A 184618-nucleotide genomic window follows, 5' to 3' on the forward strand; every position below is an offset into this window, starting at 1 on the left:
CCCCCCCGCCGATCCCGGCCTGCGCGACGCCGACCTGGCGCGCGAGGTGGGCGCACCGCCGTTCAAGATCCGCTCGCTGCGCCAGAGCGCTCGCGGCTGGAGCGAGGCCTCGCTGCGGCAGGCGCTCGACGCCGTCGCCCACGCCGACCTGCAGGTCAAGGGCGGCTCGGCCGAGCCCGGCCACGCCGTCGAGCGGATGATCATCGACATCGCCGTGGCTCGCGCCCGCACGTCGTAGACAAACGCGAAAACGCCCCGCACCATCAGGTGCGGGGCGTTGTCGTGAAGATCAGAGCGAGGCGGCCTTCTTGGCGATCGCGGACTTGCGGTTCGCGGCCTGGTTCTTGTGGATGACACCCTTCGAAGCAGCCTTGTCGAGCTTCTTCGCGGTGTCGGCGGCGAGGCTCTTGGCCTCGTCGGTGTTGCCGGCCTCGACGGCCTCCTGGAAGCGGCGAACGGCCGTCTTCAGCGCGGAGCGCACGGACTTGTTGCGCTCGCGCGCGGCCTCGTTCTGCCGGTTGCGCTTGATCTGCGACTTGATGTTCGCCACGGCAAACCTGTTCTTTCGTCGTTCCGGTGATGAGAAGTCTTGGTCGCGTCCGAGCCCGTCGTACGGTGGGCTGGACACGCAATCGTCAATGCTACCAGCGGGAGCACCCGGTCCTCAAATCCGCTCGGTCTCGTACGCTCGGGTCGTGCAGCTCTTCTACGACATCCTCGTCTGGGTCCACATCGCGTGCTGGGTCGCGGCCCTCGTCCTGTGGGCCATGTCGCTCCGCGCCCCGCGGGTCCCCAAGGGCATGGCGCACGCCGTCGCCACGGCCCTGGTGATCGGCATCGTGCTCACCGGGATCGGCTCGGCCAGCGAGGCCGTGCACGACCCGAACAACGCCAAGGTCGGCGTCAAGCTCGTCATCGCGGCGGTCGCCACGGCGCTCGCGTTCATGAAGCAGAAGCTGCCCGCCCCGAACCCCTGGGGCCACGTCGTCGCAGCCCTGGTCGTGGTCAACGTCGTCATCGCATACGCCTGGCGATGATCGCTGGTCACGACCTGTGCCCGGGTCGTGGACAATGGACCTCACCATGACGCGCTCCACTCCTGCCCCCACCGTGGGGTCGACTCCGCCCGAACTGCTGCGGAACTTCTGCATCATCGCGCACATCGACCACGGCAAGTCGACCCTCGCCGACCGGATGCTCCAGCTCACCGGCGTCGTCGATGCGCGCGCCGCGCGCGCGCAGTACCTCGACCGGATGGACATCGAGCGCGAGCGCGGCATCACGATCAAGAGCCAGGCCGTGCGGATGCCGTTCACCAAGTCCGACGGTGACGACGACGGCACGACCTACATCCTCAACATGATCGACACCCCCGGGCACGTGGACTTCACCTACGAGGTGAGCCGGTCCCTGGAGGCGTGCGAGGGCGCGATCCTGCTGGTCGACGCCGCTCAGGGCATCGAGGCCCAGACGCTGGCGAACCTCTACCTGGCGATGGACGCGGACCTGCACATCATCCCCGTGCTGAACAAGATCGACCTGCCCGGCGCGCAGCCGGAGAAGTACGCCGCCGAGATCGCCGGGATCATCGGTGGCGAGCCCGACGACGTGCTGCGGGTCTCGGCGAAGACGGGCCAGGGCGTCGAGGCGCTGCTGAACCTCATCGTCGACGAGGTGCCGCCGCCCCAGGGCGACCCCGACGGTCCGCCGCGCGCGCTGATCTTCGACTCCGTCTACGACACGTACCGCGGCGTCGTCACCTACGTCCGCGTGATCGACGGCAAGCTCAGCCACCGCGACCGGATCAAGATGATGTCCACCGGCGCGGTGCACGAGATGCTCGAGGTCGGCGTCATCAGCCCCGAGCCCGTGAAGGCCGACCACCTCGGCGTCGGCGAGGTCGGCTACCTCATCACCGGGGTGAAGGAGGTCCGCCAGAGCCGCGTGGGCGACACGGTGACCTCGGCCACCAAGCCCGCCGCCGAGCCGCTGGGCGGCTACCAGCACCCGAACCCGATGGTGTTCTCCGGCCTGTACCCGATCGACGGCGACGACTTCGCCACCCTGCGCGACGCGCTGGAGAAGCTCCAGCTCAACGACGCCGCGCTCGTCTACGAGCCCGAGTCCTCCGGCGCGCTCGGCTTCGGCTTCCGCATCGGATTCCTAGGCCTGCTCCACCTCGAGATCGTGCGCGAGCGGCTCGAGCGCGAGTTCAACCTCGACCTCATCTCGACCGCGCCGAACGTCGTCTACCGGGTGAAGCTCGAGGACGGCAGCGAGCACACCGTCACGAACCCGAGCGAGTACCCGAACGCCGGCAAGATCTCCGAGGTCTACGAGCCCATCGTGTCCGCCACGATCCTCGCGCCGTCGGACTACATCGGCACGATCATGGAGCTGTGCCAGGCGCGGCGCGGCCAGCTCGGCGGCATGGACTACCTCTCCGACGACCGCGTCGAGATCCGCTACACGCTGCCCATGGGCGAGATCATGTTCGACTTCTTCGACGCGCTGAAGTCGCGCACGAAGGGCTACGCCTCGCTCAACTACGAGCTGTCCGGCGAGCAGGCCGCCGACCTCGTGAAGGTCGACATCCTGCTCCAGGGCGAGCCCGTGGACGCCTTCAGCGCGATCGTGCACCGCGACAGCGCGTACTCGTACGGCGTCGCCCTGGCCGGCAAGCTCAAGGAGCTCATCCCGCGCCAGCAGTTCGAGGTGCCGATCCAGGCCGCCATCGGCGCCCGGATCATCGCCCGCGAGAACATCCGCGCGATCCGCAAGGACGTGCTCGCCAAGTGCTACGGCGGCGACATCAGCCGCAAGCGCAAGCTGCTGGAGAAGCAGAAGGAGGGCAAGAAGCGCATGAAGATGGTCGGCCGCGTCGAGGTCCCCCAGGAGGCCTTCATCGCCGCGCTCTCCACCGGCGACACCAAGCAGAGCTGAGCCGCTCGCCCGCCGCTCCGCTGCCCGCACAGGGTGGGCGGTGCCGCGCCCGGGGTGATTTCGTGACTGAGCGGTAACGGGGCCCTCCGCACGTATAGGGTGACCTGCATCACACGCTTGCCATCCGTCCCTGGGAGAACTCCAATGGCTGTTTCCGAAGCCGACCAGCTCTTGATCGTCCAGAACCGCGCTCGCAACGTCGGCGAGCTGTTCTTCGGCCGCGTCGAGGCCTCCGGGCCTCGCGAGGCGTTCCGCTACCCCGATGCCGACGAGAGCTGGCACTCGCTGACCTGGAACCAGGCCGGCGAGCAGGTCTCGAAGCTCGCGGCGGGCCTCGTCGCGCTGGGCATCGAGCCCGAGGAGCGGGTCGCGATCGCGTCCGGCACCCGCATCGAGTGGATCCTGGCCGACCTGGCGATCAACTCCGCCGGCGCGGCGACCACCACGGTCTACCCGAGCACCGTCACTCCTGACGTCGTCTACATCCTGTCCGACTCCGACAGTCGCGTCGTGTTCGCCGAGGACGACGCCCAGGTCGCGAAGCTGCGCGACGGCCGATCCGAGCTGCCGCAGGTCATGAAGGTCGTCGCCTTCGAGGGCGAGACCGACGGCGACTGGGTGATCTCGCTCGACGACCTCCTCGCCCAGGGCGAGAAGTACCTCGCCGACCACCCGGGCGTCGTGCAGGAGCGCATCGCCGCGACCGGACCCGAGTCGCTGGCCACCCTGATCTACACGTCAGGCACCACCGGACGACCCAAGGGCGTCCGCCTCGTCCACGACTGCTGGACCTACGAGGGTGCCGCCGTCGCCGCGCCGGGCCTGCTCACGATCGACGACCTCGAGTACCGCTGGCTGCCCATGGCGCACTCGTTCGGCAAGGTGCTGCTCACGACGCAGCTCGCCGTCGGGTTCCCGTGCGCGGTCGACGGCCGCGTGCCGAAGATCGTGGAGAACCTCGCCGTCGTGAGGCCCACCTTCATGGGCGCCGCGCCGCGCATCTTCGAGAAGGCCTACGGCCGCATCGTCGGCATGATGGAGGAGGAGGGCGGCGCCAAGCTCAAGCTCTTCCACTGGGCCGAGCGCGTCGGCCTGCAGAAGTCGCGCCTCGAGCGGGCCGGCAAGCCCGTGCCGCTGCCGCTCAAGGCGCAGCACGCCCTCGCCGACAAGCTGGTCTTCTCCAAGGTCCGCGACCGCTTCGGCGGCCGGGTCCGCTTCTTCATCTCCGGGGCCGCGGCGCTGTCCACCGACATCGCCGAGTGGTTCCACGCCGCGGGCATCCTCGTGCTCGAGGGCTACGGCCTCACCGAGACCTCGGCCGGTGCCGTCGTCGGCCACCCCGACGACTACCGCATCGGCACCGTCGGTCGACCCTTCCCGGGTACCGAGGTCAAGATCGCGACCGACGGCGAGATCCTCATCAAGGGCCCCGGCGTCATGCGTGGCTACCACAACCTGGACTCCGAGTCCGCGTCCGCGCTGGTCGACGACGGCTGGCTCGCGACGGGCGACATCGGCGAGTTCGACGCCGACGGCTACCTGCGGATCACCGACCGCAAGAAGGACCTGTTCAAGACGTCGGGCGGCAAGTACGTCGCGCCGTCGCACATCGAGGGCGCGTTCAAGGCGGTCTGCCCGCTGGCCAGCCAAATGGTGGTCCACGGCAACGACCGCAAGTTCTGCTCGGCGCTCATCACGCTCGACCCCGACGCGGTCGACGCCTGGGCCGCGAACCACGGCATGGAGGGCAAGTCCTACCAGGAGATCGTCTCCTCGCCGGGGATCCAGCAGCAGATCGCGCAGGACATCGAGGAGCTCAACGCCAAGCTCAACCCGTGGGAGACGATCAAGAAGTGGGCCGTGCTGGACCATGACCTGTCGATCGAGTCCGGCGAGATCACGCCGAGCATGAAAGTGAAGCGGCGCGTCGTGGAGGACCGCTACTCCGACGTCCTCGACGGGTTCTACGCCGGGGCCTGACCGCGGGGCCGCCCCGTACGCTGGGGACGTGGCGTTCGGCATCTACCTGCACGTGCCGTTCTGCTCCGTGCGGTGCGGCTACTGCGACTTCAACACGTACACCGCCGACGAGCTCGGCGGGCCGGACGTCGTCGGCGCCTCCCGGTCGACCTACATCGAGGCGGCGCTGAGCGAGCTGGCCCTCGTGCCCGAGCGCACCGTGGACACGGTGTTCGTGGGCGGCGGCACGCCGTCGCAGGTGGCCGCGGGCGACCTCGTGCGCTTCCTGCGCTCCGTCGACGACCGCCTCGGGCTCGCACCGGGCGCCGAGGTCACCACCGAGGCCAACCCCGACAGCGTCTCTCCGCAGTCGTTGGCCGAGCTGCGCGAGGGCGGGTTCACCCGGATCTCCTTCGGCATGCAGTCGGCCGTGCGGCACGTGCTCTCGGTGCTCGACCGCACCCACGATCCCGAGCGCGTCCCGCAGGCCGTGGCGTGGGCCCGCGAGGCCGGCTTCGAGCAGGTCAGCCTCGACCTGATCTACGGCACGCCGTCGGAGTCGATGGACGACTGGCGCCACACCGTCGAGTCGGCCCTGGAGATGGAGCCCGACCACATCAGCGCCTACGCCCTGATCGTCGAGGCCGGCACCGCGTTCGCGCGCAAGGTGCGCCGCGGCGAGGTGGTCATGCCCGACGACGACGAGACCGCCGACAAGTACCTGCTCGCCGACGACCTGCTCGAGGCGGCCGGCCTGAGCTGGTACGAGCTGTCGAACTGGGCTCGCGACGAGGCGGCGCAGTGCCGTCACAACGTGGGCTACTGGAACGGCGGCGAGTGGTGGGGCGTCGGCCCGGGCGCCCACTCCTTCGTCGACGGCGAGCGCTGGTGGAACGTCAAGCACCCCGCCGCCTACGCCCAGCGCCTCGCCGCGGGGAACTCGCCGCGCGCCGACGGCGAGCGGCCCGATGCACAGGCCCGACACCTCGAGGACGTGATGCTGCGCATCCGGCTGGCCGAAGGGATCGAGCCGGCCCTGCTGGGCGACGTCGACCGCTTCATCGAGGCGGGCTGGCTCGAGCCGCTCGGGGACCGCGTCGTGCTCACACGTTCAGGTCGGCTGATGGCCGACCGCGTGGTCCTGGAGGCCGTCGGCGGCGCGTGAGACCTGTTCGGCGGACGTCGCACTGCGCTACGTTCAGCGCATGGGGGACACGGAGGTCACCACCGCCCAGGGCGGGTCGACCGGCAAGGTCAGCCGCCCGGTCCTCACGGCCATGGTCATCGGGTCCATGGTGGGCGCCGGCGTCTTTGGGCTCCCGGCCCGCTTCGGCACGGCCACCGGCGTCGCCGGTGCGCTGATCGCGTGGACCGTCGCCGGCACCGGGATGCTCATGCTCGCGTTCTGCTTCCAGACCCTCGCGATCCGCAAGCCCGAGCTGGACTCCGGCGTGTTCATCTACGCCAAGGCGGGCTTCGGGGACTACGCCGGCTTCAACTCCGCCGTGGGCTTCTGGGCCAGCACGATGGCGGGCAACGCGTTCTACTGGATCTTCATCACGGCGACGATCGGCTTCTTCTTCCCCGAGTTCGGGGAGGGCGACACGCTGCTGGCCGTGGCGGTGTCGACCATGGGCGTGTGGGTGTTCCACTACCTCATCGCCCGGGGCGTGCGTGACGCGGCGGTCATCAACCGGATCGTCACGATCTGCAAGGTCATCCCGATCCTGACGTTCATCGTCGTGCTGGGCTTCCAGTTCGACGCAGGCGTCTTCAGCGACAACTTCTTCGCCTACGACGATCTGGGCACCCTCACCGAGCAGGTCAAGAACACGATGATCATCACGACCTTCGTGTTCATCGGGATCGAGGGCGCCAGCGTCTACTCCCGCTACGCGCAGCGACGCGAGGACGTCGGCCGCGCGACGGTGCTGGGGTTCCTCAGCGTCCTCGCGATCTTCTCGCTCGTGACCATGGTCTCCTACGGCGCCTTCAGCCAGGCAGAGATCGTGGGGACCCCTCAGCCGTCGATGATCGGGCTGTTCGAGCAGGCCGTCGGCCCGTGGGGCAAGTGGTTCATCAGCATCGGCGTCATCGTGTCGGTTCTCGGTGCCTACCTGGCGTGGACGCTGATGGCGGCGGAGGTCGTGTTCATCCCGGCCCGCAGCGACGACATGCCCAGGTTCCTCGGTCGGGAGAACGCTGCGGGCACCCCCATCGCCGCGCTGGTCGCGACGTCGATCGGCGTTCAGGTGCTGCTGGCCCTGACGCTGTTCATCGAGGACTCGTTGGACTTCATGCTGGACCTCACCACGAGTCTCGCGCTCGTGCCCTACCTGCTGGCGGCGGCGTACGCGCTGAAGCTCGCACTGAGCGGCGAGACGTACGAGGCGGAGGACTCCGCCGAGCGGCGCAAGCACCTGGTGTTCGCCGCCGTCGCCTCCGCGTACGCGATCTTCCTGTTCATCGCGGCGGGGCTGGAGTTCCTGCTGCTCTCGTGCCTGGTCTACGCGCCCGCCGCGGTGCTGTTCGTCGTCGCGCGCCGCGAGCGCCGCCTGCGGGTGTTCACCCCGGCCGAGCTGGCGTTGTTCGTGGTCATCGCCATCGGTGCGGTGGTCGCCCTCTACCAACTGCTCACCGGCGGGATCACCGTGTGATCCCACGTCCCGAAGGAGTCTCATGACGCAGCCCTCCGACGCCTACGGCGTCCACTCCGAAGTCGGCCGCCTCCGCAAGGTGCTCGTCTGCGCGCCCGGACTGGCGCACGAGCGGCTGACGCCCTCGAACTGCGACGACCTGCTGTTCGACGACGTCCTGTGGGTGCAGAACGCCCAGCGCGACCACCTGGACTTCGTCGACAAGATGCGCGAGCGCGAGATCGACGTGGTCGAGCTGCACGACGTGCTCTCCGCGACGATGGCCGACCGCACCGCGCGAGCCTGGCTGCTCGACCGCAAGATCGTGGCGAACGAGGTCGGCATCGGCCTCGTGGAGGAGACCCGCGGCTACCTCGACGAGCTGCCGGCCGACGAGCTGACGAAGTTCCTCATCGGCGGCCTGTCCACCCGTGACCTCCCGCGCGAGCTGGCGCCGGGCTACCGCGCCCTCGTCCGCGAGGCGCACGGCGGCCACGAGTACCTCATGCCTCCGCTGCCGAACACGCTGTACACGCGCGACACCACGTGCTGGGTACACGGCGGCCTGACGCTGAACCCGCTGTACTGGGCGGCCCGCAAGGACGAGACGCTCCTGATGAAGGCCATCTACGAGTTCCACCCCGAGTTCGCCGGGTCGAAGGTCTGGTGGGGCGACCCCGAGGAGAACTGGGGGACCGCCACGGTCGAGGGCGGTGACGTGCTCGTCCCGGGCAACGGCGTCGTGCTGGTCGGGATGAGCGAGCGCTCGTCGCGCCAGGGCATCACCCAGCTGGCGAAGGCCCTGTTCGACCAGGGTGCGGCCGAGAAGGTCATCGTCGCCGGCATGCCGAAGCTGCGCGCCGCCATGCACCTCGACACCGTCTTCACGTTCGCCGACCGCGACGTCGTCACGATCTACCCCGAGATCGTCAACACAATCCACGCGTTCACGATCCTGCCCGGCGAGGGACTGCCCGGCATCGAGGTCATCGACCACGAGGACGCGCTGTTCGTGGACGTCGTCGCCGAGGCGCTCGGGGTCGAGAAGTTCCAGATCGTCGAGACCGGCGGCAGCGAGTACGACACCGAGCGCCAGCAGTGGGACAGCGGCAACAACCTCGTCGCGCTCGAGCCGGGCGTCGTCATCGCCTACGACCGCAACACCCACACGAACTCGCTGCTGCGCAAGGCCGGCATCGAGGTGATCGAGATCGTCGGAGCCGAGCTCGGCCGCGGCCGCGGGGGCGGGCACTGCATGACGTGCCCGATCATCCGCGACCCGCTCGATGCCTGAGGAGTCAGGAGCGCGCCGACGCTGGGTGCGGCTCGGCCTGGTCGCGGTCCTGCTGACGGTCATCGTCGTGGTGATCCGCGGGCTGCTGGGCGACATCGACTGGGAGCAGGTCCGCACCGCGATCGCCCAGCTCGCGCCGTGGCAGTTCGCCGTCCTCGTGATCGGGCTGCTGGTGCGCCAGTTCCTCAATGCCCTGCCGCTCGCCCTGTTCATCCCGGGGTGTCCGCCGATCAGGGCCATGCAGAACGACCAGGCGGCCATCCTGATGACCACGGTCGCCCCTCCGCCCTCCGACGTCGTGCTGCGGCTGGCGATGTTCGGGTCCTGGGGGATCCCGGCGCCGGCGGGCCTGGCCGGCACCGTCATGAACACCGTGACGTTCTACGTGGTGCGATTCGGCGCGCCGCTGCTGGGGATCGCGCTGATGCTCGGCCTCGGCACGTTCTACCTCGGCGAGTTCGTCCCCGCCGTCCTGAGCGGTTCGGTGAGTGCCGCACTCCTGGCCGTCGTGTGGCTGGCGTTCCGCGGCGAGGCGTTCACGGTGGGTTTCGCCCGCCGGCTGGCACGGTTCGTCGGACGGATGCGCCACGGGGTCGACCCCGAGGCGTGGGCTGCCTGGGCGGCGGACTTCCGCGGGCGCGTCGTCGACCGCGTCCCGTGGGCACTGCCGCGCTCGGTACTCGCCCTCGTGGCGATGGTCGTCGTCGATGCGACGCTGATCGTCGCGTCGCTGCGGTTCGTCGGGGTCACCACGTCGGAGGTTCCCGCCATCGAGGTGCTCGTGGCCTTCCTCGTCGCCTACCCGCTGACGCTGTTCCCCTTCTCGGGGCTCGGCATCCTCGACGCGGTCGTCGTCGCGACCCTGCTGGCGATCGAGGCCGGCGCGGACGAGGCCGAGCTCGTGGCGGGCTTCGTGATCTGGCGCACGATCACGATCGCGGGGCCGCTCGTGCTGGGGCTGCTCTCCGTGGGGCTGTGGAAGCTGCAGCTGCTCAGGGCGAGGTGACGAAGTCGATGAGCTCCTCGACCCGGCCCAGGAACGCGGGCTCGAGGTCGGTCCAGGAGTCGACCCGGCCGAGGATCGCCTTCCAGGCCCGCGCGATGTCGGCCTGGTCGTCGTGCGGCCAGCCCAGGTGGGCGCAGATGCCGCGCTTCCACTCGATGCTCCGCGGGATCGTCGGCCAGGCGTCCATGCCGAGCCGCTGCGGCTTGATCGACTGCCAGACGTCGACGTAGGGGTGCCCGACCACGAGCAGGTGCGGCACGTGCGCGACCTCGTCGGCGAGACGCTGCTCCTTCGAGCCGGGCACCAGGTGGTCGACGAGCACGCCGAGCCGGCGCTTCGGACCGGGGGAGAAGTCGCGGACGATCGCCGCCAGGTCGTCGATGCCGTTGAGGTACTCCACAGCCACGCCCTCGGCGCGCAGGTCGTCGCCCCAGACCTTCTCGACGAGCTCGGCGTCGTGGCGGCCCTCGACGTAGATCCGGCTGGGCAGCGCGACCTTCGCCCGGGTGTCGGCGGCGATCCGCGAGCCCGAGGCGGTGCGGGTGGGCGCGGCCTTCCCCTTCGGCGTGGGGGCGACCAGCACGACCGGCTTGCCCTCCAGGAGGAAGCCGGGGCCGAGCGGGAAGACCTTGCGTCGCAGGCGCCGGTCCTCGAGCTGGACCGTGCCGAGGTCGCGCTCGACGCGCATGATCTCGCCGACGAAGCCCGTGGAGGCCTCCTCCACGACGAGGCCGGTGTCGGCGGCCACCTCGGTGGAGCGGCCGCGGGCGGGCCGGCGCCAGTCGCCGGAGAGGACGTCGGAGCCGTAGCGGTCAGCCATGGCCGAACCACACTCCCAGGAGTCGCTGGTGGAAGTCCTCGACGTCGTCCTTGGTGCCGCTGTCGAGGGTGTCGTGCACGATCAGCCCGATCGCCAGGTCGACCGCCGCGGGCCAGCTCTCGGGCACGGTGGCGGGGATCTCGTCGGTGACGAGTGCGCCCAGCGCGACGTCGGGGGAGTGGCCGGGCCGGGTGACCACCATGACCAGCTCGCCGCCCTCCGGGCCGTGGCCGAGGTGGCTGACCTCGACGAAGGCCTCGCCCACGGCGCTCGCCCAGACCGCGGCCATCGTCCCGCCGCGCGACTCGTGCGCGACGGTGGTCCCGTCGGGGGCCGTCACGGCGTAGGGGGTGTACACGAGCACCTGGCCGCCGTCGGCGACCTCGATCGCGCCGTCGGGGCGTACGGAGACCTCACTCACCCCGACAGGTTGCCATGCCGCCCGGCGGCCTCCGCGCAGGCGCACCGCCCTCGACGACCTCGGTAGACTGGCACTGGTCAGGTTCGAGTGCCAGCAGCGTGGGAGGTGACAGCGTGATCGAGGACCGTCGGCTCAACGTCCTGCGAGCCATCGTCGAGGACTACGTCGCCACCCAGGAGCCCGTCGGCTCCAAGGCGCTCGTCGAGCGTCACCGCCTCGGCGTCTCGTCGGCCACGATCCGCAACGACATGGCGGCCCTCGAGGACGAGGGCTACCTCACGGCGCCGCACACCAGCGCCGGCCGGATCCCCACCGACAAGGGCTACCGGATGTTCGTCGACCGGCTGGCCGAGGTCAAGGCGCTCTCGGTCGCCGAGCGCCGCGCCATCGAGACGTTCCTCTCGGGCGCCATCGACGTCGACGACATCGTCATGCGCAGCGTGAAGATCCTCGCGCAGCTGACGAACCAGGTCGCGATCGTCCAGTACCCGTCGCTCACGCGCTCCACCGTCCGTCACGTGGAGCTCGTCGCGCTCGAGGGCTCGCGCGTGCTGATCGTCGTGATCACCAGCAGCGGCCGCGTCGAGCAGCGCATCGTCGAGCTCGCGCAGACCCCCGGCGAGGGCCTGCTGAGCGACCTCAAGTCGCGCATCGTCCGCGCCACGCTGGGCGAGCGGCTGCCCGAGGCCTCGCTGCGGCTGGCCGAGCTGATCGACACGTTCGCCACCGACGACCGCCCGGTCGTCACCTCGATCGTCACGACCCTGGCGAACACGTTCTCCAACGAGCGCTCCGACGAGCGCGTGGCGGTCGGCGGCACGGCGAACCTCGCGCGCTTCGGCGCTGACTTCGACACCGCGATCCGTCCCGTGCTGGAGGCGATGGAGGAGCAGGTCGTGCTGCTGCACCTGCTCGGTGAGGCCACGGTCGGACCGCACGTGCGGATCGGGCGCGAGACGGGCCGCGACGACCTGTCGGGCACGGCCGTCGTGTCCAGCAACTACGGACCCGACGGCGAGAGCTTCGCCCAACTGGGCACCATGGGACCGACGCGCATGGACTACCCCGCCACGATGGCCGCCGTCGGCGCCGTCGCCCGCTACGTCGGGCGGATCCTCGCCGACGGCTGAGCGATCCACCCCAGGAATTGCGAGAGAGAAAGAGACCTTGGACTACTACGAACTGCTGGGCGTGTCCCGCGAGGCGACCCCGGAGGAGCTGAAGAAGGCGTACCGCCGGCTGGCCCGCCAGTTGCACCCGGACGTCAACGACGCCCCCGACGCGTCCGAGCGCTTCAAGGAGGTCACCACCGCCTACGAGGTGCTGTCCGACCCGCAGAAGCGCGCCGTCTACGACCGCGGCGGCGACCCGCTGTCCGGCGGTGGCGGCATGGGCGGCGGCTTCGGCCAGGGCTTCAGCTTCGACGACATCATGGACGCGTTCTTCGGTCAGACGTCCTCGCGCGGTCCGCGCCCGCGCGTGCAGCGCGGCCAGGATGCGCTGCTGCGCCTGTCGATCTCCCTCGCGGAGGCCGCGTTCGGCGTCAGCCGCGAGATCAAGGTCGACACCGCGGTGACCTGTGAGGTCTGCGACGGCACCGGCGCGAACGAGGGTTCCGAGCCGGTCACGTGCGGCACCTGCCACGGCCACGGCAACGTCCACCACGTCCAGCGCTCGCTGCTCGGCGACATCCGCACCTCGCGTCCGTGCCCCACGTGCCACGGCTACGGCACGGTCATTCCCGACCCCTGCCGCGAGTGCAACGGCGAGGGCCGCGTCCGCTCGCGCCGCAGCCTGCAGGTCAACGTGCCCGCCGGCGTCGACGACGGCAACCGGATCCAGCTCGCCGGCGAGGGTGAGGTCGGCGCGGGCGGTGGCCCGGCCGGCGACCTCTACATCGAGGTCAAGGTGGCCCGCCACCCCGTCTTCACGCGCCAGGGCGACGCCCTCGCGTGCCAGATCACGGTCCCGATGACCGCGGCGGCGCTGGGCACCCGGATCGACCTTCCCACCCTCGACGCGGAGCGCGACGAGGTCGACGACGCCGAGCGCTCCGTCCCGATCGAGGTGCCGCCGGGCACCCAGTCGGGAGAGACCGTGGTGGCCCGTGGCTTCGGCGTCCCGCGCCTGCGCGGGTCGGGCCGCGGCGACCTCACCGTGCACGTCGTGGTGGAGACCCCGCGCGACCTCGACGCCGAGCAGCGCGAGCTGCTCGAGAGGCTCGCCGCGTCGCGCGGCGAGGAGCACGTCGACCCGGTCGTGGGCCACAACTCGCGCTCCGGCGTCTTCGGCCGCATCCGCGACGCCTTCAAGTGAGCCGGTCGCTAGAGTCGGCGCATGGCTGCTGACTGCATCTTCTGCAAGATCGTCGCGGGCGAGATCCCGGCCGACGTCGTCGCCGAGTCCGAGCACACGATCGCGTTCCGGGACATCAACCCGAAGGCGCCGGTGCACGTGCTCGTCGTGCCCAAGGTGCACGAGCGCGACGCGGCCTCCCTCGCGTCGGCGGAGCCGGCCGTCGCGGCCGAGCTGCTGGCCCAGACGCGTGTGGTGGCCTCGCAGGAGGGGTACGAGGACTACAACCTGGTGTTCAACACTGGGGCGAATGCGGGACAGACCGTCTTCCACGCACACGTGCACGTGCTGGCCGGCGTCGACGTCTCGAAGCTGTTCCTGGCCTGACGCTACGCTGGAGGGGTATGACTGACGACACTGCACAGCCACGACACACGGTGACGATTCCCGCGTCCGTGCCCCTGGTCTCCCTGTTCGGGCCCGCCGACGAGTTCCTGCGCCTCATGGAGTCCGCCTTCGAGGCGAAGATCCATGCGCGCGGGAACGAGGTCACGATCACGGGCGAGCCCTCCGAGGCCGCCCTGGTCGAGCGACTCCTCGACGAGCTCGTGACGATCCTGCGCACGGGTCAGGCGCTCAGCGGCGAGACCGTGGAGCGCAGCATCGGCATGCTCCGCACCGAGACGCAGGAGCGCCCGGCCGACGTGCTGAGCCTCAACATCCTGTCCAGCCGCGGGCGCACGATCCGGCCCAAGACGCTCAACCAGAAGAAGTACGTCGACGCGATCGACGAGCACACGATCGTGTTCGGCATCGGTCCCGCCGGCACCGGCAAGACCTACCTCGCGATGGCCAAGGCCGTCCAGGCCCTCCAGGCCAAGGAGGTCACGCGGATCATCCTGACCCGCCCCGCCGTCGAGGCCGGCGAGCGGCTCGGCTACCTGCCGGGCACCCTCAGCGAGAAGATCGACCCGTACCTGCGCCCGCTGTACGACGCGCTGCACGACATGCTCGACCCCGAGTCGATCCCGAAGCTGCTGACGTCGGGCGTCATCGAGGTGGCGCCGCTGGCGTACATGCGCGGCCGCACGCTCAACGACGCGTTCATCATCCTCGACGAGGCGCAGAACACCACCGCCGAGCAGATGAAGATGTTCCTCACCCGTCTCGGCTTCGGCTCGAAGATGGTGGTCACGGGCGACGTCACCCAGGTCGACCTGCCCGGCGGCGCCACCAGCGGCCTGCGGGTCGTGCAGCAGATCCTCGACGAGGTCCGCGACGTGCACTTCAGCCGCCTGACCAGCCACGACGTCGTCCGCCACAAGCTGGTGGGCCGCATCGTGGCTGCGTACGACGACTACGAGGCGAACGGGCGCGCTCGCTCCGAGGTCGCCGGGGGAGCGCATGACCGTCGACGTCCTCAATGAGTCCGGGGTCGACGTCGACGTCGCCTCGCTCACCTCGCTGTGCCGCTTCGTGATGCGGCGGATGCGGCTGCACCCCCAGACCGAGATGACGCTGCGGCTCGTCGACGTCGACACCATCTCCGTCCTGAACCGCGAGTGGATGGGCAAGCAGGGACCCACCGACGTGCTGTCGTTCCCGATGGACGAGCTGACTCCGGGCCGCGAGGACGAGGAGCTCGACGCGGGCTACCTCGGCGACATCGCCCTGTGCCCGCAGGTCGCCGAGCAGCAGGCTCCCGCCGCCGGCCACGAGCGCGACGACGAGATGGCGCTGCTCACCGTCCACGGCATCCTGCACCTGCTGGGCTACGACCACGCCGAGCCCGAGGAGCACGCCGAGATGTTCGGCATCCAGGGCCGGCTGCTGCTCGAGTGGGCCGACCCGGCCCTGCGGGAGCAGTGATTCCCGCATGAGTGGCCCAGCCATACTCCTGGCGGTCTTCCTGGTCGTGCTGGCGGGTGTGCTCGTCGCCGTGGAAGCCGCCATCTCCACCTTCTCCAAGGCGCGCGCCGACGAGCTGACCGAGGCCGGCGTCGGCGGCGCCAAGCGGCTCGTGAGGATCCTCGAGGACCCCGCGCCGTACTTGAACTCCGTCCTGCTGCTGCGCATCGTCGCCGAGACCACCGGCATCGTGCTGGTCGCGGCGATCGTGGCCGACGAGGTCGCCGGCTACTGGCAGAACGTGCTCATCGCGGCCGGTGTCATGTCGGTCGTGTCGTTCGTCGTGATCGGCGTCGGTCCGCGCACCCTCGGCCGTCAGCACTCCGAGAGCATCGCCGTCGCGTCCGCCGCGCCCGTCATCTGGCTGACCGTGCTGCTCGGCCCCGTGCCGCGCCTCCTGATCTTCCTGGGCAACGCCCTGACCCCCGGCCGCGGCTTCGCCGAGGGACCGTTCGCGTCCGAGGTCGAGGTGCGCGAGCTGGTCGACCTCGCCGCCGCCAGCTCGGTCATCGAGTCCGACGAGTCGAAGATGATCCAGTCGGTGTTCGAGCTCGGCGACACGATCGTGCGCGAGGTGATGGTGCCGCGCCCCGACCTGGTCTACATCGAGCGGCACAAGACGCTGCGCCAGGCGATGTCGCTGGGCCTGCGCAGCGGCTACTCCCGCATCCCGGTCATCGGCGAGAACCTGGACGACGTCATCGGCATGGCGTACCTGAAGGACATCACCAAGCGTGTCTTCGACAACCACGCGGCCGAGACCACCGAGAAGGTCGAGTCGATCTGCCGCCCCTGCGTCTACGTGCCCGACACGAAGCACGCCGACGACCTGCTGCGCGAGATGCAGGCGCAGCGCACGCACGTGGCGATCGTCATCGACGAGTTCGGCGGCACCGCCGGCATGGTGACGATCGAGGACATCCTCGAGGAGATCGTCGGCGAGATCACCGACGAGTACGACGACGAGCCCGACGAGCGCGAGCAGCTCTCCGACGGCGCCTGGCGAGTCAGCGCACGCTTCGACGTCGACGACCTCGAGGAGCTCTTCGGCATCCCCGTGGAGGACGAGGACGTCGACTCCGTGGGCGGCCTCATGGCCAAGCACCTCGGCACCGTCCCGATCCCGGGCTCCGTCGTCGAGGTCGACGGCCTGCGCCTCGAGGCACAGGCCCCGCAAGGCCGCCGCAACCGCATCGGCCGCGTCGTCGTCTCGCGGGTCGAGCCGCTGGACGTCACGGCCGACGCCTGAGCCCGGCCGGTACATTCGTCGCATGGACCTGACCCCCGAGGACGCCAAGCTCGTGACGCTCGCCCGGACCTCTCGTGCCCGTCTCGGCGTGGCGCAGGGCGCTGCCGTGCGAGACCTCGACGGGCGCACGTACACGTCGGCCACGGTCCACCTCGACACGCTGCGCGTCTCGGCCCTCGACCTGGCCGTCGCGATGGCGGTCTCGTCCGGGGCCAAGGGCCTCGAGGCGGCCGCGCTGGTGACCGAGGGCGACGTCCCGGTCGGCCTCGACTCGGTGATCGAGTTCGGCGGCGCGGGCGTCACCGTGGTGGTCGCCGACCCGGCCGGTGCCGTCGACACGGTGCTGTCCACATGAGCGCCCCCGAGGGATTCCGCTCGGGCTTCGCCTGCTTCGTCGGCCGTCCCAACGCCGGCAAGTCCACGCTGACCAACGCGCTCGTGGGCGGCAAGGTGGCGATCACCTCCTCGCGCCCCCAGACCACCCGCCACGTCATTCGCGGCCTCGTCCACCGCGACGACGCCCAACTCGTCCTCGTCGACACACCGGGCCTGCACAAGCCGCGCACGCTGCTGGGTCAGCGCCTCAACGACCTGGTCCGCACCACGTGGGCCGAGGTCGACACGGTGGGCATGTGCCTGCCGGCGAACGAGAAGATCGGCCCGGGCGACCGGTACCTCATCAAGGAGATCGCGGCCCTGCGCCGCAAGCCGGTGTTCGCGATCGCGACCAAGACCGACCTCGTGACCCCGGCCCGCCTGGCCGAGCACCTCATGGACATCGCCGCCGCCGGCGAGGAGGCCGGGCTGACATGGCGCGAGGTCGTGCCCGTCTCGGCCGTGGCGGGTGAGCAGGTCGACCTGCTGGCCTCGCTGCTGATCGACACCCTGCCGGCCGGACCGCCGCTGTACCCCGAGGGTCAGCTCACCGACGAGCCCGAGGAGACGCTGATCGCGGAGATCATCCGCGAGGCCGCGCTCGAGGGCGTGCACGACGAGCTGCCGCACTCGCTGGCCGTGGTGGTCGAGGAGGTCGTGCCCCGCGAGGACCGGCCCGCCGAGAAGCCGCTGCTCGACGTGCGCGCCAACGTCTACGTGGAGCGCGACAGTCAGAAGGGCATCATCATCGGCAAGAAGGGCTCGCGGCTCAAGCAGATCGGCATCGACTCGCGCGGCCAGATCGAGCGCCTGCTGGGCACGCCGGTGCACCTGGACCTTCACGTGAAGGTCGCCAAGGACTGGCAGCGCGACCCGCGCCAGCTGCGCAAGCTCGGCTTCTAGGCCACGCGGTAGCGCTCGACGTGCTCCATCGCCCGGTCGAGGTGCCGGTCGTCGAGGTGTCCGTGGGACTTCATGTTGTGGTGCCGTCGGCACAGGCAGCGCAGGTTGTCCGCCGACGTGGTGCCGCCGCGGTCGTACGCGAGCTCGTGATCGAGGTCGGTGCTGCGCGCCGGGGTCCGGCAGCCGGCCACCCGGCAGCTGCCGTCGCGCCACCGCAACGCCTCCCTCAGTGACTGCGGTGGCCGGTACGCCAGGACCGTCGTGTCCATCACCCGTCCGACCGGATCGAGGACGAGACGCCGGAACTCCGTGTGCTCGGACTGGGCGAGCTCGCGGACCCACTCGCTGCTCACCGGCTCGCCGTCCAGCGTGAGGCCAGGTCCGTCGGTGAGCCCGATGAGGTCGGTGGCGGCGATGCTGATCGCGATCTCGGCGTGGATCTCGGTCTCGGTGCCGGTGCAGGAGGTGAGCCAGTGCGCGAGCAGGTCGGCCTGCTTCTGGTCGCGCGTGCGACGGTCGCGCTCGCCCGTCTCACCGTCGATGGCCGGGAGAGCCCGCGCGGCGCGCGTCAGACGGTCGGCGACCGCCACGGCGACTCCGGTGGGCAGGAGCGCGTTCAGCCATGACGTGCCGTCGTCGAGATGGACGACGTTGACGCGGCGCTCCTCGGTGGCGCGAGCGGCCTCGGTCTCCACCTGCTCGGGCTCGAGCCGGGCACGGAGGCGCCGGAGCCACGACCGCAGCTCGCCGACCGTGTGAAACTCTGCGTACTCGACGGCCGCGTGGTCGACCGCCGCGACGGCCTCGGGCGTGCGGAGCTTCTCGACGAGGGCGGCGATCGTGCCGGCCTTCGCAGCATCGATGCGTCCGACGCGGAACGTGGCCCAGACGCGCGGCGTGCGATCGCGGAGGGTGCGCGCCTCGTGGAGGATGCCCCACGTGCGCTGCTCCGAGATGGCAAGCTGCTGCGCCATGTCGAGCACCACTGCGCTGCGGCCGTGATGCTTGGAGACCGGTGCCTGATCGGCGGCGTCCACCAGCTTCGTCGCCCGCTCGAAGTGGTTCAGGACGAGATTCCACGTGGCGTACTCGGCTCGTGCCTGCTCGCGACGAACGTCAGCGAACGCCTCGTCGTCGGTCCGGGCCCTGAACATGACGAAAGCGTAGTACGTGCGTTCGAACTACGGCTGAATCAGACTGATATTCCCGCATGGCGAGACGCGGTCCTCCAGAGGCGTCACGCCACGCGGAAGGTCGCGCGGTAGGCGGTCGGGGAGACCCCGACGGCGCGCTGGAAGTGGCGCCGAAGCGTGGCGGCCGAGCCCGACGCCACGGACTTTCTCGCTGCACTGGCCGCGGGAGCCGCCGACTTCGCCGTCACCGAGGAGCGTGTGTCTGCAGTGTCCCGCTGAGCCGGTCGAGCAGCGGGGAGTCCAGCTTCCAGCGCTGCCAGTAGAGCGCCACCCGGGTCACCGAGCGGCCGAGCCGGACGAGCCGGGCGTCGTCGAGGGCGGCTCGGGCCTGCGTCTCGGGCAGCAGGCCCCAGCCGAGCCCGGCCTCGACGGCTGCGCGGAAGTCGTCGGACGAGGGGACCTCGTGGACGACCGCCGGATCGGTGTCGGTGTGCCGGCGCAGCTGCTCGTGCTGGAGGCGGTCCTTGGCGTTGAACACCACCATCGGCATGGCCGACCAGTCGGGACGTCCGCCGGGCCCGAGCAGGCGCGGATGAGCGACCGGGAGGTAGCGCATCGCGCCGAGCGGGGTGACCGAGCAGCCCTGGACCGGGGACGGGTCGCTGGTCACCGCGGCCACCACCTCGCCGCGACGCAGCAGGTCGTGACTGTGGCCCTCGTCCTCCACGCGCAGGCGCAGCGCGACGCCCTCCCACGTGGCCACCTCCGAAAGCACGGGCCGGAACCACGTGGCCAGCGAGTCGGCGTTCACGGCCAGGGCGAGGTCGGTGGGGCCCTCGTCCCACGCCTCGGCGAAGACCAGCTCGAGCTGGCGGCCGAGGCGGACGAGGTCCGCTCCGGCGTCGGTGGGCACGCAGGGCGTGCCGCGGCCCACCAGCACTCGTCCGACCGAGCTCTCGAGGGCACGGATCCGCTGGCTGATCGCGCTCGGCGTCACGTGGAGCCGCGCGGCGGCGGCCTCGAACGAGCCGGTGTCGGCGATCGCGACCAGAGCGGCGAGCTGGGCGGGGGAGAGGTCCACCGTGCCAGTTAAGCATTCCTTCACGCTGTGCAGAAACATTCGTTGGACTTCATCGAACGCCGAACCTACGGTCGAAGGGTGGTGAACCCCTTCCTGACCGGCATGGTGACCGGCCTGTCCCTCATCGTCGTGATCGGCGCGCAGAACGCCTTCGTCCTCCGGCAGGGGATCCGGCGTGCCCACGTGGCGGTCGTGGTCGCCATCTGCGCGGTCTCCGATCTCGTGCTGATCCTGGCGGGAGTCGCCGGCATCGGCGCGATCGTCGACCGTGCCGGCTGGGTGATCGACGTCGTCACGTGGCTCGGCGTCGCCTTCCTGGTCTGGTACGGCATCGGCTCGATCCGCCGCGCGTTCCGGCCCGAGCAGCTCGAGGCCACCGGACGGGCGGCCGGCACGGTCCGCACGATCGCGCTGCAGGCGCTGGCGCTCACCTGGCTCAACCCGCACGTCTACCTCGACACCGTGGTGCTGCTCGGCTCGATCGCGCAGACGCACGGTCCGGTGGGTCGCTGGTGGTTCGGGGCGGGTGCCTCGGTGGGCAGCGTCGCGTGGTTCTCCGCGCTGGGCTTCGGGGCAACTCGATTGGCGCCGTTGCTGGCCCGGCCGCGCGCGTGGCAGGTGCTCGACCTGCTGATCGGCCTGGTCATGTTCGTCATCGCCGCCTCCCTGGTCTGGTGACCCGAGCCCATCTCTTGCACGATGGGGGAGTGGACCCCGTCGAGGCGCTGCGCGAGACCGCGTTCTGGTTGGAGCGCGAGCGCGCGTCCAGCTACCGGGTCGAGGCGTTCAGGAAGGCCGCCGCCGCGCTGGCCGACCTGACCGCCGAGGACGTCGCGGAGCGAGCCGGTGCCGGCGCACTCGCCCGGATGAAGGGCCTCGGCCCGCGCACCATCACGGTCGTGGAGCAGTCGCTCGCGGGCGAGGTCCCCGCGTACCTGGCCGACCTCCGCGAGCGCAACACCGAGCCGCTTGCCGAGGGCGGTGCCGAGCTGCGGGCGCTGCTGCGCGGCGACCTGCACAGCCACACCGACTGGTCCGACGGTGGCAGCCCGATCGACGAGATGGCCCGCGCCGCCGCTTGGCGTGGACGGGAGTACCAGGCGATCACCGACCACTCACCGCGGCTCACGGTCGCGAACGGGCTGAGCCGCGAGCGGCTGGAGGTGCAGCTCGAGGTCATCGCCGACGTGAACGTGAGCGACCCCGGCGTGACCCTGCTGACCGGCATCGAGGTCGACATCCTGGACGACGGCGGGCTCGACCAGGACGACGACCTCCTCGGACGGCTCGACGTGGTGGTCGCGAGCGTGCACTCGAAGCTGCGGATGGACTCCGCCGCGATGACGCGTCGGATGGTGGCCGCCGTATCGAACCCGCACACCGACGTCCTGGGGCACTGCACCGGCCGTCTCGTCGAGGGCTCCCGCGGCACGCGCAAGCAGTCGCAGTTCGACGCCGAGCAGGTCTTCCGCGCGTGCGCCGACCACGGCGTCGCCGTCGAGATCAACTCGCGCACCGAGCGGCAGGACCCGCCCGACGAGCTCATCGACCTGGCGAACGAACTCGGCTGCCTGTTCTCGATCGACACCGACGCTCACGCGCCGGGTCAGCTGGACTTCCTCGACCACGGCGCCGAGCGCGCGGCGGCGCGCGGACTCGACCCCGACCGCATCGTCACGACCTGGCCGCTGGAGCGGCTGCGCGGCTGGCTGAGCCGCTGAGACCGGTGGTTTCGACATGCGGCTCGTTCCTCGCCTGCTACTCAACCACCGGTCACATGAGCAGCGCCGCGAGCGTGCCGCCGAGCTCGGTGGCCTCTTCCAGGTGCGGCTCGACGTCGCCGGTGAAGACCAGGGGCGGCGCGGCGAGCGACCACTGCAGGCCCGTGGTGATCGACTCCATGGCGCGCTCGGCGCCGATCGTGTCGTAGCCGCCGCGGATCCAGTACGAGAAGGGCCGCTTCGCAGTGGGCTCGCGCACGTCGTTGTAGACGGTGTCGAAGAAGTGCTTGAGCGCGCCCGAGATGTAGCCCAGGTTGGCCGAGGTGCCGAGGACGTAGCCGTCCGCGGAGAGCACGTCCTCGACCGTCGCCTCCAGGGCCGCCCGCACGACGACCTCGACTCCCTCGATCGCGTCATCGCGCGCGCCGGCGAGCACGGCGTCGCCGAGCTCGGCCAGTCGAGGGGTGGGGCAGTGCTGGACGACGAGCAGGCGGGGCATGGCGTCACGGTATCGCCGGGTCGTTCCGTTCGCGTGTCCGATATTGCTCGGTATGCCTAGGATCAGGCCATGGACTTCGCCGCGGCTGCTCAGTCCGTGCTCGACAACGTCGCCAAGGTGATCGACGGCAAGGAGCACGCGATCGAGACCGCCCTCGTGGTGATGCTCGCGGAGGGCCACCTGCTGATCGAGGACGTCCCCGGCGTCGGCAAGACGGCGCTCGCCCGCGCACTGGCGAGGTCGGTCGACGGGTCGGTGCGCCGCATCCAGTTCACGCCCGACCTGCTGCCGTCCGACGTCACCGGCGTCTCGGTGTTCAACCAGGCCAGGTCGGAGTTCGAGTTCAAGCCCGGAGCGGTGTTCGCGAACATCGTGCTCGGCGACGAGATCAACCGCGCCTCGCCGAAGACCCAGTCCGCGCTGCTCGAGGCGATGGAGGAGCGGCAGGTCTCGGTCGACGGCACCACGTACCCGCTGCCCGCACCGTTCATGGTCGTGGCCACTCAGAACCCCTTCGAGATGGAGGGGACGTACATCCTCCCGGAGGCGCAGCGCGACCGGTTCATGGCGCGCATCTCGCTGGGCTACCCCGACGTCGAGGCCGAGCTGGCGATGCTGCGCGACCGTGACGTCAGGGACCCCGCCGCGCTGCTCGAGCCGGTGATCCTCGTCGACGACCTCCAGCAGATGGTCACCCACGCACGAAGCATCCACGTGGCCGAGTCCGTCGAGCGCTACGTCGTCGCCCTCGCCCGCGCCACGCGCGAGTCCGGCGACCTGCGGCTCGGTGCGAGCCCGCGCGCCACGCTCCAGCTCGTCCGTGCGGCCAAGGCCCTCGCGGCGGTCCGCGACCGCGAGTTCGTCCTGCCCGACGACGTCGTCGAGCTCGCCCCGGTGGTGCTCAGCCACCGCCTCGTCCCCCTCCGCGGCGGTGGGAGCTCGGACGAGATCGTGGCCGACGTCCTGCGCCGGGTCCCGGTCTGACCATGTGGCTCACCGGACGCTCCGTCGCGTTGATCGCGGCCGCGGTGGTGAGCCTCCTGCTGGCCGCCATCGCCGGCATCCCCGCCCTCCTGTACGTCACGGGTCTGTGTGCCGGACTCGTGGCCGTGGCGGTCGTCCTGGCGCTCCTGGCCCGTCCCCGTCTCGACCTCACGCGCACCGTGGTGCCGGCGATCGTCGAGCCCGACGAGGTCGTGGAGGTCGAGATCCGGGTCGGCGTGCGCTCCGGGGTCCCGGTCGTGGCGGGTCACTGGCGCGACCGTCTCCCGAGCACCGTGCTGGGCGAGGCCACGGGCACGGTCCCGGTCACCGACGGCCCGTACGCCACGGTCGGGTACGAGGTGCGGGGCCGCCGTCGGGGCAGCCACGAGCTCGGTCCCTTCTCGGTCATCGTGGGCGACGCGTTCGGCCTCGTGCAGCGCTCGCTGAGCACCAGCGACCGCGACCGCTTCATCGTCCTGCCCCGCCGCAGCCCGCTCGACGTCCGCGTGGGCCCGGCAGGAGCCACCGACGGCGCCACCCGGCTGCACCCCACCTCCGGACTGGGCCAGGACGACGTGATCGCGCGCCCCTACCTGCCCGGCGACGCGCTGAAGCGCTGGCACTGGAAGGCGACCGCGCACCACGGCGAGCCGATGGTCCGGCAGGAGGAGTCCGAGCTGCGCCCCAGCGTGCTCGTCGTGCTCGACGCCGACCCGCGGGTCCACGACCAGGCGGGCTTCGAGTGGAGCATCTCGGCGGCCGCCTCGGTCGTCGCGCACTACGGCACGCGCGGCTTCGACGTCGACCTCGCGACCGGCGCACAGTCCGTGTCGCTGGAATCGGGGCACGGCCTGCAGGACGCCCTCGTGGTGCTGGCGCTGGCCGAGACCGACTCGACGCCGCTGGTCATCCCCGCGCGCGAGCGGACCACGTTCGTGATGACCGGATCGCTCGACACCACGTCCGCCGCCCGGCTCCTCGACGCCGTCCCGTCGCGCGACACGATCGCCTTCGTCGCCCGCGGGACCACCGAGGGTGGACGCGACGTCCTCGCGGCCGCTGGGTGGCACGTCGTCGCCCGCGACGCAGGCGACGGGCTCGAGCAGGCCTGGCTGGCCGCGACCGGGGTGGGGTCGTCATGAGGCGCGAGCGCACGGAGGAGCTGACCGACACGCTCGTCGTGCTGGCCGCCACGGTGATCCTGCTCGGTGGCTTCGCGCCGCTCTTCGAGGGTGTCCGGTGGGTCATCGTGGTGCTGTCGCTGCTCGTGCCCGTCGCGGCCGTGACGGCGACGGTCCGGATGTGGGCGCCGACCTGGGCGACCCCCGCCGGCGCACTGGCGGCGGTGGTCGGACTCGTCTGGACGTTCGCGCCCGGCACCACGATCCTCGGCCTGCCGACCCCGTCGTCGATCGCCGAGCTCTTCGACCTCCTGGGCGAGGCCCGCACCGTGATCGTGGAGGAGGTCGCGCCCATCGTGCCGCCCGATCCGGTGGTCCTGCTCGTGGCGGTGTCCTACCTGGTGATCTTCGTGCTGGCCGACGCGGTGGCGCGGCAGGTGTGGCGGGTCCCGCTGCTCGGTCTGCTCTGGGCGACGATGCTCGTGGTGCCCAGCGTCATCGCGATGGAGATGCCGCCCTGGTGGATCTTCGCGGGCACCGCGATCGCGTGGTTGTGGCTGTGGTGGTCGGAGTCCCCGCACGTGGGCGCCATCCCGAGTGGCGCCGCCGCGCTCACGGGCGCCGGGGCGCTGGCCGTGGCGCTCGCGGTCCCGGTGATGGGTCCGGACATCGAGCCCACGTCGAGCGACTTCGGGGTGGCCGAGAGCCAGGTGTTCGGCACCGGCATCAACCCGATGATCGAGCTGGGCCGCAACCTGCGCCAGCAGCAGCCGCGGCGGGTGCTGTCGTACTCGACCGAGGGCACGACGGGGGAGTACCTGAAGGTCGCCACGCTGCGGCAGTTCAACGGCCGCACCTGGAGCCCGAGCCCCGTGCAGAGCGACCTCGACGTCGAGGGCGTCGACGACCTCGACGAGGAGATCGAGACGCAGGAGAAGACGACGAGCATCCGCATCGAGAGCCTGCAGTCGAGCTTTCTGCCCGTGCCGTACCCGGCCACCCGGATCCGCGGGCTCGAGGGGGACTGGCAGTGGCTCCGCGACGGCAGCACCGTGCGCGGCCAGAACCGCACGACCACCGAGGACCAGACCTACACCGTCACCAGCCTGGAACGACTCCCCACCGCCAACCAGATCCGTGACGCGGGCTACGCGGGCCGCTCCCTCGACTCCTACCGCTCGTTGCCGCAGGAGGTGCCCGAGATCGTCACACGGCTCGCGCGCGAGAAGGCGGGCGGCGCCGACAACGACTACGACCGCATGGTCGAGCTGCAGGACTGGCTCCGCACCGAGTTCTCGTACTCCGTGCGGGCGCCTGTGGAGGACGGCTACGACGGCAACGGCCTCGACGTCATGGGGGAGTTCCTGCGGAAGCAGACGGGCTACTGTGTGCACTTCGCCTCGACCCTCGCGGTGATGGGGCGCGTCCTCGACGTGCCCACGCGCGTCGCGGTCGGCTACGCCCCTGGCGACAGCCTGCTCGGCCGCACCGTGGACGGCGCCACGTTCGGGGTCGACTCCGACGACCTGCACGCCTGGACCGAGGCCTACTTCCGCGGCATCGGCTGGATCGCCTTCGACGCCACCCCCGGCATCGGCGAGCCCACCGAGTTCGCCGAGGAGATCGACTCGTCGGGTGGCGCGGGCGAGGACTCCGAGGTCCCCGAGCAGCAGTCGCGTGAGGACCGCGAGCTGAACGCCGAGGACGACGAGACCGCGGCGCAGGCGCAGACGACCGGCGGCACCCCGTGGCGGCCCGCCCTGCTCGCCATCGCCACGGTCGCGGTGCTCGGCGCGGTGCCCGGCGTGGTGCGCCAGCTTCGCCGCCGGCGTCGCTGGAGTGCCGGTCAGGCGTCGAGCGAGCCGCTGTGGAGCGAGGTCTCCGACACCGCGCGCGACCTCGGCATCGGGCTTGATCCCTCCGAGACACCGCGCGGGTTCGCCGGGCGGCTCGAGACCTACGGCGTCGGCGGCACCGACCTCGTCGACCTGGTGGACCAGGTGGAGCGCGACCGCTACGCCGCGAGCGCGCCCGGGGCCTCGCGTGTGGACGAGGCGCAGCGGGTGGTCGACTCGCTCCGGGCGGCCAGCAGCCGGCGCGCCCGGTGGTGGGCCCGGCTCGCCCCGCGCTCGCTGCTCAGGTGAGGCTCAGCCCCAGACGGAGGTGTCCGGCCCCTTCGGCACGATCTGCGTGGGGTTGATGTCCGTCTGCACCACGTAGTAGTGCTGCTTGATCTGCTCGAAGTCGGTGTTGCCGCCGAACGCGGGGTGCGCGTAGAGGTCGCGCGCGTACCGCCACAGGTTCGGCATCTCCGTGAGCTGGTTCCGGTTGCACTTGAAGTGACCGTGGTAGACCGCGTCGAACCGCGCCAGCGTCGTGAACAGGCGCACGTCGGCCTCGGTGATCGACTCGCCCATGAGGTAGCGGCGGTCCTTCAGGCGGTCCTCCAGCCAGTCCATCGTGGCCCACAGCCGGTCGTAGGCCGCCTCGTACGCCTCCTGCGAGCCGGCGAAGCCGCAGCGGTAGACGCCGTTGTTCACCTCGGTGAACACCCGCTGCATGACCTCCTCCATCTCGTCGCGGACGTCGGCGGGCCACAGGTCGGGCGCGTCGGGGGAGTGGTCGTCGCGCCACTCGAAGAACAGGTCGTGTGTGATCCACGGGAAGTCGTTCGTGACGACCTGGCCCGAGGCGATCTCGACGATCGCGGGCACCGTGATGCCGCGCGGGTAGTCGGGGTAGCGGGCGAAGTACGCCTGCTGGAGGCGCTCGATGCCCAGCACCGGGTCGACGCCGCCGGGGTCCAGGTCGAAGGTCCAGCTGCGGGCGTCGTGGGTGGGGCCGGGCAGCCCGGCGCTGATGACGTCCTGCAGGCCGAGCAGGTCGCGCACGATCAGCGCGCGCGTCGCCCACGGGCACGCCTTGGCCGCGACCAGGCGGTAGCGGCCCGGCTCGACGGGCCACGTCGGCGCGTCCTCCACCGGCGGCTTCCCGGTGCCGGCGCGGTCGTCCAGCGGCGATCCGCCGGTGCGCGTGATGCGGTCGGGGATGTAGTTCATGTCGCGGTCGAAGGCAGCTCCGGCCTTGACGTACGAACCGGTCGTGGCGTGCGCGTCGTCGGGCATGCTCCGACCCTAGCCACCGATCGCGAGGATCGCCCCCGCCAGCCGGTGATACGCTGGTCCCATCATGCGGATCGCGAACCTCCTCCTTCGCCGCCGCGTCGAGGTCCTCTGAAGGTCGGACCCCTCGGCGCGGAGTCAGTCATGACCGGCCGCTGAACCGCTCTCCGAGCCATCCGAGGAAGACCTCCACATGAACAACAACTCCGTCTCGCCCCAGCAGCCGTCGCCGATGCCGTTCGGCCGCTACCAGCCCTTCGCCCCGATCGACCTGCCCGACCGCAGGTGGCCGAGCCAGCAGGTCACGCAGGCCCCGCGGTGGCTCTCCACCGACCTGCGCGACGGCAACCAGGCGCTGATCGACCCGATGACCCCCGCCCGCAAGCGCCGCATGTTCGACCTGCTCGTGCGCATGGGCTACAAGGAGATCGAGGTCGGCTTCCCGTCGGCCAGCCAGACCGACTTCGACTTCGTCCGCTCCCTGATCGAGGGCGACGCGGTGCCCGAGGACGTCACGATCTCGGTGCTGACGCAGGCCCGCGAGGACCTGATCGAGCGCACCGTCGAGTCGCTGGTCGGCGCTCCCCGCGCGAACGTGCACCTGTACAACGCCGTGGCGCCGCTGTTCCGCCGCGTCGTCTTCAACGTCGACCGCGACGAGTGCCGCGCGATCGCCACTCGCGGCACCGAGATGGTGATGAAGTACGCCGAGCAGCTGCTGGGCGACACCGCGTTCGGCTACCAGTACAGCCCCGAGATCTTCACCGGCGCCGAGCTGGAGTTCAGTCTCGAGGTCTCCGAGGCGGTGATGGACGTGTGGCAGCCCGAGGGCGACCGCGAGATCATCCTGAACCTGCCCGCCACGGTCGAGATGGCCACCCCGAACACGTACGCCGACCAGATCGAGTGGTTCAGCCGCCACATCAGCCGCCGCGACGCCGTGGCGATCTCGCTGCACCCGCACAACGACCGCGGCACGGCCGTCGCCGCCACCGAGCTGGCGATGATGGCCGGCGCCGACCGCGTCGAGGGCTGCCTGTTCGGTCACGGCGAGCGCACGGGCAACGTCGACCTGGTGACGCTCGGCATGAACCTGTTCAGCCAGGGCATCGACCCGCAGATCGACTTCTCCGACATCGACGAGGTGCGTCGCACCGTCGAGTACTGCACCAACCTGCCGGTCCACCCGCGCCATCCGTACGCGGGCGACCTGGTCTACACGGCCTTCAGTGGCTCCCACCAGGACGCCATCAAGAAGGGCCTGGAGGACCTCGACCGCATCGCGGCCGAGCGGGGCGTGCCGGTGTCCGAGCTGCCGTGGGAGGCGCCCTACCTGCCGATCGACCCGCACGACGTCGGCCGCACGTACGAGGCCGTCATCCGCGTCAACAGCCAGTCCGGCAAGGGCGGCGTCGCGTACATCATGAAGACCGAGCACCAGCTCGACCTGCCGCGTCGCCTGCAGATCGAGTTCAGCCGGGCCATCCAGTCGATGAGCGAGGGCGAGGCCGGCGAGATCCAGCCCGACCAGATCTGGGGCGCGTTCACGCGCGAGTACCTGGAGCGCGACGAGCCGTACGCGCTGAACAAGTTCAGCTCGGTCACCACCGAGGACGGCCGCGACGAGCAGGTCGTCGACCTCGTGGTCCGCGGTGAGGAGCGCTCGTTCAAGGGCGAGGGCAACGGTCCGGTCGCGGCGTTCGTCGACGGCATGCGCCAGGCCGGCGCCGACATCCGCGTCCTCGACTACAGCGAGCACGCGCTCAGCTCCGGTGGCGACGCCAAGGCTGCGGCCTACGTCGAGTGCGAGATCGCCGGTGAGGTCGTGTGGGGCGTCGGCATCCACGAGAACATCGTCACCGCGTCGCTGCGGGCCGTGGTCTGCGCCGCCAACCGCGCCGAGGCCACCACCATCCCCTCGCACTGAGGCTCGACCGCCGGACGACGGGGGCCGTTGGTATACCGTTTTGGTATGCCAACGGCCCCCGCTCCGTACCGCCCTTTGCGTGACGACGTCCGCGACCGGATTCGCGACCTCATCGTCGACGGGGCCTACGGCCCGGGCAGTCGCCTCGTCGAGCGCACGATCGCGGCGGACCTCGGGGTGTCGCGGATCCCCGTGCGCGAGGCGCTGCAGGCGCTCGTCCTCGAGGGCTTCGCGGTCGACCGTGACACCCGCGGCATCGCTGTGCGCACCTACGACGCCCGCGAGATCGCCGAGCTGGCCGGGGTGGGGGCCGCGCTGGAGCGGGTCCTGGTCGGGCACGTCGTCGACGGCGTCACCACCGAGGGCCTGGCGCCGCTGAGGGCCGTCCTCGACGAGGCGAAGGTCGCAATCGAGCGCGGCGACGTCGAGGCCGCCGTGGCGGCGAACAGCCGCTTCCACGACGTCCTGGCCTCGCTCGGCGAGGGAACGATGGCCCACGAGGTGCTCGCGATCGTGTCGCAGCGGCGACGCTGGCTGCTGGCGCAGCACTCCGACCCGGCGCCCATCCACGCCGAGCACGTCGAGCTGTACGAGGCGATCGCCGGAGGTGATCGCGCCCGCGCGCAGCAGATCACCGAGGACCACGTGCGGACCACGATCGAGAACGCCCTGCGCGCGGAAGGCTCCACGCCGTGAGGGCGCGACGGGTACCGCTGGTGGTGGTCGCCGCGTCCATGGCGCTTCTGATGGTCGGCTGCGAGTCGACCGATCGGACGCAGGCCGCCCGTTCCGCCGCCGCCAGCACCGCGCCGAGCACCGCGGCGCCGAGCGCCACCCCACCCAGCTCCACGCCCACCCCGACGGAGGAGAACCCCTTCATGGACCTCGACCAGGCCGAGCTCGACGCCCGGCTCATCGCCGCGGCGTGGGACAACGACGTGGCGACCGCCCGACGCCTCGTCGCCGCCGGAGCCGACGTCAACGCTAAGGACGACACCGTCCAGAGCGCGTACCTCATCGCGACGAGCGAGGGCCACCGCGCGCTGCTGGACCTCACGCTGCGTCACGGTGCCGATGTGAAGAGCCTCGACTCGTTCGACGGCACCGGACTGATCCGCGCGAGCGAGCGGGGGCACGCGGGCATCGTCGGGCGCCTGATCCGTGAGGGCGTCGACCCCGATCACGTCAACAACCTCGGCTGGGTGGGCCTCCACGAGGCGCTCGTCTTCGCCAAGCCCGAGCGCGCCGGAGCGTACGCGGACACCGTGCGGGTCCTCGTCGCGGGCGGCGCCGACGTGCGGATCCCCGCGCGGAGGGACGGCCTGGCGCCGGTCCAGCTCGCCGAGCGGGGCGGCCTGGAGTCGCAGGCGCGGCTCCTGCGGGCGGCGGCGCGGGCCCAGGAGGTCGGCCGCGACGTCGCCGACCGCCGTCTCCTCGCGGCGGCTCGGGAGGGTGACGCGAACGCGGCCGCGCTCGCCCTGCGCGCCGGCGCCGACCTCGAGGTGCGCAACGAGCTGAGGCAGACGCCGCTGCTGCTGGCGGCCACTCACGACCACGTGGACGTCGCCCGGCTGCTGGTGGCGCTGGACGCCGACCCCGACGCCCTCGACCACCAGCACGACACGCCCTGGCTGGTGACGGGCGTGACCGGCAGCGTCGCGATGCTCGAGGCGCTGCTGCCGGCCCGGCCCGACCTGACGATCAAGAACCGGTACGGAGGCCTGTCGCCGATTCCCGCGGGCGAGCGCGGCCATGCCGACTACATCCGCCGTGTCGTGAAGACCGACGTCGACCTGGATCACGTGAACGACCTCGGCTGGACCGCGCTCCTCGAGGCCGTGATCCTCGGCGACGGCTCGCGGCCCTACGTCGACATCGTCACGACCCTCGTCGCGGCAGGGGTCGACGTCGGCATCGAGGACAAGAACGGGCGCACCGCGCTGGACCACGCGAGGGCTCAGGGGTACACCGGCATCGTCCGCGCGCTGGAGAAGGCCTGACCCGTCACCCGACTTTTGTGACACCTTTCGGCTCGGGCCGTCGCCCCGGGCCGAACGGCGTCACAAAAGTGGCGGGAGGCGTCACGAAAGTCGGCTGAGGTAGCGGGTCAGGCCGACTGCAGGGCCTCGGTGACGGCCTTGAGCAGCGGTCGGTTGCGCTCGCCCGAGCGCACGGCGGCGCGGATCTCGCGCCCCAGCCGTACCCCGGCCGGGATCGCGGTGTGCAGGCCCGGCCGGTCGACGTCGATCGCCAGCTGGGGCAGCAGCGTGACCCCCTGCCCGGCCGCGACGGCGCGCGAGAGCAGCTGCAGGTCGTCGGTCTCCCAGCGCACCTGCGGCTCGAAACCGGCCTGGCGGCAGGCGTAGCGCACCGACTGACCGCACGCAGCCTCCGGTGGCGGCATCACCCACGGTGCGTCAGCGAGGTCCGAGAGGGTGGTGCCCTCCGGGAACGGCTCACGCCCGATCAGCACGAGCGGCTCGCGGTGCACGGTGGTCGCCGAGACCCGGGGCGGGATGGGCATCGGCGCGTGCTCGTAGACGTCGACCAGGGCGAGGTCGATGCGTCCCTCGTGCAGGGCGGCGAGGCTCGAGTGCGGCTCGGCCACCGTGACGATCGCGTCGATGTCGGGGTGCAGGCGCCGCAGGTGCGTGAGCGCCGGCAGCACGAGGGCCTGGGCCGCCGAGGCGATGGTCCCGATCCGGACCCGCCCGACGAGGTGGTCGTCGAACCCGTCGATGTCGCCACGGGTCGCCTCGAGCAGCCGGACGAGGCCGCGCCCGCGCTCGGCCAGGACCTCGCCCGCGGCGGTCAGCGCGACACCGCGGGGGAGCCGCTCCAGCAGCGGGACGCCGCACTCGCGCTCCAGCGTGGTGATCTGCTGCGAGACCGCGGAGGCGGTGATGCCGTTGGCGCGCGCGGCACCGGCGATCGACCCGTGGTGGGCCACGTCCACGAGCAGGCGCAGCCGGTTCGGATCGGGCAGGTCGCGCATGGTCGACTCCTGGGAATGCTTTAGGAGAACTTACGCTGGACAGTCTGCCGCATCAGGCAGACGATGGGGTGGTGAGGATCGAGAGCGTCGCCGTGTTCGGACTCGGCAAGGTTGGAGAGCTCGTCGCGCACCTGCTGGGTCGCGCCGAGTTCAAGGTGGTGGGATTCGACTCGCGCGAGCGCGAGGTGCCGAACCTGCAGACCCGCGTGATGGACGTCGCGGACGCGAGTGCGCTGCGCGAGGCCCTGCGCGAGGTGGACGCCGTCGTGTCGTGCCTGCCGTACCACCTCAACATCGCCGTGGCCGAGGCCGCGCACGACACCGGGGTGCACTACTTCGACCTCACCGAGGACGTGCCCACCACCAACCGCGTCATCGAGCTGTCCAAGGACCGCCCCGACAGCGCCTTCGTGCCGCAGTGCGGCCTGGCGCCGGGCCTGATCGGCATCGTCGGCGCCAGCCTGGCTGCCTCGTTCGACTCGATCCGCAGCATCGAGCTGAAGGTCGGCGCGCTGCCGCAGAACCCCACGGGCCTGCTCGGCTACGCGTTCAACTGGTCGGCCGAGGGCGTCGTCAACGAGTACCTCAACGATTGCGAGGTGCTGCGCTCGGGCGAGCGCCGCTTCGTGCCCGCGATGACCGAGAAGGAGCGCGTGGTGATCGGCGGCATCGAGCTCGAGGCCGCGCTGACCTCCGGCGGTCTCGGCACGATGTGCCAGAGCTACGAGGGACGCGTGCAGCGCCTCGACTACAAGACGATGCGGTACCCGGGGCACTTCCGCCAGATGCACTTCCTCTTCGAGGAGCTGAACCTGCGCGACGAGCGCGAGCTGGTCGGCCGGATCCTCGTCGACGCGAAGCCGCCGGTGAACGACGACGTCGTCTACCTGCACGCCGCGGTCGAGGGAATCCACACCGGGCAGCCGTTCCGCCGCAACCACGTGCGCGCCTACCGGCCGCTCGACATCGACGGCCAGACGTGGCGCGCCATCAGCTGGACGACCGCCGCCAGTGCGGTCGCCGTCGTCGAGCTCGTCGCCGCCGGGAAGCTCCCGTCCAAGGGCTTCGTCCGCCAGGAGGACATCTCCCTGGACGACCTGCTCGCCACCCGATCCGGCAGCCTCTTCGACACCCACGGAAAGATCGACGCATGACCATCGCAGCACACGTCACGAGCATCTTCGAGCGGATCGGGGCGCCCGTCGGCTTCGACGCCGAGGGCGACATCGTCTGCCGCACGCCGATCGACGGCTCCGAGCTGGGCCGCCTCCAGGCCGACACCGCCGCCTCGGTCGGCGAGAAGGTGGGCCTGGCCCACGCCGCGTTCGAGCAGTGGCGCACCGTGCCGGCTCCCGCCCGCGGCGCCTTCGTGCGCGAGCTGGGCAACCTGCTGCGCGAGCACAAGGACGACCTCGGCGCGCTCGTCACCATCGAGGCCGGGAAGATCCTGTCCGAGGGCCAGGGCGAGGTCCAGGAGATGATCGACATCTGCGACCTGGCCGTGGGCCTGTCGCGCCAGCTGCACGGCCTGACGATCGCCAGCGAGCGACCGGGCCACCGGATGATGGAGCAGTGGCACCCGCTGGGCGTCGTCGGCGTCATCAGCGCCTTCAACTTCCCGGTCGCGGTCTGGTCGTGGAACGCGGCGCTCGCCTTCGTGTGCGGCGACAGCGTCGTGTGGAAGCCGTCGGAGAAGACCGTGCTGACGGCCCTGGCCTGCCGCGCGATCGCGGACGAGGCCGCCCGTCGCGCCGGCGCCCCGGAGGGCCTGCTCCAGGTCGTCGTGGGTGCCCGCGAGGTGGGTGAGGCCCTCGTCGACGACCCGCGCGTGCCGCTCGTCTCGGCCACCGGCTCCACCCGGATGGGCAAGCAGGTCGCGCCCCGCGTGGCCGCCCGCCTCGGTCGCACCCTGCTCGAGCTCGGCGGCAACAACGCCGCGATCATCGCGCCCACCGCCGACCTCGACCTCGCGGTGCGCGGCATCGTGTTCTCCGCCGTCGGCACCGCCGGCCAGCGCTGCACCTCGCTGCGTCGCGTGATCGTGCACGAGTCGGTCAAGGACGAGCTGCTCCAGCGGCTCGTCGCGGCCTACGAGACCCTGCCGATCGGCTCGCCGCTGGACTCCGGCACGCTCGTCGGCCCGCTGGTCGACGGCTCCGCCGCGGCCGGGTTCGAGAAGGCGCTCGACCAGGTCCGCTCCGACGGCGGCACCGTGCTCACCGGCGGCACGCGGGCCGAGGGCGTCGAGGGCGGCCACTACGTGCACCCCGCGATCGTCGACATGCCCGAGCAGACCGAGATCGTCCGCACCGAGACGTTCGCGCCGCTGCTCTACGTGCTGACCTACCGCGACCTCGACGAGGCCATCGCGCTGCACAACGCCGTCGACCAGGGCCTCTCGAGCGCGATCTTCACGATGGACGTCCGCGAGGCCGAGCTGTTCGTCTCGGCGACGGGATCGGACTGCGGCATCGCCAACGTCAACATCGGCACCTCGGGCGCCGAGATCGGCGGTGCGTTCGGCGGCGAGAAGGACACCGGCGGCGGCCGCGAGTCCGGCTCGGACGCGTGGCGGAACTACATGCGCCGCACGACGAACACGATCAACTACTCCACCGAGCTGCCGCTGGCGCAGGGCGTCGACTTCGGCTGAGTCCTCAGACCAGGTCGTTGCGGTAGGCGAACAGGGACGGCCCGCCGCCGGTGTGCATGAACACCGTGCGGCGGCGCAGCTCCGGGTCGCTGGGGAGCGCCGCGTAGGCCTTGGCCGTGTAGACGGGGTCCAGGGCAATCCCGGTGGTCGTGGCGAGGCGGCGGATCTGTCGCAGTCCGGCCTCCGACGGAATGCCGTAGCCGTCGCCGAACTGCGAGTCGTCGAGCACCCAGCGGTCGTCGTCGGGCACGGGCACGCCGAGCTCGTCGCACGTCTGCGCCAGCAGGTCGCGCAGCGTGGCCTCGGTCTGCTCGCGCGAGTGGGAGACGCACACGCCGCGCACCACGGTGTCCACCTCGGCCGCGGCCAGGCCGATCACCAGGCCCGCCATCGTGCCGCACGTGGAGGCGGCGACCACGACCTCGTGCGGGTCGAACTCCAGCTGGCCGTAGAGCTCGAGCGCGGAGTCCACGTGGCCGAGCGTGCCGATGCGGTCGGATCCGCCCGGCAGCACCACGGCGAGGTCGTCACCGTGCTCGGCCATCAGCTCGAGTGCCAGGGCGCTCGCGGCCTCGTCGTCGGGCACCACGTGGCGGGTGGCTCCGTACAGCTCGGTGAGGAAGGCGTTGCCCGACGCCGTGTAGTCGTCGTCGGCGCGCGGCACCGCCTGCACGGCGACGGCCTCGAGCCGCAGACCCAGCCGGGCGCACGCCGCGGCGGTGGCGCGCACGTGGTTCGACTGCAGGGCGCCGAACGTGACCACACGGCTCTGGCCGCGCGCGATCGCCGCACCGAGCAGGAACTCCAGCTTGCGCACCTTGTTGCCACCGAACCCGAAGCCGCTGAGGTCCTCCCGCTTCATCCACAGCCCGTCGATGTCGTGCAGGGGAGTGGGCCACACGCCGAGGTGGGCGCGCGGGCGATCGCTCAGGTCCATGGATCCGAGCGTGCCACACCGGCGACCGACCGCGACTGGGGCAGAATGGAGCGGTGGGCACCTATCGCGATTCCGGTGTCGTCCTGCGCACCCAGAAGCTGGGCGAGGCCGACCGCATCGTCACGATGCTCACCCGCGGTCGCGGTGTCGTGAGGGCCGTGGGTCGCGGGGTGCGCAAGACCTCCAGCCGCTTCGGCGGCCGCCTCGAGCCCTTCATGCACGTCGACGTGCAGTTCGCCGAGGGTCGCTCGCTCGACGTCATCGCCCAGGTCGTCACGATCGACCCGTTCGCCTCGCGCCTCGGTGCCGACTACGCCGCCTACACCGCGGGCACGGCGATGCTGGAGACCGCCGAGCGCCTCGTCGCCGACACCGCCGAGCCCTCCGTGCCGCAGTACCACCTGCTCGTCGGGGCACTTCGCGCGTTGACCGAGCACCGCCAGCCGCCCGACGTCCTGCTCGACTCGTTCCAGCTGCGGTCGCTCGCGATCGCGGGCTACGCGCCGTCGTTCGACGGCTGCGCGCGCTGCGGCCTCGAGGGTCCGCACCGGCACTTCCACGCCGGCTCCGGCGGGATGCTGTGCGACGCGTGCCGCGTGCCCGGCTCGTCGGTGCCGTCGGCCACCACGGTCGCGCTGCTGGCCGCCCTGCTGGTGGGCGACTGGACGGCGGTCGGGCTGGCCGACGACCGCTCGCGCCGCGAGGCCGGCGGCATGGTCGCCAACTACCTGTCCTGGCACCTCGAGCGCGGACTGCGCTCCCTGGCTCACGTGGACCGCTGATGCCCCGAAACCCCACCCCGCACCCCTCGGGTGCCACCGCCCCGCGCCTCGCCCCCGGCCAGGTGCCGCAGCACGTCGCCATCGTGATGGACGGCAACGGCCGCTGGGCGCAGGAGCGCGGGCTGCCGCGCACCGAGGGTCACAAGGCCGGCGAGGCCGCCCTGTTCGACGTGGTCGAGGGAGCCATCGAGGTCGGCGTGAAGGCCGTCAGCGCCTACGCGTTCAGCACCGAGAACTGGAAGCGGTCGCCCGAGGAGGTCAAGTTCCTCATGGGCTTCAACCGCGACGTGATCCGCCGCCGCCGCGACGAGATGCACGAGCTGGGCGTCCGCGTGCGCTGGGCCGGGCGTCGCCCGCGCCTGTGGCGCAGCGTCATCCGCGAGCTCGAGGAGGCCGAGGAGCTGACGAAGCACAACACCGTCTGCACCCTCACGATGTGCGTCAACTACGGCGGTCGCGCCGAGATCGCCGACGCCGCCGCCGCGCTCGCCCGCGACGTGAAGGCGGGGCGCCTCAACCCGGAGAAGATCACCGAGGCCACCTTCGCGCGCTACCTCGACGAGCCGTGGATGCCCGACGTCGACCTGTTCTGGCGCACCTCCGGCGAGCAGCGCACCAGCAACTTCCTGCCGTGGCAGGCGGCCTACGCCGAGCTCGTCTTCAGCGACATCGCCTGGCCCGACGTCGACCGCCGCGCCCTGTGGGCCGCGGTCGAGGAGTACGCCACGCGCCAGCGCCGCTACGGCTCCGCCTGACCCTCCCTGCCGCCGCATCTCGCGCCGCCAGAGAGGTGTCGTTGCTCCGGTCCCTGGGTACCTCTGGGTGCGACACGGGGAGGGAGACGGATGTACGACGCGCTGGTGATCGGCGGCGGACCTGCTGGACTGCAGGCGGCCCTCACGCTCGGGCGCATGCACCGCAGCGTGGTGCTCGTCGACTCGGGCCGGTACCGCAACGGCAGTGCCGCGCACGCGCACAACTTCCTCACCCATGACGGCCGCGACCCGGGCGAGCTCCGGCGGATCGCGCGGGACGAGCTGGCCCGGTACGCCACCGTGGAGACGCGGGATGCCACGGGCCAGCGCGTGCGTGAGGCCGAGGAGGGCTTCGTCGGCGACCTCGACGAGGGCACGATCGAGGCGCGCACCGTCGTCCTCGCCACGGGGATGATCGACGAGCTGCCCGACGTGCCCGGCCTCCACGAGGCCTGGGGCGACGAGGTCGTGAACTGCCCCTTCTGTCACGGGCACGAGTTCGAGGGCCGACCGGTCGGCGTGCTCGGGAACGGGCCGCAGGTCGGCGAGCTCGCGGGGATGCTCGCGCCGGTCGCCTCCGAGGTCGTCACCTTCCGCCGCGAGGATCTCGCGAAGGTCGAGCGCGACGAGGAGGGGCTGCTCGCGCACCGCGTCGAGGGTGAGCCGGTGCGCGTCGCGGGGCTGTTCCTGCATCCGCACACCGCCCAGGCCGCCCCGTTCGCGGAGCAGCTCGGGCTCGACCTGCTCCCGTCGGGCTGCGTGCGGATCGACGCGCTCGGGCGCACGAGCCGGCCCGGGGTGTTCGCCGCGGGCGACCTCGCCCACGTCGAGGAGCTGCCCGTCCCCATGCCGTCCCTCCTCGGAGCGGCCGCGGCGGGCCTGGCAGCCGGCGCGAGCGCGGTGCGCCACCTCGCCAATCCCGACGCCGAGCTGCGCGCGCATCCCTTCGTCGACCGCTGAGCCGGCTCAGGCGGTGGCGGGGCCGTCGAGCGACCACGGGGTCGTGCCGGCCAGAACGTCGGAGATGAATCCTTGGAACCGCGGGCACTGCGTGATGTCGTGCGAGCGGCAACGCAGGGCGTGCTCGGTCATCTCGCGCGAGCGCTCCATCTCGCGCATCCGCCGGTCGAGGTCGGCGATGTGCGACTCGAGCACCTCGTGCCGTGACGGGGCCTCCTCGTCGAGCAGCACCGCGATCTGCTCGAGCGACATCCCGGCCGCCTTGCTGCGCAGGATGACGGCGATGCGTACGAGGTCGTCGTCGCCGTAGCGACGGCGGTCGGCGCTGTCGCGGGCCGGCCGCAGCAGGCCCACGTCCTCCCAGTGCCGCAGCACGTGGGTCTCCATCCCGAACCGCGCGGCGACATCCCCGATCGACTGACTTGACTTCATGTTGACCTGAAGTCGCACGCTCGTCTCGTTATTCCATTTCGAGAGAGGCACACCATGTACGACGCACTCGTGATCGGCGGCGGCCCGGCGGGCCTGCAGGCCGCACTGACCCTCGGCCGCATGCACCGCACGGTCGCCCTGGTCGACTCGGGCCGCTACCGCAACGGCACGGTCGAGCACGCCCACAACTTCCTGACCCACGACGGGCGCGCGCCTGAGGAGATCCGTCGCCTCGCCCGCGAGGACCTCGCCGAGTACGACACGGTCGAGCTGCGCGAGACGACCGTCCAGAGCGTGCGCGAGGAGGGCGACGGCTTCGTCGCCGAGACCGACGGCGGCCCGATCGAGGCACGCACGGTCGTCCTCGCGACCGGCCTGAGGGACGACCTGGCCGACATCCCCGGCCTGGAGGAGACGTGGGGCAAGGAGGTCGCGGCCTGCCCCTTCTGCCATGGTCACGAGCTCGCCGGGCGGGTCATCGGCCTCGTCGGGGACGGCCCTCACGTCCCGATGATGACCCAGATGCTCAGCCCGATCGGCTCGGAGGTGGTGCACTTCGGTGACGGAGAGGTCACCAAGGTCGAGCGGACCGGCGACGGCGTCCTCGTCCACCGTGCCGCCGCGGACCCGGTCGCCGTGGCCGGCCTGTTCCTGCACCCGAGCTTCGCCCAGTCGGCGCCGTTCGCGGAGCAGCTCGGCCTCGAGATGCTGCCGTCGGGCTGCGTGCGGATCGACGTGCTCGGCCAGACCAGCCGTCCGCGCGTGTTCGCGGCGGGGGACCTGGCGCACGTCGAGCAGCTGCCCATGCCGATGGCCTCGGTGCTGCTCGCCGCGGCCGCCGGGCTGGTGGCCGGGTCGAGCGTCGTGCGGTTCCTCGCGGCCGAGGCGGTCGACTCCGCCGGACCGAGCGAGGCACCGTAGTCTGGAGCCCATGCGCGTGGCCCGATTCGCCGGCGACGACGACCCCCGTTACGGGGTCGTCGGTGCCGATGGCGACACCCCCATCATCGCTCCCCTCAAGGGAGACCCCCTCTACGCTCCGCTGGAGCTGACCGGCGAGAAGCTGGCGCTCGAGGACGTCCGCCTGCTGGCGCCGGTCATCCCGCGCAGCAAGGTGGTGTGCGTCGGCAAGAACTACGTCGCGCACGCCGCCGAGATGGGCGGTGACGTGCCCGAGGAGCCGCTGATCTTCCTCAAGCCGAACACCTCGGTGATCGGCCCCGGCGAGCCGATCTTCTACCCGAAGCAGTCGCAGAACGTGCACTTCGAGGGTGAGCTCGCGATCGTCATCGGGCGGATCTGCCGCAACCTGACGGCGGAGGACGCCCCGAAGGTGATCTACGGCTACACCGTCGCGAACGACGTCACGGCGCGCGACCTGCAGGCCAAGGACGGCCAGTGGGCCCGCGCGAAGGGCTTCGACACGTTCTGCCCGCTCGGGCCGTGGATCGAGACCGACTTCGACCCGTCCGACGTCCGCGTGCGCACCACGCTCAACGGCGAGACCAAGCAGGACGGCCGCACGTCGGACATGGTCTTCGACGTGACGACGATCCTGCAGTACGTGACCAGCTTCATGACCCTCCTGCCCGGCGACGTCGTCCTGACCGGCACGCCCGACGGCGTCGGCCCCATGCAGGCCGGCGACCACGTGGCCGTGACGATCGACGGCCTGGGCACCTTGACGAACCCGGTGGTGGCAGATGACTGAGACCCGTTGGACGACCGCGACCGGCAGCGACGTGGTCGCCCGGTTCTGCCCGTCCCCGACCGGCAACCCGCACGTGGGGATGGCGCGCACCGCGCTGTTCAGCTGGGCCTTCGCCCGCCACCACGGCGGTCGCTTCGTGTTCCGCATCGAGGACACCGACGCCAGCCGCGACTCGCAGGAGTCCTACGACCTGCTGCTCGACGTCATGCGGTGGCTGGGCCTGGACTGGGACGAGGGCGTCGAGGTCGGCGGCCCGAACGGCCCCTACCGCCAGAGCCAGCGCATGGACGTCTACGCCGACGTCGCGCAGCGCCTGATGGACGCGGGCTTCGCCTACAAGGCCTACGACACCGCCGAGGAGCTGGAGGAGCGCCGCAACGCCGCGCGCGCCGCCGGCCGCCCCAGCGGCTACGACGGCCTGCACCGCGACCTCACGCCCGAGCAGCAGGCCGCCTACGAGGCCGAGGGCCGCCAGGCGGTCATCCGCTTCAAGATGCCCGAGCGCGACTGGACCTTCGACGACCTCGTCCGCGGGGAGATCACCTTCGGTGCCGAGAACGTGCAGGACTTCGTCATCGTCCGCGCGAACGGCCAGCCGCTGTACACGCTGACCAACCCCGTCGACGACGCGCTCATGGGGATCACCCACGTGCTGCGCGGCGAGGACATCCTGTCGTCCACGCCCCGCCAGATGGCGCTGTACGAGGCGTTCGCCGAGATCGGCGTGGGCTCGGGCTTCACCCCGCGCTTCGGCCACCTGCCGTACGTCATGGGCTCGGGCAACAAGAAGCTCTCGAAGCGCGATCCCGAGTCGAACCTGCTCGGCTACCGCGACCAGGGCTTCCTGCCCGAGGGACTGCTGAACTACCTCGCGCTGCTGGGCTGGTCGATCGCCGAGGACCGCGACATCTTCTCCCTCGAGGAGATGGTGGCCGCGTTCGAGGTGGAGCGGGTCAACCCGAACCCCGCGCGCTTCGACCTGAAGAAGTGCGAGGCGATCAACGGTGACCACGTGCGCCTGCTGTCGCCCGAGGAGTTCGTGCGGCGGCTGCTGCCGTACCTGCCCGAAGGTGTCGACGCCGAGCTCGTCGCGCAGGCCGCGCCGCTCGTGCAGGAGCGCAGCAACCTGCTGACCGAGGCCGCCGAGATGCTGGCGTTCCTGTTCGCGGGCGAGGAGTTCGCCGTCGACCCCGACGACGCCGCCAAGCAGCTCAACGAGGACGGGCTCGAGGTCGCCAAGGCGGCCCGCGAGGCGCTCGCCGGGCTGGGGGAGTGGACCACCGAGTCGATCGAGGCGGCCTTGCGCCAGGCCCTGGTCGAGGAGCGCGGCCTCAAGCCGCGTCTCGCGTTCGGCCCGGTGCGCGTCGCCGTGACCGGACGGCGCATCTCCCCGCCGCTGTTCGAGTCCATGGAACTGCTGGGCCGCGAGACTTCTCTGGCCCGTCTGGACGCGGTGCTCTGAGGACTCGGCCTCCCCGGTTTGGGCAGTCGGGGAGGTGTCCGGTAAAGTCATCTCTTGGTTCGGAGCGCTGCCGCGAGGCAGGGATCCGATACCCCCATGGGGTATGGTGTAATTGGCAACACAGCGGTTTCTGGTACCGCCATTCTAGGTTCGAGTCCTAGTACCCCAGCGAGGACGCACTGGAGTCGATCTGGTAGCGTTTCTCATCGCTGGCCCCGTTGTGTAGCGGCCTAGCACGTCGCCCTCTCAAGGCGGTAGCGCGGGTTCGAATCCCGTCGGGGCTACCAGCAAGAACGGCCCGTGATTCCAGGGTTTACCTGGAAGCACGGGCCGTTTCTCATTCCCGCGCCGAAGTGCTGGGGCCACACTGGGGCCACATCGTTCGATACGTTTCCCATGCTGGCCCGCGTTCTCTGGGCCCGACAGACAACTGAGGGGCGTGCTGTGGGTTTTCTCCGAAGGCTGGGGGGCCGGATCCGAATGACCTGCGGAGCGTTCATCTACGGGGTCGTAGTGAGTGCCATGATCCGCGATCTCTTGCAGGCTCTTGGATTCTGCCTCGCCGCTGTCAGCTGGGCCATCTACGTGCCCCTTGGGTCGTGCATGCGACTTCTCGGCCGGAGCGGTCACGTCTACTCAGTTGCCGCGTTCGTCTCGTTCTCGAACATGTTCATAGAGGCATTGCTGTCGCATACACTCTTACGTTCTTGGCTCAAGGGAAACGTTGAACCTTGGCCATGGCAACCCAGCGCGCGTCGGTGACGGCTTCGGGTACGCGGTCTGAGATCGGTTCGCGGTACTCGAAGAGTCACCTTGGGAGTTGTTCAACCCATCGGGCCAAAGACCAGGGCACCGAAGATGACGAACGGGGCGACGATGAGAGTCAGACCTGTGAGTCCGAGCGTCACCCGCTGCGTGACAAGTGCGATCACGCGCGTCGCCTCCGGCTCCCTCGGGCAGGTTCGCTCTTGGCGCCTTCGGCCGACCCAGCTAGACAGCACGAGGGCGACAGGCGTTCCGGTTGCCAACAAAACGAAACCCCAGTCGACGTTCGTCGCAGTGGCGTCCGTGACACCTGTGCTCCACAGCCAAGCCAGCGCCGCGAGAAGAGCCAACTGGGAAATAGCAACGACCACGGTCACGATGGGACTTGCGGTCGTCAAACTCAATCGGTTGTTTCGAAAACCGCTCATGGGCTGAAAGTCTGCCGTGCAGGATGAAGCCGTCTAAGCACTTGACGGCAGATGTTCCCGTGTCGCGGGTGCTCAGCGGCGATCTTCGCTGCCAGGGGAGTTTGGTTCAGAGACACCGAGCTGAGCGGCGCTGGCGAGGCGATACCTGTTCGCCTCCCGTGCGGCGTCCATGGCGTCGCTGATCTCGTCGAGGCGGTCCTCGAAGAGGTGGCCGTAGGTGTCCATGGTCATGGTGGCGGAGGCGTGACCGAGCATCTGCTGGACGACCTTGACGTCGGCGCCGGCGGCGATGGCCAGGGACGCCGCGGTGTGGCGGAGCTCGTGGGGGTGAAGACCGGGCACGCCAATCGCTTGTGCGGCGGTCGCGAGCGCAGCGCTGAAGGTCGAGACGCGGAGGACTTCGCCTCCTCGGACGCCGGTGAAAACGAGTTGGTCTGAGGTCTTGCCGTGGACGTGTGCTTCGAGGTCGGCGAGCAGGAACCTCGGGATGGGCACTTCTCGGCGTTGGTGGGTTTTCGGGGTGCCCCAGACGAGCCCTTGGCCGGCGACAGGAGTGACGGACTCGATGATCACGGCACGGCGCCGTGCGAACTGGAGGCGTCCGACGCGCAGTGCAGCCATCTCTCCCCACCGCAGCCCGGTGTAGGCGAGGAACAGCACGATGAGCCGGTAGGTGTCCCTCTGGCGGTCGGCCAGCGGGACATGCTTGGACACGTCGGTGGGGTGAGCGATCGCATCGGCCAGCGCGTCGACCTGGGCGTGGGTGAGATAGCGGTGCTCGTGCTTGATCGGACGAGGCAGGTTGACGCCCTTGGCGACATTGCGGACCAAGCGCCCGTCTTTGACGGCCATGTCGAGCACGAGCGACAGGACGCGATGCATCTTGCGGACCGACGACGGGGAGTGTGACTTGGACACCGCGGTGATCCACGCCTGGACGTCGGCGTGGGTGACCTTGCCGAGTGGGACGTGTCCCCAGACCGGGTCGAGGTGCTTGCGTACGATGCCCTCGTAGCGGGCGTAGGTGGTGGGCTTGACGTGTGCTTGACCGTCGAGCCACTGGTGCGCCCACTCGCGGACGGTCGCCTTCGACAGCGCCGGGTCAATGAACGCGCCGGTGAGCTTGGCGGCCTCGACGGTCGTCAGGAAACGCTCGGCGTCGATCTTGCGGGTGAAGACCTTGCTGCGCTGCACACCGGCGGGAGTGCGGTAGCGGGCGCGGTAGCTGGTCTCGCCGTTGCGGATCCGCTTCTCGATGGTGGCCATGTGATCCTCCTGCCCTGACGGTGAGGTGACGTCGGCGAGGGATTCAAGGCAAGCGCGGGTGGTTGTGGATATCTCGGGCGCCGGCCTGAGCCTGTTGATGAAGCCAGGACATGACTTCGCTCTTCCAGTAGCGGACGCACCGGCCCACGCGGAACCCAGTGGGGCCTTGGCCGAGGTGGCGCCAGTAGCGTAGCGTCGCGACGGGTACCCGCACGACGGCGGCGACCTCGTCGATGCTCCACAGTTCGTCCCCGTCGTGCAGGTCGATCTCGTTGATGGTCATGGTTCTTCTCCTTCGGTTCGGACCGTGCTCTCGTATGGCCAACACGGGCTGGAGAGAGCCATCGGTGCTCTGCTGCGGCCAATCTCTCCCACCCGCATTCCGTCATCCATGAGTCAGCCGTACACCCGAAATCGCGGACAACCCCTGCGAACACCCCCGAACACCCGGTCCGGGAGAGGGGCGTCCGCACGGCGTTCGCGCAGGTCAGAGGCCGTCCGCAAAAAAGTTGAAGAAATCTGTCGAGCTCGCCACGCGAACACCCCCGAACACCCCCTGTTCGGGAATATCTTCGCCAGGCCCTTGTTTCGGCGTTCGTGTCGCCGTTCTGATCTGGCGATACCGCGATCTACGGAATGGCCAGAAGTTGGGCTACTATCGAGTCATGCGAACCGTACCGCTCAGTGAGGCCAAGGACCGACTTTCCGCCTTGGTTGACGAGGCCGACAGCACCCACGAGATCATCCGGATCACCAAGCATGGGCGCGAGGCGGCGGTGCTGATGTCAGCAGACGACTTGGAGTCTCTGCACGAGACGATCCATGCGCTGTCGACGCCCGGGCTCGTCGAGGATCTGAAGCAGGCTCAGCGCGACTACGAGGCCGGCGAGACCGTCGCCGGTGAGGACGTGCGCGCCCGGTTCGCTCGATGACCGATGAGCCGTGGCGGGTCGAGTTCTCGGCTGCCGCGGTGCGGACTCTGGATCGACTTCCGCACAAGATCGCCGTCGCCGTGGTGGAGTTCTGCACCGGAACCCTGCCCCAGGACCCGTACCGGATGACGAAGCCGCTGCGCTACGAGCTCGAAGGCTGGTCGGTCGCCCGACGCGGTGACTACCGCGTGACCTTGAGGATTCTGGACGACGACCACTGCCTGCTGATCGGCCGCATCGAGCACCGGTCGACCATCTACCGAGGCCCCTGACCGCCTGGGGCCTTGAGCCTCGGCGCTAGTCAGAGCCCAAGGTCGGGACCGGGCGGCCCTCCCGTCCCTGCGTACCGCCGCTGCTCGAGTGTTCGCCGGACTTCACGATCGCGTGTCTGGCGGTCGTGGGGGCGCGGGTGGTCGTACTTCGCGGCCTCGGCCGCCGCCTGCTTCGCCGCGTGGGCGGGACCGAGGTCGGCCTGCTCGCGTCCGAACATCTCGACCCACCGCTGCCGAGCCTGCGCGGGGTCGTCGGCGATGAGGTGGGAGACGTTGGCGTGCCGGCCGCGGGTCATCGCCACATAGGCGGCCATCGCGTTCGTGGAGTCCCCGACCGAGAAGTGTGCTGACGGAACGGTCATCCCTTGCGCGCCGTGGACGGTCGCCGCGTGGGCGAGCTCGACGAACTCGCTCACGTAGGACGCGGGCAGAGTGCGAGCGCCAGCGTCGCCGACGACCCGCAGACTCCCGTCACCACCAAGTGCGGTAACGGTCCACGCTTCGCGATTGGCCACCTTGAGGTCGCGGTCGTTGCGGCGGGTCGCGATCCGGCTGCCGACGAAAACCATCTCGCCTTGGACGCCGACGGCGAGACAACGGTTGTCGCCGCCGATCCGGTGGTTCGACACCAGGGCCCGGGTGATCTGCCAGTTCAAGGCGCTCACGCTCTGGCGGTCGTCGGCCATCACCAACGCCCCGCCTGCGGCCGCGTCAACCAACGCCTTGGTCCGGGCCTCCTCGTCGCTGTGCAGGCGGATCTGTCCCCGCGCAAGGAGTCGGTCGAAGACCGCTTCCGGGTCGGCGCCTGTCCGCATTGCCAAGGACAACTCGGCATAGGCCGGATCGGAGAACCGGTGAATGGTGTCCAACGTCAGCCGTGCGGTCGGATGGGCGTGCTCGATAGCCAGGTCGAGAACACCGCCGCGCCCCACGGCGGGCAACTGGTGTCGGTCACCCACGAACGCGATCCTTGCGCCTGCCTCGTCGGCCACCGCGAGCAGCGCGCGTGCGGTGTCCTGGTCGAGCATGCCGGCCTCGTCGACCAGCAACAGGTCACCTCGCAATAGGACCGCGTCCGCTCGCGGGGTGGCCGCGGTACGGGTCCACTGGCCGTCCTCGTCCCATCGGTGGCCGTGCTGATGGGCCAGCCAGGCGGCCGAGAACGCAGCCGCGCCGGTCTCCCTCGAGGCGACCCGGGCAGCCTTCAATGTCGGCGTCACCACCACCATTCGGTGCCCGCTCGACTCGGCGAGCTGCTTCGTCGCGGCCAGCGTCTTGGTCTTGCCCGACCCGGCCGCACCCTCGACCACCACCACCCGGTGGCTGCCGGCCAGACCCCGGACGATGCGGGCCTGTGCCGGGTCGAGCCACTCACCACCGCTGAAGTCCGTCGGTAGACCGACCGTCGTCGCGCGAGCGGCGAGGCTTGAGGTGATGGCGGCCTCGACGCGAAGCACTTCAGGCGAGGTGAGCGAGCGGACGTGGTCTGGGGTGCCGGTGTCGTCGATCAGTGGGACGCACGCCGCGACCACTCGGGCGGTCAGGTCCTCGGCCAACTCGCGCCGCACCGGGCCCGGGGTGACGATGTGCTCGCGGGCGAGGAGCTGCTCGACTTCGCCGCGCACATCGGCGGCGTTCCAGCCGGACCGCTTCGCACCCAGCCGCGACAGCACCGTCTCGATGACGCCATCCCGGTCGAGCTCGCCCGGACGCCTCAGGGCGAGTGGCGCCTCGGTCCGAGGCCGATAGCCAAGCCGGCACAATTCGCTGGCCCACTCATCGACCAGCACCGCCCCGTCGGTTGCGGTCGACTTGTCCGGCCGGGCCTGGGCCCACGCACGTGCGTCCCATGACCTGATCAATCGCCGTCCCGGCTCTTCGCCGGGGTGGGCGGCACGCCAGTCGGACTCGTAGCGGGCGATGTTCTGCCCGATCTGCCGTGCCCGTGCGGAGAAGGCCCCAGCGAACGGACGCAGTTCGACCACCTCACCAGCGTCGTCCAAGGTGAAGCCGTGCTGAGCAAGTGCAGTCCGGAAACCGGGATCGCACATGACCGTCGCGTGGCCGATTCCGTTGATCGCGTCGATCGAGTCGCGCACCCCGACCGTGTGCAGGCCACGCCACTTTTCCTCGGCGAACACTCGCGCGTTGATCTGCAAGTGGAGGTGACGGTGCGGGTCGCCCGCTCGAGAGGTGTAGTGCCGGACCATCGCCGCTTCGATCCGCTCGACCGGCACCTGCACCTGACGTCCCCGCGGGCCGACGCGGGTCGTGGCGTGCTCGGCCAGCCAGCCGATGATCTCGCCCGCCGCCCGACCCAACGCTGCGTCATACGCCTCTGCGACCTCGGGCGACAGTGCCGCCGCCAACGACCATGTCTTCGGACCATTTACAGCCACCTCGACGAACCGCACGGCGTTGGCGTCGTTGCGCAACCTGCCGCGCGGTTCGCCCGTGTCCGGGTTTTGGCCGGCCACCCACGCTTCGTAGGCGTCACCATTGAGGTCACCAGCCCGAATGATGCCGCCCGGCGTGGCCACGTAGCGCTCGGCCAGCCCAGTTCCCTCCGCGAGGTAATAGTCGTCCGCGCGCGAGTGGTCCGCCTCGACGTATCGGCGCGCTGCGGCTGCCGCGCCCCGATACATCTTCACGCCACCACGCACAGTCCATCACCGCCAACCATTCGCCCTTGGAACGCACTCCGGGCCGCCCCAAAAGGGGCGACCCGTGTACGTCCTTCGTAGCATGCGTGCCGCACGAAATGGAACGCTTGAAAGTGACCAGTTTCGTCTGGAAACGGCGGGAAAACCGCGTGCGTCAAACAGTCGACGACGGTCAACGGCAGCCAGCATGAAGCGCAGGGTCGCTACTCCGTGTACGTCGGTGTGTCGAACGAGCGCCGTCGACGACCGAAGTGTGCCCGGTGCGAGCGCAGTTCGCGTGGGTCGTCCCTGGGCAAACTCGTCCCGTTGGACGTCAACGAGACCATCCCGAGGTGCTGCCGGCTCCCGACATCCGCCGCGCCAAGCGCGGCACGCTCTAAGTCCCGGACCCGACGACAATAGACCGAAGCCAGGGCTTTGCGTTCTTGGTTCTATGTCGCTCGGTCCGGTGACCGGCGATCGATGCAAATCTGGACCGCTCTTTTTCGATCTCGCACTCACAGCGGTGTCACGGGTGGCAAACTGCGGTGACCCCGACGTCGAGTCGGGGATTGATTCGAGGGAGCTGCTCGTGCTGGTTCGTCGTCTTGTGGTCTGGTTGACCACGATCGGAGTTTTCGCTGGGCTTGCCGCCGCGGTGTCGACGTCGGCTCAAGCCGAGGAGACGACAGGTGCATTGGCCGGCGGCACGTTCGTCCCGGTGACGCCTACGCGGTTGTATGAGTGGGGCGGAATTGCGGCAAAGAAAGCAACGCCCGCGGCTCCGAAGACTGTCCAGGTAACCGGCGTCGCCGGGATCCCGACAACAGGGGTTTCTGCGGTGGTGTTGGACATCTCCGCGGTGTCGACGACGGGGATCACGAACGTGTACCTGCGTCGAACTGCTAACGAGTCGACTGGTTCGGTGTTGGCGGTTGGTGATGACGCGGGTGTTGGGACGAACACGGCGATCGTGCAGCCTTCGGCGGCTGGGACGGTCACGGTCGCGACGCGCGATCAGCCGGTCGGGTTCAATTTGGATGTGCAGGGCTACTTCACGACGGAGAACGCTGAGGGACAGGCGGGTGGCTTCGTACCGATCACTCCGACGCGGCTGGTGGGGACGCACACTGGCACCGGTCTGCCGCAGGCGAAGCTGAATTCGGGGGTCACGTACACGGCTCAGATTGCCGGGCTGGCTGATATTCCGGCTGATGCGACGGCGGTGTTCGCGAACGTGCGGGTGGTCAACACCAGTGTTGATGGTGCGGCGTGGATCCAGGCGGCGGGGTCGACGATGTCGGGCGGGGTGACCACGGTGAGCTACGAGGCGGGGGAATCCAACGACACCGGCATGACCATCAAGCTCGGCACTGGCGAGACGAACGCAGGCAAGATTGGGATCAAGCTCCGTGACGGGGTTGGGGACGTGATCATCGATGTGCAGGGCTACTTCACCGGTGCTGGTGAGTCCGGGGGCGGGTTCACTCCGGTCGTGCAGACTCACATCTACGACTCGCGGCCGTCCTATGGCGGGGATGGGATCATCGAGCCCGGCGAGGAACGGGAGGTCCAGATCGCGGGCCTCGGGGGAGTCCCCGAAGACGGTACCGCCGGCTCGGTCGCCTTGACCGTGACCGCGTTGGATTGGACCGCTCAGGGATCACTGTCGGTCTACAACGCCGACCTCGAGAACTCCAACGGCACGTCGAACGTTTCTTGGTACGGCACCTTTACCGGAGAGCCGGAGTACTCCACCAGCATCGTCGAACTCTCTATCGATGGCACCGTGATGCTGAGAAACAACACCACCGGCAACGTCCACGTCATCCTCACTGCCTAAGGCTGGTTCTTGGCTCCAGACCTCTACGAGCCGACCGACTCAGATGACGAGATCGAGCCGTCGGCAGCTGTCCCTCTCGTTGTTCCGCCCTCGGACTCGCAAGAAGACTACGTGATAACGACGACGGACGAGCTTGGCAACGAGGTCACCTTCGAGCCCCAGTTGGAGGATGACTTCACAGGCTTTGCTACGCCACAGTCTGTGGGAGGTGGATTCTGGGATGCGGTTTGCGGATCTGACTCGAGCACAGCGAATAAGTACAAGATTGTCCGAAAATACAAGCGATCCAACGCTCACTCGCGTATGCAAGGGAAGTACGCGAAGATGTACTGCGGTAAACGGACCTCGACTCCGGATGAAAGCAAATTTGGGATCCGGCACATTCGAGATAAGCACAAGTACGAGTTCGACCAATGGGCGGAGATGGAGCTCGATGGCCGCAATTGGGGTAACTGGATGCACTGGGCCATTGGATGGACGCTAAAGGCTCCGGACGTCCGGACAGTGCAAAGTAGTAAGCGGTACTGCTATCAGCATCGATTCTCCTTCAAGGCTCCGAACGGTACCGTCACTAAGCAGGATATCGTCGTCATTCTTGGACAGACCGGGGTCAGGATCATGACATCTTTCCCGCCAAAGGATCGTGACTATTGTGTCGGGCGCGGTGAGGAGTTCTGAGTAAGGGAGCATCGATGGACCGCAGGCCTACTATCCGATTCTTTTGGGATTTCAGCGTTCGTGTACCGCTGTGGATGGACGACGGCCTGGTCGGTCAAGAACCTGCGTGGCTACGCAACCATCTGGGACTGAGTGACGAGCTCATAGCCGATCTCTCTGATTGGGGTTCAGTCATGTGCGACGCCGATGAAAACGAGGATAATGACCTCCCGCCTGACATGGAGGCTCGAGCAGATCGGCTCGTGTCTCGGCTGCGGTCAGAGATCGGTGACCGATATCTGATTGTCCGCCTCGAGGATTAGCGAACCGTCCGCCACCGGCGATGTTGATCCCGTCCGGTTCGGCATTGTCGACTGACGCATTCGTTGCACCTGGGAGGCGTGTGTCACGCGTGTGCGCGCGAGTTTCCGGACGTGGACTGAGTCTTGGTGACGAGAATGCTGGCGCTAGGAGCTCGATCCGGGGCGTCTAGTTCGGAGTCCTCGCTCCTTCAGCAATGCGCGCACAGCCCAATCAGAGATGCCGAAATCGGCGGCCACGGTCTTCATGCCCATGCCGGACAGGTAGGGATGGACGATGAGGTCGAGCGTGACGGGATCGAATCGGTGGACGAGGCGCTGCGATCGGCGTCTCGGTCGCAGCGCCTCGACTCGGGTCTGCTTGCTGGCTTCGACGGCGCTGAGCCCACGTCGCGGTGAGGTGAGCCTGTTTCGAGTAAGTTCTCAGTACGCGCACCAGAACGAGAAAGCCCCTGACCTGCAGAAGTCCGCAGAGCAGGGGCTTTGTCGTGTCCGGGCGCGCTGTCAGTCCGGCCGTCCACCGCCTCCAATCTGTGCCGTTCGGGACTGCCCAGAGTCTGGTTGATATCTGACTTGTGAGGATTTCGATCCTTGCTGGAAGGATGTTCACGTGCCGAAAGCGTTTCCCATCGAGTTCCGCAATGACGTGGTCGCGGTCGCCCCCAAGGGTGAGGCGTCAATCGCTCAAGTCGCGAAGGACTTCGGTGTCTCCGAGTCGTGTCTTCAACGCTGGCTGAAGCTGGCCGATATCGAGGACGGCAAACGTCCTGGTGTCACTGCCTCTGAGGGCGTCGAGCTGCGCGAGGCCCGCAAACGGATCCGTCTGCTCGAGCAGGAGAACGAGGTCCTGCGCCGTGCGGCTGCATATCTGTCTCAGGCCAATCCGCCGGGAAAATAGTCTTCCCACTCGTTCGCGAGATGGCCGCGAACGGTGCCCCGATCAGGGTGCCGGTCGCGGTGGCGTGTGGGGTCCTCAAACTGTCTCGGCAGGGCTATTACCAGTGGCTCGCTGAGCCGTTCTGTCAGCGGGACTGGGACGACGCGCACCTGATCAACGCCGCGTTCGACGCCCATGCCGAGGATCCGGGGTTCGGGTATCGCTTCATCGCCGACGAGCTCGCCGACCAGGGCTTCATCGCGTGTGAGAACCGTGTGTGGCGGTTGTGCTCGATCCAGGGGATTTTCTCGAACCATTCCAAGAAGCGTGGCCCGAACCGCAAAGCAGGACCGCCGGTTCATGACGATCTGCTCGCAACGATCGACCATCACGGCCGGCCGAGGCGGGACTTCTCCGCGAGCAGGCCGAACGAGAAGTGGCTGACCGACATCACCGAGCACCACACGGGCGAGTGCAAGCTCTACTTGTGTGGGATCAAGGGCTGCTACTCCGGTCGGATCGTCGGCTACTCGATCGACTCTCGGATGAAGGCGTCGGTGGCGGTCTCAGCGCTGCGCAACGCGATCACTCTGCGAGACCCGTCCGGCACGATCGTTCACTCCGACAGAGGCAGCCAGTTCAGGTCGAAGAAGTTCGTCCGCGTCCTGAGGTCCCACGATCTGGTCGGGTCGATGGGCCGAGTCGGGGCCTGCGGCGACAACGCCGCGATGGAGAGGTTCTTTTCGCTGCTGCAGAAGAACGTGCTGAACACTCAGCGGTGGCAGACCCGCGAAGAGCTGCGCCTCGCGATGGTGACCTGGATCGAGACCAAATACCACCGCAAGCGACGTCAACGCCGGCTGGGCAAGCTCACACCGATCGAGTTTGAGACCATCTACCTGGCCGCTGACGCGGCCTGAAAACTGTCAACCATTGGTGTCAACCGAAGGCCGGACAGTCCCGATCTCAGTCCGTCTCTCGCTGATGCGCCGGTGGTGGTCGGTATGGTTCTCCGTTGGAGAGGCACACCAGTGATATCGACTTTCTTAGAGTTCTTGGGCGAATGGGTGCTCGGGAAACTCACGCGGCACCCCGACGCAAAGGCGGCCCGATCGGCGTACAAGCGCGCCTTGGGCCAGCCTCAGGAGTTTCGAATTGCTTCGTTCCGCGCCGCGCTGGCGGCTGAGGGCGTCACGCTGGACCGCGACATCGAAGGCCAGTTGCACCACTCGCTTTCCGCGAGTGTTCCGACCCGTCGTGCCTGCGCGTTGTTCGAGTAAGGGGTACTCATGACATCTGGGTTCGTCTTGATTGGGGTGGGGTTGGTCATTTTGGCCGTGGGAAGGCTTCGAGATGCGAGACCCGGGTTTAGAAACGTCGGTATCGCCGCACTCGCTGCGGGCGCCGTCGTGCTCGTTCTCGAGTTGGCTGCCGGCTAGATCCCTGCTGACCATTTCGTGACGAGGCGCGTGTCCGCGGATCGCTAAGCGGCGATGTTGCACTTCTGATCGCGACGGGCGCGGCTTTGACCCTAAGGAGGACCAGATGCCGCCGGTGAATCGCGATGAGGCCGTCATCGCCAAGGCGCTTGATGACGGTTGGATCTGTGTGTTCACGGACTTTGAGCCCGCGCAGGGCTACCTGGAGGCGACCGATGTGGTCGACGGGTTGTGGGGCACGTTCTATCGGTTGGACGGGGAGATGATTCGCCCTGAGGTGAATGAGTACGGATGGATCGTGCGCCTCATGCCGACGGGTAGCTACGACTTGGCTGGCTTGAAGGCGGAGCTTGGCCACCTACGCTGCCGACCAGGGCTTCGATTCAGATGGCTCTGATCCTTCGGCGTTCGTCAATGAGTACTGGCAAGGCGAGTGGGCAGCGCGCTGGCCCCGATGGCCGAAGTGGCTCGACAGATGAATGCACGGGACCGGGCCGTCACGCTTGTGAGTGGCACAGACCTCGGGTCCGGCGGAAGGGGGGGGCAGACCGAGTTGTACCCGCGCCGGTGAGGCATCCCAAGCGGGTGTGACGACGATCTAGGAGGGTCATGATGTTTGGGTTCGGTCGAAGCCGCCAACCACGAGAGTTCGTTGTGCCACCCGACCTTGCAGTGTTCGATGGTGGGCTCGCCGTCCTTTCGCGCGACGGCGAGTTCGCCGGCCACGTTGCGAGCGAGGTCTGGTCCTTCGTCACGCCATTCGCGCCCAGGACCAAGCAACCATGGGTGTGGTTCGTGATCGTGTGGCAATCTGGCGAGAAGGAGACAAAAATCGAGGAGTATCCGCCGTGGACGTATGTGGCGGAGATGCTGGATGGCTTCATCGAGCTCGATGGCGATCGGTATGGCATCGACTGGGTAGCCGCGGAGCTCGTCCCCTCTGAGAGGGAGCGGATTGGCATTCGCCCGGAGGACTTCTGAGCATGCGATCCGAAGCAGCACAGTGCAACGCGCTGGGGCCACACTGGGGCCACACGGGGCCACGAAATCACTCGATTCCGTCAATGACCTCCGATCTTCGAAAGTGCCTCTGACCTGCGCAAACGTCACTTTTCAACGTCGTTCCTACACTCCTTGAACGAACTCTCAAGGCGGTAGCGCGGGTTCGAATCCCGTCGGGGCTACCAGCGAAAAGGCCCCCGATCCTCGGATCGGGGGCCTTTTTCATGTCCGGCCAGGAGCCCGGTGCCACACACTCAAGCCCGGATACGGATGCTCACGTCTCGATATCCGCATCCTGCTGCGCTGAGCATGCGGGTGCTGCAAGGTTTGCGCTACCGGATCTCAGCTGTGAGGGAGGCCCTGCGATGAACCATGCGATTCGCTTGCGTCGGAGTCCGTTGTCGGTTGTTGGCACGTTCATCGCCACGCTTGGCATGACATTCCTCCTGTCCGCGTGCTCAGCGGAGACCAACGGCGTGGTGGCTGTCTCTCGGATCGGTTCGGGCATGGAGCTGCTGATCGTGCCCTGTGAAGGTGGGCGAGCCGAGCGAGTCACCTTGCACGACGTGTCAGAGATCGACAGCGGGAAGGTCGACACCCTCGGGCGACTGGTTCGGACTCACGCGCCTGACGGAGTGGTCGAGCTCAGCCCGTCGAACCCCGGCGCGGAGTGGTCCGGGTCCTGGGTCGACAAGATCTCGGAGCTCCAGCCAGGCGTTCCCTACGACGTCGGGGCCTATGGCGACCAGCTCAACACCGAGGACACCACCTTCACCCGTGCCGATCTCGAAGGACTGGCCGAGGGGACGTGGCTGTACCCCGATCCCGAAACGCTGGGCCTGCTAACCGCATCCACCGCGCAGGAAGTGGCCGACGAAGCGTGCGAGTACTACGAGAGCCTCTGAACATGGGCGGAGGCTCCCACCTCGTCACGCTGGTCAGGCAGTCCCGTCTCAGGCCTTCTCGCTCTCCGAGTCGGACTCGGCCTCCTTCGCCGCGGCCTTGATGTCGCGGGCCGCCACGTCGTCGACCGCGGACTCGACGATGGCGTCGGCCAGCGCGAGCGCCTTGCGGATCTCGACGGCGCCGGGGTCCGAGACGAGGGCCACGATGCCTGAATGTCCCGGCTCGATGGCGGCCTCCAGCTCGTCGGACAGCTCGCTGCGGTTGCGGAGCTGACGGGCCTTGCCCACCGCCGCGCCCATGGCGCCCACGGCGGCAGCACTGCCGAGGATCGACGGCGGGAAGACCAGGCCCAGGGCCACGCCGCCGACGAGTCCCCACGTGAGGCCGCGGCGCGTGCTGTGGTCGGTGGCCTTCTGGATCTCGAGCTTTCCGTCGGCCTCCCGCTTCACGACGATGACTCCCTCGAGCTCCACGGAACGACCGTCCTCGGCGGCCTTGAGCGACTCGTAGGCCTGCCAGGCGGTGCTGGTGTCGGCGAAGTCCGCGATGAAGAGCGTGTACGCGCCATCGGTGACGGCCGCGGCGACGACCTCGGTCTCGCTCGTGGTCTCGGCGTCGGCGTTCTGGTTCTCTGACATGGGTTCTCCTCGGGTGGATGGAGCGCGGAGTCACGACGCTAGTCCACGACCCGGGTCGGATTCCTCACCCACAAAAGCCGTTGTCGACGGTCGAGGAGCCCGCTACGTTGACCGCGGAAGCCAGGAGGCCCGCCATGCCACGAGTCGCGAGACGACGAGACGCCCACTTGTTCCGAGCGCCCGCGGCACTCGCGGCGGCTGCGCTGATGCTCGCCCTGGCGGGCTGTGGCGAGGGGGAGGCCGACGATCCGGTGAAGGCCGCAGAGGCTCACGTCCAGGCCAAGGAGAAGGCCCTCGACGACGCCAAGGCCGACTTCGAGGAGAAGTCGGAGGAGTTCTGCGGGGCGAGCGAGGACTACGTCACCTCACTCGACCGCTACGGCGACGTGCTCACCGAGACCACCACCACCGTCGGCGACGTCCGGGACGCCGGCGTGGAGCTCGAGAAGCCGCGCGACGAGGCGATGGAGGCGGCGGAGACGGCCGTCGAGGCCCAGCTGGCCGTCGCGGATGCGAGGCAGGAGCTGGCCGAGGCCGAGGTGGCCCTGGCGCTCGCGAAGGATCCGTCCGCCGAGACGCCGGCCCCGGCCCCGGCGCCGAGCAGCCCCGAGCCGTTGGCGCCCGCGGCGACGGTTGACCGCGTCGAGCAGGCCGAGAAGCAGTTCGCCACCGCGCAGGAGGGCATCACCGACGCGACCCCGCTGTCGCAGGCCTCGCAGCAGTTCAACGCCGCCGCCGTGGCTCTCGAGATGTCGTGGCTGCGGCTCTTCGCCGATGCCGGCTGCCTCAGCGACGAGCAGGCGGTGCAGGCCGAGTCCGCGGTCCGCGAGTACACCGTGGCGTTGCAGCAGTCGTTGTCCGACGCGGGCTACTTCGACGGCGAGGTCGACGGCGTCTACGGTCCGTCGACGGTCGACGCCGTCAAGGCCCTGCAGCAGGCCAGCGAGCTACCGGTCACCGGAGTCGTCGACAAGGCGACGGCCGCTGCGCTCCAGGCCGACCTCGCCGCGCAGGGCGGGGCGAGCGCCCAGGAGGACACCGCGTCCACGGCCGTGCTCCAGCAGACCCTCAGGCTCGCCGGCTTCTGGGACGGGCCGGTCGACGGTGAGTGGACACCGGAGCTGACCGACGCCCTCGAGGACTTCCAGGACGAGCTGGGCGTCGAGTCGACCGGCACCGTCGACGCGGCCACGGTCGCGGCGCTGGAGAAGGCGATCGCCGAGGCGCAGGAGGAAGACGAGGAGTCGCCGAGCCGCACTTCCGTCACCGCGAGTCCGTCGGCCAGTCCTCCGTCCGACTAGCGCTCGGGCGACCGGGCCTTCAGGGAGTGAGGGCGGCGCCGAGCGACGCGAGGGTCTCGTCGACGACCCGGTAGAAGGCCCAGCGGCCACGCTGCTCGCGCGTCACGAGGCCGGCGTCGACGAGCTGCTTCATGTGGTGCGACACCGTGGGCTGGGAGAGACCGACCGGCTCCGTCAGGTCGCAGATGCACGCCTCGCGGTCCGCTCCGGCCGCGATGATCGACAGCAGCCGGACGCGGGTGGGGTCGCCGAGGGCCTTGAACATCCTCGCCAGCCGCTGAGCCTCCTCGACGTCGAGGACACCGCCCGTGACGGGCGAGCAGCAGGCGGTCTCGTCGGCCAGGGGAAGCGTCGTTCGGGTGGTCATGGACTCATTCTGCCAGACGTATTGACAAACGTCGATACATCGATGAACCTCGATACATCGACATCCGCCTATACGATCGTGGATGCACTGAGGCAGAGGAGCGGTCATGACCACCACGCAGAAGTCCCCGCAGGACGTCCAGGAGGAGGTGCGTGCCCGGTACGCCGAGGCCGCACTGAAGGTCGAGGGAGACGGCTGTGGTGGCTCGTCGTGCTGCGGCGGAGCCGTGGACGTCGACGAGTCCTTCGGCGCGGTGCTCTACGACAGCGACCAGCAGCAGGAGCTGCCGGCGGAGGCGGTCGCGGCCAGCCTCGGCTGCGGCAACCCCACGGCCGTCGCCGCCCTCGCGGAGGGGGAGCGCGTGCTCGACCTGGGCTCCGGTGGCGGCATCGACGTGCTGCTCTCGGCCCGCCGCGTGGGGGAGTCCGGATTCGCCTACGGCGTGGACATGACCGACGAGATGCTCGACCTGGCCCGCGAGAACGCCACCAAGGCCGGCGCGACCAACGTGGAGTTCCTCAAGGGCACCATCGAGGACGTGCCGCTGCCCGACGCGTCGGTCGACTTGGTGATCTCGAACTGTGTCATCAACCTGTCGGTCGACAAGCCGAAGGTGATCGCCGAGATGTACCGCGTGCTGGTGCCCGGCGGCCGGATCGGGATCTCCGACGTCGTCGCCGAGGACCACCTCGACGCCGCCGCGCGGGCCGATCGCGGCTCGTACGTCGGCTGCATCGCGGGCGCGCTGTCGCGCTCGGAGTACCTCGAGGGGCTCGCCGCGGCCGGATTCGTCGACGCCGAGGTGGAGTTCACCCACGAGGCCGTGCCCGGCATGCACGGCGCCATCGTCCGCGCCACGAAGCCGACCGCATGACGGTGGACGCACCCGTCGGGCAGCGGCTCTCGACGCTCGATCGCTTCCTGCCGGTGTGGATCGGCCTGGCGATGCTCGCCGGCCTGGTCCTCGGTCGGGCCGTCCCCGGCGTGGCGACGGCGCTCGACGCGGTGACGGTCGGCTCGGTCTCGCTGCCGATCGCCGTGGGCCTGCTGGTGATGATGTACCCCGTGCTGGCCAAGGTCCGGTACGACGAGGTCGGCGCGGTCGCTCGCGACACCCGCACGATGGTGCTGTCGCTGGTCCTCAACTGGCTGATCGGACCGGCGCTGATGTTCGCGCTCGCGTGGCTCCTGCTGCCCGACCTGCCCGAGTACCGCACCGGACTGATCATCGTGGGGCTTGCCCGCTGCATCGCGATGGTGATCATCTGGAACGACCTCGCGTGCGGCGACCGGGAGGCGGCGGCGGTCCTGGTGGCGGTCAACTCGGTGTTCCAGGTGTTCGCCTTCGCGCTGCTGGGCTGGTTCTACCTCGACCTGCTGCCGGGCTGGCTGGGCCTGTCGTCCTCGGGCCTGGACGTCTCGCCGTGGCAGATCGCCGGGAGCGTGCTGGTGTTCCTGGGCATCCCTTTGGCGGCCGGGTACCTCACCCGCGTCGTGGGCGAGCGCCGCCGCGGGCGCGAGTGGTACGAGGAGCGCTTCCTGCCGAGGCTGGGGCCGTGGGCGCTGTACGGCCTGCTGTTCACGATCGTCCTGCTGTTCGCGCTCCAGGGCGACCAGATCACCCGGCAGCCGCTCGACGTCGCCCGGATCGCGGTCCCGCTCGTGCTGTACTTCGCGATCATGTGGGCGGGCTCGCTGTGGCTCGCGCGCCTCGCGGGGCTGGGCTACGCCCGCTCGACCACGATTGCGTTCACGGCCGCCGGCAACAACTTCGAGCTCGCCATCGCCGTGGCCATCGCGGTCTACGGCGCCACGAGCGGCCAGGCGCTGGCCGGCGTGGTCGGTCCGCTGATCGAGGTTCCCGTCCTCGTCGGACTCGTCTACGTCAGCCTCTGGGCGCGCCGCTTCTTCCCCGACACCCGAGCAGGAGTCACCCCATGAACGCATCCCATCAGCCCCAGGTCGTCTTCGCCTGCGTCCGCAACGGCGGCCGCTCGGTGGCGGCGCGCCTGCTGACCGAGCACTACGCCCAAGGGCGCGTCATCGCCCTGTCGGCGGGCACGCAGCCGGGCGAGCACGTGCACCCCGAGGTCGCCGCCGCGCTTGAGCAGCTCGGCCTCGACACCTCGCGCGAGCACCCGAAGCACCTGACGCGGGACATGATCGCCGCGAGCGATCTGGCGATCACGCTCGGTTGCGGCGAGGAGTGCCCGTACGTCCCCGGGGTCACGTACCGCGACTGGCCGGTCGAGGACCCGGGCGGCCAGGACGAGGCGACCGTGCTCCGGATCATCGCCGACCTCGACACGCGGGTCCGCGACCTCCTCGGCGAGATCGCGCCGGATCTCGAGTTGGCTCCGTCGGTCACAAGCGCGCGCTGACGCGTCCGCCTAGACGCTGAGGGTGTCGGGGTCGCGCGCCGGACGCATGAACACCGTCGTGCTCGCTGCCACGAGGCTCGAGACGGTGACGGCGAGCCACGCCCCGCTGAAGTCGTCGACCAGCACGCTCGCGCCCGTGATCGCAACCAGGATCGAGACGCCCAGGGCAGAGCCGACCTGACGTGCGGTGTTGATGATCCCCGTCCCCGCGGCGAACTCCGAGGACTCCAGGCGGCTCGTCCCGGCCGCGAGGAAGCCGACCTGTCCGGAGCCTGCGCCAAGCCCGGAGACGACCATGCCCGCGAAGAACACCGGGAGGGAGGTCGTCTGCGAGTCCAGGAGGAAGAGCCAAAGCAGGCCGGACAGCGCGAGCAGCAGGCCGCCCACGGCGGCCAACAGCCGCGGGGACATGTCCGTGCGGCCCATCGCCACGGCGGTGACCCCCGCCGTGAGTGGCCCGAGCGAGAAGATCAGGCCTGCGGTCAGGGGATCGAGGGCCCAGACGCGGGTCAGCATGAGGCTGCCTCCGAGCAGCAGGATCGCGAAGCCGACGAAGTACGTCGCGATGCCGAACGTCGCCCAGGCGAACGTCGCATCCTTGAACACGCTGAGGTCCAGGGCGGGCACGGGCTGCGTCAGGCACCGGCGCGTGAACCAGGCCAGCGCGATGGCGGAGACCGCGAACAACGCCAGGAGACCGGGGTCGGTCAGGCCGCGGTCCCTGACGTACGACAGGCCCGCGACCAGTGTTCCGACGCTGAGCGCGAGGAGCGCCGAGCCCGCCAGGTCGGGCACCCGCGTCTCCTTCTTCGGGGTCTCCGTCAGGGTGACGGACGTGGCCAGCGCGACGAGGATGACCGGGAGGCTGATGAGGAAGATCCACCGCCAGTCCACCTGCGTCAGCGCGCCGCCCAGGATGGGGCCACCCGCGGCGGCCACCGACCCCACGGCGGTCCACACCGCCAGCATCGACGTGTGACGCGACACGGGGGACGAGGCCAGCAGCAGGGCCAGCCCGGTCGGGACGAAGAGGGCTGCCCCCATGCCCTGCAGCCCGCGTGCCGCGATGAGCACGAACACGTCGCCCGAGAGCGCGGCGCCGAGGGCGCCCACGGCGAAGACGGTGAGCCCCAGCCGGAAGAGCTTCCGCCGCCCGAACTTGTCGGCCAGGCGGCCGGCCGGCACGAGGAGTGCCGCGAAGACCACCGCGTACGCGTTGATCACCCACGACATCGTCTGGGGAGCGGCCTCCGGGAAGTCCGAGCTGATGGCCTCGAAGGCGAGGTTGATGACGAACAGGTCCATCGCGAGCAGCACGGCGGCGCAACTGACGGCGACGGCGGGCAGGAAGGTTCCGCCGGAGCGGGGGCTGGCGCGCAGGGAGTCGGTCACGGTCGCAGCCTAGAAGGGTGACTTGCTTGAAGCAAGTGAGTAGCATCGTCGGCGAAGGAAGGTGAGGGCTCGTGGCGCTGCGCTCGGACTGGTCAGGCAAGGCGTGCCCGATGGCACGGGGGATCCACGTCCTCGGCGACCCCTGGGTCCTGCTGGTCCTGCGCGAGCTGTTCGCCGGGGCCACCCGCTTCGACGAGCTGCGCGACCGCACCGGGGCCGCCGACAACGTGCTCACCAAGCGCCTCGCCGACATGGTCGAGGCCGGTCTCATCGTGCGCGAGGCCTACCGCGAGGGTCCGAGGCCGAGGTACGACTACCGACTCACCGAGGCCGGCGCGGACGCACTTCCGGTGCTCCACGCCTATGCCCTTTGGGCCGAGAAGCACGATCCGCCTGCCGAGGCGTCGGGCCGCCTGCGCGTGATCTGCCGCAGCTGCGGGCAGCAGAGCACGCAGGGCGAGTCGTGCAGCTCCTGCGGCGCAGCGCTGACCACCGACAACGCGGCCTGGGTCAGGCCGGGCTCCACCAGTGCGACGCCGCGGCCACTCTCCGGACCCGTCGGGTCATGACCGTTTCCCGGTGCCTGCCGGGACTCACCCCTGCCGGACGAGTCCGCGGGCTCGTCGTGGTGCGAGAGTTCCACGGACGACAGATGGAGGAGTGCAGATGAGCGACTACCGAGCCCCCAAGCCCACCGAGCGGGAGGCCGCGATCTCGTCCGGCGTGATCGGCTTCGCGGGCGCGATGCTGGCGACGGTCGGCGTGTTCCAGGTCCTGGCCGCGATCTCGGCCCTGGCGAAGGACGACCTGTTCGTGGCCGGGCAGGAGTACGTCTACCAGCTGAGCGTCACGGGGTGGGGCTGGATCCACCTCGTCATCGGCGGCCTCGCGATCGCCGTCGGCGTGTGTCTCCTGCTGGGCAAGCCGTGGGCCGTCCTGACCGGCGCGGGGCTCGCGGCGATCGGCGCGATCGTGTCCTTCGCGTGGATGCCCTACTACCCGTGGTGGTCGGTCGTCATCATCGTCTTCAACGTCGTCGTCCTGTGGGCCACGGTGACGCAGATGAACGCGCGCGACCGCCGCTGAGGTTCGCGGGTCAGGCGACCCCCGACGCACGGATCTTGTACCGGTTCAGCCCGGATATGGGCTGAACCGGTACAAGATCGGTGCCGCGTGGACCTCAGGCGCGCGCGCTGACCCGGCGGGAGCCGTGGTGCACGAGGAGGTCGAACAGGTCCTGGGCCGCCTTCGTCGGCCGCACGCCCCGTCGCCTCAGGATCGCCATCCGGATCACGGTGCCCTCGTCGTCGATGGGCCGGAACTCGATGGCGCCCCGGGTCTCGAGCGGGTCGTCCAGCAGGGTGAAGTCGGGCATGAGGGAGACGCCGATCCCCGACGAGACCATCTGCTTGCAGACATCGGCGCTGTCGGCGGTGTGCCACTTCAGGGGCGGTGAGTCGCCGAAGACGCGGTGTGCGACGCGGTGCATGAGGTACCCGGCCCGCGCACCCACGAAGACCTCCTGTCGCAGGTCGTCGACCGTGACCGTGGACCTCTGCGCCAGCGGGTGGTCGCCCGGCAGCACCGCCATCGGCCGGCCGTGGAAGAGCTCGGTGGCGACGAGGTCGGGGTGCACGTCGTCGCCGGGGAGCAGCGTGACGAGCCCGATGTCGAGCGACCCGTCCCGCAGGCCGTCGCGGACCTCGCCGTGGCGCAGCTGGCGCAGGTCGACGGAGGTGTGCTCGTCCTCGAGCTCGCGGCTGCGCATCGCGGGCAGCACGATCGACGTGACGCCGAAGTAGACGCTGCCGACCCGGGTCGGGCGGTGGAACTGCGACTCGCCCCGCGCGGCAGCGCGCAGGCGGTCGGCGGCGTCGAGGACCTCGAGGATGCGGGGGAGGAGCTCCTGGCCGGTGCCGTTGATCCGCGTCCCCGAGCGGTGCCGGTCGACCAGCGTGACGCCCAGCTCGCGCTCGAGCTTCGTGACCGCCTCGCTGAGCGCCGGGAGCGAGACGTGCAGGTGCTCCCCGGCGCGCCGCAACGAGCCCTGCTCGCTGACCGCCCTGACGTATTCGAGCTGCTCCAGTCGCATGCTCACCTCCCCGTTGACCGGTGAGGCTACGTGAACGGCAGCGCCTGTCGGGTGATCTCCCGCGTCGTGAGACGAGGCGGTCGGCGATGCCCGGATTCGTAGCGTCGTCGTCACGCAACAGCGCCCCTCACGAGAAGAAGGCACCCGCATGAATCACGTCCGAACCCCACGCTTCACCCGCACCCTGGTCGTCACCGTGGCCGCTTCACTCGCCGCGATGGGCCTCGGCGCCTGTGGCAGCGCCGGCGCGGACTCGGGGCAGGAGGAGACCACGATCCGGTACCAGAGCTACGCCGGAGCCGTGGACGCCTTCCTGCTCGCGGACGCCCTCGGCGAGTTCGAGGGACTCACGCTCAAAAGGGTCGGTGACATCACCGGCGGCCCGCAGGCCCTCCAGGCACTCGTGTCCGACCAGACCGACGTGGGCGGCTCCGCCTTCTACGGCGCGATCGCCCAGCTCGTCGCCACGGGGGCGCCCATCAAGGCCGTCATCCCGTTCTACGGATCGAACGAGGCGACGAACTCGGCCGTCTCCGTCCTGGAGGAGTCGGACATTCGGACCGCCCGTGACCTCGTCGGCAGGAAGATCGCCGTCAACACGCTCGGCGCGAACCAGGAGGCGGTGCTCGACACCTGGTTCGAGCAGGAGGGCCTCAGCCAGGCCGAGCAGGACAAGATCACGCTCGTCCCGCTGCCGCCGCTCAACACGCCCGAGGCGCTCGGCAGCGGCAAGGTCGACGCGGCCGTCCTGAGCTTCACCGCCAAGAAGCAGACCGAAGCGCAGTACCCCCTCCGCACGCTCGTGCGCGACATCGACGTCGTCGGCGAGCCGTACGCCGGCGGCGGCATCACCCTGCGCGAGGAGTTCATCGAGAAGAACCCGAAGACCTCGCGCCAGATCGTCGAGGGCGTCGCCGCGGCGATCGAGTTCCTCGAGACCCACGACAAGCAGGAGGTCTTCGACGTCTACTTCCCGTACCTGGAGGAGGAGGGCTACGGCGACTACATCGAGCCGATCAGGGCCAACTTCCCCGGCACGCTCGGCATCGACGCCAAGCCCGTCATCACGGACGAGGACATCCAGCGCTGGGTCGACTGGCTCGACAGCCGTGGCGACATCGACGCCGAGGACATCGACGTCAAGGACGTCTACACCAACGAGCTCAACCCGAACGCCTGAGGAGGCAGCCATGAGTTCACGCATCGAACTGAGGAACGTCGGCCAGACCTTCTGGGTCCGTGGCGACGAGGACAAGAAGCTGCGCGAGTTCGTCGCGCTCGACGGGCTCGACCTGGACATCCGGGCGGGGGAGTTCCTGACCCTCGTCGGGCCGTCGGGCTGCGGCAAGTCCACCGTGCTCGACCTGATCTCGGGGCTCTCCGCGCCGACCTCGGGCTCCATCACGGTCGACGGGACCCCCATCACGGGCCCCGGCCTGGACCGCAGCGTCGTCTTCCAGCAGTACACCCTGCTGCCGTGGCGCAGTGCCCAGGCGAACATCGAGTTCGCGCTCGAGGCCAAGGGCGGACTGTCGAAGGCGCAGCGTGCCGCGACCGCTCGCGAGTACCTCGACCTGGTCGGACTGAGCGAGTTCGCGGGCCGCTACCCGCACGAGCTGTCCGGCGGGATGAAGCAGCGGGTGGCCATCGCGCGCAGCCTGTCCTACCAGCCGCAGGTGCTGCTGATGGACGAGCCGTTCGGCGCCCTCGACGCACAGACTCGCGAGCGGCTCCAGGAGGAGCTGGTCCGGATCTGGCAGCACACGGGCACCACGGTCGTGTTCATCACGCACGACATCGAGGAGGCGGTCTTCCTCGGCCAGCGGGTCGCCGTCATGAGCGGGCGACCGGGGCGAATCAAGGAGATCGTCACGGTCGATCTCGACCGGTCGCTCGCCCAGGACGAGGACGTCCGGGCGACGCCCGAGTTCGCCGCGCACCGGCACCACATCTGGTCGCTCCTGCGTGAGCGGTCCACCGCGAAGGAGCTCACCCATGTCTGACCTGCTCACCGAGAAGACGCAGGCCCGGCCGAACCCGCGTCAGGAGGAGGCCGCCCGCGCGAAGGGCGCCTCACTGCGCCGCACCCGCACGGTCGCCGTCACGCGCGGCGCCGCCGGACTCGTGGCGCTCGCCCTGGTCTGGGAGTTCGCTCCGCGATGGGGCCTGGTGGATCCGTACTCCATCCCGCCGCTCCACGTCGTGCTGCAGGAGTGGTGGTCGATGGTCCTCGACGGCGAGCTGTGGAGACACGTCTCGGCCAGCCTGAAGCGGTCCGTCGTCGGGTTCTCGCTGGCGATCGTCCTGGCCATCCCGCTGGGTGCGGCCATCGCCTGGTACCGGCCGGTCCGCGAGTTCTTCACCCCGTCCCTGGAGCTGTTCCGCAACACCGCGGCGCTGGCGATCCTGCCCGTGTTCATCCTCCTGCTGGGCCTGGGGGAGACGTCGAAGATCGCGATCGTGCTCTACGCGTGCTTCTTCCCGATCCTGCTGTCAACGATCGCGGGGGTGGCCAGCGTGGACGCCCAACTGCTGCGCTCGGCACGCGTGCTCGGCCTCTCGCCGGTCGCGACGTTCCGCAAGGTGGCGTTCCCCGCCGCCGTGCCCACGATCTTCACCGGCATCCGGATCTCGGGTGCCGCGGCGATCCTGGTCCTCATCGCCGCCGAGATGATCGGCGCGAACGCGGGCCTGGGCTTCCTCATCAACTACGCGCAGTACAACTTCCTGATCCCGAAGATGTACGCCGCCATCCTCACCACCTCCCTCCTCGGCGTGGCCGTCAACTACGGACTCGTCGCCCTCGAGCGCCGCTTCTCCCAGTGGCGCGCCGCCTGACCTTCGAAAGAGAGACACCATGACCCGCCAGCTCAGCCTCAACGCCTTCCTCCACGACACCGGCCACCACGAGGCCTCGTGGCGCCACCCCGACTCGGCCATCGACCGGATCCACGACATCGACTTCGACACGGAGAACGCCCGGATCGCGGAGGAGGCGAAGCTCGACGCGATCTTCTTCGCCGACGCCCCCGGACTGTGGGGCGCCACGCCCTTCCGCCCGGCAGGGCACCTCGAGCCGATCACGCGGCTCGCGGCCATCGCCGCGCGGACCGAGCGGATCGGCCTGATCGCCACCGCGTCGACCACGTTCTACGACCCCTACAACCTGGCCCGGCTGTTCTCCTCGCTCGACACGATCTCGAAGGGCCGTGCCGGCTGGAACATCGTCACCACCCAGTCCGAGGCGGTGGCGCGGAACTTCAGCCTCTCGGAGCTGCCCAGCGCGTCCGAGCGCTACGTCCGCGCCCAGGAGTTCATCGACGTCGTCACCAAGCTCTGGGACAGCTGGGAGGACGACGCGATCCTCGCCGACCGCGAGTCGGGCCGGTTCTTCGACCAGGAGAAGGTCCACGCGATCCACCACGTGGGCAACCACTTCCAGATCGAGGGACCCCTGTCGCAGCCCCGCTCGCCGCAGGGCCGCCCGGTCTACGTCCAGGCCGGCTCGTCGAACGACGGACGCGCCTTCGCGGGCCGCAACGCCGAGGCCATCTTCACGGCCCACCAGACGATCGAGGACGCGCAGGCCTTCTACGCCGACATCAAGTCGCGCGCCGTCGCGTTCGGCCGCTCGGCCGAGGACGTCAAGATCCTGCCCGGCATCAGCCCGTTCGTCGCCGACACGCGCGCCGAGGCCGAGGAGCTGCAGCGGTACGTCAACTCGCTGACCGTCCCGGCCTACGGCATCGCGCAGCTCGAGGGGCTGGCCGGCGTCTCGCTGGCCCACCTCGAGCTCGACGAGCCCGTTCCGGTGGAGGTCTTCGGGCAGGCCGGGGACGTGCTCGACAACAACCGCAGTCGCCTTCAGGTGATCGCCAACATCGTCGAGCGCGACCGTCCGACGCTGCGCGGGCTGCTGCACCGGCTCGCGGGGGCCCGGGGTCACAACGTCGTCGCCGGCACCCCGACCGAGGTCGCGGACATCATCACCGAGTGGTTCCAGAACGGTGCTGCGGACGGCTTCAACGTGATGCCCCCGCTGTACCCGCAGCTGCTCCAGGAATTCACGCAGAAGGTCGTCCCGATCCTGCAGGACCGCGGCCTCTTCCGCACCGAGTACACCGGCTCCACCCTGCGCGACCACTTCGGTCTCGCGCGCCCGGAGTCGCTGTACGGCGCGGACGCGAACGAGGAGGCCCACGTTGTCTGAACTCGAAGGACTTTCGTCCGTCAGCACCGCGGTCGTGGTCGGCAACCCGAAGTCGGCGTCTCGCACGCTGACCGCCGCGACCCACGTGGCGCGCGAACTGTCCGGGGCCGAGCCTGACCTCGTGGTCGACCTCGCCACGCTGGGCCCGGCCGTCCTCGACTGGGGGTCGACCGAGGTCGCCGAGCTGGTCGGCCAGGTCGGTCGGGCCGACCTCGTCGTCGTGGCGTCGCCGACCTACAAGGGCACCTACACCGGCCTGCTCAAGGTGTTCCTCGACCGGTTCGCCGGTGGCACCGGACTGCGTGGGCTGGCCGTGCCGTTGCTGCTCGGCGCCGGGCCGGCCCACGCGCTGGCCCCCGAGCTCACGCTGCGGCCGGTCCTGACCGAGCTGGGGGCCACGGTCCCCGGGCGGGGCCTGTTCGTGCTCGACTCCCAGTACGGCGACGCGGCCGCCTACGACCCGTGGCTGGACGCGACGCGGCCTTGGGTGCGCTCGGTGCTGCAGGCGGCGACATGACCGCGTTCTTCCCCACGAACCAGGACCTCGATCCGGGACGGCTGCGCTCGGCCTTCGGGAACTTCCCGACGGGCGTGGTGGTGGTGGCGGCCGAGGTCGACGGTGCCCCCGTCGGCCTGGCCGCCAGCAGCTTCACCAGCGTCAGCCTCGATCCGCCGCTCGTGTCGATCAACCTGGCCGCGACGTCGAAGACGTGGCCCGACCTGAGCCGGGCGGACCGGCTGGGCGTGACGGTGCTGGCGAGCCACCACGGACCGCTGTGCCGCCAGCTGGCGGGGCCGGTGGAGCACCGCTTCGAGGGGATCGACTACAGCGTCAGCCCCGGTGGAGCGATCTTCATCGACGACGGGATGGCCACGTTCGACACCACGATCCATCGCGAGGTGCCGGCGGGCGACCACATCCTGGTGCTGCTGGAGCTGCACGCCGTGGATCACCGCGTCGACGGCGGGCCGCTGCTGTTTCACCGCAGCGTGTTCGGCCAGCTGGCCGTGGCCGAGTAACGGTCAGACCGCTACGGGTTGCTCGTCCTCGGGGCGCAGCGCGACCACGGCGCACAGGATGAGCGCGGCTCCGACCAGGCCTGCGGCGCCCAGTCGCTCGTCGAGCAGCACCGCGGCCAGTGCGGCGGCGGAGATCGGCTCCACGAGAGTGGCCACGGTCGCCGCCGAGCCCGACGTCGTACGGAGCCCGGCGTAGAGGAGTCCGTACGACAGGGCCATCGTGGCGATGCCCAGGTAGAGCAGCAGCGCCAGCGACGTGGGGGAGGTGCCCGCGACGGGCTCGCCCGAGGCGGCCGCGACCACGAGGAACGGTGCCAGCAGGACGGCTCCCGCCCCCGTCGCGCACGTGGTGAGCGCGACCGGCTCGAGCCGTGGGGCGAGCACGTGGCCCAGGACGGTGGTCGCGGCGTACGTGGCGCCCGCCGCCACCGCCAGGACCAGGCCCAGCACCGGGCGGTCGACGGGCGCGGAGGTGCCGTGTCCGGCGGTGGCGCTGATCAGGACGAGCCCGGTGAGCGCCGCTGCCAGGACCGCGACGTCGCGGAGGGTGGGCCGGGTCCCGGCTCGCAGGTGCTCCCACGTGGCGGCCAGCACCGGGGCGAGGCCGAGCGAGACCACGGTGGCGACACTCACTCCGACCATCAGGACCGAGACGAAGTACAGGCCCTGGTAGATCGCCGTGCCGCAGCCGATGACGATCGCGGTGACGGGGTGGGACCGCATCGTGTCGCGGACCGCGCGGGCGCGGCCCGTCAGCAGGACGAACGCGACGAGAGCCACCGCGGCGATGAGCATCCGCCAGGCGCTGACGGTCATGGCGCCGACGCCGTCGCGCTCGTGCAGCACCGTCACGACCAGGCCGCCCGTGCCCCACAGCACGCCCGCCGCGCACACCTGCAGCAGCCCGACGCGCGCGTTCACCCGCTCAGGTTAGGGGCAGCGGCGTGATGGTCTCGATACACCCTCTCGTTCCTCGAGGGCACTCGACCACCGGGCTGGCACACCCGGTGATCGAGTGGCGGGCGCCCCCGGTGATCGAGTAGCACGCGAGCGCAGCGAGCGGCGTATCGAGATCACCCCGCACGCCCCCGGTGATCGAGTAACACCCAGCGCGGATCCGGTGATCGAGTAGCACGCGAGCGCAGCGAGCGGCGTATCGAGATCAGGCAGCGCGAGACGCCTAGGCCCGGTCGCGCTCCGCACCGATCGTGGTGTCGGGACCGTGGCCCGTGTGCACCACCGTCTCCGGCGGCAGCGTGAACAGCCGCTCGGCGATCGAGGAGCGGATCACGTCGGCGTCGCTGTAGGAGCGGCCGGTCGCGCCGGGTCCGCCGTTGAACAGGGTGTCGCCGGTGAAGACGCAGCCCAGCTCCTGGGAGACCAGGCACGTCGCGCCCGGCGCGTGCCCGGGCGTGTGGATCGCCGTGAGCGTGGTGCCGCCCACGGTGAGCTCGGTGCCGTCGACGAGGTCGCGGTCCCACGACTCACCGGGGTGCGTCAGCTCCCACAGCGGTCGGTCCTCGGGGTTCAGCCAGATCGGCGCGCCGGTGCGCTCGCGCAGCTCCGGCGCGATGCGGCAGTGGTCGTCGTGCGCGTGCGTCAGCACGATCGCGAGGACCTTCCGCCGCCCGATGAGGTGCAGGATCGCCTCGACGTCGTGCGGGGCGTCGATCACGAGGCACTCGGTGTCGTCGCCGACGATCCACACGTTGTTGTCGACGTCGTGGGTCTCGCCGTCGAGGCTGAACGTGCCGGAGACGACGCCGTAGTCGATGCGCGCGGCCATCAGAGGACCACCACCGAGCGCAGCACGTCGCCTTGGTGCATCTTCTCGAACGCCGCCTCCACGTCCTCGATGCCGATCTCCTCGGTGACGAACGCGTCGAGGTCGAGACGACCCTGGCGGTAGAGGTCGATCAGCATGGGGAAGTCGCGGCTGGGCAGGCAGTCGCCGTACCAGCTCGACTTGAGCGCGCCGCCGCGTCCGAAGACGTCGATCAGGGGCAGCTCGGGCACCTTCATGTCAGGCGTCGGGACGCCGACGAGTACCACGGTGCCCGCGAGGTCGCGGGCGTAGAACGCCTGCTTCCACGTCTCAGGACGGCCCACGGCCTCGATCACCACGTCGGCGCCCTCGGCGCCCTCGTAGGTCTCGGCGCAGATGCGCTTGATCTCCTCGACCGGATCGGTCTGCGACGAGTCGACCGTGTGGGTCGCGCCCATCTTCCGCGCCGCCTCGAGCTTCGCGGGATCGATGTCGACGGCGATGATCGGGCTGGCTCCGGCCAGTGCGGCACCCGCCACCGCGGCGACGCCCACGCCGCCGCAGCCGATGACGGCGGCGGACCGGCCGCGCGTCAGGGCTCCGGTGTTGATCGCCGCACCGATGCCGGCCATCACGCCGCAGCCCAGCAGGCCGGCCGCCGCGGGACGTGCGTCGGGATCGACCTTGGTGCACTGCCCCGCCGCGACGAGCGTCTTCTCGATGAACGCGCCGATGCCCAGGGCGGGGGAGAGCTCGGTGCCGTCCTCGAGCGTCATCTTCTGCTTGGCGTTGTGGGTGGCGAAGCAGTACTGCAGGTCGCCGCGCTTGCAGGCGCGACACTCGCCGCACACGGCGCGCCAGTTGAGGACGACGAAGTCGCCCGGCGCGACCTCGGTGACGCCGTCGCCGACGGCCTCGACGATGCCCGCCGCCTCGTGGCCGAGCAGGAACGGGAACTCGTCGTTGATGCCGCCCTGGCGGTAGTGCAGGTCGGTGTGGCAGACGCCGCAGGCCTGGATCGTCACCACCGCCTCGCCCGGGCCGGGATCGGGAACGTTGATGGTGACCAGTTCGACCGGTGCGTCCTTCGCTCGAGCGATGACGCCCTTGACCTGCTGCACGGCTGTCTCCTTGCTTCGGGGGTTCTCCTGCGAGCCTGCCAGAGTGCTCACGGTGGCGCGAGAGGTCGGTCTGCCTGCGTGGGCCATAAGCATCATCGTCAACCTGAAATGGCGGTGGAAAACCGAAGAAAATCGAACGGATGTGCGGTACGATTCAGGCATGTCTTCGGGGGATGACGGCGTCAGCGCGGCCATGGGCCACTGCGGGTCCGTCCTGCGGTCGGTGACCTCGTCGGTCCACGACGAGGCACGAGCGCTGGCGGCACTGCGCGACGCGGCCGAGGCCGCCCTGGCCGAGCGGCTCGAGGAGATCGAGCGGACGAAGGCGTACGTCGCGGAGGACGCGTCCAGCGCGGCCACTTGGGCACGGCGCGAGCTGCGCCAGGACGCGCGGCGCACACGCCAGCTGATCCGCGCGGCCGCCACCATGCGTGAGCTGCCGCTCGTCGGTGAGTCGGCTCGTGCGGGTCGCATCTCGGCCGACCACGTGGCGCGCTTCTCGTTCGCCCTCGCCCACGTCGACGAGGTGGAGGTCCGCCGGATCGAGGCCCATCTCGTGGCCGTGTCCGAGGTGCATCCGCCGTCCCGGGTGAAGTCGCTCGTCGACCGGCTCCGGTCGATCGTCCACGCCGAGGAGCTCGACGACGCGTGGATCGCCGGTGCCGACAAGTCCCACCTCAGCCTCCATGCGCTCCCCGACGGGTGGCACGTCACCGGCTTCCTGCCGATCGACGTCGGTGCGAAGCTGAAGGCGGTCCTCGACGCTGTCTCGACCCCGCGCGAGGGAGGCGACCGCCGCTCGGCGTCCGAGCGTCGCATCGACGGGCTCGACCACCTGCTCACCCGCGTCCTGGCCGAGGGCCTGCCCACCGACGGCACGGTCCGGCCGCAGATCCACGTGCTCGTCGACGCCGGCACCCTCCAGCGGGCGCTCGCGCCGGGTACGCGCGGCGCCTTCGAGCCAGACCAGCCGGCGGTCCTGGAGGGCTTCGGCCACATCGGCGCCAACCTGCTGGCCCACCTGACGTGCGGTGCCGACCTCATTCCGGTCCTGGTCGATCGGATCGGACCGAACCGGTCGGTGCTCGACGTCGGCCGTCGCCACCGCGATGCCACGCCGAAGCAGCGTCACGCGGTCTGGATCCAGCAGGACGGACGTTGCGCCACCGAGCACTGCCGGAACACGGTCGACCACGTGCACCACCGACGGCGATGGTCGGACGGAGGTCCCACCGACCTCGCCAACCTCGTCGGACTCTGCTCCGCGTGCCACCGCCACGAACATCGCCACGACGTCGCCCTCGCCCGAGCCGGGTGAGAGGGCTGACGGTCGTGTCCGATTTCCGCGAGAACTGGTCAGGTGCGTAGGTCAGGATGGAGTCATGGACCCGAACGACTGCTACCGCGCCGTGAGTGCGCGCGACGCGCGGTTCGACGGGGTCTTCTACACGGCGGTGCGCACCACGGGGATCTACTGCCGGCCCTCGTGCCCGGCGATGACCCCGCGTCAGGCGAACGTCACCTTCTACCCCTCGGCCGCGGCGGCGGAGCGATCCGGCTACCGCGCCTGCCGTCGCTGCCGGCCCGACAGCACGCCCGGCTCGCCCGAGTGGAACGCCCGGGCCGACGTGGTCGCCCGCGCCGTACGTCTGATCGGCGACGGCGTGGTCGAGCGTGAGGGAGTGAGCGGACTCGCCGGCCGGCTCGGCTACAGCGAGCGCCAGGTGAACCGGCTCGTCACCACCGAGCTCGGTGCGGGGCCCCAGGCGATCGCGCGCAGCAACCGGGCACGCACGGCCCGCATCCTGCTCGAGACCACCACGATGCGGGCGGCCGACGTCGCGTTCGCGGCGGGCTACGGGTCGGTGCGCCAGTTCAACGACTCCATCCGCGAGTCGTTCGACCTCACGCCGCGCGAGGTGAGGTCGCGCTCGCGCCGGGCCGCGCACCCCGGAGCCGGACGGCTCCGGCTCGAGCTCGCCCTGCGGCCGCCGTTCCACGCCGACGCGCTGCTCGACTGGTTCACCCCGCGGGCGATCGAGGGCGTCGAAGCCGTCGACGGTCGCACCTACGCGCGCGTGCTGAACCTGCCCCACGGCGTCGGCGCGGTCGAGCTGACGCTCGGCGACGACAGCGTCTCGGCCGAGCTCGAGCTCACCGACCTGCGCGACCTGGCGCCGGCGGTGCAGCGGTGCCGCCGGCTGCTCGACCTCGACGCCGACCCCGTCGCGATCGACGAGGCCCTCGCGGCCGATCCGCTGCTCGCCGGCCTCGTCCGCGAGGCGCCCGGCATGCGCCTGCCCGGCCAGGTCGACGGCTTCGAGATGGTGATGCGCGCGATCGTGGGTCAGCAGGTGTCCGTGGCTGGAGCCCGCACGATCCTGGGCCGGGTCGCGCGGTCGCGCGGCACTGAGGTCGACCTCGAGCTCGCGCGACGCCACGGCCTCACCCACGCGTTCGCCACGGCCGAGTCGGTGGCCGAGGCCGCTCCCGAGGAGTTCGCGATGCCGCGCGGCCGGGCCGGCGCCATCCTCGCCGTCGCGCACGCCGTGGCCTCCGGCGAGCTCGACCTGCACCCGGGCGCCGACCGCGAGGCCGCCCGAGCCCGCCTGCTCGCGATCCGGGGCATCGGTCCCTGGACCGCCGACTACGTCAGGATGCGGGCCCTCGGGGACCCCGACGTCCTGCTCGAGACCGACCTCGTGCTGCGCCGCGTCCTCGCGCGCGAGGGTCTGGAACGGACGCGAACCGAACGGTGGCGACCCTGGCGGTCGTACGCCTCACTGCACCTGTGGAGAGTGGCATGAAGACACGCTGGATGGACACGCCCATCGGGGGCCTGCGGCTGCACGTCGACGCCGGGCTGCTCACGGCGATCGACTTCGGGGCCGAGGCCCGAGGGGAGCGCGTCGAGGACCCGCTGCTCGACGAGGTCGAGCGCCAGCTGGGCGAGTACTTCGCCGGCGAGCGCCACGAGTTCGACCTGCCCGTGGCCGCTGACGGCACGGAGTTCCAGAAGAAGGTGTGGGCGTACCTGCGCACCATCCCCTACGGCGAGACGGTCACGTACGGGCAGATCGCGACCGACCTCGGCTACGAGCTCGGCATCTCGCGTGCCGTGGGCGCGGCCAACGGCGCCAACCCGATTCCCATCGTGGTCCCGTGCCACCGCGTCATCGGGTCGAACGGGAAGCTCACGGGCTACGCCGGCGGTCTGGAACGCAAGACGACCCTGCTCGAGCTGGAGCGCCCCGGGCTGTTCTGAGGCGTCAGCGGCGCAGGTTCTGCGAGAGCCGCTCGGCGGCGGCCACCACGGCGGGCGCGTGCATGCGGCCGGGCTGGCGGGTGAGCCGCTCCAGCGGTCCCGACACCGACACGGCGGCGACGACCTTGCCGCTGGGGGAGCGGACCGGGGCGGAGACCGAGCCCACGCCCGGCTCGCGCTCGCCGACGCTCTGGGCCCAGCCGCGCTTGCGCACGGCCGACAGCTCGGCGGCGGAGAAGGTGGCCTTCATCAGGCCCTTGTTCATCCGCTCGGGGTCCTCCCACGCGAGCAGCACCTGGGCGGCGGAGCCGCCCGACATCGTCAGCTGGCTGCCCACGGGGATCGAGTCGCGCAGGCCGGTGGGCCGATCCGCGGCCGAGACGCACACGCGGTGGTCGCCCTGGCGGCGGAACAGCTGGGCGGACTCGCCCGTGATGTCGCGCAGGCGGGCCAGCACGGGGCCGGCGGCCGCGAGCAGGCGGTCCTCGCCCGCGGCAGCGGCCAGCTCGGACAGGCGCGGGCCTAGGATGAAGCGACCCTGCATGTCGCGCGCGACGAGGCGGTGGTGCTCCAGGGCGACCGCGAGGCGGTGGGCCGTGGGCCGCGCCAGGCCGGTGGCGGTCACCAGGCCGGCCAGCGTCGCCGGCCCCGGCTCCAGCGCCGCCAGCACGAGGGCCGCTTTGTCGAGAACGCCGACTCCGCTAGAGTTGTCCATGTCTTGATACTGCCGTATCGCATTGTGAGACGCAACCCCCGAAGTTGGAGAGAATCATGGGCAAGACGCTCGCCGAGAAGATCTGGGACGACCACGTCGTCCGTTCCGCGCCGGGTGAACCGGACCTGCTGTTCATCGACCTGCACCTCCTCCACGAGGTCACCAGTCCGCAGGCGTTCGACGGACTGCGCCTCTCCGGCCGCCAGGTGCGTCGCGCCGACCTCACCCTCGCCACCGAGGACCACAACATCCCGACCACGGATCTCGACAAGCCGATCGCCGACCCGGTGTCGCGCACGCAGGTCGAGACGCTGCGTCGCAACGCCAAGGAGTTCGGCGTCCGGCTGCACCCCATGGGCGACATCGAGCAGGGCATCGTCCACGTCGTCGGGCCGCAGCTGGGCCTGACCCAGCCGGGCATGACGATCGTGTGCGGCGACTCGCACACCTCCACGCACGGCGCCTTCGGCTCGATCGCCTTCGGCATCGGCACCAGCGAGGTCGAGCACGTCCTGGCCACCCAGTCGCTGTCGCAGGCCAAGCCCAAGATGATGGCCGTCGACGTCGTCGGCGAGCTGCCCCCGGGGACCACCGCCAAGGACCTGATCCTCGCGCTCATCACGCAGGAGACCACCGGCGGCGGCCAGGGCTACATCGTGGAGTACCGCGGCGACGCGATCCGTGCGCTCTCGATGGAGGAGCGCATGACGATCTGCAACATGAGCATCGAGTGGGGCGCGAAGGCCGGCCTCATCGCTCCGGACCAGACCACGTTCGACTACATCGAGGGTCGCCCCCACGCCCCGCAGGGTGCCGACTGGGACGCCGCCGTCGCGTACTGGACCAGCCTGGTCACCGACGACGACGCGCACTTCGACAAGGTCGTCACGATCGACGCCTCGAAGGTCACCCCGTGGGTCACGTGGGGCACCAACCCCGGCCAGGGCGTGGCGCTGTCCGGCCTGGTCCCGACCCCGTCCGACTTCGAGGATGCCGACGAGCGCGAGGCCGCCGAGAACGCCCTGCGCTACATGGGCCTCGAGGCCGGCACGCCGATGCGCGACATCACCGTGGACACGGTCTTCGTCGGCTCCTGCACCAACGGCCGCATCAGCGACCTGCGTCGTGCCGCCGAGCTGATCAAGGGCAGGAAGGTTGCCGACGGCACCCGCATGCTCGTCGTCCCCGGCTCGGTGCGCGTGCGCCTGCAGGCCGAGGAGGAGGGCCTCGACGTCGTCTTCAAGGAGGCCGGCGCCGAGTGGCGCGGCGCAGGCTGCTCGATGTGCCTGGGCATGAACCCCGACCAGCTCACGCCGGGCGAGCGCAGCGCCTCCACCTCCAACCGCAACTTCGAGGGCCGTCAGGGCAAGGGTGGCCGCACGCACCTGGTCTCGCCCGACGTCGCCGTCGCCACCGCAGTCACCGGCCACCTGGCCTCGCCCGCCGAGCTCTGAGGACGATCACCATGGACAAGTTCATCTCCCACACCGGAGTCGGCGCGCCGCTGCGCCGCAGCAACGTCGACACCGACCAGATCATCCCCGCGGTCTACCTCAAGCGCGTCACCCGCACGGGCTTCGAGGACGGCCTGTTCGCCGCGTGGCGCAGCGACCCGGAGTTCGTCCTGAACCAGCCGGCGTACGAGGACGCCACCGTGCTCGTGGCCGGCCCCGACTTCGGCACGGGCTCGTCGCGTGAGCACGCCGTCTGGGCGCTGCAGAACTACGGGTTCAAGGTCATCATCAGCCCGCGCTTCGGCGACATCTTCCGGGGGAACTCGGGCAAGGCCGGGCTGCTCGCGGCCCAGGTCGACGAGAAGGTCGTCGCCGCCCTGTGGGCGTACCTCGAGGCCAACCCGGGCGCCGAGATCTCGGTCGACCTGGAGTCCCGCACGGTCTCGGCCGGCGAGGGCGTCGACCGCATCGAGGACTCGTTCACGATCGACGACTACACCCGCTGGCGCCTGCTCGAGGGTCTCGACGACATCGGCATCACGCTGGGTCACGCCGACGACATCTCGGCCTACGAGTCCCGCCGTCCGCGCTTCAAGCCCGCGACCCTCTGACGCCTGCCCGGCGCGGCCTCCCTGGCGTACTAGGGTCATCCCATGTCCCGCACCCGCCCGTTGCCCACCGTGCTCCGGGTCGTCGTCTGGGTGCTGCGCCCGCTGTTCATGGTGGTCACGAAGCGCGACTGGCGCGGTGACGAGCACCTGCCCACCTCGGGCGGGTTCGTGCTGGCACCCAACCACCTGTCGTACCTCGACCCGTTCCTGTTCGGGCACTGGCTCGTCGACCACGACATCCCGCCGCGCTTCCTGGTCAAGGACCCGCTGTTCGCCGTGCCGGTGATCGGCCGGCTGCTGCGCAAGGCCGAGCAGATTCCGGTCTACCGGGGCACCGGCGCGGCCGCCGACTCGCTGCGGGCCGCGATCGACGCGGTGGAGGCGGGCTCGATCATCGCCATCTACCCCGAGGGCACGATGACGCGTGACCCCGCCGCGTGGCCGATGTCGGGTCGCGACGGCGCCGTCCGCACCGCGCACGCCGCCGGGGTGCCGCTGGTGCCCGTGGCGCAGTGGGGCCCGCAGGACATCATGTGGCCCTACCGCCGCGAGTTCCGGCCCTTCCCGCGCAAGACGATCCACGTGCGGGTGGGCGCCCCGATCGACCTCTCCGACCTGGGCGAGAGTCCCACGCAGGACCAGATCCACGCGGCCACCGAGCGCCTCATGGACGCGATCACCGCGCTGCAGGCGCAGATCCGCGGCGAGTCGCCCACGACTCCGCGGATCGACGTGCGCACGCTCAAGAAGCCCAAGACCCGATACGAGGAGAGCTGATGGTCACTGCAGCAGTCATGGGAGCCGGGTCCTGGGGCACCGCCTTCTCGATCGTGCTGGCCGACGCCGGCCACGACGTCCACCTGTGGGGCCGTCGCGACGAGACGTGCGCCAACATCAACGAGCGCCACGAGAACACCGAGTACCTGCCGGGCCAGGAGCTGCCGGGAACGATCCGCGCCACCACCGACCCCGCCGAGGCGCTGGCCGACGCGGCGATCGTGGTGCTGGCCGTGCCGTCCCAGACGCTGCGCGCGAACCTCGAGTCGTGGGGCCACCTGATCGAGCCGTCGGCGGTGATGGTGAGCCTCATGAAGGGCGTCGAGCTGGGCTCGCACATGCGGATGAGCGAGGTCATCGCCGAGGCCACCGGCGCGGGCCCCGAGCGGATCGCCGTCATCACCGGCCCGAACCTCGCCAAGGAGATCGCGCGCCGCGAGCCGGCCGCCGCGGTCGTCGCGTGCGAGGACGAGTCCGTCGCGCTCCAGCTGCAGAAGTACCTGCACACGCCGGCGTTCCGCCCCTACACGAACACCGACCTCGTGGGCTGCGAGCTGGGCGGCACGGTCAAGAACATCATCGGCCTCGCCGTCGGCGTCTGCGACGGGTTGGGCTTCGGCGACAACACCAAGGCGTCCGTCATCACGCGCGGGCTGGCCGAGACCGCTCGCCTCGGGATGGCGATGGGTGCCGACCCGATGACCTTCATGGGTCTGGCCGGCCTCGGCGACCTCGTGGCCACGTGCTCGTCGCCGCTGTCGCGCAACCGCACCTTCGGCGAGAAGCTCGGCCGCGGCATGACCGTGGAGGAGATCACCTCGCAGACGCGCCAGGTCGCCGAGGGCGTGAAGTCCTGCGTCTCCGTGGCCGAGCTGTCGGCGATGCACGGTGTCGAGATGCCGATCGTCGAGCACGTCCGCGCGCTCGTCGACGGCAACATGACGCCCACCGAGCTCGTCAACGCCCTCATCAGCCGCTCGGCCAAGCCCGAGACCCGCTGACCCCTCCGCCCGGGCTCAGCCCAGGGCGGTCTCGATGTCGGACCAGAGGTCCTCGACGGCCTCGATGCCGACGCTCAGCCGGATGAGCCCGGCCGGGATGGTCTCGGGCTCCGCCGGGAAGCGGCGGCGCCGCTCCCACGTGGACTCCACGCCGCCGAGACTCGTGGCGTGGCTGATGATCCGGCTGGACTCCGTGGCGCGCTGGGCGTGCTCGACGTCGTCGACGACGAAGCACACCATCGACCCGAAGCCGGGATAGCGGACCTCCGCCACCGCCGGGTGCGCCTTCAGCCGGTCGGCGATCAGGGCGGCACTCGACTCCGCGCGATCCAGCCGCACGGCCAGCGTGCGGATGCCGCGCGCCGCCAGGAAGCACTCGAGGGCGCCCGGGATCGCACCGTGCAGCGAGCGGTGCGCGAGCAGCCGCTCGAACAGGGCGTCGTCGCGCGTGGCCAGGACGCCCAGCACGAGGTCGCTGTGACCACCGAGCAGCTTGGAGGCGGAGTGGCACACGATGTCGGCACCGTACGAGAGCGGCCGGTCGCGCAGGGGAGTGCGGAAGGTGTTGTCCACCGCCACGAGGGCGCCGGCCTCCTTCGCGGCGGCGACCAGGGTGGGGAGGTCGCCCACCTCCATCGCGGGGTTGGTCGGTGACTCCAGCCACACGAGGTCGGCCCCGGCGAAGGCCTCGATGCTGCCCTGGGTGTCGGAGGGGTCGATGAGGCGCACCTCGTAGGGCCCGCTCTCGACGAGGCTCGTGGTGCCGTTGTAGCCGTGCCGCGGCAGGACCACCACGGCACCGGGCTCGAGGAGCCCGAGCGTGGCGGCGGACGTCGCGATGCCCGAGGCGAAGGCCAGGGCCCGTCCGCCCTCGAGCTCGCCGAGCACCGCCTCGAACGCCTCGTAGGCCGGATTGCCATGCCGGCCGTACTCGGACGAGCCGCCGGGCACGAAGGCGCTCGCGAGGGTGATGGGGGCGTTGAGCGGCGCGCCGGGCTGCTTGGCCGGGCGACCTGCGATGACGGTCACGGTGTCGGGCTGCATGGTTCCAGTGTCACAGGCGGGTAGAGTCGAGCCGGTGCGCACCACGATCGCCGTCGTCTTCGGAGGCCAGTCCAGCGAGCACGGTGTCTCGTGCCTGACCGCGCGCGAGGTCCTCGCCGTGATCGACCGCGACCGCTATGACGTCGTCCCCGTCGGGATCACCCCCGATGGCCGCTGGGTCGAGGAGACCGCGGTCTGGGACGACCTCGAGCCCGGCGCCCTTCCGTCCGTCCGCGACGGATTCCCGCCCTTCTCGTGGGACCGCGTCCGCGAGGTCGACGTGGTGTTCCCCCTCCTGCACGGCCCGTGGGGCGAGGACGGCACGATCCAGGGCCTCTTCGAGCTGGCCGGCGTCCGCTACGTCGGCGCCGGCGTCATGGCCAGCGCCGTGGGCATGGACAAGCCGTTCACCAAGACCGTCTTCTCGGCCGCCGGACTCCCGCAGCTGCCCTACGTGACGATCCAGCCGTGGGAGTGGGACGCCAAGCGCGACCGCGCCGAGGCGCGCATCCACGCGCTGGGGCTGCCGGTCTTCGTCAAGCCCGCGCGGGCCGGCTCCAGCTCGGGCGTGACGCCCGTGCACGACTGGGCCCAGCTCGAGGACGCCGTCCTGGCCGCGCGGAAGTTCGACCCGAAGGTCATCGTCGAGGCCGCCGCGCACGACAAGCGCGAGGTGGAGTGCGCCGTCATCCAGGACGAGCGCGGCATGCCCCTCGCCAGCGAGGTCGGCGAGATCGTCGTGGCCGCCGACACCGATCACGAGTACTACGACTTCGAGGCCAAGTACCTCGACGGCACCAGCACGAACGTCGTCCCGGCCGACCTCCCCGAGACGGTGCGTCAGCGCATCCGCGAGTACGCGCTGCAGGCGTTCGACGCCATCGGCTGCGAGGGCCTGGCCCGCGTGGACTTCTTCCTGACCAGCAGCGTCGGCGGCGGCCTCGTGATCAACGAGATCAACACGATGCCGGGCTTCACGCCCTTCTCGATGTTCCCCAAGCTCTGGCAGGCCTCGGGTGTGGACTACCCCGAGCTGGTGGAACGCCTCATCCAGCTGGCCCTCCAGCGCCCCCTCGGGCTGCGCTGAGCCCTGCCCCTCCCGGGGCCACAGCGGCGGTCAGGCCTTCGGGACCTGGACCCAGCGGTAGCCCGTGGGGGTGACGAGGAGTCCACGGCCGGGCGGGACCGAGGCGCCGACCGAGCGGGGCAGGCGGGCGTTGAGGACGTCGCCGTCGTTCGAGGCTCGCGGCGACAGGATCAGGCCGGTGCGGCCGCGCTTGAGGTCGGACGGCAGGCCGCGGTAGACCGAACCGAGCTCGTCGATGCCGCCGGCGATGATCATGGCGTTGGCGGTGTCGCGCATCGCGCCGTAGGTCTCGCCGAGCAGCTGGCCCACCGGCGAGTCGGCGCCCAGGACCTCGAAGTCGTCGACGACGATCAGGTGCTGGGTGCGCAGGCGCGAGATCCCCTCGCGGATCTCCTCGATCGGCTCGGAGCCCGTGAACAGCTGCAGGCGTCGGTCGTCGAGGTCGCGCAGCGGTGAGCGGCGGGGCGCGATGACGAGGACGTCCCGACGGTGCGCGAGGTGCTGGCTGATCGGCACGACGAGGGTCGAGCTGCGCCCCGAGCGCGGGGGACCGGCCACCAGGAAGCCCGGGCCGGTGGACAGCGGGTCGAAGCCCTCGAGGGCGAGGGTGTCGCCACCGACGCCCACGGGGATGAAGCTGGGGCTCAGCGCGGCCTCGGACGGCTCCATCGTCAGCGCCTCGTCGAGGCCGATGGCCACGGGCAGCTCGTCGATGCGGTGCGGACGCAGGCCGCGCGGGAGGTCGCCGTAGCGCTCGGCGACGGCGCGTCCGAGCTCGTGGATCGCCCGCACCTGGGCGGTGCCCTCGCCGGAGGCGTCGATCATCGCGAACTGGACCTCCTGCGGCCGCTCGCCGGCCCGGAAGCCGCGGCCCGGCGGGATGTGGGAGGGCACCTGCTTGGTCGGCAGGCCCACGACGGAGTAGTCCGACGGGTCGCTCATCGACAGCACGATCCGGTCGTCGACGAGCAGCGAGTAGCGCCCGAGGATGCCCGAGCGGTCGGCGCCGATGACGACCCGGATGCCCGCGCCGACGCCCTCCTGGAGCAGGCCCACGAGCCGCTCCAGCAGCACGCCGCCGTCGACGGACTCGAAGGCCGTGGTGAAGCCCTCGAGGCGGTCGAGCAGGACGACGAGGTAGGGCATCCGCTCGGCGCCGTCGACCGCGGCACGCTGCTCGGCGATGTCGGCGAATCCCTGCTCGGCCAGCACCTGCTGGCGCCGGGTCAGCTCACGCCCGAGGTGGTCGAACAGCCGGAAGATGCGGTCGGTCTGGGTGCGGGTGACGACGGCGCCCACGTGAGGCAGCGAGACCAGGGGGAGCAGCGCGTTGTTGCCGGCGTCGATGCCGAAGACGTGCACGTCGGTGGGAGCGGTCTGGCGGGCGATCGCCGCGGCGATGGCACGCAGCGACCACGAGCGACCCGAGCGGGACTGGCCCGCGATCACGAGGTGCCCCGCGCGCTGGAGGTCCCAGCTCGCGACCTCCTGCTGCTGCAGGTGGGGCAGGTCGCCGCGCCCGAACACGATCGGCGGGATGTCGGGGAGGGCGCCGATGTCGGGGGCGGGCTCGACCGGGAGGTCGTCGAGGGTCAGCGTCTCGGGCAGCGGCGGCAGCCACGGCTTGCGCATCGGCTCGAGGCCGATCAGGTCGTTCGCCTCGCGCACCGCGCCCACGAGGGTCGCGAGGTCGGTGGGGATCGACACGTCCTCCTCGTCGGAGCCGGCCGCCTTCGGGGGCGCCACCAGCTCCTCGACGCCGAACCCGCGGGTGCGCAGCTCGGCACGCTCGGTGCCGACCGGCCGGCCTCCGACGCGCGAGCTCTGGAACGGCGTCAGGGACGAGTGCCCCAGTCGCGCGTACGCCCGGCCGGGGAAGGACTTGGGGATCTCCGCGGCGACCTTCGACTCGATCACGTCGTCCGAGTCGTTCGCGTCGGTGACGCGCAGGGCGATGCGCAGGTTGGTGTTCGACTTGATCTCGGCGTTGACCACGCCGGCGGGGCGCTGGGTGGCCAGGATCAGGTGCACGCCGAGCGAGCGGCCGCGTCGGGCGACGTCGACCAGGCCGGTGACGAAGTCGGGCAGCTCGGCCACGAGGGCCGCGAACTCGTCGATGATGATGAGCAGCCGTGGCATCGGCTCGTCGCCGGGCTGGCGCGCCGCGAGGTAGTCCTCGATGTCCTTCGCGGCCGCGTCGGCCAGCTGGTGCTCGCGATGCCGCAGCTCGGCACCGAGCGACTCGAGCGCCCGGGTGGTCAGGTGGCCGTCGAGGTCGGTGACCATGCCGACGGTGTGGGGCAGGTGCTGGCAGTCCATGAACGCCGCGCCGCCCTTGTAGTCGATCAGGACGAAGTTGAACTCGTCGGGACGGTTGCCCACGGCCAGCGACGCGATGATGGTCTGCAGCAGCTCGGACTTGCCCGAGCCGGTGGTGCCGGCGATGAGGCCGTGCGGGCCGTCGGCGCGCACGTCGATCCGGAACGGTCCGTCGAGCCCCTCGCCGATCACGGCCTTGGTGGTGCGGCCGCCGCCGGACCAGACGCGGACGAGGTCCTTGCCGGAGGGAGCGTCCAGGCCGAGGACGTCGAGCAGCCGGCTGGCGGCCGGCAGGCTCGAGCTGAGGTCCTCGGTGCTGACGTCGCGGATGGGCGCGAGCGCGCGACCGAGCCGCTCGAGCCAGACGCCGTCCACCACGTCGCGGCGGACGCCGTCGATGTGACGCTCGGCCGTGGTCTCGAGGTCGAGCAGGTCGCCGTGCAGCTCCACCACGGCGCGGCACTCCTCGGGCAGCTCACGCGGGGTGCGGTCGAGGCAGATGAAGTAGACGTGGACGAACGCTCCCGACTTCAGCAGCGACGTCATGCCGGGAGCCATGCGCAGCTCGCGCGCTCCGTCGAGGACGACCACCACCGAGGGCAGGGCCTCGCGCTCGTCGGTGTCGAGCTCCTTGCGCCGGTCAACCAGCCCCGTGAGCTCGGAGATCATCGACGCCCGGTCCTCCTCGTCGAGGGCCAGGCGTGCGGCCCGCGGGTGGTCCTCGCTGGTGCGGGCGTGCGGGAGCCACTTCGTCCACTCCCAGGCCGTCGCGTTCGTGCGGTCGGTGAAGATCCAGACCGAGGCGTCGGTGGGGGAGTGCAGGGCGGCGACCTGGGCGATGAGCCACGAGGTCGTCGAGAGGCACTGGTCGGACGGGCCGCACACGCCCAGCACCGCGGTGGGCGCCAGCGGCACGATGACGGGGACGTCCGGCGCGGTCCAGCGCAGCGGTCCCTCGTGCTGCTCGCGGGTGGAGTCCTTCACGACGACGTCGGACGGCAGGTCGCTCGTGCCGAGCCGCAGCTCCAGGAAGTCGGGGTCCCAGCGACGGCGCTCCCACAGGCGCGCCCGCGGGCCGGTGGCGAACAGCAGCACCGAGGCCGGGTCGGGGTAGATGGAGCGACGCTGCCCGCGCTCGTCGGCCAGCGAGGTGACGGCGGCCTTCTCCACGTCGGCACGCCGGCGGTGGAACTCCGCGAGCTGCTCCTGGTAGCGCGCCTTCTGCTGGCGGCGCGTGCCGGACGCGTTCAGCAGCATCATGAGCGGCATCAGGATCATGAACATCAGCGAGTAGATGGAGCCGGTGCGCCAGTACATGAAGCCACTCATCAGCAGCGGCGACAGCATCATCACCATCGGGATGGGCGCCTTCTCGGGCTTCTTCGGCTCGGTGGGCAGCGAGAACTCGCGCGTGCGCGCCGGCGGGTGCAGCCGCGGCGGGCGGTTGTAGTCCAGCTCCGGGCCGGTGGCCGACGGGGAGAGGGAGGCATCCGGCGCGCTGACCGAGCCCAGCTCGAAGAGCACGTCGGCGACGCCGAGGACGGCGCCCTCCTTCCAGACGACCGACGCCGTGACCGGCTCGCGGTCGAGGCGGACGAGCGGCAGGGGAGCGGTGGGGTCGACCTGGCGGCCCTGCTCCAGGGCGCTCAGGCCGGGCTTGCGCCGACGGAAGCGACGCTGCTGGCGGGTGGCGACGCTGGCCTGCAGCACGATCGGCTCGGTGGGCGGCTCGCGGCGCTCGGGGATGGCCACCGTGAGGTCGCGGGCGGACTCGTCGGCCGTGACCACGACGCGACCCTGCGCGTCGACCTCGAGCCGGGCGGCCACGTCGGGGGCATCCTGGACCCGGATCGCGCAGTGGCTGGCCGAGCCGATCGTCCACGTGCCGATGCCGAGGCGGTGGACCCGCCCGGCGCCCCGGCCGGAGCTGACGCGAACCTCCACCAGGCCCTGCGGCTCGCGCTCGCGATGGCGGCTGGGTCCGCCGAGGCCGACGATCACCCCGTGGCGGATCCCGGCGGTGGCCAGGGTGGCGTCGGGATCGAGGCGGCGCGACCCGAGGAAGACCCCCGGTCCGCTGCGCTCGACGCCCCGACGGCTGTCGAGGTCGATGACGTCGGCGACGTCCGCGTGGGGGCGGCGCATCCCGAAGAGCTGCTGCAGCACGGACTCGAGGTCACCGACCGTGCTGGCGGCCGAATAGGCCACGATGGCATCGCGGACCTCCCCCGACGATGCCGCCTCGGCCGTGACGAGCAAGCGCATGGGGCTCAGCGTAGAGGGTCCCGCGCCACGGGCCGGGCGGAGCGCGCGAAGCGCCCGCGCGTGCCGTGCGTCACCTGGCAGGACGAGATGGTCACGTGGGGCTAGACTGTGGTGGTTCCTGCGGGGGGCTGCGCGAGGGAGCACGTCTCGGCCCATCCCAGGACGCACCTACGTCTGCAAGGGGGAGCCGTTCCATGGCGATGCGCACCAGTACCGATTCGGTCGGAGATGCGGTCCAGGACCGTCAGCGTGCCCGCACCGCGCGCGGTGTCGGAGGACGGGCCGCGCCCGCGGGCTCGCGCCCCACGCCTCCGCGTCGCCGTCGCCCCGCCGTCGCCCTCCTCGGCGTCCTGCTGATCCTCGGCGGTGCCGCGCTCGCCGGCCTGCTGGCGCTGCGGATGGACTCGCGCGAGCCGGTCCTCGTGGTGAAGTCCGACATCCCGGCCGGCACCGAGCTCACCCGCGACATGCTCGGCGAGACCAATGTCGCCACCGAGTCGGACCTCATCGTCCCGGCCGGCGCCGAGTCGACCGTGCTCGGCACCTACACCCGCGTGCCGCTGAACGAGGGCCAGCTCCTCGACACGTCGATGCTCGTGCGCACCAACCCGCTCAGCGGTGGTCAGCGCGCCGAGGTCGGCGTGCCCCTGGTCGAGGGCCGCGTGCCCGACGACCTCGACTCCGGCGACCTCGTCCGCGTCGTCCGCATCGGTGAGGGCGATCGCCCGAGCCAGCCCCTCGCACTCGCGCTCGTGATCCGGCCCCCGGTCTCCTCCGGCGGTGGCGGCGTCCTCGGCGGCGGCAGCGACTCGGAGGGCTCGGCCGCCACGCTGCTCGTCCCGCTCGAGGTCGCCGACGCGATCGTCGACGCGGCCGGCAACAACCGCATCGGCATGTCCCTGGTCGACCGCGGGGTGGCGGTGACCGACACCGATCGGCTCCGCAGCCTGGCGGGTGCCACGCGATGAGCGAGCGCCAGCGAGTGAACGATTCCACGCTTCACATCGCGTCATCGGCCTACCGTGCCCTTTCCGTGGCGGTGGCGCGATGACCGTCATCAGCTTCATCTCGGCGAAGGGGTCGCCGGGCGTCAGCACCGCGGTCATGGGGCTGGCCGCGCGCTGGCCCAACCCCGTCGTGGTCGCCGACCTCGATCCCGTCGGTGGCGACGTCGCCATCCGCGAGCGCGACGTCGACGACAACGCGCTCGACGAGCAGCGCGGCCTGGTCTCGCTCGGCGCCGCGGTGCGTGCGGGCGACGAGGTCGACCTGGTCGACCACCTCCAGGAGACCAAGCACGGCATCGAGGTGCTCGTGGGCGCCTCCGGACCCCGCCAGGCCCAGAGCCTCGGCCCGGCCTGGCCCCACCTGCAGCGCACGCTGCGCGCGCACCGGGGCGGCGACGTCCTGGCCGACGCGGGTCGCTTCATCGCCGGCTCGCCGGCCGGCCCCGTCGTGGAGGGCTCCGACGCCGTGGTGTTCGTCGTCCGCTCCGAGATCGCCGCGGTCGCGCACCTGCGCGACCGTCTCGCCACCGTGCGCGAGCCGTGGGCGCTGGGCCGTCCCGGCTCCACCCCGGTCGGCGTCGCGGTGGTCGGTGACCCCCGCGACAAGCGCGCGGTCGACGACATCGGCCGCCTGCTGGCCGCCTCCGAGCTCGACGTCACGATGCTCGGCACGATCGCCTTCGACCCCAAGGTCGTCGCGCGGGGCGCCGCCTCGCCGTCGCGCGCCGTGCTGCGCTCCCTGTTCTCGCGGTCCCTCGTCGACCTGGTGCCCCGGGTCCGAGCGCTGGCCACCCCGTCCGCCGTCGCGCAGGAGATCTGATGGACCAGCAGCTGTTGCGCACCCTGCGCGAGGAAGTCGCCGACGCGCTCGCCCGCCAGCGTCGTGAGGACGCGGCCGCCGGCCTGCCCCAGATGTCGTCCGAGGACGAGCGCCAGTTCGCGCGCGCCATCATCGCGCGCGTCCTGGAGTCCTACGCCCGTCAGGAGATCGCCGCCGGTCGCGCGCCGCTCTCGGGTGCCGAGGAGGCCGAGCTGGCCGACGGCATCCACGCCGCGCTGTACGGCGTCGGTCGGCTCCAGCCCCTGCTGGACGATCCCGAGGTCGAGAACATCGACATCAACGGGTACGACAACGTCTTCGTCGGCTACGCCAACGGCGAGGAGCGCCGCATGCCTCCGGTCGCCGAGAGCGACGACGAGCTCGTCGAGCTCGTGCAGGTCCTCGGTGCCTACTCCGGTCTGACCAGCCGTCCGTTCGACACCGCCAACCCGCAGCTCGACCTGCGCCTGCCCGACGGCAGCCGCCTGTCGGCGGTCATGGGCGTCACGCCGCGACCGTCGCTGTCGATCCGTCGCGCGCGACTGGCCCGGGTGTCGCTGGACATGCTCGTGGAGAGCGGCACGATGACGCCCGAGCTCGCGTCGTTCCTGTCCGCCGCGATCGCCGCGCGCAAGAACATCATGATCGCGGGCGCGACGAACGCCGGAAAGACCACGCTGCTGCGGGCGCTCGCCAATGAGATCCAGCCGCAGGAGCGCCTCATCACCGTCGAGCGCGCGCTCGAGCTCGGCCTGGGGGAGTTCTCCGACCTGCACCCGAACGTCGTCGCGTTCGAGGAGCGGCTGCCGAACTCCGAGGGCCAGGGCGCGATCCACATGTCCGAGCTGGTGCGCCGCTCGCTGCGCATGAACCCCAGCCGCGTCATCGTCGGCGAGGTCCTGGGCGACGAGATCGTCACGATGCTCAACGCGATGAGCCAGGGCAACGACGGGTCGCTGTCCACGATCCACGCGAACTCCTCGCTCGAGGTGTTCAACCGCATCTGCACCTATGCGATCCAGTCCGCGGAGCGCCTGCCCGCCGACGCGACGATGATGCTGATCGCCGGCGCGATCGACTTCGTCATCTTCGTCGAGCGCCGCAACGAGTTCCAGAGCGGTGGCGGCCTGCGCCGTGTCATCACGTCGGTCCGCGAGGTCAACGGCGTCGACGGTCGCGTGCTCTCCAGCGAGGTCTTCGCCGAGGGTCCCGACGGCGTGGCCCACGCGGCCGCGGCGGTCAGCTGCATCGAGGACCTCCAGATGCACGGCTACCGGCCCAACGCCTACGAGGGTCAGGCGTTCTGATGATCTCCCTCGCGCTGATGGTGACGCTCCTCGGCGCCGTGATCGGCGCCGGGATCCTGCTCGTCGTGGTCGGCATGTCCGAGTACGACGAGCCGGCGCCCCGTCGCCCCGGCGTCTCCCTGCGCGACCGCGTGCAGGGCAGCGCCCGCCGTGCGCTGCTCGGCGGTGCCGCCGGCCTGGTCATCCTGCTGCTCACCGGGTGGCCCGTCCTGGCGATCTCGGTCGGTGCCCTGGTGTGGTTCGCGCCGATGCTCTTCGGTGGCCTGGCCAGCGAGAAGCGCGCGATGGCCAAGCTCGAGGGCCTCGCGGCCTGGACCGAGTCCCTGCGCGACACGATCGCCGGCGCGGTCGGCCTCGAGCAGGCCATCCCCGCCACCGCCTACGCGGCGTCGCCCGCGATCAAGCCCGCCCTGATCCGGCTCACCGACCGGCTGCGCGTGCGCACGTCGCTCTCCACCGCGCTGCAGGGCTTCGCCGACGACATCGACGACCCCAGCGCCGACCTCATCGTGGCCACCCTGATCCTCAACGCGCGGCTGCGCGGCCCGGGCCTGCGCGAGGTCCTGACCTCGCTGGCCAAGTCGGCCCGCGCCGACCTCGACATGCGTCGCCGCATCGCGGCCAGCCGCTCCAGCACGCGACGCAGCGTCCAGATCGTCATGGGCATCACGGTCGCGTTCGTGCTGTTCCTGTCGATCTTCAACCGCAGCTACGTCGAGCCGTACTCGACGCCGATCGGCCAGATCGTGCTGCTCGTCGTGATCGGCCTGTTCGCCGCCGGCTTCATCTGGATGCGCCGCCTGTCGGAGTTCGAGACGCCCGAGCGCTTCCTGCTGTCGAAGGAGGCGTCGTGATCCTCATCCTCATCGCCGGGGCCCTCGCCGGTGCCGGTGTCTGGCTGCTCTTCAGCCGCTCGCCCTCCTTCAGCGCCACCGCCGCGTCCGAGCTGGCACGGCTCGACGTCCAGCGCCGGCGGGGCGGCGTGCGCCCCTCGCAGGCCTCGCTCGACGAGGACGAGTCGCGCACCCTGCGGTTCGGCACGGCCGCCACGGCCTTCCTGAACGATCGCGGTATCGAGCTGCCGGCGAGCATCCGGTCCGACCTGGCCGTCGTCGACCGCTCGGTCGAGAGCCACCTGGGGTCCACCCTCGTGGCCGCGATCGTCGGCGCCTTCGCGCCCGCCCTCATGCTGTCGCCGTTCATGATCGCCGGCTGGGTGAGCCCCGTGCTGCCGCTGTGGCTGGCGATCCTGGGCGCGCTCGGCGGCGCCGTGCTCGCGCAGCTGCAGCTGCACTCCGAGGCCACCGACCGTCGCCGCGACTTCCGCCACGTCGTCAGCGCGTTCCTCGACCTCGTGTCGATGAACCTCGCCGGTGGCCGCGGCGTGCCCGAGGCTCTGTCGGCCGCCGCGGGCGTCAGCCAGGGCTGGGGCATGGTCCGCCTGCGCGAGACCATCGAGAACGCCCGGCTCCAGGGCATCACGCCGTGGGCCGCGCTCGGTCGCCTCGGCGATGACATGAAGGTCGAGGAGCTGCGCGACCTCGCTGCCGCCCTCGCCCTCGTCGCGGAGGACGGCGCCAAGGTGCGCGACTCGCTCACCGCCCGCGCCTCGTCCATGCGCCAGCGCGAGCTGGCCGACTCCGAGGGTCGCGCCCAGGAGCGCTCCCAGTCCATGCTGGTCGCACAGCTGCTGCTGGCCGCCGGCTTCCTCGTCTTCCTGATCTACCCGGCGCTCTCTGGCATCGCCGGGCTCTGAAACCACCGCACCGAAGGAGAAGCACATGTTGAACCCCGCACTCGGTTACCTCGTCACGATGCTCGGTGGCCGCCTGGACAAGGCGCGTCGCGAAGAGGGCGCGTCCGCCGTCGAATGGGTCGTCATCGCCGCCGTGCTCGTCACGGTCTGCGGCATCATCGGCGTCATCCTCACCCAGGCGCTCCAGGGCGAGGCCAACGAAATCGGCAACAACATCCAGAACCCCTGATCTGATGCGTTCTCGGGCACGGGACGAGCGGGGGGCCAGCGCGATCGAGCTGGTCCTCTACACGCCCCTGCTCATGATCGCGATGATCATCACGATCCAGTTCGCGCTGACCTACCTGGCCAAGCAGTCGGCGAGTGCGTCGGCCCGCGAGGCCTCGCGCGTCGCCCGCGTCACCGGCGACGCCGACCAGGGTCGCGCGAAGGGGATCTCCTCGGCCCAGACCCTGGGGCGCGGTGTCCTGCGCGGCCCGCAGGTCACGGTGGTCCGGGACGGCGACTTCATGCGGGCCACCGTGTCGGGCCGGGCCAACCAGCTGCTGCCCTTCATCGGCTCGCCGCGCGTGGAGGAAGTCGCGCGGGGCCGGATCGAGGAGTTCGAGGAGGACGCGCCGTGATCGGCCGGCTGCGAGAGCGCGAGCGCGGCTCGATGTCCGTCGAGGTCGTGCTGATGGTGCCGATCCTCGTCATGTTCCTCATGCTGGTGCTGGCCGGCGGTCGCTACGTGGCCGTCCGCGCCGACATCGAGTCGGCGGCGCGCGACGCCGCCCGGGCCGCCTCGTTCGAGCGCAGCCAGTCCGAGGCGTTCTCGGCGGCCTACGCCGCGGCCAACGCCAGCGACGTGGACGACCGGTTCTCCGAGTGCGTGGTGTCCGACATCACCGGCTCGTTCGAGGCCGGCGGCGTCGTCGAGGTGTCGGTGCGGTGCCGCGTCTCGAACAACGGGCTGGGATTCATCGGGCTGAACGGCAGCGACGACTTCGAGGCCAGCAGCAGCGCCCCCATCGACCGCTACCGGAGGTTCGGATGAGCAGGAGAGAGCAGGGCGGCGCCACCATCTTCGTGCTGAGCATGTCGCTCGTGCTGATGCTGTGCGCCGGTCTGGTGGTCGACGGCGGCATGGGCATCAACGCCCGGATGCGCGTCGCGGACGACGCCGAGCAGGCGGCCCGTGCCGGCGCCAACGCGGTGAACGTCGACCAGCTGCGCGGCGGTGGATCGCTCGCGGTCGACCCGGGCCTCGCCCGGCTGTACGCCCAGGACTTCCTCAGCGCCCGCGGCTACCCCGCCGCCCAGTTCTCCATCACGGTCAACGCCAACACGGTCGCGATCGAGGTGCGGGACACCAGCGAGACCACGTTCCTGAAGCTCATCGGCATCAACGAATACCCGGTCACGGCGCGAGCCACCGCGACGGCCGCCACCTCATGACCTCGACGAGGAGCCACCCATGACTGAACCCACGACCACACCGGACGCGAGCCGGTTCGAGTCGCTCGCGCCCGCCCCGGTGGAGGAGTCCTCCTCCGCGGCCGCGCGGGCCGGCTCGGCGCTCGCCCTCGTGGCGCTGCTCGTCGGCCTCCCCGTCGCGCTGCTGCTGCTCGGCGGTGCGCCGCCGATCCCCACCGAGCTGCCGAGCCTGCGCGACCTCGCCCGCCAGCTGAGTCCCGAGGACCTCGTGTCGGTGCTCGTCGGCATCGTGTGGCTGATCTGGCTCGTCTTCGTCATCTGTGTCGTGCTCGAGGTCATCGCCACCCGCCGCGGTGGACTGGCCCGCACGGTGCCGTTCGCCGGGCCGCTGCAGCACCTCGCGCGTGCTCTCATCGGCGGCCTGCTGGTGACCGGCCTGGTGGCCGGCCCGGCGGCGAACGCCTCGGGCCCGTCCGAGTCGGACATCGCGCCCCAGACCGGCGCGGTGGCCACCGCCGTCGTCGAGGCCGTGACGCCGGCGCCGGAGGAGAAGCCCACCGTCGCCGACAAGATCGAGAATCGCCTCGAGGGCGAGCTCGTCTACACCGTGAAGGCGCCCAAGGACGGCTACCACGACAATCTCTGGGACATCGCCGAGCGCCACCTGGGCGACGGCTTCCGCTACAAGGAGATCTACGAGCTCAACAAGGACAAGGTCCAGCTCGACGGCCGCAAGCTCGAGCTCGCCCGTCTGATCCAGCCCGGCTGGCAGCTGGCCATGCCCGGCGATGCCGTCGGCGTCGACCGCATGCCGGTCGAGCAGGCTCCCGTCACCCCGGCCCCCGCGGGCTCGCAGGGCGGCGGTGGCAGCAGCAGCGCCTCCGGTGCCGGGGGAGTGGAGTCCGACTCCACCGCCCAGGCTCCCGAGTCCACCGCGTGGTGGATGGGCGCCGGCCTGCTGGCCAGTGGCCTGCTCGCCGCGCTCGCCGTGGCGCGTCGTCGCCGGCCCGGTGGCGAGCCCGACGAGGCCGCGCGCGAGACCGAGGCCGACCTGCGCCTGGCCGCCGACCACGAGCGCGCCGCGTCGCTGGAGACCGCGCTGCGCCACCTCACCCACGCCTGCGCGCACGCAGGCGTCGACGTCCCGTCGGCCTACGCCGCGGTCGTCGGCCACGACGAGGTCGTGCTGCACCTCGCGCCCGCCGTTCCCGAGGCGGTCGAGGGATGGGAGGCGCTCGAGGACGGTGCCGTCTGGCGCCTCGCCGAGGACCTCGCGACGCTCGAGGCCCCCGAGGACGTCGAGCCCGCCTACCCGTCGCTGGTCAGCCTGGGCGTCGACACCGAGGGTCGCGACGTCCTGGTCGACCTCGCGTCGTCCGGCGGCCTCATCACGGTGGGCGGCGACCTTCACGTCAGCGCCGAGGTCATCACGTCCCTCGTCCTGCAGGCCGCGGTCAGCCCGTGGTCGCGCTCGGTCCGGGTCCTGGCCACCGGCCTGCCGGCCGCCGTCGCCTCGGTCGCCGAGCGGGTCACGCTCGTCCCCGACGTCGAGACCGCGGCGTCCGAGCTCGAGGCCTCCCGCGCCGACGACGTCCTCACCGGACGCCGTCGCGAGGACGCGCTCACCCTGCTGGCCGTCGGCACCTCCTCGCCGGGCTTCGCGCTGGAGCGCCTCGCCGGCGTCGCGGGTGCGAACCCCGGCACGGCCGCGATCGCGGTCGGCGACCACGACGCCGCGCGCTGGCGCCTGCACGTCGACGAGCACGGCACGCTGCACGTCCCGCAGCTCGGCCTGGCCGTCACCGCCAACCGCATCGGCTCGCACCACGCCGAGTCCGTGGCCGCGCTGTTCGCGTCGGCCGGCCTCACCACGCGCCCGGGTGACGACAGCGACCGCGTCGCGATCAGCCTGCCGCGCCGCGACGCCGACGACGCGGCGTGGCTCACCGCCACCAGCCGGGTCGGCATCCTCGGCTCCGTGATCGTCGACGGCCCGGGCGAGCAGGCCGAGCGTCGCGCCACCGTGCTCACCGAGATCATCGCCTTCCTGGCGCTGCACCCCGAGGGCGTCCACCCGACCGTGCTGGCCGGCGCCGTGTGGCCGCTCGGCGTCACGCCCGAGGTGCGCGACGCCAACATCGAGCGCGCTCGCGTGTGGCTCGGCTCCGACCGCGAGGGGCACCACCGCGTGCGCGAGAGCCTCGACGGCCGGCTGTCCCTGGGCCCCGACGTCGTGTGCGACTGGGACGCCTTCCGCCACCTCGTGATCGCGAGCCGCCGGGCCGAGTTCCCGCGCGACGAGATCGACCTGCTGCGCCGGGCGCTCAAGCTCGTGCGCGGTCCGGCCTTCGAGGACGCTCCGCGCGGCCGCTACGCCTGGTCGGCCACGCTCGGCCTGTCGCGCACCGTCGGGGAGCTCGTGATCGACGCGGCGCTGCGCCTGGCGACCCTGCTGCAGGACGGCCGCGACCCGGCCGGCTCGTCGGCTGCGGCCGGCGCGATCCTGCGGATCTACCCGACGCACGAGGAGGCCTGGCGGATCATCCTGCGCGCCCGCCACGAGACCGGCGGCACCGCCGGCGTCGCCGCCGCGGTCGAGCAGCTGCTCGTCGCCCTCGACGGTGAGCCGATGGATCACACGACCGCCACGCTCGTCGACGAGCTGCTGCCCCAGGGCGGGTCCCAAGTCTCCTGACGCCGCGGCCCGGTGATCGAGTAGCTCGTGAGCGCAGCGAGCGGCGTATCGAGATCAGTCGCGCGTCGGCGTGGTCTCGATACGGCCGGCTCGTTCCTCGCCGTGCCACTCGACCACCGGTCCGGTGGGTGACGGCCCGGGGCGGCTCTCGTGCGGCCCCATTACGCTGGAGACGATGACCCCGACCCCCGATCGCGTCTACCTCGACCACGCGGCCACCACCACGATGTGGCCCGAGGCCGTCGAGGTGATGCACGACGAGCTGCAGCGCACCGGCAACCCGTCGAGCCTGCACGAGGCCGGCCGCCGCGCCCGCCGCGTCGTGGAGGAGTCGCGCGAGTCGATCGCCGAGCGCCTGGGCGCCCGGCCGAGCGAGGTCGTGTTCTGCTCGGGCGGCACCGAGGCCAACAACCTCGCCATCAAGGGTCTCTACTGGTCCCGCCGCTCGGCCGATCCGCGCCGCGACCGCGTCGTCTTCAGCTCGATCGAGCACCACGCCCTGCTCGACCCCGTCACGTGGCTCGCCGCGCACGAGGGCGCCCGCATCGACGTCACGCCCGTCGACCGCCAGGGCCGCGTGCGCATCGACGCGCTGCGCGAGTCCATCGAGTCGAGTCCCGAGGACGTCACGGCGATCACCACGATGTGGGCCAACAACGAGATGGGCACGATCCAGCCCGTCGCCGAGGTCGTCGAGATCGCGCGCCAGTACGGCATCCCGGTGCACTCCGACGCCGTCCAGGCCGCGGGCTACCTGCCGCTCGACTTCGCCGCCACCGACCTCGACGCGATGACCGTCACGGCGCACAAGCTCGGCGGCCCCGTCGGCGTCGGCGCGCTGGTGATTCGGCGCGAGGTCGAGGCCACGCCGCTGCTGCACGGCGGTGGCCAGGAGCGCGACCTGCGCTCGGGCACGGTGGGCGTGGCGCTCATCGCCGGCTTCGCCACCGCGCTCGAGCTCACGGTGCAGCGCCAGGCCGAGAACGCGGCCCGCATCGAGGCACTGCGCACGCGGCTGGTGGAGGGCATCTCCCGTGTCGTCCCCCAGGCCGTCGTCAACGGCGACCCCCTGCCCGGGCCCGCTCACCGCCTGCCGAACATCGCCCACGTGACGTTCCCCGGCTGCGAGGGCGACGCCCTCCTGATGCTGCTCGACGCGCAGGGCATCGAGGTCTCCACCGGCTCGGCGTGCCAGGCCGGCGTGCCGCAGCCCAGCCACGTGCTGCTCGCCATGGGCTTCGACGACGCCGCCGCCCGCGGCTCGCTGCGCTTCAGCCTGGGGCACACGTCCACCGAGGCCGACGTCGATCGCCTGATCGAGGTGCTGCCGGCCGTGCACGAGCGCGCCCGCACCGCCGGACTCGTCCGGAGCCGCACCCGATGAGGCTCATCGCCGCGATGTCCGGCGGCGTCGACTCGGCCGTGGCGGCCGCGCGGGCCGTCGACGCGGGCCACGACGTCACGGGCGTGCACCTCGCGCTGAGTCGCAACCCGAAGTCCTACCGCACCGGCGCGCGCGGCTGCTGCTCGATCGAGGACGCCGGCGACGCCCGCCGGGCCGCCGACGCGATCGGGATCCCGTTCTTCGTGTGGGACATGAGCGACGAGTTCGCCGACGAGGTCGTGGACGACTTCATCGCCGAGTACACCGCCGGCCGCACGCCCAACCCGTGCCTGCGCTGCAACGAGAAGATCAAGTTCGCCGCCGTGCTCGAGCGCGCCGTCGCGCTGGGCTTCGACGGCGTGGTCACCGGCCACTACGCGCGCCTCGTGACGTCCGATGGCACCGCCGGCGAGGTCGTGGAGCTGCACCGCGCGGTCGACCACGGCAAGGACCAGTCCTACGTGCTCGGCGTCCTCACGCAGGACCAGCTCGCCCGCTCGGTCTTCCCGCTCGGCGACGACCCGAAGTCCCTCGTGCGCGAGGAGGCGGCGCGCCGCGGGCTGCAGGTGGCGAACAAGCCCGACAGCCACGACATCTGCTTCATCTCCGACGGCGACAACGCCGGCTGGCTCGCCGACAAGCTCGGTCCGCGGCCCGGCCCGATCGTGGACGAGACGGGTGCCGAGGTCGGCGCGCACGACGGTGCCTACGCGTTCACGATCGGCCAGCGCAAGGGCCTGCGGCTCGGTGTCCCGGCAGCCGACGGCAAGCCGCGCTTCGTGCTCGACATCGAGCCCGTGTCCGGCACCGTCACGGTCGGCCCGCGCGAGCACCTCGCCATCGACGCGATCGAGGGGATCAAGCCGCTGTGGTGCGACGAGCCGCCCGTCGGCCCGCTGGCGTGCACCGTGCAGCTGCGCGCCCACGGCGACGAGCACCGGGCCACGGTCACGGTGGACGGCGACGTCGTCCGGGTCGAGCTGGCCGACCCCGCCACGGGCATCGCCCCGGGCCAGGCCTGCGTGATCTACGAGGGCACGCGCGTCGTCGGCTCGGCCACGATCGCGCGCACCAGCCGTACCGTCGCCGCCTGAGGGAATCCGCGCGGTCCCGGCGACGTTGACCCGAGCGTGTGGGACAGCATCGTCATCGGAGCCGGTCAGGCCGGGCTGTCGACCTCGTTCCACCTCCACCGCCTCGGCGTGAGCCACCTCGTCCTCGACGCGAACGCGCGACCGGGCGGCGCGTGGCAGCACCGCTGGGACGCACTGACGATGTCCGACGTGCACGGCGTCGCCGACCTCCCTGACGCGCCGCTTCCGGCCACCCACGGGCCCGAGGCCGCCAACACCTTCGTCCCGGCCTACTTCACCGACTACGAGACGCGCAACGACCTGCCCGTCGTCCGGCCCGTGGTGGTCCGGGCGGTGCACGACGAGGGCGAGGCGCTGAGGATCGAGGCCGAGGACGGCCGGACGTCGCACGCCCGCACGATCGTCAACGCGACCGGGACGTGGCGGCGCCCGTTCGTGCCGTACTACCCGGGGCGCGAGGACTTCGCCGGCGAGCAGCTGCACACGGTGGAGTTCGGCGACGTCGAGCGCTTCCGTGGGCGCCGGGTCCTCGTCGTCGGTGGCGGGGCGTCGGCGGTGCAGTTCCTCGGCATGCTGAGGCCCCTCACCGAGACGCTGTGGGTCACCCGCCGCGAGCCGGTGTGGCGCACCGACGAGTTCGACCAGGACGCCGGTCGCGAGGCCGTGGCGCTGGTCGAGGAGCGCGTGCGGCGCGGCCTGCCGCCGCGCAGCGTCGTCAGCGTCACCGGCCTGATGTTGCGCCCGCAGGAGCAGGAGGCGGCCCGCCTGGGCGCCTACGAGAGACGACCGATGTTCAGCCGGATCGAGCGTGACGGCGTGCGCTGGGCCGACGGGACGTTCGAGCCCGTGGACGTGATCCTGTGGGCCACCGGGTTCCGCCCCGACGTCGAGCACCTCGCCCCGCTCGGGCTCCGTTCTCCGCTCGGCGGGATCCAGCTCGGCGACACCACCTCGACCTCGACCACCGCGGTGGCGGATCCGCGCGTGCAGCTCGTCGGGTACGGCCCGTCGGCGTCCACGATCGGCGCGAACCGGGCCGGCCGGGTGGCCGCTCGTGCGGTCGCGCGCCGGCTCGAGCAGGCCGGGGCTCAGGCCAGCTGAAGCTCGAGAACCAGGTCGTCCTCGGTGTGCCCGCCCACGACGAAGCGCCGCTCGCCGACCACCTCGAAGCCGTGCTTGGCGTAGAACCGCTGGGCGCGGGCGTTGCGGCCGTTCACCCCGAGCCACACGCTCGCGGCTCCGGCCTCGCGGGCGGCCTCCACGACCGCCTCCATGAGCCGGGTCGCGACGCCCGTGCCGTGGGCGGCCGGGTCGGCGTAGCACTTGCTGAGCTCCACGGTCGGGCGCTGCCGCACGACGGCCGCGAGGTGCGCGTCGTAGGGCTCGCGCGCGAACGTGAGCGTGTAGCCGGTGAGGGTGCCCGCGTCGTCGTGTGCCACCAGGACCTCGGCTTCGTCGGCGGCGAGGTACTGCTCGAACCGCTCGGTTGAGAGGTGCTCGGCGACGAAGGCCGCCATGCTCTCCTCGGGCATGCCGGGCGGGCAGGCGAGGGGGAAGGTGCGGGCGGCGAGGTCCGCGAGGGCGGGGACGTCGTGGTTCGTGGCGGGTCGAACGGTCACCGGATGATTCTCACACCGGGGCGTGGGGGATGATCGTGGGCATGCGCGCCACGGGGATCGGATCGATGCCGGGTGACGAGTTCACTCCGGTCGCCAGGTACGTCGTCGAGACGTTCGGCGCCGACGGGATCGTCTTCGTCCCCGAGCTGCCCGGCCGCGGCGCGCCCTCGGCGATGCTCGGTCGCACGCTCGGCATGGTGCCCCTGCCGATCGACCTGCAGCCGGCGGGCTGGCGGCTCGCGCCGGGCGAGGGGATGGACCAGCGCCGCGCCCGATCGGCCCTGCGTCAGGACCTCGACGTCCTGGAGGAGTTCCTCGCCGGACAGTCCGTGACGCTCAAGCAGCAGCTGACCGGCCCGCTCACGCTTGCTGCGACCGTGGAGCGCCCCCGAGGGGACAAGGTCGTCTCGGACCACGGCGCGCGGCGCGAGCTGGCCGAGGCGCTGGGTGCGGCGGTGGGGGAGCACCTCGCCGAGCTGCGCCGTCGCTTCACCGGTGACCTCGTGGTGCAGGTGGACGAGCCCGCCATCACCGCCGTGCTGGCCGGCAGCATCCCGACCGCCAGCGGGTTCGGGCGGCACCGCTCCATCGACGCGCCCGTGGTCGACGCGCTGCTGCGGCCGGTCGTCGAGGCGATTCGCGAGGCCGGCGCCCGGCCCGTCGTGCACACCTGCGCGCCTGACGTACCGGTGTCGCTGCTGGCCGGCGCGGGGTTCGAGGCGATCGCGTTCGACCTCTCGCTCGCCGAGCCCTCCGACGTGTGGGCGCAGGTCTTCGAGGCCGGCACCGACCTGTGGTTCGGTGGCGAGGGAGCCGCCCGGATCGAGGAGTTCATGGGGCGCCTCGGCTTCGCGCCCGAGTCGTTCGCCGGCCGCGGCGTCGTGACCCCCGCGTGCGGCCTCGCCGGGCGCTCGCCGGCCGACGCCCGCCAGGCTCTCGAGCTGGCCGCCACGGCCGCCCGCTCCTTCGGCTGATCTCGACGCCCGGGCTCCTCGCGTTCGGCGTGATCTCGATACGCGGGCTCGTTCCTCGCCCTGCTACTCGATCACCGGCAGCCCGGTGATCGAGTGCCGGCGAGCGCAGCGAGACGGTGTATCGAGATCAGTGATCAGTCCACGTCGCGCAGCAACCGCAGGGTCTCGCGCTCGATCGCGTTGCGGCGCTCGAGCGCATCGATCTCGCCCTCGAACGATTGCCGCGGGATGACCGTGCCCGACTCGTAGAGGCTGATGAGCCGCGGGTCGACGTACGAGCTCCGCACCACCGTGGGCGTGTTGCCCAGGGCGAGCGAGACCTCGGTCAACGCGGCGCGCACCGCCCGCGCCCGGGAGGCCTTGGTGTCGCCGGGCTCGTCGGACAGCGCCAGCACCTCGGCCGCGAGCACCGTGGCGGCCCACGTCCGCAGGTCCTTCGCGCTGATCTCCAGGCCCGTCTGCTCGCGCAGGTAGGTGTTGACGTCGGAGGAGTCCAGCGGGAAGCGCGACCGGTTGGCCAGGTACTCCAGCAGGCGCGGGCCGCCGCCGCGTCGCCGCCGCATGCGGTTCACCGCGTCCACGACCGGCTCGTCGTCCAGGATCACCTGGTGCTCCACGCCGGACTTGCCCACGAAGGTGAACACCAGCGTGTTGCCCTTCGCGCGCACGTGGCGCCGTTCGAGCGTGGTCAGGCCGAAGCTGCCCTGCTTCGCGTAGACGTCGTTGCCGACGCGGAACGAGCCGGAGTCGAGCATGCGCACGGCGACCGCGGCCGCGTGCTCGCGCGAGCCGTCGCGCGCGGTGATGTGGTCGGCGACCAGCTTGCGGAGCCGCGGCAGCTCATGGGCGATCTGGCTGATCCGGTCGAACTTCTCGAGGTTCCTCTGGCGCACCCAGTCGGGGTGGTAGAGGTACTGGGTCCGCCCCGCCTCGTCGATGCCGGTGGCCTGCAGGTGGCCGTTGGCCCACGGGCTGATCCAGACGTCCTTCCACGCCGGCGGGATCACGAGGGCCTCGATGCGCTCGCGCTCCTCCCCGGTGATCGTGCCGCCGAGCTCGTCCAGGTAGGTCCACCCGCGCCCCGCACGTCGCCGAGTCCAGCCCCGGGTGCGGGTCGTCACGCGGCGAAGTCTCATGCTCCGCACCCTAAAACGGTGAGCGCGCACGGCAACTCGACGTCGCGCGCGGCACCTGCCTGGCACTGTCCGAGCGTCGCACTAGGCTCGTCGCCATGGCGGAGACACCCGGAACAGCGCCCGGAACTGCAGTGCCCGACGACGATCCCGGGCCCGAGGCGGCTCGCGCCGAGGCGGCCGAGCTCGTCGAGCAGATCGAGCGCGCGCGCGACGCCTACTACGGCCAGGACACGTCGCTGGTCGACGACGCCACGTACGACGGCTGGATGCACCGGCTGGAGGAGCTCGAGCGGCTCCACCCCGAGCTCCAGGGCCAGGACTCGCCCACGTTGGTCGTCGGTGCCGCCACGGGCGCCACGGCGCTGCCGCCGATCCAGCACGCCGAGCGGATGCTGAGCCTCGACAACGTCTTCTCGCCCGAGGAGCTGCGCGACTGGTGCGCCAAGACGCAGCGTGCCGCCGGGCGCCCGGTCCGGTGGCTCACCGAGGCCAAGATCGACGGGCTCGCGCTCAACCTGCGCTACGAGGACGGCGTGCTGGTCTCGGCCGCCACCCGCGGCGACGGACGCGTGGGCGAGGACGTCACGGTCAACGCGCTCAAGGTCGCCGGGATCCCCGAGCGGCTCGCGGGCGACGGCCACCCGCCCCGCGTCGAGGTCCGGGGCGAGGTGTTCATCGGCATCGAGGAGTTCGAGCGGCTCAACGCCTTCCAGGCCGAGCTGCGCGACCGGGCCGTGGCCGAGTCGCTCGCCCGCGGCGTGCCCGAGGAGCGCGCCACCGCCAGCGCGGCCCGCCGGTTCCCGGCCTTCGCCAACCCGCGCAACGCCGCCAGCGGCGGCCTGCGCCAGCAGCTCGACAAGAAGTCCGGGCTCGAGCTGGAGGCCGGCAACGAGCGGATCGCCGTGCTGAACCTCTACGTCCACGGCATCGGCGCGTGGGAGCGCCCGCCGGTCTCGGCCCAGAGCGAGGTCTACGACCTGCTCCAGGGGTGGGGCCTGCCCACCAGCCCCAACACGCGGGTGCTCGACGACGTCGACGACGTGCTCGAGCGCGTGGCCGAGCTGGGCGGCCAGCGGCACTCCCTCCAGCACGAGATCGACGGCCTCGTGGTCAAGGTCGACGAGCTGGCGCTGCATCCCGAGCTCGGCGAGACAAGCCGCGCTCCGCGCTGGGCCATCGCGTACAAGTACCCGCCCGAGGAGGTCCAGACCACGCTGCTCGACATCGTCGTGTCGGTCGGCCGCACGGGCCGCGCCACGCCATACGCCCAGATGGAGCCCGTCCGCGTGGCCGGCAGCGTCGTGCGCCAGGCCACCCTGCACAACCAGGACGTCGTCAAGGCCAAGGGCGTCCTGATCGGCGACACGGTCGTGCTGCGCAAGGCCGGCGACGTGATCCCCGAGGTCCTCGGTCCCGTGGTCGAGCGCCGCGACGGCAGCGAGCGTGCATTCGTCATGCCCGAGGGCTGCCCCGAGTGCGGCACGCCGCTGCGCGCCATGAAGGAGGGCGACAAGGACCTGCGCTGCCCGAACGCGCGCACGTGTCCGGCCCAGGTGCGCGGCCGGGTCGAGCACGTCGGCTCGCGCGGCGCCCTCGACATCGAGGCGCTGGGCGAGGTCACCGCCGCCGCGCTCACCCAGGGCACCGGCGCTCCGCTCGACTCCGAGGCCGGCCTGTTCTCCCTCACGCTCGAGCAGCTCGTGCCGATCGAGGTCACCGTGCGCGACGCCGAGACCGGTGAGGCCAAGCTCGACGAGAGGACCGGCCAACCCGTCGTGCGGACCCCGTTCCGGGTCAAGACGGGCGACGCGTCCAAGCAGGCCCAGGTCCTTCTCGACGAGCTGGAGAAGGCCAAGACGAAGGACCTGTGGCGCCAGCTCGTCTCCCTCAACATCCGTCACGTGGGCCCGGTGGCCGCGCGCGCCTTGGCGCAGTACTTCGGTTCGATCGAGGCCATCCGCGCCGCCTCCCGCGAGGAGCTGGCGGCGGTCGAGGGCGTCGGCGGGATCATCGCCGACTCGCTCATCGAGTGGTTCGAGGTCGACTGGCACCGCGAGATCGTCGAGCAGTGGCAGGCGGCGGGCGTCCGGTTCGCCATCCCCGACCACCCCGGGCCGGGCGCGGCCTCGACGGCCGGGGGAGTGCTCGACGGGCTCACCGTGGTGGTGACGGGTGGGCTCGAGGACTTCACCCGCGACTCGGTCAAGGAGGCGATCATCGCCGCCGGCGGCAAGGCCTCAGGCTCGGTCAGCAAGAAGACCGACTACGTCGTCGTGGGCGAGAACGCTGGCTCGAAGGCCGCCAAGGCCGAGGAGCTCGGGCTGACGATCCTCAACGAGGAGCAGTTCAAGCAGCTACTGGAGGGCGGCCCGGACGCGCTGGCCTGAGGTGAGCGCTGGCAGTGACGTTTGCGGGGTCGACACGCCGGTGGAGACCCCGCGAACGTCACTGCCAGCAGTTCTGTGGGCCCACGTCACCCGGCCAGCACAGTGGCGGCGGCGTCCGCGATCGCCTGGGCCACGTCCGGATCCTCGTAGGCGTGCCGGTGGATGGTGTCGTCGGGCGAGCTGCCGGCGGCGCACACGGCATCGCCGGCGATACACGCCTCTACGGTCCGCTCGGCCAGCTCGCCGAGGTCGGCGCCCGGGCCGAGGCGGCCGGCCTCCGCCGGGACGCCACCGGTCAGCTCCACGTGCTCGAACGGCGAGGAGGGATCCCGCAGCGGACTGCCCACCAGCACGAGCACGTCGACGTGCCGGGCGAGGCGAGGGTCCACCGCCAGCTCTTCCCGGGCGACCTGCGAGCCCTGACTGAAGCCGATCACCGCGATCCTCGTCTCCGGGCAGTCGGCCACGATCGACCGCACTTCCTTGCCGAGCCGTCGGCGCCCGTCGCGCACGTCCTCGAGGTACTGGTCCCAGCTCCCGAGGCGGCTCGCGTGCCGGATGGCCGTCGTCCGCACCGCGCCGAGGCCGGGGTCGTCGGCGAGCGCGGCGGAGATCCGCGAGACCTCGGTGCCGAGTCCGTCGTTGGCCTCCAGCGACTGGTCCTGCCCTCGGATGCCCACGATCTCGACGGCCGCGCACCCCGAAGGCTCGGCCTCCGCGGGGGTCCCGGAAGACGCCGCGTCACAGCCGGCGAGCGCGAAGCAGGCCAGAGCGAGCACCACCGTCCTGCCGAGCATGGCCGCCATCCTCATCCATCGTGACCGGCGCGGGGCGCGACTGGCCGCCCGACTAGGATGAAATCCATGTCGTCACCCGAGATCTCCCGCGACGATGTCGCCCATCTGGCGAGCCTCGCGCGGATCGAACTGTCCGGCTCCGAACTCGATCGACTGGGTGCCGAGCTGCCCGCGATCCTCGACTACGTCCAGGTGGTCCAGCAGGCCGCCGGCGACGACGTGCCCGCGATGAGCCACCCCGTCCCGGTGACCAACGTCTTCCGTCCTGACGAGGTCCAGCCGAGCCTGACGCCCGACGCTGCCCTCGCCGGAGCGCCCGCCAGCGAGGAGCAGCGCTTCCTCGTCCCCAAGATCCTCGGAGAAGCATGAGCGACCTGACCCGTTCGACCGCGGCCGACCTCGCCGCCGCGCTCGCCGCCGGCACGGTGACCTCCGTCGAGGTCACGCAGCAGCACCTCGACCGCATCGCCGCGGTCGACGGTGAGATCCACGCCTACCTCCACGTCGACGCCGAGGGCGCCCTCGCCACGGCCGCCGAGGTCGACCGCCGCCGTGACGCGGGCGAGTCCGTGCACGACCTCGCCGGCGTGCCGATCGCGGTCAAGGACGTCCTGACCACCACCGGGCTGCCCACCACGTGCGGCTCGAAGATGCTCGAGGGCTGGGTCCCGCCGTACGACTCCACGGTCGTGTCGCGCCTGAAGGCCGCGGGCCTGCCGATCCTGGGCAAGACCAACATGGACGAGTTCGCGATGGGCTCCTCCACCGAGCACTCGGCGTACGGCCCCACCCGCAACCCGTGGGACACCAACCGGATCCCCGGCGGCTCCGGCGGCGGCTCCGCGGCCGCGGTCGCCGCGTTCGAGGCCCCGCTCGCGGTGGGCACCGACACCGGCGGCTCGATCCGCCAGCCCGGCGCCGTCACCGGCACCGTGGGCGTCAAGCCCACCTACGGCGGCGTCTCCCGCTACGGACTCGTCGCGATGGCCAGCAGCCTCGACCAGGCCGGCCCGGTCACCCGCACCGTGCTCGACGCCGCGCTCCTGCACGAGGTCATGGCCGGTCACGACCCGCGCGACTCGACCAGCCTCGACCTCCCGGTCCCGCCGGTCGTGGAGGCGGCGCGACGCGCCGACGTCTCCGGCCTGCGCGTGGGTGTCATCCGCGAGCTCGCCGGCGAGGGCTTCCAGCCCGGCGTGCGCCAGCGCTTCGAGGAGTCGATCGAGCTGCTGGCGAAGGCCGGCGCCGAGATCGTCGAGGTCTCGTGCCCGAGCTTCGCGCACGGCCTCGCGGCCTACTACCTCGTGATGCCGAGCGAGGTCAGCAGCAACCTCGCCAAGTTCGACGCCATGCGGTACGGCCTGCGGGTCTCGCCCCCGGGCGTCGATGGACCCAGCGCCGAGCAGGTCATGGCCGCCTCGCGCGACGCGGGCTTCGGCGACGAGGTCAAGCGCCGCATCATCCTGGGCACCTACGCCCTCTCCAGCGGCTACTACGACGCGTACTACGGCTCGGCCCAGAAGGTCCGCACGCTCATCGCGCGCGACTTCGAGGCCGCGTTCGAGCAGGTCGACGTGCTCGCCTCGCCCACCTCGCCGGCCGTCGCGTGGCCGCTGGGGGAGAAGCTGGACGACCCCCTGGCCATGTACGCGCAGGACATCGCCACGATCCCGGCCAATCTCGCCGGCGTGCCCGGCATCTCGCTGCCGATCGGCCTGTCCGAGGGCCTTCCCGTGGGTCTGCAGTTCCTCGCGCCCGCGATGGCCGACGACCGCCTGTACAACGCCGGTGCCGCGCTGGAGCGGTTCGTCGCCGAGCGCGACGGCAGCCCCTTCGCCGCACTCGCCCCCGAGTTGGAGGTCGCCCGATGAGCACCACCGCCACGAAGCTCGTCCCGTTCGACGAGGCGCTCAGCCGCTACCAGCCGGTGATGGGCCTGGAGGTCCACGTCGAGCTGAACACGGCGTCGAAGATGTTCTGCGGCTGCTCCACCGAGTTCGGCGCCGAGCCCAACACGCAGATCTGCCCCGTGTGCCTGGGCCTGCCCGGCGCGCTGCCGGTGGTGAACGCCAAGGCCGTGGAGTCGGCCATCCGGATCGGCCTCGCGCTGAACTGCGAGATCGCCGAGTGGTGCCGCTTCGCGCGGAAGAACTACTTCTACCCGGACATGCCGAAGAACTTCCAGACGTCGCAGTACGACGAGCCGATTGCGTTCGAGGGCTACGTCGACCTGGACGTCGACGGCGAGACGTACCGCATCGAGATCGAGCGCGCGCACATGGAGGAGGACACGGGCAAGTCGCTGCACGTCGGCGGCAGCACCGGCCGGATCCACGGCGCCGAGTACTCCCTGCTGGACTACAACCGTGCTGGCATCCCGTTGATCGAGGTCGTCACCAAGACGATCGAGGTCCCCGGCGACAAGGCACCGGCCGTGGCCCGCGCCTACGTCAACTACCTGCGTGATCTGATGGTCGCGCTCGACGTCTCCGACGCCCGGATGGACCAGGGCTCGCTGCGCGCCGACGTCAACCTCTCGCTCAAGCCGCTCGACAGCGACACGCTGGGCACCCGCTCGGAGACCAAGAACGTCAACTCGTTCCGCTCGGTCGAGCGCGCCGTCCGCTACGAGATCGGTCGCCACGCCGGCATCCTCGACGCCGGGGGATCGGTCGTGCAGGAGACGCGTCACTTCCACGAGTCCGACGGCTCCACGTCGGCCGGTCGTGAGAAGTCCGACGCCGACGATTACCGCTACTTCCCCGAGCCGGACCTCGCTCCGGTCGCCCCCGACCGCGCCTGGGTCGACCAGCTGCGCGGCACCCTGCCCGAGCCGCCCGCCGAGCGCCGCAAGCGCCTGCAGGCCGAGTGGGGCTTCAGCGACCTCGACATGCGCGACACGGTGGGCGCCGGCGCGCTCGACCTCGTCGCCGAGACCATCGCTGCCGGCGCCTCGCCGCAGGCCGCGCGGAAGTGGTGGCTGGGCGAGCTGGCCCGCACCGCCAACGAGCGTGGCACCGACGTCACCGCACTGGCGATCACGCCCGCCCAGGTCGCCCAGATCCAGGGCCTCATCGACGCCAAGCGGATCAACGACAAGCTGGCCCGCCAGGTCTTCGAGGGGGTGCTGGCCGGCGAGGGTGAGCCCGAGGAGGTCGTCGCCGCCCGCGGCCTCGAGGTCGTGTCCGACGACGGTGCGCTCGGCGACGCCGTCGACCGCGCCATCGCCAACGACCCCGACGCGGCGCAGAAGATCCGCGACGGCAAGCAGGCCGCCGCCGGTGCGCTGATCGGGTTCGTGATGAAGGAGATGCGCGGCCAGGCCGACGCCGGCCGCGTCCGCGAGCTGATCCTGGAGAAGCTGTCCTGACGTGAGCTGCTCGACCACCGTTCCGGTGGTCGAGCAGCTCACGTGCCGGTGGTCGAGTAGCACGCGAGCGCAGCGAGCGGCATATCGAGACCACGCCGTTCTGAGTCTTCCCTCACCACAGGGGCATCGTCGTACCGTCGAAGCAGGACCACCGATGGAGGCGACCATGACCGTCCAGGAACTGCCACCCGTCCACGACTGCGCCGTCGAAGGCTGCTCGTACAACGCCGATCATGAGTGCCACGCCGGAGCGATCAACATCACCGGGGCCGAGGCCGGCTGCGGCACGTTCATCGACATCAGCGTCTCCGGTGGCCTGCCGACCGCGACCGCGATGGTCGGCGCGTGCCACCGGACCGACTGCACCCACAACGACGCGCTGGAGTGTCACGCGGACTCGATCCGCGTCGGGCCGGGCGCCGACGTGGCGGACTGCCTGACCTACCAGGTCGCCTGAGCGAACGCGTCCTCCTCGGGAGGCGCCGACCCGGCGCGGGTGCAAGGGTCGAAGCATGACCACTCATGACGACCAGACCCAGACCGTCACGGCGATCATGCGCGACACCCGGATCGCCGTGCTGACCTACGTCTCGCAGGAGGGCGCCCTCGTGTCCACCCCGATGGGCACGCAGGACTTCGAGCACCCCGGCACCACGTGGTTCCTCACCGAGCGCAGCAGCGAGAAGGTGCGCGCGCTCGAGGCGGACCCGCGCGTGAACGTGGCCTACGCGAGCGACGCCGGCTGGGTCTCGCTCAGCGGCACCGCCCACGTGGAGCAGAACCGCGGCAAGGTCGAGGACCTCTGGGACGCCTCCGCCGGCGCCTTCATGTCCGGAGGGCCTGATGACGCCGACAACATCGCGCTGCGCATCGACGCCTCGACGGCCGAGTACTGGGAGTCCCCGGGCAAGGTCGCCGCGGCCGTCCAGTTCGTGAAGGGCCTCGTCACCGACTCCCAGCCCGACCTGGGCGACAACGACACCGTCCGGCTCTGACGGGTCCTCCGTCGGAGGGACGTTCGAGCGACGGCCGGTCAGTCTGCTTCGTGCGGCTCGTTCGAGTCGGTCAGCGGTGCACCCGGTAGCGCAGGTGGAGCACGCGCTCGCCCTGGATCACCACGTCCGGGTCCTCCAACAGGTGCTGCGCGTCGACCGACCCGAAGTAGCGCTTGCCGGACCCGAACACGACGGGCACGACGTCCATCCGCACCTCGTCGACCAATCCCGCGGCGAGCACCTGGCCGCCGACGTCGCCCGATGCCACCTCGACCCAGCGGTCACCCGCGAGGTCCTGCGCCTTGGCCACCGCTGCCTCGATGCCGTCGACGAAGTGGAACGGCGCGCTGGAGTCCCAGCCCTCGGGCGGCGGCCGGTGCGTCACGACGACCACGTGCTCGATGCCGCTCGGGGGCGTCCCGTCCCAGCCGTCAGTCAGGTCGAAGACGTGGCGGCCGGCGATCGTCACCCCGATCTGGTCCCAGTACGGGCGGACGTAGTCGTGGGACGCCTGCGACACCTTGAGGAATCCGCTGTCGTCCAGCGGGATGTCACCGCTGGTCAACCAGTCGAACAGCGGCCCGGGCTCGTCGTTCTCGTCGGCGATGAAGCCGTCCACCGACACCGAGCTGTACATCACGACCTGGCCCACGGCGCTCTCCTCTGGTTGGTGTCCAACCCAACTCGTGCGGCGGTCGTGCGTCAACCAGCAGCGGGAGGGGAGGTGTGTCCCGCCTCTCGCGACTCGCGTCGCCGGCGGTGGCTGACAGCATGGCCGGGTGGACGACATCCTGAGTGAGGCGATGGCGCCGGTGCTCCGTGATCTCGCGCGCTCCGGCCTCACCCCGCCTCGGATCGACGAGAGCGACTGGAGCGGTGATCCGGACCATCCGTCAGCGATGATGTGGGCCCCGGACGGGACCGGGCGTGGGATCTCGGTGCAGCGGTCCGCGCCCGAGCCGGAGCGTCTCGCCTCCGCCGCCGATCAGGTGCAGGAGTGGGCGATCGAGTCCATCCTGTGGGGAACCGCGCCGACGAATTGGCCTCAGTGCCCACGGCATCCCGCGCATCACCCCCTGCTGGCCAGCACGAGCGACACGAGCGCTGTGTGGGTGTGCCCGACGGATCGTGCAGTCATCGGCGTCATAGGGAGCCTCTGATCAGACCAAGTCTCGGCTGTACGGCGCGGTCGGGCCGTCACTTGAAGCGTTCGACGTCGCCCGCGTCGTTCCCTGGCCGGTCCGGACTGAGCCCGCACGGTTCCCGTGAGGCCCAGCCCGGACGCGGCGGGTCCTAGGACACGCGGGGCGGGAGGCCCGCCGCTTCCTCCGCCGGCGTCTCCTCCCACGTGTGGTCCAGCTCCGGCAGCAGCCGATCCAACCACCCCGGCAGCCACCAGTTGGCGTCGCCGAGCAGCTTCATCGTGGCCGGGACGAGCACGAGGCGGACGACGGTCGCGTCGAGGAAGATCGCCGTGGCCAGTCCGACGCCCATCATCTTCACCACCGGGTCACTGCCCAGGACGAAGCCCGAGAACACCGCCACCATGATCAGCGCGGCCGCGGTGATGGTGCGCCCCGTGCCGGCGATTCCCGCGATGACCGCGCGGGTGTTGTCGCCGTGGCGCCGGTACTCCTCGCGCACCCGCGACAGCAGGAACACCTCGTAGTCCATCGAGAGCCCGAACAGGATCGCGAACATGAACAGCGGGATGAACGACACGATCGGCACCGTCGACTCCACGCCGATCAGGCTGGCCGCCCAGCCCCACTGGAAGACCATGACGAGCACGCCGTACGCCGCGCCGACGCTCAGCAGGTTCAGCAGCACCGCCTTCAGCGGCACCAGCACCGACCGGAACAGCAGGGTGAGCAGGAGGAACGACAGCACCAGCACGGCAGCCACGAAGCGCGGCATCCGTTCCTGCACCCGCTCGCCGAGGTCGGCGAAGGTGGCGGTCTGACCGCCGACGTGGGCGGTGGCCTCGGTGCCGTCGAGCACCGTCGGGATGACCTCGCTGCGGAGCCTCGCGACGGTCTCCTGGGTGGCCTCGTCCTGGGGTGACGTGGTCGGCTGCGCCACTAGGGTCGCCACGCCCGCGGCGGGATCGATGATCGGCTCGCCGACCGAGGCGATGCCAGGATCGGCCGCCATCGCATCGGTCAGGGGTGCCACGACGGACACGTCCCGGGAGGTGTCGACCGCGATCACCAGCGGCCCGTTGGCTCCGGGGCCGAACCCGTCGGCGATCAGGTCGTAGGCCCGGCGCTCGGTCCTCGACTCGGGCTTGGTCCCGTCGTCGGGGAAGCCCAGGTTGAGCGCGAGGACGGGCGTGGCCAGGGCGACCATGAGGACCGCTCCGCCGGCGAGGTACACCTTCGCGTTGCGGGTCACGTGAGCACCCCAGCGGTACCAGCCGGTGCTCGGCTGGTGGGGCCTGCGCCGGCGGCCGTTGATCCGGTGCCCCACCAGTCCGAGCAGTGCCGGCAGCAGGGTGACGGACGCGAGCACCATGACGAGCACCATCGCGGAGATGGCGATTCCACCGCCGGTCACGAACGGGATGCCCGCGAAGAGCAGCCCGAGGATCGCCACGACGACCGTGCCGCCGGCGAAGATCACGGCCTGTCCTGCGGTGGCCAGGGCCCGGCCGACCGCCTCGGCGACCGGCATCCCCAGGGCCAGGTTCTCGCGGTGCCGGGTGACCATGAACAGCGCGTAGTCGATGCCGACGCCGAGTCCCACCATGGCCGCGAGCTGCGGCGCCCACGCCGGGATGTCGACCAGGTACGTCACCAGCTTCATCGAGGTGGCGCCGATGACCAGGCCGAACAGCGCCATCCCGATCGGCAGGCCCATCGCCACGAAGGAGCCGAAGGCGATCAGCAGGACGACCATCGCGACGACGATCCCCGCCACCTCGCCGAGCCCGGTGGGTGCCTCCTCGAACGCGAAGAACAGGTCGCCTCCGGTCTCCAGCGTCACCGACGAGTCGTCACGCAGGTCGGCGACGGCGTCCTTGAGGTTCTCCAGGTCGGAGGCGTCGAGGTGCTCGATCCCCGGATACTGCACGCGCACGAGCGCGACGGTGCCGTCCGGCGAGACGTCGCTGCTCGTCCCGACCACGCGGGGGAGTGTCTCGAGAGCGGCCTCCACCGGCGGCAGCTGCGCCGCGGCGTCCTGGGCCTCGAGCGCGACGTGGGCGGTGACGCCGCCCTCGTCGGCCTGGGCCTTGGCGAGCAGCTCGGCGGCCTGGTGGGAGTCGAGGCCGGGTGCCTCGAAGCTCTCCTCGAGATCGCGCCCGAAGGCGACCGAGGAGGTGACGACGACGACTGCGAGGACGACCCAGGCGCCGATGGCGATCCAGGGTCGAGTGGCAGCGGACCGGCCGAGCCGGAAGAGGAGATTCGACATGCCTCCACGCTGGCCCGGCGGCGAGTGACGCACATCGGGCGCAGGAACGGGGGAGTCCTCGGCCGAAAGGACGAGGAGCGGCTCCTGCTCGAGACCGGTACGAGGAGGGTCGCCGATCCCTAGGCTGAGGAGGTGCTCCCCGCCTTCATCCGCTCGATCCTTGCCGAGCCTCGTGCCCCGGACCCGCCGGCGCGGGTCTGGTGGGACTGGGTCCTGGTCGGCGCCCTGCTGGTCACGGCCGCGGGTGAGGCGATCTTCCGCTCCGACGTACCGGTGCGGCCGTTGTCCACCGTGGTCGCGCTCCTGGTGATTCCGGTCCTGCTCTGGCGGCGCACGCATCCACTCCTGGCCACCGCGGTCGGCTTCGGCGGCGCGATGGTGCTGCACCTGCCGATGATCCTCGACGGCATCACCGATGCGGGGCTCTACTCCATGATCGCCGTCCTGCTGTTCCCGTACTCCCTGTACCGCTGGGCTTCGGGCCGCGAGGCCCTGATCGGCACGGCGATCGTCGCCGTGCCGGTCGTCTTCGGTCTCGCGGCCAGCCAGACCCTCGGGGACCTGATCGGCGGCACCACCGTGGTGGTCGCGTCCTTCGCCCTCGGGGCCGCGATGCGCTACCGCGCGGTGGCGCACCAGCGCGAGGTGCAGCAGGTCCGGACCCTGGAGCGCGGTGAGCTCGCCCGCGAGCTGCACGACACCGTCGCGCACCACGTGTCGGCCATCGCGATCCAGGCGCAGGCAGGACGGGCGGTGGCTGCCACCGACCCGACCCTGGCGGTCGAGGCGCTGGCCGTGATCGAGGCGGAGGCGTCGCGCACCCTGCACGAGATGCGCACGATGGTCCGCGTGCTCCGGGATGGCGCGGGCGCCGACGCGGAGCCGGCCGACTTCGCACCGCAGCGGGGCATCGGCGATCTGGACGAGCTGACCCGGATGAGCCCACTGGTGCAGGTGCACTGCGGAGGCGGTCTCGCCGGCCTGCCGCTGCCCGTGGAGGTGGCGGTCTACCGGATCTGTCAGGAGTCGGTCACCAACGCGATCCGGCATGCGCTGAACCCCACGGCGGTCACGGTGGAGGTCACAGGCGACGCCGGCGTCGTACGGTTGCGTGTGCACGATGACGGAGAAGCGGCCCGCCCCGCGAACATCGGGGGCTACGGCCTGCTCGGCATGGCCGAGCGAGCGAAGCTGCTCGGCGGCACCTGCGAGGCCGGCCCGGACCCGGCCGGCGGCTGGACCGTCGAGGCGACCCTGCCGCGCGAGGTGCCCCAGTGACCGGTTCTGCGAGCATCCGTGTGGTGGTCGCCGACGACCAGCTCCTGGTCCGCACCGGGCTCACCATGATTCTCAACGCGCAGCCCGGGATCGAGGTGATTGGCGAGGCGACGGACGGTCACGAGGCGGTGGCCGTGGCCCGCGAGCTGCGTCCCGACGTCTGCCTCTTCGACATCCGGATGCCCGGCATCGACGGCGTCGAGGCCACCCGCCAGCTCGCCGGGCCGGGGGTCGAGAACCCCATGGCCATCGTGATCATCACGACCTTCGACCTCGACGAGTACATCCACGGTGCCCTCAAAGCGGGCGCCCGCGGCTTCCTGCTGAAGGACGCCGGGCCCGAGCTGCTGGTCCAGGCGATCCACGCCGCCGCGAACGGCGACGCGCTCATCTCACCCGACATCACCCGCCGCCTGCTCACCACGCTGGCCGGGCTGGAGCGAACGTCCAAGCCGGCCCAGCCGATCGAGCCGCTCACCGAACGCGAGGAGGAGGTGCTGCTCACCGTCGCCCGCGGCCGCACCAACGCCGAGATCGCCGATGAGCTGCACATCAGCCTGAGCACGGTGAAGACCCACGTCGGCGCGCTGATGAACAAGCTCGGCGCCCGCAACCGCGTCGAGGTCGCGATGTGGGCCTACGAGACCAAGCGCGTCAAGGGGTAGAGCCGACCACCGTCGCGGTCGGCGCAGTTCGCGCGCCCACTGGCGGCGGATAGACGCAGGGGGCGTCCCCCGGGGGAGACGTCGCCCCACGGGTTCAGGCGTCGTCGTGGTCGAGGCTGCTCGACAATTCGCGGTGGGCGTCTGCCTGGGCTAGCAGGGCCGCGGCCTTGGCCTCGAACACGCCGACCGCGTCAGCGCCGGCGGCGAACCTGAACGGCGGCTCATCGAGCGCGGTGACCTCGATGAGTGCCGCCGCGAGCTTCGCGGGGTCGCCACCCTGGGCGCCATCCATGCTGCGCCAGCCGTCGACGGTGGCCTGCGTACGGTCGGCGTAGTCGTCGATCGACGGCTCGGCGTACTGGGTCGACTGCGGTGAAAGCAGTTCGGTGCGGAAGAATCCAGGGACCACGAGCATCGTGCGGATGCCGAACGGTGCGACCTCGGGCGCTAGGGCCTCCATGAATCCTTCGACACCGAACTTGGACGCGGCGTAGGCGGTCAGGAAGACGCCATCTGCGGAGACGCCCGCGGTCGAGGAGACCGTGACCACGAGGCCCGAACGCTGCGTACGCATCTGCGGCAAGGCGGCGCGAGTGACGTTGACCGGCCCGAACAACGTGGTCTCGATCTGGGAGCGGAAGCTCTCCTCGGTCATCTCCTCGAAGAAGCCTGCTTGGAACGTGCCGGCGTTGTTCACCAGAACGTCCAGCCGGCCGAAACGGTCGACGGTGGAGCGTACGGCTGCTTGGGCGGCTGCGGTGTCGGTGACGTCGAGGGCGACGGCCAGCAGGTCGTCGTGCTCGCCGAGCGCGTCGGTGATGCTCTGAGTCTTGCGGGCGGTGGCGACCACGGAGTGGCCGGCGGCGAGCGCCGCCTTCGCGATGTCGACTCCGAGGCCACGGCCTGCGCCGGTGATGAGCCATACCTGCTTGTCTGGCATGTGGTGCACTTCCTTCTGATCTTCGCCACCGCCGTCCGGTGGTGCTGAGCTCTACGTAAGCAGCGCTCGGCCGTCGGTAAAAGGCCCTGTCGAAAGGGTCACCGACAGTGACTCCCACACCATTCGAAGGCCTCGTACTGTGGAGGGCATGGCGACCAGCGATCAGCCCCTCAGCTCTCGGGATGAGGCGCGCGCTGCGATCCGCGAGTTCCTCTCGACCCGTCGCGCCCGCATCACGCCGGCACAGGCAGGGCTTCCTACGCACGGGGGCGACCGACGACGCGTGGCGGGCCTGAGACGGGAGGAGGTCGCGGTTCTCGCGGGTGTCTCGCCCCAGTACTACGTGCGCCTCGAACGCGGTGACGCGACCGGAATCTCCGACGGGATCATCGACGGAGTCGCCGATGCCCTCCAGCTCGACACTGCAGAACGAGCGCACCTGATCGACCTGCTCCGAACGGCTGGCACGCCCAGGCGCACGGAACGCAGGAGCACACCCTCATTGCGACCCGTGCGTCCCACCATCCAACGGTTGCTCGACGCAATGCACGACACGCCCGCTGTCGTGATGAGCGGACGACTCGACATCATCGCAGCCAACCCGCTCGGTCGTGCCCTGTTCTCACCGGTCTTCGACGACCAGGACGGCCCACCGAACAACGCGCGATACATCTTCCTGAACAAGCAGTCCATGACGTACTTCCCCGAATGGGAGACCGTTGCCAACGACACCGTCGCCATCCTTCGCGCCGAAGCCGGCCGCGACCCTCACGACCGAGATCTTTCCGACCTCGTGGGCCAGCTCTCCACGCGAAGCAACGAGTTCCGCGTGCGCTGGGCAGCACACAACGTCCGCATACACGCCACCGGGACCAAGAAGTTCCACCACCCCGTCGTCGGCGACCTCGAGCTGCCCTACGAATCACTGCCCCTCGCTGTTGGATCCAGTTCAAGCCTCGTCGCGTACACGGCCGAACCGCACAGCGCATCACAAGACGCACTGGCGCTCCTCGCCAGCTGGGCCATCAGCGAACACTCCGAGAAGCTCGGTCCGCAAGTCCCACGGAGCGTGATGCCGTCCGACCACGACGATGACCACTAGCCAATCGCGGTGGAAAAAGTCACCTCGGTTCATTGCTGCTAGCTCGGCTCAGATGCCAACGCGGTCGGATGGCTCACTGTCCGGAGCGAATGTGCATGCGTTCGCCCTGGGGGCCGAACAGGCCGATCACCTCGGCGGGGATGTCGCCACGGTTGGCGACGACGTGGGGCGTGCGGGTGTCGAACTCCACGACCTCGCCGGGGCCGAGGTCGATCTCGCGTCGATCCAGGACGAGGTGTAGTCGGCCTGAGAGTACGTAGATCCACTCGTACCCGTCGTGGACCTGAGGTCGGTACGGCTCGGGCGGGTCGTGCGGGGGGATGACGATCTTGAACGCCTGCACTCCGCCGGGCCGACGCGTCAGGGGAATGAAGGTCCGCCCGTGGCGGACGATCGGCTTCGCGCGCACCCGGGGATCGCCGGTCTCGGGCGCATCGACGAGCTCGTCGAGCGGCACCTGGTGTACCCGAGACAGCGCCAGCAGGAGCTCGAGGGTCGGCTTTCGCTGCCCGGACTCGAGTCGCGAGAGCGTGCTCGTCGAGATGCCCGTGTCGGCGGAGAGATCAGCGAGCGTCGCCCCGCGTGCGGTGCGCAGAGCCCGCAACCGCGGGCCCACGCCGTCGAGGACGCGACTCGTGTCGTCCGAGATGTCGGTCATGGGACCACTTTGCCACAACGGCAAGGAATCTTGCCGTGCCTCCGAAGCGGCACCATGCTGGGACCATGACCGAATCACACGACCACGATGACCACCAGCAGGACGCCCCGGACTACTTCGAGCAGCCCGGCTGGGACAAGCGGTACGCCGGGTCCGAGAAGGTCTGGAGCGGCCAGCCCAACCCCCAGCTCGTCGCGGAGGTGAGCGCACTGGCCCCCGGCACTGCGCTGGATCTGGGATGCGGTGAGGGTGGCGACGTCATCTGGCTGGCGCAGCAGGGATGGACCGTCACCGGCGCCGACTTCTCAGCTCAGGGACTTGACCGTGCCGCCCGGCACGCGGAGGAGGCGGGCGTGGCAGACCGAACCAGTTGGTGGCAGGTCGACGCTCGCACGTTCGACGCCGGGAGTCGCCGGTTCGATCTCGTGACCACCCACTTCCTGCACCCCGGAGGCTCGATGGTCGACGTGGTGCGCCGCCTCGCCATGGCGGTCGCGCCCGGTGGACACCTGCTCGTCGTCGGGCACGCCCCGTCGGAGACCTTCGCTCAGCTCAGCGCCGAACAGTTCCGCGCCATGTGGCACGCCGAGGACCTGTTGCCTGCCCTCGACGGCAGCTTTGAGCCGGTGGTGGTCGAGGAACGTCCGCGCGTTGTCGAGCGCGACGGGAAGACCGTCGAGATCGGCGACGCGACACTACTGGTGCGGCGGGTCGGCCTCAACGGCTGACGGCGACGGAGCGCTGGGGCGTCAGCCAGGGTGGTGATGCTCGCGGTACGGCTTGTACAGGCGGTGCAGGAACGCCTCCAGCTCCGCCCTGAGTTCGCCCTCCAGCGACGTGAAGGAGAAGGTCGCCTTGCCGGTGCGCAAGGACCTGAACTCGTCGGAGGAACCCTCGAGCGTCTCCGGCCACGTGTCCACAGCGACGGCGTAGAGGCTCACCTTGCGCGCGCTCCGCTTCACGGCGGCGAAGTAGTCGTGACCGCCAGAGCCGGGCCAGCGCAGTGAGGGCATCCCGTAGATCGTCGCGTCCTCGAGCTCAGCCCGGTAGGGGGCGAGCAACGTCCAGATCCCGTCTTCGACAGCGTCCAGGTCCACCATCGACGCAGTCTATGACCGGATTGCTTGCCGGCGCTCTACTGCTCGAGCGTCATGCGCCGGACGTGAGGTCCCTCGAACTCATAGACGTGAGTCACCTCGGAGCGCTCCAGGACGTTCCCTGCAGGGTCGCGCACGACGAGACGAACGCGTGCTTCGACGGTTCCGTCGGAGCGGTCGCGGATGTGTCGCACGATGGTCATCGGGCGGATCTCCCTCCACTGCCGCTCCCAGTAGTCCCGCACCTCGTCGCGTCCCGACAGCCGGCCGCCCTCCCAGCCGTTCGGCCAGTCGACGTCCGGCGCCATCGCCGCGAGGACGGCGTCGAGATCACGGTTGTTGAACGCCTGGTACAGGGCTCGCAGGCTGTCGGCGTGTCCGGTGGTCATGGGGTTGATGATGGCGTCCCTCACCGTCGAGTGCGAGGCGTATTCGTCCGTCGGGTGGCCGGCGCGCCGCGGGGATCGTCGGGCCAGGAGTGCTTGGGGTAGCGCCCGCGCAGGTCGGCACGCACGCCCGGATAGCCGTTGTCCCAGAAGGACTCCAGGTCTGCCGTGACGGCAGCCGGGCGCCGGGCGGGGGAGAGGAGGTGCAGCAGGAGCGGGACCCTGCCGTCCGCGAGACGCGGCACGGCGTCCCAGCCGAAGACCTCCTGCAACCGCACGGCGAGCACGGGCTGCTCCTGCGAGTAGTCGATCCGCATGATCGATCCGCTCGGCACCTCCACCCGCTCGGGGGCCAGCTCGTCGAGTCGGCCCGCCTGCGGCCACGGCAACAACGCCCGCAGTGCGCCCACGACGTCGATCCGGCGCAGGTCCTGGGCCGAGCGGACTCGCGCCAGCTGCGGCCCGAGCCACGACTGGAGGTTCTGCGTCAGCGCCTCGTCGCTCACGTCGGGCCAGGGGTCACCGAGGGCCCGGTGCAGGAAGTCGAGGCGAGCGCGCAGCGCCGTGGCCGCCTCCGACCAGGTGAGAAGGCCGATGCCCTCGCCCTCCAGCGCCTCCTGGATGGCCTCGGTCACGGCTTCCACCGGTGGGTCGCTAAGCGGGACGGAGCTGAGCTCGATCGCGCCGAGCAGCGTGCGGCGCCGAGACAGGACGCGCCCGCCGGTCCAGCCGACCTCGTCGACTTCGGTCCACAGCGAGCCCGCCGCCTCCAGCGCGAGGTCCTCGGTGAGCGGTGCCGCCGACCGGATCCGGGCCTCCCGCTGCCCGGACCGGCGATCCGCATCGGCGACCGCGAGCCATTCCAGGCCTGCCAGGGGGCCCGGGTCGCGCTGGTCGAACGCCGCGCCCGTCCCGGACGTCATCAGGTAGCTCGACCCACCGGAGCGCTTGCGCGCGATCCGGTCCGGGTGGGCGAGGGCGACCACGAGCCCCACCGCCACGTCATCGGTCAGGGCTCGGGTGTGCATGTCGGCACCCTGATCCTTCGCACCCTGCTCTTTCGCGACGGCCTCCAACCGCTTGACCTGGGTGCGCCACGAACCTGACCGCTGGCCACCGCGCAGCGCTCGCAGCGCCGCCACCAGGTCCCCACCGGGAGCACGAACGTCCTCGCTGAGCATCGCGACGATCTCGGCGGCCCGGTTCGTTCCGACGAGGCCAGCCCCGTCGATCAGCGCACGCGCGAGCCGGGGGTCGACCGGCACGCCGGCGATGACGCGGCCCCGAGGAGTGGCGGTCACGTCCTCGGTGATCGCGCCCAGGTCCACCAGCACCTGCCGGGCTGCCGACAGGGCGTGCGGCGGCGGCTGGTCGAGGAGGGCCAGCTCGCGAACGTCGTGACTTCCCCAGCACGCCACCTCGAGAGTGAAGGCGGTCAGGTCGGCGGTGGCGATCTCGGGTTCGGGGTGGGGTGCCAAGTGTGCGTGCTCCGCCTTCGACCAACACCGCAGCACCGCGCCCGGTCCCAGACGGCCGGCGCGTCCCGCTCGCTGGTCGGCCGCGGCTCGGCTCACGGCGACGGTGACCAGCGAGGCGAGTCCGCGACGGTGGTCGGTGCGCGGCTCACGTGAGAATCCGGCATCCACCACGACGCGCACGCCGGGCACCGTCAGCGATGACTCGGCGACCGCGGTCGAGACGATCACGCGGCGACGCGGACCCTCGGTGAGCGCGCGGTCCTGCTCGGCGCTGGACAGGCGACCGTGCAGTGCGTGCACGTCGGCATCCACTCCGGACAGGCGACGGATGGTCGCGTCGACCTCCGCGACACCCGGCACGAAGACGAGGACGTCTCCCTCGTGCTCGGCGAGCGCACGCCGGACGGTCGCGGCGACGTGGTCGTGGAAGGCGGGAGTGATGCCGCGGTCGTTGGTGCGGCGCGACCCGGGCAACAGCGGGCACCAGACCGTGTCCACCGGGTGCAGGGCACCGGGGACGGTGATCACCGGTGCGGGCTCGTGACCTCCGAGCAGCGCGGTCGTGCGCTCGGCCTCGATGGTGGCGGACATCGCCACCAGGGTCAGGTCCTCACGCAGGTTCGCGCGGATGTCGATCAGCAGAGCCAGGGTGAGGTCGGCGTCGAGGTGGCGCTCGTGCACCTCGTCGAGGACGACGGCGCCGACGCCCGCGAGCTCGGGATCGTGCTGGATCCGCCGGAGCAGCAGGCCGGTGGTGACCACCTCGACCTGAGTGCGTCGACTGGTGCGCCGGTCCCCCCGCACGGAGTAGCCGACCGTCTCGCCGACCGGTTCGCCCAGCAGGCTCGCCAGCCGTCGGGCAGCAGCGCGTGCCGCGATGCGACTGGGCTGGGTGACGACGACCCGGCCGGAGACGACCCCCGCGACCGCGGGCGGGACCAAGGTCGTCTTGCCGGTGCCGGGCGGCGCGTGGATCACTGCGACGCCGCGCGTGCGGAGCGCCTCGTCGAGTGCGGCCAGGCCCGCCGTGACCGGGAGGTCTGGGGGTGCGGCGAGCAGGCTGCGCAGCGGGTCGGACACTCCTGCAGTCTGCCCGACGTGCCGCGGCCCACCCCGTCGCGGACGCATCTTCACGGAGGCAGCGGGTACAGAGAGCACGTGACTGACACCAACCACGACTTCCTCGCGACCATCGGCGCGCATGCGCCGGAAGCAGCCGACGGACAGGCGACGCTGACCATGGACGTCGATGACCGGCATCTCAACGCCGCCGGCACCGTTCACGGCGGACTGCTCGCCACCCTGGTCGACACGACCATGGGCGCAGCGATCCTCAGCGTCGTGGACGACGAGACGCCTGCCACGAGTCAGCTCACGGTCACCTACCTCCGCCCCGGTAAGCCGGGCCGGCTCACGGTCACCTCGAAGGTGCGCAAGCGCGGCGACAGGCTCACCATCTGCGAGTCCGAGGTGGAGCAGGACGGGCAGTCGCTGGTGCACGCGCTGGCGACCTTCGCTCTGACAGAGAACTGACCCGCCGACGAGCGGCCACATCACGTTTGGCCTAGCGGACGACCTCGAGCGGCCCCTCCTCGGGCATGGGCGGTTCGAACCGCTCGAAGTACTCCGTCGCCGCCCGCTTGGTGAGCGGCCAATCGTCCGCGCGCCTGCCGTGTCGATCCTCGACCCGGCTCAGGATGGTCTCAAGGCTCGTCGCGATGTACACGGTCTCCGGCACGATGCCCTGAGGTGCGAGCAGTGCGCGGTACTCGTCGCGTTGTCGCCGAAACCAGAACCCGAAGTCGAGCACGACATCGTCCCCTGCCGCGACATGGCGCAGAAGGCGCGCCTTCAGGTCGACTGCCACCTCCGCGACCACGTCGGCGGAGGGCATCGTCGTGATTCCGCGATCCCAGAACTCCACCTCGAACGACAGGCGCGTCCAGCCTTCGCGCTCCAAGCGCTTGGCGTAAGTGGTCTTGCCTGCACCGCCTGGTCCACACATCATCACGACTCTGGGTCGTCCTGGCTCGTTCACTGCCACGGGGCCGAGGTTACGCTCGGCCACTGACGCTGGGTGTCGCAATGCGTCGCTCGTCGCTGGTCTGGATCAGGCCGAGAGTGAGTAGTGCCGTCTCGGGTACACGATCACCATGAGCCTCTCCATCGGATGCACCCTCATGTGCGAACAGTCCCCGCCCACGAAGCTGGTGAAGTACGCCCAGAAGGCCGAGGAGGTGGGATTCCCGTTCGCCGTCATGAGCGACCACTACAACCCGTGGCTCGACGAGCAGGGCCACAGCCCGAACGCGTGGGTGACCCTCGGCGCCGTCGCCTACGCGACGCAGACGCTGGAGCTGATGACCTACGTGACGTGTCCGATCGGGCGCTATCACCCGACGGTGGTGGCGCAGCAGGCCGCGACGCTCGGCGTCCTGAGCGAGGGACGCTTCTCGCTCGGCCTGGGGGCGGGGGAGAACCTCAACGAGCACGTCATCGGTGAGGGCTGGGACCCGGTCAACGTGCGCCACGAGCGGTTCGCCGAGGCACTCCAGATCATCAGCGAGCTCTTCGAGGGCGGCTACGTCAACTTCGTCGGCGACCACTACCGGGTCGACTCCGCGAAGCTCTGGGACCTGCCGGAGACGCGCGCGCCCATCGGCGTCGCGGTCAGCGGTCCTCAGTCGATCGAGATCGCCGCTCCGTGGGCCGACTTCATGATCGCGGTCGAGCCCGACGGCGATGCGGTCAAGAACTTCGACGAGGCGACCACCGCGAAGAAGCCGGCACGCAAGGTCGGTCAGCTGCCCATCTCGTGGGACTCCGACCAGGACAAGGCGCTGGCTCGAGCCCATGAGCAGTTCCGCTGGTTCGCCGGCGGGTGGAAGGTCAACGCCGAGCTGCCCGGCCCGTCCGCGTTCGACGCCGCCACTCAGTTCGTCCGCCCCGAGGACGTCGCGGGCCAGATCCCCTGCGGCAACGACATCGATGCTGTGATCGAGGCCGTCCGGCCGTTCGCGGACGCGGGGTTCACCGACCTCGCGCTGCTCCAGATCGGCGACAAGGGGCAGGACCAGTTCTTCGAGGCGGCGTCCGACATCCTGGCGGCGCTCAAGCAGGAGTTCGGCGCCTGATCGAGTCGGGATGGAGGACGCTTGACCACGACCGTTGCCAGATTGGCCGGCTCCGGCTGCAGTACGCCAAGCGCGGCGGGCTGCCGCCTCGCTTAGTCAAGGCGGAAGGCCGCAATTCAGGATTGACGGCCTTCCGCCTTGCTGCATTGAGGATCGGATCAGCCTTTGCCGAGAGTCTTCCCAGCTGTTGACTTCGACTGCTTGGACGATCCATTCGACGCGAGAGTCTTCCCCGCCTTCGAGAGAGCGCTCTTGCTTGGTTTCCCGCCTTTGGCTTTTGCCACTGTGCTCACCTCCCTTACTATCCCGTCCTATCGGAGAGGTCCGACGGAATGGCGAATGCTGGTCGGGCTTGATCGTCCTGAAACTCACGCGTGGCCAGCCGAATCACGCCGCGGGCGACACCCACTGGTCGCCTAGACCGCTTCGGGTCCTGCCAGACAAGGCGCCGGTTTCCCGGTATTCGCTGAGTGATCGTGGGACGCTCGTCCGATGACTGAAGGTCCCCGCGCCAGTGCCGGCTGGTATCCAGATGCGCAAGGGGAGCTGCGCTATTGGGACGGCGCCGCGTGGACTGAGCACACCGCGCGGAACTACCAGTACGCGCCTGTCGGAGATCAGCCGTCCGCCGGTGGTGCACGCGGCCTTCCTGAGGCGCGGGCCTCCAGGCCTTGGATTCGGCGATGGGAGTTCTGGCTGGTCGCGGCATGCGTGGCATTCGCCGGGATGACAGCGATCGGAGTCGCCGCCACGCCGGTGGAGACCGATGTCGCGACCACGCCGCCGACCCAGGCAACCGAACCGGCTCCGGCGGTTGAACAGACCACGCCCAGCGCCGAACCGACCTCGACGCCCGACACGGAGCCGACTGAGGAACCCGTCGTCCTCCTGTTCGTCACGGACCAGAAGGACGGCGATTCATGGGTGGCATCAGACGGCAAGGAATACCGTCTGGGGCTCGTCAACACGCCGGAGAGAAACGAGCAGTGTGGGCCTGAGGCGACGGCTTACACGCGCAAATTTCTCAGCAACGGATTCACCGTCGATGCATACACCACTGACGATCACGGCCGAGCTGTCGCCGAGGTCCGTGACGAGAAGGGCAGGTCGCTCAACGTCAAGCTCGCGAAGAATGGGCTCGGCGACGGCCGCTACCTGGAACAGTTCCGCCACGAGAACCCCGAGTTGGCTCGTCGACTCGACCGCGCCCTGGCGGCGGCCTCAGTGCCCGCCTGCCGGAAGGCCGCGAAACCCGTCCCTCTCGTGCCACAGCCTCGTAAGAAGGAGGTGCCAAAGAGCGAGTGCATGAGCGGATACTCGCCTTGCCTGCGCATCGTGGCCGACCTGGACTGCGGTGAGATCGGTCATCCCGTCAAGGTAACCGGAAGCGACCCGTACCGGCTGGACGCCGACGGCGACGGGATCGGCTGCGACTAGAAGGCCTCGCAACGAGGCGCTAGGTGACCCCACAGAGCGCGTTGGTGGCGCAGTGTTCATGAAGAGACATATGCGGCGGAATGACGCGATCCCAAGCCAGGGCTCGCGGGCGGCCCCGGAGCCATGTCCACGCCCACGCCATAGAGTCGAACCGTGGAGCAGACGCGCGCGGTCGACCTCGTTCTCGAGGGCGGGGGAGTCAAGGGGATCGCCCTCGTGGGCGCCGCGACCGCCTTGGCTGAGCACGGCTACACGTTCGCCCGGATCGGTGGTTCTTCGGCCGGGGCGATGGTCGGCTCGGTGATGGCGGCGATGCAGCACGCGGGGGAGCCGTTCAGTCGCGTCGACGACATCATGCGCACGATCGACTACAGCGCGTTCCTCGACCGTCGCAAGCGCGGCGCGATGCTGGGGTGGTGGCCGCGGGCCGCCGACGCGTGGGGCGTGATGTTCCACCTCGGGGCGCATCCCGGTCGCCACATGGAGCAGTGGCTGAAGGGCGTCCTGGGCGACCTCGGGGTGCGCACCTTCGGCGACCTCTACTTCGACGACCCGGGCAGCGCGCTGCCGCAGGGCCAGTCGTACCGCCTCGTGGTCACCGCGAGCGACCTCTCCCGCCAGCGGGCCATGTTCCTGCCCTGGGACCTGCCGGCCCATGGCCATGACCCGGACGAGTACTCGGTGGCGCGGGCGGTGCGAGCCTCGGCAGCCATCCCGTTCCTGTTCGAGCCCGTCCGGCTGAAGTCGAAGTACGGCACCCTGACGCTGGCCGACGGCTCGCTCCTGCGCAGCTACCCGATCGAGTTGTTCGACCGACGCGATGGGCTGCCGAGCCGCTGGCCCACCCTCGGTGTGCGGCTCAGCTCGCCGGCGGGGGAGCGGGCGAAGGCCAAGCCCGTCACCTCTCCGCTGTCGTTGCTGACGAACCTCATCTTCACCACCGTCGACTCCACGCAGGTGCGCCACGTCAGCGACCCGGCCGCGATCGACCGCAGCATCTTCGCCAAGCCGAAGGGTGTGCGCTGGACCGACTTCGACCTCACCCCCGAGCAGCGCACGAGCCTGTTCGAGTCGGGCCACAAGGCGGCCACCGCCTGGGTTGAGCGGAACCCGTCCGGGCCGCCGGTTCCCGAACCCGTCGAGGCCGCGGACGTCATTCCCGCGTGGCGTCCCGAGCCCATCGAGTGAAGTCGAGGGCTTCATTTCTGGGCAATGAAGGTATATGCTTCATTCCATGGAAATGAAGGTTTCACCTTCACAGACCGTGGCGCTGATCGGCGACCTCGTGGCCTCACGGCAGGCGACCTCGCGCGCTGAGGCGCAGGAGCGACTCATCGGCGCCTTGGCCGCCGCGGCCGAGCTCGTCCCATCGGAGCAGCGGCCCGCGCCCACGATCGGCGACGAGTTCCAGTCCACCCACGCCACGGTGCATGACGCGCTGCTCACCGCACTCGTCGTGCGGCTCGCGCTCCCGGAGGAGATGGACGCCCGCGTGGGCATCGGCGTCGGCGCCTTCGAAGTCGTCGGTCGCTCCGAGTACGGTCTCACCCAGGACGGGCCGGCCTGGTGGAACGCGCGCGACGCGATCGGCGAGGTCGAGCAGCGTGTCGCGCGCCAGTCGGGGCTGCGCACCTGGGTGCACGAAGGGGGAACGGTGAACGCTTACTTGATGGCTCGCGACCAGGTGGTCAGCGGGTTCGACGGCCGGCAGCGCCGGTTGACGCTGGGCCTGCTCCAGGGCCGCACCCAGCGCGAGCTCGCCGCGGCCGAGGGCATCTCCGCGTCCGCCGTCTCCCAGTCGCTGCGGCGCAGCGGTGCCCTGGCCGTCGTCGACGGTGTGGAGCTGGTGCGCTGATGGCCCTCCTCGCACTCGTGCTGCTCGCGATCTGCCTCGCCGAGTACCTGCGCCACGTCGACCGGCTCTGGGTGGTCGTCGTCGAGGTCGTTGCCATGGTCGCGATCGTGATCCTCGCGGCGTACGGCCTCGGCTACGGTCCGGGTGCCGGCTGGCTGCCCGCGGTCGTCGGCCTCTGGTGGGCCAGCGCGCGCACCGTTCCCTCGTGGCGGATCCCCGGCATGGTCGTCTCCGGCATCGGCGCGCTGCTGGCGCTCATCGCCTCGCCCGCGATCGACCGCGACCGGCCGCCGATGCTCGACTGGTACGAGGACCTCGACGTTCCGGCGCTGGCTGAAGTCAGCCTCGACGAGATGGTGCTCGCCGTCGTCACCGCCGTGGCGATGATCGGCCCCGCCAACGCCGTCGTCCGGGAGGTGCTCGACCGGGTCGGCCGCGGACTGCTCGCCGAGGAGCGCCGGCTCAAGGGCGGCCGCGTCATCGGCCCGCTCGAGCGCGTGCTCGTCTTCGGCTTCGCGATCGGCGGCAACTACGGGGGAGTGGCGGCGATCCTCGCCGCCAAGGGCATCCTGCGCTTTCCCGAGATCTCCAAGGACGAGGGTGACGGGTCGCGGGCCGAGTACGTGCTCGTCGGCAGCTTCGTCAGCTGGTTCCTCGCGCTCGCGCTCGTGCCGCTGTTCTGACCACCGGGACGGCACGCTCAATGCCGGTCGTACGATGCCCGTATGGCCGAGACCCCCGACACGCCCGACATCGACATCAAGCCGCGCAGCCGCGACGTCACCGACGGCCTGGAGAAGACCGCCGCGCGCGGCATGCTCCGCGCGGTCGGCATGGGGGACGACGACTGGGTGAAGCCCCAGATCGGCGTCGCGTCCAGCTGGAACGAGATCACCCCGTGCAACCTCTCACTCGACCGGCTCGCCAAGGCCGTCAAGGAGGGTGTGCACACCGGCGGCGGGTACCCGCTCGAGTTCGGCACGATCAGCGTCTCCGACGGCATCAGCATGGGTCACGAGGGCATGCACTTCTCGCTCGTCAGCCGTGAGGTCATCGCCGACTCGGTCGAGGTCGTCATGTCGGCCGAGCGCCTCGACGGCTCGGTGCTGCTGGCCGGCTGCGACAAGAGTCTGCCCGGCATGCTCATGGCCGCCGCGCGCCTCGACCTCTCCAGCGTCTTCCTCTACGCCGGCTCCACCCTGCCGGGCAACGTGGACGGCAAGGACGTCACGATCATCGACGCCTTCGAGGCCGTCGGAGCCTGCATGAAGGGCCTCATCAGCCGCGACGAGGTCGACCGCATCGAGCGCGCGATCTGCCCCGGCGAGGGTGCCTGCGGCGGCATGTACACCGCCAACACGATGGCCTCGGCCGCCGAGGCGCTCGGCATGAGCCTGCCCGGCTCGGCCGCGCCGCCGGCCCCCGACCGCCGCCGCGACGAGTACGCCCGCAAGTCCGGCGAGGCCGTGGTCGAGCTGCTGCGCAAGGGCATCACCGCGCGCGACATCATGACGCTCGAGGCCTTCGAGAACGCCATCACCGTGGTCATGGCGCTCGGCGGCTCCACCAACGCGGTGCTGCACCTGCTGGCGATCGCCCGCGAGGCCGGCGTCCCGCTGACGCTCGAGGACTTCAACCGCGTCGGCGACAAGGTCCCGCACCTGGGCGATCTCAAGCCCTTCGGCCGCTACGTCATGAACGACGTCGACAAGGTCGGCGGCATCCCCGTGATCATGAAGGCGCTGATCGACGCGGGCCTCATGCACGGCGACGTCATGACCGTCACCGGCAAGACGATGGCCGAGAACCTCGCGCACATCGATCTCGGCCTCGACGGCGACGTGATCCGCCCGCTCGACAAGCCGATCCACAAGACCGGCGGCCTCACGATCCTGCACGGCACGCTGGCTCCCGAGGGTGCGGTCGTCAAGAGCGCCGGCTTCGACGAGTCGGTCTTCCGCGGCACCGCCCGCGTGTTCGACGGCGAGCGCGCCGCGATGGACGCGCTGGAGGACGGCACCGTCGTCGCCGGCGACGTCGTCGTCATCCGCTACGAGGGCCCCAAGGGTGGCCCCGGCATGCGCGAGATGCTCGCCATCACCGGCGCCATCAAGGGCGCCGGCCTCGGCAAGGACGTGCTCCTGCTGACCGACGGTCGCTTCTCCGGCGGTACCACCGGCCTGTGCGTCGGCCACGTCGCGCCTGAAGCCGTCGACGGCGGCCCGATCGCGTTCGTGCGCGACGGCGACCCGATCACGCTCGACGTGGCGAACAAGCGCCTCGACGTCGAGATCGACGACGCCGACCTCGAGCAGCGCAAGGTCGGCTGGGAGCCCAACCCGCCGAAGTACACCTCCGGTGTCCTGGCCAAGTACCGCAAGCTGGTGAGCTCGGCCGCGCACGGCGCTGTCACGGGCTGAGGCTTAACCCGCGGTACGTGATCTCGATACGCCGGCTCGTTCCTCGCCGTGCTACTCGATCACCGGCGCTCGGCGGTGCGTGATCTCGATACGCCGTGCTACTCGATCACCGGGCACTCGGTGGTCGAGTAGCTCGCGAGCGCAGCGAGCGGCGTATCGAGACCAGTCGAGACGGCGGGGAACCGCACCGTAGAATCAATCGGTGCCGAACTTCACCGACGACGAGCTCGCGACCGCCCTCAAGGTGCTGGGCGAGGCGCAGCACCTCGGTGACGAGGACGAGGCCTACGTGGCGCTGCGCCGCGCGTGCGGCAAGTTCTACAAGGACGTCAAGAAGCAGCGCCGCCGGGCCAAGCGCGACGCCGTCAACGAGGCCGACCGCGAAGTCGTCTCGCTGACCGCCACCGGCTCGCCGCGCCGCATCGACGACGAGACCGCCGGCATCCCGCTGGTCTCCACCGCGCGCGGTGCGTCGGCGGGCGTGCTGCAGGTGGCCCGCGGCTGCTACATCTGCAAGGACAAGTACACGGTGGTCGACGCGTTCTACCACCAGCTGTGCCCGAAGTGCGCCGCCCTGAGCCACGCCAAGCGCGACCAGCGCACCGACCTGACCGGACGCCGCGCGCTGCTCACCGGCGGCCGCGCCAAGATCGGCATGTACATCGCGCTGCGGCTGCTGCGCGACGGCGCGCACCTCACGATCACCACGCGCTTCCCGCGCGACGCGGTGCGCCGCTTCAGCGCCCAGCCCGACAGCGACGAGTGGATCGACCGGCTCAAGATCGTCGGCATCGACCTGCGCGACCCCGCCCAGGTGATCGGCCTGGCCGACGAGATCGCGGCGTCGGGCCCGCTCGACATCCTCATCAACAACGCCGCCCAGACGGTGAAGCGCCAGCCCGGCGCCTATCAGGCCATCGCCGACGCCGAGGCGCAGCCGCTGCCCGAGGGCTACGTGCCCGAGCTGATCACGTTCGGCCACACCAGCGACGCCCACCCGGCCTCGCTCGTCGGCTCGGTCAGCTCGCACCCGGCGCTCGCCGGCGACGCCGTCACCGCGGAGGAGCTCACCGCGATCGCCCTCGAGGCCGGGTCGGCCGACCTCGAGCGCATCGACGCGGGGGGCCTCCTGCCCGACCTCGTCGACACCAACAGCTGGGTCCAGCACGTCGGCCAGGTCGACGCGCTCGAGCTGCTCGAGGTCCAGCTCTGCAACAGCGTCGCGCCGTTCCTCCTGATCAGCCGGCTGCGTCCCGCGATGGCGGCCTCGGCCGCCCGCCGCAAGTACGTCGTCAACGTCTCGGCGATGGAGGGGCAGTTCTCCCGCGGCTACAAGGGCCCGGGCCACCCGCACACGAACATGGCCAAGGCCGCGCTCAACATGCTCACCCGCACCAGCGCGCGAGAGATGTTCGAGACCGACGAGATCCTGATGACCGCCGTCGACACCGGCTGGATCACCGACGAGCGCCCCCACGTGACGAAGCAGCGCCTCGCCCAAGAGGGTTTCAAGGCTCCGCTCGACCTCGTCGACGGCGCGGCCCGCGTCTACGACCCGATCGTCCAGGGCGAGGACGGCGTCGACCTCCACGGCGTCTTCCTGAAGGACTTCGAACCCTTTCCCTGGTGAGCCGATGGACCACCAGCACCTGATCACCGAGCGGCTCGACCTGACCGCGGTGTCGTTCGCGGATCTCTCCGAGCTCCACGTGCTGCACGCGGACCCGCGGGCGTGGACGCACCTGCCCTCGGGCGTGCACACCGACGAGCAGCGGACGCGTGCCGACCTCGAGATGTACACCGCGGACTGGGAGCGCGACGGCCTCGGCTACTGGACGGCGCGACGGCGCAGCGACGGTGAGCTCGTGGGCATCGGGGGAGTGCGGCTGCGCCCGACCGGGGCCTGGAATCTCTACTACCGGCTCGCCCCGGACCACCAGGGTCAGGGATACGCGCTGGAGCTCGTCCGGGCCGCCTTCGAGGCGGCCGCCTCCTACGATCCCGAGGCGCCGATCGTGGCCTACCTGCTGGAGCACAACGAGGCGTCGCGTCGCACTGCCGAGCGCGCCGGGATGACGCAGGTCTGGCGCGGCCCCGACGGCGAGGTGCCCGGCGGCATCCGTCTGGTCTACGCCGACCGGACCCTCTCAGCGGCTGCTCTCGCTGCCTTCACGAGCTGACCCGCGTCCGCATGGTGGACACGGAATCTCACAACTTGACCACTTCGCGTCCGCGGCGCACACTGGTTCCATGCACGCGCTGCTTCTCGTAGTCCACTGACGCACGGCACTTCGCCGCGCGTCTCGCCCTCGTCGCCTCACGGCCGAGGGTTTTTTCATGCAGTGAATGGACGACGAGAAGCAGGGAATACGATGGGGAACCGAGCACCGGCCGCGATCACGGGGTGGCCGGCAGACGAGACGGGTAGGGCCATGACCGAGACGGCACCGGAGACGATGACCGGGGCGCAGAGCCTCGTCCGATCGCTGGAAAAGGCCGGGGTCGAGGTCATCTTCGGGATTCCCGGAGGCGCGATCCTGCCCGCCTACGACCCGCTGTACGACTCCTCGATCCGCCACGTGCTGGTCCGTCACGAGCAGGGTGCGGGTCACGCCGCGCAGGGCTACGCGATGGCCACCGGCAAGGTCGGCGTCTGCATGGCCACCTCCGGCCCCGGCGCCACGAACCTCGTCACCGCCATCGCGGACGCCTACCTCGACTCGGTGCCGATCGTCGCCGTCACCGGACAGGTCGCCAGCAGCGTCATCGGCTCGGACGCCTTCCAGGAGGCCGACATCCGCGGCATCACGATGCCGATCACCAAGCACAGCTTCCTCGTGACCGACCCGGCCGAGATCCCGCGCGTCGTGGCCGAGGCCTTCCACATCGCCTCCACCGGCCGCCCCGGTCCCGTGCTGGTCGACGTCGCCAAGGACGCGCTGCAGGCCGTCACCACCCACGAGTGGCCGCACGAGCTCGCGCTGCCGGGCTACCGCCCCACGACGCGCCCGCACAACAAGCAGGTCCGCGAGGCCGCCCGCCTCATCGCCGAGGCAAAGAAGCCGATCCTCTACGTCGGCGGCGGCGTCATCAAGGCCGACGCGTCGGCCGAGCTCAAGATGCTCGCCGAGCTGACCCAGATCCCGGTCGTCACCACGCTGATGGCGCGCGGCGCGTTCCCCGACTCCCACGAGCTGCACCTGGGCATGCCGGGCATGCACGGCACGGTGGCCGCGGTCGCCGGCCTCCAGCGCTCCGACCTGCTGATCACCCTCGGCGCCCGCTTCGACGACCGCGTCACGGGCAACCTCGACACGTTCGCGCCCGACGCCAAGGTGATCCACGCCGACATCGACCCGGCCGAGATCAGCAAGAACCGCGTCGCCGACGTGCCGATCGTGGGCGACGCCCGCGAGGTCATCGCCGACCTCATCCGCGCCCTGCAGAAGCAGTCGCAGGACGACGAGCTCACCGGCGACTACACCGCGTGGCGCGACTACATCCTCAACGTCAAGGCCCAGTTCCCGGTGGCGTACGACAAGCCCGATGAGGGCCTGGCGCCGCAGACCGTGATCGAGCGCATCAACGCGGCCGCCGGCGCCGAGGCGATCTACACCGCGGGCGTCGGCCAGCACCAGATGTGGGCCGCGCACTACGTCCAGTACGAGCGCCCGCGCCAGTGGCTCAACTCCGGCGGTGCCGGCACGATGGGCTACGGCGTGCCCGCCGCGATGGGCGCCAAGGTCGGCGACCCCGACCGTGTCGTCTGGGCCATCGACGGCGACGGCTGCTTCCAGATGACCAACCAGGAGCTGGCCACCTGCGCGATCGAGGGCATCCCGATCAAGGTCGCGGTGATCAACAACTCCTCGCTGGGCATGGTGCGCCAGTGGCAGACCCTCTTCTACGAGGGCCGCTACTCCAACACCGACCTGAACACCGGTCCCGAGTCGATCGGCGCCCGCCGGATCCCCGACTTCGTCAAGCTCGCCGAGGCCTACGGCTGCATCGGCCTGCGCTGCGAGAGCGAGGACGAGCTCGACGAGGTCATCGCCAAGGCGATGAGCATCAACGACGTGCCCGTCGTGATCGACTTCGTCGTCGAGCGCGACGCGATGGTCTGGCCCATGGTCGCCGCCGGCACCAGCAACGACGACATCAAGATCGCTCGCGATCTCGCCCCCGAATGGGAAGACGAGGACCTCTGATGCCCCAACACACCCTCAGCGTGCTCGTCGAGAACACGCCCGGCGTCCTGGCTCGCGTGTCGAGCCTGTTCATGCGACGCGGCTTCAACATCGACTCTCTCGCGGTCGGTCCCACCGAGATCCCCGAGATCTCGCGCATGACGATCGTCGTGAACGTCGAGGAGCTGCCGCTCGAGCAGGTCACGAAGCAGCTCAACAAGCTGGTCAACGTCCTCAAGATCGTCGAGCTCGACTCCGGCAACGCCGTCGAGCGCGAGCTGATGCTGATCAAGGTCAAGACCGACCAGCAGACCCGCGGCCAGGTCCTCGAGACCGTGCAGCTGTTCCGCGCCAAGGTCGTCGACGTGGCCCAGGAGTCGGTCACGATCGAGGCCACGGGCGACGCCGGCAAGCTCACGGCGATGCTCAACGTGCTCGAGCCCTTCGGCATCCGCGAGATCGCGCAGTCCGGACGCGTCGCGATCGGTCGCGGCTCGCGGTCGATCACCGACCGCACGCTGCGCACCGTCCCCGGCACCGCCGCGGGCTGAGCCCACCCCAGAACTGCGCCGGCGCACGCACCTGCGCCTTCGACCCCCAACCAAGGAGAACCCCATCGTGGCTGAACTGTTCTACGACGACGACGCCGATCTGTCCCTCATCCAGGGCAAGAACGTGGCGGTGATCGGCTACGGCAGCCAGGGTCACGCCCACGCGCTCAACCTGCGCGACTCGGGCGTCGACGTCCGCATCGGCCTGGCCGAGGGCAGCAAGAGCAAGGCGAAGGCCGAGGCCGAGGGCCTGCGCGTCCTCCCGGTCGCCGAGGCGGTCGAGGAGTCCGACGTCATCGTCATCCTCACGCCCGACCAGGTCCAGCGTCACGTCTACACCGAGTCGATCGCCCCGAACCTGACCGCCGGCGACACGCTGGTGTTCGGCCACGGCTTCAACATCCGCTTCGGCTACATCAAGCCGGCCGAGGGCGTCGACGTCATCATGGTCGCCCCGAAGGCCCCCGGTCACACCGTGCGTCGCGAGTTCGTCGCCGGCCGTGGCATCCCGGACATCATCGCGGTCGAGCAGGACGCCTCGGGCCAGGCCTGGGACGTCGCCCTCTCCTACGCGAAGGGCATCGGCGGCACGCGCGCCGGCGTCATCAAGACCACGTTCACCGAGGAGACCGAGACCGACCTCTTCGGCGAGCAGGCCGTGCTGTGCGGCGGCGTGTCCCACCTGGTCCAGGCCGGGTTCGAGACGCTCACCGAGGCCGGCTACCAGCCCGAGATCGCCTACTTCGAGGTGCTGCACGAGCTCAAGCTCATCGTCGACCTCATGTGGGAGGGCGGCATCGCCAAGCAGCGCTGGAGCATCTCCGACACCGCCGAGTACGGCGACTACGTCTCCGGCCCGCGCGTCATCGACGCCGGCGTGAAGGAGCGCATGGAGCAGGTGCTGGGCGACATCCAGTCCGGTGCCTTCGCCGAGCGCTTCATCGCCGACCAGGACAACGGCGGCAAGGAGTTCCTCGAGCTGCGCGAGAAGGAGGCCGGTCACCCGATCGAGGCCACCGGCAAGGCCCTGCGCTCGCACTTCTCGTGGAAGCAGGCCGACGACGACTACACCGAGGGCAGCGCGGCTCGCTGAGCCTCGTCCCGTCGCACGAACGCGGCGTCCCGTCCGACTCACGTCGGCTCGGGGCGCCGCGTTCGTGCGTTCGGGGTCAGGAGGCCTGTGCGCGAGGCCGGGGGAGCAGGATCACCGGGACCGGGCTGTGGTTGACGATCCGCGTCGCGGTGGAGCCCATGAAGACGCGGGCCACCGGGCCGTGGCGGCTGGACCCGACCGCGAGCAGGTCGCCCGGACGCCACTCGAAGGACTCCAGCGCCAGTGACCAGCGCTCGGCGGAGGTGACCTGCGTGGTGGTGACCTCCGTCTCCGGCGCCAGCCTGCGGATGCCGTCGGCCAGCTGCTCCTGGTGCGTGCGCACGAGCGTCGACCAGGCCTCACGGACGCCCTGGTCGGAGAACGCGGCGAACGCCGTCCGCGAGCCGCTTCGTACGGCGAACGTCACGATCTCCACGGGCACCCCGAGCCACGTCGCGAGCGAGGCGATCGGCGCGTCCAGCGCCGCGTCGGAGGCGGTGGGGTCGACCGCCACGACGAGCCGCTCGATGCCGCCCTCGTTGGCGCGGAAGCCGCGCGGCGCCAGCGCCACCGGAATGGCCGAGCTGTGCGCGAGGCGGCCGTTCGTGCTGCCGAAGGCGATCCGCCCGAGCGCGCCGTGCGACGCCGAGCCGGCCACCACGAGGCGTGCGTCGCGGGCGCGGCTCTCGTCCAGCAGCGCCTGCGGCACGGACGAGGCGGTGCGCGAGACCGTCACCACCTCGGCCTCGTCGCCGAGGTGCTCACGAGCCGTCGCCAGCGCCTCACCCGCCTGGTCCCGGACGGAGCGCCGCCACTCGTCGTCCACGCCGGCGAAGTCGCGCAGCGCGTCCCAGCTGTCCTGGACGACGCTCGTGATGACGAGCTCCTCGCCGGTGGTCCGGGCGAACTCGGCGGCCAGGTCGAGCGCGGCGAGGCTCCGGGTGTCGCTGCCGAAGCCGACGACCACGCTCACGCGGGATCACCCTGGCGGGCACGGTTGAGCCGCGAGTGCCGATAGCCGTAGGCGAAGTAGACGACGAAGCCCAGCAGCAGCCACACGATGAAGCGCAGCCACGTGTCCACCTTGAGGCTCGCCATCAGGCCGATGCAGGACGCGACCGTGACGATGGGCAGGAACGGCACCCACGGCGTGCGGAACGGGCGGTTCATCTCGGGCTGGGTGCGCCGGAGCACGATCACCGCGATGGCCACCACGACGAACGCGAAGAGCGTGCCGATGCTCACCATCTCGGCCAGCACCGAGATCGGCACGAGTCCGGCGAGCAGCGCCACCGCCACCACCGTCAGCCCCGTCATCAGCACCGGCGTGCCCCACGTCGGGTGGATGCGGCGGAAGGCCTCCGGCAGCAGACCGTCACGGGCCAGCGCGAAGCCGATGCGCGGCATCGCGACCAGGTCCACCAGGATCACCGAGGTCAGGCCCGCGATAGCGGCCACGCCGATGAGGATGCCCGCCCACTCCAGGCCGACCTGGTCGAACACGTCGGCGACGGCGTCACCCTCCGACAGGTCGGAGTAGTGCACCATGCCGGTGATGACGATGCACACGCCGACGTAGAGCGCGGTGCAGATCGCAAGCGTGCCGAGCAAGCCCATCGGCATGTCGCGCTCCGGCTTGCGGGTCTCCTCGCCGAGGTTCGCGACGGCCTCGAAGCCCGAGTAGGCGAAGAACACGACCGCCGCGGCCACGAAGATGCCCGTGATGCCGAAGGTCGCCGGCTCGACGCCCGTGAGGAACTGCCACAGCGGCGCGTGCAGGCTGCTGGAGGAGCCTCCGGCCGGGGGCTGCGACTCCGGGATGAAGGGCACGAGGTTGCCGGTGTTGACGTAGAAGGCGCCCACGGCGATGACGAAGAGGCAGACCAGGACCTTGATGACGACGAGGCCGTTGGTCACCCAGGCCGACTCACGGATGCCGCGCATGGCGACCCAGCCCAGCAGCAGGACGATGAAGATCGCTCCGACGTTCACGACGGAGCCCTCCTCGGCGAACCACTTCTCCGGGAGGTTGAAGACGCCGGCGACGTAACCCGACCAACCTCTCGCGACCACCGCCGATCCGAGCGCGAACTCGAGGATGAGGTCCCACGCGATGATCCAGGCGAAGATCTCGCCGATCGTCGTGTAGCTGTAGGTGTACGAGCTGCCGGCCGTCGGCACGGCGGAGGCCAGCTCGGCGTAGCAGAGGGCGGCCATCAGGGCGACGGCTCCGGCAATGAGGAACGAGATCATCACGGCCGGGCCGGCGTTCTCCTTCGCCTGCAGGCCCGTGAGGGTGAAGATTCCCGTGCCGATGACGATGCCGATGCCGAAGCCGATGAGGTCGAGTGGTCCGAGGTGCTTCTTGAGCCGGCCGTGCTCCTCCTCGGCGGCGCCCTCGGGCAGCTCGTCGTTCTGGTGGATGACGTCGTCGACGCTCTTCTTCCTCAGGACATCCATGCGCTGCTCCTCCGCGGGTCGTGCCCCGGCGGGGCGATGGCCTGCACAGCACTTTGCGGGGTCCGGAGGGACCCCGCAATTCGACGGAGCGCGGGTCAGGCGATGAGGTCGACCGCGTCGGGGTCGCGTGCCGTGCCCGACTGGCCGCTCGTGACCCGGTCCCACGCGCGGGCCAGGCGCCCCACGGCGTCCTCGAGCATGTCGGGCGCGAGGGCGTAGGGCAGGCGCAGCCGGCGCTCACCGGCCGCGGGGCTGGTGGCGAAGAACCGTGGGCCCGGCGTGAGGGTGAGGCCCTCGTCCTCGGCGACCGCGACGAGGGCCGAGCTGAGCGGGGCCGGGAGGGTCGCCCAGCACGTGAGGCCGCCCTCGGGACGTGTGATCGACCAGTCGGGCAGCCGGGACTCCACCGCGGCGACGAGGGTGTCGCGCCGGTGGCGCAGCTCGGCCCGCCGGGCCGCCAGGTCGAGGTCGCCGTCCTCCAGCGCCGTGGCCATGACGAGCTGGTCCAGCGCGGCCGTGCCGAGGTCGCGGATCATCCGCGCCTGCACGAGCCGGGGGACCAGGCTCCTCGGGGCGCGGATCCAGCCGATGCGCAGACCGCCCCACAGGGACTTCGCCGCCGATCCCACGAGGACGGCGCCGGGGTCGTGCACGGCGTAGTGCTCGGGCAGGGGAGTGTCACCGAGACTCACGTCGCGCAGGGTCTCGTCGACGATGGTGGTGACGCCCGCGCGCTGGAGGATCCCGGCCACCTCGCGACGCGTGGCCGACGGCATGAGCTGCCCGGTCGGGTTGTGGAAGTCCACCACCAGCAGCGCCAGGGAGGCCGCGGGGGCGAGGCGGGCGATGTCCTCGACAGGCCACGGGCCCTCCCCGGCCGGGAGCGGCAGCAGGCGCGCACCGGCGCGCGACACGAGATCGAACGAGTGCGGGTACCCGCAGCCCTCCACCAGGACGCGGTCGCGCGGCCGCACGAGCACCGAGACCAGGAGCGACAGCGCGCTCTGCGCCCCCGTGGTCACGACGATCTGGTCGGGGTCGGTCGGCAGCCCTTCGCGGGTGTAGCGGGCGGCGAGGCGCTCACGCAGCACGGGGAGGCCGTCGGGCAGGTAGCCGTCGGTCGCCAGCAGGGCCGGGAGGCTCGTCATCGCCCGCTGGATCAGTGCGGCGAAGCCGTCGGGCGCCTCGGAGGCGGCAGCGGTGAGGGCGATGCCGTCGTGGCGCGGCGAACGCGCGAGCATGCTGGTGGAGCCCGCCGCCCCGACCGGGAGCTCGACCGTCGTTCCCGAGCCCTGCCGGGTGCGGACGAGCCGGCTCTCCCGCAGCACCTCGTAGGCCCGCGTGGTCGTGGTGCGGCTCAGTCCGGTCGCCTCGGCGAGCGAGCGCTCGCTGGGCAGCGTCGTCCCGGTGGGGATGCGCCCATCCATCACGGCGCCGCGGATCTGGGTGGCGAGACGGCGGTACGCGGGGCCCGAGCCGGACTCGGACGGGCCGAGCATCGCGGCGAGCCGGTGCGCGGACAGGGGCGGTGCAGGGACCATGAAGCCACTTTGTCAGAATTGGCCATGGAAATGAAGTCCAATCAGGCGCACAGTGAGAGGGTGATCCTGTGCATCCTCCTGCTAGCCCTCGCCGCGTGGGGCTGCGTCGCCACCGTCCGGACCGTTCGGCGCGACGGCCTGCGTCGCATCCCGAACGCGCCGATCGCCCGACGCGTCGGGGAGCGTCGATGACGCGCCGGCTCGTCCAGCTCATGGTGGGACTGTGGCTCTACGGAGCGACCATGGCGCTGATGGTCCGCGCGGGGCTCGGGCTCGACCCGTGGGACGTCTTCCACGAGGGAGTGACGCACCACGTCGACCTCACGTTCGGACAGGTCGTGATCGTGGTGGGCGCCCTGGTGCTGCTGGCCTGGATTCCCCTGCGCCAGCGCCCGGGAATCGGCACCGTGGCGAACGTCCTGGTGATCGGGGTGGCCGCCGACGTCACGCTGGCGATGCTGCCCGAGGCGTCCACCCTCGCGCTCGGAGTGCTGATGCTCGTGACCGGCGTGGTGGGCAACGGCCTGGCCGGCGCGATGTACGTGGGTGCCGGGCTCGGCCCGGGTCCGCGCGACGGCCTGTGGACGGGGATCGTCCGTCGGACGGGCGCGAGCGTGCGCATCGTGCGCACGGGGCTGGAGGTCGTGGTGCTCGTCACGGGCTTCGCGCTCGGCGGCACCGTGGGCCTCGGGACCGTGCTCTACGCCCTCACGATCGGACCGATCGTGCAGTTCTTCCTGCCCTGGTTCGAGATCCGCGGGGCGCCGGCCGCCGAGCCGGCCCCCGCGTGACCGTCGATCAGGTCGAGAGCTTGCGCAGCGACCAGCCCGCCAGGATCCACATCAGTCCCATGCCGGCGGCGAACAGCGCCACGCCGTAGGCCACGACGGACGTGAACAGCGAGGCACGCAGGAACGAGGCGTTCATCGCGGTCTCGCGCAGCGGATCGTCCTGCTCGAGCTCGGCGTACGTCTTGTTGCCGGTGGCCTCGAGGGCGTGCTTGTCGATGATCTGCGCCTGGGAGTAGGCGGTGAGCGGACCGTTGACCTTCTCGCCACCGAACCACTCGGCGTCCTCGGACACGGTGATGTTCTGGGCGGAGAGCTGGTCGGTCACCACCCACCAGGTGGCGGCTCCGGCGACGATCAGCACGATGCCGGCGATGATCGAGAGCAGTCCGACGGTGCGGACACCCTTGTGGCGCGGAGTGGTGGCGTAGGTGGGGGTCGGATCGGACATGGTGCTTCCTTCCGTCGGGGCCTCGACGGCCCTCTTGGGCCGAGAGTAGGGGACGGGAAGGGTCAGCCGTCGTGGCGCGTTCAGCGACGCGTGGCGATGATGAGGCTGGCGTCCGGGTCGATGAGCATCTCGACGGCGATGAAGCGCTCGTCGGTGAGCCACTGCTCGCGCACGGAGTCGACCTGACCGTCGACGATCGGCGGCCAGAAGGGCGAGGGCACGAAGTCGTCGAGCACCGCGATGCCACCGGGCTCGAGCAGATCGGCGAGGACGTCGATGCTGGCCATCACGTCGCGGACGTCGACGAACAGCAGCGAGAACGGCGCGTACTGCTCCAGCACGGTCCAGTCACCGCAGGTCACCTCGACGTTCGCGGCATCGTGGAAGATGCCCTGCACGTCCTCGGCCAGGCCCGGATCGAGCTCGGCCGTGACGATGTGGGCGCCCTTGGGGGCGCCGCTGGAGAGCCAGGCGGAGCCGACGCCGCACCCGGTGCCGAGCTCGGCGAGGGTGCCGTGGCGCGTGGCGGCCAGGGTCGCGAGCAGCCGCCCCGTCTCACTGCGGGTCGAGGTGATGAAGCCGCGGCGCCGGGAGAGGTCCAGGGCGCGCGCGACCAGATCGGGAACCTCAGCCGGTGCGCTCATGGGGCCAGTGTTCCACGTCATCGTCGCCCCGGCGGGCCAGGTCGATCGCTGAGACGCGCGGACCCCCTGACAGCGACCCGGAGTGCCGTGTATGCTCGCGGCCATGCGGAAGCAGCTCGTACTCATCGCTTGCCGCGGCAGGACCTCCTAGGGCCACACCTGCCGCGGAGTTTCGGCGTTGGCTCGACGACTCTGCAGCAGATGTTCTGGACCAGGACCTGGTTCTCCTCCTCTGAAACGCTGATCGACGTCACCCGTCGCAGCACGTGGCCCCGCAGGGTCGTCGGTCCCGTCGGATCCCGCACCGACCACACCACTGCCACTTCAGAGGAGCACTCATGTTCGACCCGACCACTGTCATCGAATGGGGACCCGCGCACCTGCGCGACGACGCCGATTTCGACGGGACTCCCGAGGACAACTGATGACCGGATCGCGAGACCCGAGTTTCAGTATCTGAGATCGACCGTTCTAGGATGGGACCCATGACCAGCTCCTACTCGCTCGCGGTCGTTGCCGGTGACGGCATCGGCCCCGAGGTCACCGACCAGGCCCTGAAGGTTCTCGACGTCGTCGCGCAGGACGCGGGACTCACGTTCGAGCGCACGGCGTACGACCTCGGTGCCCGCCGGTGGCACGCCACCGGCGAGACCCTTCCGGACTCGGTGCTCGAGGAGATTCGCGGGCACGACGCGATCCTGCTCGGTGCCGTCGGCGACCCGTCCGTCCCGTCGGGCGTGCTGGAGCGCGGCCTGCTGCTGCGGCTGCGGTTCGAGCTGGACCACTACGTCAACCTGCGGCCGTCGAAGCTGTTCCCCGGCGTCCCGACCCCGCTGGCCGACCCGGGCGACATCGACTTCGTCGTCGTCCGTGAGGGCACCGAGGGTCCGTACGTGGGCAACGGCGGCGCGATCCGCGTCGGCACGCGCCAGGAGGTCGCCACCGAGGTCAGCCTCAACACGGCCTTCGGCGTGGAGCGGGTCGTCCGCGACGCCTTCGCCCGTGCCCAGGCGCGCCCGCGCCGCAAGCTCACGCTCGTGCACAAGAACAACGTGCTCGTCCACGCGGGTCACTTGTGGAGCCGCACGGTCGACGCCGTCGCGGCCGAGTTCCCCGACGTCTCGGTGGACTACCTGCACGTCGACGCCGCCACGATCTTCCTGGCGACCGACCCGGCGCGCTTCGACGTGATCGTCACCGACAACCTGTTCGGCGACATCCTCACCGACCTCGCCGCCGCCATCACCGGTGGCATCGGCCTGGCCGCGAGCGGCAACGTCAACCCCGACCGCACGTCGCCGAGCATGTTCGAGCCCGTGCACGGATCGGCGCCCGACATCGCAGGCCAGTCCAAGGCCGATCCGACCGCCGCGATCCTGTCGGCCGGCCTGCTGCTGGAGCACCTCGGCCACACCGATCAGGCCCAGCGGATCACCGAGGCGGTCGAGGCCGACATCGCCGCGCGCGCGGGTCAGCCGCGGTCCACGCAGGAGGTGGGGGAGGCCATCGCGTCGCGCGTGGCCGGAGCGGTATCGGTCGCCTGACGACCATCCCCTCCACCACCGAAAGGACTATCGTGTCCGCCATGACCACCCCCGCGTTCACCCCCCGGATCGAGACCAGTCCGAACGCGCGCAGCTCCGCCGAGCGCGCCGGGATCCTCGCCGATCCCGGCTTCGGCAACCACTTCACCGATCACATGTTCCTCACCGAGTGGACGCCCGAGCTGGACTGGCACGACCCCCGCGTCGTGCCCTACGGCCCGCTGTCCCTCGACCCCGCCACGGCGGTCCTGCACTACGCGCAGGAGATCTTCGAGGGGCTCAAGGCCTACGCCCACGCCGACGGCTCGGTGTGGCTGTTCCGTCCCGAGGCGAACGCGGCCCGCATGCAGCGGTCCGCCGCGAGGCTGGCGCTGCCGCAGCTGCCGATCGAGTGGTTCACCGGATCGGTGAAGGCACTCATCGAGGCCGACAGCGCGTGGGTGCCCACGGGTGAGGAGCGCAGCCTCTACCTGCGGCCCTTCATGTTCGCGTCCGAGGTCTTCCTCGGCGTCCGGCCCAGCCAGCACGTCACCTACGCGGTGATCGCGTCGCCTGCCGGGGCCTACTTCGCCGAGGGCGTGAAGCCCGTCGACATCTGGCTGTCCAGCGAGTACAGCCGCGCCGGTGCGGGCGGCACGGGTGCGGCCAAGTGCGGTGGCAACTACGCCGCGAGCCTGCTTCCCCAGCAGGAGGCGGCCTCGCACGGCTGCGCGCAGGTCGCGTTCCTGGACTCCGTCGAGCACCAGTGGGTGGAGGAGCTCGGCGGCATGAACCTCTACTTCGTCCACTCCGACGGGTCGATCGTCACGCCCGAGCTGAGCGGCTCGATCCTCGAGGGGATCACCCGCGACTCGATCCTGACCATCGCCCAGGACCTCGGCCACGACGTCATCGAGCGCAAGGTCTCGATCGACGACTGGCGCGAGGGCGTGGCCGACGGCACGATCACCGAGGTCTTCGCGTGCGGCACGGCCGCCGTGGTCACCCCGGTCGGCAAGCTCAAGTGGGACGGCGGCGAGGTCGTCAGCGCCGAGGGGGAGCCGGGCAAGGTGACCGCCGACATCCGCGCCGCTCTCGTCGACATCCAGTACGGCCGTGCCGAGGACCGCCACGGCTGGATGACCCGCGCCGTCTGACCTCTCGGGTCTCGATACGCGGGCTCGTTCCTCGCCCAGCTACTCGACCACCGGCCGGCCCGGTGATCGAGTAGCTCGCGAGCGCAGCGAGAGTGGGGGCACCTCCCGCTTGCGGGGGAGTATCGAGATCCGTCAGAACTGCACGGCCGGAGGGGTCTCCTGGCCGGCGGGGGCGTCGTAGAAGGTGCGCTCCTTGACGCCGGCCACGCCGGCGAAGAACATCCACGGGATCGTGCGCACCAGTTCGTTGAGCCCACGGACCGCGTCGTTGTAGTACTGGCGCGCGAACGACAGCTTGTTCTCGGTGTCGCTCAGCTCGGTCTGCAGCTGCTGGAAGTTCGCCGAGGCCTTGAGGTCGGGGTACGCCTCGGCCACGGCCATCACGTCGACGAGTGCGCGCTCGAGCCGGGCGTCGGCCGTGGCGCGCTGCTCCACGGAGCCGGAGCCGGCGGCCTGCTGGACGCCGGCGCGGGCCGCGGTGACCTCCTCGAAGACGCCCCGCTCGTGGGCTGCGTAGCCCTTCACCGTGCTGACCAGGTTCGGGATGAGGTCGGCACGCCGGGTCAGCTGCACGTCGATGCCGCCGAGGGCCTCCTGGGCGCCGATGTCGGCGGTGCGCAGGCGGTTGAACGCGATGACCCCGAACAGCGCGACGGCCACGACGATCGCGACGATGATCCAGATCAGCACGGGTACCTCCGAAGTCGGGAACTGGTCGAGACTCTACTGGCGCGGCCGGCAGGCCCGTCCGCGAACGCGGCGATCACCACGAGCCGCCTCCGCCACCGCCACCGCCGCCTCCGCTGAACCCGCCGCCGCCTCCACCGCCGCCGCTGCTCCCGGAGGAGGACGACGCCTGGCTCGCGGTGTAGGCGCCGATGGAGCTGGAGACAGCGCGCTCGAAGTCGCTGAACGGGTCACCGCCCAGTGCACTCCCGGAGGTGCCGTGGTGGCCCCCGCCGGCGTACCAGACCGGCAGCGGTGCGGCCTGCCCCGTCGCGACCTCGTACTTGCGGGCCCAGCGGTCGGCGACCCCGAAGGCGACGGCGTAGGGAATGTAGGCCATGTACAGATCCTCTCGACCGCTGAAGTCGAAGCGGTCCTGCGAGGCGTCGGTGCCGAGAAAGCGCTCGAATCCGCCGGCGCGCGACCACAGGTCGCGGCCCTGCGCGGTGCGGCGGGACCCGGCGCCCGGCATCAGGACCCCGACCGCGCCCACGGCGAACGCCGCGAACGGCAGCAGGTAGAGCCCGGTGACGCCGAAGAACGTGCCGACGAGGACGGCCGCGACGGCGACGCCGAACAGCACCCGCCACATCCACTCGCGGTGGGCGGGGACGGTCGCACCGGTCGTGGTTGCCCACGCCCGGGTGACACCGGGAATCGCGGACGTCACGGCGGACAGCTTCTTGCCCGCGCTGACGGAGCCGTTCGCCGTGAACGTCGGGCCGTTCTCGCCGCGCAGCCCGAGCCCCGACACGACGTGCCGCGCCACCGGATCGAGGGTGTCCCAGGCGCCCTTCGCGAGGGTGCCCTTGACCGTCCAGCTGCCGGCGTTCTCGTGGAGGGTGACGTGACCCTGCTCGGCGAGGTGCAGCAGCGTGGCGGTGAGGGCCCGCCGGGGGACCCGCTCGTCGACGATGTACGCCGCCTGCACCGGGCCGAGGCCCTCAGGCGGCTCGAACAGCACAGGGAGTCCGGGGCGGCGCTCGCGCGACAGCCGGTCGAGCACGTAGCCCACCGCGAACGCCAGGGCAGCGAGAGCGAGCGCCAGCAGGAAGGGCCGCAGCGACGTCCCGAACAGCCGGTCCCAGCCGATCGACCAGGGCACCTGGGCGCGGTCGGGAGCCGGCTGGTCCATCGCGGCGCGGAGCAGGACCGAGGTGTTCGGCGGCAGGTCGGCGGCGCTGATCCGCAGCGCGGTGGTGCCCTCGCCCTGCACCGTGCACGGGCGGCCGTCGCCGATCGAGCACTCGAGGCGATCGGTGACGGCCGGCAGGTTCACGGTGAGGTCGGCCTGACGGATCGGCATGCTCCAGCCGGCGGCGACGACCTGCCACACGAACTCCGAGCGGTCGGCGTCGCCCCCGGTCCAGCTCGCGTTGGCGTCAGCGACGCGCTCGGGATTCGGGGCGAGGACGCCGTCGATCCGGTAGCTGATCGTGTAGGTGTGCGGGCCGGGGGAGAGGTACTGGTCGGCGCTGCCGATGCGTGCCACCCGGAAGCGCCGCCCCTGCTCCCACGAGCGGCTGACCGCGACGGTGTCGCCGTCGAGCCGGATGCTCACGTCGCGCGGCCGGTACCGGACGGTGTGGTCGGCCCGGTCGGCCAGGTCCCAGTAGCGGAAGATCCCGTGGCGGCCCCAGGGGAAGTCGGCGGTGATCGTCTCCGTGGCGTTCAGCGTGCCGTCCGCGTCCACGTCGTAGGTGGCGCGGTAGGACGATATGGTCACCGGATCGGCCACGCTGCTGCTCGCGGAGTTCGACATCGTCGCGAGGGCGGGGACGAGCAGGACGCCCACCAGGATGACGGCGGTCACCAGGCGGAGCACGAGACGGGCCATGGCCGGATACTAGGGGAGCGGGACGGGACCCCGGCTGCAAGGAATTGCAGAGATGTGCAAGAATGTTCCGCATGTCCAAGGTCCTCACCAGTCTCCCCGTCGGCGAGCGCGTCGGCATCGCCTTCTCCGGCGGACTCGACACGTCCGTCGCCGTCGCGTGGATGCGCGACAAGGGTGCCGTCCCCTGCACCTACACCGCCGATCTCGGCCAGTACGACGAGCCGGACATCTCCGGGGTCCCCGGCCGCGCGATGGAGTACGGCGCCGAGCTGGCGCGAGCCATCGACTGCAAGCGCCCCCTGGTCGACGAGGGTCTGGCCGCGCTGGCCTGCGGCGCCTTCCACATCAAGTCGGCAGGCCGCACCTACTTCAACACCACGCCGCTGGGCCGCGCCGTCACCGGAACCCTGCTCGTGCGCGCGATGCACGAGGACGGCGTCAACATCTGGGGCGACGGCTCCACCTTCAAGGGCAACGACATCGAGCGGTTCTACCGCTACGGTCTGCTGGCCAACCCCGAGCTGCGCGTCTACAAGCCGTGGCTCGACGCCGACTTCGTCCACGAGCTGGGCGGTCGCACCGAGATGAGCCAGTGGCTCGTCGAGCACCAGCTGCCCTACCGCGACAGCCAGGAGAAGGCCTACTCGACCGACGCCAACATCTGGGGCGCCACCCACGAGGCGAAGACGCTCGAGCACCTCGACGTCTCGCTGGAGACCGTCGACCCGATCATGGGCGTGAAGTTCTGGGACGCCTCGGTCGACATCGACTCCGAGGACGTCACGATCTCCTTCGAGGAGGGCCGCCCGGTCGCGATCAACGGCACCCGGTTCGACGACCCGGTCGCGCTGGTCCACGAGGCCAACACGGTCGGCGGCCGGCACGGCCTCGGCATGTCCGACCAGATCGAGAACCGCATCATCGAGGCCAAGAGCCGGGGCATCTACGAGGCGCCCGGCATGGCGCTGCTCTGGATCGCGTACGAGCGGCTCGTGAACGCGGTGCACAACGAGGACACCGTCGCGAACTACCACGCGCACGGCCGTCGCCTGGGCCGGCTCATGTACGAGGGCCGGTGGCTCGACCCGCAGGCGATGATGCTGCGCGAGTCGATCCAGCGCTGGATCGCCTCGCTCGTGAGCGGCTCGGTCACGCTGCGGCTGCGGCGGGGCGACGACTACACGATCCTCGACACCCAGGGCTCGAACTTCTCCTACCACCCCGAGAAGCTCTCGATGGAGCGCACCGAGAACGCCGTCTTCGGTCCCACCGACCGGATCGGCCAGCTGACGATGCGCAACCTCGACATCGCCGACTCGCGCGCCAAGCTCGAGATGTACGCCGCCCAGCCGCTCGACCAGGGCCAGGTGCTCGTCGAGAACGGCACGCTGTTCGGCGAGCTGCCGGCCGGCGGTGCCATGCGCATCGAGGCGAACCCGGCGGTCGAGGGCGACGAAGAGGTCGCGCTCGACGCGGCCGCCATGGAGTTCGGGACGGACTGATCGCCATGATCAAGGTCGCCGTCACCGGTGCCACGGGCTATGCCGGGGGAGAGGTCCTCCGGCTGCTGCTGGCGCACCCCGAGGTCGAGATCGGCGCCCTGACCGCAGGGTCCAGCGCGGGGTCGCGGTTCGGGCAGCACCAGCCGCACCTGCTCCCGCTGGCCGATCGCATCGTCGCCGAGACCACCGCCGAAAACCTCGCCGGGCACGACGTCGTGTTCCTCGCGCTGCCGCACGGAGCCTCCGGGGCCGTCGCCGCGCAGCTGCCGGACGACGTCCTGGTGATCGACTGCGGCGCCGATCACCGGCTCGAGAGCTCCGACGACTGGGGCGCCTACTACGGCGGTGACCATGCGGGCACCTGGCCGTACGGGATGCCCGAGTTGATCACCGGCTCGACGCGTCAGCGCAACGCGCTCGCGGGTGTGCGTCGCATCGCCGTGCCGGGGTGCAACGTCACCGCCGTCACGCTGGGACTGCAGCCCGCCGTGGCCGCCGGGATCGTCGAGCCGACCGACCTCGTCGCGGTGCTGGCCAACGGCTTCTCCGGTGCGGGCAAGGCGCTCAAGCAGCACCTGCTGGCCTCGGAGGGACTCGGCTCGGCCTCGCCCTACGGGGTCGGCGGCACACACCGGCACATTCCCGAGATCGCCCAGAACCTGGGCCGGGCTGGGGCGGACGAGGTCACCATCTCGTTCACCCCCACGCTCGTGCCGATGGCCCGCGGCATCCTGGCCACCGCCACCGCCCGGCTGGCGCCCGGCGTCGACGATGCCGCCGCCCGGGCCGTCTACGAGAAGGCCTACGGCGACGAGCCGTTCATCCACCTGCTGCCCGAGGGCCAGTGGCCCACCACGGCCGCCACGCTGGGCGCGAACGTCGCCCACGTGCAGCTCGCGGTGGACGAGCGGGCCGGTCGCCTCGTCACCGTCACGGCCATCGACAACCTCGTCAAGGGCACCGCCGGTGGCGCGATCCAGTCGATGAACCTCGCCCTGGGCCTGCCCGAGACCACGGGCCTCACCACGATCGGAGTCGCACCATGAGCGTGACTGCTGCACAGGGCTTCCGGGCCGCCGGTGTGACCGCCGGCCTCAAGGACTCGGGCAAGCCCGACATCTCCCTCGTCGTCAACGAGGGCCCCTCGTCGGCCGCCGCCGCGGTCTTCACCTCGAACCGCTGCAAGGCGCACCCCGTCATCTGGAGCGAGCAGGCGATCAAGGGCGGCAGCGCCCGCGCGATCGTCCTGAACTCCGGCGGCGCCAACTGCTACACGGGCCCCGAGGGCTTCGCCGCCACGCACCGCACCGCCGAGCGCGTCGCGGAGCACCTGGGCATCGGCGCGATCGACGTGCAGGTCTGCTCGACCGGCCTGATCGGTCGCCTCCTCGACGAGCCGAAGGTGCTGGCCGGGGTCGACTCCGCCGTGGCCGCGCTGTCGCCCGAGGGCGGACTCGACGCCGCGACGGCGATCATGACCACCGACACCGTTAGCAAGCAGGCCACGGCCGGTGGCGACGGCTGGGTGATCGGCGGGATGGCGAAGGGCGCGGGCATGCTCGCGCCGGCGCTCGCCACGATGCTCGTCGTCATCACGACCGACGCCGACCTCGACTCCACGACCCTCGACACCGCACTGCGGTCGGCCACCGCGCTGACGTTCGACCGGCTCGACTCCGACGGCTGCCAGTCCACGAACGACACGGTGCTGCTGATGTCGTCGGGCGCCTCGGGCGTCGCCCCTGACGTCGCCGAGTTCACCGAGGCCCTCACCACGGTGTGCCGCGACCTCGCGCTTCAGCTGCTGGCCGACGCCGAGGGCGCCGACCACGAGATCGCCATCACGACGATCAACGCTGCCAGCGAGGACGACGCGCTGGAGGTGGGACGGTCCGTCGCGCGCAGCAACCTGTTCAAGTGCGCGATCTTCGGCAAGGACCCGAACTGGGGCCGCATCCTGGCGTCGGCCGGCACCACGACCGCCGCGTTCGACCCGCTCGACCTCGACGTGGCGGTCAACGACGTCTGGGTGTGCCGCAACTCCGGCGTGGGGGAGTCGATCGACCTCGTCGACCTCGAGCCGCGGTCGGTCACCGTCACGATCGACTTGAAGGCCGGCACGCACAGCGCCACCATCTGGACGAACGACCTGACCCAGGCCTACGTCCACGAGAACTCCGCCTACTCGACCTGAGGAAGCCATGAGCGACAACCGCATGACCGAATGGGCGCCCGAGGACTGGGCCGCCGCCACCACGAAGGCCGCCACGCTGGCCCACGCCCTGCCGTGGCTGAAGGCGTACCACGGCAAGATCGTGGTGGTGAAGTACGGCGGCAACGCCATGACCGACGAGAAGCTCAAGCGCGCGTTCGCCGAGGACATCGTCTTCCTCCGCCTCGCGGGGTTCAAGCCCGTCGTGGTGCACGGCGGCGGCCCGCAGATCAGCGCGATGCTCGACCGGCTCCAGATCGAGTCGGAGTTCCGCGGCGGCCTGCGCGTCACCACGCCCGAGGCCGTCGAGGTCGTCCGCATGGTGCTCAAGGGGCAGGTCGGCCCCGAGCTCGTCGGGCTGCTGAACCAGCACGGCGACCTCGCGGTGGGCCTGTCCGGCGAGGACGGCGGACTGTTCCGCGCCCAGCGCACGATGCCGCTGGTCGACGGCGAGCCCGTCGACGTCGGACTGGTGGGCGAGGTCGTGGGCGTGCGCCCCGAGGCCGTGATCGACCTCATCGAGGCCGGCCGCATCCCCGTGGTCTCCACCGTCGCGCCCGACGCCGACGGCCAGGTGCTGAACGTCAACGCCGACACGGCCGCCTCCGCGCTCGCCGTCGCCCTGGGCGCCGAGAAGCTGCTCGTGCTCACCGACGTCGAGGGCCTCTACGCCGACTGGCCGAACAGCAGCGACGTCATCGGCGAGATCAGCCCCGAGTCGCTCGAGGCGATCCTGCCCGAGCTGGCCAGCGGGATGATCCCCAAGATGACCGCCTGCCTCGACGCGGTGCGCGGCGGCGTCAAGCGCGCCACGGTCGTCGACGGCCGGGAGCCGCACTCGGTGCTGCTCGAGATCTTCACCGACGAGGGCGTCGGCACCCAGGTGCTGGCCGGTGCGCGGACCAAGATCCGCTCCGCCCTCTACACGTCCAGCGCGAAGGAGACGTCGTGAATCTGCCCGAAGGAGTCGTGATCCACGGCCGCGAGCCCCGGCTCGGCGGACCGGAGTGGACCGAGCGCTACCGCGGTGCGGTGATGAACACGTTCGGCGACCCGCAGCGCGTCCTCGTGCGCGGCGAGGGCTGTCACGTCTGGGACGCCGACGGCAACAAGTACCTCGACCTGCTCGCGGGCATCGCCGTCAACGCGCTGGGCCACGGTCACCCGGCGATCCTCGAGGCGGTCACGCAGCAGTTGCAGACGCTCGGGCACATCAGCAACTTCTTCGCCTCGGCCCCGCAGGTCGAGCTCGCGGAGCGCCTGGTCGGACTGCTCGGCGGCGAGGGCCGCGTGTTCTTCGCGAACTCCGGCACCGAGGCGAACGAAGCCGCGTTCAAGGCCACCCGTCGCACCGGCCGCACCACCATCGTGGCGGCCGAGGGCTCGTTCCACGGACGCACGATGGGCGCTCTCGCGCTGACCTCGAAGGCGGCGTACCGCGAGCCCTTCGAGCCGCTGCCCGGCGACGTCCGGTGGGTGCCGTACGGCGACGCCGACGCGCTGGCCGCGGCCGTCGACCACACGGTGGCGGCGGTGATCCTGGAGCCGATCCAGGGCGAGGCCGGCGTCATCGTGCCCCCGGACGACTACCTCGCCGCGGCCCGACGCATCACCACCGAGCACGGCGCCCTGCTGTGGCTCGACGAGGTGCAGACGGGCATCGGCCGCACGGGCGACTGGTTCGGTCACACGCCCTCCGGAGTGACCCCCGACCTGGTCACCCTCGCGAAGGGCCTCGGCGGCGGCATCCCGATCGGCGCCTGCGTGGCGCTCGGTGACGCCGCCACCTTGCTCGGTCCGGGCAACCACGGCACCACCTTCGGCGGCAACCCCGTGGCCACCGCCGCGGCCCTGGCCGTCCTCGCGACGATCGAGTCCGAGGGACTGCTGGAGGCCACACGCGCTCGCGGGGACCAGCTGGCCGACGGCCTCCTGCGCAGCTCCCGCGTGGAGTCGGTCACGGGCCGGGGCCTGCTCCGGGGCATCGTGCTGAGCGAACCGCGCGCGGCCGAGGTGCAGAAGGCCGCGCTCGACGCCGGGCTCATCCTCAACGCGCCCACGCCCGACCGGCTCCGGCTCGCTCCGCCGCTGGTCCTCAGCGAGGACGAGGCGGCCGACGCCGTGCGCACCCTCTCCACGGTGATCGACGAGGTGCTGGCATGACGAGGCATTTCCTGCGCGACGACGACCTGAATCCGGCGGAGCAGGCCGAGGTGCTGGCGCTCGCCGCCGAGCTCAAGGCCGAGCCCTACTCGCGCCGTCCTCTGGCCGGGCCGCAGTCCGTGGTCGTGCTGTTCGACAAGTCCTCCACCCGTACGCGGGTGTCGTTCGCCGTGGGCATCGCCGACCTCGGCGGCAACCCCGTGGTGATGGACACCGGTGTCACGCAGGTGGGCCGCGGCGAGCCCATCGCCGACACGGCGCGCGTGCTGGGCCGGATGGCCAGCGCGGTCGTGTGGCGCACCTACGCCCAGGCCGGCCTCGAGCAGATGGCCGAGCACGCGGGAGTGCCGGTGGTCAACGCCCTCTCGGACGACTTCCACCCGTGCCAGATCCTCGCCGACTGGCTCACCGTCATCGAGCACAAGGGCGCGCTCGCCGGGCTCACGGTGGCCTACGTCGGCGACGGCGCCAACAACATGGGCCACTCGTACCTGCTCGGCGGCGCCACCGCGGGCATGCACGTGCGCGTCGGCGCCCCCGAGGGGTTCCAGCCGGACCCCGCGATCGTCGCCGACGCCGAGCGGATCGCTGCGGAGACGGGTGGCTCGGTCGCCGTCACCGCCGATCCGGCCGCCGCCGTCGCGGGCGCCGACGTCGTCATCACGGACACCTGGGTCTCGATGGGCCAGGAGGACGAGAAGGCGGAGCGGGTCGCGCTCTTCAGCGACTACTCGGTCACCCCCGAGCTGCTGGCGAAGGCCGATCCCGAGGCCATCGTGCTGCACTGCCTGCCGGCCTACCGCGGCCTGGAGATCGCCGCCGACGTCATCGACGGCCCGCAGTCGGTGGTGTGGGACGAGGCCGAGAACCGCGTCCACGCCCAGAAGGCGGTCCTCACCTGGCTCCTGGAGCAGTCGTGATCTCGAGGCACCGTCTCGCGGCGCTCGCCACCAGATCACGGGGACGGTCCCGGTGGTCGAGTAGCTCGGCGAGGAACGAGCCGGCGTATCGAGACCACAGCGAGGCACCGTCGTGATCCCCGGCACCAAGGCGGCGCGCCAGGCGCTGATCGCCGACCTGCTCGGCACGTGCGACGTGCGCTCGCAGGGCGACCTCGTCGACCTGTTGCGCGAGCGCGGGGTCACGGCGACGGCGTCCACGGTGTCGCGCGACCTCGATGAGCTCGACGCGGTGCGCGTGCGCCAGGGCGACGGCAGCCTCGTCTACGCCGTGCCGTCGGAGGGTGGCGACCGCAGCGTCCGCGCGGCGCCCGACTCCTCGGCCGCCCAGGTCCGGCTCCAGCGCCTGCTCCGCGAGCTGCTCGTCTCCGCGCAGTCCTCGGCGAACCTCGTGGTGCTGCGCACCCCGCCGGGAGCCGCGCAGTTCCTGGCCTCCGCGATCGACCACGTGCAGATGAGCGAGACGCTCGGCACGATCGCCGGTGACGACACGGTGATGCTGATCGCCCGTGACCCGGCCGGCGGCGAGGCCCTCGCCGCCCACCTCACCTCCCTCGCCCGTAAGGTGCCCACCGATGACTGACTCTCCCGACCTCACGCCCGCCGTGCCCGGCTCGACCGACGTCGAGGCCGCCGACTCCCGGCTCTGGGGCGGCCGGTTCGCTTCGGGCCCCTCGCCCGAGCTCACGGCGCTGTCGCGGTCGACGCACTTCGACTGGCGTCTCGCCCCGTACGACCTGGCCGGCTCACGAGCGCACGCCCGCGTGCTGCACACCGCGGGCCTGCTCACCGACGACGACCTCGCCTCGATGATGGACGGCATCGCCGCACTCGACGGCGACGTGCGGTCGGGTGCCTTCCGGCCCGAGCCCGGTGACGAGGACGTCCACTCGGCGCTCGAGCGCGGACTGATGGAGCGCCTCGGCGCCGACCTCGGGGGCCGCCTGCGCGCGGGCCGTTCCCGTAACGACCAGGTCGCCACGCTCTTCCGCGCCTACCTGCGCGACCACGCCCGCCAGGTCGCGTCGCTCCTGCGCGAGCTCGTGGAGGCCATCGCGGGTCAGGCCGAGCGCCACCTCGGAGCGCCGATGCCCGGCCGCACGCACCTCCAGCACGCCCAGCCCGTGCTGCTGTCGCACCACCTGCTGGCCCACGCCTGGCCGCTCGTGCGCGACCTCGACCGCCTGCGTGAGTGGGACGCCCGCGTGGGCTCGGAGTCCCCGTACGGCTCGGGTGCGCTCGCCGGATCCTCGCTCGGTCTCGATCCCGAGGCGGTCGCGGCCGACCTCGGCTTCACCGGCTCGGCCGCCAACTCCATCGACGGCACCGCCGCGCGCGACTTCGTCGCCGAGTTCGCCTTCGTCGCCGCCCAGATCGGCGTCGACGTCTCGCGGATCGCCGAGGAGATCATCATCTGGAACACGAAGGAGTTCGACTTCGTGACGCTGCACGACGGGTACTCCACCGGGTCGAGCATCATGCCGCAGAAGAAGAACCCCGACATCGCCGAGCTCGCGCGCGGCAAGGCGGGCCGGCTGATCGGCAACCTGGCGGGGCTGCTCGCCACGCTGAAGGCTCTGCCGCTGGCCTACAACCGCGACCTCCAGGAGGACAAGGAGCCGGTCTTCGACTCGATCGACACCCTCGAGGTCCTGCTGCCCGCGTTCACCGGGATGGTCGCCACGCTCGAGTTCAACACCGCACGGATGGCCGAGCTCGCGCCGCAGGGCTTCGCGCTCGCCACCGACGTGGCCGAGTGGCTCGTCCGCGAGGGCGTCCCGTTCCGGGTGGCCCACGAGCTCTCCGGCGCCTGCGTCCGGGTGTGCGAGGAGCGCGGCATCGAGCTGTGGGACCTCTCCGACGAGGACTTCGCGCAGATCTCGCCGCACCTGGCGAACGCCTCCGAGCCCGGGGGAGTGCGCGAGGTGCTGACGCTCGCCGGCTCCATCGCCTCGCGCGACGGCCGTGGCGGCACCGCCCAGGCGCGCGTCACTGAGCAGCTGACCGAGCTCCGCTCGCGCCTCTGACGCGGACCCTCACCAGCGGTTGCGCGCCTCCTCGGCCCAGCCGAGGAGGCCGTCGAGGCGGTACTCCACGCCCTTGCCGCCGCGCGCCCATCCCGACCAGCGCCCGAAGGCCTGGTGCGTGCGTGAGGCGATCACGCCCAGCTGGGTCGAGGCCACGCGGCGGTGGAAGGGCGTCAGGACCGCCTCGACGTCAGGCCCGGTGACGGTCCACGTCGACTCCGGGTCCTCGAGGTCGTACTCCCAGCGCAGGTCGTCGATCCAGTGGTGCAGGCGCCCGTCGACGAACAGCCCGTTCTCGGTCTGGCCGGTGCCGTCGGTCCACTTCCCACCGAGCTGCAGTCCGATCCGGCGCCCCGAGACCTCGCCGCTGCCGGCGCCCCAGTTCCACGTCATGCGGTACGGCCAGATGCCCCGGCCTCGGTCGAGCACGCCCCAGCCGGCCACCACGGCCTCGCGCTCACCGTCGACCTCGATCGTGCCGCTGACAGGCCGGACCGGGTCCTTCAGCGTGTACTGGAAGCGCCGCGGGCTCCACGGCACGACGACCCCGAGCGCGTCGTCGCCGCCCTCCGCCTCGAGCGCGACCTTCACCCGCTCGTGGTCGACGCTCAGGTGCGTTCCCCGGCCGTGGTCGGCGAAGGTCAGTGGTCCGCTGGACGCGGTGATCGGCGGCAGCGCGTCGGGCAGTCCCGGGCGCAGGGGGCCCAGCTTCGTGGTGTCGAGGCTGACCTCGTGGCGGCGCAGCCGGTCGTAGGCATAGACTTGCGTGAGGTTCGCGTAGTCGAGGTCGGCGATCGTCAGGCCCAGCACGAATCGCCGGGTGACGACGCCCCAGTACTCCCAGCGCTTCGCGCGGCCCGTCCACGGCAGGACCGTGCGGTGCAGCGGACGTCGCGTCCAGCCGACCGCGTCGGGATTCAGGCGGCGGCCCAGGGCCAGGTCGACCGGCTCGACGATCTCGGACATGCCTGAAGACTAGGGGGCTGGGAGCACCGCCGGCGCCCGACGGCGCGCCGTCCCGGACGCTCCGGACCGCCGCCGCGATCTCGACGCTGCGTGCACCGGGACAGCCACCATCCTCTAATCTGGTGCCCATGGCTCGCCGCGTACTCCTCAAGCTCTCCGGTGAGGTCTTCGGAGGAGGTGCGATCGGCATCGACCCCGATGTCGTGAACGATGCCGCCTCCCAGGTCGCCACGGCCGTCCGCGAGGGGGTCCAGGTCGCGATCGTCGTCGGCGGCGGCAACTTCTTCCGCGGCGCCGAGCTCAGTCAGCGAGGCATGGAGCGCACGCGCGCCGACTACATCGGCATGCTCGGCACCGTCATGAACGCCCTCGCCCTGCAGGACTTCATCGAGAAGCAGGGTGTCGAGACGCGCGTGCAGTCCGCGATCGCGATGTCCCAGGTCGCCGAGCCGTACATCCCGCGCCGCGCGATCCGCCACATGGAGAAGGGCCGCGTCGTGATCTTCGGTGCCGGCGCCGGCATGCCCTACTTCTCCACCGACACGGTCTCGGCCCAGCGCGCGCTGGAGATCAAGGCCGACGTCGTGCTGATGAGCAAGAACGGCGTCGACGGGGTCTACGACTCCGATCCGCGCCGCAACCCCGAGGCCCAGCGCTTCGACAGCCTGACCTTCAACGAGGCCCTCCAGCGCAACCTGCAGGTCGTCGACGCGGCCGCCTTCGCGCTGTGCATGGAGAACGAGCTGCCCATGATGGTGTTCAACATGAACGACGAGGGTGCGGTCACACGCGCCCTGCGTGGTGAGATGATCGGAACACTCGTCCACGCGTGAGCGTGGGCACCCCCGACGATGCAACGGAGCATGACGTGATCGACGAGACACTGCGCGATGCCGAGACCCGGATGAAGAAGGCGGTCGAGCACACTCGCGACGAGTTCGAAGGAATCCGGACCGGACGCGCCCACCCGGCGATGTTCGCCCAGATCACCGCCGACTACTACGGCTCGCCCACGCCCCTGCAGCAGCTGGCCAGCTTCCAGGTCCCCGAGGCCCGCACCGTGATCATCGCGCCCTTCGACCAGGGCGCCAAGGGTGCGATCGAGAAGGCCATCCGCGACTCCGACCTGGGCGTCAACCCGTCCGACGACGGCAAGGTGCTGCGCGTGACGCTGCCCGAGCTCACCGAGGAGCGTCGCAAGGAGTACATCAAGCTCGCGCGCTCCAAGGCCGAGGACGGCCGCATCGCGGTCCGCGGCGTCCGTCGCAATGCCAAGCAGGCGCTCGACAAGGCCGAGAAGGACTCCGAGATCAGCAAGGACGACAACACCGGCGCCGAGAAGCGCCTCGACGGACTGACGAAGAAGCACGTCGACGAGATCGACGAGGCCCTGAAGTCCAAAGAGGCAGAGCTCCTTGACGTCTGAGGTCCCCACTCCCGACGCGGCCGGCGAGAAGAAGACCGGCCGCGCCGGCCGCGACCTCCGCGCCGCGATCACCGTGGGCGTCAGCCTCGTCGCCCTGGTCCTGCTGTCGCTGTTCTGGGTCAAGGACCTGTTCGTCGCGGTCGCGGCCGTCGCCCTGGTGGTCGCCGCGATCGAGATCGCCCGTGCGCTGTCCACCGCGAGCATCCGCGTGCCGCTGCCGCCCGTCCTGGTCGGCGGCCTCGCGATGCTCGTCGTGGCGTTCTACGACGAGATGGACACCGCCGCGGCGATCATGGCGCTCACCGTCATCGCCACGATGGCGTGGCGCCTGCGCTCGGGCAGCGACGGCTTCGTCCGCGACGCCACCGCGGGCATCTTCCTGCTGTCCTACCTGTTCCTCATGGGCGTGTTCGTCATGCGCATGCTCGCCCCCGACGACGGCACGTGGCGGGTCGTGGCGTTCATCCTCGTGACGATCGCCTCCGACATCGGCGGCTACGCCGCGGGCGTCCTGTTCGGCAAGCACCCGATGGCGCCCACGATCTCGCCCAAGAAGTCCTGGGAGGGCTTCGCCGGCTCGATGGTCGCCAGCGTCGCTGCGGGCATCCTGATCGTCGTCTACGCCCTCGAAGGCCCCTGGTGGGCCGGCCTCGTGCTCGGTGTCGCCGGCGTCTGCTTCGCCACGCTCGGCGACCTGTGCGAGTCACTCATCAAGCGCGACCTCGGCATCAAGGACATGGGCGACCTGCTCCCCGGCCACGGCGGTCTCATGGACCGGCTCGACTCGCTCATCGCCGTCGCGCCGGTGGCGTACCTGGTGATGTACCTCCTGGTCTGATCCATGACCGTCCTGCGTGACTACGCCGCCTCGGTGATCCAGCCGGCGTTGGGCCAGTCGGCCGCCCTCTACGACGAGGTGGCCAGTCCCGACGGCACCCTGCGCAACGCGTGGAAGCGGCTCGCGGCCGAGGCGGTCGACCTGACGCTGCCCGAGCTCACCCGCGTGGGCGACGAGATCGCGCGGCTGCTGGCCGACGAGGGCGCGGTCTACACGCCGCCCGGCGGCGAGCAGCGGTCGTGGCGGCTCGATCCGGTGCCGCTGGTCATCGCGGCCGAGGAGTGGGCCACGCTCGAGAAGGGCCTGGCCCAGCGGGCCGAGCTGCTCAACGCCGTCTCGCTCGACCTCTACGGCCCGCAGGAGCTGCTCTCCAGCGGCACCCTGCCGCCCAGCATCGTCTTCGGCCACAGCGGCTTCCTGCGGGTGGTGGCGCGCGCGAGCGCCGACCACCGCCGCCAGCTCGTCGTCACCGGCACCGACCTCGGCCGCACGCCGACGGGGGAGTGGCAGGTCATCGCCGACCGGACGCAGGCACCCTCCGGGATCGGCTTCGCGATGGAGAACCGTCGCGTGCTGTCACGCGTGCTCCCCGTCGCCTACCGCGAGGCAGGCCTGCACCGGCTCGCGCCGTTCTTCCAGGCCCTGCGCGTCTCCTTGACCCAGGCCGCGCCCCCGGGGCGCGAGAACCCGCGCATCGTGGTGCTGTCGCCGGGCCCGACCTCGGAGACGGCCTACGACCAGGCGTTCATCGCCACCGCGCTGGGCTTCCCGCTCGTCGAGGGCAGCGACCTCGTCGCGCGCGACGGCGCTGTCTGGATGCGGGTGCTCGGCCGCCTCGAGCGCGTCGACGTCGTGCTGCGCCGCGTGGACGCCGAGTGGAGCGACCCGCTGGAGCTGCGCGGGGAGTCGCAGCTGGGCGTCACCGGCCTCACCGAGGCGGTCCGCCGCGGCACGGTCACCGTGGTCAACGGCCTCGGCTCGGGCGTCCTGGAGAACGCCGCGCTGCTGCCGTTCATGTCGGCGATGTGCGAGCAGCTGCTCGACGAGCCGCTGCGACTGGCCGGCGTCCCCACCATCTGGGCGGGCACGCCTGAAGGCCGCGACCAGCTCCTGGACCGGCTCGACGAGCTCGTCGTCCGCCGGATCGACCCGCCGTTCGAGGTCGGCGGGATGTCGCGCGCCGACCTCGTCGCCGCGATCACCGCCGAGCCCCACCGCTACGTGGGCCAGGAGGTGGCCGCCGTCTCGGTCTCGCCCACCCTCGACCGGGGTCGCCTGCAGCCCCACGCGGTCACCCTGCGGGCGTTCACGCTGCGGCACGGCTCCAGCTACCGCCCGATGATCGGCGGGCTGGCCACCGTCGCGCCCGTGGGCACGTCGCCCGAGGAGATCAGCACCAGCAAGGACGTCTGGGTGCTGAAGGAGTCGCCGGAGGAGCCCGACCAGGGTCTGCTCGACACGGCGCCCATCGCCCACGCCCGGGCTCCGCTGACCCCCGTGCCGCGCGTGCTCGACGACCTCTTCTGGCTCGGTCGGTACGCCGAGCGCGTGGAGGACCTGCTGCGGCTCGCGATCGTCACGCACGAGCTGGCGGAGGACTTCCAGGGCCGTCCGCGATCCAGCGGCGGCCAGACCCTCGCCGTGGTCGCGCGGCTGCTGCGGTCCCTCAGTCCGTCATCGCACGACCCCGCCGACTTCGAGGGCGACCTGCGCTCGATCCTGCTCGACGCCCGCCGCTCCGGCTCGGTCGCGCAGACGGTGGCGCGGCTCAAGGAGATCGCCCAGAGCGTGCGCGACCAGGTCTCGCCGGACCTGTTCCGGGTCTTCGGCGCGATGGACCGGGCTCGCGGTGCGCTGGCGGCCAACCCGCACGGCTGGCAGATCGGCGAGAGCGCCGGCCGCATGCTCACCGACATCCTCGCGCTGCACGGCGTCACCGGGAACATGGTCCGCGACGAGGGCTGGCACCTCATGGAGATCGGTCGGGGGATCGAGCGCAGCCTGCAGCTGTGCCACCTGATCGGCCCAACGCTGTCGGTGCGCCGCGGCATCGACGTCGATCGCAACGTCCACAACGCCGTCCTCCAGGCCGCCGAGAGCGCCATCACCCACCGGCGCCGGCACCGCGGCGTGGTCCGGGGCACCTCCGTGCTCGACCTGCTGCTGCTCGACGAGTCGAACCCGCGCTCCCTGCTGTTCAACCTGCGCGCCATCGACGCCTCGCTGGCGACACTGCCGGGGTCGAGCGGCTCGACGCGCCCCGAGCGCCTCGTCGACGACCTGCTGGAGGAGCTCGACCGGCTCGACGTCGCCGCGCTGATGGCGATCGACGGCGAGAACCGGCCGAACTTCGTGCGGTTCGCCCAGGCCACGGCCCAGCAGCTCATGCGGCTGTCCGACGCGGTCGCCGAGGTGCACTTCGCCACCGGTCCCACGCCGCGCTCGCTGGCCTTCGCCACGGTGGGGTCGGGCGCATGAGGTACCGCGTGTGGCACCGCACCACCTACACCTACGACGACGACGTCTCGAACAGCTACGGCCTGGCGCACGTCGTGCCGAGGTCCTCGTCGTGGCAGCAGGTCGAGTCGGTGGACGTGCGGATCGAGCCCACGCCCGGCGACACCTCGCGCGACACCGACTATTACGGCAACACCGTCACGTACTTCCAGGTCACCGACCCGCACCGCACGCTCGTGGTGGACGCCACGAGCGAGGTCGAGGTGCAGGTTCCGGTGCACGACCCCGAGGCGCTCGCCACGCCGTGGGAGCTCGCCCGCCCGGCCGAGCGGCCCGACGTGCCGGGTGCCTGGCGCGCCGTCGACCTCGCGCTGCCGTCCACGCTGGTCGACCAGACCGAGCAGGCGCGCGACTACGCCGCCGTGTCGCTGACCCCGGGCCGCCCGGTCGGTGAGGCGGTCACCGACCTGATGCACCGGATCCACGCCGACTTCAGCTACGACAAGACCGCGACCACCGTGACGAGCCGGATCGACGACGTCTTCGCGCAGCGGGCCGGCGTCTGCCAGGACTTCGCCCACCTGACCCTGTCGTGCCTGCGCTCGCACGGACTGGCCGTGGCCTATGTCAGCGGCTACCTCGCCACGACGCCGCCCCCGGGCAAGGAGCGCGTCGTCGGTGCCGATGCCTCGCACGCGTGGGCGGCCGTGTGGCTGCCCGACGGCTCCTGGCTCGCGCTCGACCCGACGAACGACCACTGGGCCGACGACCGCTACGTCACGGTGGCGTGGGGCCGCGACTACAAGGACGTCCCGCCGGTGAAGGGCATCATCTACACCGACGCGCGGTCGTCCACCCTCGACGTGCAGGTGGACGTCGCGCCGCTCGCGTGATCTCGGCCTCGGCGGCCGTGTCGGACTGGCGCCACGGCGCCCGCGGGGGAAAGGTGGGGTCGTGCGTGCCTTCGAGTGTCGTCAGTGCGGCAACCCCCTCTACTTCGAGAACTCCACCTGCGTCTCCTGCGGGACGAAGCTGGGGTTCTCCCGCGAGGAGAAGGCGATCGTGCCCGTCGACGAGCAGGGCCGGTACGTCGATGCGGACGGATTCATCTGGTGGCTCTGCCGCAACCGTGAGCTGTCCTCGTGCACGTGGCTCACGCGCATCGAGGGCACGCTGTGCTTCAACTGCTCACTGACCCGTACGCGCCCGGCGGACAGCGATCCCGCCGGCATGCGGGCGTTCCCGGGGGCCGAGTCGGCCAAGCGCCGGCTGATCGTCGAGCTCGACGCGCTCGAGCTGCCGATCGTCACGCGTGCCGAGGACCCGGCGAACGGCTTGGCCTTCGACCTGCTGTCGAGCGCCAACGTGCCGGTGACCACCGGCCACCAGAACGGCATCGTCACGATCGACCTGGCCGAGGGCGACAGCGTGCACCGCGAGCGACTGCGGCGTGACCTCGACGAGCCCTACCGCACCCTGCTGGGCCACTTCCGCCACGAGACGGGCCACTACTACGAGGAGCAGCTGGTCCGGGGCGACCTCCGTGACCGGGCCCGGGAGCTCTTCGGCGACGAGCGCCAGGACTACCAGGAGGCGCTCGACCGTCACTACGCCCAGGGTCCCCCGAAGGGGTGGCGCGACCGTTACATCAGCGCCTACGCGACGATGCACCCGTTCGAGGACTTCGCCGAGACGTTCGCGCACTTCCTGCACATCACCGACACGATCGACACGGCCCAGTCCTTCGGCCTGACCACGGTCGACGCCCGGGCGTTCCGGTCGTTCCGCGACCTGGTGACCGGGGTCTGGATCCCGCTGTCGGTCGCGCTGAACCAGATCAACCGCTCGATGGGCAAGGACCCGCTCTACCCGTTCGTGATCGCGGGGCCGGTGCTGGACAAGCTCGAGTTCGTCGCCTCGCTGTCGCCGCGCTACCGCTCGCTCTGAGGCGCCGCCGCGCGGATTCGTTGCGGGTGGGCGCCATCTGGGACACTGAAGTCATGGCCAACGAGGTGAATGTCGCGGACGTCAATCCGAAGCCGCTGCCCCTCGTGATGGCACCGGCCCGCGGGCGGGGCAAGCCGCCGCGCCATCTCGCCGACCTCTCGGGCGACGAGCGCAAGGCCGCGGCCGAGGAGCTCGGGCTCAAGCCGTACCGCGTGAAGCAGGTCGCGCACCACTACTACGCGCGCCACGAGCGCAATCCCGAGCTGATGACCGACCTCCCGGCGAAGGAGCGCGACGCGATCGTCGGCGCCCTGCTGCCGCCGCTGCTGTCGCAGGTGCGCGTGCTCGAGGCCGACAAGGGCACCACCCGCAAGACGCTGTGGCGCCTGTTCGACAACGCACTCGTCGAGTCGGTGCTGATGCGCTACCCCGACCGCGCCACGATCTGCGTCTCCAGCCAGGCCGGCTGCGGCATGGCGTGCCCGTTCTGCGCCACCGGCCAGGGCGGCCTCCAGCGCAACATGAGCACGGCCGAGATCATCGACCAGGTCGTCGACGCCGCCCACCAGATGTCCTCCGGCGCGATCCCCGGCGGCCCCGGCCGGCTCTCCAACGTGGTCTTCATGGGCATGGGCGAGCCGATGGCCAACTACAAGGCCGTCATCGGCGCCGTGCGCCGCATGGTGGCGCCCGCCCCCGACGGCCTCGGCATGAGCGCTCGCAACATCACCGTGTCCACGGTGGGCCTCGTGCCGCGCATGCGCCAGCTGGCCGAGGAGGGCATCCCGGTCACCCTCGCGCTGAGCCTGCACGCGCCCGACGACGAGCTGCGCAACGAGCTGGTCCCGATCAACAACCGCTCCAGCGTCGCCGAGACGGTCGAGGCCGCGTGGAACTACGCGAAGACGACGAAGCGCCGCGTCTCGATCGAGTACGCCATGATGCGCGACATCAATGACCAGGCCTGGCGCGCCGACATGCTGGGCGACGTGCTGAACTCCTACGGCGACTGGGGCTGGGTGCACGTCAACCTCATCCCGCTGAACCCGACGCCCGGCTCCATGTGGACCGCCTCGCGCCGCGAGGACGAGCGCGAGTTCGTCCGCCGCCTCGAGGCCAAGGGCATCCCGACGACGGTCCGCGACACCCGCGGCTCCGACATCGACGGCGCCTGCGGCCAGCTCGCCGCCGCCGAGTAGCCCGCCCCCTCTCCACTTTTGGGACGGGATGCACCTCATTCCCTTCGAGTGGCGTGCATCCGTTTCCAAAAAGGTGGACGCCGAGGAGCCTCAGAGGTGGCCGGCGTGAGCCATGCCGGCCGGCGCGCTCGCGCTTCACTTGGCTCTGTCCTCGTCGAGGGCCATACTGTTCACGTCTGGCGCACTCCGCGTCAGGAAGTGAACCCGAGACCCGTCCGGACGGACGCGGCGCTCGGGTTTCGCGTTTCTCAGACCGTACGAGCGTCGTTGACGATCGGCCCCACTCTTCGCCGCCAATCCCCGCCGCGGGCCCAGCACCAGGCGATGACGTCCGGCAGTGCCAGCAGCGGTTGCGCGCGGAGGGACTGGTGGCTGTACGTGACCGATGGCGCTCTGGCTTCGCGTACGGCGGCGGAAAGGGCTCTCGCATCCCGCGCGACCAGAGTCTCGTCCAGGTCCAGGATCAGATGAGCCGCGCCCTCGGGTGCCGCCCGCACGACGAGAGCCCGAAGCGCCCGCTCCCGACGGCTCAGCTCCGACTCGGGGCCGCGACCTGCATCGAGCACCCAGGCACGAACGCCGACATGGCGGAGATCGCAGACGGCCCCTGCGATCTGGCTTCGACGACGCGCGCTCTCGTTCTTCATGTGAAGCGCGCGTTGGCCGGGAAGAACCAGTTTCGCGAAAGCCCTGCGCGACACGCTGAGTGCCGCATCCGGGCATGCGACCGGCACGACCACGTAGCCCTTGGCCTTGGTCTCGTCGACGAAGAACTGGGTGCCCACGCTCGGAGCATCTCGCTCGGAGCCGACAGCGATTCCCGACGCGGGGGTCAGGCAATCCTCAGAGGCGGCCGGCGTCGTGCATCGTGATGGCCACCTGCACGCGGTTGGTGGCGTCGAGCTTGGCGAAGATCCGCGAGATGTGCGCCTTCACGGTGGCCAGGCTCATGAACAGCTCGCCGGCGATCTCGGCGTTCGAGCGGCCGTGCCCGACGGCTCGCGCGACGTCCAGCTCGCGCTCGGTCAGCGTGGCGACGAGCCGCTCGGCGGCGGTGCGGCGGTGGTCGGTCGAGTCGGCCGTGACCTGGCGGATGAGGTTCTGCGTCACGGCGGGCGACAGCATCGGCTCGCCGGCCATCACCGCCTCGATCGCCTTGACGATCCGCGGGGGAGGGGTGTCCTTCAGCAGGAAGCCCGCGGCGCCGGCGGCCAGCGCGCGCACGATGTGGTCGTCGGCGTCGAAGGTCGTGAGCACCAGGACCTTGGGCGCGCGCGGCTCGGCGGAGATCGCGCGGGTCGCCTCGATGCCGTCCATCACGGGCATGCGGAGGTCCATCAGCACGAGGTCGACGGACTGCTCGCGCACTGCCGCCAGGGCCTCGCGCCCGTTCGCCGCCTCGGCGACGACCTCGATCGTCTTCGCGCCCCCGAGGATGAGGGCCAGGCCGGCACGGACGAGGGGGTCGTCGTCGGTCAGCAGGACTCGGGTCAGGCGCTCCACGGCAACCACACTCTCAGGACGTGGTGACCGGACACCGTTCCGTGGTGCAGCCGGCCACCGGCGAGCTCGGCCCGCTCGGTCAGGCCCACCAGTCCGAGACCGGACTCCGGGAAGTCGGGCGATCGGCCACCGGCCGGCAGGGGGTTCGACACCTCGATCACGAGTCCGTCGTCCGCACCACCGGTCACCAGCAGCGTGACGCGTGCGTGCGGCGCGTGCTTGGCGGCGTTCGTCAGCCCCTCCTGCACGACGCGGTAGGCAGTGCGCCCGATCAGGTCGGGGATCGTGGCCGGGTCGATCCGGTCGTCGTACTGCAGGTTCATGCCGGAGTCCCGGAACTGCGCGACGAGCCCGTCGATGGCTCCGGCGGTGGGCTGCGGCGGCTCGGGGGCGCCGTCGCCGACGTCGTCACGCAGCACGCCGAGCACCTCCCGCAGCTCGATCAGCGCGAGCCGCGAGCTCTGCTCGATGACCGATGCGGTGCGCTTGATCTCCTCGGGCGCGAGGTCGTCGCGGAAGGTCAGGGCGCCGGCGTGCATCGTCACCATCGAGATCCGGTGGGCGAGGACGTCGTGCATCTCGCGGGCGATGCGGGCGCGCTCGGCCGTGCGGGCCTGCGAGACACGCGCGCTCTGCTCGGACTCCGCGCGCTCGGCCCGTTCCTTCAATGTCGCCAGCAGCTCGCGCCGCGACCCCACGTACATGCCCCAGCCGACGGTGATCCCGACGATCGCGACGACGAAGCCGGCGTTGAAGAGACGCAGTCCCGAGTCGACCGTGGGGTCGATGCCCACGAAGACGAACGCCGAGAGGATCGTGACGGCGCTGACCGGGATGATCTCGCGCCAGCGCCGGCGGGTGGACAGCGAGAACAGCGCGAGCGTCGCGGGACCACCCGCCGTCGTGGCGAGCGCACTGGCGACGTTCGTCACGAGAGCCACCGTCACCGGGAACCGGCGGCGCCAGAACACGAGCACGAAGCAGGCGATTCCGGTCGCGAGGTCGAGCCACCACCACCAGCGCGCGTTCTCCCACTGCCACGGGAACAGGGTCCACCAGGCGAGGGCGCTGATGCAGAGGACCAGCACGGTGCGCCACGCGTGACCCCACACGCTGAGGGGAGGGGGCGGGGGCGTCACCGCCTCAGGATAGGGCCGCCACCGCGGGCGCCACATCGCCCCACGGACGCACCGACCCCCTACTTTCGGCTATCAGGAAAAGCGTGTCGGGGGCTGTCTGGTGCCGGTCGGACACGGCAGGGTGGGACCCATGATCGAAGTCCAGAGTCTGTCCAAGTCGTACGGCGACTTCCGCGCCGTCGACGACGTCTCGTTCGTGTGCCGCCCAGGGCGCGTCACCGGGTTCCTCGGACCCAACGGTGCCGGCAAGTCCACGGCGATGCGCATGATCGCCGGCCTGACCCGCCCCACCGGTGGCTCCGCCTCCATCGGCGGCTCGGCGTACGCCGACATCCCGAACCCCGCCACGCAGGTCGGCGTGCTGCTCGACGCCTCCGCACAGCACGGCGGCCGCACCGGCCGCGAGGTGCTCGTCATCGGTGCCCGCGCCATGGGCCTGCCCATGTCGCGCGTCGACGAGATGCTTGCCCTCGTCGGCCTCACGCCGAAGGAGGCCAAGCGCCGCGTCCGCAACTACTCGCTCGGCATGCGCCAGCGCCTCGGCATCGCCCACGCGCTGCTGGGCGACCCGAAGGTCCTCATCCTCGACGAGCCGGCGAACGGCCTCGACCCGGCCGGCATCCACTGGATGCGCCAGCTGCTGCGCGAGTACGCCAACCGCGGCGGCACCGTGATGCTCTCGTCGCACCTGCTGCACGAGATCCAGATCATCGCCGACGACCTCATCGTCATCGGGCACGGCCGGATCGTCGCCAGCGGTACGAAGGACGAGCTGCTGAAGACCGCGGGATCCCGCGTCCGGGCCCGCGACCAGGTCGCCCTGCTCGAGGCCCTGAAGGGAGCCGGGCTGGAGGCGATCGTCGCGTCCGACGCGGTCACCTCTCCGGCGTCGCCCGAGGAGGTCGGCCTGGCCGCCGCGAAGGCCGGGGTGCCCCTGCTCGAGCTGCGCGAGGCCGACGGAGCCGGCCTGGAGGCCATGTTCCTGCAGCTCACCGCCGAAGACCAGCGCGATCTCATCGCCACCGAAGGAGTCCAGTCATGAGCACCACCACGACCGGGTCGACGATCGACCTGTCCCGCCCCGCGATCCCCTTCGGCCGCGAGGTGAGGGTCGAGCTGCGCAAGATGTTCGACACCCGCGGCGGCCTGTGGCTGTTCATCATCACCGGCGGGCTCCTGCTCCTGGCCATGGCGCTCACGCTGCTCGTGCTGGCCCTCAACGACGACGTGACGATCACGGCCTCGGGCTTCGCCCAGATCATGACCATCCCGCTGTCGATCCTGCTGCCGGTGTTCGCGATCCTCACCGTGAGCAGCGAGTGGAGCCAGCGCACGCACCTGACCACCTTCAGCCTGCAGCCCCACCGCGGCCGCGTCATCGGTGCGAAGTTCGCCGCCGTCACGCTGCTCGCGCTGGGCACGCTCGTGCTGGCGGCCGTCTTCGGTGCTCTCGGCAACGTCCTCTACGGCATGCTCACCGACCACGAGGTCGTCTGGAACCTCACCGGCAAGGAGCTGTTCTGGACCGTCGTGCTGCAGCTGGCGTTCTTCTGGATGGCGTTCGCGTTCGCGTCGCTGCTGCTGAACACGCCGGCCGCGGTGGCCAGCTTCTACGTCGTCGCGCTGATCCTGCCGGTCGTGGCGTACCCCATCCTGATGGCCCTCTTCGGCTGGGCGCGCGATCTGCTGCCGTGGCTGGACTTCAATTACGCGGCCACGCCGCTGATCTCCGGTGACGACGTCATGGGCGAGCCGGTCGACGTCGGGGCGCTGGAGTACCTGCGCTTCGCGTTCACCTTCTGCCTCTGGGTGGTCCTGCCCGGCGTGCTCGGCTTCCTGAGGATCCAGCGCACCGAAGTGAAGTGAGGCCGAGCCGTCGGCGCGGTGGTCGCTCGCTAGGTTGGATCGCATGTCCGACCTGCTGACCACCGCGCGCGACGGCGACGTCGTCGTGCTGACCCTGCGCCGGCCCGACCGGCGCAACGCCCTCAACCTGGCGCTGTGCCGCGAGCTGCACGAGGCCGCGACCGGCGCGGTCGAGCAGGGCGCGCGTGTCCTCGTCGTGACGGGGGAGGGGTCGGCCTTCTGCGCCGGCGCCGACCTCGACGGCGTCTACGGTGACGAGTTCATCGAGGCGCTCTACCGGATGCTGCACCACCTCGCGAAGGTGCCGGTGCCGATCATCGCGGCCGTCAACGGCCCGGCGATCGGCGCGGGCACGCAGCTCGCCATCGCGTGCGACCTGCGCGTGGTGGACGAGAGGGCCAGGTTCGCCGTCCCCACCGCGCGCAACGGCATGGCGGTCGATGCCTGGACGATCCGCACGCTGGCCGACCTCGCCGGCACCGGGCGCGCCCGTCGCGTCATGCTCGCCGCCGACACGATCGACCGCGACGAGGCGCTCGACTGCGGCCTGGCCGACCGCGCGGGAACCCTCGACGACGCGATCGCGTGGGCGCACGAGATCGCCCGCCTCGCACCGCTGACGCTGGCCCACAACAAGCTCGTCCTCAACGGCTCGACCGACGACGACGAGCGCATCACGCAGAGCTTCGCCGACGTCTGGGCCAGCGAGGACGTCAAGGAGGCGGCCCTGGCCCGCACCGAGAAGCGCGACCCGATCTTCAGGGGGATCTGATGACACGACCGCAGAGCATCGCCTTCCGCGCGCTGGACTCCCACGTCGTCGCAGGGCGCGCCGACGAGCTGGCGCTCGTCACGGCCACCGGCTCGCTCTCGTACGCGCAGCTGCTGCACGAGTCGGCGTCGCTCGCCGGCGGGCTCCGCGACCTCGGCCTGCGTGCCGGGGCGCCCGTGCGGCTCTCCGTCTCCGACCGGCACACCTGGGTCGTGAGCGTGCTCGCCGTCGTGCGTCTGGGCGCCGAGCCCGCGAGCGACGCCTCGTTCGCGATCGAGGGCGATCCGGCCACGATCCACGACGGCGAGGAGGAGTACGAGCTCGACCTCGTCCTGCGCGCCGGCCGCGTCGACCCGGCCCCGGCCGCCGTGCACGACGAGGGCGACTACGGCGAGCGGATGGAGCGCGCGTACGGCGACGTGCTGGCCACCCTCCTGCACGGTGGCACGCTGACCTGACCGGTTCGCGGGGGACGACCCCGCGTTCGTCCGCCGGTGCCACAATGGAGCCCATGAGTTCGCGGGTGGTCGTCCTGGGCTCCACCGGGTCGATCGGCACGCAGGCGCTCGACGTGGTGCGAGCCAATCCGGACCGGTTCGACGTGGTGGCGCTGGCCGCCGGAGGCGCCGATCCGGCGACCCTGGCGTCCCAAGCGCTGGAGTTCGGCGTCGAGGTGGTCGCGGTCGCCAACGCCACCTCCGCGCAGGACGTGCAGCTGGCCCTCTACGCCGAGGCGCAGCGGCGCGGCTGGTCGGCGGGGGAGTATCGCCTGCCCCGGCTCGTCACCGGCCCCGAGGCGGCCGTCCAGGCCGCGCGCGTGCCCGCCGACACGGTCCTCAACGGCATGACCGGAGCGGTCGGACTGATGCCCACGCTGGCTGCGCTCGAGACCGGCGCCACGCTTGCGCTGGCCAACAAGGAGTCGCTCATCATCGGCGGCGACCTGGTGCTCGACGCCGCGAAGCCGGGCCAGCTGGTGCCGGTGGACTCCGAGCACTCCGCGCTCGCCCAGGCCCTGCGGGGCGAGGAGCCCGAGGACGTGCGGCGTCTCGTGCTGACCGCCAGCGGCGGTCCGTTCCGCGGCCGCACCCGTGAGGAGCTGCGCGACGTCACGCCCGAGCAGGCGGCGGCGCACCCCACGTGGGACATGGGCCCGGTCATCACGATCAACTCGGCCACGCTCGTCAACAAGGGCCTCGAGGTCATCGAGGCGCACCTGCTCTTCGGGATCGGCTACGACCGGATCGAGGTCGTGGTGCACCCCACGTCGGTGGTCCACTCGATGGTGGAGTTCGTCGACGGCTCCACGATGGCCCAGGCGTCCCCGCCCGACATGAAGCTGCCGATCGCGCTCGGCCTGGCGTGGCCGCGCCGCGTTCCCGGCGCCGTTCCTGCCTGCGACTGGAGCTCGCGGACCGCGTGGGAGTTCTTCCCGCTCGACGACACGGCGTTCCCCGCCATCCGCGTCGCCCGTCGCGCCGGTGAGTTCGGTCGCACCGCGCCAGCCGTGTTCAACGCCGCCAACGAGGTCTGCGTCGACGCCTTCGTGGCCGGCGACCTCGACTTCCTCGGCATCGTCGACACCGTCGCCGAGATCGTCGACGACCACCTCGCCGACCCCGACGCCGCCACCGGCGACCTGTCGGTCGAGCGGGTTCTCGAGTCCGACGCCCGCGCCCGCGCTCGCGCTCGCGAGGTCGTCGCCGCACGGGCCGAGGTGACCAGCCGATGATGTACGCCCTCGGAGTCGTCCTCTTCCTCATCGGCGTGGCCGCCTCGATCGCGCTGCACGAGGTCGGGCACATGTGGCCCGCCAAGAAGTTCGGCATCAAGGTCACGCAGTACTTCGTCGGCTTCGGCCGCACCCTGTGGTCGGTCAAGCGCGGCGAGACCGAGTACGGCCTCAAGGCCATCCCGCTCGGCGGCTTCGTGAAGCTCGTCGGCATGCTCCCGCCCGAGCGCGAGGAGCGCGACCGCGAGGGCCACCTCGTCGTGCGCTCCTCGAACACGGGCCTGTTCACCCAGATGGCCACCGACGCACGTGCCGCGGAGTACGAGGACATCGACCCGGCCGACGAGGACCGCCTGTTCTACCGCAAGCCGTGGTGGCAGAAGGTCATCGTCATGGCCGGCGGGCCCACGGTGAACCTGTTCATCGCCACCGTGCTGTTCTCGATCTCCTTCATGGCGTTCGGGGTGCCCACGCCCACCACCACGGTCTCGGCGGTGTCCGACTGCGCGATCACCGACGCGGAGGCCGGCCGCGCGTGCACCGATGCCGACCCCGTCACCCCGGCGCGCCAGGCTGGTCTCGAGCCGGGCGATGTCCTGACGACGTTCAACGGCGAGCCGCTCGACGACTGGACCGAGGTCACCACGCTGATCCGCCGCAACGGCGACAGCGAGGCCACGATCGGGTTCGAGCGCGACGGTGCCGAGCGCGAGGTCACGGTGAACACCTCGGTGCTCGCGCGGGCCGCCGTCGACGACCCCGATCGCACCGAGAACGTGGGCTTCCTCGGCGTTTCCCCGACCTTCGTCACCGAGCGGCAGGGCCCGGGCTTCGTCGTCGTCCAGATGGGGGACATGATCGGCGCCACGGCGAACGCGCTGGTCCACCTGCCGGCGCGCATGGTCGACGTCGCCAAGGCGGCCTTCGGCGCCGAGCGGGACGCCGAGGGTCCGGTCAGCGTCGTCGGCGCCAGTCGGGTCGCCGGTGAGCTCGTCACGTACGACGACCCCACGTGGGCCGAACGCACCCAGCGCCTCATCAGCCTGCTGGCCAGCCTCAACCTCTTCCTGTGGCTGTTCAACCTGATCCCGCTGCTGCCGCTCGACGGCGGCCACATCGCCGGCGCCCTCTGGGAGCAGATCCGCCGCACGTTCGCGCGACTGCGCGGACGGCCCGATCCGGGCTTCGTGGACGTCGCGAAGATGCTGCCGGTCGCCTATGGGGTTGGGCTCGTCCTTATAGTCATGGGTGTGGTCCTGATCTATGCCGACATCGTCAATCCGGTGAGGCTCTCGTGACCGGCGTCGACCTCGGAATGCCCGAGGCCCCGCCGCCGGTGCTCGCCCCTCGCCGTCCCACCCGCAAGATCAAGGTGGGCTCGCTCGACGTGGGCGGTGACGCCCCGATCTCGGTCCAGTCGATGACCACCACGCTGACGTCGGACATCAACTCCACGCTGCAGCAGATCGCCGAGCTGACCGCCGCAGGCTGCGACATCGTGCGCGTCGCGTGCCCCAGCCAGGACGATGCCGAGGCCCTGCCCGCGATCGCCAGGAAGTCCCAGATCCCGGTCATCGCCGACATCCACTTCCAGCCCAAGTACGTGTTCGCCGCGATCGACGCCGGCTGCGCCGCGGTCCGCGTCAACCCGGGCAACATCCGCAAGTTCGACGACCAGGTCGGCGCGATCGCCAAGGCCGCCAAGGACGCGGGCGTCTCGCTGCGCATCGGCGTCAACGCGGGCTCGCTCGACAAGCGCCTGCTGGAGAAGTACGGCAAGGCCACGCCCGAGGCGCTCGTCGAGTCGGCCGTCTGGGAGGCCTCGCTCTTCGAGGAGCACGACTTCCACGACTTCAAGATCTCGGTCAAGCACAACGACCCCGTCGTGATGGTGGCCGCCTACGAAATGCTCTCCGAGCGTGGCGACTGGCCGCTGCACCTGGGCGTCACCGAGGCGGGTCCGGCCTTCCAGGGCACGATCAAGAGCGCCACCGCCTTCGGCGCGCTGCTCAGCAAGGGCATCGGCGACACGATCCGCGTCTCCCTCTCGGCCCCGCCGGTCGAGGAGGTCAAGGTCGGCATCCAGATCCTCCAGTCGCTCAACCTGCGCCCGCGCAAGCTCGAGATCGTCTCGTGCCCCTCGTGCGGGCGCGCCCAGGTCGACGTCTACACGCTGGCCGAGCAGGTCACCGCCGGTCTCGACGGCCTCGAGGTGCCGCTGCGCGTCGCCGTCATGGGCTGCGTCGTCAACGGTCCGGGTGAGGCCCGCGAGGCCGATCTCGGCGTCGCGTCGGGCAACGGCAAGGGCCAGATCTTCGTCAAGGGCGAGGTCATCAAGACCGTGCCCGAGAGCCAGATCGTCGAGACCCTCATCGAAGAGGCGATGCGCATCGCCGAGACGATGGAGCCGGTCGACGGCGGCTCGGCGTCCGTCTCCGTCTCCTGAAGTCCTCGGTCCGTCGGCTGACGCCCGGGTAGGCTTTTGCCATGACCGAGGTCTGCGATCCGCCCGCAGCGACGTCCTCCTACGTGAGGCCGTTGGGACGAGCCGACCTCGACCTCATCCACGACGTGCTCGATCGTGAGCCGCTCGTCGACATGTTCGTGCGCCATCGCGTCGACTCGACCCGGCTCGACCGCCGCTGGTTCGGTGCCGAGCTGTGGGGCTACTTCGAGGACGGCGAGGCCGTCTCGCTGCTGCACGTCGGGGCCAACGTCGTCCCGGCCCAGGCCACGCCCGCGGCGATCGACGCGTTCAGCGACCGGCTCCTCACCCACGGCCACAAGCCGAGCTCGCTCGTCGGCCCGGCCAAGGCCGTCCTGCCCCTGTGGGACCGGGTCAAGCACGAGTGGGGCCCCGCGCGCTCACCGCGACCCAACCAGCCGTTCATGGTGCTCAAGCACGACAGCGACGTCCCGCTCGACCCGCGGGTGCGTCCGGTCGGGATCGACCAGGTCGACACGCTCTACCCGGCCTGCGTGGCGATGTTCACCGAGGAGGTCGGGATCCATCCCGAGTCGGTGGGCTCGCCGAGCGGCTACCGCGCCCGCGTCACCCAGCTCGTGACGATGGGCTGGTCCTACGCGATCATCGAGGACGGCACGGTGCTGTTCAAGACCGAGGTGGGCGCAGCGACGGACACCGGGTGCCAGCTCCAGGGGGTCTGGGTGCACCCCGACCTGCGAGGCACGGGAGTCGCCGCCCCGGCCCTCGCCTCGGTGATCCGCCAGGTGCGCCGCTCGGTGGCGCCCGCCGTCACCCTCTACGTCAACTCCCACAACACCCCGGCTCTTCGCACGTACCAGCGTGTGGGCTTCCGCCACGTCGAGACGTTCGCCTCGATCCTGCTCTGAGAGGTCCCATGACCCGCCGCACCGACCTGGCGCTCGTCGCCGTCCCCTTCGCCGTGTCCGGCGTCATCCACCTCGTGCGACCCGAGGTCTTCGAGCGGATCGTCCCGCGCTTCCTGCCGCGTCACCGCCAGCTCGTGCTGGCCTCCGGCGTGGCCGAGCTGGTCTGCGCGGCCGCCGTGATCGCTCCGCCCACCCGCCGCGTCGGTGCGCTGGCTTCCGCGGGCCTGCTGGCCGCGGTGTTCCCGGCCAACGTGCAGATGGCGGTCGACGTGGTCGGCAGCCGCCGCGCCTCCCCGGCCTACAAGGTGGGCGTCGTCGCCCGGCTGCCGCTGCAGTGGCCACTGATCCGCGCGGCGCTGAACCTCGCGCGCTCCGGCCGCTCCTGAACCCGTCGGGCGGCCACGGCGGCCGGTGCCCCAGCCGATAACCTCGTGCCATGCGCATGAGTCAGCTGTTCCTCCGTACCCTGCGCGACGATCCCGCCGATGCCGAGGTTCCGAGCCACAAGCTGCTCGTCCGCGCCGGCTACGTGCGTCGCGTCGCCCCCGGCATCTACTCGTGGCTGCCGCTGGGACTGCGGGTGCTGGCGAAGGTCGAGGCGATCGTCCGTGAGGAGATGGCCGCGATCGGCGGCCAGGAGGTGCGTTTCCCGGCGCTGCTGCCGCGCGACCCCTACGAGGCCACCGATCGCTGGACCGAGTACGGCGACAACCTCTTCCGGCTGAAGGACCGCCGCGGCAACGACATGCTGCTCGGTCCCACGCACGAGGAGATGTTCACCCTGCTGGTGAAGGACACGTTCTCGTCCTACAAGGACCTGCCCGCGATCCTCTACCAGATCCAGACGAAGTACCGCGACGAGGCGCGACCCCGCGCGGGCATCCTGCGCGGCCGCGAGTTCATCATGAAGGACTCGTACTCGTTCGACGTCACCGACGAGGGCCTCGAGCAGGCCTACCAGGCGCACCGCGCCGCCTACATCCGTGTGTTCGACCGGCTCGGCTTCGACTACGTGATCGTCCAGGCCGACTCCGGTGCGATGGGCGGCTCGGCGAGCGAGGAGTTCCTCGTCGTCTCCGAGACCGGCGAGGACACGTTCGTCCGTTCGCCCGGTGGCTACGCGGCCAACGTCGAGGCCGTGACCACCGTGGTACCCGACGCGATCGCGTTCGACGGACTGCCCGGCGCGCACGCGGAGCTGACGCCCGACACGCCCACGATCGAGACCCTCGTCGACCACGCGAACGCGGCGTTCCCGCGCGACGACCGTCCGTGGACGGCCGCCGACACGCTCAAGAACGTCCTCGTGATGCTGCGCCACCCCGACGGCTCCACCGAGCCGCTGGCGATCGGCCTGCCCGGCGACCGCGAGGTCGACACGAAGCGGCTCGAGGCCCAGGTGTCGCCCGCCGAGATCGAGCCCTTCGACGACGCCGCGTTCGCGAAGTACCCGGCGCTGGCCAAGGGCTACATCGGCCCCGGCGTGCTCGGCACCGAGAACGCCACCGGCATCCGCTACCTCACCGACCCGCGCGTCGTGGACGGCTCCAGCTGGATCACGGGCGCCGACGTGCACGGCTCCCACGTCTTCGACCTCGTGGCCGGCCGCGACTTCACGTCCGACGGCACGATCGAGGCCGCCGAGGTGCGTCCGGGGGATCCCGCGCCCGACGGCTCGGGCCCGCTCGAGCTGGCCCGGGGCATGGAGATGGGTCACATCTTCCAGCTCGGGCGCAAGTACGCCGAGCGGCTCGGCCTGCAGGTGCTCGACGAGAACGGCAAGCTCGTCACCGTCACGATGGGCTCCTACGGCGTCGGCGTCTCGCGCGCCGTGGCCGCCGTGGTCGAGGGCTCGTACGACGAGTCGGGCATCGTCTGGCCCAAGGAGGTCGCGCCGTTCGACGTCCACCTCGTCGTCGCGGGCAAGGCGCCCGAGCTGTTCGAGGGCGCCGACGCCATCGTCGCCGACCTCGAGACGGCCGGCTTCGACGTGCTCTACGACGACCGTCCGAAGATGTCGCCGGGCGTGAAGTTCAAGGACGCCGAGCTGATCGGCGTGCCGACGATCGTCGTGGTGGGCAAGGGCCTGGCCGACGGCGTCGTCGAGCTCAAGGACCGTGCCACCGGCGAGCGCACCGACGTGCCCGTGGGCGAGCTCGTCGCCACCCTCACCGCCCGCGCCTGACGCGCCCGGGCACGTCAGTCGAGGCCGGGGAAGGGCTGCGGCTCGCCGCCCCAGCGCACCTCGGCCACCGCGGCCGCGCGCAGGCCGCGTACCGCTCGGTCGCGGGCCTGGTCGGCGGTGGCGGCGACGAGTCGCACGCACGCCGCGGCGATGCGCGCCTCCACGTCGCGCACCAGCGCGCGAGCCGCCTTCGCGTTCGTGGGCTCGGGGACGTCGTAGGACGGCTGGGTGGCCACGGGGGAGCCGCCGAGCTCCCGGACCACGTCGCCGAGGCGGTCGCGGACGGTCGAGTGGGCCGCGAGCGCGTCTTCCGCGGCGTCGGCCAGCGCGGGGACGCGGGCGCCCACGAGGCCCAAGGTCCAGATCGCCTCGTGCTCGAGGGCCAGCCAGCGCTGCGTGAGGCGCAGCTCGGTCGCCGTGCTCATGTCAGCGCCACCGCTTGGGCGAGGCCGGCGGACATCGCCGCGAGCACCTGGGCGAACTCCGGCGCGATGGCCGCGCGGGCGTCGATGGCCCGGTGGCGGGACGCGGTGCGCAGGGCGGCACCGAGATCACCGGCGCCGGTCCCCGTGCCGGGCGTCGCGCCCAGCTGCTCCAGCTGGGCGGAGAGCAGCGTGACCGCGGGCGCGTTCGCGGCACCGCGGGCGACGGCCAGCACACGCTGCTGGTCCTCGATGACAGCCCGCATGAGCGAGGTGTCCTCGGGCCGGGGGAGCGGCTTGGGTGTCGCGCCGACGGCGCGCAGGGCGTCGTCGAAGGTGTCGGTGACGAACAGCCCGGCCAGACCCACGGCCGCTCCGCCCGCGGCGGCGATCACGACGCGTCGGCTGCTCACGACCGCAGACTACCGACCGCGACCTCTTCGCTAGGGTGGGGCAGTACCGAAGACAACTGAACAGGAGCACCCGATGACCACTTCCCCCACGGACCGGATATCGAGTCTCCTCGAACCCGTCGTCACCCCCCTCGGCCTCGACCTCGACGAGGTCGAGCTGCTCGGCAAGAACGAGAACCGCCGCCTGCTGGTCGCCGTCGACCGCGACGGCGGCGTCGACATCGACACGATCGCCCAGGTCACGCGCGCCGTCTCCGCGGCCCTCGACGAGTCCGACGTCATGGGCGAGAGCCGCTACACGCTCGAGGTCGCGTCGCGCGGCGTCGACCGCCCCCTCCTCGAACCGCGCCACTGGCGCCGCAACGCCGGCCGCGTCGTGGCCGTCGAGCTGGTCGACGGCGAGCGCTTCGAGGCCCGCATCCGCGCCAGCGACGACACCGGGGTCGACCTGGCCGTCAAGGGCGACACCACCCGCTTCCCGTACGACGAGATCGTCAAGGCCGTCGTGCAGATCGAGCTGAACCGGAAGGACGTCTGATGGACATCGACATGTCCGCGCTGCGGATGCTGGAGCGCGAGAAGGGGATCGGCTTCGACCTCGTCGTCGACGCGATCGAGACCGCGCTGCTCTCGGCGTACCACAAGACCGCGGGTGCCCAGCAGCACGCGAGGGTCGAGCTCGACCGCAAGACCGGTCACGTCACGGTGTGGGCGCGCGAGCGCCTCGAGGCGGCCCCGTCCGAGGACGGCGAGACGCCCGCCGCCACGTTCACCGAGGAGTTCGACGACACCCCCGAGGACTTCGGCCGCTTCGCCGCGTCCGTCGCGCGCCAGCTGATCATGCAGCGGATCCGCGACGTCGAGGACGAGCGCAAGTTCGGTGAGTTCTCCGGCAAGGTCGGCGACATCGTCTCCGGCGTGATCCAGCAGGGCCGCTCGCCCGGCGACGTGTTCATCGACCTCGGCTCGATCGAGGCCGTGCTGCCGCTGAACGAGCGGGTCCCCGAGGAGCGGTACGCCCACGGCGAGCGCATCAAGGCCTACGTCTACGAGGTCGAGCGCGGCCTGCGCGGTCCGCGCGTGAAGGTGTCGCGCACGCACCCGAACCTGGTGAAGTTGCTGTTCGCGCTGGAGTCGCCCGAGATCGCCGACGGCTCGGTCGAGATCGCGGCCATCGCCCGCGAGGCCGGCCACCGCACGAAGATCGCCGTGCACGCCACCGCCGCCGGTGTGAACCCCAAGGGCGCCTGCATCGGCCCGATGGGCCAGCGCGTGCGCGCGGTCATGACCGAGCTGCACGGGGAGAAGATCGACATCGTCGACTTCAGCGAGAACCCGGCCGAGTTCATCGCCTACGCGCTGTCCCCGGCGCAGGTGAAGGGGGTCACGATCGTCGACGAGGCCACGCGCTCCGCCCGCGTCGTCGTCCCCGACTTCCAGCTGTCGCTCGCGATCGGCAAGGAGGGCCAGAATGCCCGCCTCGCAGCGAAGCTGACCGGTTGGCGGATCGACATCCGGCCCGACACGGCACCCACGCCGGGTGGCGATTCGGCGTCCACTCGGTAGAGCCGCTAGACTGGACTGTGGTGATTCGTACGTGCGTCGGCTGTCGTCAGCGTGCGGAGAAGTCCACCCTGGTGAGAGTCGTCGCCGGCCGGAGCCCCGCGGGAAGCACCGTGGAGCCCGACCCAGACGGATCTCGGCCGGGCCGCGGTGCGCATCTGCACCCCGCGGAACGGTGCCTGCAACTCGCTCTTGACCGGCGAGCGTTCGTCAGGGCCCTTCGTCTCGAAGGCCCCCTCGACACCGACGCTGTCGCCGCCTGGGTGCGAGCCGAGGCCCACAGCAGAGCCTGACCACTGTGGCACCGACCGGTGCCGCTCGAAACGGAAATCGGAGCACACGCTCATGAGCACTCGATGAGTACTGCGCAATGAAGATGCACCGCGCAATGAGCCTGTACGTCAACAACTGATCCGTGCCTCCTTCGGGGCCGGATCCCTGAAGGAGAAGAGTGGCTGTCAGAGTCCACGAGCTCGCACGCGAGCTCGGTGTCGAGAGCAAGGTCGTCCTGTCCACCCTCAAGGAGATGGGCGAGTACGTGAAGTCGGCGTCCTCCACCGTCGAGGCGCCAGTCGTGCGCCGTCTGAAGGAGGAGCACGGCGACCGCCTGCGCGAGCAGGGCGCCAAGAAGGGTGCCAAGAAGGCCCCCGCCAAGCCGGCGGCGCCCCAGGCACCCCAGAAGACCCCCGAGTCCACGTCCGCCGAGGTCGCCGCATCGCCGGCCGCCCCGTCGGCCCCCACCGCGCCGAAGCCGGGTCCGGCACAGGCGCCCACCCCCGAGGCTCCCGCCCCGGCTCCCCAGGTCGTCGAGGGTCCCGCCCCGGCAGCGCCTGAGGCACCGGCGCCCGAGGCTCCCGCCGCGGCGGCTCCCGCGCCGACGCGTACCCCGGGCCCGCGCCCGGGTCCCGCTCCAGCGCCGGCTCCCCGTCCGGGCCAGGCCGGTGGCCTGCCCACCGGCGGCGGTCCCCGTCCCGGTCCGCGCACGCCTGCCGCGCGTCCGGGCAACAACCCGTTCTCGTCCAAGCAGGGCATGCAGCAGGACCGCGCACCGCGGCCGCCTGCCGCACGTGAGGGCGGTGCCCCGGCACGTCCGGGCATGCCTCGCCCCAACCCCGCGATGATGCCCAAGCAGTCGTCGGTCGGGCCCGCGCGCCCCGGTGCGCGTCCCGGTCCCGGCGGTCGCGCCGGCGGTCCCGGTCGTCCCGGCGGCGGTGGCCGTCCCGGTGGCGGCGGTGGCGCCGGTGGCGCTGCGCGTCCCGGTGGCTTCAGCGGCCCTCCCGGTGGCGGTCGCCCCGGTGGCGGCGGTCCCGGTCGCAACCAGCGCGGCGGCACCCAGGGTGCCTTCGGTCGCGCCGGTGGTCCGGTGCGCCGTGGTCGCAAGAGCAAGCGCGCGAAGCGTCAGGAATTCGACCAGATGCAGGCGCCGTCGATCGGCGGCGTGCGCGTCCGCAAGGGCGACGGCCAGATCGTGCGCCTGGCGCGCGGCGCCTCGCTGACCGACTTCGCCGACAAGGTCGGCGTCGACGCGGCATCGCTCGTCCAGGTGCTGTTCCACATGGGCGAGATGGTGACCGCGACGCAGTCGGTCAACGACGAGACGCTGCAGCTGCTCGGTGAGGAGCTGAACTACGACGTCCAGGTCGTCTCGCCCGAGGACGAGGACCGCGAGCTGCTCGAGTCCTTCTCGCTGGAGTTCGGCGAGGACGAGGGCGACGAGGAGGATCTCGCGGCCCGCCCGCCGGTCGTCACCGTCATGGGTCACGTCGACCACGGCAAGACGAAGCTGCTCGACGCGCTGCGCAAGGCCAACGTGGCGGCCAAGGAGGCCGGCGGCATCACGCAGTCGATCGGCGCCTACCAGGTCGCCACCGAGGTCGACGGCAACGAGCGTCGCATCACCTTCATCGACACCCCGGGCCACGAGGCGTTCACCGCCATGCGTGCCCGTGGTGCCCAGGCGACCGACATCGCGATCCTCGTGGTCGCGGCCGACGACGGCGTCATGCCCCAGACGGTCGAGGCGCTCAACCACGCCAAGGCCGCCGGTGTGCCGATCGTCGTCGCGGTCAACAAGATCGACAAGGAAGGCGCCGATTCGACCAAGGTCCGCGGTCAGCTGACCGAGTACGGCCTGGTGCCCGAGGAGTACGGCGGCGACACGATGTTCGTCGACGTCTCGGCCAAGGCCGAGCTGGGCCTCGACGCCCTGCTCGAGTCGATCGTGCTCACCGCGGACGCGGAGCTCGACCTGCGCGCCAACCCGAACCAGCGGGCCGAGGGCCTCGCGATCGAGGCTCACCTCGACCGCGGTCGTGGCCCCGTGGCCACCGTGCTGGTCCAGCGCGGCACGCTGCGCGTCGGCGACTCGCTCGTCGCCGGTCCGGCCTTCGGCCGTGTCCGCGCGATGCTCGACGAGTTCGGCGACAACATCGAGGAGGCGACCCCGTCGCGTCCGGCGCTCGTGCTCGGCCTGACGGCCGTGCCCGGTGCGGGTGACAACTTCATGGTGGTCGAGGACGACCGCATCGCCCGTCAGATCGCCGAGAAGCGCGAGGCGCGCGAGCGCAACGCCCTGCTGGCGAAGCGCTCCGGTCGTCGCACGCTTGAGGACTTCATGTCCTCGATGGAGAAGGGCGAGGCCGACGAGCTGCTGCTCATCCTCAAGGGCGACGGCGCTGGTTCGGTCGAGGCCCTCGAGGACTCGCTGGCCGGCATCGACATCGGCGACGAGGTCTCGCTGCGGGTCATCGACCGTGGTGTCGGCGCCATCACCGAGACCGACGTCAACCTGGCGGCGGCCTCCAACGCGGTCATCATCGGCTACAACGTCCGCCCGCAGGGCAAGGCGACGGAGCTGGCCGACCGCGAGGGTGTCGAGATCAAGTACTACTCGGTCATCTACCAGGCGATCGACGAGATCGAGGCGGCCCTCAAGGGCATGCTCAAGCCGATCTACGAGGAGCAGCAGCTCGGTACCGCCGAGATCCGCGACATCTTCCGCTCGAGCAAGGTCAAGGGCGGCAACATCGCGGGCTGCATGGTCACCAGCGGCTCCATCCGGCGCAATGCGAAGGTTCGCATCGTGCGGGACGGCTCGGTCGTGGCCGACAACCTCGACGTCCTGTCGCTGCGCCGTGAGAAGGACGACGCGTCCGAGGTCCGCGAGGGCTTCGAGTGCGGTGTCGTGGTCTCGTACTCCGACATCAAGGTCGGGGACACCATCGAGGCCTTCGAGCTGGTCGAGAAGAAGCGGGACTGACCGTGGCAAGCCCTCGTCAGGCGAAGAAGTCCGATCGCATCAAGGAGATCGTGGCGACGATGCTCGAGCGGCGGGTCAAGGACCCGCGGCTCGGCTTCGTCACCATCACGGACGTGCGGCTGACCGGCGACGGTCAGCACGCGTCGATCTTCTACACCGTGATGGGCGACGACCGCTCCCGGGAGGACACCGCCGCGGCGCTGGTCAGCGCCACGGGCCTGATCCGCTCCGAGGTCGGCAAGCAGCTCGGGGCGCGGCACACGCCGTCCCTGGAGTTCTTCCTGGACTCCGTCCCCGAGACGGCGCGCGAGATCGAGGACCTGCTGGCCAAGGCCCGCGAGTCCGATGCGCGCGTCGCCGAGGCGGCCCAGGGCGCCGCGTACGCCGGCGAGCCCGAGCCGTACAAGCAGCGCGAGGACGAGGACGAGTCCACTGAGCAGTGAGGTTCCGGGGTCGCGGCACGCCGACTCGCAGCAACGCGAGCGGCGCGCCGCGACCACGGCCTCGGGCCTGGTCGTCGTCGACAAGCCGATCGACTGGACCTCGCACGACGTGGTCGCGCGCACGCGACGGCTCGCCGGCACGCGCAAGGTCGGCCACGCCGGCACGCTCGATCCCATGGCCACGGGCGTGCTCGTGCTCGGGGTCAACCGCGCCACCCGGCTGCTCGGCCACGTGGCCGGCGCCGACAAGGAGTACCTCGCCACCATCGCGCTGGGTGCCACGACCGTCACGGACGACGCCCAGGGCGACGAGACGTCGGTGGCCGATGCGTCGGCCGTCACCGCCGACGACGTCCTGCGCGAGATCGCACCGCTGACCGGCGCGATCGAGCAGGTGCCCTCGGCCGTCTCGGCCATCAAGGTCGACGGCAAGCGTGCCTACGCGCGCGTGCGGTCGGGCGAGGAGGTCCAGCTCAAGGCACGCGCCGTGACGGTGGAGACCTTCGAGCTGACCGGGTTCGAGCCCGGCGAGCGCGCCTTCGCCCACGTGCGCGTGGTGTGCTCGAGCGGCACGTACGTGCGTGCCCTCGCGCGTGACCTCGGTCGCGCGCTGGGCGTCGGCGGACACCTCACCAGCCTGCGCCGCACGCGCGTGGGCGGCTTCGGCCTCGACCAGGCCCGCACCCTCGACCAGCTGGCCCAGTCGTTCGACATGGTCGGACTCGACGACGCCGCGCGGGCCGCGTTCCCCGGCCTGGACCTCGACGAGGACCAGGCCCGCGACGTGCGGTTCGGCCGCGCCCTCCCGGCGGTTGCCCTCCCGGCCGAGGGCCCGGTGGCGATGTTCGCCCCCGACGGTTCCTTCCTCGCGCTGTACGAGGCGGCCGGCGCCGGCGCGCGCCCTGTCGCCGTCTTCGTCTGAGACCACCTAGGCTGAGCGCCATGCGCTTCCGGTCGTCACCCCCACGCGGCCTGTTCCGCCGCTTCCTGATCGGCAGCCTGTTGGTGCAGCTGGGTGCCGTCGTCTCGCTGATGACCGCCACCTCCATCCGCAAGCGGATGCGTGGCAAGGGCACCGAGCCGCTCCCGCGGATCGAGGCCGAGCACTTCACGATCGGTGGCGGCAACGAGGTGCAGGTGTACGTCTCGGGGGAGGCGCTGTACGACGACATGCTCGCCGCGATCGCCGGCGCGCGCCGGCGGATCCTGCTGGAGTCCTACATCATCAAGGGCGACGAGATGGGCCGCCGGTTCCGCCGCGCCCTGCGCGACGCGGCCGACCGCGGCGTCGAGGTCTGCGTGATCTACGACGGCTTCGCCAACCTCGTGGTGCCGCCCGCGTTCTTCCGATTCGGCCACGGGGTGCACATGATGCGCTACCCGATCCTGCCGCACCGGCTGGCGTTCTTCAGCCCTCGCGCCTGGGGCCGCAACCACCGCAAGATCCTCGTGGTCGACGACGCCATCGGGTTCGTCGGGGGCTACAACATCGGCAGCCTCTACGCCGACGAGTGGCGCGACACCCACGTCGCGGTCACCGGTCCGGCGGTGTGGGACCTGGAGAACGCCTTCATCGACTTCTGGAACGATGTGCGTCCGCACGAGTCGATGACGCCCCTCTCCGAGTCCACCTGGGACCCGCACGTGCGCGCTCACCGCAACGTGCCCCGGCAGCTCATCTACCCGATCCGTGGGATGTACCTCGAGGCGATCGACCGGGCGACGAAGTCCATCGAGATCACGCAGGCGTACTTCATCCCCGACAAGAACATCCTGCAAGGACTCGTCGACGCCAGCCGTCGCGGCGTGCAGGTGCGTATCCTCGTCCCGAAGGTCTCGAACCACGTCGTCGCCGACTTCGTCGCGCGCGGCTACTTCGGCCAGCTGCTCGACGCCGGAGTGGAGATCCTGCGCTACAGCGACCACATGGTGCACGCGAAGACGATGACGGTCGATGGCGAGTGGTCGACCATCGGCACTGCCAACATCGACCGTCTGAGCCTGACGGGGAACTACGAGATCAACCTCGAGATCCTCGATGACGGACTCGCGGAGGGCATGAGCCGCATCTTCGAGCGCGACGCCCAGAGCGCCCAGGTCCTCGACGTCCAGGCCTGGCGCGACCGGCCCACGATCGCCCGGCTCTACGAGCGTCTCCTGAGCCCGTGGCGGCCGCTGGTCTGACGCCGGCGCCGGCGCGGTCGGCGTGTCCCGGGGGAGCGGGCGTGGTCGTTTTGGCCCGGAATCTCGGGTGTGACGCAGGGCACCCCGACCCCGGTTTGCCCTCGCTGGGATCGTATGGGTAGTGTTCTTCTTGTTGCGCCGAACAGCGCAGCGGAGCGCAGACCGAAGCGGTTAACGCCAGGAACTCCTGTTGGGGGTCCGGAAACTGGCCGCGGGAAAACGTAGCGCGCATCGTGACCGACCCGGGTTT

At 70.8% G+C, this 184618-nt stretch carries 179 protein-coding genes, 2 tRNA genes and 1 pseudogene; 134 read left to right on the forward strand and 48 right to left on the reverse strand.

Annotated features, from left to right (window positions below; genetic code table 11):
- Positions 1-238 (forward strand): annotated as a pseudogene (locus tag B2363_RS08490) (DNA polymerase III subunit delta); the annotation flags it as partial.
- A 51-nt stretch (positions 239-289) separates the two neighbouring features.
- Here the strand turns inward: B2363_RS08490 and rpsT are convergent.
- Positions 290-550 carry a 30S ribosomal protein S20 gene (rpsT, locus tag B2363_RS08495; RefSeq protein WP_286929627.1) on the reverse strand — a complete coding sequence of 87 codons (261 nt, stop codon included), beginning with the start codon at positions 548-550 and terminating at the stop codon, positions 290-292.
- Between the two features lie 145 nt (positions 551-695).
- On the opposite strand from rpsT, the gene B2363_RS08500 reads away from it, so the two are divergent.
- The 7 genes from B2363_RS08500 (at position 696) to B2363_RS08530 (ending at position 9838) form a co-directional block, all read left to right on the forward strand.
- Positions 696-1037: a hypothetical protein gene (locus tag B2363_RS08500; protein WP_078698621.1), complete on the forward strand. Its 342-nt coding sequence runs from the start codon at positions 696-698 to the stop codon at positions 1035-1037.
- Positions 1038-1083: 46 nt separating this feature from the next.
- Positions 1084-2943: a translation elongation factor 4 gene (gene lepA / locus B2363_RS08505; RefSeq protein ID WP_181755285.1), complete on the forward strand. Its 1860-nt coding sequence runs from the start codon at positions 1084-1086 to the stop codon at positions 2941-2943.
- Between the two features lie 144 nt (positions 2944-3087).
- Positions 3088-4923, forward strand: a complete 1836-nt coding sequence (locus B2363_RS08510; RefSeq protein ID WP_181755286.1) for an AMP-dependent synthetase/ligase — start codon at positions 3088-3090, stop codon at positions 4921-4923.
- 28 nt (positions 4924-4951) lie between these two features.
- Positions 4952-6067, forward strand: coding sequence for a radical SAM family heme chaperone HemW (hemW, locus tag B2363_RS08515; RefSeq protein ID WP_286929628.1), 1116 nt, complete (start codon positions 4952-4954; stop codon positions 6065-6067).
- A gap of 40 nt (positions 6068-6107) precedes the next feature.
- Complete coding sequence (locus tag B2363_RS08520) at positions 6108-7559, forward strand: basic amino acid/polyamine antiporter (protein ID WP_286929629.1); 1452 nt, start codon at positions 6108-6110, stop codon at positions 7557-7559.
- Between the two features lie 22 nt (positions 7560-7581).
- On the forward strand, positions 7582-8832 hold the full coding sequence (locus B2363_RS08525) for an arginine deiminase (RefSeq protein ID WP_286929630.1): 1251 nt from the start codon (positions 7582-7584) through the stop codon (positions 8830-8832).
- On the forward strand, positions 8825-9838 hold the full coding sequence (locus B2363_RS08530; protein ID WP_286929631.1) for a lysylphosphatidylglycerol synthase domain-containing protein: 1014 nt from the start codon (positions 8825-8827) through the stop codon (positions 9836-9838). Before B2363_RS08525 ends, B2363_RS08530 begins: the two co-directional genes overlap by 8 nt.
- On the opposite strand, the gene B2363_RS08535 is transcribed toward B2363_RS08530, so the two are convergent.
- Together B2363_RS08535 and B2363_RS08540 are read right to left on the reverse strand one after the other, a co-directional pair.
- Positions 9825-10658 (reverse strand): DUF3097 domain-containing protein, encoded by an 834-nt coding sequence (locus B2363_RS08535; protein WP_181755291.1) that lies wholly within the window; start codon positions 10656-10658, stop codon positions 9825-9827. The genes B2363_RS08530 and B2363_RS08535 overlap by 14 nt on opposite strands.
- Positions 10651-11079 (reverse strand): hypothetical protein, encoded by a 429-nt coding sequence (locus tag B2363_RS08540; RefSeq protein WP_286929632.1) that lies wholly within the window; start codon positions 11077-11079, stop codon positions 10651-10653. Before B2363_RS08540 ends, B2363_RS08535 begins: the two co-directional genes overlap by 8 nt.
- A 113-nt stretch (positions 11080-11192) precedes the next feature.
- Between B2363_RS08540 and hrcA the strand changes: the two genes are divergently transcribed.
- The 8 genes from hrcA to era are packed head-to-tail and all read left to right on the forward strand — an operon-like array spanning position 11193 to position 17809.
- Positions 11193-12209 (forward strand): heat-inducible transcriptional repressor HrcA, encoded by a 1017-nt coding sequence (gene hrcA, locus B2363_RS08545; protein WP_181755293.1) that lies wholly within the window; start codon positions 11193-11195, stop codon positions 12207-12209.
- A 37-nt stretch (positions 12210-12246) separates the two neighbouring features.
- Complete coding sequence (gene dnaJ / locus B2363_RS08550; protein WP_286929633.1) at positions 12247-13395, forward strand: molecular chaperone DnaJ; 1149 nt, start codon at positions 12247-12249, stop codon at positions 13393-13395.
- A 21-nt stretch (positions 13396-13416) separates the two neighbouring features.
- A complete protein-coding gene (locus B2363_RS08555; protein WP_286929634.1) occupies positions 13417-13761 on the forward strand; it encodes a histidine triad nucleotide-binding protein in 345 nt (114 codons plus the stop codon).
- Between the two features lie 17 nt (positions 13762-13778).
- On the forward strand, positions 13779-14801 hold the full coding sequence (locus tag B2363_RS08560) for a PhoH family protein (protein ID WP_286929635.1): 1023 nt from the start codon (positions 13779-13781) through the stop codon (positions 14799-14801).
- Entirely contained in the window at positions 14779-15243 is a 465-nt protein-coding gene (gene ybeY / locus B2363_RS08565; RefSeq protein ID WP_181755297.1) for an rRNA maturation RNase YbeY, read from the forward strand. The genes B2363_RS08560 and ybeY overlap by 23 nt, the downstream gene beginning before the upstream one ends.
- Positions 15244-15250: 7 nt before the next feature.
- The gene (locus B2363_RS08570; protein WP_181755298.1) at positions 15251-16531 is read left to right on the forward strand and encodes a hemolysin family protein; all 1281 of its coding nucleotides are present in this window, start codon (positions 15251-15253) and stop codon (positions 16529-16531) included.
- A 22-nt stretch (positions 16532-16553) separates the two neighbouring features.
- Positions 16554-16886 carry a cytidine deaminase gene (locus B2363_RS08575; RefSeq protein WP_078698607.1) on the forward strand — a complete coding sequence of 111 codons (333 nt, stop codon included), beginning with the start codon at positions 16554-16556 and terminating at the stop codon, positions 16884-16886.
- On the forward strand, positions 16883-17809 hold the full coding sequence (gene era / locus B2363_RS08580) for a GTPase Era (RefSeq protein WP_286929636.1): 927 nt from the start codon (positions 16883-16885) through the stop codon (positions 17807-17809). The genes B2363_RS08575 and era overlap by 4 nt, the downstream gene beginning before the upstream one ends.
- Here era and B2363_RS08585 read toward each other — a convergent pair.
- Together B2363_RS08585 and B2363_RS08590 are read right to left on the reverse strand one after the other, a co-directional pair.
- Positions 17806-18963: an HNH endonuclease signature motif containing protein gene (locus tag B2363_RS08585; protein ID WP_286929637.1), complete on the reverse strand. Its 1158-nt coding sequence runs from the start codon at positions 18961-18963 to the stop codon at positions 17806-17808. The two genes, era and B2363_RS08585, sit on opposite strands and share 4 nt — an antisense overlap.
- 223 nt (positions 18964-19186) lie before the next feature.
- Complete coding sequence (locus B2363_RS08590; protein WP_286929638.1) at positions 19187-20062, reverse strand: LysR family transcriptional regulator ArgP; 876 nt, start codon at positions 20060-20062, stop codon at positions 19187-19189.
- A 39-nt stretch (positions 20063-20101) separates the two neighbouring features.
- Between B2363_RS08590 and B2363_RS08595 the strand changes: the two genes are divergently transcribed.
- On the forward strand, positions 20102-20701 hold the full coding sequence (locus tag B2363_RS08595) for a LysE/ArgO family amino acid transporter (protein ID WP_286929639.1): 600 nt from the start codon (positions 20102-20104) through the stop codon (positions 20699-20701).
- Positions 20702-20730: 29 nt separating this feature from the next.
- Entirely contained in the window at positions 20731-21744 is a 1014-nt protein-coding gene (locus B2363_RS08600) for a PHP domain-containing protein (RefSeq protein ID WP_286929640.1), read from the forward strand.
- A gap of 52 nt (positions 21745-21796) precedes the next feature.
- Here the strand turns inward: B2363_RS08600 and B2363_RS08605 are convergent, their stop codons facing one another.
- Positions 21797-22243, reverse strand: coding sequence for a flavodoxin family protein (locus B2363_RS08605; protein WP_286929641.1), 447 nt, complete (start codon positions 22241-22243; stop codon positions 21797-21799).
- Between the two features lie 69 nt (positions 22244-22312).
- Here B2363_RS08605 and B2363_RS08610 point away from each other — a divergent pair, with 69 nt between their 5' ends.
- From B2363_RS08610 to B2363_RS08620, 3 genes are read left to right on the forward strand one after another with little or no spacing between them, the layout of a single operon-like run.
- The gene (locus B2363_RS08610) at positions 22313-23227 is read left to right on the forward strand and encodes an AAA family ATPase (protein WP_181755305.1); all 915 of its coding nucleotides are present in this window, start codon (positions 22313-22315) and stop codon (positions 23225-23227) included.
- A gap of 2 nt (positions 23228-23229) precedes the next feature.
- On the forward strand, positions 23230-24369 hold the full coding sequence (locus B2363_RS08615; protein ID WP_286929642.1) for a DUF58 domain-containing protein: 1140 nt from the start codon (positions 23230-23232) through the stop codon (positions 24367-24369).
- On the forward strand, positions 24366-26492 hold the full coding sequence (locus tag B2363_RS08620; protein WP_286929643.1) for a DUF3488 and transglutaminase-like domain-containing protein: 2127 nt from the start codon (positions 24366-24368) through the stop codon (positions 26490-26492). Before B2363_RS08615 ends, B2363_RS08620 begins: the two co-directional genes overlap by 4 nt.
- A gap of 3 nt (positions 26493-26495) precedes the next feature.
- On the opposite strand, the gene B2363_RS08625 is transcribed toward B2363_RS08620, so the two are convergent.
- Complete coding sequence (locus tag B2363_RS08625) at positions 26496-27473, reverse strand: glutathione S-transferase C-terminal domain-containing protein (protein ID WP_286929644.1); 978 nt, start codon at positions 27471-27473, stop codon at positions 26496-26498.
- Positions 27474-27663: 190 nt separating this feature from the next.
- On the opposite strand from B2363_RS08625, the gene leuA reads away from it, so the two are divergent.
- The 3 genes from leuA to B2363_RS08640 are packed head-to-tail and all read left to right on the forward strand — an operon-like array spanning position 27664 to position 31397.
- Positions 27664-29397 carry a 2-isopropylmalate synthase gene (gene leuA, locus B2363_RS08630; protein WP_286929645.1) on the forward strand — a complete coding sequence of 578 codons (1734 nt, stop codon included), beginning with the start codon at positions 27664-27666 and terminating at the stop codon, positions 29395-29397.
- Between the two features lie 45 nt (positions 29398-29442).
- Entirely contained in the window at positions 29443-30093 is a 651-nt protein-coding gene (locus tag B2363_RS08635; RefSeq protein ID WP_286929646.1) for a GntR family transcriptional regulator, read from the forward strand.
- Positions 30090-31397: an ankyrin repeat domain-containing protein gene (locus B2363_RS08640; RefSeq protein ID WP_286929647.1), complete on the forward strand. Its 1308-nt coding sequence runs from the start codon at positions 30090-30092 to the stop codon at positions 31395-31397. The genes B2363_RS08635 and B2363_RS08640 overlap by 4 nt, the downstream gene beginning before the upstream one ends.
- A 107-nt stretch (positions 31398-31504) precedes the next feature.
- Here B2363_RS08640 and B2363_RS08645 read toward each other — a convergent pair whose 3' ends face one another.
- Entirely contained in the window at positions 31505-32392 is an 888-nt protein-coding gene (locus tag B2363_RS08645; protein ID WP_286929648.1) for a LysR family transcriptional regulator, read from the reverse strand.
- Between the two features lie 71 nt (positions 32393-32463).
- Between B2363_RS08645 and B2363_RS08650 the strand changes: the two genes are divergently transcribed.
- A complete protein-coding gene (locus B2363_RS08650; protein ID WP_286929649.1) occupies positions 32464-33546 on the forward strand; it encodes a saccharopine dehydrogenase family protein in 1083 nt (360 codons plus the stop codon).
- Positions 33543-35045, forward strand: a complete 1503-nt coding sequence (locus tag B2363_RS08655; protein ID WP_286929650.1) for an aldehyde dehydrogenase family protein — start codon at positions 33543-33545, stop codon at positions 35043-35045. The genes B2363_RS08650 and B2363_RS08655 overlap by 4 nt, the downstream gene beginning before the upstream one ends.
- A 4-nt stretch (positions 35046-35049) precedes the next feature.
- On the opposite strand, the gene B2363_RS08660 is transcribed toward B2363_RS08655, so the two are convergent.
- Positions 35050-35982 carry a 1-aminocyclopropane-1-carboxylate deaminase/D-cysteine desulfhydrase gene (locus B2363_RS08660; RefSeq protein WP_286929651.1) on the reverse strand — a complete coding sequence of 311 codons (933 nt, stop codon included), beginning with the start codon at positions 35980-35982 and terminating at the stop codon, positions 35050-35052.
- Positions 35983-36035: 53 nt separating this feature from the next.
- Here B2363_RS08660 and recO point away from each other — a divergent pair, with 53 nt between their 5' ends.
- The 3 genes from recO to B2363_RS08675 all read left to right on the forward strand — a co-directional run bounded on the left by recO (position 36036) and on the right by B2363_RS08675 (position 38479).
- Positions 36036-36764 (forward strand): DNA repair protein RecO, encoded by a 729-nt coding sequence (gene recO, locus B2363_RS08665; RefSeq protein ID WP_286929652.1) that lies wholly within the window; start codon positions 36036-36038, stop codon positions 36762-36764.
- Positions 36764-37519: an isoprenyl transferase gene (locus B2363_RS08670; RefSeq protein WP_286929653.1), complete on the forward strand. Its 756-nt coding sequence runs from the start codon at positions 36764-36766 to the stop codon at positions 37517-37519. The genes recO and B2363_RS08670 overlap by 1 nt, the downstream gene beginning before the upstream one ends.
- A gap of 90 nt (positions 37520-37609) precedes the next feature.
- A complete protein-coding gene (locus tag B2363_RS08675; protein WP_286929654.1) occupies positions 37610-38479 on the forward strand; it encodes an NAD(P)/FAD-dependent oxidoreductase in 870 nt (289 codons plus the stop codon).
- Between the two features lie 6 nt (positions 38480-38485).
- Here the strand turns inward: B2363_RS08675 and B2363_RS08680 are convergent, their stop codons facing one another.
- On the reverse strand, positions 38486-38929 hold the full coding sequence (locus B2363_RS08680; RefSeq protein WP_286929655.1) for a MerR family transcriptional regulator: 444 nt from the start codon (positions 38927-38929) through the stop codon (positions 38486-38488).
- A 36-nt stretch (positions 38930-38965) separates the two neighbouring features.
- On the opposite strand from B2363_RS08680, the gene B2363_RS08685 reads away from it, so the two are divergent.
- The 5 genes from B2363_RS08685 to B2363_RS08705 all read left to right on the forward strand — a co-directional run bounded on the left by B2363_RS08685 (position 38966) and on the right by B2363_RS08705 (position 42371).
- On the forward strand, positions 38966-39832 hold the full coding sequence (locus B2363_RS08685; RefSeq protein WP_286929656.1) for an NAD(P)/FAD-dependent oxidoreductase: 867 nt from the start codon (positions 38966-38968) through the stop codon (positions 39830-39832).
- A 10-nt stretch (positions 39833-39842) separates the two neighbouring features.
- A complete protein-coding gene (locus B2363_RS08690) occupies positions 39843-40622 on the forward strand; it encodes a fumarylacetoacetate hydrolase family protein (protein WP_181755320.1) in 780 nt (259 codons plus the stop codon).
- The gene (gene gltX / locus B2363_RS08695; RefSeq protein ID WP_286929657.1) at positions 40615-42084 is read left to right on the forward strand and encodes a glutamate--tRNA ligase; all 1470 of its coding nucleotides are present in this window, start codon (positions 40615-40617) and stop codon (positions 42082-42084) included. Before B2363_RS08690 ends, gltX begins: the two co-directional genes overlap by 8 nt.
- 97 nt (positions 42085-42181) lie before the next feature.
- Positions 42182-42253 (forward strand) — tRNA-Gln (locus B2363_RS08700).
- 42 nt (positions 42254-42295) lie between these two features.
- A tRNA-Glu gene (locus B2363_RS08705) sits at positions 42296-42371 on the forward strand.
- Between the two features lie 537 nt (positions 42372-42908).
- Here B2363_RS08705 and B2363_RS08710 read toward each other — a convergent pair.
- The 3 genes from B2363_RS08710 to B2363_RS08720 all read right to left on the reverse strand — a co-directional run bounded on the left by B2363_RS08710 (position 42909) and on the right by B2363_RS08720 (position 44826).
- Entirely contained in the window at positions 42909-43277 is a 369-nt protein-coding gene (locus tag B2363_RS08710; RefSeq protein WP_286929658.1) for a hypothetical protein, read from the reverse strand.
- Between the two features lie 72 nt (positions 43278-43349).
- The gene (locus B2363_RS08715) at positions 43350-44543 is read right to left on the reverse strand and encodes a tyrosine-type recombinase/integrase (protein WP_181755323.1); all 1194 of its coding nucleotides are present in this window, start codon (positions 44541-44543) and stop codon (positions 43350-43352) included.
- A 43-nt stretch (positions 44544-44586) separates the two neighbouring features.
- Positions 44587-44826 carry a helix-turn-helix transcriptional regulator gene (locus tag B2363_RS08720; protein WP_181755324.1) on the reverse strand — a complete coding sequence of 80 codons (240 nt, stop codon included), beginning with the start codon at positions 44824-44826 and terminating at the stop codon, positions 44587-44589.
- A 382-nt stretch (positions 44827-45208) separates the two neighbouring features.
- Between B2363_RS08720 and B2363_RS08725 the strand changes: the two genes are divergently transcribed.
- Both B2363_RS08725 and B2363_RS08730 read left to right on the forward strand, forming a co-directional pair.
- The gene (locus B2363_RS08725) at positions 45209-45475 is read left to right on the forward strand and encodes a type II toxin-antitoxin system Phd/YefM family antitoxin (protein ID WP_181755325.1); all 267 of its coding nucleotides are present in this window, start codon (positions 45209-45211) and stop codon (positions 45473-45475) included.
- Positions 45472-45747: a type II toxin-antitoxin system RelE family toxin gene (locus B2363_RS08730; protein WP_181755326.1), complete on the forward strand. Its 276-nt coding sequence runs from the start codon at positions 45472-45474 to the stop codon at positions 45745-45747. Before B2363_RS08725 ends, B2363_RS08730 begins: the two co-directional genes overlap by 4 nt.
- Positions 45748-45776: 29 nt before the next feature.
- Here B2363_RS08730 and mobF read toward each other — a convergent pair whose 3' ends face one another.
- A complete protein-coding gene (gene mobF, locus B2363_RS08735; protein WP_286929770.1) occupies positions 45777-48392 on the reverse strand; it encodes a MobF family relaxase in 2616 nt (871 codons plus the stop codon).
- A 589-nt stretch (positions 48393-48981) separates the two neighbouring features.
- Here mobF and B2363_RS08740 point away from each other — a divergent pair.
- The 6 genes from B2363_RS08740 to B2363_RS08765 all read left to right on the forward strand — a co-directional run bounded on the left by B2363_RS08740 (position 48982) and on the right by B2363_RS08765 (position 55432).
- Entirely contained in the window at positions 48982-50232 is a 1251-nt protein-coding gene (locus B2363_RS08740) for a hypothetical protein (protein WP_286929659.1), read from the forward strand.
- Between the two features lie 9 nt (positions 50233-50241).
- Entirely contained in the window at positions 50242-50910 is a 669-nt protein-coding gene (locus B2363_RS08745; protein WP_286929660.1) for a hypothetical protein, read from the forward strand.
- Positions 50911-51819: 909 nt separating this feature from the next.
- Positions 51820-53006, forward strand: a protein-coding gene (locus B2363_RS08750) for an IS3 family transposase (protein WP_286929661.1) whose coding sequence is annotated in 2 segments (ribosomal slippage) — positions 51820-52098 and positions 52101-53006 — 1185 coding nt in all. Because the reading frame shifts where the segments join, the coding sequence is not laid out codon by codon here.
- 625 nt (positions 53007-53631) lie between these two features.
- Entirely contained in the window at positions 53632-53922 is a 291-nt protein-coding gene (locus B2363_RS08755) for a hypothetical protein (protein WP_181755329.1), read from the forward strand.
- Between the two features lie 212 nt (positions 53923-54134).
- Positions 54135-54506: a hypothetical protein gene (locus B2363_RS08760; protein ID WP_286929662.1), complete on the forward strand. Its 372-nt coding sequence runs from the start codon at positions 54135-54137 to the stop codon at positions 54504-54506.
- Positions 54507-55033: 527 nt separating this feature from the next.
- A complete protein-coding gene (locus B2363_RS08765) occupies positions 55034-55432 on the forward strand; it encodes a hypothetical protein (RefSeq protein ID WP_286929663.1) in 399 nt (132 codons plus the stop codon).
- Positions 55433-55480: 48 nt separating this feature from the next.
- Here the strand turns inward: B2363_RS08765 and B2363_RS08770 are convergent, their stop codons facing one another.
- Positions 55481-56071 carry a DUF1269 domain-containing protein gene (locus B2363_RS08770; protein WP_286929664.1) on the reverse strand — a complete coding sequence of 197 codons (591 nt, stop codon included), beginning with the start codon at positions 56069-56071 and terminating at the stop codon, positions 55481-55483.
- Between the two features lie 167 nt (positions 56072-56238).
- Between B2363_RS08770 and B2363_RS08775 the strand changes: the two genes are divergently transcribed.
- On the forward strand, positions 56239-57372 hold the full coding sequence (locus B2363_RS08775) for a peptidoglycan-binding domain-containing protein (RefSeq protein ID WP_286929665.1): 1134 nt from the start codon (positions 56239-56241) through the stop codon (positions 57370-57372).
- A gap of 19 nt (positions 57373-57391) precedes the next feature.
- Here B2363_RS08775 and B2363_RS08780 read toward each other — a convergent pair whose 3' ends face one another.
- Positions 57392-57739: an ArsR/SmtB family transcription factor gene (locus B2363_RS08780; RefSeq protein ID WP_181755333.1), complete on the reverse strand. Its 348-nt coding sequence runs from the start codon at positions 57737-57739 to the stop codon at positions 57392-57394.
- A 106-nt stretch (positions 57740-57845) separates the two neighbouring features.
- Here B2363_RS08780 and arsM point away from each other — a divergent pair, with 106 nt between their 5' ends.
- The 3 genes from arsM to B2363_RS08795 are packed head-to-tail and all read left to right on the forward strand — an operon-like array spanning position 57846 to position 60120.
- Positions 57846-58613, forward strand: a complete 768-nt coding sequence (gene arsM / locus B2363_RS08785; protein ID WP_286929666.1) for an arsenite methyltransferase — start codon at positions 57846-57848, stop codon at positions 58611-58613.
- Positions 58610-59680, forward strand: a complete 1071-nt coding sequence (gene arsB, locus B2363_RS08790; protein ID WP_286929667.1) for an ACR3 family arsenite efflux transporter — start codon at positions 58610-58612, stop codon at positions 59678-59680. Before arsM ends, arsB begins: the two co-directional genes overlap by 4 nt.
- Positions 59677-60120 (forward strand): low molecular weight phosphatase family protein, encoded by a 444-nt coding sequence (locus tag B2363_RS08795; RefSeq protein ID WP_286929668.1) that lies wholly within the window; start codon positions 59677-59679, stop codon positions 60118-60120. The genes arsB and B2363_RS08795 overlap by 4 nt, the downstream gene beginning before the upstream one ends.
- A 9-nt stretch (positions 60121-60129) precedes the next feature.
- Here B2363_RS08795 and B2363_RS08800 read toward each other — a convergent pair whose 3' ends face one another.
- Positions 60130-61512: an MFS transporter gene (locus tag B2363_RS08800; RefSeq protein ID WP_286929669.1), complete on the reverse strand. Its 1383-nt coding sequence runs from the start codon at positions 61510-61512 to the stop codon at positions 60130-60132.
- A 110-nt stretch (positions 61513-61622) separates the two neighbouring features.
- Here B2363_RS08800 and B2363_RS08805 point away from each other — a divergent pair, with 110 nt between their 5' ends.
- Positions 61623-62081, forward strand: coding sequence for a winged helix-turn-helix transcriptional regulator (locus B2363_RS08805; RefSeq protein ID WP_286929670.1), 459 nt, complete (start codon positions 61623-61625; stop codon positions 62079-62081).
- Between the two features lie 97 nt (positions 62082-62178).
- Positions 62179-62598, forward strand: coding sequence for a DUF7144 family membrane protein (locus B2363_RS08810; RefSeq protein WP_286929671.1), 420 nt, complete (start codon positions 62179-62181; stop codon positions 62596-62598).
- Positions 62599-62692: 94 nt separating this feature from the next.
- Here the strand turns inward: B2363_RS08810 and B2363_RS08815 are convergent, their stop codons facing one another.
- Positions 62693-63604 (reverse strand): LysR family transcriptional regulator, encoded by a 912-nt coding sequence (locus tag B2363_RS08815; RefSeq protein WP_286929672.1) that lies wholly within the window; start codon positions 63602-63604, stop codon positions 62693-62695.
- A gap of 148 nt (positions 63605-63752) precedes the next feature.
- Here B2363_RS08815 and B2363_RS08820 point away from each other — a divergent pair, with 148 nt between their 5' ends.
- From B2363_RS08820 to B2363_RS08845, 6 genes are read left to right on the forward strand one after another with little or no spacing between them, the layout of a single operon-like run.
- Entirely contained in the window at positions 63753-64784 is a 1032-nt protein-coding gene (locus B2363_RS08820; protein ID WP_286929673.1) for an ABC transporter substrate-binding protein, read from the forward strand.
- A 10-nt stretch (positions 64785-64794) separates the two neighbouring features.
- Entirely contained in the window at positions 64795-65607 is an 813-nt protein-coding gene (locus tag B2363_RS08825; protein ID WP_181755346.1) for an ABC transporter ATP-binding protein, read from the forward strand.
- Positions 65600-66442 carry an ABC transporter permease gene (locus B2363_RS08830; RefSeq protein WP_286929674.1) on the forward strand — a complete coding sequence of 281 codons (843 nt, stop codon included), beginning with the start codon at positions 65600-65602 and terminating at the stop codon, positions 66440-66442. The genes B2363_RS08825 and B2363_RS08830 overlap by 8 nt, the downstream gene beginning before the upstream one ends.
- A 19-nt stretch (positions 66443-66461) precedes the next feature.
- Positions 66462-67814, forward strand: coding sequence for an LLM class flavin-dependent oxidoreductase (locus tag B2363_RS08835; RefSeq protein WP_286929675.1), 1353 nt, complete (start codon positions 66462-66464; stop codon positions 67812-67814).
- Complete coding sequence (locus B2363_RS08840) at positions 67807-68331, forward strand: NAD(P)H-dependent oxidoreductase (RefSeq protein ID WP_286929676.1); 525 nt, start codon at positions 67807-67809, stop codon at positions 68329-68331. The genes B2363_RS08835 and B2363_RS08840 overlap by 8 nt, the downstream gene beginning before the upstream one ends.
- Positions 68328-68834 carry a flavin reductase family protein gene (locus B2363_RS08845; protein WP_181756218.1) on the forward strand — a complete coding sequence of 169 codons (507 nt, stop codon included), beginning with the start codon at positions 68328-68330 and terminating at the stop codon, positions 68832-68834. The genes B2363_RS08840 and B2363_RS08845 overlap by 4 nt, the downstream gene beginning before the upstream one ends.
- A 3-nt stretch (positions 68835-68837) precedes the next feature.
- Here B2363_RS08845 and B2363_RS08850 read toward each other — a convergent pair whose 3' ends face one another.
- The 3 genes from B2363_RS08850 to B2363_RS08860 all read right to left on the reverse strand — a co-directional run bounded on the left by B2363_RS08850 (position 68838) and on the right by B2363_RS08860 (position 71720).
- Positions 68838-69755, reverse strand: a complete 918-nt coding sequence (locus B2363_RS08850) for a DMT family transporter (RefSeq protein WP_286929677.1) — start codon at positions 69753-69755, stop codon at positions 68838-68840.
- A gap of 259 nt (positions 69756-70014) precedes the next feature.
- Positions 70015-70620, reverse strand: a complete 606-nt coding sequence (locus tag B2363_RS08855) for an MBL fold metallo-hydrolase (RefSeq protein WP_286929678.1) — start codon at positions 70618-70620, stop codon at positions 70015-70017.
- The gene (locus tag B2363_RS08860; protein ID WP_286929771.1) at positions 70620-71720 is read right to left on the reverse strand and encodes an S-(hydroxymethyl)mycothiol dehydrogenase; all 1101 of its coding nucleotides are present in this window, start codon (positions 71718-71720) and stop codon (positions 70620-70622) included. Before B2363_RS08860 ends, B2363_RS08855 begins: the two co-directional genes overlap by 1 nt.
- A 160-nt stretch (positions 71721-71880) precedes the next feature.
- Between B2363_RS08860 and B2363_RS08865 the strand changes: the two genes are divergently transcribed.
- From B2363_RS08865 to B2363_RS08875, 3 genes are all read left to right on the forward strand, one after another.
- Positions 71881-73038 (forward strand): HNH endonuclease, encoded by a 1158-nt coding sequence (locus tag B2363_RS08865; protein WP_286929679.1) that lies wholly within the window; start codon positions 71881-71883, stop codon positions 73036-73038.
- A gap of 64 nt (positions 73039-73102) precedes the next feature.
- The gene (locus tag B2363_RS08870) at positions 73103-74527 is read left to right on the forward strand and encodes an AlkA N-terminal domain-containing protein (protein WP_286929680.1); all 1425 of its coding nucleotides are present in this window, start codon (positions 73103-73105) and stop codon (positions 74525-74527) included.
- Complete coding sequence (locus B2363_RS08875) at positions 74524-74985, forward strand: methylated-DNA--[protein]-cysteine S-methyltransferase (RefSeq protein WP_286929681.1); 462 nt, start codon at positions 74524-74526, stop codon at positions 74983-74985. The genes B2363_RS08870 and B2363_RS08875 overlap by 4 nt, the downstream gene beginning before the upstream one ends.
- Before the next feature lie 4 nt (positions 74986-74989).
- Here B2363_RS08875 and B2363_RS08880 read toward each other — a convergent pair whose 3' ends face one another.
- Positions 74990-75700, reverse strand: coding sequence for an IclR family transcriptional regulator (locus B2363_RS08880; protein ID WP_078698542.1), 711 nt, complete (start codon positions 75698-75700; stop codon positions 74990-74992).
- Between the two features lie 56 nt (positions 75701-75756).
- Here B2363_RS08880 and leuC point away from each other — a divergent pair, with 56 nt between their 5' ends.
- Genes leuC through B2363_RS08900 form a run of 4 tightly spaced genes read left to right on the forward strand, consistent with a single transcriptional unit; the run spans position 75757 to position 79543 of the window.
- The gene (leuC, locus tag B2363_RS08885; RefSeq protein ID WP_286929682.1) at positions 75757-77154 is read left to right on the forward strand and encodes a 3-isopropylmalate dehydratase large subunit; all 1398 of its coding nucleotides are present in this window, start codon (positions 75757-75759) and stop codon (positions 77152-77154) included.
- 11 nt (positions 77155-77165) lie between these two features.
- Positions 77166-77765, forward strand: a complete 600-nt coding sequence (leuD, locus tag B2363_RS08890) for a 3-isopropylmalate dehydratase small subunit (protein ID WP_286929683.1) — start codon at positions 77166-77168, stop codon at positions 77763-77765.
- Positions 77766-77807: 42 nt separating this feature from the next.
- Positions 77808-78542 (forward strand): lysophospholipid acyltransferase family protein, encoded by a 735-nt coding sequence (locus B2363_RS08895; protein WP_286929684.1) that lies wholly within the window; start codon positions 77808-77810, stop codon positions 78540-78542.
- Positions 78542-79543, forward strand: coding sequence for an NAD(P)H-dependent glycerol-3-phosphate dehydrogenase (locus B2363_RS08900; protein WP_181755358.1), 1002 nt, complete (start codon positions 78542-78544; stop codon positions 79541-79543). Before B2363_RS08895 ends, B2363_RS08900 begins: the two co-directional genes overlap by 1 nt.
- A gap of 15 nt (positions 79544-79558) precedes the next feature.
- Here the strand turns inward: B2363_RS08900 and B2363_RS08905 are convergent, their stop codons facing one another.
- Entirely contained in the window at positions 79559-80587 is a 1029-nt protein-coding gene (locus B2363_RS08905) for a trans-sulfuration enzyme family protein (protein WP_286929685.1), read from the reverse strand.
- A gap of 34 nt (positions 80588-80621) precedes the next feature.
- On the opposite strand from B2363_RS08905, the gene B2363_RS08910 reads away from it, so the two are divergent.
- Complete coding sequence (locus B2363_RS08910) at positions 80622-81674, forward strand: D-alanine--D-alanine ligase family protein (protein WP_313601012.1); 1053 nt, start codon at positions 80622-80624, stop codon at positions 81672-81674.
- A 30-nt stretch (positions 81675-81704) separates the two neighbouring features.
- Here the strand turns inward: B2363_RS08910 and B2363_RS08915 are convergent, their stop codons facing one another.
- A complete protein-coding gene (locus B2363_RS08915) occupies positions 81705-86258 on the reverse strand; it encodes an FtsK/SpoIIIE domain-containing protein (protein ID WP_286929687.1) in 4554 nt (1517 codons plus the stop codon).
- A gap of 194 nt (positions 86259-86452) precedes the next feature.
- Between B2363_RS08915 and B2363_RS08920 the strand changes: the two genes are divergently transcribed.
- From B2363_RS08920 to B2363_RS08980, 13 genes are all read left to right on the forward strand, one after another.
- The gene (locus B2363_RS08920) at positions 86453-87226 is read left to right on the forward strand and encodes an SAF domain-containing protein (protein WP_286929688.1); all 774 of its coding nucleotides are present in this window, start codon (positions 86453-86455) and stop codon (positions 87224-87226) included.
- A 79-nt stretch (positions 87227-87305) separates the two neighbouring features.
- The gene (locus B2363_RS08925) at positions 87306-88085 is read left to right on the forward strand and encodes a hypothetical protein (protein ID WP_286929689.1); all 780 of its coding nucleotides are present in this window, start codon (positions 87306-87308) and stop codon (positions 88083-88085) included.
- Positions 88085-89392 (forward strand): CpaF family protein, encoded by a 1308-nt coding sequence (locus tag B2363_RS08930; protein ID WP_286929690.1) that lies wholly within the window; start codon positions 88085-88087, stop codon positions 89390-89392. The genes B2363_RS08925 and B2363_RS08930 overlap by 1 nt, the downstream gene beginning before the upstream one ends.
- Positions 89392-90246, forward strand: a complete 855-nt coding sequence (locus tag B2363_RS08935; protein ID WP_181755365.1) for a type II secretion system F family protein — start codon at positions 89392-89394, stop codon at positions 90244-90246. Before B2363_RS08930 ends, B2363_RS08935 begins: the two co-directional genes overlap by 1 nt.
- Positions 90243-91148, forward strand: coding sequence for a type II secretion system F family protein (locus B2363_RS08940; protein WP_181755366.1), 906 nt, complete (start codon positions 90243-90245; stop codon positions 91146-91148). Before B2363_RS08935 ends, B2363_RS08940 begins: the two co-directional genes overlap by 4 nt.
- A gap of 25 nt (positions 91149-91173) precedes the next feature.
- Positions 91174-91377, forward strand: coding sequence for a Flp family type IVb pilin (locus B2363_RS08945; protein WP_078698530.1), 204 nt, complete (start codon positions 91174-91176; stop codon positions 91375-91377).
- A 4-nt stretch (positions 91378-91381) separates the two neighbouring features.
- Complete coding sequence (locus B2363_RS08950; protein ID WP_286929691.1) at positions 91382-91771, forward strand: TadE/TadG family type IV pilus assembly protein; 390 nt, start codon at positions 91382-91384, stop codon at positions 91769-91771.
- Positions 91768-92184, forward strand: coding sequence for a TadE/TadG family type IV pilus assembly protein (locus tag B2363_RS08955; protein ID WP_286929692.1), 417 nt, complete (start codon positions 91768-91770; stop codon positions 92182-92184). The genes B2363_RS08950 and B2363_RS08955 overlap by 4 nt, the downstream gene beginning before the upstream one ends.
- Entirely contained in the window at positions 92181-92585 is a 405-nt protein-coding gene (locus tag B2363_RS08960; protein WP_181755368.1) for a Tad domain-containing protein, read from the forward strand. Before B2363_RS08955 ends, B2363_RS08960 begins: the two co-directional genes overlap by 4 nt.
- A gap of 19 nt (positions 92586-92604) precedes the next feature.
- Positions 92605-95259 (forward strand): BTAD domain-containing putative transcriptional regulator, encoded by a 2655-nt coding sequence (locus B2363_RS08965; protein ID WP_286929693.1) that lies wholly within the window; start codon positions 92605-92607, stop codon positions 95257-95259.
- A 175-nt stretch (positions 95260-95434) separates the two neighbouring features.
- Entirely contained in the window at positions 95435-96643 is a 1209-nt protein-coding gene (locus tag B2363_RS08970) for a cysteine desulfurase family protein (protein WP_286929694.1), read from the forward strand.
- The gene (mnmA, locus tag B2363_RS08975) at positions 96640-97737 is read left to right on the forward strand and encodes a tRNA 2-thiouridine(34) synthase MnmA (RefSeq protein WP_286929695.1); all 1098 of its coding nucleotides are present in this window, start codon (positions 96640-96642) and stop codon (positions 97735-97737) included. The genes B2363_RS08970 and mnmA overlap by 4 nt, the downstream gene beginning before the upstream one ends.
- 36 nt (positions 97738-97773) lie before the next feature.
- Complete coding sequence (locus B2363_RS08980; protein WP_286929696.1) at positions 97774-98838, forward strand: NAD(P)-binding domain-containing protein; 1065 nt, start codon at positions 97774-97776, stop codon at positions 98836-98838.
- Here the strand turns inward: B2363_RS08980 and B2363_RS08985 are convergent.
- Positions 98826-99356 (reverse strand): GNAT family N-acetyltransferase, encoded by a 531-nt coding sequence (locus B2363_RS08985; protein WP_286929697.1) that lies wholly within the window; start codon positions 99354-99356, stop codon positions 98826-98828. The genes B2363_RS08980 and B2363_RS08985 overlap by 13 nt on opposite strands.
- A 41-nt stretch (positions 99357-99397) precedes the next feature.
- Between B2363_RS08985 and B2363_RS08990 the strand changes: the two genes are divergently transcribed.
- Positions 99398-100330, forward strand: coding sequence for a methionine synthase (locus B2363_RS08990; protein ID WP_286929698.1), 933 nt, complete (start codon positions 99398-99400; stop codon positions 100328-100330).
- Positions 100331-100464: 134 nt separating this feature from the next.
- On the opposite strand, the gene B2363_RS08995 is transcribed toward B2363_RS08990, so the two are convergent.
- Positions 100465-101466, reverse strand: coding sequence for a DNA topoisomerase IB (locus B2363_RS08995; RefSeq protein ID WP_286929699.1), 1002 nt, complete (start codon positions 101464-101466; stop codon positions 100465-100467).
- 95 nt (positions 101467-101561) lie between these two features.
- Here B2363_RS08995 and ligA point away from each other — a divergent pair, with 95 nt between their 5' ends.
- Entirely contained in the window at positions 101562-103853 is a 2292-nt protein-coding gene (gene ligA, locus B2363_RS09000; RefSeq protein ID WP_286929700.1) for an NAD-dependent DNA ligase LigA, read from the forward strand.
- A gap of 86 nt (positions 103854-103939) precedes the next feature.
- Here the strand turns inward: ligA and B2363_RS09005 are convergent, their stop codons facing one another.
- Positions 103940-104650 (reverse strand): cutinase family protein, encoded by a 711-nt coding sequence (locus tag B2363_RS09005; RefSeq protein WP_286929701.1) that lies wholly within the window; start codon positions 104648-104650, stop codon positions 103940-103942.
- 66 nt (positions 104651-104716) lie between these two features.
- Here B2363_RS09005 and gatC point away from each other — a divergent pair, with 66 nt between their 5' ends.
- The 5 genes from gatC (at position 104717) to B2363_RS09030 (ending at position 109015) form a co-directional block, all read left to right on the forward strand.
- Positions 104717-105019, forward strand: a complete 303-nt coding sequence (gene gatC, locus B2363_RS09010) for an Asp-tRNA(Asn)/Glu-tRNA(Gln) amidotransferase subunit GatC (protein WP_181755377.1) — start codon at positions 104717-104719, stop codon at positions 105017-105019.
- Complete coding sequence (gene gatA / locus B2363_RS09015) at positions 105016-106521, forward strand: Asp-tRNA(Asn)/Glu-tRNA(Gln) amidotransferase subunit GatA (RefSeq protein WP_286929702.1); 1506 nt, start codon at positions 105016-105018, stop codon at positions 106519-106521. Before gatC ends, gatA begins: the two co-directional genes overlap by 4 nt.
- On the forward strand, positions 106518-108020 hold the full coding sequence (gene gatB / locus B2363_RS09020; RefSeq protein ID WP_286929703.1) for an Asp-tRNA(Asn)/Glu-tRNA(Gln) amidotransferase subunit GatB: 1503 nt from the start codon (positions 106518-106520) through the stop codon (positions 108018-108020). The genes gatA and gatB overlap by 4 nt, the downstream gene beginning before the upstream one ends.
- 166 nt (positions 108021-108186) lie before the next feature.
- Positions 108187-108477: a DUF1540 domain-containing protein gene (locus tag B2363_RS09025; protein WP_078698516.1), complete on the forward strand. Its 291-nt coding sequence runs from the start codon at positions 108187-108189 to the stop codon at positions 108475-108477.
- Between the two features lie 55 nt (positions 108478-108532).
- Positions 108533-109015: a pyridoxamine 5'-phosphate oxidase family protein gene (locus B2363_RS09030; RefSeq protein ID WP_286929704.1), complete on the forward strand. Its 483-nt coding sequence runs from the start codon at positions 108533-108535 to the stop codon at positions 109013-109015.
- A 70-nt stretch (positions 109016-109085) separates the two neighbouring features.
- Here the strand turns inward: B2363_RS09030 and B2363_RS09035 are convergent, their stop codons facing one another.
- Complete coding sequence (locus B2363_RS09035) at positions 109086-109667, reverse strand: dihydrofolate reductase family protein (RefSeq protein ID WP_286929705.1); 582 nt, start codon at positions 109665-109667, stop codon at positions 109086-109088.
- Between the two features lie 127 nt (positions 109668-109794).
- Here B2363_RS09035 and B2363_RS09040 point away from each other — a divergent pair, with 127 nt between their 5' ends.
- Complete coding sequence (locus B2363_RS09040) at positions 109795-110175, forward strand: hypothetical protein (RefSeq protein ID WP_286929706.1); 381 nt, start codon at positions 109795-109797, stop codon at positions 110173-110175.
- Between the two features lie 133 nt (positions 110176-110308).
- Here the strand turns inward: B2363_RS09040 and B2363_RS09045 are convergent, their stop codons facing one another.
- Entirely contained in the window at positions 110309-112429 is a 2121-nt protein-coding gene (locus tag B2363_RS09045) for an MMPL family transporter (RefSeq protein WP_286929707.1), read from the reverse strand.
- 132 nt (positions 112430-112561) lie between these two features.
- Here B2363_RS09045 and B2363_RS09050 point away from each other — a divergent pair, with 132 nt between their 5' ends.
- A complete protein-coding gene (locus B2363_RS09050) occupies positions 112562-113707 on the forward strand; it encodes a sensor histidine kinase (protein WP_286929708.1) in 1146 nt (381 codons plus the stop codon).
- On the forward strand, positions 113704-114372 hold the full coding sequence (locus tag B2363_RS09055; RefSeq protein ID WP_286929709.1) for a response regulator: 669 nt from the start codon (positions 113704-113706) through the stop codon (positions 114370-114372). Before B2363_RS09050 ends, B2363_RS09055 begins: the two co-directional genes overlap by 4 nt.
- Positions 114373-114466: 94 nt before the next feature.
- Here B2363_RS09055 and B2363_RS09060 read toward each other — a convergent pair whose 3' ends face one another.
- The gene (locus tag B2363_RS09060; protein ID WP_286929710.1) at positions 114467-115312 is read right to left on the reverse strand and encodes an SDR family oxidoreductase; all 846 of its coding nucleotides are present in this window, start codon (positions 115310-115312) and stop codon (positions 114467-114469) included.
- Positions 115313-115460: 148 nt separating this feature from the next.
- Here B2363_RS09060 and B2363_RS09065 point away from each other — a divergent pair, with 148 nt between their 5' ends.
- Positions 115461-116414, forward strand: a complete 954-nt coding sequence (locus B2363_RS09065; protein ID WP_286929711.1) for a helix-turn-helix transcriptional regulator — start codon at positions 115461-115463, stop codon at positions 116412-116414.
- A 73-nt stretch (positions 116415-116487) separates the two neighbouring features.
- Here B2363_RS09065 and B2363_RS09070 read toward each other — a convergent pair whose 3' ends face one another.
- Positions 116488-117072 carry a helix-turn-helix domain-containing protein gene (locus B2363_RS09070; RefSeq protein ID WP_181755386.1) on the reverse strand — a complete coding sequence of 195 codons (585 nt, stop codon included), beginning with the start codon at positions 117070-117072 and terminating at the stop codon, positions 116488-116490.
- Positions 117073-117137: 65 nt separating this feature from the next.
- Between B2363_RS09070 and B2363_RS09075 the strand changes: the two genes are divergently transcribed.
- On the forward strand, positions 117138-117800 hold the full coding sequence (locus B2363_RS09075; protein WP_286929712.1) for a class I SAM-dependent methyltransferase: 663 nt from the start codon (positions 117138-117140) through the stop codon (positions 117798-117800).
- Positions 117801-117821: 21 nt separating this feature from the next.
- On the opposite strand, the gene B2363_RS09080 is transcribed toward B2363_RS09075, so the two are convergent.
- The 3 genes from B2363_RS09080 to hrpB are packed head-to-tail and all read right to left on the reverse strand — an operon-like array spanning position 117822 to position 121161.
- A complete protein-coding gene (locus tag B2363_RS09080) occupies positions 117822-118172 on the reverse strand; it encodes a hypothetical protein (RefSeq protein WP_286929713.1) in 351 nt (116 codons plus the stop codon).
- Positions 118173-118207: 35 nt separating this feature from the next.
- Positions 118208-118558 (reverse strand): nuclear transport factor 2 family protein, encoded by a 351-nt coding sequence (locus tag B2363_RS09085; RefSeq protein WP_286929714.1) that lies wholly within the window; start codon positions 118556-118558, stop codon positions 118208-118210.
- 20 nt (positions 118559-118578) lie between these two features.
- Positions 118579-121161 (reverse strand): ATP-dependent helicase HrpB, encoded by a 2583-nt coding sequence (hrpB, locus tag B2363_RS09090; RefSeq protein WP_376785964.1) that lies wholly within the window; start codon positions 121159-121161, stop codon positions 118579-118581.
- A 30-nt stretch (positions 121162-121191) separates the two neighbouring features.
- On the opposite strand from hrpB, the gene B2363_RS09095 reads away from it, so the two are divergent.
- Positions 121192-121566 (forward strand): PaaI family thioesterase, encoded by a 375-nt coding sequence (locus B2363_RS09095; RefSeq protein WP_286929716.1) that lies wholly within the window; start codon positions 121192-121194, stop codon positions 121564-121566.
- A gap of 31 nt (positions 121567-121597) precedes the next feature.
- Here B2363_RS09095 and B2363_RS09100 read toward each other — a convergent pair whose 3' ends face one another.
- Entirely contained in the window at positions 121598-122077 is a 480-nt protein-coding gene (locus B2363_RS09100) for an AAA family ATPase (RefSeq protein WP_286929717.1), read from the reverse strand.
- A 109-nt stretch (positions 122078-122186) separates the two neighbouring features.
- Here B2363_RS09100 and B2363_RS09105 point away from each other — a divergent pair, with 109 nt between their 5' ends.
- The 11 genes from B2363_RS09105 (at position 122187) to ilvC (ending at position 134710) form a co-directional block, all read left to right on the forward strand.
- Complete coding sequence (locus B2363_RS09105) at positions 122187-123167, forward strand: TIGR03557 family F420-dependent LLM class oxidoreductase (RefSeq protein WP_286929718.1); 981 nt, start codon at positions 122187-122189, stop codon at positions 123165-123167.
- Positions 123168-123659: 492 nt separating this feature from the next.
- Positions 123660-124604 (forward strand): DUF2510 domain-containing protein, encoded by a 945-nt coding sequence (locus tag B2363_RS09110; RefSeq protein WP_286929719.1) that lies wholly within the window; start codon positions 123660-123662, stop codon positions 124602-124604.
- Positions 124605-124757: 153 nt separating this feature from the next.
- Positions 124758-125792 (forward strand): patatin-like phospholipase family protein, encoded by a 1035-nt coding sequence (locus B2363_RS09115; protein ID WP_286929720.1) that lies wholly within the window; start codon positions 124758-124760, stop codon positions 125790-125792.
- A gap of 46 nt (positions 125793-125838) precedes the next feature.
- Positions 125839-126459 (forward strand): SatD family protein, encoded by a 621-nt coding sequence (locus B2363_RS09120; RefSeq protein ID WP_286929721.1) that lies wholly within the window; start codon positions 125839-125841, stop codon positions 126457-126459.
- Entirely contained in the window at positions 126459-127142 is a 684-nt protein-coding gene (locus tag B2363_RS09125) for a hypothetical protein (RefSeq protein ID WP_286929722.1), read from the forward strand. Before B2363_RS09120 ends, B2363_RS09125 begins: the two co-directional genes overlap by 1 nt.
- A 42-nt stretch (positions 127143-127184) precedes the next feature.
- Positions 127185-128879 (forward strand): dihydroxy-acid dehydratase, encoded by a 1695-nt coding sequence (gene ilvD / locus B2363_RS09130; protein ID WP_286929723.1) that lies wholly within the window; start codon positions 127185-127187, stop codon positions 128877-128879.
- A 202-nt stretch (positions 128880-129081) separates the two neighbouring features.
- Positions 129082-130509, forward strand: coding sequence for an SDR family NAD(P)-dependent oxidoreductase (locus tag B2363_RS09135; RefSeq protein ID WP_286929724.1), 1428 nt, complete (start codon positions 129082-129084; stop codon positions 130507-130509).
- Positions 130510-130513: 4 nt separating this feature from the next.
- Entirely contained in the window at positions 130514-131059 is a 546-nt protein-coding gene (locus B2363_RS09140) for a GNAT family N-acetyltransferase (protein ID WP_286929725.1), read from the forward strand.
- A 252-nt stretch (positions 131060-131311) separates the two neighbouring features.
- On the forward strand, positions 131312-133087 hold the full coding sequence (locus tag B2363_RS09145) for an acetolactate synthase large subunit (protein WP_286929726.1): 1776 nt from the start codon (positions 131312-131314) through the stop codon (positions 133085-133087).
- A complete protein-coding gene (gene ilvN / locus B2363_RS09150; protein WP_078698484.1) occupies positions 133087-133617 on the forward strand; it encodes an acetolactate synthase small subunit in 531 nt (176 codons plus the stop codon). The genes B2363_RS09145 and ilvN overlap by 1 nt, the downstream gene beginning before the upstream one ends.
- 67 nt (positions 133618-133684) lie before the next feature.
- On the forward strand, positions 133685-134710 hold the full coding sequence (gene ilvC / locus B2363_RS09155) for a ketol-acid reductoisomerase (RefSeq protein ID WP_181755403.1): 1026 nt from the start codon (positions 133685-133687) through the stop codon (positions 134708-134710).
- 76 nt (positions 134711-134786) lie between these two features.
- On the opposite strand, the gene B2363_RS09160 is transcribed toward ilvC, so the two are convergent.
- The 3 genes from B2363_RS09160 to B2363_RS09170 all read right to left on the reverse strand — a co-directional run bounded on the left by B2363_RS09160 (position 134787) and on the right by B2363_RS09170 (position 138711).
- Positions 134787-135683, reverse strand: a complete 897-nt coding sequence (locus B2363_RS09160; RefSeq protein WP_286929727.1) for a universal stress protein — start codon at positions 135681-135683, stop codon at positions 134787-134789.
- Positions 135680-137170, reverse strand: a complete 1491-nt coding sequence (locus tag B2363_RS09165) for an APC family permease (protein ID WP_286929728.1) — start codon at positions 137168-137170, stop codon at positions 135680-135682. The genes B2363_RS09160 and B2363_RS09165 overlap by 4 nt, the downstream gene beginning before the upstream one ends.
- A gap of 95 nt (positions 137171-137265) precedes the next feature.
- A complete protein-coding gene (locus tag B2363_RS09170; protein ID WP_286929729.1) occupies positions 137266-138711 on the reverse strand; it encodes a PLP-dependent aminotransferase family protein in 1446 nt (481 codons plus the stop codon).
- 188 nt (positions 138712-138899) lie between these two features.
- Here B2363_RS09170 and B2363_RS09175 point away from each other — a divergent pair, with 188 nt between their 5' ends.
- Positions 138900-139502, forward strand: a complete 603-nt coding sequence (locus B2363_RS09175) for a YczE/YyaS/YitT family protein (protein ID WP_286929730.1) — start codon at positions 138900-138902, stop codon at positions 139500-139502.
- 7 nt (positions 139503-139509) lie between these two features.
- Here B2363_RS09175 and B2363_RS09180 read toward each other — a convergent pair whose 3' ends face one another.
- Both B2363_RS09180 and B2363_RS09185 read right to left on the reverse strand, forming a co-directional pair.
- Complete coding sequence (locus B2363_RS09180; RefSeq protein WP_286929731.1) at positions 139510-139950, reverse strand: aromatic ring-opening dioxygenase LigA; 441 nt, start codon at positions 139948-139950, stop codon at positions 139510-139512.
- Between the two features lie 80 nt (positions 139951-140030).
- Positions 140031-140594 (reverse strand): O-methyltransferase, encoded by a 564-nt coding sequence (locus B2363_RS09185; protein ID WP_153302825.1) that lies wholly within the window; start codon positions 140592-140594, stop codon positions 140031-140033.
- Between the two features lie 485 nt (positions 140595-141079).
- Here B2363_RS09185 and B2363_RS09190 point away from each other — a divergent pair, with 485 nt between their 5' ends.
- On the forward strand, positions 141080-142138 hold the full coding sequence (locus B2363_RS09190; RefSeq protein ID WP_286929732.1) for a 3-isopropylmalate dehydrogenase: 1059 nt from the start codon (positions 141080-141082) through the stop codon (positions 142136-142138).
- 41 nt (positions 142139-142179) lie between these two features.
- Complete coding sequence (locus B2363_RS09195) at positions 142180-143274, forward strand: branched-chain amino acid aminotransferase (protein ID WP_286929733.1); 1095 nt, start codon at positions 142180-142182, stop codon at positions 143272-143274.
- Positions 143275-143406: 132 nt separating this feature from the next.
- Here the strand turns inward: B2363_RS09195 and B2363_RS09200 are convergent, their stop codons facing one another.
- Positions 143407-143964 (reverse strand): LemA family protein, encoded by a 558-nt coding sequence (locus B2363_RS09200; protein ID WP_286929734.1) that lies wholly within the window; start codon positions 143962-143964, stop codon positions 143407-143409.
- 73 nt (positions 143965-144037) lie between these two features.
- On the reverse strand, positions 144038-145837 hold the full coding sequence (locus tag B2363_RS09205; protein WP_286929735.1) for a DUF2207 domain-containing protein: 1800 nt from the start codon (positions 145835-145837) through the stop codon (positions 144038-144040).
- A gap of 71 nt (positions 145838-145908) precedes the next feature.
- Here B2363_RS09205 and argG point away from each other — a divergent pair, with 71 nt between their 5' ends.
- The 8 genes from argG (at position 145909) to argH (ending at position 154700) form a co-directional block, all read left to right on the forward strand.
- Complete coding sequence (argG, locus tag B2363_RS09210) at positions 145909-147339, forward strand: argininosuccinate synthase (protein ID WP_286929736.1); 1431 nt, start codon at positions 145909-145911, stop codon at positions 147337-147339.
- 5 nt (positions 147340-147344) lie between these two features.
- The gene (gene argC / locus B2363_RS09215) at positions 147345-148385 is read left to right on the forward strand and encodes an N-acetyl-gamma-glutamyl-phosphate reductase (protein WP_286929737.1); all 1041 of its coding nucleotides are present in this window, start codon (positions 147345-147347) and stop codon (positions 148383-148385) included.
- Positions 148382-149533 (forward strand): bifunctional glutamate N-acetyltransferase/amino-acid acetyltransferase ArgJ, encoded by a 1152-nt coding sequence (gene argJ / locus B2363_RS09220; protein ID WP_286929738.1) that lies wholly within the window; start codon positions 148382-148384, stop codon positions 149531-149533. The genes argC and argJ overlap by 4 nt, the downstream gene beginning before the upstream one ends.
- A gap of 7 nt (positions 149534-149540) precedes the next feature.
- On the forward strand, positions 149541-150503 hold the full coding sequence (argB, locus tag B2363_RS09225; RefSeq protein WP_286929739.1) for an acetylglutamate kinase: 963 nt from the start codon (positions 149541-149543) through the stop codon (positions 150501-150503).
- A 2-nt stretch (positions 150504-150505) separates the two neighbouring features.
- Complete coding sequence (locus B2363_RS09230) at positions 150506-151714, forward strand: acetylornithine transaminase (protein ID WP_376785965.1); 1209 nt, start codon at positions 150506-150508, stop codon at positions 151712-151714.
- Positions 151711-152634 carry an ornithine carbamoyltransferase gene (gene argF, locus B2363_RS09235; RefSeq protein ID WP_286929740.1) on the forward strand — a complete coding sequence of 308 codons (924 nt, stop codon included), beginning with the start codon at positions 151711-151713 and terminating at the stop codon, positions 152632-152634. Before B2363_RS09230 ends, argF begins: the two co-directional genes overlap by 4 nt.
- A gap of 112 nt (positions 152635-152746) precedes the next feature.
- Positions 152747-153256 carry an arginine repressor gene (locus B2363_RS09240; RefSeq protein ID WP_286929741.1) on the forward strand — a complete coding sequence of 170 codons (510 nt, stop codon included), beginning with the start codon at positions 152747-152749 and terminating at the stop codon, positions 153254-153256.
- Positions 153249-154700, forward strand: a complete 1452-nt coding sequence (gene argH / locus B2363_RS09245) for an argininosuccinate lyase (protein WP_286929742.1) — start codon at positions 153249-153251, stop codon at positions 154698-154700. Before B2363_RS09240 ends, argH begins: the two co-directional genes overlap by 8 nt.
- A gap of 9 nt (positions 154701-154709) precedes the next feature.
- Here the strand turns inward: argH and B2363_RS09250 are convergent, their stop codons facing one another.
- Positions 154710-155666: a DUF2804 domain-containing protein gene (locus B2363_RS09250; protein ID WP_286929743.1), complete on the reverse strand. Its 957-nt coding sequence runs from the start codon at positions 155664-155666 to the stop codon at positions 154710-154712.
- Between the two features lie 122 nt (positions 155667-155788).
- Between B2363_RS09250 and pyrH the strand changes: the two genes are divergently transcribed.
- From pyrH to rlmN, 7 genes are all read left to right on the forward strand, one after another.
- Entirely contained in the window at positions 155789-156499 is a 711-nt protein-coding gene (pyrH, locus tag B2363_RS09255; RefSeq protein ID WP_286929744.1) for a UMP kinase, read from the forward strand.
- A gap of 71 nt (positions 156500-156570) precedes the next feature.
- The gene (gene frr, locus B2363_RS09260; RefSeq protein ID WP_376785966.1) at positions 156571-157092 is read left to right on the forward strand and encodes a ribosome recycling factor; all 522 of its coding nucleotides are present in this window, start codon (positions 156571-156573) and stop codon (positions 157090-157092) included.
- Positions 157082-157930 carry a phosphatidate cytidylyltransferase gene (locus B2363_RS09265; RefSeq protein ID WP_286929745.1) on the forward strand — a complete coding sequence of 283 codons (849 nt, stop codon included), beginning with the start codon at positions 157082-157084 and terminating at the stop codon, positions 157928-157930. Before frr ends, B2363_RS09265 begins: the two co-directional genes overlap by 11 nt.
- A gap of 3 nt (positions 157931-157933) precedes the next feature.
- Positions 157934-160408, forward strand: a complete 2475-nt coding sequence (locus tag B2363_RS09270) for a circularly permuted type 2 ATP-grasp protein (RefSeq protein WP_286929746.1) — start codon at positions 157934-157936, stop codon at positions 160406-160408.
- The gene (locus tag B2363_RS09275) at positions 160405-161280 is read left to right on the forward strand and encodes a transglutaminase family protein (protein WP_181755423.1); all 876 of its coding nucleotides are present in this window, start codon (positions 160405-160407) and stop codon (positions 161278-161280) included. The genes B2363_RS09270 and B2363_RS09275 overlap by 4 nt, the downstream gene beginning before the upstream one ends.
- A gap of 61 nt (positions 161281-161341) precedes the next feature.
- Positions 161342-162334 (forward strand): zinc-binding metallopeptidase family protein, encoded by a 993-nt coding sequence (locus tag B2363_RS09280; RefSeq protein WP_286929747.1) that lies wholly within the window; start codon positions 161342-161344, stop codon positions 162332-162334.
- A 53-nt stretch (positions 162335-162387) separates the two neighbouring features.
- The gene (gene rlmN / locus B2363_RS09285; protein WP_181755425.1) at positions 162388-163533 is read left to right on the forward strand and encodes a 23S rRNA (adenine(2503)-C(2))-methyltransferase RlmN; all 1146 of its coding nucleotides are present in this window, start codon (positions 162388-162390) and stop codon (positions 163531-163533) included.
- Positions 163534-163781: 248 nt separating this feature from the next.
- Here the strand turns inward: rlmN and B2363_RS09290 are convergent, their stop codons facing one another.
- The 3 genes from B2363_RS09290 to B2363_RS09300 are packed head-to-tail and all read right to left on the reverse strand — an operon-like array spanning position 163782 to position 166175.
- Complete coding sequence (locus B2363_RS09290) at positions 163782-164318, reverse strand: hypothetical protein (protein ID WP_286929748.1); 537 nt, start codon at positions 164316-164318, stop codon at positions 163782-163784.
- Positions 164319-164376: 58 nt separating this feature from the next.
- On the reverse strand, positions 164377-165036 hold the full coding sequence (locus B2363_RS09295; protein ID WP_313601042.1) for a response regulator transcription factor: 660 nt from the start codon (positions 165034-165036) through the stop codon (positions 164377-164379).
- Positions 165024-166175, reverse strand: coding sequence for a sensor histidine kinase (locus B2363_RS09300; protein WP_286929749.1), 1152 nt, complete (start codon positions 166173-166175; stop codon positions 165024-165026). Before B2363_RS09300 ends, B2363_RS09295 begins: the two co-directional genes overlap by 13 nt.
- A gap of 130 nt (positions 166176-166305) precedes the next feature.
- Between B2363_RS09300 and B2363_RS09305 the strand changes: the two genes are divergently transcribed.
- From B2363_RS09305 to B2363_RS09350, 10 genes are read left to right on the forward strand one after another with little or no spacing between them, the layout of a single operon-like run.
- The gene (locus tag B2363_RS09305; RefSeq protein ID WP_286929750.1) at positions 166306-167217 is read left to right on the forward strand and encodes an ABC transporter ATP-binding protein; all 912 of its coding nucleotides are present in this window, start codon (positions 166306-166308) and stop codon (positions 167215-167217) included.
- Positions 167214-168041, forward strand: a complete 828-nt coding sequence (locus B2363_RS09310; protein ID WP_286929751.1) for a hypothetical protein — start codon at positions 167214-167216, stop codon at positions 168039-168041. Before B2363_RS09305 ends, B2363_RS09310 begins: the two co-directional genes overlap by 4 nt.
- Positions 168042-168084: 43 nt before the next feature.
- Complete coding sequence (locus tag B2363_RS09315) at positions 168085-168813, forward strand: enoyl-CoA hydratase (RefSeq protein ID WP_286929752.1); 729 nt, start codon at positions 168085-168087, stop codon at positions 168811-168813.
- On the forward strand, positions 168813-169271 hold the full coding sequence (locus B2363_RS09320; protein WP_286929753.1) for an AMP-binding protein: 459 nt from the start codon (positions 168813-168815) through the stop codon (positions 169269-169271). The genes B2363_RS09315 and B2363_RS09320 overlap by 1 nt, the downstream gene beginning before the upstream one ends.
- Positions 169272-169324: 53 nt before the next feature.
- Positions 169325-170545, forward strand: a complete 1221-nt coding sequence (dxr, locus tag B2363_RS09325; RefSeq protein ID WP_286929754.1) for a 1-deoxy-D-xylulose-5-phosphate reductoisomerase — start codon at positions 169325-169327, stop codon at positions 170543-170545.
- Complete coding sequence (locus tag B2363_RS09330) at positions 170542-171843, forward strand: M50 family metallopeptidase (RefSeq protein WP_286929755.1); 1302 nt, start codon at positions 170542-170544, stop codon at positions 171841-171843. Before dxr ends, B2363_RS09330 begins: the two co-directional genes overlap by 4 nt.
- A gap of 17 nt (positions 171844-171860) precedes the next feature.
- On the forward strand, positions 171861-172991 hold the full coding sequence (ispG, locus tag B2363_RS09335) for a flavodoxin-dependent (E)-4-hydroxy-3-methylbut-2-enyl-diphosphate synthase (protein WP_286929775.1): 1131 nt from the start codon (positions 171861-171863) through the stop codon (positions 172989-172991).
- A 41-nt stretch (positions 172992-173032) separates the two neighbouring features.
- Entirely contained in the window at positions 173033-173899 is an 867-nt protein-coding gene (locus B2363_RS09340) for a DUF4081 domain-containing GNAT family N-acetyltransferase (RefSeq protein ID WP_181755433.1), read from the forward strand.
- 8 nt (positions 173900-173907) lie between these two features.
- Positions 173908-174285: a DoxX family protein gene (locus B2363_RS09345; protein ID WP_286929756.1), complete on the forward strand. Its 378-nt coding sequence runs from the start codon at positions 173908-173910 to the stop codon at positions 174283-174285.
- A 56-nt stretch (positions 174286-174341) separates the two neighbouring features.
- On the forward strand, positions 174342-176084 hold the full coding sequence (locus B2363_RS09350) for a proline--tRNA ligase (RefSeq protein ID WP_286929776.1): 1743 nt from the start codon (positions 174342-174344) through the stop codon (positions 176082-176084).
- Positions 176085-176098: 14 nt separating this feature from the next.
- On the opposite strand, the gene B2363_RS09355 is transcribed toward B2363_RS09350, so the two are convergent.
- Together B2363_RS09355 and B2363_RS09360 are read right to left on the reverse strand one after the other, a co-directional pair.
- Positions 176099-176509, reverse strand: coding sequence for a DUF4439 domain-containing protein (locus B2363_RS09355; protein ID WP_286929757.1), 411 nt, complete (start codon positions 176507-176509; stop codon positions 176099-176101).
- On the reverse strand, positions 176506-176919 hold the full coding sequence (locus B2363_RS09360) for a hypothetical protein (RefSeq protein WP_286929758.1): 414 nt from the start codon (positions 176917-176919) through the stop codon (positions 176506-176508). Before B2363_RS09360 ends, B2363_RS09355 begins: the two co-directional genes overlap by 4 nt.
- Before the next feature lie 73 nt (positions 176920-176992).
- Between B2363_RS09360 and rimP the strand changes: the two genes are divergently transcribed.
- The 7 genes from rimP (at position 176993) to B2363_RS09395 (ending at position 184368) form a co-directional block, all read left to right on the forward strand.
- Positions 176993-177457, forward strand: coding sequence for a ribosome maturation factor RimP (gene rimP / locus B2363_RS09365; RefSeq protein WP_286929759.1), 465 nt, complete (start codon positions 176993-176995; stop codon positions 177455-177457).
- Positions 177457-178485 (forward strand): transcription termination factor NusA, encoded by a 1029-nt coding sequence (gene nusA / locus B2363_RS09370; RefSeq protein WP_286929760.1) that lies wholly within the window; start codon positions 177457-177459, stop codon positions 178483-178485. Before rimP ends, nusA begins: the two co-directional genes overlap by 1 nt.
- Before the next feature lie 20 nt (positions 178486-178505).
- On the forward strand, positions 178506-178775 hold the full coding sequence (locus tag B2363_RS09375; protein WP_286929777.1) for a YlxR family protein: 270 nt from the start codon (positions 178506-178508) through the stop codon (positions 178773-178775).
- 158 nt (positions 178776-178933) lie between these two features.
- A complete protein-coding gene (gene infB, locus B2363_RS09380; protein WP_286929761.1) occupies positions 178934-181741 on the forward strand; it encodes a translation initiation factor IF-2 in 2808 nt (935 codons plus the stop codon).
- Positions 181738-182184, forward strand: coding sequence for a 30S ribosome-binding factor RbfA (gene rbfA / locus B2363_RS09385; RefSeq protein WP_194956478.1), 447 nt, complete (start codon positions 181738-181740; stop codon positions 182182-182184). The genes infB and rbfA overlap by 4 nt, the downstream gene beginning before the upstream one ends.
- A 67-nt stretch (positions 182185-182251) precedes the next feature.
- Positions 182252-183106, forward strand: a complete 855-nt coding sequence (gene truB, locus B2363_RS09390) for a tRNA pseudouridine(55) synthase TruB (RefSeq protein ID WP_286929778.1) — start codon at positions 182252-182254, stop codon at positions 183104-183106.
- Positions 183107-183126: 20 nt separating this feature from the next.
- Positions 183127-184368 carry a phospholipase D-like domain-containing protein gene (locus tag B2363_RS09395; protein WP_286929762.1) on the forward strand — a complete coding sequence of 414 codons (1242 nt, stop codon included), beginning with the start codon at positions 183127-183129 and terminating at the stop codon, positions 184366-184368.
- Positions 184369-184618: the final 250 nt, after the last annotated feature.

It is taken from the genome of Aeromicrobium sp. UBA7512 (assembly GCF_002476985.1).
Lineage (GTDB): Bacteria > Actinomycetota > Actinomycetes > Propionibacteriales > Nocardioidaceae > Aeromicrobium > Aeromicrobium phoceense.

Bases quoted from the DNA above. Each gene is read 5' to 3' on its own strand.
- B2363_RS08755 (WP_181755329.1), top strand. From the start codon at position 53,632: ATGCCGCCGGTGAATCGCGATGAGGCCGTCATCGCCAAGGCGCTTGAT.
- ispG (WP_286929775.1), top strand. From the start codon at position 171,861: ATGCCCGAGGCCCCGCCGCCGGTGCTCGCCCCTCGCCGTCCCACCCGC.
- B2363_RS09310 (WP_286929751.1), top strand. From the start codon at position 167,214: ATGAGCACCACCACGACCGGGTCGACGATCGACCTGTCCCGCCCCGCG.
- mobF (WP_286929770.1), bottom strand. From the start codon at position 48,392: ATGTATCGGGGCGCGGCAGCCGCAGCGCGCCGATACGTCGAGGCGGAC.
- B2363_RS09085 (WP_286929714.1), bottom strand. From the start codon at position 118,558: ATGACCACCGGACACGCCGACAGCCTGCGAGCCCTGTACCAGGCGTTC.
- B2363_RS08810 (WP_286929671.1), top strand. From the start codon at position 62,179: ATGAGCGACTACCGAGCCCCCAAGCCCACCGAGCGGGAGGCCGCGATC.
- B2363_RS09030 (WP_286929704.1), top strand. From the start codon at position 108,533: ATGACCACTCATGACGACCAGACCCAGACCGTCACGGCGATCATGCGC.
- gatC (WP_181755377.1), top strand. From the start codon at position 104,717: ATGTCGTCACCCGAGATCTCCCGCGACGATGTCGCCCATCTGGCGAGC.
- B2363_RS09125 (WP_286929722.1), top strand. From the start codon at position 126,459: ATGGCCCTCCTCGCACTCGTGCTGCTCGCGATCTGCCTCGCCGAGTAC.
- B2363_RS08560 (WP_286929635.1), top strand. From the start codon at position 13,779: ATGACTGACGACACTGCACAGCCACGACACACGGTGACGATTCCCGCG.
- B2363_RS09170 (WP_286929729.1), bottom strand. From the start codon at position 138,711: ATGGTCCCTGCACCGCCCCTGTCCGCGCACCGGCTCGCCGCGATGCTC.
- B2363_RS08525 (WP_286929630.1), top strand. From the start codon at position 7,582: ATGACGCAGCCCTCCGACGCCTACGGCGTCCACTCCGAAGTCGGCCGC.
- B2363_RS08710 (WP_286929658.1), bottom strand. From the start codon at position 43,277: ATGAGCGGTTTTCGAAACAACCGATTGAGTTTGACGACCGCAAGTCCC.
- B2363_RS08655 (WP_286929650.1), top strand. From the start codon at position 33,543: ATGACCATCGCAGCACACGTCACGAGCATCTTCGAGCGGATCGGGGCG.
- frr (WP_376785966.1), top strand. From the start codon at position 156,571: ATGAAGAAGGCGGTCGAGCACACTCGCGACGAGTTCGAAGGAATCCGG.
- ybeY (WP_181755297.1), top strand. From the start codon at position 14,779: ATGACCGTCGACGTCCTCAATGAGTCCGGGGTCGACGTCGACGTCGCC.
- B2363_RS08590 (WP_286929638.1), bottom strand. From the start codon at position 20,062: ATGTTTCTGCACAGCGTGAAGGAATGCTTAACTGGCACGGTGGACCTC.
- mnmA (WP_286929695.1), top strand. From the start codon at position 96,640: ATGAGGCTCATCGCCGCGATGTCCGGCGGCGTCGACTCGGCCGTGGCG.
- B2363_RS08865 (WP_286929679.1), top strand. From the start codon at position 71,881: ATGTCTTCGGGGGATGACGGCGTCAGCGCGGCCATGGGCCACTGCGGG.
- B2363_RS09340 (WP_181755433.1), top strand. From the start codon at position 173,033: ATGACCGAGGTCTGCGATCCGCCCGCAGCGACGTCCTCCTACGTGAGG.
- lepA (WP_181755285.1), top strand. From the start codon at position 1,084: ATGACGCGCTCCACTCCTGCCCCCACCGTGGGGTCGACTCCGCCCGAA.
- B2363_RS08535 (WP_181755291.1), bottom strand. From the start codon at position 10,658: ATGGCTGACCGCTACGGCTCCGACGTCCTCTCCGGCGACTGGCGCCGG.
- dxr (WP_286929754.1), top strand. From the start codon at position 169,325: ATGAGTTCGCGGGTGGTCGTCCTGGGCTCCACCGGGTCGATCGGCACG.
- B2363_RS08620 (WP_286929643.1), top strand. From the start codon at position 24,366: ATGAGGCGCGAGCGCACGGAGGAGCTGACCGACACGCTCGTCGTGCTG.
- leuD (WP_286929683.1), top strand. From the start codon at position 77,166: ATGGACAAGTTCATCTCCCACACCGGAGTCGGCGCGCCGCTGCGCCGC.
- B2363_RS09065 (WP_286929711.1), top strand. From the start codon at position 115,461: ATGGCGACCAGCGATCAGCCCCTCAGCTCTCGGGATGAGGCGCGCGCT.
- nusA (WP_286929760.1), top strand. From the start codon at position 177,457: ATGGACATCGACATGTCCGCGCTGCGGATGCTGGAGCGCGAGAAGGGG.
- B2363_RS08715 (WP_181755323.1), bottom strand. From the start codon at position 44,543: ATGGCCACCATCGAGAAGCGGATCCGCAACGGCGAGACCAGCTACCGC.
- B2363_RS09105 (WP_286929718.1), top strand. From the start codon at position 122,187: ATGAGCCTCTCCATCGGATGCACCCTCATGTGCGAACAGTCCCCGCCC.
- B2363_RS08575 (WP_078698607.1), top strand. From the start codon at position 16,554: ATGGACCTGACCCCCGAGGACGCCAAGCTCGTGACGCTCGCCCGGACC.
- B2363_RS08660 (WP_286929651.1), bottom strand. From the start codon at position 35,982: ATGGACCTGAGCGATCGCCCGCGCGCCCACCTCGGCGTGTGGCCCACT.
- era (WP_286929636.1), top strand. From the start codon at position 16,883: ATGAGCGCCCCCGAGGGATTCCGCTCGGGCTTCGCCTGCTTCGTCGGC.
- arsM (WP_286929666.1), top strand. From the start codon at position 57,846: ATGACCACCACGCAGAAGTCCCCGCAGGACGTCCAGGAGGAGGTGCGT.
- B2363_RS09005 (WP_286929701.1), bottom strand. From the start codon at position 104,650: ATGCTCGGCAGGACGGTGGTGCTCGCTCTGGCCTGCTTCGCGCTCGCC.
- B2363_RS08730 (WP_181755326.1), top strand. From the start codon at position 45,472: ATGACCGATGAGCCGTGGCGGGTCGAGTTCTCGGCTGCCGCGGTGCGG.
- B2363_RS09080 (WP_286929713.1), bottom strand. From the start codon at position 118,172: ATGGTGGACCTGGACGCTGTCGAAGACGGGATCTGGACGTTGCTCGCC.
- B2363_RS09025 (WP_078698516.1), top strand. From the start codon at position 108,187: ATGACCGTCCAGGAACTGCCACCCGTCCACGACTGCGCCGTCGAAGGC.
- B2363_RS08555 (WP_286929634.1), top strand. From the start codon at position 13,417: ATGGCTGCTGACTGCATCTTCTGCAAGATCGTCGCGGGCGAGATCCCG.
- B2363_RS08950 (WP_286929691.1), top strand. From the start codon at position 91,382: ATGCGTTCTCGGGCACGGGACGAGCGGGGGGCCAGCGCGATCGAGCTG.
- ilvN (WP_078698484.1), top strand. From the start codon at position 133,087: ATGCCCCAACACACCCTCAGCGTGCTCGTCGAGAACACGCCCGGCGTC.
- arsB (WP_286929667.1), top strand. From the start codon at position 58,610: ATGACGGTGGACGCACCCGTCGGGCAGCGGCTCTCGACGCTCGATCGC.
- leuC (WP_286929682.1), top strand. From the start codon at position 75,757: ATGGGCAAGACGCTCGCCGAGAAGATCTGGGACGACCACGTCGTCCGT.
- B2363_RS08835 (WP_286929675.1), top strand. From the start codon at position 66,462: ATGACCCGCCAGCTCAGCCTCAACGCCTTCCTCCACGACACCGGCCAC.
- B2363_RS09250 (WP_286929743.1), bottom strand. From the start codon at position 155,666: ATGTCCGAGATCGTCGAGCCGGTCGACCTGGCCCTGGGCCGCCGCCTG.
- B2363_RS08770 (WP_286929664.1), bottom strand. From the start codon at position 56,071: ATGTCAGAGAACCAGAACGCCGACGCCGAGACCACGAGCGAGACCGAG.
- B2363_RS09165 (WP_286929728.1), bottom strand. From the start codon at position 137,170: ATGGATGTCCTGAGGAAGAAGAGCGTCGACGACGTCATCCACCAGAAC.
- B2363_RS08530 (WP_286929631.1), top strand. From the start codon at position 8,825: ATGCCTGAGGAGTCAGGAGCGCGCCGACGCTGGGTGCGGCTCGGCCTG.
- B2363_RS09180 (WP_286929731.1), bottom strand. From the start codon at position 139,950: ATGTCCGATCCGACCCCCACCTACGCCACCACTCCGCGCCACAAGGGT.
- hrpB (WP_376785964.1), bottom strand. From the start codon at position 121,161: ATGCGTCCGCGACGGGGTGGGCCGCGGCACGTCGGGCAGACTGCAGGA.
- B2363_RS08965 (WP_286929693.1), top strand. From the start codon at position 92,605: ATGACTGAACCCACGACCACACCGGACGCGAGCCGGTTCGAGTCGCTC.
- rlmN (WP_181755425.1), top strand. From the start codon at position 162,388: ATGGCCAACGAGGTGAATGTCGCGGACGTCAATCCGAAGCCGCTGCCC.
- B2363_RS08895 (WP_286929684.1), top strand. From the start codon at position 77,808: ATGTCCCGCACCCGCCCGTTGCCCACCGTGCTCCGGGTCGTCGTCTGG.
- ilvD (WP_286929723.1), top strand. From the start codon at position 127,185: ATGGCCGAGACCCCCGACACGCCCGACATCGACATCAAGCCGCGCAGC.
- B2363_RS09185 (WP_153302825.1), bottom strand. From the start codon at position 140,594: ATGAGCGCACCGGCTGAGGTTCCCGATCTGGTCGCGCGCGCCCTGGAC.
- B2363_RS08920 (WP_286929688.1), top strand. From the start codon at position 86,453: ATGGCGATGCGCACCAGTACCGATTCGGTCGGAGATGCGGTCCAGGAC.
- B2363_RS08820 (WP_286929673.1), top strand. From the start codon at position 63,753: ATGAATCACGTCCGAACCCCACGCTTCACCCGCACCCTGGTCGTCACC.
- B2363_RS08690 (WP_181755320.1), top strand. From the start codon at position 39,843: ATGCGCGTGGCCCGATTCGCCGGCGACGACGACCCCCGTTACGGGGTC.
- B2363_RS08930 (WP_286929690.1), top strand. From the start codon at position 88,085: ATGGACCAGCAGCTGTTGCGCACCCTGCGCGAGGAAGTCGCCGACGCG.
- B2363_RS08780 (WP_181755333.1), bottom strand. From the start codon at position 57,739: ATGACCACCCGAACGACGCTTCCCCTGGCCGACGAGACCGCCTGCTGC.
- B2363_RS08995 (WP_286929699.1), bottom strand. From the start codon at position 101,466: ATGAGACTTCGCCGCGTGACGACCCGCACCCGGGGCTGGACTCGGCGA.
- B2363_RS08720 (WP_181755324.1), bottom strand. From the start codon at position 44,826: ATGACCATCAACGAGATCGACCTGCACGACGGGGACGAACTGTGGAGC.
- B2363_RS08615 (WP_286929642.1), top strand. From the start codon at position 23,230: ATGTGGCTCACCGGACGCTCCGTCGCGTTGATCGCGGCCGCGGTGGTG.
- B2363_RS09275 (WP_181755423.1), top strand. From the start codon at position 160,405: ATGAGGTACCGCGTGTGGCACCGCACCACCTACACCTACGACGACGAC.
- gltX (WP_286929657.1), top strand. From the start codon at position 40,615: ATGACTGAGACCCGTTGGACGACCGCGACCGGCAGCGACGTGGTCGCC.
- B2363_RS08760 (WP_286929662.1), top strand. From the start codon at position 54,135: ATGATGTTTGGGTTCGGTCGAAGCCGCCAACCACGAGAGTTCGTTGTG.
- B2363_RS08725 (WP_181755325.1), top strand. From the start codon at position 45,209: ATGCGAACCGTACCGCTCAGTGAGGCCAAGGACCGACTTTCCGCCTTG.
- argH (WP_286929742.1), top strand. From the start codon at position 153,249: ATGACTGACTCTCCCGACCTCACGCCCGCCGTGCCCGGCTCGACCGAC.
- B2363_RS08625 (WP_286929644.1), bottom strand. From the start codon at position 27,473: ATGCCCGACGACGCGCACGCCACGACCGGTTCGTACGTCAAGGCCGGA.
- B2363_RS09140 (WP_286929725.1), top strand. From the start codon at position 130,514: ATGGACCACCAGCACCTGATCACCGAGCGGCTCGACCTGACCGCGGTG.
- B2363_RS09110 (WP_286929719.1), top strand. From the start codon at position 123,660: ATGACTGAAGGTCCCCGCGCCAGTGCCGGCTGGTATCCAGATGCGCAA.
- gatB (WP_286929703.1), top strand. From the start codon at position 106,518: ATGAGCACCACCGCCACGAAGCTCGTCCCGTTCGACGAGGCGCTCAGC.
- B2363_RS08765 (WP_286929663.1), top strand. From the start codon at position 55,034: ATGGAGCTGCTGATCGTGCCCTGTGAAGGTGGGCGAGCCGAGCGAGTC.
- B2363_RS08935 (WP_181755365.1), top strand. From the start codon at position 89,392: ATGATCTCCCTCGCGCTGATGGTGACGCTCCTCGGCGCCGTGATCGGC.
- B2363_RS08510 (WP_181755286.1), top strand. From the start codon at position 3,088: ATGGCTGTTTCCGAAGCCGACCAGCTCTTGATCGTCCAGAACCGCGCT.
- B2363_RS09195 (WP_286929733.1), top strand. From the start codon at position 142,180: ATGACCACCCCCGCGTTCACCCCCCGGATCGAGACCAGTCCGAACGCG.
- B2363_RS08855 (WP_286929678.1), bottom strand. From the start codon at position 70,620: ATGGCCGCGCGCATCGACTACGGCGTCGTCTCCGGCACGTTCAGCCTC.
- B2363_RS08870 (WP_286929680.1), top strand. From the start codon at position 73,103: ATGGACCCGAACGACTGCTACCGCGCCGTGAGTGCGCGCGACGCGCGG.
- B2363_RS08635 (WP_286929646.1), top strand. From the start codon at position 29,443: ATGCCAACGGCCCCCGCTCCGTACCGCCCTTTGCGTGACGACGTCCGC.
- B2363_RS08875 (WP_286929681.1), top strand. From the start codon at position 74,524: ATGAAGACACGCTGGATGGACACGCCCATCGGGGGCCTGCGGCTGCAC.
- argJ (WP_286929738.1), top strand. From the start codon at position 148,382: ATGAGCGTGACTGCTGCACAGGGCTTCCGGGCCGCCGGTGTGACCGCC.
- B2363_RS09060 (WP_286929710.1), bottom strand. From the start codon at position 115,312: ATGCCAGACAAGCAGGTATGGCTCATCACCGGCGCAGGCCGTGGCCTC.
- B2363_RS09395 (WP_286929762.1), top strand. From the start codon at position 183,127: ATGCGCTTCCGGTCGTCACCCCCACGCGGCCTGTTCCGCCGCTTCCTG.
- B2363_RS09190 (WP_286929732.1), top strand. From the start codon at position 141,080: ATGACCAGCTCCTACTCGCTCGCGGTCGTTGCCGGTGACGGCATCGGC.
- B2363_RS08880 (WP_078698542.1), bottom strand. From the start codon at position 75,700: ATGGACAACTCTAGCGGAGTCGGCGTTCTCGACAAAGCGGCCCTCGTG.
- B2363_RS09305 (WP_286929750.1), top strand. From the start codon at position 166,306: ATGATCGAAGTCCAGAGTCTGTCCAAGTCGTACGGCGACTTCCGCGCC.
- B2363_RS08990 (WP_286929698.1), top strand. From the start codon at position 99,398: ATGCGCGCCACGGGGATCGGATCGATGCCGGGTGACGAGTTCACTCCG.
- B2363_RS09175 (WP_286929730.1), top strand. From the start codon at position 138,900: ATGACGCGCCGGCTCGTCCAGCTCATGGTGGGACTGTGGCTCTACGGA.
- ligA (WP_286929700.1), top strand. From the start codon at position 101,562: ATGGCGGAGACACCCGGAACAGCGCCCGGAACTGCAGTGCCCGACGAC.
- argB (WP_286929739.1), top strand. From the start codon at position 149,541: ATGAGCGACAACCGCATGACCGAATGGGCGCCCGAGGACTGGGCCGCC.
- argG (WP_286929736.1), top strand. From the start codon at position 145,909: ATGTCCAAGGTCCTCACCAGTCTCCCCGTCGGCGAGCGCGTCGGCATC.
- B2363_RS08845 (WP_181756218.1), top strand. From the start codon at position 68,328: ATGACCGCGTTCTTCCCCACGAACCAGGACCTCGATCCGGGACGGCTG.
- rimP (WP_286929759.1), top strand. From the start codon at position 176,993: ATGACCACTTCCCCCACGGACCGGATATCGAGTCTCCTCGAACCCGTC.
- B2363_RS09120 (WP_286929721.1), top strand. From the start codon at position 125,839: ATGGAAATGAAGGTTTCACCTTCACAGACCGTGGCGCTGATCGGCGAC.
- B2363_RS09345 (WP_286929756.1), top strand. From the start codon at position 173,908: ATGACCCGCCGCACCGACCTGGCGCTCGTCGCCGTCCCCTTCGCCGTG.
- B2363_RS08915 (WP_286929687.1), bottom strand. From the start codon at position 86,258: ATGCGCTTGCTCGTCACGGCCGAGGCGGCATCGTCGGGGGAGGTCCGC.
- B2363_RS08520 (WP_286929629.1), top strand. From the start codon at position 6,108: ATGGGGGACACGGAGGTCACCACCGCCCAGGGCGGGTCGACCGGCAAG.
- B2363_RS08570 (WP_181755298.1), top strand. From the start codon at position 15,251: ATGAGTGGCCCAGCCATACTCCTGGCGGTCTTCCTGGTCGTGCTGGCG.
- B2363_RS09350 (WP_286929776.1), top strand. From the start codon at position 174,342: ATGAGTCAGCTGTTCCTCCGTACCCTGCGCGACGATCCCGCCGATGCC.
- argF (WP_286929740.1), top strand. From the start codon at position 151,711: ATGACGAGGCATTTCCTGCGCGACGACGACCTGAATCCGGCGGAGCAG.
- B2363_RS08825 (WP_181755346.1), top strand. From the start codon at position 64,795: ATGAGTTCACGCATCGAACTGAGGAACGTCGGCCAGACCTTCTGGGTC.
- B2363_RS08830 (WP_286929674.1), top strand. From the start codon at position 65,600: ATGTCTGACCTGCTCACCGAGAAGACGCAGGCCCGGCCGAACCCGCGT.
- B2363_RS08970 (WP_286929694.1), top strand. From the start codon at position 95,435: ATGACCCCGACCCCCGATCGCGTCTACCTCGACCACGCGGCCACCACC.
- B2363_RS08905 (WP_286929685.1), bottom strand. From the start codon at position 80,587: ATGCAGCCCGACACCGTGACCGTCATCGCAGGTCGCCCGGCCAAGCAG.
- B2363_RS08945 (WP_078698530.1), top strand. From the start codon at position 91,174: ATGTTGAACCCCGCACTCGGTTACCTCGTCACGATGCTCGGTGGCCGC.
- B2363_RS08685 (WP_286929656.1), top strand. From the start codon at position 38,966: ATGTACGACGCACTCGTGATCGGCGGCGGCCCGGCGGGCCTGCAGGCC.
- B2363_RS09330 (WP_286929755.1), top strand. From the start codon at position 170,542: ATGATGTACGCCCTCGGAGTCGTCCTCTTCCTCATCGGCGTGGCCGCC.
- B2363_RS09315 (WP_286929752.1), top strand. From the start codon at position 168,085: ATGTCCGACCTGCTGACCACCGCGCGCGACGGCGACGTCGTCGTGCTG.
- B2363_RS09045 (WP_286929707.1), bottom strand. From the start codon at position 112,429: ATGTCGAATCTCCTCTTCCGGCTCGGCCGGTCCGCTGCCACTCGACCC.
- B2363_RS09355 (WP_286929757.1), bottom strand. From the start codon at position 176,509: ATGAGCACGGCGACCGAGCTGCGCCTCACGCAGCGCTGGCTGGCCCTC.
- B2363_RS08900 (WP_181755358.1), top strand. From the start codon at position 78,542: ATGGTCACTGCAGCAGTCATGGGAGCCGGGTCCTGGGGCACCGCCTTC.
- B2363_RS08610 (WP_181755305.1), top strand. From the start codon at position 22,313: ATGGACTTCGCCGCGGCTGCTCAGTCCGTGCTCGACAACGTCGCCAAG.
- B2363_RS09145 (WP_286929726.1), top strand. From the start codon at position 131,312: ATGACCGAGACGGCACCGGAGACGATGACCGGGGCGCAGAGCCTCGTC.
- B2363_RS09075 (WP_286929712.1), top strand. From the start codon at position 117,138: ATGACCGAATCACACGACCACGATGACCACCAGCAGGACGCCCCGGAC.
- B2363_RS08605 (WP_286929641.1), bottom strand. From the start codon at position 22,243: ATGCCCCGCCTGCTCGTCGTCCAGCACTGCCCCACCCCTCGACTGGCC.
- B2363_RS09270 (WP_286929746.1), top strand. From the start codon at position 157,934: ATGACCGTCCTGCGTGACTACGCCGCCTCGGTGATCCAGCCGGCGTTG.
- B2363_RS08675 (WP_286929654.1), top strand. From the start codon at position 37,610: ATGTACGACGCGCTGGTGATCGGCGGCGGACCTGCTGGACTGCAGGCG.
- B2363_RS08795 (WP_286929668.1), top strand. From the start codon at position 59,677: ATGAACGCATCCCATCAGCCCCAGGTCGTCTTCGCCTGCGTCCGCAAC.
- B2363_RS08815 (WP_286929672.1), bottom strand. From the start codon at position 63,604: ATGCGACTGGAGCAGCTCGAATACGTCAGGGCGGTCAGCGAGCAGGGC.
- B2363_RS08960 (WP_181755368.1), top strand. From the start codon at position 92,181: ATGAGCAGGAGAGAGCAGGGCGGCGCCACCATCTTCGTGCTGAGCATG.
- B2363_RS08585 (WP_286929637.1), bottom strand. From the start codon at position 18,963: ATGTTCAGGGCCCGGACCGACGACGAGGCGTTCGCTGACGTTCGTCGC.
- B2363_RS09205 (WP_286929735.1), bottom strand. From the start codon at position 145,837: ATGGCCCGTCTCGTGCTCCGCCTGGTGACCGCCGTCATCCTGGTGGGC.
- gatA (WP_286929702.1), top strand. From the start codon at position 105,016: ATGAGCGACCTGACCCGTTCGACCGCGGCCGACCTCGCCGCCGCGCTC.
- B2363_RS09320 (WP_286929753.1), top strand. From the start codon at position 168,813: ATGACACGACCGCAGAGCATCGCCTTCCGCGCGCTGGACTCCCACGTC.
- B2363_RS09070 (WP_181755386.1), bottom strand. From the start codon at position 117,072: ATGACCGACATCTCGGACGACACGAGTCGCGTCCTCGACGGCGTGGGC.
- leuA (WP_286929645.1), top strand. From the start codon at position 27,664: ATGAACAACAACTCCGTCTCGCCCCAGCAGCCGTCGCCGATGCCGTTC.
- B2363_RS08925 (WP_286929689.1), top strand. From the start codon at position 87,306: ATGACCGTCATCAGCTTCATCTCGGCGAAGGGGTCGCCGGGCGTCAGC.
- argC (WP_286929737.1), top strand. From the start codon at position 147,345: ATGATCAAGGTCGCCGTCACCGGTGCCACGGGCTATGCCGGGGGAGAG.
- B2363_RS08670 (WP_286929653.1), top strand. From the start codon at position 36,764: ATGCCCCGAAACCCCACCCCGCACCCCTCGGGTGCCACCGCCCCGCGC.
- B2363_RS08805 (WP_286929670.1), top strand. From the start codon at position 61,623: ATGGCACGGGGGATCCACGTCCTCGGCGACCCCTGGGTCCTGCTGGTC.
- B2363_RS08645 (WP_286929648.1), bottom strand. From the start codon at position 32,392: ATGCGCGACCTGCCCGATCCGAACCGGCTGCGCCTGCTCGTGGACGTG.